This is a genomic window from Sphingopyxis terrae subsp. terrae NBRC 15098 (assembly GCF_001610975.1).
Taxonomy (GTDB): domain Bacteria; phylum Pseudomonadota; class Alphaproteobacteria; order Sphingomonadales; family Sphingomonadaceae; genus Sphingopyxis; species Sphingopyxis terrae_A.
Genome location: NZ_CP013342.1, coordinates 2080172 through 2306323 on the forward strand (window position 1 = coordinate 2080172; position 226152 = coordinate 2306323).

Annotated in this window: 213 protein-coding genes, 1 tRNA gene, 2 pseudogenes, 1 riboswitch and 1 other annotated feature (2 of these 218 only partly in view); of the genes and pseudogenes, 118 read left to right on the forward strand and 98 right to left on the reverse strand. The window is 65.0% G+C overall.

Going from position 1 to position 226152, the window contains the following annotated elements; all coding sequences use genetic code 11:
- From AOA14_RS10085 to AOA14_RS10100, 4 genes are all read right to left on the reverse strand, one after another.
- Positions 1–535, reverse strand: the 5' portion of a protein-coding gene (locus AOA14_RS10085) for a diguanylate cyclase DgcN/YfiN (protein WP_062901695.1). The gene continues 674 nt to the left of window position 1, outside the view; only the first 535 of its 1209 coding nucleotides appear in the window; its start codon is at positions 533–535; its stop codon lies beyond the left edge, outside the window.
- Entirely contained in the window at positions 532–1074 is a 543-nt protein-coding gene (locus AOA14_RS10090; RefSeq protein ID WP_238929624.1) for a regulatory sequestration protein YfiR, read from the reverse strand. The genes AOA14_RS10085 and AOA14_RS10090 overlap by 4 nt, the downstream gene beginning before the upstream one ends.
- A 140-nt stretch (positions 1075–1214) precedes the next feature.
- Positions 1215–1748, reverse strand: coding sequence for a peptide-methionine (S)-S-oxide reductase MsrA (gene msrA, locus AOA14_RS10095; RefSeq protein ID WP_058812172.1), 534 nt, complete (start codon positions 1746–1748; stop codon positions 1215–1217).
- An 84-nt stretch (positions 1749–1832) separates the two neighbouring features.
- Positions 1833–2804 carry a M48 family metallopeptidase gene (locus tag AOA14_RS10100; protein ID WP_062901697.1) on the reverse strand — a complete coding sequence of 324 codons (972 nt, stop codon included), beginning with the start codon at positions 2802–2804 and terminating at the stop codon, positions 1833–1835.
- 99 nt (positions 2805–2903) lie between these two features.
- Here AOA14_RS10100 and AOA14_RS10105 point away from each other — a divergent pair, with 99 nt between their 5' ends.
- The 5 genes from AOA14_RS10105 (at position 2904) to AOA14_RS10125 (ending at position 6579) form a co-directional block, all read left to right on the forward strand.
- Positions 2904–3947, forward strand: coding sequence for a COX15/CtaA family protein (locus AOA14_RS10105; RefSeq protein WP_062901698.1), 1044 nt, complete (start codon positions 2904–2906; stop codon positions 3945–3947).
- On the forward strand, positions 3944–4723 hold the full coding sequence (locus AOA14_RS10110) for a hypothetical protein (protein WP_062901699.1): 780 nt from the start codon (positions 3944–3946) through the stop codon (positions 4721–4723). Before AOA14_RS10105 ends, AOA14_RS10110 begins: the two co-directional genes overlap by 4 nt.
- Before the next feature lie 177 nt (positions 4724–4900).
- Positions 4901–5380, forward strand: coding sequence for a 50S ribosomal protein L13 (gene rplM, locus AOA14_RS10115; protein ID WP_003041188.1), 480 nt, complete (start codon positions 4901–4903; stop codon positions 5378–5380).
- Positions 5380–5877, forward strand: coding sequence for a 30S ribosomal protein S9 (rpsI, locus tag AOA14_RS10120; RefSeq protein WP_003041184.1), 498 nt, complete (start codon positions 5380–5382; stop codon positions 5875–5877). Before rplM ends, rpsI begins: the two co-directional genes overlap by 1 nt.
- Positions 5878–6018: 141 nt before the next feature.
- Complete coding sequence (locus AOA14_RS10125) at positions 6019–6579, forward strand: type 1 glutamine amidotransferase domain-containing protein (RefSeq protein ID WP_062901700.1); 561 nt, start codon at positions 6019–6021, stop codon at positions 6577–6579.
- On the opposite strand, the gene AOA14_RS10130 is transcribed toward AOA14_RS10125, so the two are convergent.
- The 4 genes from AOA14_RS10130 to AOA14_RS10145 form a co-directional block, all read right to left on the reverse strand.
- A complete protein-coding gene (locus AOA14_RS10130; RefSeq protein ID WP_062901701.1) occupies positions 6576–7619 on the reverse strand; it encodes a phosphotransferase family protein in 1044 nt (347 codons plus the stop codon). The genes AOA14_RS10125 and AOA14_RS10130 overlap by 4 nt on opposite strands.
- On the reverse strand, positions 7616–8707 hold the full coding sequence (locus tag AOA14_RS10135) for an Rv3169 family protein (protein ID WP_202988221.1): 1092 nt from the start codon (positions 8705–8707) through the stop codon (positions 7616–7618). Before AOA14_RS10135 ends, AOA14_RS10130 begins: the two co-directional genes overlap by 4 nt.
- A 62-nt stretch (positions 8708–8769) precedes the next feature.
- The gene (locus AOA14_RS10140; RefSeq protein WP_062901702.1) at positions 8770–9615 is read right to left on the reverse strand and encodes a metallophosphoesterase family protein; all 846 of its coding nucleotides are present in this window, start codon (positions 9613–9615) and stop codon (positions 8770–8772) included.
- The gene (locus tag AOA14_RS10145; RefSeq protein WP_062901703.1) at positions 9615–10445 is read right to left on the reverse strand and encodes a diacylglycerol/lipid kinase family protein; all 831 of its coding nucleotides are present in this window, start codon (positions 10443–10445) and stop codon (positions 9615–9617) included. The genes AOA14_RS10140 and AOA14_RS10145 overlap by 1 nt, the downstream gene beginning before the upstream one ends.
- Positions 10446–10582: 137 nt before the next feature.
- Here AOA14_RS10145 and AOA14_RS10150 point away from each other — a divergent pair, with 137 nt between their 5' ends.
- Positions 10583–11506, forward strand: coding sequence for an alpha/beta hydrolase (locus AOA14_RS10150; protein WP_062901704.1), 924 nt, complete (start codon positions 10583–10585; stop codon positions 11504–11506).
- On the forward strand, positions 11503–12285 hold the full coding sequence (locus AOA14_RS10155) for a nucleotidyltransferase family protein (protein ID WP_062901705.1): 783 nt from the start codon (positions 11503–11505) through the stop codon (positions 12283–12285). The genes AOA14_RS10150 and AOA14_RS10155 overlap by 4 nt, the downstream gene beginning before the upstream one ends.
- 10 nt (positions 12286–12295) lie before the next feature.
- Here AOA14_RS10155 and AOA14_RS19260 read toward each other — a convergent pair whose 3' ends face one another.
- Positions 12296–13315 (reverse strand): glycosyltransferase, encoded by a 1020-nt coding sequence (locus AOA14_RS19260; protein ID WP_202988222.1) that lies wholly within the window; start codon positions 13313–13315, stop codon positions 12296–12298.
- Positions 13312–14379, reverse strand: coding sequence for a glycosyltransferase family 2 protein (locus AOA14_RS10165; RefSeq protein WP_186402882.1), 1068 nt, complete (start codon positions 14377–14379; stop codon positions 13312–13314). The genes AOA14_RS19260 and AOA14_RS10165 overlap by 4 nt, the downstream gene beginning before the upstream one ends.
- Before the next feature lie 141 nt (positions 14380–14520).
- On the opposite strand from AOA14_RS10165, the gene AOA14_RS10170 reads away from it, so the two are divergent.
- Both AOA14_RS10170 and AOA14_RS10175 read left to right on the forward strand, forming a co-directional pair.
- Positions 14521–15930, forward strand: coding sequence for a lipopolysaccharide biosynthesis protein (locus AOA14_RS10170; RefSeq protein WP_062901708.1), 1410 nt, complete (start codon positions 14521–14523; stop codon positions 15928–15930).
- Positions 15927–17093: a CDP-glycerol glycerophosphotransferase family protein gene (locus AOA14_RS10175; protein ID WP_062901709.1), complete on the forward strand. Its 1167-nt coding sequence runs from the start codon at positions 15927–15929 to the stop codon at positions 17091–17093. Before AOA14_RS10170 ends, AOA14_RS10175 begins: the two co-directional genes overlap by 4 nt.
- Here AOA14_RS10175 and AOA14_RS10180 read toward each other — a convergent pair.
- Positions 17090–17782, reverse strand: coding sequence for an HAD-IB family hydrolase (locus tag AOA14_RS10180; RefSeq protein ID WP_238929625.1), 693 nt, complete (start codon positions 17780–17782; stop codon positions 17090–17092). The genes AOA14_RS10175 and AOA14_RS10180 overlap by 4 nt on opposite strands.
- A gap of 126 nt (positions 17783–17908) precedes the next feature.
- On the opposite strand from AOA14_RS10180, the gene AOA14_RS10185 reads away from it, so the two are divergent.
- From AOA14_RS10185 to zapE, 3 genes are read left to right on the forward strand one after another with little or no spacing between them, the layout of a single operon-like run.
- Positions 17909–18691 carry a succinate dehydrogenase iron-sulfur subunit gene (locus AOA14_RS10185; protein WP_003041149.1) on the forward strand — a complete coding sequence of 261 codons (783 nt, stop codon included), beginning with the start codon at positions 17909–17911 and terminating at the stop codon, positions 18689–18691.
- Positions 18688–19179: a PaaI family thioesterase gene (locus tag AOA14_RS10190; RefSeq protein WP_003041146.1), complete on the forward strand. Its 492-nt coding sequence runs from the start codon at positions 18688–18690 to the stop codon at positions 19177–19179. Before AOA14_RS10185 ends, AOA14_RS10190 begins: the two co-directional genes overlap by 4 nt.
- On the forward strand, positions 19176–20297 hold the full coding sequence (zapE, locus tag AOA14_RS10195; RefSeq protein WP_062901711.1) for a cell division protein ZapE: 1122 nt from the start codon (positions 19176–19178) through the stop codon (positions 20295–20297). Before AOA14_RS10190 ends, zapE begins: the two co-directional genes overlap by 4 nt.
- On the opposite strand, the gene AOA14_RS10200 is transcribed toward zapE, so the two are convergent.
- Positions 20268–21311 (reverse strand): polysaccharide deacetylase family protein, encoded by a 1044-nt coding sequence (locus AOA14_RS10200; RefSeq protein WP_062901712.1) that lies wholly within the window; start codon positions 21309–21311, stop codon positions 20268–20270. The genes zapE and AOA14_RS10200 overlap by 30 nt on opposite strands.
- Positions 21312–21393: 82 nt before the next feature.
- Complete coding sequence (locus tag AOA14_RS10205) at positions 21394–21945, reverse strand: phosphatase PAP2 family protein (protein WP_062901713.1); 552 nt, start codon at positions 21943–21945, stop codon at positions 21394–21396.
- A gap of 355 nt (positions 21946–22300) precedes the next feature.
- On the opposite strand from AOA14_RS10205, the gene mdh reads away from it, so the two are divergent.
- The 9 genes from mdh to AOA14_RS10250 all read left to right on the forward strand — a co-directional run bounded on the left by mdh (position 22301) and on the right by AOA14_RS10250 (position 32172).
- Positions 22301–23263, forward strand: a complete 963-nt coding sequence (gene mdh, locus AOA14_RS10210) for a malate dehydrogenase (protein ID WP_062901714.1) — start codon at positions 22301–22303, stop codon at positions 23261–23263.
- Positions 23263–23571, forward strand: a complete 309-nt coding sequence (locus tag AOA14_RS10215) for a hypothetical protein (protein ID WP_062901715.1) — start codon at positions 23263–23265, stop codon at positions 23569–23571. Before mdh ends, AOA14_RS10215 begins: the two co-directional genes overlap by 1 nt.
- Before the next feature lie 27 nt (positions 23572–23598).
- Positions 23599–24489 (forward strand): succinate--CoA ligase subunit alpha, encoded by an 891-nt coding sequence (gene sucD, locus AOA14_RS10220; RefSeq protein WP_062901716.1) that lies wholly within the window; start codon positions 23599–23601, stop codon positions 24487–24489.
- A gap of 80 nt (positions 24490–24569) precedes the next feature.
- Positions 24570–27392 carry a 2-oxoglutarate dehydrogenase E1 component gene (locus AOA14_RS10225; RefSeq protein ID WP_062903108.1) on the forward strand — a complete coding sequence of 941 codons (2823 nt, stop codon included), beginning with the start codon at positions 24570–24572 and terminating at the stop codon, positions 27390–27392.
- 31 nt (positions 27393–27423) lie between these two features.
- On the forward strand, positions 27424–28656 hold the full coding sequence (gene odhB, locus AOA14_RS10230) for a 2-oxoglutarate dehydrogenase complex dihydrolipoyllysine-residue succinyltransferase (RefSeq protein WP_062901717.1): 1233 nt from the start codon (positions 27424–27426) through the stop codon (positions 28654–28656).
- A gap of 40 nt (positions 28657–28696) precedes the next feature.
- Positions 28697–30109 carry a dihydrolipoyl dehydrogenase gene (lpdA, locus tag AOA14_RS10235; RefSeq protein ID WP_062901718.1) on the forward strand — a complete coding sequence of 471 codons (1413 nt, stop codon included), beginning with the start codon at positions 28697–28699 and terminating at the stop codon, positions 30107–30109.
- A gap of 139 nt (positions 30110–30248) precedes the next feature.
- A complete protein-coding gene (locus tag AOA14_RS10240) occupies positions 30249–30872 on the forward strand; it encodes a trimeric intracellular cation channel family protein (RefSeq protein WP_003041119.1) in 624 nt (207 codons plus the stop codon).
- Between the two features lie 96 nt (positions 30873–30968).
- Positions 30969–31217 carry a hypothetical protein gene (locus AOA14_RS10245; protein ID WP_202988223.1) on the forward strand — a complete coding sequence of 83 codons (249 nt, stop codon included), beginning with the start codon at positions 30969–30971 and terminating at the stop codon, positions 31215–31217.
- 55 nt (positions 31218–31272) lie between these two features.
- Complete coding sequence (locus tag AOA14_RS10250; RefSeq protein ID WP_062901720.1) at positions 31273–32172, forward strand: alpha/beta fold hydrolase; 900 nt, start codon at positions 31273–31275, stop codon at positions 32170–32172.
- 21 nt (positions 32173–32193) lie between these two features.
- Here the strand turns inward: AOA14_RS10250 and AOA14_RS10255 are convergent, their stop codons facing one another.
- Both AOA14_RS10255 and purD read right to left on the reverse strand, forming a co-directional pair.
- Positions 32194–32823, reverse strand: a complete 630-nt coding sequence (locus AOA14_RS10255) for a helix-hairpin-helix domain-containing protein (protein ID WP_062901721.1) — start codon at positions 32821–32823, stop codon at positions 32194–32196.
- A 59-nt stretch (positions 32824–32882) separates the two neighbouring features.
- Positions 32883–34160: a phosphoribosylamine--glycine ligase gene (purD, locus tag AOA14_RS10260; RefSeq protein ID WP_062901722.1), complete on the reverse strand. Its 1278-nt coding sequence runs from the start codon at positions 34158–34160 to the stop codon at positions 32883–32885.
- On the opposite strand from purD, the gene xseA reads away from it, so the two are divergent.
- The 4 genes from xseA to AOA14_RS10280 all read left to right on the forward strand — a co-directional run bounded on the left by xseA (position 34159) and on the right by AOA14_RS10280 (position 40256).
- On the forward strand, positions 34159–35589 hold the full coding sequence (xseA, locus tag AOA14_RS10265; protein WP_062901723.1) for an exodeoxyribonuclease VII large subunit: 1431 nt from the start codon (positions 34159–34161) through the stop codon (positions 35587–35589). The genes purD and xseA overlap by 2 nt on opposite strands.
- A gap of 76 nt (positions 35590–35665) precedes the next feature.
- Entirely contained in the window at positions 35666–35878 is a 213-nt protein-coding gene (locus AOA14_RS10270; RefSeq protein ID WP_003041102.1) for a DUF2093 domain-containing protein, read from the forward strand.
- Positions 35875–36813 (forward strand): M23 family metallopeptidase, encoded by a 939-nt coding sequence (locus AOA14_RS10275; RefSeq protein WP_062901724.1) that lies wholly within the window; start codon positions 35875–35877, stop codon positions 36811–36813. The genes AOA14_RS10270 and AOA14_RS10275 overlap by 4 nt, the downstream gene beginning before the upstream one ends.
- A 254-nt stretch (positions 36814–37067) precedes the next feature.
- Positions 37068–40256, forward strand: coding sequence for a TonB-dependent receptor domain-containing protein (locus AOA14_RS10280; protein ID WP_062901725.1), 3189 nt, complete (start codon positions 37068–37070; stop codon positions 40254–40256).
- A gap of 212 nt (positions 40257–40468) precedes the next feature.
- Here the strand turns inward: AOA14_RS10280 and AOA14_RS10285 are convergent, their stop codons facing one another.
- The gene (locus tag AOA14_RS10285) at positions 40469–41485 is read right to left on the reverse strand and encodes a hypothetical protein (protein WP_234178495.1); all 1017 of its coding nucleotides are present in this window, start codon (positions 41483–41485) and stop codon (positions 40469–40471) included.
- A 44-nt stretch (positions 41486–41529) separates the two neighbouring features.
- Here AOA14_RS10285 and AOA14_RS10295 point away from each other — a divergent pair, with 44 nt between their 5' ends.
- The 4 genes from AOA14_RS10295 (at position 41530) to AOA14_RS10310 (ending at position 43880) form a co-directional block, all read left to right on the forward strand.
- Positions 41530–42714 carry an aspartyl/asparaginyl beta-hydroxylase domain-containing protein gene (locus tag AOA14_RS10295; protein WP_062901728.1) on the forward strand — a complete coding sequence of 395 codons (1185 nt, stop codon included), beginning with the start codon at positions 41530–41532 and terminating at the stop codon, positions 42712–42714.
- A 125-nt stretch (positions 42715–42839) separates the two neighbouring features.
- Entirely contained in the window at positions 42840–43136 is a 297-nt protein-coding gene (locus AOA14_RS10300) for a hypothetical protein (RefSeq protein ID WP_234178496.1), read from the forward strand.
- A 5-nt stretch (positions 43137–43141) separates the two neighbouring features.
- A complete protein-coding gene (locus AOA14_RS10305) occupies positions 43142–43525 on the forward strand; it encodes a hypothetical protein (protein WP_238929626.1) in 384 nt (127 codons plus the stop codon).
- Between the two features lie 61 nt (positions 43526–43586).
- Entirely contained in the window at positions 43587–43880 is a 294-nt protein-coding gene (locus tag AOA14_RS10310; protein ID WP_238929627.1) for a hypothetical protein, read from the forward strand.
- A gap of 30 nt (positions 43881–43910) precedes the next feature.
- Here AOA14_RS10310 and clpB read toward each other — a convergent pair whose 3' ends face one another.
- The gene (clpB, locus tag AOA14_RS10315) at positions 43911–46490 is read right to left on the reverse strand and encodes an ATP-dependent chaperone ClpB (RefSeq protein ID WP_062901732.1); all 2580 of its coding nucleotides are present in this window, start codon (positions 46488–46490) and stop codon (positions 43911–43913) included.
- A gap of 130 nt (positions 46491–46620) precedes the next feature.
- Between clpB and AOA14_RS10320 the strand changes: the two genes are divergently transcribed.
- The 4 genes from AOA14_RS10320 to AOA14_RS10335 all read left to right on the forward strand — a co-directional run bounded on the left by AOA14_RS10320 (position 46621) and on the right by AOA14_RS10335 (position 53498).
- A complete protein-coding gene (locus AOA14_RS10320; protein ID WP_062901733.1) occupies positions 46621–48774 on the forward strand; it encodes an acylase in 2154 nt (717 codons plus the stop codon).
- 94 nt (positions 48775–48868) lie between these two features.
- Positions 48869–51754: a M16 family metallopeptidase gene (locus tag AOA14_RS10325; protein ID WP_062901734.1), complete on the forward strand. Its 2886-nt coding sequence runs from the start codon at positions 48869–48871 to the stop codon at positions 51752–51754.
- A 25-nt stretch (positions 51755–51779) separates the two neighbouring features.
- Positions 51780–52082 (forward strand): hypothetical protein, encoded by a 303-nt coding sequence (locus AOA14_RS10330; RefSeq protein ID WP_062901735.1) that lies wholly within the window; start codon positions 51780–51782, stop codon positions 52080–52082.
- Positions 52083–52286: 204 nt separating this feature from the next.
- Complete coding sequence (locus AOA14_RS10335; protein WP_234178499.1) at positions 52287–53498, forward strand: multidrug effflux MFS transporter; 1212 nt, start codon at positions 52287–52289, stop codon at positions 53496–53498.
- 57 nt (positions 53499–53555) lie between these two features.
- On the opposite strand, the gene AOA14_RS10340 is transcribed toward AOA14_RS10335, so the two are convergent.
- The 5 genes from AOA14_RS10340 to AOA14_RS10360 all read right to left on the reverse strand — a co-directional run bounded on the left by AOA14_RS10340 (position 53556) and on the right by AOA14_RS10360 (position 64251).
- The gene (locus AOA14_RS10340; RefSeq protein ID WP_062901737.1) at positions 53556–55112 is read right to left on the reverse strand and encodes an amino acid permease; all 1557 of its coding nucleotides are present in this window, start codon (positions 55110–55112) and stop codon (positions 53556–53558) included.
- Between the two features lie 104 nt (positions 55113–55216).
- Complete coding sequence (gene pbpC / locus AOA14_RS10345; protein WP_062901738.1) at positions 55217–57346, reverse strand: penicillin-binding protein 1C; 2130 nt, start codon at positions 57344–57346, stop codon at positions 55217–55219.
- A 171-nt stretch (positions 57347–57517) separates the two neighbouring features.
- Positions 57518–63355: an alpha-2-macroglobulin family protein gene (locus AOA14_RS10350; protein ID WP_082819895.1), complete on the reverse strand. Its 5838-nt coding sequence runs from the start codon at positions 63353–63355 to the stop codon at positions 57518–57520.
- A 137-nt stretch (positions 63356–63492) separates the two neighbouring features.
- Positions 63493–63870, reverse strand: a complete 378-nt coding sequence (locus tag AOA14_RS10355; RefSeq protein WP_058812989.1) for a histidine triad nucleotide-binding protein — start codon at positions 63868–63870, stop codon at positions 63493–63495.
- A gap of 36 nt (positions 63871–63906) precedes the next feature.
- On the reverse strand, positions 63907–64251 hold the full coding sequence (locus AOA14_RS10360; protein WP_062901739.1) for a phosphoribosyl-ATP diphosphatase: 345 nt from the start codon (positions 64249–64251) through the stop codon (positions 63907–63909).
- A gap of 92 nt (positions 64252–64343) precedes the next feature.
- Between AOA14_RS10360 and ung the strand changes: the two genes are divergently transcribed.
- The 5 genes from ung (at position 64344) to AOA14_RS10385 (ending at position 67146) form a co-directional block, all read left to right on the forward strand.
- Positions 64344–65057 (forward strand): uracil-DNA glycosylase, encoded by a 714-nt coding sequence (ung, locus tag AOA14_RS10365; protein ID WP_062903110.1) that lies wholly within the window; start codon positions 64344–64346, stop codon positions 65055–65057.
- Positions 65054–65812 carry a sulfite exporter TauE/SafE family protein gene (locus AOA14_RS10370; protein ID WP_062901740.1) on the forward strand — a complete coding sequence of 253 codons (759 nt, stop codon included), beginning with the start codon at positions 65054–65056 and terminating at the stop codon, positions 65810–65812. The genes ung and AOA14_RS10370 overlap by 4 nt, the downstream gene beginning before the upstream one ends.
- A complete protein-coding gene (locus AOA14_RS10375; RefSeq protein WP_062901741.1) occupies positions 65809–66273 on the forward strand; it encodes a YaiI/YqxD family protein in 465 nt (154 codons plus the stop codon). The genes AOA14_RS10370 and AOA14_RS10375 overlap by 4 nt, the downstream gene beginning before the upstream one ends.
- A 48-nt stretch (positions 66274–66321) precedes the next feature.
- Entirely contained in the window at positions 66322–66654 is a 333-nt protein-coding gene (locus AOA14_RS10380) for an Mpo1-like protein (protein ID WP_062901742.1), read from the forward strand.
- Between the two features lie 63 nt (positions 66655–66717).
- A complete protein-coding gene (locus AOA14_RS10385; protein ID WP_062901743.1) occupies positions 66718–67146 on the forward strand; it encodes an OsmC family protein in 429 nt (142 codons plus the stop codon).
- A 42-nt stretch (positions 67147–67188) separates the two neighbouring features.
- Here AOA14_RS10385 and AOA14_RS10390 read toward each other — a convergent pair whose 3' ends face one another.
- Entirely contained in the window at positions 67189–67647 is a 459-nt protein-coding gene (locus AOA14_RS10390; protein ID WP_062901744.1) for a glycine zipper 2TM domain-containing protein, read from the reverse strand.
- Between the two features lie 185 nt (positions 67648–67832).
- Between AOA14_RS10390 and AOA14_RS10395 the strand changes: the two genes are divergently transcribed.
- A complete protein-coding gene (locus AOA14_RS10395; RefSeq protein WP_062901745.1) occupies positions 67833–68699 on the forward strand; it encodes a TauD/TfdA dioxygenase family protein in 867 nt (288 codons plus the stop codon).
- Between the two features lie 31 nt (positions 68700–68730).
- Here the strand turns inward: AOA14_RS10395 and arr are convergent, their stop codons facing one another.
- Positions 68731–69171: an NAD(+)--rifampin ADP-ribosyltransferase gene (gene arr, locus AOA14_RS10400; RefSeq protein ID WP_062901746.1), complete on the reverse strand. Its 441-nt coding sequence runs from the start codon at positions 69169–69171 to the stop codon at positions 68731–68733.
- Positions 69172–69218: 47 nt separating this feature from the next.
- Between arr and AOA14_RS19755 the strand changes: the two genes are divergently transcribed.
- Complete coding sequence (locus AOA14_RS19755) at positions 69219–69395, forward strand: hypothetical protein (RefSeq protein ID WP_202988224.1); 177 nt, start codon at positions 69219–69221, stop codon at positions 69393–69395.
- A 470-nt stretch (positions 69396–69865) separates the two neighbouring features.
- Complete coding sequence (locus tag AOA14_RS10410) at positions 69866–70591, forward strand: GGDEF domain-containing protein (protein ID WP_062901748.1); 726 nt, start codon at positions 69866–69868, stop codon at positions 70589–70591.
- Here AOA14_RS10410 and AOA14_RS10415 read toward each other — a convergent pair.
- The 3 genes from AOA14_RS10415 to AOA14_RS10425 are packed head-to-tail and all read right to left on the reverse strand — an operon-like array spanning position 70588 to position 73382.
- Complete coding sequence (locus AOA14_RS10415) at positions 70588–71034, reverse strand: hypothetical protein (RefSeq protein WP_062901749.1); 447 nt, start codon at positions 71032–71034, stop codon at positions 70588–70590. The two genes, AOA14_RS10410 and AOA14_RS10415, sit on opposite strands and share 4 nt — an antisense overlap.
- On the reverse strand, positions 71031–72917 hold the full coding sequence (thiC, locus tag AOA14_RS10420; RefSeq protein WP_062901750.1) for a phosphomethylpyrimidine synthase ThiC: 1887 nt from the start codon (positions 72915–72917) through the stop codon (positions 71031–71033). The genes AOA14_RS10415 and thiC overlap by 4 nt, the downstream gene beginning before the upstream one ends.
- 27 nt (positions 72918–72944) lie before the next feature.
- Positions 72945–73382, reverse strand: coding sequence for a hypothetical protein (locus AOA14_RS10425; protein WP_062901751.1), 438 nt, complete (start codon positions 73380–73382; stop codon positions 72945–72947).
- 55 nt (positions 73383–73437) lie between these two features.
- A riboswitch (TPP riboswitch) is annotated at positions 73438–73549 on the reverse strand.
- Between the two features lie 139 nt (positions 73550–73688).
- Between AOA14_RS10425 and AOA14_RS10430 the strand changes: the two genes are divergently transcribed.
- The 6 genes from AOA14_RS10430 (at position 73689) to AOA14_RS10455 (ending at position 78019) form a co-directional block, all read left to right on the forward strand.
- Positions 73689–73970 carry a hypothetical protein gene (locus AOA14_RS10430; RefSeq protein ID WP_062901752.1) on the forward strand — a complete coding sequence of 94 codons (282 nt, stop codon included), beginning with the start codon at positions 73689–73691 and terminating at the stop codon, positions 73968–73970.
- 122 nt (positions 73971–74092) lie between these two features.
- Complete coding sequence (locus tag AOA14_RS10435; protein WP_062901753.1) at positions 74093–75325, forward strand: cytochrome P450; 1233 nt, start codon at positions 74093–74095, stop codon at positions 75323–75325.
- Positions 75326–75444: 119 nt separating this feature from the next.
- Positions 75445–75894: a hypothetical protein gene (locus tag AOA14_RS10440; RefSeq protein WP_062901754.1), complete on the forward strand. Its 450-nt coding sequence runs from the start codon at positions 75445–75447 to the stop codon at positions 75892–75894.
- 3 nt (positions 75895–75897) lie between these two features.
- Positions 75898–76197, forward strand: coding sequence for a transcriptional regulator (locus tag AOA14_RS10445; RefSeq protein WP_062901755.1), 300 nt, complete (start codon positions 75898–75900; stop codon positions 76195–76197).
- Positions 76198–76272: 75 nt separating this feature from the next.
- Entirely contained in the window at positions 76273–77742 is a 1470-nt protein-coding gene (locus AOA14_RS10450) for a glycosyltransferase family protein (protein WP_062901756.1), read from the forward strand.
- Between the two features lie 10 nt (positions 77743–77752).
- A complete protein-coding gene (locus tag AOA14_RS10455; RefSeq protein ID WP_156000960.1) occupies positions 77753–78019 on the forward strand; it encodes a hypothetical protein in 267 nt (88 codons plus the stop codon).
- 18 nt (positions 78020–78037) lie between these two features.
- On the opposite strand, the gene AOA14_RS10460 is transcribed toward AOA14_RS10455, so the two are convergent.
- The 5 genes from AOA14_RS10460 to AOA14_RS10480 all read right to left on the reverse strand — a co-directional run bounded on the left by AOA14_RS10460 (position 78038) and on the right by AOA14_RS10480 (position 81881).
- Positions 78038–79555, reverse strand: a complete 1518-nt coding sequence (locus AOA14_RS10460; RefSeq protein ID WP_062901757.1) for a flavin-containing monooxygenase — start codon at positions 79553–79555, stop codon at positions 78038–78040.
- A 110-nt stretch (positions 79556–79665) separates the two neighbouring features.
- Positions 79666–80121: a DMT family transporter gene (locus AOA14_RS10465; protein WP_062768265.1), complete on the reverse strand. Its 456-nt coding sequence runs from the start codon at positions 80119–80121 to the stop codon at positions 79666–79668.
- 31 nt (positions 80122–80152) lie between these two features.
- The gene (locus AOA14_RS10470) at positions 80153–80632 is read right to left on the reverse strand and encodes a nuclear transport factor 2 family protein (RefSeq protein ID WP_062901758.1); all 480 of its coding nucleotides are present in this window, start codon (positions 80630–80632) and stop codon (positions 80153–80155) included.
- The gene (locus AOA14_RS10475) at positions 80629–81261 is read right to left on the reverse strand and encodes a glutathione S-transferase family protein (protein ID WP_082819896.1); all 633 of its coding nucleotides are present in this window, start codon (positions 81259–81261) and stop codon (positions 80629–80631) included. The genes AOA14_RS10470 and AOA14_RS10475 overlap by 4 nt, the downstream gene beginning before the upstream one ends.
- The gene (locus tag AOA14_RS10480; protein WP_062901760.1) at positions 81258–81881 is read right to left on the reverse strand and encodes a pyridoxamine 5'-phosphate oxidase family protein; all 624 of its coding nucleotides are present in this window, start codon (positions 81879–81881) and stop codon (positions 81258–81260) included. Before AOA14_RS10480 ends, AOA14_RS10475 begins: the two co-directional genes overlap by 4 nt.
- Positions 81882–82031: 150 nt before the next feature.
- Between AOA14_RS10480 and AOA14_RS10485 the strand changes: the two genes are divergently transcribed.
- From AOA14_RS10485 to AOA14_RS10505, 5 genes are all read left to right on the forward strand, one after another.
- Entirely contained in the window at positions 82032–82922 is an 891-nt protein-coding gene (locus AOA14_RS10485) for a LysR substrate-binding domain-containing protein (RefSeq protein ID WP_062901761.1), read from the forward strand.
- 63 nt (positions 82923–82985) lie between these two features.
- On the forward strand, positions 82986–83213 hold the full coding sequence (locus AOA14_RS10490; protein WP_003040979.1) for a hypothetical protein: 228 nt from the start codon (positions 82986–82988) through the stop codon (positions 83211–83213).
- Between the two features lie 46 nt (positions 83214–83259).
- Positions 83260–85188: a 1-deoxy-D-xylulose-5-phosphate synthase gene (gene dxs, locus AOA14_RS10495; protein ID WP_062901762.1), complete on the forward strand. Its 1929-nt coding sequence runs from the start codon at positions 83260–83262 to the stop codon at positions 85186–85188.
- Positions 85185–85745, forward strand: a complete 561-nt coding sequence (locus AOA14_RS10500) for an STM3941 family protein (RefSeq protein ID WP_062901763.1) — start codon at positions 85185–85187, stop codon at positions 85743–85745. Before dxs ends, AOA14_RS10500 begins: the two co-directional genes overlap by 4 nt.
- Before the next feature lie 21 nt (positions 85746–85766).
- Positions 85767–86441 carry a hypothetical protein gene (locus AOA14_RS10505; RefSeq protein WP_062901764.1) on the forward strand — a complete coding sequence of 225 codons (675 nt, stop codon included), beginning with the start codon at positions 85767–85769 and terminating at the stop codon, positions 86439–86441.
- 50 nt (positions 86442–86491) lie between these two features.
- Here AOA14_RS10505 and AOA14_RS10510 read toward each other — a convergent pair whose 3' ends face one another.
- The 9 genes from AOA14_RS10510 to purE form a co-directional block, all read right to left on the reverse strand.
- Positions 86492–86911 (reverse strand): DUF3035 domain-containing protein, encoded by a 420-nt coding sequence (locus tag AOA14_RS10510; protein WP_003040968.1) that lies wholly within the window; start codon positions 86909–86911, stop codon positions 86492–86494.
- 27 nt (positions 86912–86938) lie between these two features.
- Positions 86939–87463, reverse strand: a complete 525-nt coding sequence (lspA, locus tag AOA14_RS10515) for a signal peptidase II (protein ID WP_062901765.1) — start codon at positions 87461–87463, stop codon at positions 86939–86941.
- On the reverse strand, positions 87460–90474 hold the full coding sequence (ileS, locus tag AOA14_RS10520) for an isoleucine--tRNA ligase (protein ID WP_062901766.1): 3015 nt from the start codon (positions 90472–90474) through the stop codon (positions 87460–87462). The genes lspA and ileS overlap by 4 nt, the downstream gene beginning before the upstream one ends.
- Positions 90475–90599: 125 nt before the next feature.
- Positions 90600–91640, reverse strand: a complete 1041-nt coding sequence (locus tag AOA14_RS10525; RefSeq protein WP_062901767.1) for a glycerophosphodiester phosphodiesterase family protein — start codon at positions 91638–91640, stop codon at positions 90600–90602.
- Between the two features lie 50 nt (positions 91641–91690).
- Complete coding sequence (locus tag AOA14_RS10530; RefSeq protein WP_062901768.1) at positions 91691–92632, reverse strand: bifunctional riboflavin kinase/FAD synthetase; 942 nt, start codon at positions 92630–92632, stop codon at positions 91691–91693.
- Between the two features lie 117 nt (positions 92633–92749).
- Entirely contained in the window at positions 92750–93934 is a 1185-nt protein-coding gene (locus tag AOA14_RS10535) for a dipeptidase (RefSeq protein ID WP_062901769.1), read from the reverse strand.
- Positions 93935–93971: 37 nt separating this feature from the next.
- Positions 93972–94469, reverse strand: coding sequence for a dihydrofolate reductase (locus AOA14_RS10540; RefSeq protein WP_062901770.1), 498 nt, complete (start codon positions 94467–94469; stop codon positions 93972–93974).
- Positions 94466–95539: a 5-(carboxyamino)imidazole ribonucleotide synthase gene (locus AOA14_RS10545; RefSeq protein WP_082819897.1), complete on the reverse strand. Its 1074-nt coding sequence runs from the start codon at positions 95537–95539 to the stop codon at positions 94466–94468. The genes AOA14_RS10540 and AOA14_RS10545 overlap by 4 nt, the downstream gene beginning before the upstream one ends.
- A 6-nt stretch (positions 95540–95545) precedes the next feature.
- Positions 95546–96055, reverse strand: a complete 510-nt coding sequence (purE, locus tag AOA14_RS10550; protein WP_003040942.1) for a 5-(carboxyamino)imidazole ribonucleotide mutase — start codon at positions 96053–96055, stop codon at positions 95546–95548.
- Positions 96056–96241: 186 nt separating this feature from the next.
- On the opposite strand from purE, the gene AOA14_RS10555 reads away from it, so the two are divergent.
- Positions 96242–96883: a GGDEF domain-containing protein gene (locus tag AOA14_RS10555; protein WP_003040940.1), complete on the forward strand. Its 642-nt coding sequence runs from the start codon at positions 96242–96244 to the stop codon at positions 96881–96883.
- A gap of 49 nt (positions 96884–96932) precedes the next feature.
- A complete protein-coding gene (locus AOA14_RS10560) occupies positions 96933–97265 on the forward strand; it encodes a hypothetical protein (protein WP_062901771.1) in 333 nt (110 codons plus the stop codon).
- Positions 97266–97296: 31 nt separating this feature from the next.
- Here AOA14_RS10560 and AOA14_RS10565 read toward each other — a convergent pair whose 3' ends face one another.
- Both AOA14_RS10565 and AOA14_RS10570 read right to left on the reverse strand, forming a co-directional pair.
- A complete protein-coding gene (locus tag AOA14_RS10565; RefSeq protein WP_062901772.1) occupies positions 97297–97608 on the reverse strand; it encodes a hypothetical protein in 312 nt (103 codons plus the stop codon).
- Positions 97605–97862, reverse strand: a complete 258-nt coding sequence (locus AOA14_RS10570) for a hypothetical protein (RefSeq protein ID WP_186402985.1) — start codon at positions 97860–97862, stop codon at positions 97605–97607. Before AOA14_RS10570 ends, AOA14_RS10565 begins: the two co-directional genes overlap by 4 nt.
- 143 nt (positions 97863–98005) lie before the next feature.
- On the opposite strand from AOA14_RS10570, the gene AOA14_RS10575 reads away from it, so the two are divergent.
- Entirely contained in the window at positions 98006–98647 is a 642-nt protein-coding gene (locus AOA14_RS10575) for a S24 family peptidase (protein WP_062903112.1), read from the forward strand.
- A gap of 47 nt (positions 98648–98694) precedes the next feature.
- Here AOA14_RS10575 and AOA14_RS10580 read toward each other — a convergent pair whose 3' ends face one another.
- The 3 genes from AOA14_RS10580 to AOA14_RS10590 form a co-directional block, all read right to left on the reverse strand.
- Positions 98695–99249, reverse strand: coding sequence for a DUF4402 domain-containing protein (locus tag AOA14_RS10580; RefSeq protein ID WP_202988225.1), 555 nt, complete (start codon positions 99247–99249; stop codon positions 98695–98697).
- Positions 99250–99361: 112 nt separating this feature from the next.
- On the reverse strand, positions 99362–99565 hold the full coding sequence (locus AOA14_RS10585) for a zinc-finger domain-containing protein (RefSeq protein ID WP_062901775.1): 204 nt from the start codon (positions 99563–99565) through the stop codon (positions 99362–99364).
- Between the two features lie 71 nt (positions 99566–99636).
- Positions 99637–100212 carry a DUF4402 domain-containing protein gene (locus AOA14_RS10590; RefSeq protein ID WP_234178503.1) on the reverse strand — a complete coding sequence of 192 codons (576 nt, stop codon included), beginning with the start codon at positions 100210–100212 and terminating at the stop codon, positions 99637–99639.
- A gap of 110 nt (positions 100213–100322) precedes the next feature.
- On the opposite strand from AOA14_RS10590, the gene AOA14_RS10595 reads away from it, so the two are divergent.
- Together AOA14_RS10595 and nadB are read left to right on the forward strand one after the other, a co-directional pair.
- Entirely contained in the window at positions 100323–101246 is a 924-nt protein-coding gene (locus AOA14_RS10595) for an ABC transporter ATP-binding protein (protein WP_062903114.1), read from the forward strand.
- Positions 101239–102825, forward strand: coding sequence for an L-aspartate oxidase (gene nadB / locus AOA14_RS10600; protein ID WP_062901776.1), 1587 nt, complete (start codon positions 101239–101241; stop codon positions 102823–102825). Before AOA14_RS10595 ends, nadB begins: the two co-directional genes overlap by 8 nt.
- A gap of 227 nt (positions 102826–103052) precedes the next feature.
- On the opposite strand, the gene AOA14_RS10605 is transcribed toward nadB, so the two are convergent.
- The 3 genes from AOA14_RS10605 to AOA14_RS10615 are packed head-to-tail and all read right to left on the reverse strand — an operon-like array spanning position 103053 to position 106724.
- A complete protein-coding gene (locus AOA14_RS10605; RefSeq protein WP_062901777.1) occupies positions 103053–104273 on the reverse strand; it encodes a M20 metallopeptidase family protein in 1221 nt (406 codons plus the stop codon).
- Positions 104274–104328: 55 nt separating this feature from the next.
- The gene (locus tag AOA14_RS10610; RefSeq protein WP_062901778.1) at positions 104329–105555 is read right to left on the reverse strand and encodes an Aq_097 family APC-type transporter; all 1227 of its coding nucleotides are present in this window, start codon (positions 105553–105555) and stop codon (positions 104329–104331) included.
- The gene (locus AOA14_RS10615) at positions 105552–106724 is read right to left on the reverse strand and encodes an acyl-CoA dehydrogenase family protein (RefSeq protein ID WP_062901779.1); all 1173 of its coding nucleotides are present in this window, start codon (positions 106722–106724) and stop codon (positions 105552–105554) included. The genes AOA14_RS10610 and AOA14_RS10615 overlap by 4 nt, the downstream gene beginning before the upstream one ends.
- A 115-nt stretch (positions 106725–106839) precedes the next feature.
- Here AOA14_RS10615 and AOA14_RS10620 point away from each other — a divergent pair, with 115 nt between their 5' ends.
- A complete protein-coding gene (locus tag AOA14_RS10620) occupies positions 106840–108099 on the forward strand; it encodes a dipeptidase (RefSeq protein ID WP_062901780.1) in 1260 nt (419 codons plus the stop codon).
- 33 nt (positions 108100–108132) lie between these two features.
- Here AOA14_RS10620 and AOA14_RS10625 read toward each other — a convergent pair whose 3' ends face one another.
- Positions 108133–108525, reverse strand: a complete 393-nt coding sequence (locus AOA14_RS10625; RefSeq protein WP_238929628.1) for a DoxX family protein — start codon at positions 108523–108525, stop codon at positions 108133–108135.
- On the reverse strand, positions 108522–109814 hold the full coding sequence (locus AOA14_RS10630; protein ID WP_062901781.1) for an FAD-dependent oxidoreductase: 1293 nt from the start codon (positions 109812–109814) through the stop codon (positions 108522–108524). The genes AOA14_RS10625 and AOA14_RS10630 overlap by 4 nt, the downstream gene beginning before the upstream one ends.
- Before the next feature lie 175 nt (positions 109815–109989).
- On the opposite strand from AOA14_RS10630, the gene AOA14_RS10635 reads away from it, so the two are divergent.
- Positions 109990–110063, forward strand: a tRNA-Gln gene (locus AOA14_RS10635).
- A 360-nt stretch (positions 110064–110423) separates the two neighbouring features.
- Here AOA14_RS10635 and AOA14_RS20370 read toward each other — a convergent pair.
- The gene (locus AOA14_RS20370) at positions 110424–110522 is read right to left on the reverse strand and encodes a DUF6961 family protein (RefSeq protein WP_409372262.1); all 99 of its coding nucleotides are present in this window, start codon (positions 110520–110522) and stop codon (positions 110424–110426) included.
- Between the two features lie 14 nt (positions 110523–110536).
- On the opposite strand from AOA14_RS20370, the gene AOA14_RS10640 reads away from it, so the two are divergent.
- Positions 110537–111094 (forward strand): hypothetical protein, encoded by a 558-nt coding sequence (locus tag AOA14_RS10640; protein WP_202988226.1) that lies wholly within the window; start codon positions 110537–110539, stop codon positions 111092–111094.
- 24 nt (positions 111095–111118) lie between these two features.
- Here AOA14_RS10640 and AOA14_RS19265 read toward each other — a convergent pair whose 3' ends face one another.
- From AOA14_RS19265 to AOA14_RS10660, 5 genes are all read right to left on the reverse strand, one after another.
- On the reverse strand, positions 111119–111472 hold the full coding sequence (locus tag AOA14_RS19265) for an excalibur calcium-binding domain-containing protein (protein ID WP_202988227.1): 354 nt from the start codon (positions 111470–111472) through the stop codon (positions 111119–111121).
- A 128-nt stretch (positions 111473–111600) separates the two neighbouring features.
- A complete protein-coding gene (locus tag AOA14_RS19270) occupies positions 111601–112032 on the reverse strand; it encodes a thermonuclease family protein (protein WP_082820052.1) in 432 nt (143 codons plus the stop codon).
- Positions 112029–112310: a hypothetical protein gene (locus AOA14_RS10650; protein WP_058813178.1), complete on the reverse strand. Its 282-nt coding sequence runs from the start codon at positions 112308–112310 to the stop codon at positions 112029–112031. The genes AOA14_RS19270 and AOA14_RS10650 overlap by 4 nt, the downstream gene beginning before the upstream one ends.
- Position 112311: 1 nt before the next feature.
- Complete coding sequence (locus tag AOA14_RS10655; protein ID WP_062901783.1) at positions 112312–112494, reverse strand: hypothetical protein; 183 nt, start codon at positions 112492–112494, stop codon at positions 112312–112314.
- A 2-nt stretch (positions 112495–112496) separates the two neighbouring features.
- Positions 112497–112874: a hypothetical protein gene (locus tag AOA14_RS10660; protein WP_062901784.1), complete on the reverse strand. Its 378-nt coding sequence runs from the start codon at positions 112872–112874 to the stop codon at positions 112497–112499.
- A 58-nt stretch (positions 112875–112932) separates the two neighbouring features.
- Between AOA14_RS10660 and AOA14_RS10665 the strand changes: the two genes are divergently transcribed.
- Positions 112933–113244 (forward strand): hypothetical protein, encoded by a 312-nt coding sequence (locus AOA14_RS10665; RefSeq protein ID WP_202988228.1) that lies wholly within the window; start codon positions 112933–112935, stop codon positions 113242–113244.
- A gap of 116 nt (positions 113245–113360) precedes the next feature.
- On the opposite strand, the gene AOA14_RS10670 is transcribed toward AOA14_RS10665, so the two are convergent.
- Positions 113361–114413 carry a TIGR00341 family protein gene (locus AOA14_RS10670; RefSeq protein ID WP_062901786.1) on the reverse strand — a complete coding sequence of 351 codons (1053 nt, stop codon included), beginning with the start codon at positions 114411–114413 and terminating at the stop codon, positions 113361–113363.
- A gap of 236 nt (positions 114414–114649) precedes the next feature.
- Between AOA14_RS10670 and AOA14_RS10675 the strand changes: the two genes are divergently transcribed.
- Positions 114650–116317, forward strand: a complete 1668-nt coding sequence (locus tag AOA14_RS10675; RefSeq protein ID WP_062901787.1) for a DUF389 domain-containing protein — start codon at positions 114650–114652, stop codon at positions 116315–116317.
- Between the two features lie 21 nt (positions 116318–116338).
- Here the strand turns inward: AOA14_RS10675 and AOA14_RS10680 are convergent, their stop codons facing one another.
- From AOA14_RS10680 to AOA14_RS19760, 5 genes are all read right to left on the reverse strand, one after another.
- A complete protein-coding gene (locus AOA14_RS10680) occupies positions 116339–116695 on the reverse strand; it encodes a hypothetical protein (protein WP_062901788.1) in 357 nt (118 codons plus the stop codon).
- A complete protein-coding gene (locus tag AOA14_RS10685; RefSeq protein ID WP_238929629.1) occupies positions 116696–118519 on the reverse strand; it encodes an SLC13 family permease in 1824 nt (607 codons plus the stop codon).
- A gap of 654 nt (positions 118520–119173) precedes the next feature.
- Entirely contained in the window at positions 119174–119497 is a 324-nt protein-coding gene (locus tag AOA14_RS10690) for a hypothetical protein (RefSeq protein ID WP_202988229.1), read from the reverse strand.
- A gap of 234 nt (positions 119498–119731) precedes the next feature.
- Positions 119732–120844 carry a PDDEXK family nuclease gene (locus AOA14_RS10695; protein WP_062901790.1) on the reverse strand — a complete coding sequence of 371 codons (1113 nt, stop codon included), beginning with the start codon at positions 120842–120844 and terminating at the stop codon, positions 119732–119734.
- A 333-nt stretch (positions 120845–121177) separates the two neighbouring features.
- The gene (locus AOA14_RS19760) at positions 121178–121393 is read right to left on the reverse strand and encodes a hypothetical protein (protein ID WP_202988230.1); all 216 of its coding nucleotides are present in this window, start codon (positions 121391–121393) and stop codon (positions 121178–121180) included.
- Positions 121394–121493: 100 nt separating this feature from the next.
- Here AOA14_RS19760 and AOA14_RS10700 point away from each other — a divergent pair.
- The 3 genes and pseudogenes from AOA14_RS10700 to AOA14_RS10710 form a co-directional block, all read left to right on the forward strand.
- A pseudogene (locus AOA14_RS10700) lies at positions 121494–121682 on the forward strand (hypothetical protein); the annotation flags it as partial.
- Between the two features lie 48 nt (positions 121683–121730).
- Complete coding sequence (locus AOA14_RS10705) at positions 121731–122255, forward strand: hypothetical protein (RefSeq protein WP_062901792.1); 525 nt, start codon at positions 121731–121733, stop codon at positions 122253–122255.
- Positions 122252–123025: a hypothetical protein gene (locus AOA14_RS10710; protein WP_062901793.1), complete on the forward strand. Its 774-nt coding sequence runs from the start codon at positions 122252–122254 to the stop codon at positions 123023–123025. The genes AOA14_RS10705 and AOA14_RS10710 overlap by 4 nt, the downstream gene beginning before the upstream one ends.
- Before the next feature lie 210 nt (positions 123026–123235).
- On the opposite strand, the pseudogene AOA14_RS20375 reads toward AOA14_RS10710, so the two are convergent.
- From AOA14_RS20375 to AOA14_RS19770, 4 genes and pseudogenes are all read right to left on the reverse strand, one after another.
- Positions 123236–123286, reverse strand: a pseudogene (locus tag AOA14_RS20375) (hypothetical protein); the annotation flags it as partial.
- A gap of 352 nt (positions 123287–123638) precedes the next feature.
- Positions 123639–124220: a hypothetical protein gene (locus AOA14_RS10715; RefSeq protein ID WP_202988231.1), complete on the reverse strand. Its 582-nt coding sequence runs from the start codon at positions 124218–124220 to the stop codon at positions 123639–123641.
- Positions 124221–124553: 333 nt separating this feature from the next.
- Entirely contained in the window at positions 124554–125504 is a 951-nt protein-coding gene (locus AOA14_RS19765; RefSeq protein ID WP_202988232.1) for a hypothetical protein, read from the reverse strand.
- Complete coding sequence (locus tag AOA14_RS19770) at positions 125501–126013, reverse strand: hypothetical protein (protein ID WP_202988233.1); 513 nt, start codon at positions 126011–126013, stop codon at positions 125501–125503. The genes AOA14_RS19765 and AOA14_RS19770 overlap by 4 nt, the downstream gene beginning before the upstream one ends.
- Before the next feature lie 132 nt (positions 126014–126145).
- On the opposite strand from AOA14_RS19770, the gene AOA14_RS19280 reads away from it, so the two are divergent.
- The 5 genes from AOA14_RS19280 to AOA14_RS10755 all read left to right on the forward strand — a co-directional run bounded on the left by AOA14_RS19280 (position 126146) and on the right by AOA14_RS10755 (position 131864).
- Positions 126146–126331 carry a helix-turn-helix domain-containing protein gene (locus AOA14_RS19280; RefSeq protein ID WP_082819900.1) on the forward strand — a complete coding sequence of 62 codons (186 nt, stop codon included), beginning with the start codon at positions 126146–126148 and terminating at the stop codon, positions 126329–126331.
- 340 nt (positions 126332–126671) lie between these two features.
- Positions 126672–127939 (forward strand): IS3 family transposase gene (locus AOA14_RS10735; protein ID WP_202988234.1). Its coding sequence is split into 2 segments (ribosomal slippage): positions 126672–126960 and positions 126960–127939, totalling 1269 coding nucleotides; the frame shifts between segments, so codons are not numbered across the junction.
- Positions 126953–127108 (forward strand) — a sequence feature (AL1L pseudoknot). (Overlaps the previous gene by 156 nt.)
- Positions 127940–127993: 54 nt before the next feature.
- Complete coding sequence (locus AOA14_RS19775) at positions 127994–128590, forward strand: hypothetical protein (protein ID WP_202988235.1); 597 nt, start codon at positions 127994–127996, stop codon at positions 128588–128590.
- Positions 128591–128959: 369 nt separating this feature from the next.
- Positions 128960–130059 (forward strand): IS3 family transposase gene (locus AOA14_RS10745; protein ID WP_409372263.1). Its coding sequence is split into 2 segments (ribosomal slippage): positions 128960–129221 and positions 129221–130059, totalling 1101 coding nucleotides; the frame shifts between segments, so codons are not numbered across the junction.
- Positions 130060–130500: 441 nt separating this feature from the next.
- A protein-coding gene (locus AOA14_RS10755; RefSeq protein ID WP_409372264.1) for an IS3 family transposase occupies positions 130501–131864 on the forward strand; the annotation gives its coding sequence in 2 pieces (ribosomal slippage) (positions 130501–130848 and positions 130851–131864; 1362 coding nt in all).
- A gap of 283 nt (positions 131865–132147) precedes the next feature.
- On the opposite strand, the gene AOA14_RS19290 is transcribed toward AOA14_RS10755, so the two are convergent.
- Positions 132148–133428: a tyrosine-type recombinase/integrase gene (locus tag AOA14_RS19290; RefSeq protein WP_082819901.1), complete on the reverse strand. Its 1281-nt coding sequence runs from the start codon at positions 133426–133428 to the stop codon at positions 132148–132150.
- A gap of 522 nt (positions 133429–133950) precedes the next feature.
- Here AOA14_RS19290 and kduI point away from each other — a divergent pair.
- From kduI to AOA14_RS10785, 4 genes are read left to right on the forward strand one after another with little or no spacing between them, the layout of a single operon-like run.
- A complete protein-coding gene (gene kduI, locus AOA14_RS10770) occupies positions 133951–134793 on the forward strand; it encodes a 5-dehydro-4-deoxy-D-glucuronate isomerase (protein WP_062901805.1) in 843 nt (280 codons plus the stop codon).
- The gene (gene kduD, locus AOA14_RS10775; protein WP_062901806.1) at positions 134793–135548 is read left to right on the forward strand and encodes a 2-dehydro-3-deoxy-D-gluconate 5-dehydrogenase KduD; all 756 of its coding nucleotides are present in this window, start codon (positions 134793–134795) and stop codon (positions 135546–135548) included. Before kduI ends, kduD begins: the two co-directional genes overlap by 1 nt.
- A gap of 9 nt (positions 135549–135557) precedes the next feature.
- On the forward strand, positions 135558–136568 hold the full coding sequence (locus AOA14_RS10780; RefSeq protein WP_062901807.1) for a sugar kinase: 1011 nt from the start codon (positions 135558–135560) through the stop codon (positions 136566–136568).
- Positions 136569–136572: 4 nt separating this feature from the next.
- Positions 136573–138069, forward strand: coding sequence for a carboxylesterase/lipase family protein (locus AOA14_RS10785; protein WP_238929630.1), 1497 nt, complete (start codon positions 136573–136575; stop codon positions 138067–138069).
- A gap of 22 nt (positions 138070–138091) precedes the next feature.
- Here the strand turns inward: AOA14_RS10785 and AOA14_RS10790 are convergent, their stop codons facing one another.
- Genes AOA14_RS10790 through AOA14_RS10800 form a run of 3 tightly spaced genes read right to left on the reverse strand, consistent with a single transcriptional unit; the run spans position 138092 to position 140787 of the window.
- A complete protein-coding gene (locus AOA14_RS10790) occupies positions 138092–139063 on the reverse strand; it encodes an alpha/beta hydrolase (protein ID WP_062901809.1) in 972 nt (323 codons plus the stop codon).
- Positions 139064–139474 (reverse strand): cupin domain-containing protein, encoded by a 411-nt coding sequence (locus AOA14_RS10795; RefSeq protein ID WP_062901810.1) that lies wholly within the window; start codon positions 139472–139474, stop codon positions 139064–139066. It lies immediately after the preceding gene.
- On the reverse strand, positions 139471–140787 hold the full coding sequence (locus tag AOA14_RS10800; RefSeq protein ID WP_238929777.1) for a pectate lyase family protein: 1317 nt from the start codon (positions 140785–140787) through the stop codon (positions 139471–139473). The genes AOA14_RS10795 and AOA14_RS10800 overlap by 4 nt, the downstream gene beginning before the upstream one ends.
- Before the next feature lie 308 nt (positions 140788–141095).
- Here AOA14_RS10800 and AOA14_RS10805 point away from each other — a divergent pair, with 308 nt between their 5' ends.
- Complete coding sequence (locus AOA14_RS10805) at positions 141096–143939, forward strand: TonB-dependent receptor (protein ID WP_062901812.1); 2844 nt, start codon at positions 141096–141098, stop codon at positions 143937–143939.
- Between the two features lie 111 nt (positions 143940–144050).
- The gene (locus AOA14_RS10810; RefSeq protein WP_062903117.1) at positions 144051–145631 is read left to right on the forward strand and encodes a family 43 glycosylhydrolase; all 1581 of its coding nucleotides are present in this window, start codon (positions 144051–144053) and stop codon (positions 145629–145631) included.
- A gap of 2 nt (positions 145632–145633) precedes the next feature.
- On the opposite strand, the gene AOA14_RS10815 is transcribed toward AOA14_RS10810, so the two are convergent.
- Both AOA14_RS10815 and AOA14_RS10820 read right to left on the reverse strand, forming a co-directional pair.
- Complete coding sequence (locus AOA14_RS10815) at positions 145634–147124, reverse strand: UxaA family hydrolase (protein ID WP_062901813.1); 1491 nt, start codon at positions 147122–147124, stop codon at positions 145634–145636.
- Between the two features lie 33 nt (positions 147125–147157).
- Entirely contained in the window at positions 147158–148216 is a 1059-nt protein-coding gene (locus AOA14_RS10820) for a LacI family DNA-binding transcriptional regulator (RefSeq protein WP_062903118.1), read from the reverse strand.
- A gap of 156 nt (positions 148217–148372) precedes the next feature.
- Between AOA14_RS10820 and AOA14_RS10825 the strand changes: the two genes are divergently transcribed.
- The 5 genes from AOA14_RS10825 (at position 148373) to AOA14_RS10845 (ending at position 155256) form a co-directional block, all read left to right on the forward strand.
- Positions 148373–149170 carry a 2-keto-4-pentenoate hydratase gene (locus tag AOA14_RS10825; RefSeq protein ID WP_313906815.1) on the forward strand — a complete coding sequence of 266 codons (798 nt, stop codon included), beginning with the start codon at positions 148373–148375 and terminating at the stop codon, positions 149168–149170.
- A gap of 23 nt (positions 149171–149193) precedes the next feature.
- Positions 149194–150480 (forward strand): MFS transporter, encoded by a 1287-nt coding sequence (locus tag AOA14_RS10830; protein ID WP_062901814.1) that lies wholly within the window; start codon positions 149194–149196, stop codon positions 150478–150480.
- 6 nt (positions 150481–150486) lie between these two features.
- Complete coding sequence (uxaC, locus tag AOA14_RS10835) at positions 150487–151899, forward strand: glucuronate isomerase (RefSeq protein ID WP_062901815.1); 1413 nt, start codon at positions 150487–150489, stop codon at positions 151897–151899.
- Positions 151896–153221 carry a mannitol dehydrogenase family protein gene (locus AOA14_RS10840; protein ID WP_238929631.1) on the forward strand — a complete coding sequence of 442 codons (1326 nt, stop codon included), beginning with the start codon at positions 151896–151898 and terminating at the stop codon, positions 153219–153221. Before uxaC ends, AOA14_RS10840 begins: the two co-directional genes overlap by 4 nt.
- A 352-nt stretch (positions 153222–153573) precedes the next feature.
- A complete protein-coding gene (locus AOA14_RS10845) occupies positions 153574–155256 on the forward strand; it encodes a sensor domain-containing diguanylate cyclase (protein WP_322787178.1) in 1683 nt (560 codons plus the stop codon).
- Positions 155257–155262: 6 nt separating this feature from the next.
- Here AOA14_RS10845 and AOA14_RS10850 read toward each other — a convergent pair whose 3' ends face one another.
- The 3 genes from AOA14_RS10850 to AOA14_RS10860 all read right to left on the reverse strand — a co-directional run bounded on the left by AOA14_RS10850 (position 155263) and on the right by AOA14_RS10860 (position 158240).
- A complete protein-coding gene (locus tag AOA14_RS10850) occupies positions 155263–155988 on the reverse strand; it encodes a hypothetical protein (protein WP_234178506.1) in 726 nt (241 codons plus the stop codon).
- 7 nt (positions 155989–155995) lie between these two features.
- Positions 155996–157207 carry a toxic anion resistance protein gene (locus tag AOA14_RS10855; protein ID WP_062901818.1) on the reverse strand — a complete coding sequence of 404 codons (1212 nt, stop codon included), beginning with the start codon at positions 157205–157207 and terminating at the stop codon, positions 155996–155998.
- 73 nt (positions 157208–157280) lie between these two features.
- Positions 157281–158240 carry a bile acid:sodium symporter family protein gene (locus tag AOA14_RS10860; RefSeq protein ID WP_062903121.1) on the reverse strand — a complete coding sequence of 320 codons (960 nt, stop codon included), beginning with the start codon at positions 158238–158240 and terminating at the stop codon, positions 157281–157283.
- A gap of 30 nt (positions 158241–158270) precedes the next feature.
- Here AOA14_RS10860 and AOA14_RS10865 point away from each other — a divergent pair, with 30 nt between their 5' ends.
- Entirely contained in the window at positions 158271–159002 is a 732-nt protein-coding gene (locus AOA14_RS10865; protein WP_238929632.1) for a 5'-methylthioadenosine/S-adenosylhomocysteine nucleosidase family protein, read from the forward strand.
- Here the strand turns inward: AOA14_RS10865 and AOA14_RS10870 are convergent.
- On the reverse strand, positions 158992–160749 hold the full coding sequence (locus AOA14_RS10870; protein ID WP_062901820.1) for a M61 family metallopeptidase: 1758 nt from the start codon (positions 160747–160749) through the stop codon (positions 158992–158994). The genes AOA14_RS10865 and AOA14_RS10870 overlap by 11 nt on opposite strands.
- A gap of 136 nt (positions 160750–160885) precedes the next feature.
- Here AOA14_RS10870 and typA point away from each other — a divergent pair, with 136 nt between their 5' ends.
- Both typA and AOA14_RS10880 read left to right on the forward strand, forming a co-directional pair.
- On the forward strand, positions 160886–162718 hold the full coding sequence (gene typA / locus AOA14_RS10875; RefSeq protein ID WP_003050854.1) for a translational GTPase TypA: 1833 nt from the start codon (positions 160886–160888) through the stop codon (positions 162716–162718).
- A 184-nt stretch (positions 162719–162902) separates the two neighbouring features.
- Positions 162903–163460, forward strand: coding sequence for a pseudouridine synthase (locus tag AOA14_RS10880; RefSeq protein WP_062901821.1), 558 nt, complete (start codon positions 162903–162905; stop codon positions 163458–163460).
- A gap of 72 nt (positions 163461–163532) precedes the next feature.
- Here the strand turns inward: AOA14_RS10880 and AOA14_RS10885 are convergent, their stop codons facing one another.
- Both AOA14_RS10885 and AOA14_RS10890 read right to left on the reverse strand, forming a co-directional pair.
- Positions 163533–164501: an alpha/beta fold hydrolase gene (locus AOA14_RS10885; protein ID WP_062901822.1), complete on the reverse strand. Its 969-nt coding sequence runs from the start codon at positions 164499–164501 to the stop codon at positions 163533–163535.
- A 72-nt stretch (positions 164502–164573) separates the two neighbouring features.
- Positions 164574–165125 (reverse strand): carboxymuconolactone decarboxylase family protein, encoded by a 552-nt coding sequence (locus AOA14_RS10890; RefSeq protein ID WP_062901823.1) that lies wholly within the window; start codon positions 165123–165125, stop codon positions 164574–164576.
- 112 nt (positions 165126–165237) lie between these two features.
- Here AOA14_RS10890 and AOA14_RS10895 point away from each other — a divergent pair, with 112 nt between their 5' ends.
- The 3 genes from AOA14_RS10895 (at position 165238) to AOA14_RS10905 (ending at position 169281) form a co-directional block, all read left to right on the forward strand.
- Positions 165238–166170 (forward strand): LysR family transcriptional regulator, encoded by a 933-nt coding sequence (locus AOA14_RS10895; protein ID WP_062901824.1) that lies wholly within the window; start codon positions 165238–165240, stop codon positions 166168–166170.
- Positions 166171–166438: 268 nt separating this feature from the next.
- Positions 166439–167452 (forward strand): glutathione S-transferase N-terminal domain-containing protein, encoded by a 1014-nt coding sequence (locus AOA14_RS10900; protein ID WP_082819902.1) that lies wholly within the window; start codon positions 166439–166441, stop codon positions 167450–167452.
- Positions 167449–169281 carry an arylsulfatase gene (locus AOA14_RS10905; RefSeq protein ID WP_062901826.1) on the forward strand — a complete coding sequence of 611 codons (1833 nt, stop codon included), beginning with the start codon at positions 167449–167451 and terminating at the stop codon, positions 169279–169281. The genes AOA14_RS10900 and AOA14_RS10905 overlap by 4 nt, the downstream gene beginning before the upstream one ends.
- Here the strand turns inward: AOA14_RS10905 and AOA14_RS10910 are convergent.
- Positions 169201–170139 carry a formylglycine-generating enzyme family protein gene (locus AOA14_RS10910; RefSeq protein ID WP_062901827.1) on the reverse strand — a complete coding sequence of 313 codons (939 nt, stop codon included), beginning with the start codon at positions 170137–170139 and terminating at the stop codon, positions 169201–169203. The two genes, AOA14_RS10905 and AOA14_RS10910, sit on opposite strands and share 81 nt — an antisense overlap.
- The gene (locus tag AOA14_RS10915) at positions 170136–170780 is read right to left on the reverse strand and encodes a TetR/AcrR family transcriptional regulator (protein ID WP_062901828.1); all 645 of its coding nucleotides are present in this window, start codon (positions 170778–170780) and stop codon (positions 170136–170138) included. The genes AOA14_RS10910 and AOA14_RS10915 overlap by 4 nt, the downstream gene beginning before the upstream one ends.
- Before the next feature lie 122 nt (positions 170781–170902).
- Here AOA14_RS10915 and AOA14_RS10920 point away from each other — a divergent pair, with 122 nt between their 5' ends.
- The gene (locus AOA14_RS10920; protein WP_062901829.1) at positions 170903–171550 is read left to right on the forward strand and encodes a hypothetical protein; all 648 of its coding nucleotides are present in this window, start codon (positions 170903–170905) and stop codon (positions 171548–171550) included.
- A gap of 19 nt (positions 171551–171569) precedes the next feature.
- On the forward strand, positions 171570–173216 hold the full coding sequence (locus AOA14_RS10925; protein WP_062901830.1) for a sulfatase-like hydrolase/transferase: 1647 nt from the start codon (positions 171570–171572) through the stop codon (positions 173214–173216).
- Positions 173217–173245: 29 nt separating this feature from the next.
- On the opposite strand, the gene AOA14_RS10930 is transcribed toward AOA14_RS10925, so the two are convergent.
- On the reverse strand, positions 173246–173692 hold the full coding sequence (locus AOA14_RS10930) for an Lrp/AsnC family transcriptional regulator (RefSeq protein ID WP_040590524.1): 447 nt from the start codon (positions 173690–173692) through the stop codon (positions 173246–173248).
- Positions 173692–175623 (reverse strand): isoaspartyl peptidase/L-asparaginase, encoded by a 1932-nt coding sequence (locus AOA14_RS10935; RefSeq protein WP_062903122.1) that lies wholly within the window; start codon positions 175621–175623, stop codon positions 173692–173694. The genes AOA14_RS10930 and AOA14_RS10935 overlap by 1 nt, the downstream gene beginning before the upstream one ends.
- A 184-nt stretch (positions 175624–175807) precedes the next feature.
- Between AOA14_RS10935 and AOA14_RS10940 the strand changes: the two genes are divergently transcribed.
- From AOA14_RS10940 to AOA14_RS10960, 5 genes are all read left to right on the forward strand, one after another.
- Positions 175808–178594: a TonB-dependent receptor plug domain-containing protein gene (locus AOA14_RS10940; RefSeq protein WP_062901831.1), complete on the forward strand. Its 2787-nt coding sequence runs from the start codon at positions 175808–175810 to the stop codon at positions 178592–178594.
- A gap of 86 nt (positions 178595–178680) precedes the next feature.
- Entirely contained in the window at positions 178681–179685 is a 1005-nt protein-coding gene (locus tag AOA14_RS10945) for a LacI family DNA-binding transcriptional regulator (RefSeq protein WP_062901832.1), read from the forward strand.
- Between the two features lie 171 nt (positions 179686–179856).
- Positions 179857–182769 (forward strand): beta-phosphoglucomutase, encoded by a 2913-nt coding sequence (pgmB, locus tag AOA14_RS10950; RefSeq protein WP_238929633.1) that lies wholly within the window; start codon positions 179857–179859, stop codon positions 182767–182769.
- A gap of 14 nt (positions 182770–182783) precedes the next feature.
- On the forward strand, positions 182784–185153 hold the full coding sequence (locus AOA14_RS10955) for a TonB-dependent siderophore receptor (RefSeq protein WP_062901833.1): 2370 nt from the start codon (positions 182784–182786) through the stop codon (positions 185151–185153).
- A gap of 65 nt (positions 185154–185218) precedes the next feature.
- Complete coding sequence (locus AOA14_RS10960; protein WP_062901834.1) at positions 185219–186466, forward strand: MFS transporter; 1248 nt, start codon at positions 185219–185221, stop codon at positions 186464–186466.
- Here the strand turns inward: AOA14_RS10960 and hutU are convergent.
- The 4 genes from hutU to hutI are packed head-to-tail and all read right to left on the reverse strand — an operon-like array spanning position 186463 to position 191658.
- Positions 186463–188127, reverse strand: coding sequence for a urocanate hydratase (gene hutU / locus AOA14_RS10965; RefSeq protein ID WP_062901835.1), 1665 nt, complete (start codon positions 188125–188127; stop codon positions 186463–186465). The genes AOA14_RS10960 and hutU overlap by 4 nt on opposite strands.
- Entirely contained in the window at positions 188124–188927 is an 804-nt protein-coding gene (gene hutG / locus AOA14_RS10970; protein WP_062901836.1) for an N-formylglutamate deformylase, read from the reverse strand. Before hutG ends, hutU begins: the two co-directional genes overlap by 4 nt.
- On the reverse strand, positions 188927–190426 hold the full coding sequence (hutH, locus tag AOA14_RS10975; protein WP_409372294.1) for a histidine ammonia-lyase: 1500 nt from the start codon (positions 190424–190426) through the stop codon (positions 188927–188929). The genes hutG and hutH overlap by 1 nt, the downstream gene beginning before the upstream one ends.
- Before the next feature lie 26 nt (positions 190427–190452).
- Positions 190453–191658 carry an imidazolonepropionase gene (hutI, locus tag AOA14_RS10980; protein WP_062901838.1) on the reverse strand — a complete coding sequence of 402 codons (1206 nt, stop codon included), beginning with the start codon at positions 191656–191658 and terminating at the stop codon, positions 190453–190455.
- A gap of 85 nt (positions 191659–191743) precedes the next feature.
- Here hutI and AOA14_RS10985 point away from each other — a divergent pair, with 85 nt between their 5' ends.
- The 3 genes from AOA14_RS10985 to AOA14_RS10995 are packed head-to-tail and all read left to right on the forward strand — an operon-like array spanning position 191744 to position 194901.
- Positions 191744–193099 (forward strand): formimidoylglutamate deiminase, encoded by a 1356-nt coding sequence (locus AOA14_RS10985; RefSeq protein ID WP_062901839.1) that lies wholly within the window; start codon positions 191744–191746, stop codon positions 193097–193099.
- On the forward strand, positions 193096–193800 hold the full coding sequence (gene hutC, locus AOA14_RS10990; protein ID WP_062901840.1) for a histidine utilization transcriptional repressor HutC: 705 nt from the start codon (positions 193096–193098) through the stop codon (positions 193798–193800). Before AOA14_RS10985 ends, hutC begins: the two co-directional genes overlap by 4 nt.
- A 12-nt stretch (positions 193801–193812) precedes the next feature.
- On the forward strand, positions 193813–194901 hold the full coding sequence (locus tag AOA14_RS10995; protein ID WP_062903124.1) for an alpha/beta fold hydrolase: 1089 nt from the start codon (positions 193813–193815) through the stop codon (positions 194899–194901).
- Between the two features lies 1 nt (position 194902).
- Here AOA14_RS10995 and AOA14_RS11000 read toward each other — a convergent pair whose 3' ends face one another.
- From AOA14_RS11000 to AOA14_RS11010, 3 genes are all read right to left on the reverse strand, one after another.
- On the reverse strand, positions 194903–195811 hold the full coding sequence (locus AOA14_RS11000) for an EamA family transporter (protein ID WP_062901841.1): 909 nt from the start codon (positions 195809–195811) through the stop codon (positions 194903–194905).
- 12 nt (positions 195812–195823) lie between these two features.
- Positions 195824–197512: a sulfatase family protein gene (locus AOA14_RS11005; RefSeq protein ID WP_202988239.1), complete on the reverse strand. Its 1689-nt coding sequence runs from the start codon at positions 197510–197512 to the stop codon at positions 195824–195826.
- An 88-nt stretch (positions 197513–197600) separates the two neighbouring features.
- Positions 197601–199877 (reverse strand): TonB-dependent receptor, encoded by a 2277-nt coding sequence (locus tag AOA14_RS11010; protein ID WP_202988240.1) that lies wholly within the window; start codon positions 199875–199877, stop codon positions 197601–197603.
- 407 nt (positions 199878–200284) lie between these two features.
- Here AOA14_RS11010 and leuC point away from each other — a divergent pair, with 407 nt between their 5' ends.
- The gene (leuC, locus tag AOA14_RS11015; protein WP_062901844.1) at positions 200285–201712 is read left to right on the forward strand and encodes a 3-isopropylmalate dehydratase large subunit; all 1428 of its coding nucleotides are present in this window, start codon (positions 200285–200287) and stop codon (positions 201710–201712) included.
- Here the strand turns inward: leuC and leuD are convergent.
- Positions 201709–202287 (reverse strand): 3-isopropylmalate dehydratase small subunit, encoded by a 579-nt coding sequence (gene leuD, locus AOA14_RS11020; RefSeq protein ID WP_062901845.1) that lies wholly within the window; start codon positions 202285–202287, stop codon positions 201709–201711. The two genes, leuC and leuD, sit on opposite strands and share 4 nt — an antisense overlap.
- A gap of 131 nt (positions 202288–202418) precedes the next feature.
- Between leuD and AOA14_RS11025 the strand changes: the two genes are divergently transcribed.
- Positions 202419–202925: a MarR family winged helix-turn-helix transcriptional regulator gene (locus tag AOA14_RS11025; protein ID WP_003049460.1), complete on the forward strand. Its 507-nt coding sequence runs from the start codon at positions 202419–202421 to the stop codon at positions 202923–202925.
- A gap of 74 nt (positions 202926–202999) precedes the next feature.
- Entirely contained in the window at positions 203000–203575 is a 576-nt protein-coding gene (locus tag AOA14_RS11030) for an NADPH-dependent FMN reductase (RefSeq protein ID WP_062901846.1), read from the forward strand.
- A 2-nt stretch (positions 203576–203577) separates the two neighbouring features.
- On the opposite strand, the gene AOA14_RS11035 is transcribed toward AOA14_RS11030, so the two are convergent.
- Positions 203578–204015, reverse strand: coding sequence for a MarR family winged helix-turn-helix transcriptional regulator (locus tag AOA14_RS11035; RefSeq protein ID WP_003049467.1), 438 nt, complete (start codon positions 204013–204015; stop codon positions 203578–203580).
- A gap of 151 nt (positions 204016–204166) precedes the next feature.
- On the opposite strand from AOA14_RS11035, the gene AOA14_RS11040 reads away from it, so the two are divergent.
- The 6 genes from AOA14_RS11040 to AOA14_RS11065 all read left to right on the forward strand — a co-directional run bounded on the left by AOA14_RS11040 (position 204167) and on the right by AOA14_RS11065 (position 211049).
- Complete coding sequence (locus AOA14_RS11040) at positions 204167–205801, forward strand: long-chain-fatty-acid--CoA ligase (RefSeq protein ID WP_062901847.1); 1635 nt, start codon at positions 204167–204169, stop codon at positions 205799–205801.
- Positions 205802–205924: 123 nt separating this feature from the next.
- Positions 205925–207052, forward strand: a complete 1128-nt coding sequence (locus AOA14_RS11045; protein ID WP_062901848.1) for an alpha/beta hydrolase — start codon at positions 205925–205927, stop codon at positions 207050–207052.
- Positions 207053–208033, forward strand: a complete 981-nt coding sequence (locus tag AOA14_RS11050; RefSeq protein ID WP_062901849.1) for a phosphotransferase family protein — start codon at positions 207053–207055, stop codon at positions 208031–208033. It abuts the gene before it with no gap.
- Positions 208030–209328 carry a phosphopyruvate hydratase gene (eno, locus tag AOA14_RS11055; RefSeq protein ID WP_062901850.1) on the forward strand — a complete coding sequence of 433 codons (1299 nt, stop codon included), beginning with the start codon at positions 208030–208032 and terminating at the stop codon, positions 209326–209328. Before AOA14_RS11050 ends, eno begins: the two co-directional genes overlap by 4 nt.
- Positions 209325–210245, forward strand: a complete 921-nt coding sequence (locus AOA14_RS11060) for an NAD(P)-dependent oxidoreductase (protein ID WP_062901851.1) — start codon at positions 209325–209327, stop codon at positions 210243–210245. Before eno ends, AOA14_RS11060 begins: the two co-directional genes overlap by 4 nt.
- Positions 210246–210356: 111 nt before the next feature.
- The gene (locus tag AOA14_RS11065) at positions 210357–211049 is read left to right on the forward strand and encodes an alpha/beta fold hydrolase (RefSeq protein ID WP_062901852.1); all 693 of its coding nucleotides are present in this window, start codon (positions 210357–210359) and stop codon (positions 211047–211049) included.
- 125 nt (positions 211050–211174) lie between these two features.
- On the opposite strand, the gene AOA14_RS11070 is transcribed toward AOA14_RS11065, so the two are convergent.
- A complete protein-coding gene (locus AOA14_RS11070; protein WP_409372265.1) occupies positions 211175–212332 on the reverse strand; it encodes a 5-methyltetrahydropteroyltriglutamate--homocysteine methyltransferase in 1158 nt (385 codons plus the stop codon).
- On the opposite strand from AOA14_RS11070, the gene AOA14_RS11075 reads away from it, so the two are divergent.
- Positions 212313–213878, forward strand: a complete 1566-nt coding sequence (locus AOA14_RS11075) for a long-chain-fatty-acid--CoA ligase (RefSeq protein WP_062901854.1) — start codon at positions 212313–212315, stop codon at positions 213876–213878. The genes AOA14_RS11070 and AOA14_RS11075 overlap by 20 nt on opposite strands.
- Before the next feature lie 29 nt (positions 213879–213907).
- Here the strand turns inward: AOA14_RS11075 and AOA14_RS11080 are convergent, their stop codons facing one another.
- A complete protein-coding gene (locus tag AOA14_RS11080; protein ID WP_062901855.1) occupies positions 213908–214405 on the reverse strand; it encodes a DUF3237 domain-containing protein in 498 nt (165 codons plus the stop codon).
- A 125-nt stretch (positions 214406–214530) separates the two neighbouring features.
- Here AOA14_RS11080 and AOA14_RS11085 point away from each other — a divergent pair, with 125 nt between their 5' ends.
- From AOA14_RS11085 to AOA14_RS11095, 3 genes are read left to right on the forward strand one after another with little or no spacing between them, the layout of a single operon-like run.
- A complete protein-coding gene (locus AOA14_RS11085; RefSeq protein WP_062901856.1) occupies positions 214531–216774 on the forward strand; it encodes a TonB-dependent receptor in 2244 nt (747 codons plus the stop codon).
- 29 nt (positions 216775–216803) lie between these two features.
- Positions 216804–217301, forward strand: coding sequence for a nuclear transport factor 2 family protein (locus AOA14_RS11090; protein ID WP_062901857.1), 498 nt, complete (start codon positions 216804–216806; stop codon positions 217299–217301).
- Positions 217298–218008: a glutathione S-transferase N-terminal domain-containing protein gene (locus AOA14_RS11095; protein WP_003049501.1), complete on the forward strand. Its 711-nt coding sequence runs from the start codon at positions 217298–217300 to the stop codon at positions 218006–218008. The genes AOA14_RS11090 and AOA14_RS11095 overlap by 4 nt, the downstream gene beginning before the upstream one ends.
- Positions 218009–218068: 60 nt before the next feature.
- Here AOA14_RS11095 and AOA14_RS11100 read toward each other — a convergent pair whose 3' ends face one another.
- A complete protein-coding gene (locus AOA14_RS11100) occupies positions 218069–218836 on the reverse strand; it encodes an SDR family NAD(P)-dependent oxidoreductase (protein WP_062901858.1) in 768 nt (255 codons plus the stop codon).
- A gap of 104 nt (positions 218837–218940) precedes the next feature.
- On the opposite strand from AOA14_RS11100, the gene AOA14_RS11105 reads away from it, so the two are divergent.
- The 7 genes from AOA14_RS11105 to AOA14_RS11135 are packed head-to-tail and all read left to right on the forward strand — an operon-like array spanning position 218941 to position 224376.
- On the forward strand, positions 218941–220236 hold the full coding sequence (locus AOA14_RS11105) for a spinster family MFS transporter (RefSeq protein ID WP_062901859.1): 1296 nt from the start codon (positions 218941–218943) through the stop codon (positions 220234–220236).
- Entirely contained in the window at positions 220233–221120 is an 888-nt protein-coding gene (locus AOA14_RS11110) for an SDR family NAD(P)-dependent oxidoreductase (protein ID WP_062901860.1), read from the forward strand. Before AOA14_RS11105 ends, AOA14_RS11110 begins: the two co-directional genes overlap by 4 nt.
- A 10-nt stretch (positions 221121–221130) precedes the next feature.
- Positions 221131–221526, forward strand: a complete 396-nt coding sequence (locus tag AOA14_RS11115) for a nuclear transport factor 2 family protein (protein WP_058812519.1) — start codon at positions 221131–221133, stop codon at positions 221524–221526.
- Positions 221527–221538: 12 nt separating this feature from the next.
- Positions 221539–222186, forward strand: coding sequence for a carboxymuconolactone decarboxylase family protein (locus AOA14_RS11120; protein WP_058812518.1), 648 nt, complete (start codon positions 221539–221541; stop codon positions 222184–222186).
- On the forward strand, positions 222183–223097 hold the full coding sequence (locus tag AOA14_RS11125) for an SMP-30/gluconolactonase/LRE family protein (protein WP_062901861.1): 915 nt from the start codon (positions 222183–222185) through the stop codon (positions 223095–223097). Before AOA14_RS11120 ends, AOA14_RS11125 begins: the two co-directional genes overlap by 4 nt.
- A 48-nt stretch (positions 223098–223145) precedes the next feature.
- Positions 223146–223763, forward strand: a complete 618-nt coding sequence (locus AOA14_RS11130; protein WP_062901862.1) for a glutathione S-transferase family protein — start codon at positions 223146–223148, stop codon at positions 223761–223763.
- A 19-nt stretch (positions 223764–223782) separates the two neighbouring features.
- Positions 223783–224376, forward strand: coding sequence for a VOC family protein (locus AOA14_RS11135; protein WP_058812516.1), 594 nt, complete (start codon positions 223783–223785; stop codon positions 224374–224376).
- A gap of 63 nt (positions 224377–224439) precedes the next feature.
- On the opposite strand, the gene AOA14_RS11140 is transcribed toward AOA14_RS11135, so the two are convergent.
- The 3 genes from AOA14_RS11140 to AOA14_RS11150 form a co-directional block, all read right to left on the reverse strand.
- A complete protein-coding gene (locus tag AOA14_RS11140; protein ID WP_238929634.1) occupies positions 224440–224871 on the reverse strand; it encodes an addiction module antidote protein in 432 nt (143 codons plus the stop codon).
- A gap of 204 nt (positions 224872–225075) precedes the next feature.
- Positions 225076–225558 (reverse strand): bacterioferritin, encoded by a 483-nt coding sequence (bfr, locus tag AOA14_RS11145; protein WP_003049525.1) that lies wholly within the window; start codon positions 225556–225558, stop codon positions 225076–225078.
- A 99-nt stretch (positions 225559–225657) separates the two neighbouring features.
- The gene (locus AOA14_RS11150) at positions 225658–225831 is read right to left on the reverse strand and encodes a (2Fe-2S)-binding protein (protein ID WP_003049527.1); all 174 of its coding nucleotides are present in this window, start codon (positions 225829–225831) and stop codon (positions 225658–225660) included.
- A 197-nt stretch (positions 225832–226028) separates the two neighbouring features.
- Between AOA14_RS11150 and purS the strand changes: the two genes are divergently transcribed.
- Positions 226029–226152, forward strand: partial view of a phosphoribosylformylglycinamidine synthase subunit PurS gene (gene purS / locus AOA14_RS11155; protein WP_058812514.1) — the 5' portion only. It continues 107 nt past the right edge of the window; only the first 124 of its 231 coding nucleotides appear in the window; its start codon is at positions 226029–226031; the stop codon falls past the right edge of the window.

The window sequence follows — 226152 nt, forward strand, 5'->3', positions numbered from 1 at the left end:
AGCGCCGGGCGAGGATGACCGTGCCGATCGCGGTAATGAGCAGACAGGCGAGACCGGCGAGCAGGCCGAGCCGTACATAATGGGTCAGCGTCGAACTGTCGCCCCACACCTCGATCGTCCCGATGACCGATCCGTTGCGCTGGACGGTGGTCGCAAAGGGCCGCGGAAAGAAAAAGCCCGTCAGCATCGGCATTGCATCGCCGTGCGGCGACACCCATTCGGTGAGCAGCCGTCCCTTGTCGTCAAGCACGCGCAGGCGCGCGATGCCGGGAATTCGGGTGAGCGGTTGCAACCCCTCGCGCGCCGCTTGGGGATCGTTGAAGACGAGCGCGGGTTCGACGCCATAGGCCGCGACCTGCGCCGCCAGCTCCATGTTGCGATCTGCATAGCCGCGCAGCGTCGTGATCCCGGCGAGCAGGATGGTGATCCCCGATAGGGCGACCGCAAGCAGCGTCACCCCGAAATGAAAGCGCGACAGCAGCTTTTGCAGGGTGGTGTGCGCGCCGCTGCGTTCGGGGGCAGGAGCCGGCGTCATCGCGGCCCCCCGTCGCTGCCGATCTTGAGCACGCGCGGATCGACGCGCACCGATCCGCGGCCGATCGAATCGAGATTGACCGAAAAGCTGAGCCGCTGGCCCTGCGCGCTCAGGCAGAACATCGCGCCGAGGTTGCAGTTGTTGTCATCGTCAGTGACGGTCAGGATCGCCTTTCCGTGCACCCAGCCGATCAGGCGTTGCCGGTCCGCCACGGGCATCTGCCCGAGATAGAGCATATGACAGCCCGCCCCGCCGATTGCCGCTGCGGCGCTGATGCGCCGGACGCTCACCGATCCGCGGCCGGGCAGGTCGGGCGCCGGACGTTCGGTCAGGCGCGGCGTGCCGATGATGCACATGGTGCGCGGCGCGCCCGACGCCTCGTTCGGCCATGTCGCATAGGTCACGATGCCGCCGAGCATGCGGTTGACCGCCAGCGCCATGCCGCCTGGACTGTCATCCACGACAGTTTGCGCCGCCGCCTGCATGGCGAGCTGCGGCGCCGTCATCGACGAGCCGATCAGAAGCAATGGTATCAGCACGCTGTAGCGGTCCCCACCTCGGATGGGGGTGATCCTGCCCCCGCGAGGCGGCGTCCGCTAGAGAAAAGCGCCGCTAAGTCAAGGAAAAGTGACGCCATGCGGCCATATTGCAACAGTCGGCCGGACGATGACCGACGGCTTCAGGCCTCGCGCAGCCGCTCCGAAAAGCCCTTGCGCAGCTTAGCGAGCTTCGGCGGGATTACCGCCATGCAATAGGGGTTGCGCTGGCCTTCGCCGTCCCAATAATCCTGATGATAATCCTCGGCCGGATACCAGGTCGAAGCCGGTTCGATGCGGGTCACGATCGGCGCGGGCCAGTCGGGCTGCGCGCGCGCGATTGCGGCCTCGGCGGCGGCGGCCTGCGTTTCGTCGAGCGGGAAGATGGCGCTGCGATACTGGGTGCCGATGTCGTTGCCCTGGCGATTGAGTTGCGTCGGATCGTGCGTCGCGAAGAACACGTCGAGCAGATCGGCATAGGAAATGGCCGCCGGATCATATCCGATGCGGATCGCCTCGGCATGGCCGGTATCACCGCTGCACACCTGCTTGTAGGTCGGATTGGCGACCGACCCGCCGATATAGCCGCTTTCGACGCTTTCGACCCCCGCCAGCGATTTGAATACCGCTTCGGTGCACCAGAAGCAGCCTCCGGCAAAAATGGCGGTCTCTGTCATCGCGTCGATCCTTTGATGGGGTGCCCCTTTGATGGAGTGGGCCTTGGATAGGGTGGGAGACGTCCAGATAGGATCGGGCGCTCCTTATTCCAAGGGCGGCGGTGCGCCGATGAGTGGCGGCGCGAGCGGCTGCCCCGCCGCGCGCAGCGCGTCGATCGCCCGAACCTCCTTTTCGATCGAGGCGGCGCGGTCCTCCCAACGAGGGTGGGTTCCCGCCTGAAGCAGCGGACGGCCGGCACGTTGGCCGAAAGCGGTCCAGAAGCGGACTGCGGCGCGCGGATCATAGCCGGCATTCGCCATCAGCCAGGGCGAGAGGCGATCGGCTTCGATCTCGGTCTGCTTGAACAGCCGCGCATTGCGGCCGAACTGCTGCAACAGTCCGCGATCGACCCCCGCGGCGTCGAGCCGGGCGCGGTGCCTAAGAATATTATGCGCGAGTTCGTGCGCGACGGCGGCCGCCAGCTCGGCGTCGTCCTTTGCGAATTGCGCCAGCCCTGCGGAAATGACGACGAGCCGGCCGTCGGCGGCCCCGTCGGGGCGGTCGCGGGCGTCGACGCGGAAATCGGTCGCGCAGCCGACCACCGGTACGATCCGTACCGGAGCCTTGCCGGTGTCGAGCATGGCGGGCCGGTCGCTCGGCAGGCCTGCAAAAAGCCTTTCGAGGGCGGCGATGCGGGCATAGGCGTCGCTGCCCTCGCCTTGCGGCGGCAGGGAACCGGCCAGGCCTTGCACCAGGCTCCCCGCATGCAGCCCGGCGGCGGCAGCGGGCGAGCCCGCGGCGACCGCGGCGAGGAAGGGCGTGTCGGTGTCCGCGGCGTCATAGGCGGCCTCGGCATCCGGGCGCTGCGCGTCGGAATAAAGCCGCGGATCGCCCCATAGCCAGCCGAACTGCGGCTGGACCCTCGCGCACCATGGGGCATTGCCCGTCGTCAGGCGGTAGCCGATGGTCGCGACGCGCGCCTCGAGCGCCGCGAGCGCCGGATAGGGAGAGGGCTCGGCCATCGCGGCGGCGGGGGCGGCGATGGCAAGCAGAAGGGCGGCGGACAGGCGCAGCATGGGGGCCGACTTATCAGCGCCTTTCTGTCGGAGCCATGAATTTCGAGCGGCGCCGCCGCCTCTTGCCTATCGCCCGGCAAGCGCCGATAGGGCGGGGCGATGTTGAACGCTTCGTCATCGGCCCGGCCGCTCCATCCCCGCCCCGCCGCGCTCGCGCGCTGGCTGTGGGCCGTCGCCATCCTCGTCATCATGGTTGTCGCCGTCGGCGGCATCACCCGGCTGACCGAATCGGGGCTGTCGATCACCGAATGGAAGCCCGTATCGGGGGTGCTGCCGCCGCTGACCGAGGCCGGATGGCAGGCCGAGTTCGAAAAATACAAGCAGATCCCCGAATATAAGGAGATCAACCTCGGCATGTCGCTCGCGGCCTTCAAGGGGATTTTCTTCTGGGAGTGGCTGCACCGGATCCTTGGCCGTCTGGTCGGCATGGCTTTGCTGGTGCCGCTTGCCTGGTACGCGTGGCGCCGCGCGATTCCGGCCGGCTATGGCTGGCGGCTGTTCGCGCTCGCCGCGCTTGTCGGCCTGCAGGGCGCGATCGGTTGGTGGATGGTCGCGTCGGGACTCGAATATCGCACCGATGTCAGCCATTTCCGGCTCGCGACGCACCTCCTGACCGCGTTGTTCCTGCTTGCGGGGCTCGTTTGGACGGCGCGCGACCTTGCGCTGCTGGCGCGCGATCCCGGTGCGCGCCCGGCGCGCCTGACGGGCGCGGCGATTGCAGTCATTGCGATTCTGATCATCCAGCTCCTGCTCGGCGCGTGGGTTGCCGGGCTCAATGCGGGCTATGTCGCGAGCACCTGGCCGCTGATGAATGATCATTTTGTTCCCGAAGGTATCGACTGGTCGGGTGGGACCTGGCTCGCCGTCACCAACGATCCCTTCCTCATCCATTTCCTCCATCGCTGGTGGTCGTGGGTCGCGGCGGGCGCGTTGCTGTTGCTGGCGCGCTCGCTCGCCCGGCAAGGGTCTCGGCGCGAGGCCGGTCTGCTGCTGCTGGTCGTCGCGGCGCAGATGACGCTCGGCATTCTGACGGTCGTGACCGGCGTATCGATGTGGATTGCGGTGTTGCACCAGGTGACGGGCGCCATTCTCGTCGCGACGACTGCCGCCGCGCTCCACCGGCTCGGTCGCGCAGCGGCATGATCGTCCTCGGCGCGCTGTTGCTGCTTGCGGCGCAGGCGCCGGAGCCTCCGGTCCCTTCGGAAACGCAGCAGGTTGCCGCACTCGCGTTCGCACCGCCGCTCGATCGTCCGCTCACCTACCGCGTCGCAACGCGGCGGTCGAGCCGCGACGGCGGCTTCACCAGCTTTGCGCTCATTTATGATTTGCGGTGGCGGCGCGTCGGGCGCGGTTATCAGTTGTTGGCGCGGTTCGACCGCGTCGAGTCGGACGCGCATCCCGAAGTCGTGCGCACGCTGCGGCTGATGATCGACCCGCTGATTGGCGAGACGCTGACCTATTTCGTCCCCGCCGACGGCAGCTCGGTCGATATGGTCGACCCCGAAGGACTGTGGCGCCGCGTCGTCGACCGGGCGCAGGCGCTTGCGGATGCGTCCGGCCGCCCCGAGGCGAAGCGGGCCGCGCAGATCATCGCCACCTTGCCGCCAGCCGAGCGCGACAAGCTGGCGAGTGCCGACATCCGTGCCCTCGTCGTGCCCGCAAACGGCGCGATCCCGAACGGCGCCGACGGCCCGATCATGACCGTGACGGTTGCCGGTCGGCGCACCATATCGGCGAGCGAGCCGCCCGCTGCCGGCCCGGCGCAGCCGATTAAGGTCGATACGCGCTGGACGATCGATCTGGGGACCGGGCTGCTCGCCGAGGAGCGCCGCCAGAGCTTCCTGACGACCGGAAACGCCGCCGATCGCAAGCTGGTCGAGGAGCGGATCAGGGCACTCGAGCCGGGTGATCCCAGCTGATGGTATCATAATACCCGTCAGCAAAGCCGCTCTCAGCTTGACTTTCGGTCTGTCTAGCGCCATTGGCCCGCGTCGAAGCGCCGCTGAGTCCCCCTGGGGTCGGGCGGCGCGGTTTGTTTTCGGGTTGGCGGGCCTTCCGGCCGGTCACTCCCGTCCATCTCTGTCAAGGAGCGTGCCATGAAGGCGCTGACCAAGACGACCCAGTCGGCGAACGCCGGTACGGTCGAGAAGAAATGGGTGCTGATCGACGCCGACGGCCTGGTTGTTGGCCGCGTCGCTTCGATCATCGCCAATATCCTGCGCGGCAAGCACAAGCCGAGCTTTACCCCCCACGTCGATTGCGGTGACAATGTCATCGTCATTAACGCCGAAAAGGTGAAGTTCACCGGCAAGAAGCTGTCCGACAAGGTCTATTACAAGCACACCGGCTATGCCGGCGGCATCAAGGAAGTCACCGCCCAGAAGGTTCTGGAAGGCCGCTTCCCCGAGCGCGTGCTCGAAAAGGCGATCGAACGCATGATCCCGCGCGGCCCGCTCGGCCGCCAGCAGATGCGCAACCTGCGCATTTTCGCCGGCAGCGAACATCCGCACGAAGGGCAGAGCCCCGAAGTGATCGACGTCGCGTCGATGAACCGCAAGAACAAGGTGGGTGCATAATGGCTGACGAACAGACCATGACCGATCTCAAGGATCTCGCCGGCGCCGTCGAAGGCACCGTCGCTCCGGCCGCTCCGACGGCTCCGCTCCGCGAAAAGCAGGTCGACAAGCAGGGCCGCGCTTATGCGACCGGCCGCCGCAAGGACGCCGTCGCCCGCGTGTGGGTCAAGCCCGGCACGGGCAAGATCACCGTCAACGGCCGCGACCAGGAAGTCTATTTCGCGCGCCCGACGCTGCGCCTCGTCATCAACCAGCCCTTCGGTCTGACCGAACGCGCCGGCCAGTATGACGTCGTCGCGACCGTCAAGGGCGGCGGCCTCTCGGGTCAGGCAGGCGCCGTTCTGCACGGCATCGCGCAGGCGCTGACCCGCTTCGAACCGGCGCTTCGCGGCACGGTCAAGGCGGCCGGCTTCCTGACTCGCGACAGCCGCGCGGTCGAGCGTAAGAAGTACGGCAAGGCGAAGGCCCGCCGCAGCTTCCAGTTCTCGAAGCGCTAAGTTTCTTCCGCCGACGGGTGGAGAAAAGGAGGGCGGTCCGGCGACGGGCCGCCCTTTTTGCGTGGTGCTTTCTAGGCGCCGACTGCAACATCGGGCGATGGCGGCGCGTTGGTTTGGCAACAACATCGAAGGAGAAAGCCCATGCCGAACGCCGCAGCGCTCAGCGGCCGCCAGATATTGATCATGGCGACCGATGGTTTCGAACAATCCGAACTCGAAGTGCCGTTGAAGCAGCTTGAGGAGGCAGGCGCCGACCTAAGCATCGCCTCGCTGGGGACGGACGATATTCGTGGCTGGGACGGCGACGACTGGGGCGACAAGGTCGCGGTCGATTGTCTGATCAAGGACGTCGAGGTGGAGGATTATGACGCGCTGGTGCTCCCCGGCGGGCAGATCAATCCCGATCTGCTGCGCGTAGAGGACGCGGCGATCGACCTCATCCGCGCCTTCGCCAAGGCGGGTAAGCCGATTGCCGCCATCTGCCATGCGCCATGGCTTCTGATCGAGGCCGGACTGGCCGAAGGTCGTCGGATGACCGGTTACAAATCGATCCGCACCGACATCGGCAATGCCGGTGCAAGGCTGCTCGACGAAGCCGTGGTTGTCGATCGCGGGATCATCACCAGCCGCTGCCCCGACGACCTCGACGCCTTTTGCGCTGCGATCGTCGAAGCAGTCGCCGACAGCCGCGTCGCCACCTAAAGGAGATCGAGGCTGCCCAGCGCAATCGCCTGCCGCGCGGGGCGCTCGGCCATCACCGCGAACATTTCGTCGCCGCGTTCGGTGCGTTCGACGTTCATCGACGCGAACACCGCCATGAAATATCCGCTGAGCGCGCCGACGCGGTAATCGTCCCACAATTCCGCCTCGTCGGGTTCCACGCCGCGCGCGCGCAGCGCAGAGATCCAGGCGTCGAAGGCGGCGCGATCGGCGGCCGCGCGTTCGGCGGGATCGGCGATGCTCGTCCCCACCAGATAGGCGATGTCGGTCGCGCCGCTGCCACGGCCCAATGTCTGCCAGTCGACCAGCCAGCAACGCGCTCCGTCGGGGGCGAAGAGGATATTGTCGATGCGCAGGTCGCCGTGAACGATCGTGCGCGCGGCCGGCGTGCGGGTCAGATAGGCGTCGAGACGATCGACGATCCCGGCGCCGAGATCGAGCGCGTCGCGGTCGAGCCGACCCGCGTAGCGCTCGCGAAACCCCTCATAGAGTCCGGGAAACAGCGCGCGGACGATTTGGCTCGTGTCGCGGTTCAGCCATGGCAGCGCATCCGCGCGGACGTCGTTCCATAACAGCGCATGCAGCCCCGCCGCGGCGTCGATGCACGGCGCGAGCCCGGCAAGACCGAGGCCGGCGAGCTGGTCGCCCTGCCGCGCCGGCGCGAGGTCGGAGAGGAGCAGGATGAAGTCGACGTCATTGTCCGCAATATCGGCATGGTAGCAGTGCGGCGCCGCGACGCCGCTGCCCGCTGCCAGTTCACGATACCAGCTCACTTCCTTGACATAGGTGGCGGTGAGCGCCGCGATATTGCGGCTTGCCTCGTCATGGCTCGGGCATTTGGCGACGATCGTTGGTGGCAGCCCGGTGCCGTCCGACCAATCGAGCGTCAGACGAAAGCTGTCGCACATCTGCCCGGTGCCGATGGCGGCAGCGCTAAAGCCTATGAGCGCGCCCTGGGGCTGACCCAGCTTGTCGGCGATCCAGTCGGCCGTCATTGCCTCCGGCGCGGTCGGAAATCTCATGCAGCGGGATCCATCAGGCCAGTCAATCCGGTCGGGCTGTGCGGTCCGACGAACAATTGTTCGAGCACCCCGACGCCGCGGTGCGTCCGCCCGCCGTCGACCAAGTCTGCGGTCACGAAAGCCTGGATGTGCATTGCCAGCGGATTGCCCCAGCCGCGCTCGGCCTCGTTCAGCCGGTCATGTGCGACGGCAAGCTCGGCGCCATGGTCGAGCCCGTGACCCCAGACGGGATGCGTGTAGCCGAGCCCGCTCATCGCGAACACCGGACCCGCCGGGGTCAAGGTCAGGGCGCGGCCGCCGCCGAGATCGGCGGTCATTCGCGCGACCCGGCGCGTCCCGCTCTGCCAGTCGATGGCAAAGCCGGGCGCATCGAAATGGCGTTCGGTTCCGTCGTCGCCGCTGATCACGCCGCGCCGGTTCCATGGCGCGCCGACACCATCATCGTTGCTGTGGAAGAAGAGCGATAGAGCGTCGAAATTGCACGGCGTCCACAGCCAGAAGAACTGGTTGAAATTGCCCTCCGGCGGCGGTTGCGGTTCGGCGGCGCCGACCGGACGCACCCCCCAGCTCCGGTCGCGCGTACCCGTCCAACCCGCGCCGAGATCGGTGCGCGCGCCCTCGACCGAAAGCCATCCCGACCAGCGGCCGTTCTGCGTCATCCGCGTATAGTCCATGAACAGCCGCGTACCGTTGCGGCGGATGAAGCGCGGTTCCTCGATCGGAAAATGCCGTCCGGTGAACGTCAGTTCGGCGGCCAGCGGTCCATCGTCGGCGGCGATCCGCAGCGTCACTTTTTGCAGCGGTTCGTCAATCGCTATGGCGATGGGGCCGACCGACAGGTCGAGCCGTTCGCCGCCCGAACGACGGCTGGCGCGCAGATTATGCTGCACCCCGTCGGCGATCACGCAAAAGCTGGCATCGACGATGCCGAGCTGGGGATAAAACCCCATCGCGGCGGCGAAAAAGACGCTGCCGTCGGCGCTGTAGCCGTTGAAGAAATAGCGGTCGTAGAAGTTGCGGTCCGTCCCGGCGAACGCAATCGGCTCGCTGGTCTGGTGCAGCGGATAATCGTCGCCTTTTGTCAGCATGATCCTCATCCCGTTTTTTTGTGCAACCTAACGGGACGCGGCACTGCGTCAATCCCGATGCGTCAATGGACGGGCGGATCGGTCGGCGGCACCGCGCCGACGGGTGCAATGGGCTCGCCGGGTTCGCGTGGCGGCCGTGCGTCGGGCGGTATGGCGTCGATCAGCATGTCGGGAGTCGGCACCCGCGCCAGATTGCGGACGCGGACCGAAATTTCGCCGCCGCTGATACGCAATTCGTTGAAGCTCGGCGGCGTCGACCGGATCCGGCGCGACAGGGTGCCGGCGCCGATCATGCGGATGGGGCCTGCGGGGGTGTCGGCGATCAGATCGAAGGCGTCATGGACATGGCCGGTCAGTACGGCGGCGACGCCGCGATCGGCAAGGGCGGCAAGAGCCGCCCCGCCGCCGCGGGTCAGCGCGCGCCCCTTGGTCCCCGCTTCGGTGAGCGGGTGGTGTGCCGTTACCAGTATCTGCGTTCCGCGCGGCAGCGCATCGATCGCGGCGAGTGTGCGGGCAAGCGCCTTGCGCGTCACCCAGCCTTTCGACCAATCGAGCCGCCATTGCGCCCGCGCCGTGGTTTTCAGCGGAACGACGGCCAGATTGCGAAAGTCGAGCTCGCGTTCGACCAGCGCCTCGATCCGCCGAATCCGGCGATAGGGGTGCAGGAATCGCGCGACGGGGTTGAAATAAGGCAGGTCGTGGTTGCCGACTTCGACCGTCACGGGGAGGTCGAGTGACATGATCCAGTCGCAGGCGGCGGCGAACTCGCGACTCCGCGCCCGCATCGTCAGATCACCGGTTATCAACACCGCGTCGGGTTGTTCGCGGCGGACGCATTCGCGGAACCAGGCGAGCGCGTCGCGATCTTCAAGACCGAAGTGCAGGTCGCTGATATGGAAGAGGCGCATCAGGCGGTCGCGATGAAGTCGATCGCGCTCTGCCCGATCGAGAAGCGGGCCGGCGAGGGGATTTCGGCCAGTTCGCCGTCATATTCGAGCGCGATGATGCGATCGCTTTGGAGGATGATCGTTTCCGCGGTCGCAACGCGCTCGTGCGGACCATCGCGAAAATCGCCGCCGAGCCATGCGAGCCCGTGGCGCAGCACATCGCCCGTGGCGTCCGCCACTATGCCGTCGGCGGTAATGCCGTCACGGGTCGGGGTCAGGATGATCGCTGGATAGACGGCGCCCGATCCCGCCACCTGCACCCCGGGGGCGTTGAGCATTTCCTCGAGCGCATCGGGCGCTTCGCGGCTCGCCTCGATCAGCCCTTGGCTGCGCATCGTTTCGCGGACCTCGGCCCAGCGTGTTGCCGGCCCCGCAACGACGGTGATGAACGCTTCTCGCGCCGCCGATCGGATGGTCGGGACCGGCGCGCATCGCCCGCCGCTCGCTAGCGCGCGCTCCAGAATCGTGGGAGCCGGATGGTCGCCATGCAATTGTTTCGACAGGAGGTTCAGCGTCCCGCCGGGCAGCGGCAGCAGCGGGCCGTGCCAGCCTTCGCAACCGGTCGCGGCGGCATTGATCGTCCCGTCGCCGGTCCACACGATCAGCAGGTCGATGTCGCTTGCGCGCAGCGCCGCCGCGTCGGGCAGATCGTCCTTCGGCAGGACGAAGCTTGCCGCGACGCGCGCGCCTGCGGCTGCGCACGCGTCAATCAATTGGCGGTGGATGCTCTCGTCATAGCTGCCGCTCCGGTCGTTGCAGATCAGGGCGGGGCGCGAAAAGGGGCTGGTCATGCCCGCCCAACGCACGACGCGCGAAAAGGTAACGCGCACGGCGCTTGTTCGCGCTCGCCGACATCTGTAGGGCGCGGAGACGGGCCGGGTCGCGGGGTGAAGCAATGGCGGATCGGACGGTCAGGGAACAACGGCGGTTGATCAAATTCCTTCTTCTCATCGGCTTGCTCCTGCTGCTGTTCGGCGGCGGAGCCAGGGCGATCGTTGCGGGCGGTGCCAAGTCGCTCGACCTTGCCGACAAGCTGCTCGGCAGCGGCAAGGGCGCGCGCCTGCTCCTTGCGGACCAGCCCTATGGCCGCGGGGTGCGGCAGTCGCTCGATATCTGGGTGCCCGAACAGGCGCAGGCGGGCGACCGGCTGCCGGTCGTGGTCTTCTTCTATGGCGGCGGCTGGGGCAGCGGTGAACGGCAAAGCTATGGCTTCGCCGGCCGGGCGCTGGCCAACCAGGGCTTCGTCGTCGTGATCCCCGATTACCGGCTGGTCCCCAGGGCGCATTGGCCCGACTTTCTGGAGGACGCCGCGGCGGCGGTCGCGTGGACCCACCGCCACATCGGCGAACTGGGCGGCGATCCCGGTCGCATCGCACTGATGGGCCATTCGGCGGGTGCCTATAATGCGGTGATGCTCGCGCTCGATCCGGTATGGATGCGCGCGGCCAAGTGCGACGCGTCGGTGATCCGCGGCGTTGCGGGCCTCGCGGGCCCCTATGATTTCCTGCCGTTCGAAAAGGGCGGCATGGCCGACCGCGCGATGGGCAAGGTGCGCCCGCCCGAAAAGACGCAGCCGATCCACTATGCGCGCGGCGATGCGCCCCCGCTATGGCTGGCAAGCGGTGACGAGGACGAAACGGTGCGTCCGCGCAACAGCCGGAACCTTTCCGCCGCGATCGAACGGCTGGGCGGATCGGCGACGCTGCGCGTCTATCCGGGCATGGGGCACACCGGCATCGTCATGGCGCTTGCGGCCCCCTTTCGCGCGAAAGGGCCGGTGCTCGACGAGGCCACCGACTTTCTGCGCGGCGTGACGGCGCGCCGGGTCGCGCCTGCGGCGGCGGCGCAATGACAGCTCCGACGCCCGGTCCGATTTCTGCCATCGTCCTCGCCGGAAGCCGCCCCGGTGCCGACCCGCTGCTGATCGGCAGCGGCGTATCGACCAAGGCGCTGCTGCCGGTCGGCGGACGGCCGATGCTTGCCCATGTCATCGCCGCGCTGCGTGCCGCGCCCGAGGTGGGCGCGATCCGGGTGCTCGCGCAGAACAGCGCCGAACTGGCGCGCGAGCCCATGTTGGCGGCCGTGTCCGACCTGCACTTTGCCGATTCGGGACAGGGGATCAGCGCTTCGCTCGCTGCTGCGCTGCCCGAAGGCGACGCGCCGGTGCTGGTGACGACGGCCGACAATGTGCTGCTGACGCCCGCGATTATCGCCGAATTCCTCGCCGGCGCAGCGGGCAGCGATGTCGCAGTTGCGATGGTCGAGCGGCGCGCGCTGCTCGCGCGCTACCCCGAATCGCGGCGGACCTGGCTCAAATTTCGTCGCGGCTGGTGGTCGGGCGCCAATCTCTTTCGCCTGCGCGGGCAGCGCGTGCTGCCGCTGCTCGACTTTTGGGGACGGATCGAACGCGACCGCAAGAAGGGGCTGAAGATCGTTGCCGCCTTCGGACCGTGGCTGCTCGCGGGGGCTTTGCTGCGGCTGTTCACGATCCAGGGCGGCGTCGCCCGCGCCGGGCGCCGCTTCGGCCTCACCGCGCGCGTGGTGCCGATGTCCGACGCCGAAGCCTGTATCGACGCCGACAAGCCGTCGGACGTGACGCTGATTGAACGCATTCTGGCCCAGCGCGGCTAGGGTCAGGGCCCTATGCGGCCAGACGCACAAACAGGGCCAGAACGAACCAGCGCCCGAATTTGTGGTGCTGTCGGTGCGTGCGGAGCAGCGCAGCGAAAGGCATCGGCGAGGCCGCCTCGGTGAGATCGCGGTAGCGTCGCAGCTCGCGGCGCAGCGCCTGCCACGGAAGCTGGCCGGCGCGCGTGCTGACGAGACGCCAGCCGATTTTCGTATATTCCTTCGCGCAAAATTGGGCGAGGCAGTAGCGCATGTCATCGTGCATGGCGGGCAGACCGGCCGTCACCGCCGCCATGATGTCCGCCAGAACCGCTGTCAGCGCGTCATTGCCAGCCGTGTCGAAATGTCCTGCCGTACGGGTCGCGAGCCCGGTCAGGCTGCCCTCCCGCACACGGTAGTCGATCCACGGCGCGGGCTCGTAATAATGACTGCGCACCGTCAAGAACAGATGCGGGACGACTGCCATATCCTCAAAGCAGGCGAGGGGCGGAAAGCGCAGATCATGCCATAGGTTGCGGCGCGCGATCTTGGTCCATAAATGCATCCGGCGGCGAGCGAACAGGCCATAAAGCAACGCTTCGCGGTCAGTCACGATGCGGCGCGCAGTTCCCGTGAAAGCCGCCTCGTCGCGGCCCCGTTTGCGATAATCGCAGAGGACCAGATCGGGTGCATCGCGCATGACGATCGCGTGTAGCGCGGCGATCGCGCCAGGAAGCAGCACGTCGTCGGCATCGATGAACCAGACATAATCGCCCCTCGCCAAGTTGAGCAGGCGATTGCGCGCTGCGGCGACCCCGCCGTTTTCCGCCTGCCGATGCAAGCTTGCCGCCGGTCCGATCTCAGCACAGATCCGCGCGCCGATCGCGTCCGATCCGTCGTTCGACCGATCGTCCAGAAGCAGCAGTTCCACTCCCGCCGCCGGAAGCTGCGCGGCGATCGAGGCAAGCGTTTCGGCCAGACAGGGCGCGACGTTGAAGACTGGCATGAGAATGCTGAGCCATGGCCTGTTGCCGTCCGCCGCATCGTCGTTCACCTGGCATCGTCCGCTTGTCCCAGCCACAGGCAGGCGGATAGTACCACCGCGCGCGGCAAGTGCCCGCGGCTTCTGTAAAGGCGCGCGAGCGTCGCAAAAGCGATCGGCGATTCGGCGTCCATCATGCCGCGGTAGCGGGCAAGCTTGCGACGCAGGTCGCGCCAGGGCACGTGAAAGGCGCTGCTCGACAGGAGCCGCCAGCAGATTTTGGTGAACTCCTTCGCCCAGAAATGCGCGATGTGGTGCCGGGTGACGTCGCTCATGGCGGGCAGCGCCTCGCGCGTCGCCGCGTCGAAGCCGGCGAGACTCATTGCCAGATCGTCGTTCCGGCAATCGTCGAAGCGTCCCCGCGACCGGCGCAGCGACCCCATGATGCTGTCGGGACGGTCGCGATAGCGCACCCAGGCCTCGGCTGCGTGATAATGGGTTCGGGCCCGGAGCAGCAGCCACGGTGTCGTCGCTATATCTTCGAAGCATCGTCCGGCGGGGAAACGCAGGTCGTCACCCCAGAGCGACCGGCGCGCGATCTTGCTCCAGCTGTGCAGCCGCCGCTGCGCAAAAACGCCTTGCAGCAACGTCTCCCGATCATCGCTGGGCCGACCGGACGGGCCGGCGAAGCTGCTCAGATGCCGGCCGCCGCGCGCGTAATCGCAAAGGACAAGATCAGGCGCATAGCGGTCGATAATCGCCCGGAGCCTGGCGATCGAGCCCGGCATGACTTCATCGTCCGAATCGATGAACCAGATATAATCGCCCCGCGCCGCGTCGAGCATCGTATTGCGCGCCGCGCTCAATCCCGCGTTGCTGACATGGCGCATCAGCCGGACTTGCGGGTGGGACTGCGGGCAGATTTCGCTACACAGCCCCAGTGAGCCATCGGTCGAAGCGTCGTCGAGCAGGATCACCTCCACCCCCTCCGGCGGGAGCTGGGGCAACAGCGACGCCAGGCAATCACGCAGATAAGGCTCGACATTATAGACGGGGATCAGGATGCTCAGCCACCGGCGCTCGCTGCGTGGCGCACCGCCTGCGGTTCCCCCTTCGATATGTGCGGACAGACCCACGCGCATTCCCGTTTCCATTCCCGAACGCCTCTGCCCCGTCCCGCGTTACTAGATCAGCAGAGTGAAAGGGAAGTCGTTTTCCGTCGATTTGGCTGTGCAAATGGATGGAAAACGACGCCAAAGGCGATATAGGCCGCGCGCATGGAACCCGCTCCGCCCCCGGCCGACCGCCGGCCACTCTTCTATCGGACCTGGATCGGTAAGGGTATTGCGGCGGTACGGCGCCTCGGCGCGCCCGCTGCAGACACGGGCGACCAGGGACCTTTCCGGCGCATCATGACCCACCTGAGCTGGATTCTCGGCGGCAAGGGTTATGGCGCAATCCTCAGCCTCTTCTACCTTGCGATCGTCACGCGCGGCCTGGGGCCGGCCGCTTATGGTTCCTTTGCCCTGATCCTCAGTTCGACGCTGGTCCTGCAGGCGATCCTCAATTTCAACATCTGGCAGGTGCTGGTCAAATATGGCCAGGAACATATCCACAGCGGCGATCATCCGGCCCTGGCGCGCCTCATCCGCTTTTGCACCGCGGTCGATCTGGCGATGGCGCTGCTCGGCATTGGCGCGGCGGCGCTGATCCTCTGGCTGGGGCGGGGGTTGCTGGGCATGCCGGCCGAGCTCGTCTGGACGGCGTTCGCCTATGTCGTGCTGTTCATGCTTTCGATCCGCAACGTGCCGCGCGGGATATTGCGGCTTCACTCCGAATTTTCGCAAACCTTCCTCGCCGAAGCGGTGGTGCCCACGCTGAAGACGCTGGGTGCCGTTGTCGCCTTTTTGACGCACCCGTCGCTCGAGATTTTCCTGATCGTGTGGGCGGGTTCGGAGATGGCGAGCACGCTCGTCTTCTGGTGGCTCGCCAACCGGTCGTGTCGCCGCGCTTATGGCCGACCCGACGGCCGGCATTGGTGGCGCGTGTGGCGCGACAACAAGGGGCTTCCCGAATTGATGGTCGCATCCAATTTCGGAACCATGGCCTATACGGTGGCGCAGCAACTGCCGGTCTTGCTGGTCGGCTCGTTCGCGGGCGCCACCGAAGCTGGCATCTATCGCCTTGCGCATCAATTGACCCAGTCGATCACGATCATGGCCGGGTTCATCGGCCTCGCCAGTTACACCGAGATGACGAATATCTACGTCAAACAGGGGCTGCGCGGCGTGGCGTCGCTCTATGTCCGGTTGACGCTGATCGCGCTCGGCCTGTTTCTTTTGCTCGCACCGGCAATCGTGCTGCTCGGCAAGCCGCTGTTGCTGCTCATGTCGGGTCCGGCGTTTCTGGGCGCCTATCCGTTCCTACTTGTGCTCGGCCTCGCAGCCTGCCTTCAAATGGCGACAGTCAGCTGCGAACCGATGCTGATGGCGGCCGGACGATCGCGCCTCATCATCGGTATCAGGCTGGCGGGCACGGCCACGCTGATCGCCGCCATTTATCTGATGCTGCCGGAGATGGGCGCGATCGGCGCCGCCTGGTCCAAGGTGCTGGCCGAAACCGTGACCTTGCTGCTGCTGTTCGGCGCCAGCTTCCTCGTCCTTCGCGAAAGCCGGATGCCGTCATGACGAAGCGTATCTTGTTCCTGTTCAACCATGATGCGGCGCATCAGGCGGCGCATATCGCAGGCATAGCGGGCGAACTCGCGCTGCACGCGCCGACGGTTCAGGTCGTCGTCGCATGCGGCGTCGAGGCGATCCGGCACAAGGTGGCAGAGATCATTCCGGCGGCGGCGCACGACCGTATCGAATGGCGGATGCTCGACCTGCCGACGGCGGAGCAGCGGCTGCTGGCGCCGATCAACAAGGTGGCGCCGGTGCTGCGTGTCGCGCGTCTTTACCGGCATCTCGATCTGTTTCGCAGTGTCGACCTGGTAGTATCGACCGAACGCACCTGCCTGCGCGTCCGGCGCCGATTGGGGGCGGCGGGGCCGCGCTTTGCCTATGTGCCGCACGGATCGGGCGATCGGAGTGTCGCCTATCACCCCGAACTCGCGCAGTTCGACCTCATGCTGCTCAGCGGACCGAAGCTAGTCGACGAAATGGTGCGCCACGGCATAACGACCGCCGACAAGTGCCGGGTCATCGGTTATCCCAAGTTCGATACGATCGATCCGGCGGTGCGCAAGCGCTTCTTCGACAATGATCGCCCGGTCTTTCTCTATAATCCGCACTTCGATCCGCACCTGTCGTCCTGGTACGGCATGGGCGAGGCGGTGATGGATTTTTTCCTCGCGCATCGCGACTATAATCTGATCGTCGCGCCGCATGTGATGCTGTTCCGCAAGCGGCTGCATTATTCGCTCGAATATCGGACCGCCAAGCTCCGGCCGGACATCGCCGACCGCTTCCGCGCGGCCGACAATATCCTGATCGACGTCGACGGCCCCAATCTCTTCGACATGAGCTACACGATGGCAGCCGACGTCTACATCGGCGATGTTAGCAGCCAGGTTTACGAGTTTCTGCTGCACCGCGGCGCCTGCTATTTTCTCGATCCGAACGGCAAGCCCGCCGACGGCGTGGCCGAACGCTATGAATTCTGGCGCAACGGAGAGGTCTTGTATGGCCCCGCTGAGCTTGCCGAGCGGATTCCGCACTGGCGCGAAAGTGCGGCGCTGCACCGCGCCGAGCAGGATCGGCTGTTCGCCTACACAATGGACCACCGGGCGGGCGAGGCGTCGGTTGCGCGGGGCGCCGCGGCGCTGGAGGCTTTCGTCGAGGGGCGCTAGCCCGTCCCGAAATCCATCAGCGTCCAGCCGTTGTCGCGTGCCGCTTTGGCAATGCGGCCGCGACGCCCGATCGCAAAGGCCTCGTCGGCTAGCGCGAACAGCGGTGCGTCGCTCGCATGGTCCGAATAGGCGCGCATATGATGCGCGGCGCGTTGCGGGTCGGCGGCAAGCCATTCGGCGACGCGGCGCGCCTTTTCCGGCCCATAGCAATTGGTGCCGTCGAGCGCCGCGAGCCAGCCTCCGTCCGCGGCGCGCCGATGCCGGGTGGCGATGCAGGCATCGAAGCCCAGCGCCTCGGCCAAGGCGGCTGCGTAAAATTCGGGGGCCGCGGTTGCCAGCAGCAGATGGTAACCGGCGGCGCGGTCGCGGGCGATGGCCGCTCGGGCCCCCGGTTGAACGTCGGCGGGAACGCGCCAGGCGGCAAAGTCCGCAGCCAGGCGCGCCATTCGCTCCGCCGGCAGTCGCCGCCCGAGCATCAAGGCGATCGCCGCGGGCTTCAACGCATCGCGGCTGTAGAGGCCGAGCGCATGGCCCGCGAGCAGCCCGAGGAAAACGGGCGCCAGCAGAAGGCGCCATGGCGCGCTGCGCGCGGCCGCCCACAGAAGGAAGAGCGTGAACGTCGGCATTCGCAGCACGGTGCGATCGAGATCATAGACGGCAATGCGAAAGGGGGCTGCGGCGTCGCTCATCGCCGCCGGGCCTAGCCGCTCGCTTTGCGTGCCGCCACCGCTTTCGCGCGTGCGCCGCCGCACACCCTCTTGTCGCGGCGGTTCAATGGGGCTACGCAGCCCGCGATTGCATAGGGAGCCCGCGATATGGCCGAATTTCGTCTGCCCAAGAACAGCCGCGTCCAGAAGGGCGGCACGGTCCACAAGGCCGAGGGCGCGAGCAACGTCAAAAAATTCAAGGTCTATCGCTACAATCCCGACAGCGGCCAGAATCCGCATTTCGACACGTTCGAGATCGACACCGACAAATGCGGCCCGATGGTGCTCGATGCCCTCATCAAGATGAAGAGCGAGCAGGATTCGACGCTGACCTTCCGCCGTTCGTGCCGCGAAGGCATTTGCGGCAGCTGTTCGATGAACATGAACGGCAAGAACGGTCTCGCCTGCACCACCGCGATCGAGGATCTGAAGGGCGACATCCAGATCACGCCGCTGCCGCATATGGAGGTCATCAAGGACCTCGTCCCCGATTTCACCCATTTCTATGCGCAATATGCCTCTATCGAGCCGTGGCTGAAGACCAAGTCGACGACGCCCAGCGGCAAGGAGCGGCTCCAGTCGCCCGAGGAACGCGAGAAGCTCGACGGCCTTTACGAGTGCATCCTGTGCGCCTGCTGTTCGACGAGCTGCCCCAGCTATTGGTGGAACAGTGACAAGTTCCTTGGGCCCGCGATCCTGCTTCAGGCCTATCGCTGGCTCGCCGACAGCCGCGACGAATATACTGGCGAACGGCTCGACGATCTCGAAGATCCGTTCCGCCTCTATCGCTGCCACACGATCATGAATTGCGCCAACGCGTGCCCCAAGGGACTGAGCCCCGCACGCGCGATCGCCGAGATCAAGAAGCTCGAGGCCGAGCGGCAGGTGTGAACGACGGAATAGAGGACCCCAAGCGCGCGGATCATTTCAGTGCCGAGGCGCTGGAGGGCGGCTGGATCAGCTGGAACCTCAAGGACGCGAGCCGGTTCAACGCCTTTATCGAACCGCTGTCGGTGCGCCTCGAAAGCCCGACCGAGGATGGCCGGCCGCGCGCCCGCGTGCGGATGCTGCCGACGCGCAAACACAGCAATCTGGGCGACAATGTCCATGGCGCGGTAACGCTGGCGCTGGTCGACATTGCCCTCTTCGCCGCCTCGCACCAGTTCGGATCGCTCGAGGCCGGCCATTCGGTGACGCTCGATTTGTCGACGCAGTTCGTCGGCGGCGGCCGCCTCGACGAACCGCTCGATGCGGTGGTCGAGCAGGTGCGCGAGACGGGGCGGCTGATCTTCCTGCGCGGGCTGGTCGTTCAGGGACCGGGTGACGAGCATATCGTGCTGAGCTTTGCGGGGACGATCCGCAAGGCAAGCCGCAAGTGACAGGATTGCTTGCCGCCTATGACGCGCTGGTCGCCGCGGGCGAGCTGAAGCCTGACGCCGAACAGCGGGCGGCGGCAGAACGCCTTGCCGCGCTGCAATCCGATCTGCAGGCGGCGCCGCCGCGCGGCAGCATCCTGTGGCGGATCGCCGGGCGCAAACCCGACGCGCCGCGCGGTGTCTATCTTTGGGGCGCCGTCGGCCGCGGCAAGTCGATGCTGATGGACCTTTTTTACGACCATCTGGCCATCCAGCGCAAAAGGCGCGTCCATTTCCACGCCTTCATGCTCGACGTCCACGCGCGGATGCGCGAGGTGCGCAAAAGCGAGAGCGGCGATCCGATCCCGCAGGTTGCGGCCTCGCTGGTCGAAAATGTCCGCTGCCTCGCCTTCGACGAAATGGTGGTGAACAATAGCGCCGATGCAATGATCCTCTCGCGCCTGTTCACCGCGTTGATCGCGCACGGGGTGACGGTGGTCGCGACGTCGAACCGCCCGCCCGCCGATCTCTACAAGGACGGTCTCAACCGCGAGCATTTCCTGCCCTTCATCGCACTGATCGAGGAACGGCTCGACGTGATGGGCCTTAATGGCCCCACCGATTACCGGCGCCACCGGCTTGGCGACGGCAAGCGCTGGTTCGTGCCAGCCGACGCGGCGGCGACCGAGGCGCTGTCAGCGGCCTTCTTTCGCCTGACCGATTATCCGCCCGAGGACCGCGCGCACGTACCCTCGCTCGATCTCGACGTCGGCGGCGGGCGGACGCTGCATGTGCCCAAGGCGCTGAAGGGCGTGGCGGTCTTTTCATTCAAGCGCCTTTGTGCGGAGGCGCGCGGCGCATCGGATTATCTGGCCGTCGCGCGGCATTTTCACGCGGTGATCATTGTCGGCATCCCGCGCATGGGCCCCGAGAACCGCAACGAGGCCGCGCGCTTCGTGACGCTGATTGACGCGCTCTACGAATATAAGGTCAAACTGCTCGCGAGCGCCGCGGCCGAGCCCGATGCGCTCTATGTGGCCGGCGATGGCGCCTTCGAGTTCGAGCGCACAGCGAGCCGTCTCGCCGAAATGCAGTCCGACGAATATCTGGCGCTAGGCCACGGCCAGGATGACACCGCATAGTACCTTGCCCCACCGCGACGAGTTGATGGTCATGGCGACGACATCGCGAACATAGCGGATTTCGTGCGCGATATGTCCGACCGTCTGCTCGGCGACGCGCCGCAGCGTGCGGAGCGGCTTGGGCGCCGCCGCCGGGATGCGGCCGGGGCGGGTCGGCGGCGCGGGAAGGGTCGCGAAGCCCCCGCTGCGGACTCGCGGATCGTCGGCGACTGCCCGGCACAGCGCCTCCATCCGAGCGATTGCGAGCCCGTTCCGAACCTGACGGTCGCGGCTCAGCAATTCGAAGCTGTGGCTGAAAGCCGAAAACTGGATCGCGCCGCTCGCCGCCGCATGATCGAGCGCGTCGCGCATTTCCTCTTCGGACATGGCGCACAGCTGCGCGGGACGGAAGCTGTTCGCGCGGTCGCGCAGGCCGCTGACCGGCACTTCGCAGATGCCATGATGGACGCGCATGCCCAGATTGGCAGGATCGAGCGTGATGTCGCACCCGAGCCCCTGCCAGGCGGCGTTGAAGCTGCTGTCGAAGCGGAAGCCCAGCGCGGCGAGGGCGCGCAGTGTATCGTCGTTGGCGCCGAAATTGCCGGCGCGGAAGGCGGTCGGTCGGGGCGCCCCGGCACTCGTCAATATGTCGCGGGCGAGCGCGATCAGCCTCTTTTGCGCTGCGAAGGGGAAATCGCCGATATTGCGGCCGCGCAGCTTGCCGACCGGATTGAACCGCGCAAACTCCAGCCATTCGGTGTGGAGATGGAGCTGCACTTCATGGCCGCGCGCCAGGATCGGGCCGACGATCGCATCGACAATCCCGGGGCCGTGGACAAGCGCGGGCATGGGGTCGACGAAATAGACGCCTTTCAGACCGAAGCGGTCGAGCATGTCCATCTGGAAATGGATGCCGAAATCGCCGTCGCGGCAGCGCCCGAGGATCGAGCTTTCGAAATTGGTGCGCGCGCATGCGCCGCGGCGATGGAGCCCGGCGGACAATTCGGTATCGAAGCTGATGATCGCGCGCGTCACCCGCTCGCGCTATCAGCAGCGGTGTAACGAAGCGTTAAGCTGCCGCTGCGACCGCCCCGCAGCGATCGTTCAGGCCGACCTTCTAGAAGCGCATCGTCATCGCGACGCCGCCGCCTCCGGCATCTGCCCACGGAAAGACCTGAACCCGGTCGCTTGCGCGGCGCGTGATCAGAAAGCCCGATGCCTCGCCGATCGCGGCGCCGACCAGCACGTCATGGACATGATGCTTTCTGGCTTCGACGCGGCTCAATCCGACGAAGGTGGCAAGCGCCTGCGCGGGAAGCCCCACTTTCCAGCCGTAACGGTTCTGCAGCGTCGCGGCCGCCGCAAAGGAAACCGACGTATGGCCCGAGGGGAAGCCCTTGTTGTCGCTTCCGTCGGGGCGTCGCTCGGGAAAGGCCTGCTTCAGACCGGCGGTTACGCCGGCGGCAGCGACGAGGCTGCCGCCGGCTTGCAGCGTGCCGTCCCAATCGCTCTGGGCAAGCGGAACCCCGAACGCGGCGATCACCAGGGCGTCGCGCGTGATCGATCCCGCGTCATTCCATGTCTTTTCGCCGGCATGGGCGGGCGGCGTTGTGGCGGCGGTCAGGAAGATGGCGCAGGACAGCGCGGGGATAAAAGCTCTCTTGGTCATGGTGGCGTCGATCCTTTTGCAGGCGCAGGGCGCACGGCCCCGCCTGGCGACGCCCCAAGATCGCCACCGCCTGTCTTACGCTTGTGGCCGACCGGCGCAAGCGATGTTCACGCGGCCGGTATCGATCGCTTAGGATCGTCAGTGTTCTGGGTCTGAATCGTACCCGATCTTGCAATAACGCTATTGCGAACTATTTGCATAAAAACGCGGTTTTTCGTCCTTTTCGCGGTTGTTTCGTTAACGGAATCGGCGTAGGGCGTCGCGAGTCTTTGGGATCGGCAGGCGGCTTTGGCCCGTGGCCCCGCCGATCTGGAAATCACTGCCGGGCTTTGCCAGGAAGGGAGTGCCGCGCGCCATGGGACGCAAGAAGATCGCTTTGATCGGAGCCGGGAATATCGGCGGGACGCTGGCGCTGCTCGCCGCGCAGAAGGAACTGGGCGACGTTGTCCTGTTCGACGTGGTCGAAGGCGTGCCGCAGGGCAAGGCGCTCGACCTGTCCCAGGTCGGGCCGATCGCCGGCTTCGACGCGAAGATCACCGGCTCCAATGATTATGCCGACATTGCGGGCGCCGACGTCATCATCGTCACCGCCGGCGTCGCCCGCAAGCCGGGCATGAGCCGCGACGACCTGCTCGGCATCAATTTGAAGGTCATGAAGGCGGTGGGCGAAGGCATCAAGGCGAATGCCCCTGACGCTTTCGTCATCTGCATCACCAACCCGCTCGACGCCATGGTCTGGGCTCTCCGAGAATTCTCGGGTCTGCCGCACAACAAGGTGGTTGGCATGGCTGGCGTGCTCGACTCGGCGCGCTTCAGTCACTTCATCGCCGACGAATTCGACGTGTCGGTGAAGGATGTGAACACCTTCGTCCTCGGCGGCCACGGCGACACGATGGTTCCGGTCGTCCGCTACTCGACCGTTAACGGCATCCCCGTTCCTGATCTCGTGAAGATGGGCCTGTCAAGCCAGGACAAGATCGACGCGATCGTCAAGCGCACCCGCGGCGGCGGCGGCGAAATCGTCGCGCTGCTCGGCACCGGCTCGGCCTTCTATGCCCCGGCCGCCTCGGGCATCGCGATGGCCGAAGCTTACCTCGGCGACCAGAAGCGCATCCTGCCCTGCGCCGCCTATGTCGATGGCCAGTATGGCGTCGATGGCCTCTATGTCGGCGTGCCGGTGATGATCGGTGCGGGCGGCGTCGAGAAGATCGTCGAAATCGAACTCGACGATGCCGACAAGGCGGGCCTGCAGGTGTCGGTCGACGCGGTGAAGGAACTGCTCGACGCGTGCAAGAATCTGGATCCCAGCCTCGCCTGATGGACGTGGGCCTGCTTCTTGTAATCCTGATTGGGGCGCCGATCATTGTGGTCGGCGGCATCCAGTTTCTGATTTTCAAGCTTGCGGGTGCCGCGACGCTTAGAGCGGTTTGTGTCGTTGCGGCGTCTTATTGTGCGTTCGTATGGGTGTCCGCTTACGGCGCTCCGCCGGTTTATGGAAACCGGGCCGCCTACGCGGGAATCGCAGACGGAATTACGGGAGTTCTACTTCTCGAATGTCTCGCGATTTTGCTCTGGCCGTTGGGGCGTCGCTTTTTCAGTTTGCTAGAGGCGCCGGCGCGCGGCTGATGCCGGAACAATGATAGGAATAGATAAATGAGCATCCTCATCGACAAGAATACCAAGGTCATCACGCAAGGGATGACGGGTGCGACTGGCACCTTCCACACCGAACAGGCGCTTGCCTATGGTACGCAGATGGTCGGCGGCGTGACGCCGGGCAAGGGCGGCACGACGCATATCGGCCTGCCGATGTTCGACACCGTCGCCGAAGCGAAGGCGACGACCGGCGCGACCGCGTCGGTCATCTATGTGCCGCCGCCGTTCGCGGCCGATTCGATCCTCGAGGCGATCGACGCCGAGATCGAGCTCATCGTCGCGATCACCGAAGGCATTCCGGTGCTCGACATGGTCAAGGTGAAGCGCGCGCTGTCGGGTTCGAAGTCGCGGCTGATCGGCCCCAACTGCCCTGGCGTGCTGACCCCCGACGAATGCAAGATCGGCATCATGCCGGGCAGCATCTTCAAAAAGGGCAGCGTCGGCGTCGTCTCGCGTTCGGGCACGCTGACCTATGAGGCGGTGTTCCAGACCACCAACGCCGGGCTCGGCCAGACCACCGCGGTCGGCATCGGCGGCGACCCCGTCAACGGCACCAACTTTATCGACGTCCTCGAACTCTTCCTCGCGGATGAAGCGACCAAGTCGATCATCATGATCGGCGAAATCGGCGGCGACGCCGAGGAGCAGGCGGCGCAGTTCCTGATCGACGAAGCCAAGCGCGGCCGCAAGAAGCCGATGGTTGGTTTCATCGCGGGCCGCACCGCGCCTCCGGGCCGCCGCATGGGCCACGCCGGCGCCATCGTGTCGGGCGGCAAGGGCGATGCCGAAAGCAAGATTGCGGCGATGGAAGCCGCCGGCATCACCGTGTCGGCCAGCCCGTCGGAACTCGGCACGACGCTTGCCGAAGTGCTGAAGGAACGCGTCTGATCGGATGGCCCGCCGGCGCCTGATGCCGGCGGGCTACCTTTCCCCGAATATCCCATCCCTTCCTCCCCGTGGAATCGCAGATGAACCTCGAACGACAAAGCTTCGACGTCGATGAAGTCCAGGCCGGGCCCAGCTGGGCGCCGAAGAACTGGCCCCTGATCGACAGCGATGATCTGACCGCCGCGCTCGACCCTCAGCAGATGCAGGTCGCGGTCAAGGCGGCCGCGGCGAAGGCGGGGGCGCCGCTCTCGAATGCCGAAGTCGAGCGCGCTGCCGACGATTCGATCCGCGCGATGATGCTGATCCGCACCTATCGCGTGCGCGGGCACCTTGCGGCGACGCTCGATCCGCTGGGCCTGACCCACCGCGAACTGCCGGCCGATCTGACGCCCGAATATCACGGCTTCGTCGGGGCCGACCAGGACCGTCCGATTTTCCTCGGCGGCACGCTGGGGCTCGAGAAGGCGACGATTCGCGAGGTGGTGTCGATCCTGCAGGCCAATTACTGCGGGCACGTCGGCCTTGAATATATGCACATCGCCGATGTCGAGGAGCGCCGCTTCCTCCAGGAGCGGATGGAAGGCGCCGACAAGTCGATCGACTTCACCGCCAACGGCAAGAAGGCGATCCTCAACAAGGTGATCGAGGCCGAGGAATGGGAGAAATTCCTCGCGCGCAAATATGTCGGCACGAAGCGTTTCGGGCTCGACGGCGGCGAATCGATGATCCCTGCGCTCGAGGCGATCATCAAATATGGCGGCCAATATGGTGTGAAGGAAATCGTCTACGGCATGGCCCATCGCGGCCGCCTGAACGTCCTCGCCAATGTGCTGGCCAAGCCGTACAAGGTCATCTTCCACGAATTTCAGGGCGGCACCGCGAACCCCGAGGATGTCGGCGGTTCGGGCGACGTCAAATATCACCTCGGCACCTCGACCGACCGCGAGTTCGACGGCGTGTCGGTCCATATGTCGCTGGTCCCCAACCCGTCGCACCTCGAAGCGGTCGATCCCGTCGTGCTGGGCAAGGTGCGCGCGCAGCAGGTGATGCGCGACGATCTGGCCGAACATAGCCAGGTGCTGCCCGTGCTGATCCACGGCGACGCCGCCTTTGCGGGGCAGGGGATCGTGTGGGAATGCCTCGGCTTTTCGGGCATTCGCGGTTACAATACCGGCGGCTGCATCCACTTTATCGTCAACAACCAGATCGGCTTCACGACCAGCCCGCAGTTCGCGCGCTCGTCGCCCTATCCGTCCGACGTGGCAAAGGGCGTGATGGCGCCGATCCTGCACGTCAACGGCGACGATCCCGAAGCCGTGACCTTCGCGTGCAAGCTGGCGATCGACTTCCGTCAGCAGTTCAAGCGCGACATCGTCATCGACATGTGGTGCTATCGCCGCTTCGGTCACAATGAAGGCGACGAGCCGAGCTTTACCCAGCCGCTGATGTACGCGATCATCCGCAAACATCCGCCGGTATCGGACCTCTACGCCACGCGGCTCGAGGCAGAGGGCGTCGTTTCGGCTGGCGATGCCGAAGCGCACCGCGCCGAGTTCGTCGCGCGGCTCGAAGACGAATTCGAAGCATCGAAGACTTACAAGTCGAACAAGGCCGACTGGTTCGCCGGTCGCTGGTCGGGCTTGCACGCGCCTGCCGATCCCGAAAATGCCCGGCGTAATATTTCGACCGGCGTATCGGAAAAGCTGTTCGACGCCATCGGCCGCACGATGACGACGATCCCCGACGATCTGGAGGTGCACAAGACGCTGCGCCGCGTGATCGACGCCCGGGCCGCGATGTTCGCGAACAGGGACGATGCCGAGGTGTTCGACTGGGCGACCGCCGAACAGCTCGCGTTCGGCACTTTGCTCAGCGAAGGCTATCAGGTGCGCCTGTCGGGCCAGGATTCGGGCCGCGGGACGTTCAGCCAGCGTCACGCCGTCTGGGTCGACCAGAAGGACGAGCATAAATATATCCCGCTGACCACCGTGCCACACGGCCGGTTCGAGGTGCTCGACAGCCCTCTCTCCGAATATGGCGTGCTCGGCTTCGAATATGGCTATGCGATGGCCGATCCGAAGAGCCTCGTGCTGTGGGAGGCGCAGTTCGGCGACTTCGCCAACGGCGCGCAGATCATGATCGACCAGTTCATCGCGGCGGGCGAAGCCAAATGGCTGCGCGCCAACGGCCTCGTGCTGCTGCTGCCGCACGGCTATGAAGGGCAGGGGCCTGAGCATAGCTCGGCGCGTCTCGAACGCTTCCTTCAGCTTTGCGCCGGGGACAACATCCAGGTGTGCAATATTTCGACCCCGTCGAACTATTTCCACGTCCTGCGCCGCCAGATGCTGCGCCCATTCCGCAAGCCGCTGATCATCATGACGCCCAAGTCGTTGCTCCGCCACAAGCTGGCCGTGTCGCAGCGTTCGGACTTCATCGGCGAAGCGCATTTCCGCCGCATCATGTCGGACCGCACCCCGCCAGAAGATGCGAAGGTCAAGCGTGTCGTCCTGTGTTCGGGCAAGGTCGGTTACGACCTGATGGAGGCGCGCGACGCCGCCGGGCTCGACGACACGACGGTGATACGGATCGAACAGATTTATCCTTTCCCGGGCGAGGCGCTGGCCATCCGCCTGAAGAAGATGAAGAATCTCGAAGAGGTCGTTTGGGCGCAGGAAGAGCCGCGCAACAACGGCGCCTGGTTCTTCGTCGAGCCGCTGATCGAGGAATCGCTGATCGACGCCGGCCACAAGGGAATGCGCGCCCGTTACGCCGGCCGGGCCGCTGCGGCTTCGCCCGCCACCGGCCTGATGAGCCGTCACCAGACCGAACAGGCGGCGCTCGTCGCCGACGCGCTGGGCCTCAATGTCCGCGCCGAAATTCGTCGCAACAAGAATAAAGCCTGAGCCAGAGCTTAAGCCCTAAGGAACTGCATCAATGAGCACCGAAGTCAAAGTCCCGACGCTGGGTGAAAGCGTGACCGAAGCGACGATCGGCGAGTGGCTGAAGCAGCCCGGCGAAGCCGTCGCGCTCGACGAGCCGATTGCCAGCCTCGAAACCGACAAGGTCGCGGTCGAAGTGCCGTCGCCCGTCGCCGGCGTGATGGGGCAACAGGTCGTCGCCGTCGGCGATACCGTCAATGTCGGGGCGGTGATTGCGACGATCGAGGCCGGCGACGGCAAGGCCGCCGCCCCCGCTCCTGCGCCCGCGGCGAAGGCCGAAGGGGCGGCGCCCGCTCCCGCAGCGACCGGCGGCGAGGATGCGGTCGTCACCCTGTCGCCCGCGGTGCGCCGCCTCGTCCTCGAGCACGGGCTTGATCCGAGCAAGATCAAGGGCACCGGCAAGGACGGCCGCCTGACCAAGGAAGATGTGCTGGCGGCCGCCGAAGCCGCCCCCGATGCGGCGCCCGCGCCCGCGCCCGCGGCCGCCCCGGCACCTGCCGCCGCGCCCGCTGCAACGGGTGCGCCGGGCCGTCAGGAAGAGCGGGTCAAGATGACCCGCCTGCGGCAGACGATCGCCCGCCGCCTGAAATCGGCGCAGGATACGGCGGCGATGCTCACCACGTTCAACGACGTCGACATGACGGCGGTGATCGAGGCGCGCGGCCGCTACAAGGATCTGTTTGAAAAGAAGCATGGCGTGCGCCTGGGCTTCATGGGCTTCTTTACCAAGGCCGCCTGTCTTGCGCTCAAGGACATACCGGCGGTCAACGGCCGTATCGATGGCGACGAAATCGTCTATAATAATTATATGGATATCTCGGTCGCGGTCAGCGGTCCGAGCGGGCTTGTCGTGCCGGTGATCCGCAACGCCGAAAGCCTGTCCTTCGCCGGCATCGAAAAGACGATCGGCGATTTCGGCAAGCGCGCCAAGGAAGGCACGCTGACGATGGACGACATGACCGGGGGCACCTTCACCATCTCGAACGGCGGCGTTTTCGGCTCGCTGATGTCGACCCCGATCATCAATCCGCCGCAATCGGCCGTGCTGGGCCTCCATCGCATCGAGGACCGCCCGGTCGCGATCAACGGTCAGGTTGTGATCCGTCCGATGATGTATCTGGCATTGAGCTATGACCACCGGCTGGTCGACGGCCGCGAGGCGGTGACCTTCCTGAAAACGATCAAGGAAGCGATCGAGGATCCGACGCGGCTGCTGATCGACCTCTAAGAGATTTCTCCCCATCCCCCGAGGGGTAAAGGAACAACAAATGGCTGATTACGACTACGACGTCCTTGTCATCGGTGCCGGTCCCGGCGGTTATGTCGCGGCGATCCGCGCGGCGCAGCTCGGGCTCAAGACCGCGTGCGCCGAAGGGCGCGAAACGCTGGGCGGCACCTGCCTCAACGTCGGCTGCATCCCGTCGAAGGCGATGCTGCACGCGTCGGAATATTTCGAGGCGGCGGCGGGCGGCGCGATGGCGGCGATGGGCATCAAGGTGACGCCCGAACTCGACCTTGGCGCGATGCACGGCCAGCGCAAGGATGCGGTCAAGGGCCTGACCGGCGGCATCGAATTCCTGTTCAAGAAGAACAAGATCGACTGGCTGAAGGGCTATGCGCAGTTCACCGGCAAGGACAGCGTCGAGGTTGCGGGCAAGGCCTATCGCGCCAAGAACATCATCGTCGCCACCGGATCGTCGGTGACCCCCCTTCCGGGCGTCGCGGTCGACAATGACAAGGGCGTGATCGTCGATTCGACCGGCGCGCTCGAACTTGCGAAGGTGCCTGGCCACATGGTCGTGATCGGCGGCGGCGTGATCGGGCTTGAACTCGGCAGCGTCTGGCGCCGGCTTGGCGCAAAAGTCACCGTGGTCGAATTTCTTGACCAGATCCTGCCCGGGATGGACGGCGACGTTCGCAAGGAAGCGAACAAGATCTTCAAGAAGCAGGGCATGGACTTCAAGCTGAAGACCAAGGTCACCGGGGCCGAAGTGAAAGGCAAGAAGGCCGTGCTGACGCTCGAGCCCGCCGCGGGAGGCGACGCCGAAACGCTCGAAGCCGATGTCGTCCTCGTTTCGATCGGCCGCCGTCCGAACACCGATGGCCTCGCGCTCGACAAGGCGGGGCTGACCACGAACCAGCGCGGTCAGATCGAGACCGATCATGATTTCCGCACCGCCGTCGACGGCATCTGGGCGATCGGCGACGTCGTTCCCGGCCCGATGCTCGCGCACAAGGCCGAGGATGAAGGCATTGCCTGCGCTGAAAATATCGCGGGGCTGACCGGCATCGTGAACCACGACGTCATCCCGTCGGTGGTCTACACCTGGCCCGAAATCGCCGGCGTCGGCCTGACCGAAGAGCAGGCTGTTGAGAAGGCTGGTGGGGAAAAGGACAAGGTCAAGGTCGGCAAATTCCCGATGCTCGCGAACAGCCGTGCGAAGACCAACCACGAACCCGACGGCTTTGTGAAGGTGATCGCCGATGCCAAGAGCGACCGCGTCCTGGGCGTCTGGATCATCGCCGTGCCGGCGGGCACGATGATCGCGCAGGCAGCTCAGGCGATGGAATTTGGCGCGACGTCCGAAGACATCGCCTACACCTGTCACGCACACCCGACGCACAGCGAGGCGATCAAGGAAGCCGCGATGGCAGTGACCGGAAAGCCGATCCACATCTGAGTTACCCGTCCACTGGGGTAGGGCATGGGGCGGCGGCGACGTCGCCCCATTTCCGTTGCGCCGCGCCGCCGATGATCGCATGACGAAGCGGTTGCCGGCACCGGTACCGGCCTGCGGGACGAAGAAGCATCGCTGATCCATGGACACCCAGACGCTCGTTCGCCTTCTCGATCTGACCGGCATCGCGGTCTTCGCGCTGTCGGGCGCGTTGATGGCGGTGCGGCTGCGCCAGACGCTGGTGACGGCGAGCTTCTTTGCGCTCGTCACCGGGGTCGGCGGGGGTAGCGTGCGCGACCTGCTGATTGGCGCGCCGGTCTTCTGGGTTCAGGACGGCGCGATCGGCGCGGTGTGCATCGCGATTGCGCTGGTCGTGTGGGTGACCCCCGAACGCTGGTGGCAGGGGCAGCTTCTGGAATGGGCCGATGCGGTCGGGCTCGCCGCCTATGCCGTGTTCGGGACGGCCAAGGCCCTTGCCTGGGGCGTGGCGCCGGTTCCCGCGCTGATGATGGGCGTCATCACCGGCTGTGTCGGCGGGACGATCCGCGATATACTGGCCGGGGTGCCGTCGATCATCATGCGGCCCGAAATCTATGTCACCGCGGCAGCGCTAGCCTCCGGGCTGTTTCTGGTCCTGACCTGGCTCGGCGTCGCAACCTCGGTCGCCGCTGTCGCGGGCGCCGCGTCGGGTTTCGTCCTGCGCGGCGCAGCAATTCGCTGGTCTTTGGCGCTTCCGACGTATAGGGGGCGCCCCGAATCGCGGTGAATAGCGGCAGTGGGAGCCGCAACGCTCGCTTAACGCTGATCCTGTAGAGGATCCGGTGACGCGCGGAGAGGCGCGTCGTGGGGACCAGTTTCGACCTTGAAGACATTGCTGATTCATTTCGGCGCCGGGGTGGCGGCGTCCGACTGCGTGGATGCTTGTCACGACACGGCGCACACCGGGCGATGGATCATCGGCCTGTCGCTGGTGATCTTTGCGCTGCCGTTTTGCGCGCATGCGGCGCGACGCGTCCTTCTGTCGCGCGCGCGCGCCGGCCGGCGCATCCGGCGTGGCGCGGTTCCGACGAAGCCGGCCCGGTTTCGCTTTCGCAGACGGGCGCCCTCTTGACCGCGCCGCGCGCAGCGGCACAGTGGCGGTTTGACGATCGGGGAGCGGCGACGGCATGGCGACAGAGCAGGCAGCGGTAAACGGGATCAGCATCACCTTCGAAGACAAGGGGCCGCGCGATGCGCCGGTGATCCTGCTGGTGATGGGGCTGGGCGGGCAGTTGACACTGTGGCCCGACGAATTTGTCGATGCGCTGAATGCGCGCGGCTTTCGGACCATCCGGTACGACAACCGCGACGTCGGCCTGTCTACGCGCTTCGACGCGGCCGGTGTCCCCAATCTCAAATGGATGTTCGTGAAGTCGCTGCTGCGCCTCCCGGTGCGGAGCGCTTACACGCTCGCCGACATGGCGGCCGACGGCGTGGCCTTGCTTGACCATCTGGGCATCGCGCGGGCGCATATCGTCGGCGTGTCGATGGGCGGGATGATTTCGCAGCATATCGCCGCGCGCTATCCGGACCGCGTGCTGTCGCTGACGTCGGTGATGTCGACGACCGGCAATCCCCGCCTGCCGCGCGCGCAGAAGGAAGCGATGCAGGTGCTGACCAGCCGCCCGATGAGCGGCGATCCCGAAGATCTGATCGCCTATTCGGTGCGCGCTGCCAAGGTGATCGGCAGCCCCGGCTACCCGCCCGACGAGGAGCGGTTGCAGCGGCGCGTGCGCAGCGATTTCGAACGTGGCTGGTATCCGCAGGGCGTCGCGCGCCAGATGGCGGCGATCGTCGCCGATGGCGACCGGCGGCCGATGCTGAAGTCGATCGACGCGCCGACGCTGGTGATCCATGGCGAGGGCGATCCGCTGGTGCCGCTGGCGGGCGGACGCGATACCGCCGACAATATTCCGGGCGCCCGACTGCTCACCATCCCCGGCATGGGGCATGATTTGCCGCTGGGATTGGTCGATACGCTGGCCGATGCGATCGCCGGTCACGCCGGGGCGGTTGCCCGGGCCTGAGCTATAGGGCGGCTTTTTGCCTTATAGCTCGCCGCCGAGGGCACCATATTTCGCCTCGAACCCCGCCTTGTCGCCCTTCGCCAGATAGCCGGCCTGGTCGACGATATTGTCGCGGACGATGCGGCCCTGAAACGCGCCGAGCTGTGGATCGATCGCGGCGATATCGGCGTCGGTCCAGGCGGCGATCTGCGCAAAGCTGGTGACGCCAAGGCCGCCGAGCAGCGTCGCCATTTTCGGCCCGACGCCCTTCAGCAATTGCAGATTATCGGCTTTGGCGGCGGCAGGGGCGGGAGCGGCTTCTGCCGGCGGGGCAGGGGCGACCGGTGGAGGCGCGGCCGGTTCGGGCTCGGGCGCATGCGCGACGGGTGCGGGCGGGACGGTGGGTTCCGCCGGAATATCGGAGGCTGTGGGCGGTGCAGCCGGCACCGGAGGCGGCGACGCGGGCGCGGGTTCCTTTGGCTTGAAGCGCGCTGGTTCGGCTTTGACGATGTCGGGCTTCGCCACTTCCAGCGGTTTTTTCGGCTCGGCCGGCATCGCTGCGGGCGGCGCTGCTTCGTCGGGCCGCTTGCGGCCGAACAGCCACCACAGCAGGACGACCGCGACGACCAGTCCGACGACCGCGATGATCCAATTTTCCTGAAGCCACGTCATGATGATCTCCCTGTTTCACTGTCAGCCTAAGCCGACGGGGGTGGCGCGTCCAGCACCGCTCAGCGCGCCTCTCGGTTGACCTCGCGCCAGCCGATGTCGCGGCGGCAGAAGCCGCTCGGGAAATCGAGCTTGTCGACCGCGGCATAGGTGCGCGCCTGCGCTTCGGTGACACTCTTGCCCGTCGCGGTGACGTTGAGAACGCGTCCCCCCGCGGCGACGATCGCGCCGTCGGCGCGCGCGGTCCCGGCATGGAAGACGCGCACGCCTCCCGCTTCGGCCGCGGCGATGTTGCGGATCGCGCCACCCTTTTCGGGGGTGCCCGGATAGCCGTTCGCCGCCATCACGACGGTCAGCGCATAGCCGCCGGTAAAGGTCGGCGCGGGCACGTCGGCGAGCCGCCCGGTCGCGGCGGCATGAAGCAGCGCGGCAAAATCTCCGGTCAGGCGCATCATCAGCACCTGACATTCGGGATCACCGAAACGGCAATTATATTCGATCAGCTTGGGGCCTTCGCTGGTCAGCATCAGCCCGGCGAACAGCACCCCGACATAGGGCGTGCCTTCGGCGGCGAGTGCGGCGACGGTGGGACGGATGATCCGATCCATCACCTCGGCTTCGAGCTCCTTGGTCAGCACAGGCGCCGGGCTGTAGGCGCCCATGCCGCCGGTGTTGGGCCCGGTGTCGCCGTCGCCGACGCGCTTGTGATCCTGGGCGCTGCCGAAGGCGATGACATTGGTGCCGTCGGACAGCGCGAAGAAGCTTGCCTCCTCGCCGGTCATGAATTCCTCGATCACCACCTCGGCACCCGCGCCGCCAAAGGCGCCCGCGAACATGTCGGCGATCGCGGCTTCGGCCTCGGCGCGAGTCTCGGCGATGATCACGCCCTTGCCCGCGGCGAGCCCGTCGGCCTTGATCACGACCGGAATCGCGAAATCGGCGAGCGCGGCCAGCGCGGCGTCGGCGCTGGTGCAGCGCACATAGCCGGCGGTCGGAATCGCGGCGCGCGCACACAGATCCTTGGTAAAGCCCTTCGATCCTTCGAGCTGCGCGGCGGCGGCGGACGGGCCGAAGACCGGAATGTCGATCGCGCGCAACCGGTCACCGAGGCCGGCGACGAGCGGCCCTTCGGGGCCGACGACGACGAAATCGATCGCATGGGTGCGCACGAAGGCGACGAGCCCGTCAACATCGTCGGCTGCGATCGGCACACATTCGGCATAGACTTCGATCCCGGGGTTTCCGGGTGCTGCATAGAGCTTGGCGCAACTCGGCGATTGTGCCAGTTGCCAGCTCAGCGCATGTTCGCGCCCCCCAGATCCGACCAGCAGGATATTCATGAGCGTCCCTTTTCCGTCCGACGATGGCACCGAAGCGCGGCTGTTAGCCGAGGCGACGGCGGGCGACAATGCACCCGCGCTGTCGGTCACGCAATTGTCGGCGGCGATCAAGCGGACGGTCGAGGACGGCTTTGCGCGGGTCCGCGTGCGCGGTGAGCTGTCGGGGGCGAAGCGTGCGGCATCAGGGCATTTCTACGCCGCGCTCAAGGACGACAACGCGCTGATCGACATGGTGATGTGGAAGGGGCAGGCGGCGCGCCTCGCCTTCCGGCCCGAAGATGGCATCGAGGTGATCGCGACGGGCAAGCTCACCACCTATCCCGGCCGCTCCAAATATCAGCTGGTCGTCGAAAGCCTGGAGGTCGCGGGCGAAGGCGCGTTGATGCTGTTGTTCGAAAAGCTGAAGGCGCGGCTTGGCGCCGAAGGGCTGTTCGACCGAGAACGCAAGCAGCCGTTGCCCTATCTGCCGCGCGTCATCGGCGTCGTTACCTCGCCGACCGGGGCAGTGATTCGCGACATTCTTCATCGCCTCGCCGATCGCTGCCCGACGCGCGTGATCGTGTGGCCGGTGCTGGTGCAGGGCGAAGGGGCGGCGGCGCAGGTTGCGAATGCGGTGCGCGGTTTCGATGCGCTCGCGCCCGGCGGACCGGTGCCGCGCCCCGACCTTGTCATCGTCGCGCGCGGCGGCGGTTCGATCGAGGATTTATGGGCGTTCAACGAAGAAATCGTGGTGCGTGCGATCGCCGATTGCCGCATTCCGACGATCAGCGCGGTCGGCCATGAAACCGATGTGACGCTGGCCGATTATGCCGCCGACGTGCGCGCGCCGACGCCAACCGCCGCCGCCGAAATGGCGGTGCCGGTGCGCGCCGAGCTCATCGCGCAGCTTGCGACGTGGCGCAGCCGTATGACGGGCGCGGCGACGCGCCAACGCGCGCTCGCCGGCGAGCGATTGACTGCGCTCGCGCGGCACCTGCCGAAGCGCGAGGCGCTCTACGCCCCCCAGCGCCAGCGGCTCGACGACGCCGCCGAGCGGCTCGATCGCAGCCAGCGCCACCGGCTCGCGCTCGCCGGCGAACGGCTGGTGACGCGCGGCGCGGCGCTGCGTCCGGCGCTGCTGGCGCGTGCCTGGGACCGCGATCGCGCCAAGCTGGCGGGGCTTGCGCGGCTGCTGACCTCGCTCGATCCGCGCGCGTTGCTTGCCCGTGGCTATGCGATGGTGCGCGATGCCGACGGGGCGATCGTGCCGAGCGCGGCGCGCGCCCGTGGGGCAGGCCATCTGCGGCTTGCCTTCGCCGATGGCGAGGTGCCGGTGACGGTGGCGGAGGGCGATGCGCCGCCACCCCCTGCGCCCTCCGCTGCGCCGGCGCCAAAGCCCGCGCGCAAGCCCCCCGCCGCGCCGGGGCGGGGACAGGGCGAGCTGTTCTGAGCGCCGCAGGGGTGGCCGAAATCGCGCAGGTCGCTATATTGCATCCGATATCTTGGACAATTTGATGGACCCCGCCATGTTGATCGCCAGCCGCAACCGCCTTGCCCGCCTGCAATATGGCCCGAACGGATTTCGTATCCTGTCGCCGGGCGACCATGTGCTGTGCGCGGTGAGCGGGGTGCCGATCGGGCTCGACGAGCTGCGCTATTGGTCGGTTGCGCGGCAGGAGCCCTATGCGACCGCGGCGATTTCGGTGCAGGCCGCACTGGACGCGGCGCGCGGCGCATGACCGCGCGCGGGGCAGCGCCCCGAGCGATTGCTTCGCTGACCCTGGCCATTGCGGCGGCAGGCTGTGTACCCGCCGTGGCCGACAGTCCCCCGGCGCCCAAGGTGGCAGCGCCCGCTGCCGCCGCGCCTTCCGTACCGACCACACCCCCGGTCCCGAAGCCGCTTCCCGGTCCCGCCGATTTCGCCTTTCGCGGCAGCATGATCCAGGGCGGAACGCTGATCGGCCAAGTGCCGGGCGGAACGCGCATGTTGACGCTCGATGGCGCACCCGTTCCGGTCGCAGGCGATGGCGCTTTCCTGATCGCCTTCGATCGCGATGCGCCCGCGAGCCAGCAACTGGTAGCGACCCTTTCCGACGGGCGCACGGTTACGCGGACGCTGAGCATTGCGGCGGGGAATTGGCGGATCGAAAATATCAACGCGCCCTATCGCGGCAGCGCATCAAGCGACGCCGAATTCGAACGCCGTCGCCCCGCCGAACTGGCGCAGATCGCTGCGGCGCGCGCGAGCCATGTCGAATCGGACGGCTGGCGGCAGCAATTTCGCTGGCCCGCGCCGGGGCGGCTCTCAGGCTTCTTCGGTTCGCAGCGCGTCTATCAGGGCAAGCCGGGGAGCTATCATAGCGGCACCGATATCGCCGTGCCCGCGGGCACGCCCTTTTTCGCGCCCGCCGACGGGGTCGTGGTGCTCGCGGCCGATGCGCCCTTCACGCTCGAAGGAAATTTGCTGATCGTCGACCACGGCATGGGGCTGACCAGCGCCTTTCTGCACTGCCAGCGCCTCGATGTGAAGGTCGGCGACCGTGTGACGCAAGGGCAACAGCTCGGTACGGTGGGCGCGACGGGACGGGCAACAGGGCCGCATATGCATTGGGGGCTCAAATGGCGCGACGCGCGGCTCGACCCGGGCACGCTCGCGGGACCGATGGCGCGATAATCGAGGCGTTTCGATTGGAGGCGTAATTTAATTACGTACTAGGGTCGTTGATTATTCGAAGTGTGTGAGCGCTCATTTGTGTTGTTGCAAATTCGTCACAATCGCTCGTGAAACCGCGTCCCTCGGGGGGAATTCCCTTTACTCACCATGAATGAGCGATCATCCCGCACGCTATCGGGGTGTCTGTTCGGCGGCTTTGCGCTGCGAAAATAGGGGCCCGGGTATAACCACCACCAGTAGCAAGGGACTGCACTGTGAAGAAAACCCACTATTCCAAGCTGAAGCTTGGCGCTGCGCCGATCGTTATCGGCGTTGCCCTTGCTTCGGTTCCTGCCTTCGCGCAAGACGCCGAGGAAGGCGCCGCTGCGCCGGGTTCGGAGATCGTCGTTACCGGCACCCTGATCCGCAACCCCAACCTCGAACAGTCGACGCCCGTCAACGTCACCACTTCGGACGCGATCGAACTGAAGCAGTCGAACGTCGCTGAGGAAGTTCTTCGCGAATTGCCCGGCGTCGTTCCGAATATCGGTTCGGCGGTGAACAACGGCAACGGCGGTGCGTCCTACGTCGATCTTCGCGGTCTCGGCTCGACCCGTAACATCGTCCTGCTCAACGGCAACCGCGTTGCGCCGTCGGACGTGAACGGCCGTGTCGACCTCAACAACATTCCGCTTGCCCTGATCGAACGCGTCGACGCGCTGACCGGTGCGGCGGTGACCACCTATGGCGCAGATGCCATCACCGGCGTCGTCAACTTCGTCACCAAGCGCGATTTTGCCGGCTTTGAAATGACCGCGTCGGAACAGATCACTGAAAAGGGCGACGGCAACATCTTCCGTGTTGACGCGACGATCGGTGCAAACTTCGACGATGGCCGCGGTAATGCGGTGCTGAGCATCGGCTATCAGCAGGCCGACCCTGTCTATCAGGGTGCGCGCGGTTTCTCGGACAACACGCTCGACAGCTATTCGGACACGTTCATCGGTTCGGGTACGTCGGTCCCCTCGCGCTTCTCGGGCACGCGTCCGCTTACCGGCGGCGTACCGAACGTCCTCGCGCAGTATACGCAGACCGGCACCGTGCCGAACCCGAACTTTGACCCGACCCAGCCCGTCAGCGCAACGAACCCGGCGACGCTGCCGGTTCTCGCTCTGACGCCCGGCGGTGCTGCCAACGGCGGCGTTCGTCAGGTCAATAGTGCTGGCCAGGCGGTCGGCACGTTCCAAACCTACAACTTCAACCCGTTCAACATCTTCCAGACGCCGTTCGAGCGCTTCAACATCTATGGCCAGGCCAATTATGAAGTGTCCGATGCGGTGGAAGTGTACACCCGGGGCATGTTCTCGAAGAACACCGTGTCAACGATCATCGCACCGTCGGGTTCGTTCGGTGGCTCGGTTGCGATCAATCTGAACAACCCGAATCTGCCTGCGGCGCTGCGTGACCAGTTCTGTGCGTTCAACGTCGCTCCGGTGGTCAATGGCGTCGATGCCAACGGGGATCCGATTTCGGGCCAGTCTGCTTATACGCCGCGCTTTACGCCGGCTGAGTGCGCAGCGGCAGCTACGGCTACAGGCCGGAGCGATCCCAACTACCGCGAAGTCACCGTCACGCTGAACCGTCGTACGCCCGAAGTCGGCCCGCGTATCAGCAACTATCAGACGACCTTCTTCGATTATCGCGTCGGTGCGCGCGGCGGCATCACCGATACGCTCGATTGGAGCCTCGAGGGCGCCTATGGCGAGTCGGAAAATATCCAGAGCATCAACGGCTACACGCTGCAGTCGCGTTTCCGCGAAGCGTCGCTGTCCAATGATGGCGTGACCTGTCAGAGCGGCAATGCTGATTGCGTTCCGGTCAACCTGTTCGGTCCTGAAGGGTCGATCACGCCAGAAGCCGCGCGGTATCTCTCGGAAAAGAGCACCTCGACCAACCGCACTTCGCTTGCGCAGGTCCGCGGCATCATTTCGGGTGATCTCGGCTTCTCGTCGCCGGGTGCGGTCCAGCCGATCGGCTTCGCGATCGGTGGCGAATATCGCAAATACACCGCGCAGCAGTCTTCGGATCTCCTCGCCAAGACGCCGGGTGAACTCGGTGGCGCCGGCGGCGCGGCTCCCGACATCGATGGCGCTTACGATGTCTATGAAGCCTATGCCGAAATCGTGGCCCCGCTGATCGAAGACAAGCCTTTCTTCGAGAGCCTGACCCTCGAAGCGGGGATCCGTTACTCGGATTACAGCATCCGCGGCGCTGGTGGCTACAATGCCACCACGTGGAAGGCTGGCGGCAGCTGGGAACCGGGTGCGGGTCTGAAACTTCGCGGTAATTACAGCCGCGCGGTTCGCGCTCCGAACATCGGCGAACTGTTCACGCCGCAGACGGTTGGTCTGACCAACCTCGGTATCGACCCCTGCGCCGGTGGCGCTCCGGTGGCCGACGCCAATCTGCGCGCGGTCTGTATCGCGCAGGGTGCTCCTGCCGGTACGATCGGTTCGATCACCAACCCGACGGCGGCGCAGGCCAACATCACGGTGGGCGGTAACCTGAACCTGAAGCCTGAAAAGGCAGATACCTGGACGCTGGGCCTTGTCTGGCAGCCGGACTTCCTGCCGCGCTTCAACATGTCGGTCGACTATTACAACATCAAGGTCAACGACGTGCTTGGCACGCCCCTGCCGGGCGATATCATCAACGCTTGCTTCGATGGTTTGTCGGCTTCGAGCGCAACCGATCCGGCTTGTACCTCGATCCGTCGTAACCCGATCACCGGTGGCCTTGACGGTGACCCGTCGACGACCCCCGGCCTGTTCGGTCTGACCAACAACCTCGGCCGTCTGTTCACCGACGGTGTCGACCTGTTGATGAACTACAACACCGATGTCGGCTTCGCGAACCTCAGCTGGTCGTTCGTCGGCAACTGGACGCACAGCTCCAAGTATAACGCCAACGTAGCCGATCCGACTTCGCTCAACCGCGAATGCGTCGGTTACTACAGCGTGAACTGCTCGTTCACGGGTTCGATTCAGCCGGAATTCCAGTTCTCGCAGCGCTTTACGCTGGGCTTCGACAAGGTCGACGTCTCGCTGCTGTGGCGCTGGATGGACTCGGTCGACTTCGAGCCGGCGCAGCTCGCGGCGGACATCGCTGCAGCGCAGGCGGCTCCGGACGACTGTCCGAACCCGACGACGAGCGACGATGGTGGCTGCGTGGTCGATCCGAAGTTCCGTCACATCAAGGCGGCACATTATTTCGATCTCGCCACCCGCTTCAACGTGAGCGACAATCTGGTCATCACCATGACGGTCCAGAATCTGCTCGACAAGAAGCCGCCGATCGTTGGCAACACCATCGGTTCGACGACCTACAACAGCGGCAACACCTTCCCGTCGACTTACGACGCGCTGGGTCGCCGCTATGCGATCTCGGCCAAGCTGAAGTTCTAAAGAACTCTCTGCTTGGAAGGAAATTGGGGCGGGCAGCAATGCTCGCCCCTTTTTCTTTGGCAGTCAGAACCATGAGGAGCGGCAGCTTCCGCCGACCTTGTTTAGGGCGGCCGCCAAGACCGTGCCTCGGGCTTGGCACCCAACCTTCTCCGCAAGCTGTGCCTATGACGGCATGGCTAGCCCGACCACTGGTGCCCGATCGCAATAGCGCATCAGGGCATAGGTAGCGCCCCTGGGAGAACTAGCGGGATACCGGCCTGATCGGCGACAGCTTCTGCCCATCCGAGGACCTGATTGATTTCGTCTCCGTACGCCGCGTCGGCGGCAGCGAGATCACGCTGACGCTCGCCGGCTGCAAACGGCGCCCCCGACTTGCTATTGCGTGCCAGCGCTGGATGATCGGCCAGAGCCTCTCGGTCGGCGGTAAGGCCATAATGGTCCATTGCCCCTGCAACCGCCCGAACGGGGTCGCGGGTGAGTGCCTCGCTGTCGAGTGCAGCGATCCGGCCGGGCGCCCAAGCTATGAGGGTCGCGAAAGCACGCTGCTGGGCAAGCCACCCGATGGCGGCGATTTGCAGGTCGGACTGGCGGAAATAGTCGCGCGCATCGAAACCGAATTGCAGGAAGTCGTCTGCCAGATAGCCTTCAAACAATTCCCTGCACCACAGCCGGCACCATAGACCCTTCCGCGCGACCGACAGAAGAAAGGCGCGCAGCGGCGCATATAGCAGAATGGCGTGCGCCCCCGGACGCAGGGTTAGCGCACCGCGCGCGAGCGGATTGAAAATGTTGGAAGGCTTGATGATTACGGCTTCACCAGCGGTCAAGGGCCGTGCGAGCATCGCGAGCGCATCATCCATAACCCGCGCGTGATCGCGCGGCGCCGCGCCGCGCCGCCGCCATCCGACCATGTCATTGAGCAGCACGGGTTCGGACAATCCGGATGCAATGCCCGGCTGATCAATCGCCTGGACCAGCATGGTGGAGGCACAATAGGCCGAATGGAATAGGAAATGAACTGGCGCCGGCTCTACGTTCTGACGAGACGCGGTGCGGGACAGGACGAGCGGTGCTGCTTCCTCGCCCAAATGCATGTCTGTAAGAAAGGGGATCTCCCGGCGGATGTCGCGCGGCACGCGGCGGAAATGAAACGCGTCGTGATTGGAATCGTACCGATGCGCGAGCCATTCGGGATCACGTAAGGCGGCGGCAGAAGCGGGATGCAACATCGTTCGACCTTGCCGATTGCTGCAGTCGATGGCAAGCATCGGACATGGCCAGTATACAACCGCCCGCGCCCGCCGTGGAAGCCAATCGTCTTGGTATTGCGGCTTTGCAGGCCAACGATCCGGCGGCGGCGGCGGCGCACTTCGGCCGGGCGATTGCGTCCGATCCTCGGTCCGGTGCGCTCCAGAGAAATCTCGCGTCGGCATGGCGGGCGCTGGGAGAGGAAGAGCGTGAACTTGACGCACTTGCAGCGGCTCTAGCGATTGACCGCCGCGATCTGGTCGCCTGGATCCGCAAGGCCGAACGGCATGAATCACGAGCGGAGCGCGGTGCGGCGCTGGAGGCGTGGAGCGCGGCGCTCGCGCTTGCGGCGCAACTCGATCCTGTGCCCGATCCGCTCGTGCCGCTCCTGGCGCACGGACAAGCCTTCGTCGCGCAGGCGACCGATACTATGTTTGCCGCGGCCTCCGGCGCGATCGCTTCAATGGGCGATATACTCGATGAAACCGACACGCGGCGTGGAAAAGCATTCGTCGAAAGCACGCTTGGCCGGCGCAGGATCTATCGAAATGAATGTGCGGGCATCTATTACCCATTTTTGCCCGCCGACGAATTTTTTGACCGGCGGCATTTCCCTTGGTTCACTGAAATTGAGGCACATACCGACGCCATTCGGAGCGAACTACTCGCGCTGCTCGACGACCCGGGAGATGCGTTGCGTCCTTACGTGCGAATGGATGCCGGAACCCCCGATTCGATCTGGACCCCCCTCGACAATCGACTTGATTGGGGCGCCTGCTTCTTGTGGGAATATGGCGCCGCGAACCAAGTAGTGCTCGACCGCTGTCCGGCAACCGCTGCCGCGCTAGCAGCCGTTCCCGGCGCTCGTATCCCGGGCCGAGCGCCGAGCGCCTTTTTCTCGATGCTCAAGCCGCGCACGCGCATCCCGCCCCACACAGGCGTCACCAACACACGTGCAATTGTCCATCTGCCGCTGATCGTGCCGCCCGGATGCGGCTTTCGGGTGGGGGGTGAGACGCGCAGTTGGGAGGAAGGCCGCGCTTTCGCCTTTGACGACACCATCGAGCACGAGGCCTGGAACGATAGTGACCAACTGCGCGCTGTGCTGATCTTCGACGTATGGAACCCGCATCTCAGTCTGGCCGAGCGCGACTTGCTGGTGCGATATTTCGCATCGGCCGATTCGTCAGGCTACGCCGTACCGAGATAAGCTGTAGCGGTGGAGAAGCATATTTCGCTTGGGAACGAGAGACGTGCATCATATGGTCTGGGGATAAATGCCCAAATTTGAAGGGCTGAGGAGATTTTTGAATGTTTAGGATCATGACTTGGGCAGTGGCGGCAAGCCTGCTCGCGGCGCCAGCTGCGGCCGAGGAATTGGCCGACCGGGCGCCGCCCCCGAAGAAGCCGTCGTTGATGACTCCGACAGAAATCGAAGCCTATAACAAGGGCTTGGCACAAACCCATCCTTATTACATCAAGTGCCGCAAGACGTTGGAGATCGGCTCGCTGGTCAAGAAGACCCGCGTTTGCCACACCAATGCCGAATGGAAGGACGTGATTGCGCGCGGCAACCAGGATGCGCGCGATACGGCCGAAGCCATGACGAGCAAGGGGAGCACCTCCAACTGACGCTGGTGCCCATACGAGCCGTTATTGTGGGAGAAATGGCGATGCGAGGATGGATTACTTTGGTTGCCGCATTGAGTGCGGCAAGTGCGGTCAGCGCCAGCGAACCGACCAATCTAGCGCGAGCGCCTTCCGACATGAGCGGTGCCGAGATTGACGCATATAACGAGGGCCGCTCAGCAAATGATCCGGAGTATATCCGATGTAGACGCATCGCTGAACCCGGATCGCTGGTGAAAAAGAGCCGCATCTGCAATACAAATGCGCAGTGGCGGGTGATTACCGATCGGGGCAATCAGGATGCACGCGATTCGATGGAAATGCTCGCCCGAGGTTGGAGCAATTCGGTCGAGCCGAAGGATAGCCTGATGACCGAGATCAAGCCAAAATAGCGCGCTGCGCCGGACAGGGGTTGGTACAATGCCGAATTTCACGACCACCGTTGCGATAATCATGGCAGTCGCATCCGCGCCGGCGGCGGCGGATGCGTACACCGACCGCAAACCTCCCGATCGCCCGGCTTCGACGATGACCAACTCCGAAATCAAGGCGTTCAACCAGGGTATGGCATCGACCCATCCCTATTACATCAAGTGCCGCAAGATTGAGGAAATCGGATCTTGGGTGAAAAAGGCGCGGGTTTGCCACACCAATGAGGAATGGAAGCAATTGTGGGCGCAGGGGAATCAGGACGCGCGCGACACCGCCGAAGCGATGACGCGCGCGCCCGTCAACCACAGCAATTGACCGATTGGCAGGTCGCCGGGTCGACCCCACTTATGTCGGCGTCAGGACAAGGCCGCCGTCGCCTTCGTCCACTTTGACCGTCGATCCGTCCTTGACTTCACCTTTCAGGATCAGGTCGGCGAGCGGGTCTTGCAGATATTTCTGCACCGCGCGCTTCAGCGGCCGCGCGCCGTAGACGGGATCGTAGCCTACCCGGCCGAGCCACGCGCGCGCGGCGTCGGTGAGGTCGAGCGTCACCTTGCGATCGTCGAGCAGTTTCTGGACGCGCGCGACCTGAATGTCGACAATGCCGCCCATATGCTGCTGCGCGAGGCGGTGGAACAGCACGATCTCGTCGAGCCGGTTCAGGAACTCGGGCCGGAAATGCGCGCGCACCACCTCCATCACCGCGGGTTCGGCCTGTTCGACCGGCGCGTCGTCGGGCAGCGACGCGATCGCCTGGCTGCCAAGGTTCGAGGTCAGGATGATCAGCGTGTTGGTGAAGTCGACCGTACGCCCCTGCCCATCGGTCAGCCGCCCGTCGTCGAGCACCTGCAAGAGGATGTTGAACACGTCGCCATGCGCCTTTTCGACCTCGTCGAAGAGGACGACCTGATAGGGACGGCGGCGGACGGCTTCGGTCAGAACCCCGCCTTCCTCATAGCCGACATAGCCCGGAGGCGCGCCGATCAGCCGCGACACGGCGTGCTTTTCCATGAATTCGGACATGTCGATGCGGACCATCGCATTGTCGTCGTCGAACAGGAACCGCGCGAGCGCCTTGGTGAGCTCGGTCTTGCCGACGCCCGTGGGGCCGAGGAAGAGGAACGAGCCCAAGGGCCGGTTCGGATCCTGTAGCCCCGCGCGGGCACGGCGGACGGCGGTCGAGACGGCGCGCACGGCTTCGTCCTGACCGATGACGCGCTTGCCGAGCGTCTCCTCCATGCCGAGCAGCTTTTCGCGCTCGCCCTCCATCATCCGGTCGACCGGGATGCCGGTCCAGCGGCTGACCACTGCGGCGATGTCGTCGGCGGTGACTTCCTCGCGCAGCATCGCATTGCCCGCGGCGGCCTCTGCCTCCTCGAGCCGCTTTTCGAGCGCGGGGATCGTGCCGTAGCTGAGCTCGCCCGCACGGCCGAGGTCGCCCGCACGCTGCGCCTGTTCGAGCGCCGAGCGTGCAGCGTCGAGTTCTTCCTTGATCTTCGCCTCGGCGTGGATCTTGTCCTTTTCGGCCTGCCATTTCTGCGTCAGTTCGGCCGACTGCTGTTCAAGATTGGCAAGCTCGGCCTGCAGCGCGGTGAGCCGGTCTTTCGATGCCGCATCGGTCTCCTTGGTCAGCGCCGCTTCCTCGATCTTCATCTGGATGATGCGGCGGTCGAGATTTTCGATCTCCTCGGGCTTCGATTCGACCTCCATGCGGATGCGGCTCGCGGCTTCGTCCATCAGGTCGATCGCTTTGTCGGGCAGGAAGCGGTCAGAGATATAGCGGTTCGACAGCGTCGCCGCAGCGACGATCGCGCCGTCGGTGATGCGCACGCCGTGGTGCAGTTCGTATTTTTCCTTGAGCCCGCGCAGGATCGAGATCGAATCCTCGACCGTCGGTTCGCCGACGAACACCGGCTGGAAGCGCCGCTGAAGCGCGGGGTCTTTCTCGACATATTTGCGATATTCGTCGAGCGTCGTCGCGCCGATGCAGTGAAGTTCGCCGCGCGCGAGCGCCGGCTTCAAGAGGTTCGACGCGTCCATCGCGCCGTCGCCCTTGCCCGCGCCGACGAGCGTGTGCATCTCGTCGATGAACAGGATGATCTCGCCCTCGGCGGACTTCACCTCGTCGAGCACGCCCTTGAGTCGTTCTTCAAACTCGCCGCGATATTTGGCGCCCGCGATCAGTGCGCCCATGTCGAGCGCAAGGAGGCGGCGGTCCTTCAGGCTGTCGGGTACGTCGCCATTGGCGATGCGCAGCGCCAACCCTTCCGCGATGGCGGTCTTGCCGACGCCCGGTTCGCCGATCAGCACGGGGTTGTTTTTGGTGCGGCGCGCGAGGATCTGCACGGTGCGGCGAATTTCCTCGTCGCGGCCGATCACGGGGTCGAGCTTGCCCGACCGCGCGACTTCGGTGAGGTCGCGCGCATATTTCTTGAGCGCTTCGAAACTGTCTTCGGCGCCCGCGCTGTCGGCGGTGCGGCCGCGGCGCAGTTCATTGATGACAGTGTTGAGCGCGTCGGCCTTCACGCCCGCGTCGGCGAATGCCTTGCCGACCGGAGTCGAGGAGGCGAGGACCATCGCGAGCAGCAGCCGTTCGACGGTGACATAGCCGTCGCCCGCCTTGGTCGCGACCTGTTCGGCCTGATCGAGCAGGCGCACCGCGTCATTGTCGAGCCCCGGCGTCGCCTGCGCGCCCGATCCCGACACGGCGGGAACCTTGGCGAGCAGCGCGTCGATGCCGGCGACCGCGCGCGGCATGTCGCCGCCCGCCCGCTGGATCAGGCCCGCGGCCATGCCTTCATTGTCTTCGAGCAGCGCCTTGGCGATATGCTCGGGACTGATCCGCTGATGGTTCATGCGGATCGCGATCGTCTGCGCCGCCTGCAGAAAGCCCTTGGCGCGATCGGTAAATTTTTCGAGGTTCATGTGGATAAGCCCCTTTCTCGACACCAGAGATAGTGTTGCCCATTTGCAACACAAGAGCATGGCTATTCGCGCCGCAAATTTTCCGCCATGAGGTCGCCCAGTCGCCATAATATATGGAGCGGGAAAGCCGATGCGTAAATTTTTCCTTGGCCTCGTCCTCCTGCTCGTTGCGGTGGCGGTTGGCCTTGCGGCGTGGGATCCCCTGACTGCCGAGGCTTCGCCCGCGCCGGCGTTCCGGCCAACCAATGTGCAGATCGCACGCGACAGGTTCGGGGTGCCGCATATCTTCGGCAAGACCGATGCCGACGTCGCCTATGGCGTCGCCTACGCCCATTCGGAGGATGATTTCGCGACGCTGCAAGAGGTGATCGCGATGACGCGCGGGCGCACCGGCGCGCTGCTTGGTGCCGATGGCGCCAAGATCGATTATGTCGCGCAGCTCCTCGATATCCGCAAGACCGCGGCACGCGACTGGCCGCGCCTGCCCGCCGACGTGCGTGCGCTGTTCACTGCCTATGCCGCAGGTCTCAACCACTATGCCGACAAGCACCCCGACGAGGTGCGCCTGTCGGGGCTGTTCCCGGTGACCGGCGAGGATGTCGTTGCCGGTTTCGTGCTGCGTTCGCCCTTCTTCTTCGGGCTCGATTCGGTGCTGGGGCGCCTGACCGAAGGCAAGCCGTTGTTCCGCGAAGGCGGTCCAGCGCTCGATGCCGCCGGCAAGCTGGTCCCGCGCGAGCTGACCCCGGTCGGCCGCGACCCCGACCATAATGGCTCGAACGGCATGGCGGTGGCGCCGGGCCGGGCCCCCGATGGCGCGACGCGGCTCGTTTCCAATTCGCATCAGCCATGGACCGGCGGGGTCGCCTGGTACGAACTGGTCGTTCATTCGGGCGAAGGGTGGGATTTTGCGGGCGCCAACTTTCCCGGTTCGCCTTACCCTTTCCTTGGCCACAATAAATATCTGGGTTGGACCAACACGGTGAACCGGCCAGACCTGATCGACGTGTACAAGCTGGTGCTCGACGACAGCGGCGAAAAATATCGCTTCGATGGCAAATGGCTGCCGCTGGAAAAGCGGCGCGTGTGGCTGCGCGTCAAATATGGTCCCTTCGTGCTGCCGGTGCCGCAGACCGTGTGGCGATCGGTCCAGGGCCCGGTGATCAAGAATGCCAAGGGTGCCTTTGCCATTCGCTATGCCGGCATGGACCAGTCGGCGATGGTCACCCAATATTATCGGCTGAACAAGGCGAAGAATTTCGCCGAATGGCGCGCGGCCATGGCGGGGCAGGGGGTTCCGGCGACCAACTTCATCTATGCCGATGCCAAAGGCAATATCGGCCTGTTCTACAACGCGATGTTCCCCGACCGCCCGGCGGGTTTCAACTGGCGCGGCGTACTGCCCGGCGACACATCTGCCGACGTCTGGACGAAGTCGCTGCCGTTCGAGCGGGTGTCGGCGCTGGTCAATCCGCGCTCGGGTTTCGTGATGAACGCCAACAATACGCCGTGGGTCGCGGCGGGGCCGGGCAGCGAACTCGATCCGGCGGCCTTTTCGCCGCTGATGGGGATCGAGGACGACATGACCAATCGCGCGGTGCGCCTGATCGACCTGTTCGGGGCGCCAGGACCGATCGATGCCGCGCGGCTCAAGACGATCAAATATGACACCGCCTATGCGAAGAGCGGCTATGCCAAGGTCTGGATCGACCGGCTGCTCGCGCTCGATGCCAAGGGCGATGCGCAGATCGCGGCGGCGCAAGATTTGCTGCGCGCGTGGGACTGGAACCTGGACGGCAAAGGGCAGGGCGATGCGCTGGCGCTGCTTGTGCTGCGCCCGGCGAATGGCAGTCACTATCAGCGCAAGGCCGACCCCGATCCGATGACGGTGCTGCGCGACAGCGCTGCGCATCTTCAGAAATATTTCGGGACGCTCGACCCCGCGCTGGGGACCGTGCTGCGGCTGCGCCATGGCGAAGGTGCCCACCGGGTCGACCTGCCGCTCGATGGCGGCAACGATACGGTGCGCGCCTCCACTCTGTGGGACGTTGAACCCGACGGCCGGCTGAAGGTGCGGCACGGCGACAGCTTCATCATGTTCGTGACGTGGGACAAGGCGGAACGCGTCCATTCGGAATCGGTGCAGCCCTTCGGTGCCGCGACGACGCGACCGGAAAGTCCGCATTACAACGACCAGGCCCCTCTGTTCGTCGCGCATCGGTTGAAGCCGGTGCTTTTCGATCCGGCGGCGCTTCGCGCGAGCGGAGCGCGATTCTATCGGCCTTGAAAGCGCAGCAGAGCTGTCCTAAACCGTTGATACAGTGCCGTCCGGCATGCTCGTCACCGGCGCGTTTCGTGCCCCCGGTTTCAAGAGGATATCCATGACCCGCTTCCATCGCTTTGCCGTCGCCCTGGCCGTATCGACGTCGCTCGTCGCGGCCGGCCCCGCCCTTGCCAAAGCCAAGGAGGCGCAGCCCGCGCCGATTTCCGAACTGGTGAAGGCGGTCGATATTCCGTACCAGAGCTTCACGCTCGACAACGGACTGCGCGTGATCGTGCACGAAGATCACAAGGCGCCGGTGGTCGCGGTGTCGGTCTGGTATCGCGTCGGATCGAAGCACGAACCCGCGGGCAAGACGGGTTTTGCGCATCTGTTCGAACATCTGATGTTCAACGGTTCGGAAAATTCGCCGGGCGACTTCTTTGAACCGCTGCAACAGGTCGGCGCGACCGATTTCAACGGCACGACCAATACCGACCGCACCAACTATTTCGAAACGGTGCCGACCGGCGCGCTCGACCGCGCGCTGTTTCTCGAAAGCGACCGCATGGGCCATCTGCTCGGCGCAGTGACGCAGGAAAAGCTCGATAACCAGCGCGGCGTTGTCCAGAACGAAAAACGCCAGGGCGACAATAATCCCTACGGTCTGCTGCGGTACGAAATCTTCGAAAATCTGTTCCCCAAGGGGCATCCCTATCATCACAGCACCATCGGTTCCATGACCGACCTCAACACGGCGAGCCTTGCCGATGTGAAGAAGTGGTTCAGCGACAATTACGGCCCCAACAATGCCGTGCTCGTGCTGGCGGGCGACATCGACCTTGCCACCGCAAAGACCAAGGTCGCCGAATGGTTCGGCGACATTCCGCGCGGCCCCGAAGTGAAGGCGCCGCAAACCTCTGTTCCGACGCTTCCCGCACCGCTCGCCAAGGAGGTCAAGGATCTCATTCCGACCACCCGCATCTACCGCATGTGGGCGATTCCCGGCCTCAACGATCCCGAATCGGTGCCGCTGCAAATGGCGACTGCGGTGCTTGGCGGCCTGTCGTCGTCGCGGCTCGACAATGCGCTCGTCCGCAAGGACCCGGTCGCGGTCAGCGTCGCGGCGTTCGCGCAAACGCTGGAGGATGCAGGCTTTCTGATCGTGCAGGCCGACGTGAAGCCGGGCGTCGACCCCAAGGTCGTCGGCGAAAAGCTTGACGCGCAGATCGCCGATTTCCTGGCGACCGGCCCGACCGCGGACGAATTGCAGCGTGCCGCGGCCAGCTATCTCGGCGGTACGATTTCGGGGCTGGAATCGGTCGGCGGCTTTGGCGGCAAGGCGGTGACGCTCGCGGAGGGCGCGCTCTATTCGAACGATCCCGCCTATTACAAGACCGAGCTCGACCGGCTGGCGAAGGTGACCCCCGAGCAGGCGAAGGCGGTGGCCGACAAATGGATGTCGCGTCCGGCTTTCTCGCTGACCTACTCGCCCGGCGAGCGTACCGAAGGCGGTGAAAATCGTGGCGGCGCCTTCACCGAAGGCAAGCCGGTGACGGCGGTATCGCCCGACCGTTACTGGAATGCGGCGCTCGGCGACGTCGGGCCTGACACGGGTGTCGGCACGGCGACCTCGATCGCCGATCGTTCGCAGCTTCCAGCGGTGATGGACCTCAAAGCGCTCGAATTTCCGGCGATCGAACGCGCCAAGCTGAAGAACGGAATGGAAGTCGTCTTCGCGCGCCGGACCGCGGTACCGACGGTGCAGGTCGCGGTGAGCTTCGATGCCGGCTATGCTGCCGATCCGCACAATGCGCTCGGCACCCAGTCGTTGATGCTCAGCCTGATGGACGAAGGCACGACGAGCAAGGATTCAATCGCCTTCGCCGAAGCGAAGGAACGCCTCGGCGCCCAGATCGACGGTTCGGCGAACGCCGACGAAACGGTGTTCAGCCTGTTCGCGCTCAAGCCGAACCTCAGCGCGTCGCTGGGCCTGCTCGCCGATTATATCCGTAACCCGGCCTTTGACGGCAAGGAAATGGAGCGGGTGCGCGCGCAGCAGCTCAACCGCCTGAACGCTGAACTCAACAATCCCAATGCGATCGCCAGCCGCGTGCTGATGCCGGTGCTTTACGGCGCCGATCATCCCTATGGCATCCCGCCGTCGGGCCTCGGCAACGAAGCGGCGGTCAAAGCCGCGACGCGCGACCAGCTCGCGGCATTCCACCAGACGTGGATTCGCCCCGACAATGCCCGCATCTTCGTCGTCGGCGACACGACACTGAAAGACGTCACGAAGCAGCTCGACGCCGCTTTCGGCGACTGGAAGGCGCCGAAGACCGCGAAACCCGAAAAGCATTTCGAGATTGCGATTCCGAAGCCGCAGCCGCGCATCCTGCTCGTTGATCGGCCCAAGTCGCCGCAGTCGATCATCATCGCGGGCAAGGTGCTCGACGTGAAGGGCGGCGACGATCTGGAAGTACTGCGCCAGGCGAACGATATTTTCGGCGGCAGCTTCCTTTCGCGCTTCAACATGAACCTGCGCGAGACCAAGGGCTGGTCCTATGGCGTGCGCTCGCGCGTTTCGGGCGAAGCCGACCGCGTGACCTGGGTGGCGGTGGCGCCGGTGCAGGCCGACCGCACCGGCGATTCGATCCGCGAATTCCAGAAGGAATTGACCGCGTTCATCGGCGACAAGGGCGTAAACGCCGAAGAGCTGGAACGCACGACGAACGGCAGCGTACGCGAACTGCCGGGCAGCTTCGAGACATCGGGCGACGTGCTCGGCGGCTTGCGTGCGATCGTCAAATATCACCGGCCCGACAATTATTATGAAACGCTGCCGGCGAAATATGAGGCGATGACGGCCGAGGAACTCGATGCTGCGGCGCGCAAGGAGGTGAGTACCGGCGACCTCGTCTATGTCGTCGTCGGGGATGCCGCTGTGGTAAAACCGCAGCTTGACGGATTGGGTCTGCCCGTGGAAACAGCGAAGCCCGCTAACTAACATTAGTTTCAGTAGGAGAGTTTCGATGTCTCAGGTCGATGGCAATTATGACTGCGTTACCAAGTCGCCGATGGGCGACCAGAAGTCGGTTTTCACCGTGAACAGCAACGGCGACAGCTTCACCGGCCAGAATGCCGGCGCGATGGGCTCGCTCGATGTCGAGAATGGCAAGGTCGACGGCAACAAGCTGACGTGGACGATGAACATGAAGGTGCCGATGCCGATGACGCTCGAATGCGAAGCGACGATCGACGGCGACGCGCTGACCGGCACGATCAAGGCCGGCCCGTTCGGTTCGATGGCGATGACGGGCACCCGTCAGGCCTGATCGTCCGGATATCGGAAATGAGAGGGGTCGCTCCGTTGGAGCGGCCCTTTTTTTGTGGGCAGATGGGGCGGCATGGACTGCCGACCGCGCCGATGCTGCTGCATTGCATAGCTTTTCGGCGGCGCGGGGCTATCCAAAACCGTGCCGGAGGCGCATAGGCCCTTCGCAATGCACAAAATGACCGAATCCGCCCAGCGGTCCCGCATGCCCGGCGACCGCGAAATGGTGTTCATGATGGCGATGGTCATGGCACTCAATGCGCTCGCCATCGATTCGATGCTCCCCGCGCTCCCCGCGATCGGCGAGGGGCTGGGGGTCGCCGTCGCGAACGACCGGCAATATGTGATTTCGACCTATTTGCTCGGCATCGGCATCGGTTCGCTGTTCTACGGGCCGCTGTCCGATCGCTTCGGCCGCAAGGGCGTGCTGGTGCCCGCCCTGTTCGCCTATGTCGCCTTTTCGATCGGCTGCGGGCTGGCGAACAGTTTCCCGCTGCTGCTCGCGCTGCGCTTCGGGCACGGCATGATCAGTGCAGCGCTCGGCGTGATCGTCGTCGCGGTCATTCGCGACCTCTTTTCGGGCGACGCGATGGCGAAGCGGCTGTCGATGATCTTTCTGGTGTTCATGATCGTTCCCGCGATCGCGCCGACGATGGGCGCGGGGATCACGGCGGTCGCGAACTGGCGCGCTATCTTCATCGTGCTGGCGGTGATGGGCGTCGTGATGCTGCTGTGGCTGCGCCGCCTGCCCGAAACGCTCGATCCGGCCGACATCCGGCCGCTCAATGCGCGCACGATGATCGCGGGCTGGGCGACGGTGACGCGGCACCGCCGGGCGGCGGGCTATATGATCGCGTCCGCGATGATGCAGGGCGCGCTTTATGGCTATCTCAACAGCAGCGAGCAGATCATCGCCGAAGTGTTCGGCGCGCGAAGCTGGTTTCCGCTCGTCTTTGCCTGTGTTGCCGCGGGTATCGCGATCGCCAATTTCTCGAATGCGGCGATCGTCGAGCGCTTCGGTGCGCGGCGCGTGTCGCAGAGCGCGGTCTTTGCCTTCATGGCGACCGCAACAGTACAGATCGTCGTCGCGCTGAGCGGCACCGAGACGTTGTGGATGTTCACCGCGCTGATGATGGTCAACGTCGGGCTGATCGGCTTCATCGGCAGCAATTTCGGGTCGATCGCGATGGAGGATTTCGGCCATATGGCCGGGGTCGCCTCCTCCTATCAGAGCTTCTGCAAGACGCTGTTGGCCGCGGTGATGGGCGCGCTGATCGGGCAGCTTTACAACGGTACGACGCTGCCGCTTGCCTATGCCTTTCTGGTGTCGGGCATTGCCGGGCTGGCGCTGGTCTTCTGGGCCGAGCGCGGCAAGCTGTTCACGCGTCCGGGGACCGCGCCGAAAAGTCCCTATTAAGTTGAGCAAAAGAGAGGGGGCCGAAGCCCCCTTTCCTATTCGCGCGACGATGCCGCATCAGTCGAACGACGGCGCCGGGGGCACCGGCGGCGGCGGCGCATCGGCGTCGTCCTCATGCACCTCGACGATCCCGCGGCCGACGTGGCTGCGACGATAGCCATAGAGAAAATAGAGTACCAAGCCGACGCCACCCCAGACCGGGAGCACCATTTTCGCGTCGAACGGCAGGTTCATGTAGAGACCGAGCGTGCCGAAAATGGCGAGCGGCGATACGACCCACACGAGAGGCGTGCGGAACGGCCGATGCCGGTTGGGTTCCTTTATGCGCAGAATCAGGACCGCGATGGCGACCATGAAAAAGGCGAACAACGTGCCGGAGTTCGAAATATCGGCGAGCTTGCCGACGGGCAGGAAGGCGGCGAAGAAGGCGACCGCGACCCCCGTGATCATCGTGACGACGTGCGGGGTTTTCCACTTGGGGTGAATAGTGGCGAGCTTTTCAGGCAGAAGGCCGTCGCGTGCCATCACGAAGAAGATCCGCGTCTGCCCGAACAGCATGATCAGAATGACCGATGGCAGCGCAAGGAAAGCGGCAAGACCGATGGCATTGCCCAGCGCCGGGTGGCCGATCTCACGCAGAACATGAGCCAGAGCTTCGCGCGAGCAGACAAGCGGTTCGGAGCCGGCAGCGGCGAGCGATGCGCAGCGCGCGGCAAGTTCGCTCGACCCAGGAGCGAGAATTTCGCCTCCGAGGCCTGAAACCGGCTGAGCGCCGACGGTGCCGATCGCGCCCGCTGCCACCGCGAGATAGAACACCGTACAGATAGCAAGCGAAGCGATCAGGCCGATCGGTACATTGCGCTGCGGGTTCTTTGTTTCTTCGGCTGCGGTCGAAACGGCGTCGAAGCCCACATAGGCAAAGAAGATCGAAGCGGCTGCGCCGACGGCGCCAAGCCCGGAAGCCTGACCGAACCAGCCATTGGGCAGGAAGGGTTCGAAGTTCTTCCCCTGCATCATCGGCAGAGTGAGAATGATGAACATCGTGAGGGCCGTTACCTTGATGATGACAAGGACGGCGTTAACGCGCGCGCTTTCGGTCGTGCCGATCATCAGCAGCCAAGTCACGAGCAGTGCGATAACCAGCGCCGGGAGGTTGACGATCCCGCCGGCATAGGGGCCGACGGTCAGCGACATGGGCAATTCTATGCCGGCATTGGATAAGAGCCCCACGAAATAGCCCGACCAACCGACCGACACGGCTGATGCGGCTACCGCATATTCGAGGATCAGCGCCCAGCCGACAGTCCAGGCAAGCAATTCGCCCATGACAGCATAAGTGTAGGTGTAGGCACTACCCGAAACCGGCACCATTGATGCGAGTTCGGAATAGCAGAGCGCCGCCACAACGCAGACCAGCCCCGCGATCACGAAGCTCCACATCATGCCGGGGCCGGCCTTCTGCGCCGCCTCTGCGGTCAAGACGAATATCCCCGTCCCGATGATGGCGCCGATGCCGAGCATCGTGAGCTGAAAGGCACCGAGCGTTCGGTGCAGCGACTTTTTCTCGGCCGTGGCCAAGATGGCGTCGAGCGGTTTGACGCGACCAAATATCATGCAAATATCCCCTTTGAGGCCCCGAACGGGCCCGTCTCCTGGCGGGGCAGACTAACCGCTCCTCGCGGCAGCGCAACTTAATTTCAGAGGTGTGACAGTCCGCTTTACCGCACCGTGAATCGGACGCGGTCGATCATCCGTCCACCGGGGTCGACGAGGGTCAGGATATGGCTTCCGGGGCGCGGCAAAAGCTGTTGGCCCGCGTCGGCGTCGCCGAGCACCGCCTTGTCGAGCAGCAGGCGGTAACCGGCGACGTCGCCGCTGACGATCACCGCCAAGCGCTGCCGGTCGATCGGAATATCGGGATCGAGCGCATAGACGCTGCCGCTGACCGGGCTGGTGATGCGCGGGCGGCGCGCGGCGGCCGGGGCGGCCGCCATTTCGCTTTGCGCGGTGCCGCGCAGGAAATATTCGCGTCGCGGCGGTTCGCGCGTGCCGGGAAGGCTGATCCGCCGCGTTTCGACATTGTCCGGCATCGCCGGCGGTTTGCCTGGCCGGCCCGCGTGGAGCGCGAGCATCACGTCGCGCCAGACCGGCGCCGCGCCCGATGTGCCCGACACTGCGCGCATCGAATCGCCCTCGAGATTGCCGACCCAGACGGCCACTGTGTAGCGATCCGAAAAACCGATACACCAATTGTCGCGCATCCCCTTCGACGTGCCGGTCTTCGCCGCGGCCCAGAAGGGAAGGCGCAGCGCGCTGTCGGCGCCGAAGGCATCGGTGCGCGCCGACGCGTCCGCCAATATGTCGCCGACGATGAAGGCGGCCCCCGGATTGACGATCTGGCGTTCCTCGCCGCGCGGTTCTCCCATGATGAAGTGGACGGGCGACCAGCGGCCGAGATTGGCAAGGGTGCGAAAGGCGTTCGCCTGTTCGACAAGGCTGACTTCTGCCGAGCCGAGGGCAAGGCTGAAGCCATAATATTCGCCGTCCTCGACCAGCCCGTGATAGCCGAGCGCCCAGAGCCGGTCGCGAAATTCCTGCACATCGTCGATGACGAGCGTGCGCACGGCCGGAACGTTGAGCGACGAAGCGAGCGCGCTGCGCACGCTGACCGGCCCCTTGAAGCTGTGATCGTAATTTTTGGGAACATAGAGGCCCGAGGCGGTGTCGAGCTGAACCGGGCTGTCGTCGAGGATCGAGGCGGCGGTCAGCCAGCCATGCTCGATCACCTGCGCGTAAAGATGCGGCTTCAGGGTCGAGCCCGCCTGCCGCCGCGCATTGGCGCCGTCGACCTGCGCCGCGGTCGATTTGAGGCCCACACCGCCGACATAGGCGAGCACCTCGCCGGTCGCATTGTCGAGGACGACGACCGCGCCGTCGCGGACGCGATCGGGGCCGAGCCCGGCGAGTTGGCGCCGCATCGCGACGATCGCGGCGGCTTGAACGTCGCGGTCGATGGTCGAGGTGACGCGCTTGCCCGGTTTGTCGAGCAGGCGCACCGCGAGGTGCGGCGCGAGCGCCGGGTCGTAGCGCGCGGCGCGCTCGCCCGAGGTCAGCACGCCTGCCGCGGCGCGGATCGCGCCGCAATCGGCGGCATGCGCGATGCGGCAGGCGCGTGCACCGAGCGCGTCGGGGCTTGCCGCCGGATTGGGCAGCAGACCCGCGAGCAACGCGGCGTCGGTGCCGCTCATGTCGGCCGGACGCTTGCCGAACAGATTTTCGGCGCCCGCGCCGATTCCCTGAATTTCGCCGCGCAGCGGGACGAGGTTCAGATAAGCTTCGAGCATCTGGTCGTGCGTCCAATGCGCCGCGAGTTCCTGTCCCGCGCGCATCTGGCGCAGCTTGGCGAGCCAGCCGCGCTGGCCGGGCTGTGCGAGTTCGGGCGCCAGAAAGGCGGCAAGCTGCATCGGCAACGTCGAGGCCCCACGCGAGCGTCCGCCGGTCCAGCGGGCGCGTACGGCACTCGCTATCGCCAGCCAGTCGACCCCGCCATGCGACCAGAAGCGCTTGTCCTCCGCCGCGACCACCGTGTCGCGCACCGCCGGGTTGATGTCGTTCAGCGGCACCCAGGCAAGGCGGCGGCGCTCGAAATTGACGCGTTCGCTGTCGAGCAATCGCCCCTCGCGGTCGTAAAGCCATGCTTCGCTCGGCTTCCATGCAGCGCGCACCGCATCATAGTCGGGCATCGCCGGCGGGCGCGTAACCAGGTGCGCGGCGGTGGCGAGGACCAGCGCGGCGAGCGCCACCCACGCCAGCATATCGAACCAGCGGCGGCTCGGGGTTGTCGTCATCGATCGAAACGCCTGACAAATCCTCCCCGTGCCAAGGGCATGGGAAGGGGGACCATCCGAAGGATGGTGGAGGGGCCGCAAGGGTGCGTCAAAAGCCCCTCCGTCAGCGCTGCGCGCTGCCACCGCCCCATCGCTGCGCGACAGGGAGGAACATGTTGGGCCGCAGATCCATCACTGCGCCGCGGCCGCGACCGTCATCGCACCGTTCGGCCACTGGCCGCGGATTGCGGGCGAATACATCGCCTCGACCCGCGTAGGGGGCAGGGTGAAGCGGCCCGAGCCGTTGAGGCGCAGGACATATTCCACCGCATGGGTGCCGGCGGGCATCCAGCCATAATAGCCGCGCCAGCTGTCGCGGCCCCGCTCGACATAGCTCGGCTGCCAGTTCGATACGGTCGCCTGGGCACCGAGCATCTCGGACTGTCCGCCCAGATTGCCGACGATCGTCGCGCCGGGCGGGACAGGATCGTTGACGACGACCCAGGTGCGGCCCGCACTTGCGACGATTTCGATCCGTACCTTGATCACGTCGCCGCGGGTCAGCCGGTCCTTGTTCGCCGCCTTAACGATGCTGACCGACCGCTTGATCCGGTAGCCGGCGTCGAGCGGTTCCTTGAGCGGGACGGCCGCGCGTACGCTGACCGTCGCCCACGGATTGCCGGTGCCTTCCTGCTTCAGGCTCATCGTCCCGCTGACCAGCGGCAAGCTGAGCGGCGCGGCGTCGGCGGGAAGCGACCAGGTCTGCGCCGCACTGCCGCCGCCGAGCGCGATACGGGTCACGCCGGTGATCGCGCTTGCCGGATTGAGCTCGGCGAAGCGGCGGACCGCAATGGCGCCCCAGGCATTAGCAGGCGTCGTATCCCAATGGCCGCGACGCTGGCGCTGCGCGACGCCGACCATCATCTTGCCGGTGTCCTCTTCCCAGCCCTTGCGGCCGAGCACGGCTTCGAGCGCCTTGATCGCCATTTCGTCGCCGCTGGTCATCATCCACCAGGGCGCCTTCGCGTCGTCGACGAGGTCGAGCCGCGTGCCTTCATAGACAAGCCGCTTGCGCAGTTCGGCTTCGGCCGCGGTGCGCAGCGCTGCGGCGCCGCGGACCCCCGGCGTCCGTTCGATCGCGACGAGCCAGTCGGCAAGCGTGCCGGTCGCCATATCGACGGGCTTGACGTCGATCGCGGCGACGAGCTGTGCGCTCGAGGCATTGTTGCGGGCCAGCGCGGCGAGCGCGGCGATGCGGACCGGGCGCAGATCATAGGGGCCGTAGCCGCGGCGCGTCAGCCGTCCTTCGACGACCGCCTGCAGCGCCTTGATCATCCGTGCCTTGGGCTCTTCGGGGATCGCAAAGCCATTCGCTGCGGTCACCGCCATGACATAGGCGGTAAGCTCGGCCGAACCGTCGAGCCGGTCGTTCGGCCAATAGCGCAGCAGCCCATCCTTATCGAGATAGGTGGGCAGGGCGCCTGCCTGCGCCTGCCAGCGACCGAGGTCGCCGAGCGCGATCGCACGCGAGGTCGATTGTTCGAAGCAATTATAGGGATAGATCGCCATATAATCGCGCACTCCGGCGAGCGGCGGTGCGAGCGTTCCCGCGAGGGTGACATCGACATAGCCGCCGGGCAAGGCGCCCGCGGGCACGCCGATCGGCAGGCTGCTGGTCGAGCCGACGCGAACAAGGCTGGCGGCCCAGGTTTCGATCGGCACCGCCGGTTCGACCTGCTGGTCGAAGACGAGCCGGTCGCGCTGCTTGCCATTTTTCGACACCGCTTCGACCGTCCATTGCAGCGGGCCGGGCTGGGCGGGCGCGGTCATCGACCAGCTGATTGGCACCGCACCGCCCGCCGGGATCGTGACGGTGAGCGGCGGCGCGGTCGCAATTGCGGGCGACAGCGTGGCGTTGGCGACCACCTCCATCGGTTGATCGGTGCCGTTGCGCAGCGTGAACCGCGCATCATAGGTGTCGCCGGTGCGGACAAGGTCGGGCAGGCCGGCAAAGACGCCCAGATCCTGAACGGTGCGGACGCTCGTTTCGCCAGTGCCGAAATATTGGGCGCCGTCGGTCGCGATCGCGACGAGGCGGAAGGCTGAAAGATTGTCGGAAAGCGGCACGTCGACGACGGCGCGGCCTTTGCTGTCGAGCGCGACATGGCCCTTCCACAGCAGCACGGGACGAAAATCCTCGCGCGTCAGGCCGCTGAGGTCGCCGCCCCCGCCGCCGCCGGGCGCCAGCGCCTTGCGGCCATAGTGACGCTTGCCGACGACCTGCATCTGCGCGGTCGAGGTGAGCACGTCGAGCGGGCGTTCGCCCATCATCGCATCGAGGAGTTCCCAGCTCTTGTTCGGCGAAAGCTGGAGCAGCGCTTCATCGACCGCCGCAAAGGCGACGTCGGCGCCCGCCGCGGGTTTGCCGTTCGGGGTGCGCACCTCGATCGCGACCTTGGCATTGTCGCGGATCGCATATTTCGCCTTGTCCGCCTTGACCTTGACGTCGAGCTGATGCCCTTCCCAACCCACCTTGATGCGCGCGATGCCGAGGCGATAGCTCGGCTTGGCAAGATCGACGAGCGCGGTCGGCGGCGCGCCTTCGCTATTCTCGATCTTGAAGCCGACGGCGCGCTTCATCTTGCGAAACCAGCTCTCGCCGCCGGTTACGCGGCCGCGCACCGCCATCACCGAAACATAGACGTCGGGTGCATAGGTCGCTGGTAGCTTGACCTTCACAATCGGGTCGGTGCCCTTCAGCGGGACGACGAAGCTCGACAGCACGCCTTCGCGTTCGACGGTGACGAGGCCGGTGGCCTCGCGGAAGGGCATGCGGACCTGGAAGACCGCCGTGTCGCCGGCGGCATAGCGCGGCTTTTCGGCGATCACGTCCATGCGGTCGCCATTGTCACCGCCGAACCACCAATCGTCATCGCCCGCAAGCCAGACCGAACGGACCGCGCGCGCTTCGTTGCCATCGGCATCGACCGTGGTTGCGACCACCGTCACCTCGCCCGACACGCCGGGCGCCATCGCGCAGCTCGCCCGGCCGAGCTTGTCGGTCGTTGCGGTGCAACTGGTGCCGAGCCGGGTCGTGCGCATCTGGTTGTCATAGGCATAGAAGCCGCCGATCAGGCGCCGCCGCGCGGTCAGTATCTCGCGATTGTAGAGCGCAACCTGGATGCGCTGCCCCGCGATCGGCTTGCCGTCGAGATCGAGCGCAATGAATTTGAGCCGCAGGTCGTTGTCGCGCATCAGCCATCCGTCGGTCTTGAGCCCGAGGCGCACCGCCGAGGGGTAGAGCATGATGCCGCGGCGGCTGGTCAGCGTTTCGCCATTGGCATCCTCATAGTCCATCTCGACCGCCATCTGCGTCGGTTCGACGATCGGCTGATCGACGGTGATGCTCGTCTGCGCGCTGCCGTTGGCGTCAAGGACGAGCGGCGTCGAGCGCGCGAGTGGCATGTCGGGTTCGGGCTCGTCGCCGCTGTCGTCGAGCTGGACGATGCCCTCCTTCACCGGCTTGCCGTCGAAATCCCAGTCGCGATAGTCTTCGGGCGGTGACCAGCGCGGGGTGAAATCGGTGCGGATCTCGATCGGCAGATTGGCCGCCGGGCCGCCCGACAAATAGCCGACGAACAGCGACAACGGCACCTGCGTCGGCCGCACTGACGCCGTCTTGGGGCCGGTGATCGCTGCCTTCATCGTCGGCAGGCGATATTCGTCGACGCGGATCGATTCGGACGACCAGATCGTCTTTTCCTCGCCCTTCTTGTCCTTGGTGACGAAGACAAGGTCGTAATCGCCCATCGGCGCCGATGCAGGCACATTCCAGACATTTTCGCCGCTGCCGTTGGCGTCGATCGCGAAGGGCATGTCGAATTCGGTGTCCGAACCGCGATGGACGAGGCGCAGCTTGCCCGTCATCGCCTCGGGTATCGCAAATCCTTGGCCGACCTGTCGGCGCAGAACATGCTTCATGTTGACCGTTTCGCCGGCCTTGACCAGCGAGCGGTCGAACAGGGTGTGCAACAGATCGTCGCGTTCGGACCAGCCATAGGGCAGGTCGAAATCATAGGGACGGATGCCGTCACCCCAATCGGTCAGCGTGAAGCTGTAATCGTCACCCGATCTCGCCGACACCATCAGCGCATGGCCTTCGCTGTTCGCGGGGTCGGCATCCTCTTCGCAGCTCGAATAGGTTTCGGGCTCGGGGAGGCCGGTTGGGAAGGCGAGCCGGCCGGCCTTGTCGGCGGTACCGCGCGCGAGCAGGCGCCCGGTGCAACTGTCGGTGATCCGGACATCGGCGCCGCCCACGGGCAAGCCGGTGTCGAGCGCGGTCACCCAGGCGAGCGAGGATTCGCGGCCCCATTTGAAATGCACCGCCATGTTGGTGACGAGCGCAGCGGTTGCGACATAGCGGGTCGCCTTGCGCCCCAGCAGTGCGGCGCCGAGTTCGGGGCTGGCGATTTCGACGACGTGAAAGCCCTTTTCGGCGAGCGGGATGCCGACGACCTCGAACTCCTTGCCGCCACCCGGCGGGGTCAGTTGCAGGTCGCGCCGCTCGCCGCCTGCGGGGGCGCCATCGAATACCGACGTCGTGCCGGTGTAATTGACGCTGATATCCTCGCCCTTCGCGTTCTTCTCATCGCGAAAGTCGGTCTTGCCGGCATCCTCGACGCGCTTCAGCCAGCGCGCGACCGCGGCATCGTCATCGCCGACGCGCAGGGTCGCGGCGGGCATCTTGAGCCCGCGCTGGACCAGCGAGGCTTCCACGCCGCGCACGGTAACCGGCAGGACGCCGCCCTCGCTTGCCTCCAATATGCCGAAGTCGGCCGCGAACTTGACCAGCGGCGGGGCGCGGTCGATGTGGAATTTCAGCGGAAAGTTCGACTGATTCTGCAGCGCACGGCCGCTCTGATCGCGAATGTCGGCGGGCAGCACGATCGTCGCGTCGACATTCTGCGGCAGCGGCCCCGCAAAGCGCACCTGCGTCAGCCAGGCATCGTTCTTGTCGTCGTCGCTCGCTTTGGGCGTCAGCTGTTTGCCGTCAGAGGTCTTCAGCGTCGCGGCGAGCGCGGCCGCGCGCGCGACCGGAGCAGCGAAGCTCAGCACGACATCCTTGATCGGGTTGCAGCCCGCCTGCGGATTGACGCGGCTGCACGCCATCTTGGCGGTGAAAACGGGGCGCACATCATAGTCGAAGCGCTGATCGCGGCCGGCGGTACGGCTCGGCGCACCAAGCTGGGCGATGCGGGCATCCCAGACGAGCGCCATTTCGCGGCCGGGGGGCAGCGGACGGCGGCATTTGACCGGGACGATCCGGTCGAGCATCGCTTCGCGATCGGCGCCTGCTGCGGGCAGCCGCAGCGGCAGGCCGGCATCGTAGCTGAACTGCTGTCGCCGCCAGTCGCCGTCGCCGACGCCGGTCAGGATTTCGGTGGTCGTTTCGCGCGGCAGCACGTCGAGCGGAATCTTCTCTCCGATGCCATCGACGGCGCAATAGCCATAGCGGCCCACCGAGGCGCGATCGGCCGCGACGTTGGTGGCGACGAGGAATATCTGGTCTTCCTCGATCCCGTCATAGCGGTCGCCCGACAGGACGGCGCGCGCCGACGGACCGCCGGTGTCGATCTCGAACCGGTCGTTGCCGACGACGCTGACGCCGCGCGCCGTGCGCAGGTCGGCGCGCAGTTCGACATGGCAGCTGACACCGCCGGGGAGCGATTTGGCAAATTCCAGAACCCATGTGCGCGTATCGACCCAGCGTCCGGTCGACGGCACTTTGCAGTCGTTCGTCGCGGGTGCCTTGGCGCGCGGATCGCCGAGCGGCACCATGTCTTCGGAAAAGCGCAGGGTGAAACGGCTGATCGTGCCGTCGCCGTTTCCGGCGCTGCTCGGCGTGGCGAGCGTGACCTGCGGGACGGTGTCGCCGCCAGCGGCCGCAAGCGCAACCGCGACGGGCACGATGAGCGCGAATCGCATCTTGCCGGCCAGCCGGTTCGCCAGCCCACGCCATCCCGTCATCATCGAGTCGTCTCCCCGTCTGGACCCGTCATTATCCTGCTGGAAACAGGTGCAACTGTCCAGCATGCCCCGCGTACCGGTCCCGCCTAGCCGGAGGGCGGGGCGCCGCTGTGACACGGGTCACAGCAGCATGGGAAAGCTCAGCGCGCGAGCATCGGTCCGAGCCACTGGCCGCCGAAAATATGGACGTGGAGATGCGGCACTTCCTGCCCGCCATGGCCGCCGATGTTGGCGAGCAGGCGGTAGCCGGGTTCGACGAGCTGCTGGTCGCGGGCCACCTTGCCGACGGCGCGGATGAAACCCGCGATTTCGGCATCGCTGGCGCGTGCCGAAAAATCGTCCCAGCTGACATAGGCGCCCTTGGGAATCACGAGGATGTGGAGCGGCGCCTGCGGATTGATGTCGTGAAAGGCGAAAGCGAATTCGTCTTCATAGACGGGTTTCGACGGCAGATCGCCACGCAGGATGCGCGCGAAGATATTATTCTCGTCATAGGGCAGGGTGGCGTCGATGGGCATGGGGACTCCTGGGTTCGTGCCGGTTGTGGCTCACAGCTATGGCGCGCGCGCGGCCTTTTCGGCGTGGCCCGAAATGCCGTGGCGGCGGGCGAGTTCGGCGGCGACGGCATCCCAGCCGATGCCGCGTTCGGCCAGCAGGACGGTCAGGTGAAAGACGAGGTCGGCGGCCTCGCCGGTCAGCGCCGCATCGTCCTCGGTCAGCGCTGCGATCACCGTTTCGGTCGCTTCTTCGCCCAGTTTTTGCGCGATCTTTCCGCGCCCCTTGGCGGCGAGGCTGGCGACGTAGGAGGCGCCGGCGTCGCCCGCGGCGAGGCGCGCGCGCACCACGGCCTCAAGCAGCGTCAAGGCATCGCCGATCGCGCCATCCCGTTCCTGCGTCATTCGCCCACTCCTCCGGTGCCATGGCCGTTGCAGACCGCCTAGCGAGGGAATGGACGCTGGACAAGGCGGCGCGGCTCTGGTCAAGCGCCGGCATGGCCGATGTCAAATTGCATCCCGACTGGCTCGCGCGCATCGGCGGCGAGTTCGACCAGCCCTATATGGCGCAGCTCAGGGCCTTTCTGGGCGAACAGCGGGCGAAGGGGAAGACAATCTTTCCCCGCCCCCGCGACTGGTTCGCCGCGCTTGATGCGACGCCGCCGCAGGACGTCCGCGTCGTCATCCTGGGACAGGATCCCTATCATGGGCTCGGACAGGCGCACGGGCTGTGCTTTTCGGTCCAGCCGGGCGTGCGCACGCCGCCCAGCCTCGTCAACATCTACAAGGAAATGGCGAGCGACCTCGGCATCCCGCCCGCGCGGCACGGATATCTGAAGCATTGGGCCGAACAAGGCGTGTTGCTGCTCAACAATGTGCTGACGGTCGAAAGCGGGCAGGCGGCGTCGCATCAGGGCAAGGGGTGGGAGAAGTTCACCGACGCTGCGGTCGCAGCGGTCGCTGCCGACCCCGCGCCCAAGGTCTTCATCCTGTGGGGCAGCCATGCGCAGCGCAAGGCGGCGAACGTGCCGGGACTGGGCGCCGACGGCCCGCACCTGATCCTGCGCGCACCGCATCCGTCGCCCTTGTCGGCGCATAACGGCTTTTTCGGGTCGCGGCCGTTCAGCCAAGCGAATGCCTTTCTGGAGGCGCACGGCCGGGGCGCGATCGACTGGCGGCTGCCCGACGCGGTCGACCCGCCGGTCGTATGAGCATCCTTGCCGATCCGCTGACGCTCGCGGTGCTGATCGTCGCGGTCATCCTGCTCGGCATGGCGAAGGGCGGGCTGGCCGGGGTCGGCGCGCTCGCAACGCCGCTGGCGGCGCTGGTGCTGCCGCCGGCCACCGCGGCGGCTTTGTTGCTGCCGATCCTGATCGTGCAGGACGTCATCAGCGTGTGGTCGTTTCGCAAGACGTGGGACGGCTGGGTCATCGGCTGGATGCTCCCCGGCGCGGCGGTGGGCGTTGCGGCGGGATATTATTATGCCGACCGCGTCGATGAGGCGCAGTTGATGGCGGCGCTCGGTGCGATCACGCTCGCCTTCGGCCTCTATCGCCTGTGGGTCGAACGCGGCGGACGCATCGTCGCGGCGTCGCGCTCGCCGGGCTGGGTGGGGACGCTGTTCGGCGGGCTGATGGGGTTCACGAGCCAGATCGCGCATGCCGGCGGCCCGCCGTTCCAGATGTGGGTGACGCCGCGAAAGCTGCCGCACCTCAGCTTTATCGGGACCAGCGCCATCCTTTTCGCGATCGTCAACTGGATGAAGGTTCCCGCCTATCTGGCGCTCGGCGCTTTCCCGCACGAGGTGATCGTCGCGGCCCTGCTCCTGATGCCGCTGGCGATCGTCGCGACGCTGCTGACGGTGCGCTGGCTGAAGCGGATCGACGGCGCGCGCTTCTATGTGATCGTCTACGGCCTGATGGTCCTGCTGGGTGCGAAGCTGTTATGGGACGGGATCGCCGGATGAGTGGGGCGCCGACGATCCTGGTCGACGCCGACGCCTGCCCGGTGAAGGACGAAATCTACCGCGTCGCCTGGCGCCACGAAGTCCCGGTGAAGGTCGTCAGCAACAGCCGTCTGCGCGTCCCCGACCACCCGCTGATCGAGCGGATAACCGTGTCCGGCGGTTTCGATGCTGCCGACGACTGGATCGCGGCGGAGGCCGATGCGCTCAGCATCGTCGTCACGGCCGATATCCTGCTCGCCGACCGCGCGCTCAAGGCGGGGGCGGCCGTGTTGGCGCCGAATGGCAAGCCGTTCACTACAGCCTCGATCGGACCGGCCATCGCGACGCGCGCGATCATGGCCGATCTGCGTGCCGGCATGGGAGCCGGGATCGGCGGGCCGCCACCCTTTTCAAAGGCCGACCGGTCGCAATTCCTGCAAGCGCTCGACGCTGCACTCGTCCGGTTGAGCCGCGCGGGGTAGTGCGTTGCCGGGCTTGACCCGCACCGCGACCCTGCGCATCTTGCCGTCATGGCACGCACTTACAGCAGTTTTGCCGAATTCTGGCCCTTCTACCTGCGCGAGCATAGCAAGCCGCGCACGCGGGCGCTGCACTATGTGGGGACATCGCTCGTCGTGCTGCTGGCGGTAGCCGCGCTTGCGACCGGGCGCTGGTGGTTGTTCGCTGCGCTTCCTGTCGCGGGCTATGCCTTTGCCTGGGCGGCGCATTTCGGGGTCGAGAAGAATCGCCCGGCGACCTTTACCTATCCCTTGTGGAGCCTCGCCGCCGATTTTCGCATGTGGGCGCTGTGGCTGACCGGCCGGTTGGGCCGCGAGCTCGACGAGGCCGGTGTTGCGCGCTGATCCGGAACCATCGCAGCGCTGCGGGCTTCCTGCAAAGAGAAAGCCATCAGAAGGAGTAAAGCGATGACGGTCAACAGCGGTTCGGCGCGGTACGAAGGGTTCGGCAAGGACGGCAAGGGGCATATCTGGACGGCGCGCGGCGCGCTCGATGCGCAGCCCTATGGCTTTGCTTCGCGCTTCGAGGACGGGCCCGGCACCAATCCCGAAGAGCTGATCGCGGCGGCGCATGCGTCCTGCTTCACGATGGCGCTGTCCTTCGCACTGGCACGGGCAGGGTTCAGCGACGGGCAGATCGATACCAAGGCCGATGTGACGCTCGACAAGGATGGCGACGGCTTTGCAGTGACCAAATCGGCACTCACGCTGACGGCGCGGGTGCCGGGGATCGAGGCGGACCGTTTTGCGGCCATCGCTGCCGATGCGAAGGCCAATTGCCCCATCTCGAAGCTTTTGAACTGCGAAATCACGCTTGAACACACGCTCGAGAATTGAGGCGGTGCGCCGGGCCGGCACAGGCCGGCCCGGCGGAGACGCTTAGCGACAGCGCACGTCGTCCTTCTTGCTGCCGCGGTCGATCGCATTGCCAGCGACCGCCCCGCCGATGGCGCCAATCACCGTGCCCAGCGTCTTCGAATCGCCCGGCGCGATGACGTTGCCGAGGACGCCGCCCGCGATGCCGCCGACGATCAGCCCGGTGGTGCCGTCGGAGCGACGGCAATAATATTTGCCGTCGCGGCCGCGATAGATGCGGTCGCCATCAGACATCCGGCGTTCGCGGTAGCGCCGGTCGTTCCGGTAATAATTGTCGGCATAATAGCCGCCGTAGCGCGGATCGGGATTGTTCCAGTCGTAGCGGCCGTAGCGGTCGTGATAGCTGTTGTCGTAATAGCCATAGCCGCCATCGTCATAGCCATAGCTGCCGGTCGAGGCGCAGCCCGCCAGCGCGGTCGCCGCGGCGAGGGGGGCGAGGGTGAGCATCGTTGCTTTTTTCATATCGTCTCTCCTGACCTGTCGGGGGGAAGGCCGGGGGACGGCCGGGTGGAGCGCAGGTCTTCCGTCATAGAAGACCCGCGAATGCCTCCCGTGGTTCCGTCGCGGGCCGGAGCGGCCGCCTTGACTCGGCGGCGGCGAGGGCGCCTATTCGCTGCTGAAAACAGGAACGGTTGGAGAGAGATGCCATGAACGTCGCCGCGTCGCCGCGCAGTTTTGCCCGCCTGAAAGTCACGCCGATGACCCCGTCGATTGGCGCCGAGATCGATGGAATCGACCTGTCGGCCGAGCAGGATGACGAGACGATCGCCGAAATCCGCGCCGCGCTGCTGGCACATAAGGTGATCTTCTTTCGCAACCAGTTCATCACCGCGCGGCAGCATATCGCCTTTGCCCGCCGCTTCGGGACGTTGGAGATTCACCCCGCGACGCCCAAGGACCAGCCCGATCCCGAAGTGCTGCACATCGCCTATGGCCCCGATTCGAAGGGGCAGGAGAATGCGTGGCATTCGGACGTCACCTGGCGCGCCGAACCGTCGCTGGGGTCGATCCTGCGCGCGGTCGAGGTACCGCCCGTCGGCGGCGACACGCTGTTCGCCGACATGGGCGCCGCCTTTCGCGGCCTGTCGCCGGCGATGCAGGACTGGTGCCGCGGCCTGACCGCCGTTCACGACATCGCCCGCGTCTTTGCCCGCCGGCTGGGCAAGCGGCCCGAGGAACTGCACGACCAATATCCGCCGCAGCGCCACCCGGTGGTACGCACCCACCCCGAAACCGGCGAGCAGGCGCTATACGTCAACACCGCCTTTACCAGCCATATCGAGGGGCTGAGCGAGAAGGAGAGCGATTGGCTGCTGACGCATCTCTACGCGCAGGCGGCCATACCCGAATATCAGTGCCGCTTTCGCTGGGAGGCGGGGTCGGTCGCCTTTTGGGACAATCGCGCCGGCCAGCATTATGCGGCATCCGACTATTTCCCCGCGGTGCGCCGGATGGAGCGGGTGACGATCGCCGGCGACCGGCCCTTCTACAAGGACGAGCGCCCGAGCAGCTGATCCCGGCGGCGCCGCGGCCCCGCCCGCCCGGTCAGTCGATGATCACATCCTTCCCCTCGGCCTTCAGCTGGGCGAGGCCGTCCTTCATCGCGGCGAGAACGTCGGGCGGGTGCGGGGTCCAGCTTTCGACTTCGCCGACGATGCGCAGCGGTGCGCGGCTGCGATAGCTGCGCGTCGGGTTGCCGGGAAATTTCTTGTCGGTGAGATTGGGATCGTCGAACCAGTCGCCGGTCGGTGCGACGATGTAGATGCGCTCGCGGCCGTCACCCGCGGCGAGTTCGCAGCCCCAGATCGCGGATTCCAGCGCGGCGGAGAAATAGATCCACGATAGCGGCTTTTCCGTGCCGTAATTGCTGGTCCAACCCGCGGCGAGCAGGTCGCCGACGGCCAGATCGGCGCGGGTGCCGTGATAGAAGGTTGCGCCCTTTTCGGGGCCGCCGGGTTCGGGGACGGTGGGAGCGGTGTCATTCATTCGGGCCCGCTTTGCCTTAACTTGTCAAACTTGTCACCTCCGGGCCTTTGAAATCAGTCACTTGGTTCCGCGCCATCGCGGTCGTCGGCGGCCGGGCCGGGCAGGCGCATCGGGTCGGCGGGCGGCGGGTCGGCGGGCACGCCGATCCGCGCGAGCGCCTCGGCCAGCCGGGCTTCGGCAGGGTCACCATCGGCAATCGCGGCGCCGCGGCCTGCGTCGCCTGACCCTGCGGCGCCAAAGCGATGGGGGCGCGCGTGCGCATCAGGAACATCGCGACCCGTTCGAGATATTCGCGCCGCGCGCCCACCTGTTCGCCCTTGTAAAATATGCGAACGGGCACGCTGTGGACCGCGCGAGCTAGCGCGGCGTCGACCAGCCGCCGCATCCCGCAATCGGTCGCGGCATCCCACGCATGGCGGAACGCATGGGCATCGGGGCGGCGGCGGAGGTTATAGGCCGACGTCGCCGACAGCCCGACGCTACATCGGTCACGCAGGCCGTTGCGGCGAGCGGCTCGATAAACTTGCGCTGGCGGTCGGGGTGCAGGCGTTGATGCGCCGGCGCTGAAGCTGCGGGGTAAAGGCAGACAGCGCGGCGATCCGACTTTGCGGCTCCGGGCCTTGCAAGGCCGGGCCATGCGGCAGCGCGGCATTTTGCTTAAGATGTTTTTGCCGTGCGCCGTTACAACCGGGCCATGCCGCATCGTACTGCCTGCCGTTTCAACCCCGCCCTGCGCCTGATCCTAGGCGGGGTGTTGGTCGTTGGCTTTTCGGTCACGGCGTCGATGCTGTTCACCCACCTAAGTTATACGCAGTTCGGCGATCTGAACTATGCCGATGCGATGTGGGCATCGGCGATCGTGCCGTTGCTGGTCGCGCCCCCCGCCTATGGCTGGATCGCGTGGCTGAGCTGGCGATTGCACCGGGCGAATGCGGCGCTGGATAAGCTGGCGCGCTGCGATGCGATGACCGGGCTGGCGAACCGCCGCGCCTTTGTCGAGGCAGCGCGCGAGCGGCTGGCGGCGGGGGAGCCGATGCAGTTGATTGTTGCCGATATCGACCATTTCAAGCGGATCAACGACAGCATGGGCCATGCCGCAGGCGACCTGGCCCTGACCCACGCCGCCGCCGTTCTGGCGCGCGCCGCGCCCGAGGCCGGGCTAGTGGCGCGGATCGGCGGCGAAGAATTCGCGCTGCTGGTTCCCGCGGAAACCGACGCGGCGGCGCTGGTCGCGCGCATCGCCGACGATCTGGCGCACATGCCCGTCCCCGCCGCGGCCGAGCTGCAACGCATGACGTGCAGCTTCGGCGTCGCGGTGGCGCAGGCGGGCGAAGGGCTCGACGGCCTGCTCTCGCGCGCCGACGCCGCGCTCTATGCGGCGAAGGACGGCGGCCGCAACCGGATGGCATTGGCCAGTTAGCAGTGGCGCAGGCACCCGGATTCAGGCGCCGGCGCGGAGCGGCCGTGTTCGACATGGGTGGTCTTGCCGACGATGCTTTCGGTCAGGATGATCTCGTCGACCGTCCAGCCGATCGGGGGCAATTCCAGCACGCTTAAACTCTGCGAATCCCGCAGGTCGCCGCGATAAGTGACCTTGATATGCGGTGCGAGGGTGATCCCGTCCATGTTCGGCGCCTTTTCGCGTAGCAGATGGTTCCCTAGCGCCTTCTGGAACGCCGGCGCCTCGGCCTGCGGCGCGCGCGTGCGCAGCATCGCCGCCTTGCGGTTCTCGATCCGGCCGAAGGCGAGCGGAAAGCGCGCCGCGGCGAAGCTGTCCGGCGCGGCGATGGTCGCGGGCAGCCCGCCCTTAACGACGCCAAGCTGTAGCGAGAAGGCTAATTGGTGCGCACAGCTGCGTATCAATCATGCTCCCGGCTACCAGCCCCCATATACAATTCGCGGCCGGTGTCCTCATAGACCTGGCTCATTTCCGCCATCCCCTTCTCGGCTTCCTCCGCCGCGATGAAGCCGGCGCTGTCCTGATTTTGCAGCTTGGCGAACTCGCGGACTTCCTGGCTGATCTTCATCGAGCAGAATTTGGGGCCGCACATGCTGCAGAAATGCGCGGTCTTGGCGCCTTCGGCGGGGAGCGTCTGGTCGTGGTACTGCTCCGCCGTGTCGGGGTCGAGGCTCAGGTTGAACTGGTCGCGCCAGCGGAATTCGAAGCGCGCTTTCGATAGCGCGTCGTCGCGGACCTTGGCGGCGGGGTGGCCCTTGGCGAGGTCGGCGGCGTGGGCGGCGAGCTTGTAGGTGACGACGCCGACCTTCACATCGTCGCGGTCGGGGAGGCCGAGATGCTCCTTGGGCGTGACGTAGCAAAGCATCGCGGTGCCGTACCAGCCGATCATCGCGGCGCCGATGCCGCTGGTGATATGGTCGTAGCCCGGCGCGATGTCGGTGGTGAGCGGCCCTAATGTGTAGAAGGGCGCCTCGCCGCACGCCTCGAGCTGCTTGTCCATATTCTCCTTGATCTTGTGCATCGGGACGTGCCCCGGCCCCTCGATCATCACCTGAACATCCTGATCCCACGCGCGCTTGGTGAGCTCACCGAGCGTGTAGAGCTCGGCGAACTGCGCCTCGTCGTTCGCGTCGGCGATGCTGCCGGGGCGGAGGCCGTCGCCGAGACTGTAGGCGATGTCATAGGCTTTCATGATCTCGGTAATCTCGTCGAAGCGTTCGTAGAGGAAGCTTTCCCTGTGATGCGCGAGGCACCATTTCGCCATGATGCTGCCGCCGCGGCTGACGATGCCGGTGACGCGCTTGGCGGCGAGGGGGACGTAGGGCAGGCGGACGCCGGCGTGGATGGTGAAATAGTCGACCCCCTGCTCGGCCTGTTCGATCAGCGTGTCGCGGAAAATTTCCCACGTCAGCTCCTCCGCGATGCCGCCGACTTTCTCCAGCGCCTGATAGATGGGGACGGTGCCGATCGGGACGGGCGAGTTGCGGATGATCCATTCGCGCGTGTCGTGGATGTTGCGCCCGGTCGACAGGTCCATGACGGTGTCGGCGCCCCAGCGGATCGACCAGACCATCTTGTCGACCTCGCTCGCGACGTCGGATGCGACCGCGCTGTTGCCGATATTGGCGTTGATCTTGACGAGGAAGTTGCGGCCGATCGCCATCGGCTCGCTTTCGGGGTGGTTGATGTTGTTGGGGATGATCGCGCGGCCGCGCGCGACCTCTTCGCGGACGAATTCGGGGGTGACATAATCGGGGATGCTGGCGCCCCAGTCCTGCCCGTCGCGGATGTACTCGCTCAGGCGTTCGCGGCCGAGATTTTCGCGGGTCGCGACATATTCCATCTCGGGCGTGATGATGCCGCGGCGGGCGTAGTGCATCTGGCTGACGTTATGGCCGGGTTTGGCGCGCAGCACCGTCTTGCGGACGTTGGGGAAGGCGGGGACGCCGCCCGACCGGTCGGGGCCGAGCTGGCCGTTATCCTCGGGCCGCACCTCGCGCTGGGTCACTTCCTCGACATCGCCGCGGGCGCGGATCCACGCGGCGCGCAGTTCGGGGAGGCCCTGCGCGATGTCGATGCTCGCGTTCGGGTCGGTATAGGGACCCGACGTGTCGTAGACGCGGACGCTGGGCTCGCCCGAATGGGGGTCGAGGTCGATCTCGCGCATCGCCACGCGGATGCCGCTGCCCGTCGGGCTCGCGATGTGAACCTTGCGGCTGCCCCGAATAGGTCCGGTGGTGACGCCGATGCGGTCGGCGGCTTCAATGCGGGAATCGATGTCGGCCATGGGGTTCAGCTTTCCTTGGGGTGGGGTTCAGACAAGACGGAAGAGGCCCGCGGCGGTGAAGCCGAGGCCGAGAAGGAGCGCGAGGACGGCGAGCGGGCGCGTCCGCGTCCCCAGCTTGCGCATCCAGAAACGGACGTAGAGATCGGCAAAGGCGGTGACCGCCAGCGCCTCGATCACCGCGAGGCCGCCGAGGATGGTGAGGACAAGCGCGAGCGGATCGCCCGCGGGCCAGCCTTCGGGGCCGCGATTGGCGAGATAGAGCAGGGTGCCGAAGATGATCTCGAACAGCCCGGTGAGCATCTGGAGCGCGGGCGAGCCTTCGATCTCCTCGATCATCCGGTGCCACTGGCCGGGACGGCGCAGCTCGTCGATCGCGGCCGCGAGCAGGAACAGGCCGAGGATCAGCGCCGACCAGGCGGGCGCCTGCGCGGCATAAGGAACGGCGGGGATGGCAGCATCGGGCATGGCACGCTCTCCTTCCTTCCTGACGGACGGGAAGGGGGTGCAAGCGGTCCGGTGACGATCCAGCGCGCGCCCTCCCTCCGCCCGTATTACCGGGATCAGGTTCGACGGGTCGCGGTCTATTCCGCTCTCAACCTGCGATTGCGCGGCAGGCTCCCCGGGGACGTGATGCTTCTAGGCCTGTCGCGGTGGCGTGTCCAGCGGTGCGGTGCGGGCGCCGGATTGCGCCTTTGTAATGTTGCGGACGCAGGGGCGCCATGATGGGCGTGTCATCTTCGCCTTCCCATCGGGATGAAAGGAAGGCCTGTCATGTTGAGGATCAAACTTGCCACGCTTGGCGCCGCCGCGTTGCTGGCGCTGTCGGGAACGGCGGCAGTCGCGCAGGACGCGACCCCCTATTGCTCGAAGACGGTGACCGACAATTGCATGCAGCGCGAAGGCCATGCAGTCGCGGCCAGGCATCACGCGGCGCGCAAGCATCAGGCAGCGCGCAAGCACGCCGCCGCCCGGCGCCACGCTGCGGCGCATCGCAAGGCGGCGCATCGCAGGATGGCCGCGAAGACTGTACCGGCACCCGCGCCCAAGAAGTGAAGCCGCGCCGTGCGTCGCCGCGGGCCGCGCGGCGCACGGCCATTTACCCCGCACGTCGCGGCTTGCGGCGCGGCGTGGCCCCGCTACACTCGCCGTCGAAGCGACGATGGCGGGAGAGCGATATGGCGTCGGTGATGGACGAAGCGCGGGCGGTCACGCCGGTCGATGTCAGCGACATCGCGCTCTATGTCGAGGATCGGTGGCGCGAGCCTTTCGCGCGGCTGCGCGCCGAGATGCCGGTGAGCTGGTGTCCCGAAAGCCCCTATGGCGGCTATTGGTCGGTCGCGACGCATGCGCTGGTTCAGGCAGTCGAGCTTGATCCGGCGACATTTTCCTCATCGTGGAAAAATGGCAATATCGTCATCGCCGATCCGCCCCCCGAATCGAACCTGCCCAATTTCATCGCCGCCGATCCGCCGGTCCACACCGCGCAGCGCAAGGTGATCGCCCCCGCCTTCAATCCGAGCCAGATGGCGGAGCGCGAAAAGACGGTGAAGCGGCGGACGCGCGAGCTGTTCGACGCGCTGCCGGTCGGCGAGACGTTCGACTGGGTCGAAAACGTGTCGGTGCCGCTGACAATCGGGATGCTGTGCATCCTGTTCGATTTTCCGTGGGAAGAACGCCACGACCTCAAACGCTGGTCCGACTATGGCGGCAATGTTTCACCCGAGACGGCAAGCGAGGAATATCGCGCGCAATGGATGGCCGAAATGGGCGCGATGCTGGCGCGCTTCGACCGCGAGCTCGAAGCGCGCAAGGCGCTGCCGCCGAGCGACGACTTGTTGTCGCGCATGGTCCACAGCGAGGCGATGGGCAGCCTCAACCCGATGGAGCGGCTCGCCAACATCGCGCTACTGATCGTCGGGGGCAATGACACGACGCGCAATTCGATGAGCGGGCTGGTCGAGGCGCTGCACCGTTTTCCCGGCGAGCTCGATCGGCTGCGCGCCGACCCCGCGCTGATCCCCAATGCGGCGCAGGAGATCATCCGCTGGCAATCGCCGGTCACGCACATGCGGCGGACCTGCATGGCCGACACCGAACTGGGCGGACAGACGATCCGCCGGGGTGAAAAGGTGATCCTCTGGTATATTTCGGCGAACCGCGACGAGAGTGTGTTTCCGCGAGCCGACCTTTTCGACGTGGGCCGCGACAATGCGCGGCGCCATGTCGCCTTCGGTCACGGCATCCACCGCTGCGTCGGGGCGCGGCTGGCCGAAATCCAGCTTTGTACGCTGATCGAGGAAATCGTGGCGCGCGGCATCCGGATCGAACCGCAAGGCGCGCCCGAGCGGCTGGCGAGCCCCTTCCTCCACGGGTTCGTCCATATGCCGGTGCGGATCGTCGCCGACTGACTTTCCAGACTGGAAAATTGTCACTTGCCGAATCGGAAAGTCGGACGTATTGCTTTCCGAAATGGAAAGTGATGCGGGGGCACCCTTCGTTTCCGCATCAGACCCGAGGAGCAAGAGACATGAACCCGATCGAAGCCCGCGCCGCGCTCGACAGCATCGACGACGTCCAGCGCGACCTGGCACTGAAGGCGACCTATTGCCCGCCGTGGCGCCACGCGGCGTTCGGCGCGGTCATGGCGCTGCTAGTGCTGGGACAGGGTTTCGGCATCGCGATCATGGCGCCGCTGTTCGCGGTCGCGATGCTGGCGGTGGTGCTGCTCGTCGCCGACGACCGGAGGCGTTATGGCCTGTTTGTCAACGGTTATCGCAGGGGCCGGACCCTGCCGGTTACGCTGGCGCTGCTCGGCGCGATGCTGGCGGCGATGTTCGGCGAAATCCACGCCCGCGAAGCCGGACTGACGCTGGGCACGAAGATAGGCATCGCCGCCATCGCCTTTGGCGTCGCCGTCGCCGCGAGCGTCGCCTGGAGCCGCATCTATCGCCGTGAGCTGCTGAAGGGCACCGCCTGAGCCATGGACGGGATCGACATGGTGCTGCATGCGCCGGCGCGGCTGCAGATCGCCGCGCTACTCGCCAAGGTCAGCGAGATGGAGTTCGCCAAGCTGCGCGAGCTGGTTCAGGTCAGCGATTCGGTGCTGTCCAAGCATCTCGCCGCGCTGGTCGACGAAGGCTATGTCGATTTGCGCAAGGCGCCGCTCGGGGGACGCCAGCGGACATGGGCTTCGCTGACCCGCGCCGGGCACCGCGCGCTCGAGGCGCATGTCGCCGCGCTGCGCGCCATCGTCGCCCATCTTCCCGTCGCGGCCGAATAAGGCTAGGGGCGTCGCGGCTTTCCGGTCGGGGTGCGGGGGCCGGCTTTGCCCATTGCCTCGCCGGATGATCTGAGCATGAAAGCAGATATGGTGCCCGATAGCGGCATCGCCGCGGGGACGGTGTCGCGGCGTGACTGGACGGCGTTGCTGGCGCTGGCGCTCGTGTTGCGGCTGGTCGCGGCGTGGCAGGAAAGCGTGCTGCACCCAGACGAGGTCTTCCAATATCTCGAAGGCGCGTTCCGCCTGCTCCACGGCTATTCGGTCGTGACCTGGGAGTATCGCGACGGGATGCGCGGCGATCTTTATCCCGCCTTGCTCGCGCTGCCGATGCGGCTCGGCGAATGGATCGCGCCCGACGGCAGCCTGACCATCTGGTTGCCGCGAATGATGATGGCGATATTGTCGCTGTCGATCGTCGCCGCAGCCGGGGCGATCGGGGCGCGGGTGTCGCGGCTGCATTTCTGGACCGCGGGACTGATCGCCGCATGCTGGCCTGACCTTGTTGCCTTTGCGCCGCATCCGCTGACCGAGCAGATGGCGGCCCTGCTCGCGGCACCAGCGATCGCGCTGCTTTGGCTACCAGGGCGCAGCGCACGACAGCTGATGATCATCGGCGCTGCCGTGGGCCTGGCGGTCGTGTTTCGGCCGCATGTCGCGCCCGCGCTGGCGCTGGGGCTGCTCGTGCACGTCTGGCGGGCCGGGCCGCGCAGTCTCTGGCCGCTTGTCGCCGGGGGTTTGGTCGGGCTGGCGATCGGCGCGGTCAGCGATGTTGCGGGGGGGCATTGGCCGTTCGAATGGTTGGTGCACAATGTCGATCGCAACATCGTCGATAATGTGTCGGCGCGTTACGGCGTGTCGGGACCATTCCAATATGCGGTCGATCTTCTGGCGCTGTGGGGCCTGTGGACCGCTCCAATCCTCGTGCTGGCGGCGCTCGGTGCGCGGCGCTATCCGCTGCTCGCGGTGGTTGCGATCGCCAATATCCTGGTCCACTCGGCGATCGGCCACAAGGAATATCGGTTTATCATCCTGTCGGTGACGGCGATCATATTGCTCGCGGGCGTCGGTACCGGCGATGCGATCGCTGCACTGCGCGCGCAGCGGGGGCGACAGGGGTGGCGGGTGGCGCTGGTGCTGGGCGCGGGCTGGATTGCCGCCGCGGCCCATGTTGCGCCCGCGCTGCATAAATGGGGCGCGCGGGTCGTAACGCCCTTCAGCGCCGCGGCCTCCGACGGGCTGCGCGCAGATCCGGGACTGTGCGGCATGGCGGTGGTCGGCAATCGCTTTTTCCGCGTCTATGGCTACGCGCGGCTGCAGCGGCGGGTGCCGATCTTCGTTCAGGCGCCGGGCGATCCGCACGTCGACCCCGCCCAGTTCAACGCCGCGCTGGTCTGGAAAGGACATGCGGACGCCCTGACCCCCGATTTTCGCGCGACGATCTGTTCTGCCGACGGCAGTCAATGCCTGTACGAGCGGAAGGGCGGTTGCAGCGCCGCGACCTCACGGGCAGAAATAAATCGCTATCTTGCCGATCGCGGGATGTAGGAGGATGCCGATGCGACCCGATCTGGACGATCCCGAGGCGCGCGCCGCCTATCGCCGTGAACTGCTCGGCGTCGGGCGCGGGATGCGGCGCGTCGGCTTTGCCGCAAGCCTGCTCGCGCTCGCGCTGCTGATGGGGCCGCGGATGGGCGGTCCGTGGATGCTCGGCCCGCTGCCGACGCAATATTGGGGCTGGGCGGCGCTGCTGCTCAGCTGGACGCTGTTCGTCGTCGTGATCGTGCGGCGCACCCGCCACCACAAGCGGCGGATGGCTGAATAGCCATCCGCCGGATCGCGATCAGGCGTAGCGGAATTCGTCGCTGCGCAGGTCGATGAGCGGGAACGCATCCTTTTCGGCCCAGTAATCCTGATTGTGCCGCCATTCGGGCTTGTCGCCGCGCCGCGGCATCGCATCGAGCCCGCGCATCAGATAGCCGGGATTGAAATTGTCCGCCTCGATCCACGGCATGATCGCCATCCCCTCGTCCTGCGGGCGCAGCACGACCTCGACCTTCTTTGCGCCGATATCGTCCATGTGGTTGAGCAGATTGCAGACGAAATCGCCCATCATGTCGACGCGCAGCGTCCAGCTCGCGCGGAAATAGCCCATCACCCACGCCATGTTGGGAACGCCGGTCATCATCATGCCGCGGTAGGTGACGGTGTCGGCCCAATCGACGGGCTTGCCGTCGACCTCGAACGGGATACCGCCCATGACCGAGAGGTTGAAGCCCGTTGCGGCGACGATGATATCGGCCTCGATCTCGGTTCCGTCCGCGGTGCGGACGCCCGTTTCGGTGAAGCTGTCGATCGTGTCGGTGACGACGGTCAGCTTGCCCGCCGTCGCGGCACGGAAGATGTCGCCTTCGGGGCAGAAGGCGAGCCGCTGCTGCCAGGGGCGGTATTTCGGGGTGAAATGCGGTTCGAACGAAAAATCCGGATCGCCCGAAAAGGCGCGGATCAGCTCTTTAAGCTCTTCGAACACCTGATCGGGTTCGGTCTGGCAGCGGCGCGTCATCAGATCCTGATCGTGCATGATCTGCGCGCGCACGACGCGGTGGACCGTAGGTTCGTCGATCCCGACCTCGCGCAGCCGGTCGGCAAGTTCGTTCTTGTTTTCGGAGCAGAAAAAATAGGTCGGCGAGCGCTGGAGCATCGTTACATGCGCCGCCTTCTCGGCAAAGGCGGGGACGATCGTCGCGGCGGTCGCGCCCGATCCGATGACGAGGATGCGCTTGCCCGCATAGTCGGTCGCGGGATCCCAGAGCTGGGCGTGGACGAACTGGCCCTTATAGTCCGAAAGGCCCGGCCAGTCGGGGATGTAGGGCTTCTCATGGTCGTAATAGCCCTGGCACATCCACAGGAAATTGGCGGTGAAGACGACGGCGGCGCCATCGGCCTTGCGCACCGCCTCGACCGTCCAGCAGTTCTGCTCGCTCGACCAGCGGCAGGCGGTGATGCGGTGGCCGTAATGAATATGGTCGCCGATGCCGTTTTCGTCGATCACCTCGCCCATATATTTCAGGATTTCATCGGCGCTGGCGATCGGCGCGCCGACCCAGGGCTTGAAGCGATAGCCGAAGGTGTAGAGATCCGAATCGGAGCGGACGCCGGGATATTTGTGCGTTTCCCAAGTGCCGCCGAACGTGTCCTTCATCTCGAGGATCGCATAGCTTTTGCCGGGGCACTGATGCTGGAGATGATAGGCCGAACCGATGCCCGAAATCCCCGCGCCGACGATCAGCACGTCGACATGATTGGCATCCTTGGCAGTGGTGGCTTCGCGCGCCGCGGCGCGCGCCGTCGTGGTCGTCATGGCTTGTCCGCTCCCATTTTCTCTAGTTAGGGTGATTACCCTATACTATCGAGCATGAGTCGCGCCAGTCCGCTTTGATGTGGATCAAAAGCGCCCGTGCCGACGCGCGGTCAGCCGGTGCGGCGTGCCAGCCAGACCCCTGCGACCATCAGCGCAATTCCGGCGAGCCGCGCGGTGTCGACCGGAAAGCGCTGGGCGCCGAACAGGCCGAAATGATCGATGATCGCGGCGCTCGTCAGCTGTCCCACCAGCACGAAGAAGATCGCATTGCCGACCCCGAAGCGCGGCGCGATGAAAGTCACGGAGATCACGTAGAAAGCAACGAACAGCCCGCCGAAATAGAAATGAAAGGGAATGTCGGCGGAAAAGCGGATGTCGCCGAGCGCGCCGGTCGCGACAGCCCCGGTAAGCGCAACGAGCAGTGCAAGCCCGAAGAGGATGACCGATGCCGCCATCGGGCTGCCAAGCCGTCCGCCGAGCCCGCCGTTGAGCGCGGCGAGGATCGGGATGCCGACCCCGGTGAGGAACATGATCGAGGCAAAGGTTGGGGCGGGGTTTGCGCTCATGCGGTCTGTCCTTGATTGCGGGGGGCGGAGGCTAGAGCCCCAGTTCGTCGAGGCCGGGGTGATTGTCAGGGCGGCGGCCCGTGTCGCCGCGATCCCAATGGAGCAAGCGCGCCGACTCGGCAATGGCGAGGTCGTTGATGCTCGCGATGCGCCGCGCCATCTGGCCGTCCACTGCAAATTCCCAATTTTCATTGCCGTAGGACCGCCACCATTGGCCGTCATGGTCGTGCCATTCATAGGCGAAGCGCACCGCGATCCGGTTGTCGGTGAAGGCCCACAGCGTCTTGATCAGGCGGTAATCCTGCTCGCGCTGCCATTTGGCGGAGAGGAAGTCGATGATGGCGTCGCGCCCGGCAAGAAAGATGTCGCGGTTCCGCCAGACGCTGTCCGGCGTATAGGCGAGCGCGACGCGCGCGGGGTCGCGGCTGTTCCATCCATCCTCGGCCAGCCGGACCTTGTGCGCTGCGCTTGCAGCGTCGAATGGCGGCAGCGGCGCGCGGGTGCCGGTCATTGTGCTGCCTCCCGCACCCATTCGTTCGTGGCGGGCCATCCGGGCATGGCGGGAAAGCCCGGTAGCGCAGCGATGCGGCGCGTCCAGTCGCGGATATGGGGCCAGTCGTCGAGGTCGATGCCGCCGTCGGGCGCGAGCGCCAGATAGGGGCTTGCGGCGATGTCGGCGATCGTCAGCCGGTCGCCGACAAGCCAGGTGCGCGCGGCCAGATGCGCATCGACGACCGGGAGGATACGCATCGCCACGGCGCGCGCGCGCGACCGGTCGATCGTCCAGCCGAACAGCTTTTCGGCGCGCAGCAGCGCGGGGCCGTTGAAGATTTCATTGGCGGCGTGCGACAGCCAGACGGCAATCGCGCCGCGCTCTTCCGCCGTGTGGCCGTCCCAGTCCCCGGGCCGGTGGCGGGCGGCGAGATAGGCAAGGATCGCCTGGCTGTCGCGCAGGACGAAATCGCCTTCGGCATAGACGGGTATCTGCGCCATCGGATTGAGCGCGCGAAAGGCATCGCCCTGCCGCCGCTCGGCGTCGACCGTCTCTTCTTCATAGGCGAGTCCGAGGAAGGCGAGCGCCATGCGCACCTTGTGTGCATTGCCCGACAGAGGCGAACCATAGAGGCAGATCATTGTCATTCTCCCTTCTGGGCCGCGCGCAATGCGTCGACCTGCGCGCGCAGCTGGTTGAGCTCGGCAGCCATCGGACGGACGGCGGCGGAGATTTCGGCTTCGGTGAAGCGCGGCGTTATGTGCTGGGGGCAGTTCCAGTCGAAACCCGCGACGTCGATCACGAAGCCGCGCTCGGGGGTTGCGCGGTAGCCTTCGGGCATCAGCGAGGTCACGAGCGCGGGATCTTCGGCGATCTCGACGATCCGCCCCTCGCCGATCAGTTTGAGCCGCCGGCGGTTGGGATAGTCCATCAGGAACAGCGAGACGCGCGGATTTTCAGCGAGATTGGCGGTGCTGATAAATTGGCGGTTGCCCGTAAAGTCGGCGAAGCCGAGGCGGTTGCCGCCGAGCGGGCGCAGGAAGCCGGGCGGGCCACCGCGGTGCTGGATATAGGGCCAGCCGTCGGCGGTTATGCTGCCCAGATAGAAGCTGTCGCGGGCGGCAATGAAGTCGAGTTCGCGGGCGGTCAGCGTGTCGCTGCCGTCGCTGTCGGCCTCCATCCGTGCGTAGCTGGCGCGCGATCCGTGCCGCGCCTGCAGGCGCCGCGCCGCGTCGGTGAACAAAGTGCGGAGATAATGTTGCGCCATGCGGGGGGCCTTCCGACAAGAGGGCGCGAGCGGGGCGCCGCGATCGGGGGTTGGGGGCCTCCCTCGCTCGCAAACCCTATCTATCGTGTTGCTGTATGCGCGATAATCAGCGATTGATGGATATCTCTATTTCAATATGCGGAATAATCGATGGACCGGCTGCTGACTCTTGAGATGTTCGTGGCGGTGGCGGGCGAAGGCGGATTCGCTGCCGCCGCGCGCAAGATCGGCAGTTCGCCGCCCGCGGTGACGCGGGGCATTGCTGCGCTCGAGGAGCGGCTCGGCACGAGCCTTTTCCACCGCTCGACCCGCGCGGTCGCGCTGACCGACGAGGGCGCGGTCTTTCTGGGGCAGGCGCGGCGTATCCTGGCCGATCTTGCGGGGGCCGAGCGGGCGCTGCGCGGTGGCGAGGCCGAACCGCGCGGCCAACTCTACCTGACCGCGCCGGTGATGTTCGGGCGGCTGCATGTCCTGCCCGTGGTCGGCGACCTGCTCGCCCGGCATGATGCGCTGGCGGTGCGGATGATGCTGATCGACCGCAATGTCCGCATTGTCGAGGAGGGCATCGACATCGCGCTGCGTATCGGACCGCTTGCCGATTCGAGCCTGAAGGCGGTCCGCATCGGCGCGGTGCGGCAGATGTTGGTCGCGAGCCCCGGCTATCTGGCGCGGCGGGGCGCCCCCGCGACGATCGACGCGCTCGCCGACCATGATCTGATCATCTCGACCGGGCCGCGCGCGGCGGGCGAATGGAGTTTTGCCGAGCGTCGCTGGCGGGTCGAGCCGCGCCCGCGGCTGGTGGTGAACACCGTCGATGCGGCGATGGCGGCGGCCGAAGCGGGGATCGGAATCGCCAATCTGCTGAGTTATCAGGTGATGGACGGCGTCGATGGCGGGCGCCTGATCGCGCTGCTCAACGCCAAGCAGCCGCCGCCCTTGCCTGTCCATCTGGTCTTCGAACAGTCGCGCGCCGGCCTGCCCGCGGTCCGCCTTTTGATCGAGGCGATGCGGCGCCGGATGCGATCGGCGGGGCTGGGGTGACGCGGGCACCGCGCTCCGCTACGGCATGGTGATGACCGATCGTCTCTTTCCGACCGCGCGCCGATGAGCCGCGCTCCGCGCCTTGCCGGCTATGCGCTGATGGCGGCGGCGGTGCTGCTGGCGCTTGCGATGCGGCGCGGGCTGATCGAGAGCCTGGGGCCGTTTCCGGTCGCGGCGGTGGCACTGCTGATCGGGATGATTGGCGTGATGCTGGTGTTCACCGACCTGATGGTGCGCGGGCTTTATGCACAGATCGGTGCGGCCAAGCGAGCCGAGGACGAGGGCGAGTAGCGCCTTTTCGTTCGACACTATCGGCGCTTATCATTATGACGGGCCGATGACCGACCGTCCGCATACGCCGCTGCTCGACACGGTGGATGTCCCCGCCGACCTCCGCAAGCTCAAGCCCGAACAGCTTCGCCAGTTCGCCGACGAACTGCGCGCTGAAACCATTTCCGCCGTGGGAACCACGGGCGGCCATCTGGGGTCGGGGCTGGGCGTCGTCGAACTTACCACCGCGCTGCATTATGTCTTCGACACGCCCCGCGACAAGATTGTGTGGGACGTCGGCCACCAATGCTATCCGCACAAGATCATCACCGGCCGCCGCGACCGGATCCGCACGCTGCGCCAGGGCGGCGGGCTGTCGGGCTTCACCAAGCGCAGCGAGAGCGAATATGACCCGTTCGGCGCCGCCCATTCGTCGACCTCGATCAGCGCCGCGCTGGGCTTTGCGGTCGCGAACAAGCTGAAGAACGAACCCGGCCGCGCGATCGCGGTGATCGGCGACGGGTCGATGTCGGCGGGCATGGCCTATGAGGCGATGAACAATGCCAAGCAGGCGGGCAATCGCCTGATCGTCATCCTGAACGACAATGACATGTCGATTGCGCCGCCGGTCGGGGGCCTGTCGGCCTATCTGGCGCGGCTGGTGTCGTCGCGGCCCTTCGTCGAGCTGCGCGAAATCGCGCGGCGCTTCGCCCGCAAGCTGCCGCAGCCGCTGCACAAGGCGGCGAGGAAGACCGACGAGTTTGCGCGCGGCATGGCGATGGGCGGAACGCTGTTCGAGGAACTGGGCTTTTATTATGTCGGCCCGATCGACGGCCATAATCTCGACCATCTGATCCCGGTGCTCGAGAATGTCCGCGACAGCGACCATGGCCCGGTGCTGATCCATGCGGTGACGATGAAGGGCAAGGGCTATGCCCCCGCCGAGGCCGCCGCCGACAAATATCATGGCGTCCAGAAATTCGATGTCATCACCGGCGAGCAGGCGAAGGCGCCGCCGGGGCCGCCCGCGTATCAGAATGTGTTCGGCGAAACGCTGGCCAAGCTCGCCGACAGCGACCCGCGCATCGTCGCGATCACCGCCGCGATGCCATCGGGCACCGGGGTCGACAAATTTGCGAAGGCGCATCCCGACCGGAGCTTCGACGTCGGCATCGCCGAACAGCATGCGGTGACGTTCGCGGCGGGGCTCGCGGCGCAGGGGATGCGGCCGTTCGCGGCGATCTATTCGACCTTCCTCCAGCGCGCCTATGACCAGGTCGTGCATGATGTTGCGATCCAGAATCTGCCGGTGCGTTTTGCGATCGACCGCGCCGGGCTGGTCGGTGCCGACGGATCGACCCATGCGGGATCGTTCGACGTCACCTATCTCGCAACGCTGCCCAATATGGTGGTGATGGCGGCTGCCGACGAGGCCGAGCTGGTCCACATGACCTATACCGCGGCCGAATATGACGACGGCCCGATCGCCTTTCGCTATCCGCGCGGCAATGGCACCGGCGTACCGCTGCCCGACACGCCCGAGAAGCTGGAGATCGGCAAAGGCCGCGTCGTGCGTGCCGGCAAAACGGTCGCGATCTTCTCGCTCGGCACCCGGCTTGCCGAGGCGCTGAAGGCCGCCGACACATTGGAAGCGCGCGGTCTGTCGACGAGCGTGATCGACCTGCGCTTCGCCAAGCCGCTCGACGAGGAGCTGATCCGCAAGACGCTGGCGAGCCACGAGGTGTGCGTGACGATCGAGGAGGGCGCGATCGGCGGGCTGGGCGCGCATGTGCTGACGCTGGCGAGCGACGCGGGGCTGATCGACGCAGGGCTGAAGCTGCGCACGATGCGGCTGCCCGACATGTTCCAGGACCAGGATTCGCCGCAGGCGCAATATGACGCCGCGGGGCTGAATGCGCCGCAGATCGTCGACACGGTGCTGAAAGCGCTGCGTCACAATAGCGCGGGGGTCGAGGAAGCGGGCGCACGGGCTTGAGCGGCGCGGCGGCCTCTGGCGAGGTCTTCGAAGCATATTATTCGATTCCGCGGCTGCTGCTGGCGCTGGCCGGCGCTTTGGCCTTTGTTGCGGCGGCGCTGTTGATGGCAAACACCGGGTTCGTGTCGGGTTCATGGCTGGTCGCGGGGGCGGCGATCGCCGGCATCGCTTTTTTCGGCTTTGTCGCCGCGATTATCGTCCGCCGCCTGTTCGACCGGCGCGTCCAGCTTCGCATCGATGCCAAGGGAATCATGGTGCGCGAATGGTCGGATCAGGTGATCGCGCATCGTTCGATCCGGCGCGCGAGCGACATGGGACAGTTCGTGGGGCTCTTCCTGCACAAGCCCGAAAAATATCCGACGACCAATCCGATGCGGCGCTTTCTGCTGCGCGTCGGGGGCGAATTGCAACGATCGGCGGGCGATATCTATATCGTGAAATATCAGTATGACCGCCGCGCGGAGGCGATTTTTGACGCGCTCGACCGGATGCGGCCACGCACGGCATTCGAAGAAGAGGTTGAGCGTCGGGTGGCTAAAGCGCGCGCGTCGAGCTGATCCGCAGGAAAGGGAGCGTCGATGGATTTTCTGAAACTGATCCAGTCGCTCGACGAACTGCTCTACGAGGTCATGTCGTGGCTGATCTTCTATCCGGTCACGCTGTGGCGGGCGCTCGCACAGCCGCTCAAGATGATGGATTATTCGGAGGCCGAACTGGGCGATCCGGCCGAGCGGCAATATACCGACACGCTGTCGCCGCCGCTGTTCCTGCTGCTGACGCTGGTAATCTGCCACGCGATCGAACTGTCTATCGTGGGGCAGAATGCGGTGATCTTGCGCCGGACCGGACTGGGCGGACTGGTCAATGACGATTCGACCTACATCCTGCTGCGGGTCGCCTTTTTCAGCCTCTTTCCGTTGATCATGGCGGCGCGGCTGGTACGCGCGCGCAACGTCAAGCTCGACCGGGTGCCGCTCAAGGCGCCCTTCTACAGCCAATGCTATGTGACCGCGCCCTTTGCGCTGATGGTGTCGACGAGCGGAATTCTGATGCAGCTCAAGCCTGGTGACAGTCCCCTCTGGGGCTTGGCGCTGCTCATCGCCGCGCTGCTATGGTTCGGCAGTTTGCAGATATTATGGTTCGCACAGCATCTGCGGATCGGCCGGCTGCGGGCCGCGCTCCATGCCTCGCGCGCAATGGTCGAGGCGCTGATCGCTTTCGTCGCGATTTCGCTGATTTTCGTGGGGATATGAAAACGGCCCGGGGGTGCCGGGCCGTTTCGATCAATTGCCTGCGCGCAGAATCAGGCGCCGGGGATCGACGCGCTGGCTTCGCGGCCGTCGCCCTGCGGCGCGGCGATGATGTCGCGGGTGACGAGGCCCTTGTCGACGACCTGCGTGTCGGGGCTGCCGACCTGGCTGCGGATGCCGGGGTCGGCGCGCGCGCCGTCGGCGCTGCCGATGATCGCGTCTTCGGCCGGGCTGCGCGGCGATTCGCCGCCGAAGAGCGCGCGCAGCGTCTGTTCGGCGGTGGTTTCGTTGCCGGGCCGCGCCGCGCCGGGGGCGGGCGGGGTCAGCGAGAAATCGGGCGGAACGACGAGCGGCGCCTGCCGCGACACCGCCATTTCGTCGGGGCGCTGGCGGCTGAACAGGCTGTTCGATCCGCAGGCCGACAGCGTCATCGCGACGATCGAGGCGGCAAGGATGGCTTTGGTCCGGTTCACTTCAAATAGACTCCCTATGCGCCCCGTTTACTCTTTCGCCGCCTGGTCGGCGGCCGTGGGGGTCTTTTCGCCGAAGAGCAGCGCGCGCGCAACCAGCAAAAGCACGCCGAGCGTGATGCAGGCGTCGGCGACGTTGAAGATCATGAAGGGGCGGAAGGCCCCGAAATGCAGATCGGCGAAATCGACGACATAGCCGAAACGCACGCGATCGATGATATTGCCGAGCGCGCCGCCGAGGATCATCGCGAGCGCGATGACGTCGCCGCGCGCCTTTTCGCGCGTCATCCACAGCGCGACCGCCGCCGCGACGATGGCGGTCACCGCGACGAGCGTCCAGCGCGTCGTATCGTTGCACTTGGCGAACATTGACAGCGAAATGCCGCAATTTTCTGCCCAGGTCAGGTTGAAGACCGGTAGCAGCTCGATCTGCCCATAGGGCTGGGTTTCGAGCGACAGCGGCACGACCACCACCCATTTGACGAGCTGATCGAGGCAAAAGGCGACCGCGGCGACGATCAGGCCGAAGCGCAGGTGGGGAGAACGCGTGCTCATTGCGCGTCCAATACCGTCTCGCAGCGATTGCACAAGGCGCCGTCGGCGGTCACTTCGGGCAGATGGCGCCAGCAGCGGCCGCATTTGTGGTTTTCGGTGCGCTTCACGTCCCAGTCGCCTTGATGGACGGTCGAGGTGATGAAGATTTCCTCATAATCGACGTCGCCGGCTTCGCTCGGGAGCCATACTTCGGCTTCGAGGCTGGAGCGGATGGTCTTTTCGCGGCGCAGCGGCTCGATGCGTTCGGTGACGAGAGCGCGGGTGCCGCGGATTTGCGCCCACTTCTCAATCAACTCGTCATTCCCGCGAAGGCGGGAATCCAGCTTTTCACCGTCGTTGGAAGCTGGACCCCCGCCTTCGCAGGGGTGACGGAGGAGGGCGGCGAAATCCGGCCACTCCAGCAGGTGGACGCTGCCCGCGTCGGGATAGCGCGTGCCCCATACTTCTTCGCTGGTGAACACGAGCACCGGCGCGGCGTAGCGGACGAGGGCGTGGAACAGCACGTCGAGCACGCTGCGATAGGCGCGGCGGGTGTCGGTGCCGAGCGGCGCGGCGGGGCCGAGGTCGCAGTAGAGGACGTCCTTGCGGATATCGAAATAAAAGGCCGACAGATCCTCGTTGCAGAAATCGGCGAGGAGGCGCGTGTAGGCGTTATAGTCGAAATCATCGACCGCTTGGCGCAGCTTCGCGTCGAGATCGGCGAGCAGCGAGAGCATATAGCGTTCGAGTTCGGGCATCGCCGCGACGTCGGTGATGCGTTCTTCCTCCGTAAACCCGTCGAGCGCGCCGAGCAGGTAGCGGAAGGTATTGCGCAGTTTGCGATACTGGTCGGCGACCCCGGCGAGGATTTCCTTGCCGATGCGGTGATCCTCGGTGAAATCGACGCTGAGCGCCCACAGGCGCAGGATGTCGGCGCCATAGTCGCGCATCAGGTCGATCGGGCTGATCGTGTTGCCCAGCGACTTCGACATTTTGAAGCCCTTGGCGTCCATCGTGAAGCCGTGGGTGAGGACGGCCTTGTACGGCGCCTGCCCGCGCGTGCCGCAGCTTTCGAGCAGCGACGACTGGAACCAGCCGCGATGCTGGTCGCTGCCTTCGAGATAGAGGTCGGCGCTGTGGGTGCCGCCGTCGTGGCGGATGAGCGCGGGCCAGCGACCGCTTTCGAGGACGAAGGCGTGGGTGCAGCCCGAATCGAACCAGACGTCGAGAATGTCGGTGATGCGCTCGTAATCGGCGGCATTGTAGCTATCGCCGAGATATTCCTGCGCGCGCGCGTCGCTCCACGCATCGACGCCGGCTTCCTTCACCGCCGCGACGATGCGGTCGTTGACAAGCGGGTCGTTGAGATATTGCCCGGTCTTGCGGTCGACGAACAGCGTGATCGGCACGCCCCATGCGCGCTGGCGGCTGAGCACCCAGTCGGGGCGTCCTTCGACCATCGACCCGATGCGGTTGCGGCCCTTGGCGGGGACGAAGCGCGTGTCGTCGATCGCCTGCATCGCCGCCTGCCGCAAGGTCGGGGCGTCGCACAGGCCCTCTTCGGCGGGGTTGATCGCGCCGCCTTCGCCTTCCCAGCGCCGTTCGCTGCGCGTCTTGGGCTCGATATGCGTCATCACCTTGTCCATCGGCACGAACCATTGCGGGGTGCAGCGGAAGATGATCTTGGCCTTCGAGCGCCAACTGTGCGGATAGCTGTGCTTATAGTCGGCGCTGGCGGCCAGTAGCGCACCGGCTTCGCGAAGGTCTGAGCAGATCGGGCCGTCGGGGGCGTTGAACTTGGGGTTGATCACCGATCCCTGACCGCCGAGCCAGCCCCAGTCCTCGCGATATTTGCCGTCGCCCTCGACCGCGAAGACGGGGTCGAGCCCATTCGCCTTGCAGAGGTCGAAGTCGTCTTCGCCGTGATCGGGCGACATATGGACGAGGCCCGTGCCGCTGTCGGTGGTGACGAAATCGCCCGCGAGGAAGGGGCGCGGACGCGCAAAGAAGCCGCCGAGTGCGTGCATCGGGTGGCGGGCGATGGTGCCGGCGAGGTCGCTGCCTTTGATCGTTTTTACGACGGTGCCCGGTGCGAACCCGTGCACTGAATGTTTGATGCGCTTGTGGAACTCGTCCAGCAACGGTGCAGCGACTAGATATTTGAGATCTTCAACTAAGGGCATTGGATCGCCGGGGTTGAGCATTTTGGCTTGGCCACGCGCGGTAGCTACCAGCACATATTCAACCTCCGGCCCATAGGCCAAAGCCTGGTTCACCGGGATCGTCCAAGGCGTCGTTGTCCAGATCACCGCATGCGCGCCGACCAGCTCCGCGATCGGGCTTTCAACGATCTCGAACGCCACGTCGATCTGGGTCGAGACGATATCCTCATATTCGACTTCGGCCTCGGCGAGCGCGGTCTTTTCGACCGGCGACCACATCACCGGCTTGGCGCCGCGATAGAGCATGTCATTGGCGGCGAATTTTAAGAGTTCGCGCACGATGGTCGCCTCGGCCTCATAATCCATCGTCAGATACGGATGGTCCCAGTCGCCGCCGATGCCGAGACGCTTGAGCTGCTCGCGCTGGGTGTCGACCCAATGCTGCGCATAGGCGCGACACTCGGCGCGGAACTCCTCGACCGGAACCTCGTCCTTGTTGAGCTTTTTCTTGCGATATTGTTCCTCGACCTTCCACTCGATCGGCAGGCCGTGGCAATCCCAGCCTGGAACATAGGGCGCGTCTTTGCCCTTCAGCGTCTGGGTGCGGACAACCATGTCCTTCAGGATATGGTTGAGCGCATGGCCGATGTGCATGTCGCCATTGGCGTAGGGCGGGCCGTCGTGGAGGATGAACTGGTCGCGGCCGCGGCGCGCTTCGCGAATCTGCGCCTCCAGATTGCTCTCGAGCCATTTCGCCAGAATCAGCGGCTCCTTCTGCGGCAGGCCGGCCTTCATCGGAAAGTCGGTCTTGGGCAGGAAGACGGTGTCGCGGTAATCGCGCTGATCGGGGGCGGAGGTGCTGTCGGTCATGGTCGCGGCGCTTAGCGCAAGTGAGGCGCGCTAGTCACGTTTAAGTTGATCGCGCCGTGTCCGGGGCGATTCGAAGGGCGTCTGGGGCCCGGCTTGCGCCGGGGTTCACTAGGCCCGAAACGGAGCTATTTCTGGCGCGGGCGGAGCGCCGGGCCGAGATTGTAGATGTCGTCGATCCACACATAGCCGGTAAAGCTGGCCGGGATGCGCGTAAGCTGGTCGACGCGCCACAGGCCCATGCCGCCCTGTTTGTCGCCGCGGGCGCCGGTCATCAGGACGCGGGTGCCGTGCGCCGCCGCGCGCGCCTGCAGGCGGTCGGGCCAGCCCCAATAGGCCCATTGATAGTCGAGCGGCACCATAATTGTGCCGCCGACGCAGCTCGGCGGATACCAGCCCGACCAGCCGAACTTGATGTAATCGCCGGTGCAGCGCTTGGCACCTTCGGGGTCGAGCGTCCAGGCGCGCGGCGCGCGGGCGCGGATCGGCTGGAGCACGCGCGCATTGCCGAAAAAGCCGAATCGCGGCTGGTTCGGATCGATCCCCGCGCGGGCAAAGGCGGCGAGCGCCAGCGCGCCTTCGCGCGGGTCGCGCGACTTGAAGTTGACGATCAGCGACGCATGGCCGAGGTCGCGCAGCACATCGTCGAGGCTGGGCATCAATCCCACCCCCTTGCCGCGCAGGGGGAAGGTTTTTCCGCCGTCGGCGGTATAGCCGTAGCCGATGTCGAGCCGTTTGAGTTCGGCCATCGTGCGGTCGCGAATATTGCCCTTGCCCTCGGTGCGGCAGTCGAGCGTCCAGTCGTGGAACACCGCAAGCCGGCCGTCCTTCGTCGCCGCGACGTCGAACTTCACCGCCCCGGCATCGCGGCCGATCGCGACCTTCATCGAAGGCAGGCTGTTTTCGATATAGGCATGTTCGGGCGGATGGATGCGCGTCGCGGTGCAACTGTCGTCGGTGACGCCGCGATGGTCGAAAAGCTGCGAAACGCCGCGGTGCGCGATCAGGACGCGCTTGCCGACGGGATCGGGCGCGAGCCAGGTCGCGTTCGACAGGGTGAGCCAGGCGACGAGCGCGGCGAAGAGCCAGAGGAAGATTTTGGTGCCGCGCTTCATCGGCTTTTTGGGCGGGCCGGAGAGGCCGGCGGCCCAGTCGTCGCTGTCGGTCATCTTTCCCCCGTCGTCAAGTTGGACCCGGGCCCCGGTTCATGGCGGGCATGTCAGACGTCGGCGAGCAGCCGCTTCGCCTCGTCACAATCCGCCGCAATCTGCGCCATCAGCGCGTCCATCCCCTCATATTTCGCCTCGGGCCGGATGAAGGCGCGGAATTCGACGTCGATTTCCTGACCGTAGAGATCGCCGTCGAAATCGAAGAAATGCGGTTCGAGCAATTCCTTGGGCGGATCGAAGCTCGGCCGGATGCCGAGGTTCGCGGCGCCTTTCAGGATGCGGCCCCCCGGCCCCTCGCTTAGCAGGCGGCCGGTGACGGCGTAGATCCCGTAGCGCGGGCGCAAATAGGTGCCCATGTCGATGTTCGCGGTCGGAAAGCCGAGCAGGCGGCCGTTCTTGTCGCCATGCTGGACGGTTCCGCGCACCGTGAAGGGGCGGGTGAGCAGGCGCGCCGCGGTCGCGCAGTCGCCCGCGCGCAGCGCGTCGCGGATGCGGCTCGACGAGATCACCTCGGTGCTGTCGTCGACCGGCGCGACCATCTCGGTAAAGAAGCCGAGGCGGCGGGCATGATCGGCGAGGGTCACGACATCGCCGCCCCGGCCCTTGCCGAAGACGAAATCGGCACCGGTGACGACCCCCGCCGCGCCATAGCGTTCGAGCAGCAATTCGGTGATGAAATCCTCCGCCGTCGTCGCGGCGAGCGCGGCGTCGAAGGGCAGGACGAGCATCGCGTCGGCGCCCGCCGCGCAGAACAATTGCTGCCGCTGGTCGAGCGTGGTCAGGCGGAAGGGCGGCGCGTCGGGTTTGAAGACGCGCACCGGATGCGGATCGAAGGTCGCGACGATCGCGGGGCGCCCGTCGTCCTTGGCATGATGCACCGCGCGGCCGACCACCGCCTGGTGTCCGGCGTGAAAGCCGTCGAAATTTCCAAGCGCGATGACGCCGCCACGCAGCGCACCCTCGATACGTTCGTGGCCGTCGAGGCGGATCATGGCCACCCTGTCTTCCGTTCGTGCTGAGCTTGTCGAAGCACTGTTCTTTCTTTCAACCTCGCCAGAAGGAAGGGCGGCCCTTCGACACGCTCAGGGCCGACGGATTTGGAAATCGAGTCATCGGGCCGGCGGCGTCAGCGGCACGATCCCCGCGCGGATGACGCGGAGCGCGTTGCCGCCCATCGCGGCGCGGATTTCATCGTCGCTGAAGCCCGCGTCGAGCAGCGCCTGCGTCACCTGAACCAGCTTCGACGTGTCGAAGCGGACCGTGGTCGCGCCGTCATAATCGCTGCCGAGCGCGACATATTGGATGCCGACGAGGTCGCGGACATGCTTCATCGCCCTGGCGACGCTGGCGGGCGAGGTGTCGCACACCGCCGCGTCCCAATAGCCGATGCCGATGACGCCGCCGGTCGCGGCCAGCCCACGGATTTCGTCGTCGGTGAGGTTGCGGTTGACCTTGCACGTCGCCTGCACCCCGCCGTGGCTGGAGACGACGGGACGGCGCGCCATCTTGAGGATGTCGACGACGCAGGCGTGGCTGCAATGCGCGATGTCGACGATCATGCCCTTCGCTTCCATCCGGCCGATCAGGTCGCGGCCGAGCGGGGTGAGGCCGCCCTTTTTCAGCCCGTGCATCGATCCGGCGAAGATATTGTCGAAGAAGTGGGTGATCCCCGCCATGCGGACGCCGGCGCCGTAGAGCTTGTCCAGATTGTCGATATTGCCGTCGAGATCGTGGAGCCCCTCGACACTGAGCATCGCGCCGACGGGCGGTGGGGTTTTAGTGCGCCGCGCGGCGAGCAGCGTGTCGAGTTCGGCGGGGCTCGCGACCGCCATCAGCTTGCCGTCCGACGCCGCGGCGGCGCGGTGCAGCTTCGTCGCGTGCCAGAGCGAGCGTTCGAGCAGCGAGTTCCACGTCCGCACTGGCTGCAGCTGCGCGATCACCAGCGGGGTGATATTGTCGCTGTCGTCGCCATTGGCGTCGTAATTCTGGCCCTTTGGCGATTTGGTGGTGCTGGAGAGGATCTGGAGCGCGACATTGCCCTCTTCGAGCCGCGGCAGGTCCATATGGCCGCGGGTCGCGCGGTTCAGGAAATTGCGCCCCCACAGCAGGCTGTCGCTGTGCAGATCGACGATCGTCAGCGTCTTGTGCAGCGCGGCGGCGCGCGCGCTGACCGTTGGCAGCGGCTTGCCGTCGACCTTGTTGAGCCCGCGCTCGATCATGCCGGGGGCGAGGAGGAAGAAGGCGGCCGCCCCTACGACGAGCAGTGCTAAGATGCCGATCAGCCAGCGGCGCATGTCAATTCTCCCCCATTGTCCCGCTTTGCGCGTGCCATCATCCCGCTTTGCGCGTGAAGGTGACGAAGCTGTAGGCCGGGCGCCCCGCGTCGTCGGCCGGATGATCCTCGCGCGCCACGACCTGCCAGTCGGCGGAATCGGGATAGGCGATGGTCGCATCTCCCGCGGGTTCGATCGCAACCTCGGTCAATTCGATCCGCGTCGCGAGCGGCAGGAACAGATCGTAGATTTCGGCGCCGCCGATCACCATCGCCTGCGGCGCATTGGCGAGGCGCAGCGCTTCCTCGACGCTGGCGACGGGCTCGGCGCCTTCGTCCTGCCAGCCCGCGTCGCGGGTGAGGACAATGTGGCGCCGCCCCTCCAGCACCGTGGGCAGGCTGTCGAAGGTCTTGCGCCCCATGATCATCGGGCGGCCCATGGTGAGCTGTTTGAAGCGGCGCAGGTCGGCGGGCAGGTGCCAGGGAATCTTGCCCCCCGCACCGATCACGCCATTGGCGGCGCGTGCAAGGACCAGCGTGATATCCGGGCGGTTCATCGGGGAGAGGCTCCAACCCAAGTGACGTGGCCGAGCTTGCGCCCGTCGCGCACCTCGGTCTTACCGTAGTGATGCACGTGCGCGGCGCCGTCGGCAAGCAGCGCCGGAATCTTTTCGATCTGCGCGCCGATCAGATTGTGCATCGTCACCGGCAGTAGCGGCACCGCCGTATCGCCGAGCGGCAGGCCCGCGACGGCGCGGATATGGTTTTCGAACTGGCTCGTCACCGCGCCCTCGATCGTCCAGTGGCCGCTGTTGTGGACGCGCGGCGCCATCTCGTTGAACACCGGCCCCGCGTCGGTGGCGAAAAATTCGCCGGTGAGCACGCCGACATAGTCGAGCCCATCGCCGATCGCCGCCATCATCGCGCGCGCCGCGGGTTGCTGGTCGAGGACGATGGACGGCGGCGGCAGGCTGGAGACGGCGAGAATGCCGCCTTCGTGGACATTCGCCGAACTGTCCCAAAAGCGCGTTTCGCCGTCGATGCCGCGCACCATGATAACCGAAAATTCATGGTCGAAGGCGACGAAGCCTTCGAGGATCGCGGGCTGCCCGCCGATCGCCTCCCACGCCGCATCGGCATCGGCGGGCGCGGCGATTCGCGCTTGTCCCTTGCCGTCATAGCCCATGCGCACGGTCTTGAGGATCGCGGGGGTGCCGATGGCGGTGAGCGCGCTATCGAGTGCCGCGCGCGTCGGCACCGCGGCAAAAGGCGCGGTGCGGCCGCCGAGATCGGCGACGAAGGATTTTTCGGTGAGCCGGTCCTGCGCGATTTCGAGCGGCTTGCCGCCCGGATGGACCGCGACATGGCCCGACAGGAAACGCACCGTGTCGACCGGGACATTTTCGAATTCGAAGGTCACGATGTCGCACGCGGCCGCGAAGCCCGCGAGGCGCGGTTCATCGTCCCACGCCGCCTGCGTGTGGTGGGCGGTGACTTCGGCCGCGACGCTTTCGGCGTCGGGGGCATAGACATGAACTTTGTAGCCGAGCTGTGCGGCGGCGACCGCGAGCATCCGGCCAAGCTGGCCGCCGCCCAGGATGCCGATCGTCGATCCGGGGGAAAGCAAAGCGGGTCAGCCTTCGCGCACGGGCGTCGGCGCGACGCTGTCGGTCTGTTTCGCGCGCCACGCGTCGAGCCGCGCGGCGAGGTCCGCATCGGTGTTGGCGAGCAACGCGGCGGCGAACAGCCCCGCGTTGGTCGCGCCCGCCTTGCCGATCGCAAAGGTCGCGACGGGGACGCCGCCGGGCATCTGGACGATCGAATAGAGGCTGTCGACGCCGCTGAGCGCCGCCGACTGGACCGGCACGCCGAGCACGGGAACGCGCGTCATCGCCGCGACCATGCCGGGCAGATGCGCGGCGCCGCCGGCGCCCGCGATGATCGCCTGGAGCCCGCGGTCGGCGGCGCCCTTGGCATAGGCGACGAGCCGGTCGGGGGTGCGGTGCGCGGAGACGATATGCACCTCGTGCGCGATGCCGAATTCTTCGAGGATCTGGACCGCATGCGCCATCGTCGGCCAGTCCGACTGGCTGCCCATGATTACGCCGATGCTGGCTTTCGCGCTGGCTGCGCCGTCGCCCATTCCGTCCCTCCTGCCCGGGCGATGAATCGCCGCTGCCTCCCCCTAGCGACTCGACCGCGCGCGGGCAATGTCACCAAAATGGCACCGCGTTTACGTCTTGGTATCAAGTCGTGGCTAACCTGCCTGCCATGCCCATCCTGCCGGCGTCCTGCCGGCGACCCACCGGATGCGCATCGGGGATAGGGAATGGATAGCGTAGGGGGGGCGCGGATCGCGGTCGAAAGGGCCGGTTTCGTATCCGTCGACTCCATCGAGGACCAGTTGCGCGAAATGCGCCGCGAACGCGATGCGTTGCGCCGTGAGAACCGCATCCTGAAGATCGCGGTCGCGGAGCTCGAACGCGTGTCCGAACGCGATACGCTGACCCCGCTGTTCAATCGCCGCTACTTCCTGACCGCGATTCACCAGCGCCTCGCGCGCTTCGAACGCCATGCCGAAAGCGCGGCGGTCGTGTTCATCGACGTCAATCAGCTCAAGCAGATCAACGACACGCTGGGGCATGCCGCCGGCGACTTCGCGCTCATGCAGATTGCGGGCCGCCTGTCGGCCTCGATCCGGTCGACCGATGTCGCAGCGCGGATCGGCGGTGACGAATTCGGGCTGATCCTCGATCAGTCGAGCGAAAAGGGCGCCCGCGCGCAGATCGAACGGCTGGCCGAGGTGCTGAGCGCCGAGCCCGCCAACTATGACGGGCAGGAGGTTCGCCTGTCGGCCTGCTTCGGCGTCGCGATGCTGCAGACCGGGATGAGCGAATCGGACGTGCTCGCCGCCGCCGACCGCGACATGTATCGCTGCAAACAGCGCGAAGTCGCCCGCACCCACCGCTAACCCGGCGTTAACCAAAGGCGCGCATCCTCCCTTTATGGACAGGGGGTGGATGATGCGTACCCAGGCCGATTTTTTCACCGATATCGAAAACCAGATTTCCGGGCAGATTGGCGCGCTTGCCGAAGCGCTCCCGCATTGTGCGTTGACCCAGATCGTGCAGGGGGTCGACGACATTCGTTGCCTTGCGCGCGATCATGGCTTCGCGATCGTCGAAACGCTGGCGAGCCAGCTCGAATCGGCGGTGGCCGGGGGCGGCTATCGCGCCGCCGTCCTGACCTATCTCGACGCGATGAACGATGCGGTGCGCGCACCGCGCGGCCCGATGCCCGCGGCCGCGCAGGAAGCCTGGCTCGCGTCGGTCGCGATGCGCCTCGGCCATTAAACCCGGCTATTCGCACACCGCGAGCTAGCGCTTAATCCTCCACGCTCAATAATTCGACCCATAGGCCGCCTGGCTGCGCTTCGACCGCGACATCGGCGACGATGTGGCCGGCCAGCCGCCAGTCGAAGGCGGCGAGCCGCGCCGAAAGATCAGTGAGGGCGGTTCCGGCGGGCAGCGTCAGCGCAAACCGGTGGCGCGCTCCGATGAAATTGGCGCTGGCCCAAGGTCGCATCGTCGATGCGCCGAGCTGCGATCCCGGCGGCAGCAAGCGCGTCAGCAGGCGCGCGATGCGGCGGTGCGGGCAGGTGGGCCGCATGGGGGCGGTGTGCGACCAGCGGATCATGCGCGGCGGCTCTTGTTGGCGCGGCTGCCGACGCGGCGGTCGCCGATCGGCGTCACGCGGCCGGCCCGGAAGTCGGCACGCCATTTGTTCATGAAATGTTCCGCACGGCAGATCACCGCGCGGCCACAGATCCGCCCGCCGCGAAGGTCGCTCACCAGCCGCGGGTCGTGGACGGCGGCGCGGCCGAACACGCTCGGCGGCATATCGGCCTCTTTCAGAAAGGCCTCGATCCGTTCCAGCAAAATGCCCTGCATCGTCATCTCCCTGCCCGCGATTCGATCAATAGGATAATTCCTATTTGATTGGCATTTTCCTACTTGTCTAGGAAAAATCCTATTGCTAGAGATGAAATAGGAAGGACCAGTCCTTGACCGATATCGACGACGACCCGCGCCGGATGCTCGACCGGCTGCTGACCGAAAAGGGGGTGGATTATGCCCAGCTTTCGGCGCGCATCGGGCGCAACCCCGCCTATATCCAGCAATATATCAAGCGCGGATCGCCGCGGCGGTTGGGTGAACAGGACCGGGCGCGCATCGCCGCCTATCTGGGCGTGTCGGAGGCGCTGCTGGGCGGCCCGGCGCTACGCGTCGCCGCGCCTACGCCGCGCGCGCGCGGCCGCGACCTCGTGCTGGTGCCAAAGCTGGCGATCGGCGCTTCCGCGGGGCCGGGCGCGAGCGTCGATGGCGAAGCTGTGGAAAGTGAGGTCGCCTTCGATCCGCGCTGGCTGCGCGATCTGGGCGCCGACCCGCGCGCGCTGAGCATCATTCGCGTCGAAGGCGATTCGATGGCGCCGACGCTGGGCGATGGCGACGATATATTGGTCGATGGCGGCGACGCGGCCGCCCGGCTGCGCGACGGCATCTATGTGCTGCGGATGGACGATGTGCTGATGGTCAAACGCATCGCGCGCGCGCCGGGGCCGGGGCGCGTGTCGGTCATCAGCGACAATCCGCACTATCGTAGCTGGGACGATCTGCCGCTGTCGGCGATCCGGCTCGTCGGCCGGGTCATCTGGACGGGGCGCAGGGTGCGCTAGGACCGCTCGCTATCTTCTGATTGGTGATCGGCCCAGGGTCGAACCGGCTAGAGATAATTGACCGTCAGCGTGAAGGTGCCGCTGTAATCGCCCTCGGGCTGGTTCGCCGGGACGCTGAGCGTGCCGCCGACATAATAGGTTTGCACCCCGCTGGGCAGCAGCGTCGCGCTCGACCCGAGCAGGATAATGCCGCCGCCGCTTGTCGTCATCGCGCGGGTCAGCGTGGCGGTCATTGCGGGCGCGCCGCCGCCTGCGCGGGTCAGTGTCGCCGAATTGCTGCCGCTGACAGTGATCAGCAGCAGGCCGCCGGTACCCTGGAATACCCCGCGCTGCGCGCCGCTGCCGGCGAGCGTGACGCCGCCCGCCGAGCCGCGCGCATTGGTCGCCGGATTGACCGTCACCGTGCCCCCGGTCGCGCCGCTGACGATCGTGCCGAAATCGAGGTCGTCGGTCTTGATGAGCGTGTTCGGCCGCACCACCGCGGCATTCGCGGTGCCGGTCGTCTCGGCCGCCGATGCGGACGGCCCCATCAGCGCCGCTGCCGTGGCAGCGGCGGCGAGGCATAAGGCCATCGGTCGGAAGTTGGTCCCTTGAATCCCCACGATTCTGCTCCTGTCCGGCACACTATGCCAGCAGGGCATGAAGGGAGGATGCGCAGGCATGGTAAAGCGGGTCTTTACCTTTGCGCGGAGGCGGTGCGTCAGGCCCCCGACTCTATGCCTTGTCAGCGACCCCGCCGATCAGCACGAAACGCCGATCGCAATAGCCGCAATCGACGTACCCATCGTCGGGATCGATCTCCAGCCAGACGCGCGGGTGGCCGAGCGCGGCGTTGGCGAGCCCGTCGCCCGTGCCGTCGCATGCGATGCGGGTCTTGGACGTGCGGATCGTTTCGGGAGCGGGTGCAGGCTGGGTCATCGACGCGCCTTTAGCAAGCAGGTGCGGGCGGGGCAATCGGTCTCGATCGCTCCGCCCGCAACGGGCGACGCTTACAGATAGTTCAGCGTGATCGTGAAGGTGCCGCTGTAGTCGCCGGGCGCCTGATTGGCATTGACCTCCAGCGTCGCGCCGACTGGAAAATTATAATTGCCCAGCGCCGAGGTGATGCGGAAGCGCGTCGGCGAGGTCGAGAGGATCGCGGTCGGGGTGCTGCCGATCTCGAAATCGCGCACGCGCATCCGCTGGCCGGGGCCGGTGATCCAGATGCTGTTCGAACCGAGCGAGATATTGACCTGGCGATTGTAGCTGCCGAGCCCGGCGAAGCGCGCCGGTTCGCCCGAACTGCCCGCGAGCGTCGCGCCGCCGGTGCGGCTGCGCGTGCCGTCGGGGGCAAGCCGCACGGTGCCGGCGCTGCCCGAGGCGATGATGTCGCCGAAATCGAGGTCGTTGACCTTGAAGAAGGACAGCGGCCGCAGCACGATCGCTTCGGCCTGTGCCTGCGTCGTCGATTGCGGCGATGTGGTCTGGGCATGCGCCGCCGGTCCGATCGCCGGAGCCGTCAGCAGAGCGCACGCTGCGAAGCCGCGCAGTATGGCGCGCGGGTCGATGATGTGTCTGGTCCTCACGCATCCCCCCTTAGCGGTGAGGTCGCAAAATATGCTTACAGCTTATGGTAAAGAAAAGCTTGCCGCCGAGGCCCTTTCGCACCCGCACCGGCGCGGCTATGGAAGGCGCCATGAGTGAAGCCGCCATCCGCATCGACGCCGTTTCCAAAATCTATGCCGGGGGCAAGCAAGCGCTCGACAATGTCAGTTTCGATGTGCCGCGAGGTCAGATATTCGGACTGCTCGGCCCGAACGGCGCGGGCAAGTCGACGCTGATCAACATCCTCGCGGGGCTGGTCAACAAGACCAGCGGCCATGCGAGCATCTGGGGCTTCGACATCGACGCCGACCCGCGCAACGCCAAATATTCGATCGGTATCGTGCCGCAGGAAATCGTCTTCGATCCATTTTTCACGCCGTTCGAGACGCTGGAGAACCAGGCGGGCCTGTATGCCGTGCCGAAGGGCAAGCGCATTTCGGACGAATTGCTGGCGGCGGTGCACCTTAGCGACAAGCGCGATGCCTATGCGCGCACGCTGTCAGGCGGCATGAAGCGCCGCCTGCTCGTCGCCAAGGCGATGGTCCATTCGCCGCCGATCATCGTGCTCGACGAACCCACCGCGGGGGTCGATATCGAACTGAGGCAGCAGCTTTGGGAATATGTGCAAAGCCTCAACGACCGCGGCGTAACGGTGGTGCTGACGACGCATTATCTGGAAGAAGCCGAGGAGCTGTGCGACCGTATCGCGATCATTAACCACGGCAAGCTGATCGCCAACAAGCCGACGCGCGAGCTGGTCGACATGGCGCGCGAGAAGATCGTCGTCGTGACGCTGGATGCCGATGTCAGCGTGCTGCCGTCGCACTCTGCCTTCGACAAGGTCGAGCGCGAGGGCGAACGGGGGCTGGCGATCAGCTACAACAAGGATCGCACCAACGCGGGCGAGGTGCTCGCGGCGGTGAATGCGATGGGGCATGGCATCGTCGACGTGTCGACGCGCGAGGCCGACCTTGAGGATGTGTTCCTGAATTTGACGCGCGCGGCGAATGGCTGAGGCCGCGACCCACGACGTCATCATCGTCGGTTCCGGCGCGGCGGGGCTGACAGCGGCGATCGCGCTGGCGGAGCATTGCCGTGTTCTCGTGCTTGCGAAGGGCGAGCTGACCGGCGGGTCGACCGCCTGGGCACAGGGCGGGATCGCGGCGGTACTCGACGCGGGCGACACGTTCGAAAATCATATCAACGATACGATGATCGCGGGGGCCGGGCTCAACCGGCGCGAGACGGTCGAGTTCGTCGTCGAAAATGCGCCCCACGCGATCGAGCGGCTGATCGAAATGGGCGTGCCCTTCAACAAGGAGGCCGAGGCGCTGCACCTGACGCGCGAGGGTGGCCATTCGCACCGCCGCATCGTCCACGTCGACGATGCGACCGGCTGGGCGGTGCAGGCGGCGCTGCTCAAGACCGCCGAGGCGCATCCGAATATCACGCTGCTGCCGGGACAGGCGTGCATCGACCTGATCAGTGGACGTCATGAGCTACGCTATTCGGGGTCGGGCCATGTCTGGGGCGTCTATGCGCTCGACGAAAAGACGGGGAAGGTCCACGCGCATGTCGGCCGCGCGACCATATTGGCGAGCGGCGGGGCGGGGCGCGTCTATCAATTTTCGACCGCGCCGCGCGGCGCGACGGGTGACGGCATCGCGATGGCGTGGCGCGCGGGCGCGCGCGTTTCCAACATGGAAATGATGCAGTTCCACCCGACCTGCCTTTACAATCTGGAGGTCAAGAATTTCCTGATTACCGAGGCGGTGCGCGGCGAGGGCGGGATATTGAAGCATCCCGTCACCGGCCATCGCTATATGCCCGATTACGACCCGCGCGCCGAACTGGCGCCGCGTGATATCGTGGCGCGCGCGAACGACGATCAGATCAAGCGCTTCGGCCTCGACTATGTCCACCTCGACATCAGCCAAAAGGACCCCGATTTCGTCGCGGGGCATTTCCCGAACATCCACGAAAAGCTGCTGACGCTGGGTATCGACATGACGAAGCAGCCGATCCCGGTGGTGCCGGCGCAGCATTATACCTGCGGCGGCATCCTGATCGACCTTGACGGCCGCACCGACCTGCCGGGGCTCTATGCGGCGGGAGAATGCACCGAAAGCGGGCTGCACGGAGCCAACCGCCTGGCGTCCAACTCGCTGCTCGAATGTTTCGTCTTCGGCGAGGCGGCGGCGAAGGATATCATCGCCCGCTGGAACCAGCTCGAAACGCCGCCGCCGATCCGCGCGTGGGATGAAAGCCGCGTCACCGATTCGGACGAGGAAGTCGTCATCAAGCAGAACTGGACCGAGATCCGCCGCTTCATGTGGAACTATGTCGGCATCGTGCGCACGACGAAGCGGCTGGAGCGCGCGCAGCACCGTATCAACATGATGACGCACGAGGTCGAGGATTATTACGGACATTTCCGCGTGACGACCGATCTGATCGAGCTGCGCAACCTGCTCCAGTGCGCCGACCTGATCGTGCGCAGCGCCCTGCATCGCAAGGAAAGCCGCGGGCTGCACTATACGCTCGATTACCCGCGTCTGCTTCCTGAGGCACGCGACACGGTGCTGGTTCCTTAAACGCACAGCGCGCCGCGGATATTGCACCACGGCGCGCCGGCTTACGCCCTGCCTCCCCATGACCCCGCGATGCGGCGCGGGGCCGAAGGCCCCACCTCCGGGAGCGGCCAGAGCGGCCCGGAAGGGCCGCCGGCGATGAAGGGATCGCAGCGGTCGACCGGAACGCCCCCACCATGCGGCGCCAATTCCTGCTGCGCATTGACCGAAGTCAAAAAAGCGCCGGTGCGTCAGGCAAAACCCTCGTTCAAAAAGCGTTCGGCGAGGGCGGCGTGGAGGGCGGCGCCGCGGGCCATGACCTTTTCGTCGAGTATCATGCGGTTCGAGTGGAGGCCGCAGCACTGGCGCCAGTCGCTGCCCGCCTCGCTGGCGCCGAGCCAGAACATCGCGCCGGGCACTTTTTCGAGCACATAGGCGAAATCTTCAGCCCCCATCACCGGATTGTCCATCGTCAGCCAGGCCGCCTCGCCGAATGCCTCTTCGACGACGCTCTGACCGAAGGCGGCGGCGCGGCTGTCGCACACGGTGACGGGGAAGCCCTCCTCGATTACGACCTCGGCGGTGCAGCCATGCGCTTCGGCGATCGCGGGGACGAGGCGCCGCAGTTCGGCGGCGACCATCGCGCGGCGATGCGGCGACAAGGTGCGGATCGTGCCCTGCATGTCCGCGGTTTCGGGGATGATGTTGTTTGTCGTGCCCGCGGCGATTTTGGCGATGGTGATGACGGCGGGATCGAAGACCGAGATGCGGCGCGTCACCATTGTCTGGATCGCGGTGACGATCGCGCAGGCGACGGGGATGGGGTCGATCGCATCCTGCGGCATGGAGGCGTGGCCGCCGGCGCCCTTGACGGTGATCGAGAGGACGTCGGACGAAGCGAGCAGCGGCCCGGCGCGCCCCGCGAAGATGCCGTGCGGCGCGTTGGGCATGATGTGGAGCGCGAAGGCCGCGTCGGGCAGCGGATCGATCAGCCCGTCGTCGAGCATAAACCGCGCGCCGTGATGCCCTTCCTCGCCGGGCTGGAACATGAACATCACCGTGCCGGGCAGGCGGTCGCGCGCCGCACAGAGCAGCTTCGCCGCGCCGACAAGCATCGCGACATGTGTATCATGGCCGCAGGCATGCATCGCGCCGCTGGTTTCCGAGGTGAATGCGAGGCCCGTATCCTCGACCAGCGGCAGCGCGTCCATGTCGCCGCGCAGCAGCACAGTGCGCGCGTTCCCGCCATTCCCCGCCAAACCCCCGCGCAGGATCGCGACCAGCCCCGTGGTCGACGGCCCTTCGCGAAATTCGAGCGGCAGGCCGGCGAGAGCGTCCTTGATCTTGGCGAGCGTCTTGGGATTCTGAAGGCCGAGTTCCGGCTCGCGGTGGATAGCGCGGCGCAGATCGACGAGATCATCAAGGAGGGTTTCGGCCTCGGCGGGCCAGCGGCTTGTTTCGGTCAGCGTCATCTCTCGATCCTCGACTGGGGGCGTCACGCGATCCTAGAACGTCGCCGCCGGCTTGTCAGCCTGCCGCGGCGCGGCCGAGGGTCAGCACGGCGAGCGCGATGGCGATGGCGCTGCCGTGCAGGACGATGCGGCCCCAGCGGGTCGGGGCGGGGTCGATCCATTCGACGACGAGTGCGGTCGCCGACTGGATGCCATAATAGAGAACGAAGGCTTTGGACGCCCAGGCGATGACGGTGAAGATGTCGCCCGCCCACACCACCGCGATCGAGGCTGATGCTGCGATGACATAGCCGATAGCGACGGGGATTCGCTGGCGCGAGGCGCCGGCGACGAGGCCGCTGGCGCCGTTGAGATCGGCCACCGCCGCCGAAAGCTGCGACAGAAGGGCGGCGACGATGATCGCCGGCGCAACGAGGGTGCCGACGGGGCGCAGCAGTTCGATGACATGGGTGTCGCCGCCCTCGGGCGGCAGGCGCCCGTCGAGCCACGGCGTCAGGAGGCCGATGAAGAGCATGTAGACGACGAAGGCGATCCACTGCGCATGGCGCATCGTGCGCACTCGCGTCGCGCGGTCGTAGCTGTCGCCGAGGTAGCGAGACGTTTCGAACCCCTGGACGAGGATGATGAGGCCGAGCAGGATGCGGACCGCGTCGAAACCCTCCGCCTGGTCGGCGAGCGGACGGACCGCGACCGTTCCCGCCGCGACTTCCGACCCCAGCGCCCAGGCGAGCGCGGCGATGAGCGCGGCGATCATCGCCAGCTTAAGCCCGACCGAGCCCAGCTCGACATGCTCGAGCCAGCGCAGACCGCCGAAATAGCCGAGGGTGCCGAGCAGCGCGAGGATCGCGGTCGTCATCCCGTGCGCAACCACCGGATCGACGACGCCGAACGCCTTGAGCGCGAAATCGGCGAGCAGGTCGAGATAATAAGCGACCGAGACGAAATAGGCGAGGATCAGCGCAAGATCGGCGGCGCGGTCGAGCCAGAGCAGCACCGGCGGCGGCGATTCGGCCGCGAGCATCGGTTCGAGGCGACTGATATTGTCGCGCACCGCAAGGCCGAAAAGATAGGAAATGGCGCAGAGCGCCGCCATCGCCGCGACCGCATAATGGCCCGCGACATGGCCAAGGATCGGCCCCGCGACGAGGAAGCCTGACCCGATGATCGACGCGAGTGGCGTGACGGTCGCGCGCCAGTCGCGCGAGCGCAGCAGCGGCGGCGACAGCATCACCGCCGCGGTCGCGACGGCGACGACGAGCAGAACGAGGTTGGTCGAACTCACCGACCGCCGAAGAGCTGCCGCCCCGCCAGATCGAGCATGATTTCCTCGCTGCCGCCGCCGATCGCGTTGACGCGAACCTCGCGGTAGATGCGTTCGACCTTGCTGCCAGTGATGTAGCTCGCGCCGCCCAGCACCTGCGCCGCCTCGCGCGCGACCGCCTCGAGCATCCGGGTCGCCTGCACCTTGAGCATCGCGAAATCGGCGGGGCGGTCCTTGCCGGTCTTCACCTGCCAAGCGCAGAGGTCGACCCACGCCTGCGTCGCTTCGATCTGGCGTTCCATATCGGCGAGCTTGATGCGGATCGACTGGTGGCCGACGAGCGGCTTGCCGAACGTCTCGCGGTTCTGCGCCCATTCTACGGCCTCGGCGAGCGCGACGCGGGCATAGGCGCAGCAGCCCATCGCCATGCCGAGCCGTTCCGAATTGAAGTTGCGCATGATGCCGATGAAGCCGCCGTTCTCGGGCCCGATCAGGTTTGCAGCGGGGACGCGGACGTCCGCGAAATGGATCGCCGCGGTGTCGCTGCAGCGCCAGCCCATCTTGTCGAGCCGCGTGCGTTCGACGCCGGGTGCGTCCATGTCGATGAGCAGCAGCGAGATGCCGCCCGCGCCCGGACCGCCGGTGCGCACCGCGCAGGTCAACCAATCGGCGCGCATGCCGCTGGTGATGAACATCTTGCCGCCATTGACAACATAATCGTCGCCGTCGCGCACCGCCGTCGTCTTGAGGTTGGCGACGTCGCTGCCGCCGCCCGCTTCGGTAATGCCGAGCGCGATGATCTTGTCCCCAGCGAGCACGGGCGGCGCGACCCGCTGTTTCAATTCGTCCGAGCCCAGCGCGAGGATCGGCGGCAGGCCGATGCCGTGCGTCATCAGCGAGGCACCGAGTCCGCCCGCGCCGACCGCGGCGAGCTCCTCGGTCAGAACGAGGCCGTGGAAATTGTCGAAGCCTTCGGAATGGCCGCCATATTGCTCGGGGTAGCGCAGGCCAAGTATACCCGCTTCCGCCGCCTTCTTGTGCAGCGCGCGCGGCAACTCGCCCTCGGCCTCCCAGCGGTCGATGTGCGGTGCGATCTCGCGTTCGACGAAGCGGCGGACGCTTTGCGCCAGCGCCTCGTGGGTTTCGTCATAATAGGGGGAACGGGCGCACCAATCGTCGAAAGCAGTCATACCCCGATGCTGCGCCCGGTTGACGTAAACGTCAAGGGAAGCGCGACCTTGCGGTGGCGTACAGACGATAAATTTCGGCTCGATTTCCTCGCCATGCACCTTAAGGTCGCCATCTATGACGAAATCTATCCTGCTCGCCGGCCTCGCCGCGCTCGCCCTTGTCTCCACTCCCGCCGCCGCGCAATCCTCGCCCGAGGCGGTGGCCGAGGCCGCGCTCAAGAAGGCGCCGGTCTTCGACGGGCATAATGACGTGCCCTGGGCGCTGCGCGAGCGCGCCGACAATATGATCAACGGTTTCGATTTCAACGACACCAGCCATACCGCGACGACCGATCGCATCGCGATGCACACGGACCTGATCCGATTGCGCAAGGGCCATGTCGGCGCGCAATTCTGGTCGGTCTATGTCCCGTCGAACAGCAACGAGGCGCAGGCGGTGCAGCAGACGCTGGAGCAGATCGACGTGATGAAGCGTCTCGTCCAGCGCTATCCGAACGACCTGATGCTCGCGACCAGTTCGGCCGAGCTCGAAAAGGCGATGAAGGCGGGCAAGATCGTGGGCATGCTCGGCATGGAGGGCGGTCATTCGATCGGATCGAGCCTGGCGGTGCTGCGCGACATGTATGATCTCGGCGCGCGGTACATGACGCTGACCCACAGCCGGAACACCCTGTGGGGCGACAGCGCGACCGATGCGCCCGCGCACGACGGGCTGACCCCGTTCGGCGAACAGGTGGTGCGCGAGATGAACCGCATCGGCATGATCGTCGATCTGAGCCACACGAGCGAGGCGACGATGAAGGACGCGCTCGCCGCCGCGAAGGCGCCGGTGATGTTCAGCCACTCGGGCGCGCGCGGCGTCAACGACCATCCGCGCAATGTCCCCGACAGCGTGCTGCCGCTGGTCAAGGCGAACGGCGGCATCGTGATGGTGGTGCTGTTGCCGACCTTCCTCGACCCCCAGGTGCGCGCCTATGGCCTGTCGCGTACCGCCGAACAGGCGCGGTTGAAGGCGATGTATCCGGGCGATCCCGCCGCGGCCGACAAGGCGCTCGCCGACTGGGACAAGGCGAACCCGACGCCGACGACCGATGTCGCGAAGGTTGCCGACCATATCGATCATATCCGCAAGCTGGCCGGGATCGACCATATCGGGCTCGGCGGCGATTATGACGGCATGGATTCGGCGCCGGTCGGGATGGAGGATGTGTCGGGCTACCCCGCGTTGTTCGTCGAACTGGCGAAGCGCGGCTATTCGCAGGCCGACCTCGAAAAGATCGCGAGCGGCAACATGCTGCGCGTGCTGAAGGCGGTCGAGGCCTATGCGGCGAGCCAGAAAGGCCAGCCGCCGATCGAGACGCCGGTGGCGAAATAATGCACGTCGCCGCCGCGACGGCGGAGGTGGCGGCTATTTCCTCTTGAACGGCCAGTCGATCGCGCCGCTCGCCCACAGCGCCCACCAGATGATGAGCGGCTGCGCGGCGAGGCGAGGGCCGTGGTACCACCAGCCGAGCGTCTGTCCGCCGATCGCGACATGCGCGAAGGCGTGATGGAAATTCGCCGGCCACACGCACAGCGCATAGAGGGCAAGGCCCCAGCCCGCCGCCTTGCGCGTCGCCGGGATCAGCAACCCCAGCGCGCCCGCCAGTTCGGCAATGCCCGTCGCGGCGACGACCAGCGCCGGCTGCGGCACCCAGGGCGGGGTGATCGCGACGAAGGGCGCGGGGGTGGCAAGGTGGCGGTAGCCCGCATAGCCATAAGCGAGCGCGAGCAGCCAGCGCAGCGCCGTGCGGATCGTCACCGCCCGATGGCTTCGATCATCGCCTCGACGCGCACGAATTTCTCGCGCGGATTGCCTTCGAGCGCGGCGGCGACCTCCGCCGCCTCTATCTTGCGCCAGTCGCGGAAGGTGACGGGCGCGATGCCGCGCCCCGCGAGCAGCGCGTCGAGTCCGGGACGGCCCGGCTTGCCGCCACCGCGGCCTATATCCTCCAGCACCATTTCGGCGATGCGCGCGCCGTCGGGCTTGTTGGTGCCGATCGTCCCCGATGGCCCGCGCCGCGCCCAGCCGACGCAATAAAGGCCGGGCAGGATCCGCCCCTCGTTATTGGCGAAGCGGCCGCGACCATGTTCATAGGGCACGCCGGGGATCGGCGGCGTCTGATAACCGATGCAGCTGACGACCAGACCCGCCTCGATCGCATAGGTTTCGCCGGTGCCATGGCTGCGCAGATCGGCATCGAGCCGCGTCCGTTCGACGATGACGCGCTGGGCGCGCCCGTCGCCCTCTATCGCGACGGGCATGGCAAAGAAGTCGAAGTCGATCGTCACCGGCTTGGCAACCGGATTCGCCGCGAACTGCCGTAGATGCGTCACCGACTTGCGCATGCCGGGTTCGAGCAGCGCATCGTCGCCTTCGTCGGGCAGATCGGCGGGGTCGACGCGCGGGCTGGCGCGTTCGAGATGGCCCAGCTCGCCCAGCTCTTTCGGTGTCATCGCGATCTGGTGCGGGCCGCGGCGGCCGAGAATGTGGATGTGCCGGATATTGCTCGTCGCGAGCAGGTCGCGCGCATGGGCGACGATGTCGCTGCCGGCGAATTCGGCGGGGGTCTTGGCAAGGATACGCGCGACGTCGAGCGCGACATTGCCGTTGCCGATCACCGCGACGCCGGGGCTGTCGAGCGGCGGGTCGAGGTCGGCGAAATCGGGGTGGCCATTGTACCAGCCAACGAAGGCGGCGCTGCCGATGACGCCGGGCAGATCGGCGCCGGGAATCCCCAGCGGCCGGTCATTGGGTGCCCCGGTCGCGAGCACGACGGCGTCGTAGAGCTGCGCCAGTTCGTCGATCCCGATGTCGGTGCCGACCGACACATGGCCGACGAAGCGCACATTGTCCGCCAGGGCGACACCCTCGTACCGCCGCGACACCGCCTTGATCGATTGGTGATCGGGGGCAACGCCGGTGCGGATCAGCCCATAGGGAACGGGCAGGCGATCGATCACGTCGACGGCGATATCCTCCGCCTTCTGCAAGGTTTCGGCGGTATAATATCCGGCCGGACCCGACCCGACGATCGCGACATGACGCATCAGCCCACCTCCAAGTGCAGGACCTGCGCCGGGGCGCGGCCCCTCTGTTCTTCTGTTCTGCGCGCGATGCTAGCGGCGAATTGGATAAGGGCAAGCCGCCTGTTGCGCGAACCCGACCGGGCGGTCGCACCGGCCTTGACAGACGGCCCACGCAATCATATTGCGCGCCCCTCATTGCCCCGTCGTCTAATGGTAAGACTACGGATTCTGATTCCGTCTATTGAGGTTCGAATCCTCACGGGGCATCCAAAAATTCTGCTATATTTCAATATGTTACTTACAAACCCCCTGCTGAATGTTGTCAGTGGGTGTGTCGCGGTGATTCCCTTGAATTTCCTCAGCATTCCTTAGTGTGCAGCTGGTCCCCGGCTCCTGCATGCAACATAGATGCAACACGCACGAGCGGCATGCCTGATGTAGTCTGTCAGCTGTGCGTGCGGACGCACAGCAATATGGGAAGTATGGCGAGGGTTCTCAGGCTGATCGCTGAACAAGCGGGCAAGCGTGGGTTAGCCGCCTATTGGGGCAACGGTTTGACTGTCCGAAGTTGATCAAGCTTGTGGGCAATTGCCTGCCAGCGCTGGGCGCGTAGCGTGTCGCCGGACCTGGTCAACGTGCGACACGCTCAGCAATGAACTCGAGTGCTCGTTCGCAATGCTCTTTCTCGACATGTAACGCACAGGCCCATAGATGTTGATCCTCAGACATCGAGGGGGCGCAGGATGGTTGCGAAGTTTCTCAAGGAAGCCCTGTGGACGGTAGGAGCTGCAGCTGCTTTTGTGTTTTCCCCGCAAGTCCAAGCAGCTGATCCCTTGAAGGCCCTTTCGGCGAACGTCGTTCGATCCATTGAGTTCGACCTCTGCTTGCCCGCAACTGCCCAAGAATATGTGGCTCTAGGAAAAAACGCGATAATCATGTTGGAGGCCTCATCTGCGATTGAGACGGAGCTTCCTCTGAAGTCTGTCTTCGTGCAGGTCGGAGAAATTAGGATACCGCTGCAACGAATCTGGCGCTCGGAAATAGCGCCTTCAGGTGATCGGTTCGTGCAGGTTTCTTTCTATTTGGTGCCAATCCAACGAACCAAGAAGCCCGGACGGCTGGCTGCTGATTTCGCCGGCGAACGAAGTGACTTTGGAATTTCGACATTCGGTCCTGACTTCTACGATGATGGGGCTCCCGCATTTGCGCGACTTGACGAATACGATGATGCATCCGAACCGGATATGGACGCAGTCAGAAGCGTCTTACGGCGGGAGTATCCAGATCAGTATAAGGGGTAGAAAGCCCTCCTGTGGTTGGGGCGACTATTCGCAACCGATGCCGTCGCCATCGCGATCGAGCCGCGGCGCATAGCCGGGATCGCCGATGAGAACAGGAGCAGCGCCAGCCGCGCGTGCTTCCCGGCAATTGCGAAAGGGTCGACTTCCGAAGGCCCGTTGCGGCTCCTCCGAGACAAAGCGCTGCGGCTTCGGCGCAAAGGGCTCGGGCTCGGCATAGGAGGCGCTGGGATCGTAATTAGCTGGTGCCTGGCCAACAAAAGCCTGGGGTGCCTTGTCTGCGCTACGCTTCGGATCTTCACTGGACAGCTTGCCGGCAACGAACGCAAACAGCGCCACGAGCGCAATCGTTCCTATTTGGCTGTTGCCCCTCTTGCCCATGTCGAAAGACTGCCACGAAGGTGTCAAAGAGTCGATTCAGCCGAAAAGCCGCCCCCACAGAGCGTATGCGATGCTGCCGAGCACGGCGACGGCGAGCGCCAGGCCGATAGCGACGGTGGCGCGGTCCTTCATGGGCAGCGGTGTCCCTGCCAATAGCGGTCCCACTTGGCAGCATATCCGTTGCGCACCATGGCGCAAGAAAGATCTCCCGACTTTGGCGAGACGCAAAAGGCCGCTGTCCGGGTTCCTCCGGCGCCGCCCGCAGAGCGGCAGCGCATCGTCGGGCCGCTGACCGTCACATGGCCGGTTCTCAATTTGCCCTGCGGCGTGCCGACCAGTTCGGCGAGATGATCGCGGGCGGCAATTGGGTCGGCAGCCGGGCAGGGGTGGCCGGGACGGCATGAGCCGTCCATTTCGCGCGCCGCGATGCCCGATAGGCGAATGTGCGGCCCTTCGGCGCACCAGATCGGCCCGTCGCCATCCCAAACGGCCGTGGGCGTGCAATCGAAGGATTGGCCAGCAGGGACGACCGTGGCCGCGAGAACAAGCGCAACTATCATTTCGGCTCGCACCCCTCAGGCCAAGGCTCATCGACGCCGAATTTCATCGGCGCATATCGCGGCGTGCATCGCGGATCGGTCGGGGCATAACCAGCGCGGCAGACAAAGCTGCTTTCATTATCGATCTGCCGCAAGATGAGCGCGCTCAGCTCGCTGACGTTCCTGTCTTCGCGCAGTTCCTCGATCGGATGCTTGCCCTTGCCATTCTTGCCCGAGCGCATCGTCTTGATGGCCACCGAAATGCAGATGCCGAGATAATCGCGGTCGACGCGGTGCATGTCAGTCCTCGACCAGGCCGGCGCGGATATTGCCTGCCTCGACCTGCAGCGCGTTCGCGCGAGTGCGCGCGTCGCCGTTGCCGATCTTGTGGGCATAGGCCAGAAAGCGGTCGGCGCGGCGATCGAGATAATCGGCGATGCGCTCGGCTTCAGAAAGGCCAGTATGTCCGATTGTTGCTTCCATGATCATGCCGCGACCGACAGGTCGTTGCCGGTGGCGCGCTCTTCGGCGAGCACGGCATCGGGGACGGTGACGATGATGCCGCCGGTGCGCCGTCCGACGCCGTGCGCCGCGAAGACGGCGGCCGCCGCATCCACCGCGGCGCCATAGGCTTCGACATGGGCCGGATCGACGCCATGGTCGGCGAAGGCCGGCTCCTCGGCGTCGAGCTTACCCTGATCGTCCATCGCTTCGAGGCGCCCCTGCGAAAGACAGGCCTGCAGCGGCGATACGCCCAGCGCGTCGAGCCGGGCGAGCGCGGCGGCGGCGGCTTCCGCGACGATGTCCGGCGCGACATCATCCACGTCGCGCAGCTCGATCCGCTCTGAAATCGCCTTCACCATCACTCAACTCCGATTCGTCTCTTGCCTCAATGTTCCACTGATGTTCTCATTTGGCAAGATGAGTCGAGAGCTAGTGAACCCCATCCGCGACCTGTTCGACGCGGCCGTGCGGCACAACACGATCAAGGTGTCGTGCCGGTGCGGCAATGTCGGCATCTTCGATCCGCATGCGCTGTGGTGGCTGTTCGAGCGCCGCGGGTGGAACGACCGGCTGGGCGACGTCCAGCGCCGCATGCGGTGCCTGCAATGCTATGTCGCCAAGCGAAAGCGGACGCCGGCGGCGATCGAGCTGAGCAACGAGAACCACACGCGGCAGTTGCCGATGCCCGATATCAGCGAGTGGAAGCGGCAGCTTCGGCGGAGGCGGTGATGTCCGAAATTAGGTGGTTGTCTGACTTTCCGCTAATGGCACGGTTGCCTCAAGTGCGCCTCGGTAATCGCTATGAAGAACTGGAAACCCTAGGCCTTGCAGATCGCAATAGCAGTTCACTCTGCGGGCGCGATATTGCCGATCAGACTGTCCCAAGAGCCGATGTCGAGAAAAATAGTCCCGGCCATCATCGACATGAGCAGGGTTAGGATCAGCAACCACACCAGAATGATGCTTGCTGTCATCCGCCAGCTCTTGGGCGGGAGGCCTTGGAAGAGAAATGTCAGGATACCTGCCACGTTTACGCATACCAGGTTGACCGTGAATAGGAAAAGCGCGTTGGCGCCAGCAGCAGGATATCCAGCGCCTGTATAGATGCCTGCAGCGGTCAACGGGGGAACCAGCGCAACCGCCACCATCACGCCAACCAGGGAGAGCGATGCCCCTCGGCTGAATGCCAGCACCCCGGCACCGCCGCATGCAAGGGCAAGGGCAACGTCAGAGGGCTGGACCAGCGTCCGATTGCGCAATTCTGGGGTCAGAGGGTCGATCGTCGCGATCACACCAATCGCAATGCCCGCCAAGACGGAGAGAGCGCTGCCAACGGCCAGCGTGACCATTGCCTGACTGCCTAGCTTCCAATTGCCCACAGTCGCCGCCAGCGCGAGGCCCATCGTGGGGCCGAGCAAGGGTGCAATGATCATTGCACCGATAACAACGGCCGTTTGCCCGCTGCGCATCCCGAGACCGGCAATGATCGCCGACAACGTGACAGTTAAAAGATAGGACGGGCGCAGCTTGAGGCTGTCCTCGATATCGTCGTAGATTTCGTCCGTGCTCAGGCGATCTCGGCTGAAAAAGCGCTCCAGCCATGTGGGCGGCGGGAGATCCCGAGAAAGCGGCAGTTCGGTATCGGCATTTTCCTGCAGAGGCGGCAGCACGGCCTCGAGCTCGGCTACATATGTCGTGAACGAAGGGATGTGGCCAAAGGCCTCGTCGAGATCTACGAGTAGCCGTTCGGTGTAGCGCTGCTGGACGATGCAGGAATACTTTTCATGCTCACCGGGCACACTCTCGCGCCAAAACCGCCGTGTGTGGCGCGGCAGGATGGTCTCGAGCTGCCCTATTTGATTTTCAGGCAGAAAAATCTGAACGATGCGCGCTGGCATGGGGGGCTATCAAGACTCCGATTGTGACGTTTAAGCGTGGCATCAAGTCGAACTTCTATAATGAACGTTTGCCATAGATCGCTGGGCGATCGCCATCCAAGATGCGAGGGCCATCTCTCGATGCCATTCCTGCCTAGCGTTCAAAGTGAGGCGTTTTATGCCGAAAATCCCGATTGCCAGCAAGCCGCTGAGGTTTGTAATTGAGAGCCTGGGCGAGATGAGAAGGTCAGAGCCGAATGCGTGTTTCTTTTGGGGCAAATGGCACGCTTAAGGGTGTCGGCGAATATCTTCGCGCCGTCGCAATCTCTACCCGCAGGCAACTTGATAAAACGGGGCTGTTTCCTGACTTGTCGGGAGACAAGGGACCACAGCTACGCGCGACCGTCCAAGAGGACGGTATACTGTCCAAGTCCTATATGCTCATGTGCGGCCTGTCAGCGGGTATCGCCGCGCTAGGGCTACTCCAGTCCTCCAGCGCCGTGGTGATCGGAGCGATGCTCATCTCACCCTTGATGGCTCCGATCGCCTCGATGGGCTTTGGCTTTGCCTCTCTCGACGGGCGGCAGATCAAGGATGGCGCAAAGGTGGTGGCGGTCGGCGCAGCCATCGGCATTCTGGTGAGCATCTTTCTCACATGGCTTAGCCCGATCCGCAACGCGACCCCGGAAATCATCGCGCGGACCGAGCCAACTTTGCTCGACCTGGCAATAGCGACATTCTCAGGCGTAGCAGGCGCTTTCGCAACAGTCTGGCAACGCGGCGCAACAGCTATCGGTGTTGCGATTGCAACAGCACTGATGCCGCCGCTGGCAACGGTCGGCTACGGAATAGCTGTCGGCAACGCGGCTTTTATGGGCGGTGCGTTCCTTCTGTTCCTGACCAACTTGGCCGCTATCTCCTTTTCATTTGCCCTCATAGCCAGGCTAAGCGGCGCGGCGCGGCCCATCGCAAAGGTCGAGCTTAGCCTTCGCTATGTTCTGATGGGCGCTGTCGCTTTCCTCATTCTGGCCACGCCGCTGGCCCTTACGCTCTATAGGGTCACGCGTGAGGCCAATACAGCGACCCTGACGCGGCGCGTTTTGCAGGAAGAGCTTCATGTCGCGCGCTCAAATATCGCCCAGCTCGAAGTCAAGTGGCCAATGGGTGGACAGCCTTCCATTGACGCGGTCGTGATCGCTCCGGATTATCGCAATGAAGCCGAGCGGATTATCACGGCAAGGCTATCGAAAGCCTTGGGTGTGGAGCCGCAAATGAATATCCAGCAAGTGGTGGCATCCGACTTGCTTTCGGAGACGCGTGCCATCGTCGACACGGCTGTTGAACGGACTGTAGCGGGCATTGCCCGCGATGTGCCGCCGCTAACTGCTATTCGTGCGGAATTAGGGTTGCCGGTGCAGGCGCTCTGGGTGAACCGCGCTGAGCGAACCGTTCAGGTCGTGCCTGTTAGCGGTGAAGGCTGGACGCTGAAAGCCTATCGCGCGCTCGAGTCCAAGGTCGAGAATGCAGGCCAAGGATGGCGGGTGCACATTATTCCGCCAGCACCGGCAACTCTTGTTATTCCTATAAATGTGCAGGATGGCTCTCGCAGTTCGGGTGACCAATTGGATTTGGCGATATGGGCTATCGACCGCTGGGGCCTCGAAAGCCTCTCCCTGTCAGGATTTTCAGGCAGGAACACAAGCGATGCAGAACAGGCAGCAGCGCGTGCTAACGTCGCCCTGATATCCGAGGCGCTGAAGAATAAAGGGATTAGGAGTTTCAATGGAATTGCCGAGCCTGGGTCAGCGCGTTTGAAAGGGCTTCAAGCGAAGGTCGGGTCGGAGGACGGGGTTGAAATCATAATTGTCCGCTCACCCGATGCCCCACACACTGAAAATGCCGGAGATGCTACTCCTCCATCTTGAGCGAAATCCACTAGCTGTTACTCAATTCTTGTATTTCTCACCACTTGATGGATCGCTGCTTGTCATGCCAAAGAGCGCTTGAGCAGCTTGCAAAGCTGCTTCGGTCGGTATCACGCCGCCTCGCCCGCTGGCAAAACCTTCCAGAAAACTGCGCCACGCGACTCCAGCATAGATCGCGGATTGCCAGCGAGCGCGCTCGGCATTGGCTTCGGAGAGCTGTCGGATCAACCCGCGGAACGGAATGAAGCCTCCCTGCAAATTGCCGGCCAGGTTCCAGCGCTTATTCACCACGCCATCGTTGTCGGAGGGAGCATCGGCATCAGGGCCGAGCACGGTGTGGAGCCTTGCGATCTCCGCTTGGTTGGCGGGGCAGGCCATTCAATAGATCCAGTAGATCGCTGCGCAGGCGGTGATCCCGACGACGATGTTCATCGGCACCCCGATCTTCACGAAGTCAGTAAAGCGGTAGTTGGCCGCGCCATACACGAGCGTGTTGGTCTGGTAGCCGATCGGCGTTGCAAAGCTGGCACTGGCGCCGAACATCACCGTGATGACCAATGCGCGCGCATCCAACCCGGCATTCTCGGCAAGCCCTATGGCGATCGGTGTCATGATAACGGCTACGGCATTATTGGTGACGGTTTCCGTCAGCAGGCTGGTTACCGCATAGATTGCGATCAGCAGCAGCAACGGGGTCATGCTCGTAAGTGCAGGCTCCAGCGTGGTTACGATGAGATCGATCGTCCCGGCATTGTCCAGACCTTTGCCAAAAGCTAGCATGCCGAAGATCAACACCAGTGTGTTACCGTCGATCGCGGCCCATGCTTCTTCAGGGTCGATGCAACGAAACAGCATGACGATCCCTACGCCAACCAACGCAAGCGCTTCAATCGGCCAGCCGAACAGCGCAGCAAGCAACACTACCCCGGCAATCGTAGCAATCGCGATCGGCGCCTTGGTGCGCCGGAAGGCGCGGGCCTCGGCCTCGTTGACATTGGTGAGCCCGACATTCGTCTGCAGCGCCTGAACTGCATCGCTGCCCGCGGCAATCAGAAGGCGGTCTCCAGCCCTGATGCGCGCGCTGGCTAGATCGGGCCCAGCGACATGGCGTGGCCGCACCAGTCCCAGAACGCGGACCTTCAGGCGGGAGAGAAAAGGAATTTCGGCGAGGCAGCGGCCGATCATCGGATGGGACGGCGAAATCACGGCCTCGACAAGGCGGAGATCCAATGGCCGTTCGGGGCCGGCAGTGGCCACGCCCCCGCCGCCACCCGTCAGGCCGGTCCTAAAATCATGGGCCTTTGCCAGCGATGCGAGTTCGGCCGGGCTGGCCGTCACGATGAGGTTATCGCTTGCCGCAAGCTCCCATTCATCGAACCGCTGTCGCACCATTTTGCTGCCGCGCTGAATGCCAATAATGCGCAGACCCGGCCGGCGAAACAGTCCGACTTCGCCAATTTTTTGCCCGACCAGGCCGCTCTCGCTCATCAGCGTCAACTGCGATAGGAAAGCATCGCTTTCCCCTTGTTCGTCTAGCGCATGCGCGGGCCGGTCGGGTAGAAGAAATCTTCCGGTCAAGCCCAGCATCACTAGGCCTGCGGCGGCAGCGCAAAGGCCGGTGATGGTGATCTCGAAAATGCCGAAGGGAGCAAGCCCCTCCCGCTGTGCAACCCCGTCTACCAACAGGTTAGTCGAAGTGCCGACTAGCGTCATTGTCCCGCCCAATACCGAAATATAGGAGAGCGGGATCAGCAGTCGCGTTGCATTGACGCCGAGCACGCGAGAAAGGCGCTGGATAATCGGGATCATCACGATTACCACCGGCGTGTTGTTCATGAAGGCTGAAGCCGAGATGGTTCCGGCAGCGATTTCCATCACGCCCTGTCGGGGTTTGCGCAAGGTGCGCTGGATGATCCATCCCGATACACCCTCCAGCGTGCCAGTGCGCAGCATCGCTCCCGATAGAACAAACATGGCACCGATCGTAATCGGGGCGGGGTTGCTGAAAACGCCAAGCAGTTCACGCCGAGGCAGGAAGCCGAGACCGAGCATCAACAAGCCACCGGTGACTGCTATGACCACTGGCGGCCTTCTTTCGGTCAAGAAGGCCGCAAAGATACCGATCAGCAGAGCAAGGCCGATATAGGGTCCGTAAGGATTAATGTATTGACCCTGGAAAGCTTGCATCGCCTCATCATTCATAATCTTAAGGGCGGGCGCCCGGTGTCTGCCAAGCCTGAACTTCCGATCGAAGGCAGGTCACAAACTATAGCAACGTGTCACCTACGGACGGCATCTTCACTTTCATTGTCGTCGCGCGCCATGACTTTTCTGCTGCGCGCCATTTGCCGATTAGCCCCGCCTCCCTTGGTGGCTACAGGCTTTCCCTCCGCTGTAATTAGGCCGAGGCGGCGTTGTTGCGCATCAGCTCAGTTCAAGCAATGGTTTGCTTGCAAAGCAGCATTGAGCGGCGCCACTGTGACGATGCGCGACCGTGCACGCAGAAGCACTGGATTAGCGAAACCTGTATGTGAGGAACGGCCGCTACAATGACGAGCAGGAAGGCGCCTGTGGATGGATTGAAACGCCGGGAGCGCGCCTGATCGGCACCATCCGGGTGAGATGTATCGGATATCTCTAGGACTTCTCGATTTTGGCATATATGCAATCGTCGCCGTATGTCGAAGCTGGCGCAGGGTGGGTTTAGCAATGGCGCCCTGTGGGACGAACCGAGCGAGCGACCTGAAACATAATCCCGGCGCGTCTTCATCGGAAACGTGCTCCACGTGAGCCAAGGCATTCTTCCGAGATTTTTGGGAAAGGCCGAGACACGTGAGGCACCGGCTTCCGCTTGCTCTAGGGCTCCGCGCCGACGGGATCAGCACGCATCATCTCCTCAACCATCTCTTCAATCGACTTTTCTCGATCGCGACACAGTAACAAGAGGGTGCGCACCACCTCGTTTGCAACGCGAAGCGATCTCTGATGCTCAGGTGAACTATAGTGTTGATGCAATGCATCGTCGTCGAGCAAATCTTCGATCGCGAGAAGTCGTGCACCTGCGTCGGGAAGAGACTGTAGCCATTCCTGGAGATCGTGCTCTGGAACTCCATGCGCAAAGCGGTAAGCTAACTCGATCGCTTCTACGGTAAACGGTTCAATTGCTCTCAGTCTTACCATTATTATCTCCTTCACATGGGCTCGGTTGAGCGGTCGAAGGAGAACCAACTGTCGCGCGTTTTGCAGAATGTCCAATGGCAAATGTTGGCAAATTCATCGGGCCGCCGATGTGCCCTCCTCGTCGGCGCCTGGTGCCTTTGAGAAAGATCTCCTGGGGCCGCAACAAGCCAGACTGGCCGGCCGTAAGCAGTCCCGCGCATTGCTCATCGCCGGCCGAGCTGAAGACTTATCATCTCAAGAGCGAGCAGTAGCCCTTTCCCTAATTGCCACCAGGAGAGCCTGCAGGTCTCGGCGAACGGCGGGGTCGTTCAGCCGCGCCAACGGAAATCCGGGATAGCCACTTAGCTTCGACGTCGAAAGCGGACCGACGATAGCTGTTAGTTCATCATAGATATGTTGCCGGACTGCCTCGTCAGCGAACGCCGGACGGCTCACCAAATAGGCAAGGCACAGTTGCACCGAGCCTTTCCCCTGGCGCGAGAGGGTAATTGGATAGATGGTATCGTTTGGGAGGTCGAACACCGCGATGAGTGACGCTTGAGCGCGCGTGACCTCCGCATGTCCGCCGGCGGCTGCGACCAGATCCACGTAATGATTTGCCGCTTCGATGGCTTCAGCCCCGAAGCTGCGCAAGCTCTCTTCGATCCATTCGTCGCGGCTGATCTTGGGGAGTGCCGATCTCGCTGCCTTCTCGTTCTGCGCGCGCTCGGTTTCACCAATAATTCGTGGGGCGAGGGCGGTGATCCCCTCTCCCTCGAACCAAGTCAGTTCCACCGCGCGGACGTCTGCCTTCATTTGCTCATTCAGAAACTCGACGATCCGCGCGAGCTCGCGGGGGATAGTATCGGCGACGAATACCATCTTGATGCGACCGGCCGCAAAGTTCGCGTCGACCTGCTCCCAGAATTGCTCGGGATCGGCTCCTGCCCCCAAGAACTGCTCTAACTCGACATCTGGGTCGCGCCCTAACTCGACGGAGGTCGCAGCGAAATTCTCGGCGATTCTGCCGCCTTGCCAGTATGCGGTGCCATTCGCGGCATAATCCAGCATCTGGCCCACCACTTCGCGGCGAAGTCGAGTATCGACCGCTCGCTTCAGCTCCACCAGCACAGGGATGCCGGTTCGCGTCACGAACAGGTGATCGAGCGACCATCGTCCACTGCCATCTTCCCGATCAGCGATAGGCTGTTCGCGCCGAATAAGCAGCAGCGCGCCATCTTGATCAGAGATGAGCTCGGGGTGTTTCGCCACCAGGCGCTGCATAAAGTCTTCACTGCGAGGTTCGGACGGGCGCATAGCGATGAGCGTCTCCGATCCATCGACCGTGTAAATGGAGGCGCGGGTCAATGGATGTTCCAGACATATTGCATGTGAATCCCAGCGATGATCCTACCGCGGCACTGCCCGAAGAACTACAAGGAATTCGGATTCACGTGACGACGATAAGAGCCCTTTTGCCATCAACCGATCCTCATTTAAGCTTTCTCAGGCCTTCAACCCGCTCGCGAAACCTGTAGCACAACTCCGGCGCAACCAAGTTGGAAACGCGTTGTTTATTGTCCGGGGCGTTTATCCCAGAATTGCGCGAAGATAGCCGGAGCCGGGAGGGTCACCGGCTTACGCTTGCCTTAGGGTGCCGGGCCGATGGCGTCGGCCAGACTCTTTGCCCCCCGGGTTGGTTTAGGCGCGGGCTTGCGTCAGGTAGAGCGCGCCAGAAGGTAGCGATGTGATATCTGAAATCTCAGATACATCGACATTGGCATAATCAGCATATGAACTTCCCAACGCCAGCGCCGCGAGATGTGCTGCGTCTCCCTGCGTTGGGGCCAAGATGATCCCCGATCTTACAGCCACATTCTCGCCATGCCAAAACAGATCGATTTTCCAGAGCTTCATATTGCTTCCATGCCTTCCATCTGTAGTGGGTCAGTTTGAAATTGACCGGTGAAAATCGGGCCGATCGCGCTATCTGTAAGGCATGATCGAGAAAACGCCCATGCGCCGCTTCACGCGCCTGACCAACGTCTTCTCAAAGAAGATTGAGAACCATGCCCACGCCGTCGCGCTTCACATGATGTATTATAATTTCGTCCGCATTCATAACACCCTTCGCGTTACTCCCGCGATAGCCGCTGGAGTTGCCGACCGCCTTTGGGAAACCCGTTTATCCCATAGACGCATGTAGACGCCCGATAGACTCGCCAATCGGCTGAACGGGCGATATGCAGCGTTCATGTCGATACCTTACAAGACGCTGGTCGATAGCGATAAGCTAATAGCCGGTGCCCCGATCTGGGTGGACCAGCACAAAGACAGCAAAGACGATCAAGTTCGGATCGTCGCCGCCTTGCGGATAGGGAGCCGCGTCTTTCAAGGTTTGGAGCTTGTTGGTCGCGCGCGGCTTGGCATCAGAAATGCTTATGTCAGTTTCAGCCTTCTATATCGGCCTACGGACAACCGGCGCGACACCGTGCGCCTTGGGCGCATTGATTGGAAGCCACTGACGCCGCACTCGAACGACCACCCTAATACTCCCCTAGCGCTGGTCGGGGACGTTTTTGGGAGCCACCATCATGCGTTTCACCTCAACTGGTCGGTCAAGAACAACGCTCCCCTAAAGGCGTTACCAATTGTTGAGGAAATTTGTCCAGATTATCAATCATATAAGGAACTGCTTGACGGAGTCGCTGACCTGTTTAGAATCGGAAATGCGGCCTCCCTGTTGCCTTCTCCATGGCCAGAGGACCTTTTTGGATGAGCATGGCTTTTGAGCAGATAAGCGCAGACGATATCCGCGATGCGGGTATTCGGAAGGCTGTGTCCAGCCTTGTGCGCGCTTCCTCATGGGGCAACGCTTACCTCATTAGCGTCCCGCTGGTTTATCCGTCCGGCACGACTGTTGGTGTGAAGGTCACCCCGCATCAAGGCGCTTACATCGTAAGTGATTTCGGTCTTGGTTGGCGCGAGGCAGAGGGATACGAGGCCCAGCGCTCATTTGGGGCGCACGCTGGTCGCATAAAGGATGAGGTTGGCGTCGAATACAACGCCAGTCACGAATTCCAAATGCGAGCCACGGAGCGGCAACTGACGTCAGCCATCCGCAGGGTGGCCTACGCATCTCATCGGGCAGCGGTGAAAGCGTTTCATTCGCTTCCCGAGGCTTGCGAGCAGGAAATTGGCGCAGCCTTGTTCCAACGTCTCCGCGAGACGTTTGGGAATGAAAAAGTTGCTGGCGAATTGAAGCTAGCCGGTGCGTCGAATATCGAATGGCCTTTCGCGGCGCAGGTGGTTCAAGGAAAGCGCCGAGTTGTCTTTGACGTGATCTCGCCACAATGGACGTCCGTTGTGGCAGCAAAGAGCAAGTTCAGTGACGTCCGCCACCTCGGGCCTAACACCATCCCGATTGCGGTTGTGGACAGTCTCGACGCCATGGGGAAATGGCTCCCCCTGATATCGCAGGAAGCGGAAGTGATTGAGGATGATGCGAGCGCCGACGAGCTTCGCAGAGTGGTAGCGGAGGCCGCATGATTACCTTGGCAACCGCCATAGCGGAAAATCGATTGCCTGAATTCATTGCTCAAGCTGAAAGCCAAGGCGTCGGCCCCGCTGATCGCGCTCAATTTGAGACCATGGTGGGGCGCGTCACAGCGCCCCAACCAGAAGATCAAACATTCCATTCACGCGGTCGCGGTTCGTCGCGCGGAAAGTGAACTCCGACAGATAGCGCTGCATGTGCTTGCTGCTGATCTGGACATGGGTCGAGCGGATCAGTCGTTCGATCCGGTGCAGGCCATAGCCGTCAAGGCGACTGAGCGATCTTCACGGTTCCGGCAGACGGGGAGGGCACCTGCAAGCGATCACACCATGTATTCCGTCGCTCCGATCATATACCCGCGATCGCACTGCCCGACCGTCCGTTGTTGCAACCACCCGATGGGGTTCTTTCCTAGGCAATTGCACCACAACGGAGCGGATCCGGCCGGCGCCCAGCATTTCCGGCGATTTCTGGGTCGCCTTGTGTCGGGGCCCAAACTTTTGGAACGGTGAATTCATCGGATCGAGGCAATAACGTGCAAAGAACGTGATCGATGGGACCGCGCCCAGGACAGAATGCCTGGCTACGGTCCCATCGATGATGACATCAATTGTCGCCGGCGCATTCGTCCCATGGAGGAAGAACGTCCCATCCGGCCACGCGCTTCGACGCTACCCCGGTGATCCCGAGCTCCATTCCTTGCATGAGGCGTTTGCTGCGCAGGATGCCCACGCCGGGGGTAAGCTTCTCGAAGCGGAAAACGCGCTCATGGCTGCGCCCGTGAAGGTCCGCCCATATCCGGTAGAGTGACCACGCATCGCCGGCGTTCGACGCGGAGATGATAGTCTGACCATCTTCGCGCGACCCTGAGAAACGATATGCATGGACGGGTTGAGGCGCTCGGTAGACGGGACCAGGCGCGTCCATGTCTTCAGGGACAACAACCCACCCCTCCGGTGTCCAGTAAGCAACGCCGCGGCGCCGGAGGTCGGAGAGTGCCAGGATATCGGATCGGTCGCGTTCCCAGGCAGCATAGGCTCCGTCCAGATGAAGTTCATATGGTTCGAGCGCTCGCGCGAAACGCATCCGATACCATTTTCTGGCCATGTGGGATGCGTCGTTACCTTCCTCTGCGAGAAAGATGACGTAACCGGGGAGATTCGGGAAAGTAGCAAGATATGGTGTCATGTGATCCTCTTGTCGTGGTTGACATGAAGACCATGCATTCGCTGATATCTGGAGTCGGGTGGGAAATGTTCTCCCACACCTCGGTCATGACCTTCCCATTCCATTCTACGAAGAGCAAAGAGCTCGCTGCGAAGCAGCGAGATCCGTAGTCGCCCGGAGGGCGGCTACAAGTCCAGGTGCTCTCGGACTGTGCCTCCCTCCCTTCGGTCGGGACACAGGCTGCGGAGGAGGCTTCGCCTCCACCTCGCCTTCGTCTCGCTCCGCTCGGCGTTCTCGCTCCGCTCGGTGATGAAAGGATTCATATATAAAACACAAACTCAGAAATGAACGGGGTCAGGAGTCTAGGATTTCCAACACTACCCAGTCATTGTATCGTCCTTTAACTCCGTTCATTTCGCGTCCCGGTGAACGGGGTGAATCCGCGTCCAAATAGTCGAACGCATGCCAGCCTGAGACGCTCCCGTCTTCTTCTAAGCGGCATATACGCCTGTTGGCTTCTATAACTCGAGACCGCAAAGACGAATTGGGAAGCCCATAACATTTGTTCGAGGCCGTCAAATGCTTCACGATGTCGCCGGCCGAAATTTCGCCGCGGCATTGTCTGCTGAGGTGAGCGTTCGCACGCCACACGTCACAGGTTAAGCTAATTGATCGGTCGGTTAAATTCCTGAGCCAAGGTGCCGCACCAGGAGCTCGCACCGCGACGGTGAGTGACGCACGTCTGATGTCAAATTCATGTTCCAGCGCGGAAAGGAATTTTTCGGTGATGGGCTTGCCTCGCCTCGCCCGGCGTCGTTCCGCGAGCCGTTCCCTCCTTTTTCTGGCCGCATCGGTAGCTCGCTTCTCTGCCAGTCTCTTATCGTTTGATGTGGTCCAGGCGGCCTTCTCGCATGCATCGGCAAATGCTTCAAAGGTCCGATGGGAATATCGCGCTTCGCGCGATAGCCTCGCGGTCTCGTTCTCCCAAGACTGGAAGGCGCGGGTCACATCGATGCCGCTTCCGATGCGTTCGATGGAAATCGCGCCGCATGCCGCGCGCGATTTGCAACCAGCGCACCCGGACGGCTGCTCAGTGATGGTCCCATCGAGCCTGCGCCATTTACTCGTCTCGTCGAACTCTCCCCGATAATATTCGACTGGGTTTCCGAAGCAGTGGAGGCTATTCGTGAGAGGCATGTTGACGATGTTGCCGGCCCCGTCTGTAACCACTTGGTCGAGGCGAATACACGCCTTCCTGTTCCGGTTCCGTCGACGTGGCGCGGAGGCAGAATGGAAAGTTTTCATTGCGCATTTCCTTTGGTCGAAGCTGCTTCTGTTTCGGTGACACAAAAGCCGATCTCTATGGCTTCAACGTCTTCTGCCGACACGCCCTCAGGCCGCAGGCGACGAATGGCATTCATTACGGCCACCTCGTGCAACCCGAGCCACCGTTCCTGTGGGCGGATATCGCGCGCAACTTCCCGAATAATTTTGATCTGCTCGGCGGTAAGCTTGGAAGGGGCCAGTCCTATGAGCGTCTCGCACGTGACTTCTGCCGACGCTTCTTGCGCCGCACCGCGTGAGGCAATGATTTCCATCGCTAAAGGATGTCGTTGACGTAACACCGCCGCAACAAATGCAGCGGTATCCATCTTTAAGTGGTTGGCTAACATGGGCGCGCGATCGACGGGAATCGGCCCGCGACCTGTCGCCATGTGGCTGAGTGCGGCCACTGAGATTCCAATCGCATCAGCGGTCTTAGCGAGATTTGCCCCTGAGCTTGTTTTCAACTCCGAGAGTGCAGTGCTTAGCATTCTCGTTGCATCGGTGTCCGACAGGTGGCGAGCGGTCTCTTTTGGCGAGGTCAACGCAATATTCCCATGGTGAAAAAATCAATTATATGGTATAAGGTTGAAATTAATGATAATCAATAGGATGTTTATCTCATGCTTTCATCTGACCTCTTAGCAGGCGCCTCAGCTGCAGCTCGTCACACTGGCCTGTCGGAACGCGCGATCTACCATCTCGTGTATGCTGGTCATCTGCCAGTCGTTCGCAAGGGTCGCCGACTCTATTTTCGAAAATCAGAGCTCGACACGGCATTCTCCGCCCACACCATGCTGGCTGCCTAATTCGCAGTGGCGATCCGCAAAAGAGAATGGGTTTCGGCTCGGGGAGAACGGCGGTCGGCGTGGCAGGTTGACTATGTTGACCAAGTGGGCAAGCGGAGGTCGAAGCAATTCGTCAGAAAGAAGGATGCGGAGACATTTCTGCACCGCGCTCAGACCGAAGTCCGACTTGGGATCCATACCGTCAGCCGTGAGAGCGTGACGATCGATCAAGCGGCCACGAACTGGTTGGCTGATCGTGGCATGGCAAACCTCGAGCCAACCACCTTGGCGGCCTATGAGCAGCACGTTGAACCGCCCCGGGATTGCCGGAGGCCCTAACTCCTGAGAGGAAGGGCCTGTGATGAGTAAGACAACGAACAAATTTGCGCCTGAGGTTCGCGCACGTGCGGTCCGGATGGTCCTGGATCACGAAGGCGATCATCCATCACGGTGGGCAGCCATCGTGTCGATCACAGCGAAGATCGGCTGCGTTCCGCAGACGCTTCATGAATGGGTGAAAAAAGTCGAGGTCGACAGCGGCAAGCGCGCCGGTGTGCCGACCGAGATGGCTGATCCCCTCAAGTCCCTTGAACGCGAGAACCCCGAGCTGCGCCAGGCCAACGAGATACTGCGCAAGGCGTCGGCATATTTTGCCCAGGCGGAGCTCGGCTCGGTGCTCGCCGTGCCCCCGGCACGACTGCGCGCCTGCACCCCGTTCAGGCGATGACTGCCTTCATTGATGAGCATCGTGAGGTTTATGGGGTCGAGCCGATCTGCCGGGTTCTGCCGATCGCCCCATCCACTTACCACGAGCGGGTCGCTCAGCGACGAGATCCTGAAAGGCTATCAGATCGTGCCCGGCGCGATCGGGATCTGAAGCCCGAGGTGGTCCGTGTTTTTGCCGAGAACTTCGGCGTTTACGGGGTGCGCAAGGTCTGGCGACAGATGAACCGCGAGGGCTTCGCCGTCGCGCGATGCACCATCGAGCGGCTGATGCGCGACCTGGGCTTGCAGGGTGTAATCCGGGGCAAGCCGGTGCGTACGACGATCAGCAACAAAGCTGCGCCTTGCCCGCTCGATCAGGTGAACCGGCAGTTCCATGCGCCGGCGCCCAACATGCTCTGGGTGTCGGACTTTACCTATGTCGCGACATGGGCAGGCTTCGTTTATGTGGCCTTCGTCATCGACGTTTATGCCCGCTATATCGTCGGTTGGCGGGTCAGCAGGACGGCGCATGCGAGCTTCGTCCTGGATGCGCTCGAGCAGGCCATCCATGATCGCCGTCCTGCCCACCGTGGCGGGCTGATCCACCACAGCGATCGCGGCAGCCAATATGTGTCGATCAAATATACCGAGCGCCTCGCCGAGGCCGGGATCGAGCCGTCGGTCGGGAGTGTTGGCGACAGTTATGACAACGCCTTGGCGGAGACGATCAATGGCCTTTACAAGGCCGAGGTGATCCACCGGCGAGGTCCGTGGCGATCCTTTGAAGCTGTCGAATATGCCACGCTCGAATGGGTCGACTGGTTCAACAACAGGCGGCTGCTGGAACCCATCGGCAATATCCCGCCCGCTGAAGCCGAAGAACGATATTATGCCATGCTGGACGACGTCTCCATGGCTGCGTAACTTAAACCAAATGGCCTCCGGCAGTCCCGGGGCGGTTCAGATGGGGTGCGAGTAATGCGTCTGATTAAAATTCTAGCTGCGGCTGGAGGGATGGTAATGAGTGTTGGAGGTTGCACTAGTGGCGAAAAGGCGACGATTGAGGTCCATGGCCACGTCTTCCTGATTCCCAAGGAGCATCTGGTACAAGGAGTTGTTCCCTGGCTACCCGCGAGTCAGTCCGAGGGCCTGAAATTTATCATAAATCCTATAGCGCAGCCTGAAGAGCAAATGATTGTTACGGTTGGATCGGCTTCGACGACATGTAATCCGAGGACGCCACCCACATCGAACCAGCTCGCTTCCGCCTGCGCGGCCGCGTTGCAAAGTATCGATAGCAAGAGTGTTGCAGACCATTTTGAAATGGAAAAAATAATCCACGATGGCGATCATACCCAATGGGAATACCGCGTAAAAGGAAGAAATGACGTTATAGCGTCTTGCTATGCGCTTGATGACAGCGGTAGTGCCGGATTATGCACATCTATAAATCATTACGAAGATTTAATATACTCTATAGGATTACGCGATAGTGATATGAGGCGCCTTCCACAAATTTTAGCAGAAGTCGATTCCATGCTCACTTCTTGGGAAAAGAAGCCGGATAATGGATAGCAAGATAGAAGCTATGGCACCCGAATCCAAGGTCAGGGCGCCATAAGAGGTTGTCTGCACGTCGTTCTAGGCGGCTCGCCGCTGGCGCCGCCGGGGCAGCGATGCACCATGGCGGTGCCCTCGACATCTGGACAGATCGGTTGTGCTTTACGGGCGAGCGCCATGGGAGTCGTCGTCCCGTTCGAGTTGCCCGATGCGTTCTGAGCAGATGGTGTGGACAGTGCGTCCGAGTTCTTCGACACGTTCGCCGAGCCAATCGAGCTCTTCTTCGCTGATCCTGTAATGCTTGTGACCTGCACCCGGAATTCTGGACCGTTTTGAGCTGGAAAATTCCAGTTATGATCTGAGGGCCAGCATACGGAGGGTGTGATGAAGAGATCGAAGTTTTCGGAGGCGCAGATTGCCTTCGTGCTCAAGCAGGCTGACGACGGAACGTCTGTTGGCGAGGTCTGTCGCAAGGCAGGAATCAGCGAGGCGACGTATTATAACTGGCGCAAGAAGTACGCCGGGCTGATGCCGTCCGAAATGAAGCGGCTGCGCCAGCTCGAGGACGAGAACGCCAAGCTCAAACGGCTGGTGGCTGATCTCAGTCTGGACAAGGCAATGTTGCAGGATGTCGTCTCGCGAAAGCTCTGAGGCCTGATCGGCGGCGCGAGCTGGTCGATGATGTTCGCAGCACATGGCAGGTCAGCATCCGGCGGGCCTGCAGCGTGCTCCGGGCAGAACGATCCAGCTACCACTATCGTGGCAAGGGTGCCGATCAGGCCGACCTCAAGCAGCGGATCAAGGAGATCGCGGAGACGCGGGTTTGGTACGGCTATCGCCGTATCCATGTGCTGCTTCGACGCGAAGGCTGGGCGATAAACGGAAAGCGGGTTTATCGGCTTTACAGGGAGATGGGTCTGCAACTCCGCAAGAAGGCGCCGAAGCGGCGGGTAAAGGCAAAGCTGAGGGAAGGCCGCTGTGCGGCCTCCCGCGTTAATGATGTATGGGCCATGGACTTCGTCCATGACCAACTGGCGACGGGACCGAAGCTGCGGATCCTCACGGTGGTCGACACCTTCAGCCGGTTCTCGCCGGCAGTCGTTCCGCGGTTCCGGTTCCGGGCGCCGGACGTGGTCGAAGTGCTGGAACGGGTCTGCGCGCAAGTTGGCTACCCCGCTTCGATCCGGGTCGATCAAGGCAGCGAGTTTATCTCCCGCGAGCTCGACCTATGGGCTTACATGAAAGGCGTGACGCTTGACTTCTCGCGGCCTGGCAAGCCTACCGACAATGCGTTCATCGAGAGCTTCAACGGCAAGTTCCGGGCGGAATGCCTCAACGCCCACTGGTTCATGAGCCTGGATGACGCGGTGCGAAAATGCGAGGCTTGGCGTAGAGACTACAACGAGGTACGACCGCACAGCGCGATCGGCAACAAACCACCGATATCGCTTATGTTGGCGTCAGCGGCACATGGCCCGCCCTGATGTCAGCGCGCTGGAAAGCCGCCAGCAGGGCGGTCCAGAAACGGGGTGCAGCTCAATCAAGGCCGGACTCTAATCAAGACTGGAGGAAAATCAGGGGGTCACGTCACAGCAACGACGGATCGCCACCCGATACGACAAGACACTTCTCTCGTTCGAGAGCTTCCTCAACCTCGCCGCCTCGCGCCTATGGCTGAAGTCTTTTGTCAACACGACCTAGTCGATTTGGATTACGATAAGCTTGCCATCCGCACGTAGGTGCCTGCCACCCATCGCCGTCCGGTTTCCCGGCTCAAATGCAATGCCATATCGATAGTAGTCCGCACGTAAGCCAAGATATCGTCGCGCTGCTGTCTGTCTGTCCGCCGTCAGCGCCAATGTCACAGATTTGAGGTTGTGATTTAAGGAGGATTTGGGCTTCGTCGTAGTGACGAAGGAACGAAGATGAAGCCCAAATCCTCCTTGAAAAAATCGGCGCCGAAGGCCCCAGCTGAGCGGGTGGTGAAGGACATACGGCGTGCGACGCGCCGGCACTTCTCTGCAGAGGACAAAATCAGGATCGTGCTGGAGGGGCTGCGCGGCGAAGACAGCATCGCCGAGCTGTGCCGCAAGGAAGGCATCGCCCAGAGCCTGTATTACACCTGGTCGAAGGAGTTCCTGGAAGCGGGCAAGCGTCGTCTGGCCGGCGATACCGCCCGAGCTGCGACCACCGGCGAGGTGCACGATCTGCGCCGCGAAACCCGTGCCCTGAAGGAATGCGTGGCCGACCTGACGCTGGAAAACCGTCTGCTCAAAAAAAGCATGATCGCGGATGGGGGCGACGAAGAATGAGGTATCCCGCATCTGAGAAGCTCGAGATCATCAGGATCGTCGAGCAGTCGCATCTGCCCGCCAAGCGGACGCTGGACCAGCTCGGCATCCCCCGCCGGACCTTCTATCGATGGTATGACCGCTACCTCGAAGGCGGGCCGGAGGCGCTAGAGGATCGGCCATCGGCGCCGAGCCGGGTGTGGAATCGCATCGGCAACGATATCCAGCAGCAGATCGTCGAGATGGCGCTGGACGAGTCCGAGCTATCGCCCCGCGAGTTGGCTGTGCGCTTTACCGACGAGAAGCGCTACTTCGTGTCGGAATCGACGGTTTACCGGCTTCTGAAAGCCCATGACCTGATCACCAGCCCGGCCTTCATCGTGATCAAGGCGGCCGATGCGTTCCACACCAAGACGACGCGGCCGAACGAGATGTGGCAGACCGACTTCACCTACTTCAAAATCATCGGTTGGGGCTGGGTGTATCTGTCGACCGTGCTCGACGACTTCTCCCGCTATGTCATCGCCTGGAAGCTTTGCACCACCATGCGCGCCGGGGACGTCACCGACACGCTGGAACTGGCGCTTGAAGCCTCGGGCTGTTCGTCAGCCAGGGTCGTGCAAAAGCCCAGGCTGCTCAGCGATAATGGTCCGAGCTACATCGCCGAGGAGCTGGCCCAATGGATCGGTGCCAACGGTATGAGCCATGTCCGCGGCGCCCCGATGCATCCCCAGACCCAAGGCAAGATCGAGCGCTGGCACCAGACCCTCAAGAACCGGATCCTGCTGGAAAATTACTTCCTGCCCGGCGATCTGGAGACCCGGATCGAGGCCTTCATCGACCACTATAATCACCGCCGATATCACGAAAGCCTCGGCAATGTGACGCCCGCCGACACCTACTTCGGCAGGGCAGACGCCATCATCCAACAGCGCGAAAGGATCAAACGGAAGACCATCGAACACCGACACTTGCAGCACCGCAAGCTCGCCGCTTAATATCAACCCCAGGACGAGGCCCGCGCTCCGCTAATCAACGCCGCGATCTGCGCCAAATGTTCTGACGACAGACAGGCCATTCTGTCATCGGTCATCGTCTTCTTCTTCAGGTTCGAGTTCGCATCCGAACCCTACCAGAAGATCGACGGTGGCCACCCTCTCAGGGAAACCTTCCTACACCACCCCGCGGGACACAACCTCTCTAGTAACGCTGGCGGCGCGCCTGCGGGTGCAGCGGCCGTCCACGCCATCACGTCAGGAGCCGGTTCGATTCCAGCTCGACTCAAGATCGCGAGTGCTCCTGTTCCGGGAACATTGATCGCGGGACAGCCGCAATCCAGGCGCCGCCGGTGATATAAGCTCCCCACTGGTCAAGGAGCATGCGCCTCATTTCAAGGAACGCGGCACGTTGATAAGCTTTGACCACATCGTCCTCGATGACGTGCGACAGCGCCGATTCCGCAACGGCTTCGGGAATATATGGTTGCTGTTCCGCAGCCCAGGTTCGCAGGCTTGATCGAAAGCCGTGAGGAACCCAAGGTAGGCCCGAGGCGCGCATTATTTTTGATATCGTCATGTCGCTGATCATGTTCCCATTGTTGTTGGGGAAAATGAGGGCATCTGGATCGTCCGGATTCGAAAAGGCAGCTACGCGCACTAGGATAGCAAGCGCCGGCTCGTTCAATGTGACAACATGCAACTGCTCGGATTTTCTCATGAGTTCGGCCGGCCTTGCCCACTCGGCGGCGTCTTTGGCGACATGACGCCACCGCGCCTCGCGCACTTCAGTGGACCGGGCTCCGGTAGCGATTAAAAACATGAGTGCCAGCCTGCCGATCGTCTCCCTTGCTTTTGAGAGTTCCGCCCAAAAGGCAGGCACATTCTCATACGGCATGGCCGGAAAATTGCCGCCACGCTTCGGCTTGCCGGTAAGTATCCGAACCTCATCGCGAGGCGCGCCGGTCGAGCGCCAACCTTTAGCCGAGGAGAAATCGAGCACTGCCGCAATTCTCTGCCGAACCTTCTTCGCCATTGATGGCTTGGTCAGCCAGATCGATTTCAGTGCTTCCGCGACATCGTCAGCCGTGATCGTGTCGACACGCTTCCCGCCGAGCCGAGGATATGCGTGCTCCCGAAGCGACGAAAGAAAGGCTTTCGACGTTCGCTCGCTCCAACCATGCTTCTGCGACTCGTGCACCTGTATTGCCGCGGCCTTGAAGGATGGAGGAAGGTCTCGCTGTACCTTTCTACCCTTGCGCCGTTCCTCGACCGGATCGCGGCCAGCCTTGGCGGAATTGCGCAGGCGTACTGCGAGTTCGCGCGCCTCGGCCAGAGTGAGGTGGCTCTTCTCTTCGATCGGAACATCATCTCCGACCGAGCTCGCGTGATTGAACGGGCGAGATTGGGCACCGCCGAGGCCTATCTCTCTGCGGCGGCCTTTGAATTGTACACGAAGGACCCACGAGCGCCATCCGGTGTCACCCACAACGAGGTAGAGGCCGTTGCCGTCGCCATATTTCCCTGGCTTCGCATTATGGACAAGTCTGGCCGAAAGTCTCTGCATTATCCGCGCCTATTTCCAAATCTCTTCCACCATCTCTTCCACCACTTTTGCAGAGAAACAGTGAAATTTCCTGATACGGAAAGGTAGCATGGAAACCGAAAAATGTATATATAATAACAGGTTGTTAGAGACGATATGGCCATTTGTGAGACTGAAAGTTATAATCCTCACGGGGCATCCATTTTCCCGCTTTAAGACGCTGGAACGCGATGCCGCAGTAGCCGGGTAAAATCGCGCGCGCAGGTCTTTCGTGATTGTAAACCGTACACGCTCGATGCGAGTCGAGCTATGGTGCGAGCGGACTCCTGCATAGGATGCCGATCTTTGAGACTTTCTCCTCGCGTTGGAGGAAGCCGAGAGGATGGTGCTGCTTGCGTATTGCGCGTCGGCGCGCTCGAACGCCGAGGGTGGTAGTCTTTCTCCGGATATGATGATGGCCGGGGCGCCTTTTTGTCATCGATTGACACCGGTTACCTTATCAACTAACCCAGCTTCAGATCAATCAGACCTGAGGATGCCGCCATGTTCGATCGCACCTATTATGCTACTCATCCCTCCATGATGGAGGAGGTGTCGAACGCGGAACTTCGCGATCGCTATCTGATCCAGGGCCTCTTCCGCGAGGGCGAATGCGTCCTCAACTACACCCACGCCGACCGCTTCGTGATCGGCGGCGTCGCCGTGGGCGGCGCGCCGGTCAAGCTGCCGACGCAGACCGAGCCGCCGTCGGTCGCGGGGCACCCGTTCCTCGAACGCCGCGAACTCGCGATCGTCAACGTCTCGTCGGTCGAAGGCACGGTCACCGTTGACGGCGAGAGCTTCACGCTCGGCAACAAGGATTGCCTCTATGTGACGATGGGTGCGAAGGACGTCGAGTTCGCGGGCGAAGGCGCGCGTTATTATCTGGCGTCGTGCCCTGCGCACAAGGCGTTCACGACGCGCAAGCTCGGCATCGCCGACGCCAATGCGCTCGACCGCGGCAGCCTCGCCGAATCGAATGAGCGCACGATTTATCAGCTCGTCATTCCGGGCGTGTGCGACAGCGCGCAGCTCGTCATGGGGCTGACCGTGCTCAAGGAAGGCAGCGTCTGGAACACGATGCCGCCGCATATCCACGAGCGCCGCAGCGAGATCTATTTCTATTTCGAGCTCGACAATGTCGATACCGACCGCGTGATGCATTTCATGGGCGAGGGCGAGGCGACGCGCCACATCGTGATGCAGAATGAGGAAGCGGTGATCTCGCCGCCCTGGTCGATCCACATGGGCGCGGGCACGAAATCCTACGCCTTCATCTGGGCGATGGCGGGCGAGAATCAGGATTATACCGACATGAACGTCCTCGACATCTGTCAGCTGTCGTAATGGCGGGCCTCTTTGACCTGTCGGGCAAGGTGGCGCTCGTCACCGGTGCCAACACGGGCATCGGGCAGGGGCTCGCGCTCGCGCTCGCCGAGGCGGGGGCGGACATCGCGGCCGCGGGCCGCTCGCCCGCGGACGAGACTGTCGGCAAGGTGCGCGGGCTGGGGCGGAGGGGCGAGAATTTCGCCGCCGACCTGTCGAGCGTCGGCGCGGTGCAGCCGCTCGTCGACGCGGTGCTCGCCGAGTTCGGGCGCATCGACATTCTCGTCAACAATGCGGGGATCATCCGCCGCGCCGATGCGGTCGATTTCACCGAGGCCGACTGGGACGCGGTGATGGACACCAATCTCAAGACGCTCTTCTTCCTCTGCCAGAGCGTCGGGCGCCACATGATCGCGCGCGGCTCGGGCAAGATCATCAACATCGCCTCGATGCTCACCTTTCAGGGCGGCATTCGCGTCCCGAGCTATACCGCCTCGAAATCGGGGGTCGGCGGGCTGACCAAGCTGCTTGCGAACGAATGGGCGGCGAAGGGTGTACAGGTCAATGCGATCGCGCCCGGCTATATCGCGACGAACAACACCGCCGCGTTACAGGGCGACGAGACGCGCAACCGCCAGATCATGGAACGCATTCCGGCGGGCCGCTGGGGCGACCCGAGCGATATCGGCGGCGCGGCCGTGTTTCTGGCGTCGAGCGCGTCGGACTATGTGCAGGGCCATATCCTCGCCGTCGACGGCGGCTGGCTCGCGCGCTAGACTCGCGCGATGGGTAGCCGTCTTGTCTTTTTCGGCGAACTGCTGATCCGCCTGACCGCGCCGGGCAACGAGCTGCTGATGCAATCGCCCTCGCTTGCGCTCCAAGTCGGGGGAGCCGAGGCGAATGTCGCGATCGGCCTCGCGCATCTTGGTCACGATTGCGCGATGGTTGGCAAAATTCCTTCGAATGCACTGGGTCGCGGTGCAGTGGCGGCGGTGCGCGGCGCAGGCGTCGATTGCACCGCCGTCACGCTTCATCCGGGGCGCATGGGGCTCTATTTCCTGAGCGTCGGCGCCGGGCTGCGCGCCTCCGAAATCGTCTATGACCGCGCGCGATCGAGTTTCGCGGAAAGCGGGGCGGAGGATTATGACTTCGACCGGCTGCTGACGGGCGCCCGGCTGCTCCACCTGTCGGGAATTACCCCGGCGCTCGGGCCGCGTTCGGCCGCGGCGGCGCTTGCGGCGGCACGCGCCGCAAGGCGGCTCGGCGTTCCCGTCAGTTTCGACGGCAATTACCGCGCGATGCTGTGGGACGCGTGGGATAGCGATCCGCGTGCGATCCTGTCCGAACTGATCGGCAGCGCCGACATATTGTTCGGCAATCACCGCGACCTCTCGCTCGTGCTGGGGCGCGAATTTTCGGGGGAGGGCGAGGATCGTCGGCGCGAAGCGGCCGAGGCTGGCTTTGCCGCTTTCCCCGCGCTCAAACTCATCGCCTCGACCGCGCGCCACATTGTGACCGCCGATCACCACCGCATCGCCGCGCGCGTCGATTTGCGCGGGGGCGCGCATCAGACCGCCGAGGTCGATGTGACCGGCATCGTCGACCGGATCGGGGCGGGCGATGCTTTTGCCGCTGGCGTATTGCACGCGCACCTGAAGGGCGCCGACGTCAAGGCGATGGCCGAAACCGGCCTTGCGCTCACCTGCCTCAAACATTCGCTGCCGGGCGATGCCAGCCGGTTTGGTGAAACCGATATCGATGCCTTCCACGGCGGCGGACTCGATGTCCGGCGCTGAGAGGATGAGTCGTCGCGCGTTGCTGGGCGGCGCGGCGGGGCTGCTGGTCGTGGCCGCATCGCCAACGGCCCGCGCTACGCCCGTGCATGCTGTCATCGACGCCCCCGACGGGGAATATCGCAGTCTGGGCTGGGGAGAAGACGAGGTTGCCCCAATCCTAGCCTATCCCGGGATCCGTTATGCCCGCGCGGCGCGCTTTCGTGCGCCCGTTCCCGTCCTCCACGCCGAACAGCAGGATAGCGGCTTCGGCCCTGCCTGTCCCCAGACCGGCGATCGTTACCAGCCGCAATCTGAAGACTGCCTTTTCCTGAATGTCTGGACACCCGCGCTCGACGAGAAGCGCAAGCGCCCCGTCCTGGTCTATTTCCACGGCGGTGCCTATTCGACCGGCAGCGTCACCGACCCGATCAACGACGGCGCAAATCTGGCGGCGCGCGGCGATGTCGTCGTCGTTACCGTCAACCACCGGCTGAACGCGCTCGGCTATCTCTATCTCGCGCGACTCGACCCGCGCTTTCCCGACAGCGGCAATGCCGGGCAGCTCGACCTGATCGTCGCGCTGCAATGGATCCGGCGCAATATTGCGGCCTTCGGTGGCGATCCGGGCAATGTCACCGTCTTTGGCCAGTCGGGCGGCGGCGCGAAGATCGCGACGCTGATGGCGATGCCCGAAGCGAAGGGGCTGTTCCACAAAGCGATCACGATGAGCGGGCAGCAGGTCACTGCGTCGGGGCCGCTCAACGCGACAAAGCGCGCCGAAGCCTTTCTCGCCAGGCTCGGCCCCGGCGTCGATCCCGCGACCGCGCCGGTCGAACAGTTGATCGCCGCGCTGTCGGCGACCGATCCGGTCCTTGGCGGCGGCCTCTATATGGGGCCGGTGCTCGACATGACGCATCTGATGCGCCACCCCTTCTGGCCCGACGCGCCGGCGCAGTCGCTGGATATTCCGATGATGCTCGGCAATGTCGTGATGGAAACACGCGCCTTTTATGCGCCCGACAAGCCGCCACTTGCGGGGCTGACGATGGACAATCTGGCCGCCCGGATCGCGCCGCAGATGCGGATCGACATCTTGCCCGAATGGGTCGTGAGCGAATTTCGTGCCCGTTATCCGCAGGCGGAGGTGACCGAATTGTTCCACCGCATCGTCACCGCAGCGCGGAGCTGGCGCGGGCAGGTCGAGGAGGCCGAGGCGCGCGCCCGCGCCGGCGCGCCGGCCTTCGTCTATCAGCTCGATTTCGAGCAGGCGAAGCATACCGATGACATCGGGCTCAGCTTCGGCACCATATCCGATCCCACGCCGGCACAGCGGGCGATGAGCGACGTGGTGATGGGCGCCTTCGTGCGCTTTGCGCGCACCGGCAACCCGGGCTGGTCCGCCTATACACTGGCGCAGCGTGAGACGATGATCTTCGACACCGTGAGCCGCGTCGAAAACGATCCCCGGCGATGGGAGCGCGAGCTGTTCGCGCGTGTCCCCTATATTCAGCCCGGAACCTGATTCGGCCTGCAGCGTCGATGGATCAGACGATCTGTCGCCCCTTCAACCAGCCCCACAGCAATTCGGGCCAGATGGCGACGGGCAGGCCCGCCGTTTTCAGCAGGCCGAAGCCATGCTCGCCCTCGGCGAAATAATGTGCCTCGCACGACACGCCGACGCGCCGCGTTGCCGCCTGCAGACGCAGGCTGTTGTCGATCTTCACGACGCTGTCGTCCTCGGCGTGGAGCAGCCACAGCGGCGGCATGTCGGCGCGTGTGTTGCGCTCGGGCGAATAAAGCGCCTCGCGCGCCGCGTCGGGATGCGCGCCGATCAGCTTTTCGCGGCTGACCGCATGCGCGATTGCCGGGTCCATCGACACGACCGGATAAATGGCGGCGAGCGCGTCGGGGCGCGCTGACAGCGTATCGGCCCCATCGAGCGGTGCATAGACCTGCGCATCGAAGCGCGTCAGCAGACTTGTTGCGACCTGCCCGCCCGCGGAAAACCCGCCGAAAGCGACGCGTGCCGGATCGATGCCGTCGAGCGCAGCGCGGCGGCGCACGACCCGCATCGCCCGCTGCGCATCGGCGAGCGGAACGTCGGACCCGTTCGTCCAGCCGTCGCCGGGCAGGCGATAGAAGAGCACATAGACCGTCACGCCGCGCGCCTTCAGCCAGCGCGCCAGCTCATAGCCTTCCTTGTCGATCACGACGTAGCGATAGCCGCCGCCGGGCGCGAGGATGACCGCGGCGCCATTGGGTTTGTCGGGCCGGAAAATGTCGAGCCGCGGCCGCGTAATGTGCTGAAGCATCCGGTCACTGGCGTCGGGATCGTCGCTGCGCTGGACAATCTCTTCGGAAAGGCCCGGCGGCGGCTTGATATGCCCGCCCGGCCACAGCGGGATGCTGGCGTCGGGGACAAGGCCGGCGGGCCGCGTCCATACTTCTCCGGCTGCGGCGCCCGCAAAGGGCAGCGCAAGGCTGGCGGCCATCAGTTCGCGGCGACCGAGCACCATCTACGGTGCCTCCGGTTTCGGATCGGCGTCTGGATAAGCGATGATGAGCACCAAGGCCTCGTCGCCGGTCTGGCGGATGCCGACGCGGGCGCCCCGATAGAGCCACGCCGCCATCCCCGGCTTCAGCGCCTGTTCCTCGCCGTCCGAATGGACGATGCCGGTCCCCGAGACGACATAATAGATTTCGTCATGGTCGATCGGGTGGATGCCGATCGCCGCACCCGCGTGCAGCGCGCGCTTGCGAAATTCGAAACTGCGCGGGGCGGGGACGGCGTCGCTGATCCGCCACGCGGTCGACTGGCCGATGGCGCCGTGCGGCGGCGGCTCTTCCCGAATCGTCGCGGCCTCGTCGATGACCACCATCGCCGGTGCCGCGCTTCCGGCGAGCAGCAGCGCGAGCAGCGGCGTCATTTGACGCCGCCGCGCGAATCGAGGTCGCGCGCCGACAGATGTTCTTGCGGCATGGGGGTGGTCTGGCCCGGATAAGTGCCCGATTTGGGTTCCATCGTCGCCAGATCCCAATCCTTCTCTACGAAGGGCGCGCGTACGGGTTCGGTCACCTTCGGATAGGCGCTGACCTGCTTTTCGTCGTCGATGATGTCGCCGCGTCCTTCGGCGACGAAGAACAGGATGCGGATCTCTTCGGCATCGCGCGCCCAGGGCCGCGCGCCTGCGGTCGCCAGAACCGACGTTTCGACATCGTGGACCGGCAGGATTTTGTACCCATCGGTGGGCGCAAGCGGGGCCTCCGAGCGGATAAGCTGCGCGCGGGTTTCGCCATAGCGGCCGAATTCGGGCAGCGCGTTGCCGTGCCGGTCGACCGCAATATTGTCGCGGCCATAGAAGCGCAGGTCGCCATCGCCGCCGAGCATCAGAAAGGGCAGCCCCTCGTCGGTATGATTGCCGCCGCGCATGACATTGCCGATCGCGGTGATCTCGCCCGTCACATAGTCGTGGCCGACCCATTCGAGATTCATCAGATTATAGTGCACCGCGCGGTGGCCCGGATCGTAGATCAGATTGTTGATCATCAGCGCCTGCGCGCCGCCCTTGATCAGCGGATTGCGTTCGACATTGTGCGCCCAGACATTGCGATAGAAGACGATGCCCGTGGTGTTGTCATGGATCAGCGACCCCTTGCTATGCTCGCCCTTGGGGTGGCTGGCGTCGGCCAGCCCCTCGGCCGCCAGATTGTTCGAAAAGGTCACATTGCGGCTGGTCCCGTCGCGCCATTCGGCGACCGTCGCGCCCTTGAAGCGCGGACCTGATGCCGACATATTTTCGTCGAGCGCCCACAAAAAGGTGCAATGATCGACCACGACATCGTGCGCGGCGACCGTCGAGAAGGCATCGGCTTCCCAGCCGCTGCGCTTCGGCTGCCCGTCAACGCCGGTATAGATGCGCAGGTGGCGCAGCACGACATCATGCGCTTTCACGTCGATGCCGCCGCGAATGATCGTGATGCCGGGTCCGGGGGCCGTCTGGCCGGCAATCGTCAGATAGGGCTGGTCGATGGTCAGGGTACTGCGGCCGAGGTCGATCACGCCGCCGACCTCGAACACGACGATTCGCGGACCCGGCGTTTCGATCGCGGCCTTCAGCGACCCCGGACCGTCGGGGGCGAGCGTCGTGACGCGAAGGATTTTTCCGCTGCGTCCTCCCGGAGTCGCGGCGGCCGGTCCGACCGCGCCGGGGAAGGCGATTGCCTGCGCCTGAGCCGCCATCGCGGCGCCTCCGGGTACGGCCGCAGCCAGAAACAGCGCGGCAATCCACAGTTTTTTCGACATGGCATCTCTCCTTCGCATTGGGTCTTGACATAGACCGCTGCTTGCTTCAATCATTTTTGACACCGGTTACCTAAACCGGTCAAGAACATATTTTGGGGAGAGGGCGCTTGGGCCGACCGCAATGACGGCGGCCAATCCGCAACTCTCTATCGCAGGGGACGTGCAGTCGATCCGATTTTGCACTTCGACGAAAGTAACCGGTGTCATTCCTTGCCAAAGGCAGGAATGCGCTGCGAAAAGGGAGGATGACGATGGCTTTTCATAACGCGCGGGGTGGCCGCACTCTGGTCAGGCTGGCTTCGGGGGTTTCGCTTGCGGTGCTGGTCGCGACGCCGGCCTGGGCGCAGGACGCAGCAGATGCGGGCGCTGCCGACGATGCGGCAAGCAACGAGATTGTCGTGACCGGTTTTCGCCAGTCGCTGCAGGCCGCGCTCAACGTCAAGCGCGACTCGGTGGCGGCGGTCGACGCGATCGTGGCCGAAGACATCGCCAAATTTCCCGATCAGAATCTTGCAGAATCGCTTCAGCGCATTCCCGGCATCTCGATCCAGCGCGACGGCGGCGAAGGGCGCGCAATCACCGTGCGCGGTCTGGGCGCCCAATTCACCCGCGTTCGGCTGAACGGCCTGGAAACCGTCGCAACCTCGACCGACGGCGCCTCGGCCAATCGCGATCGCGCCTTCGACTTCAATGTCTTCGCATCGGAGCTTTTCAGCAGCATCGTCGTCCACAAGACCGCCGAAGCCTCGCTCGACGAAGGCTCGCTCGGCGCGGTGGTTGATCTCAACACCGGCAATCCGCTCGGCGGCAAGGCCGGGCTGCACGGCGCGCTGTCGGTCGTCGGTTCCTACAACGACCTGTCGAAGGATCTGGGGCCGCGTGTCGCCGGGCTGCTCAGCTGGCGCAACGATGCGGGCACCTTTGGCGCCTCGGTTTCCGCAGCCTATTCGAAGGGCAATACGCTTGAACTCGGCAACAATAGCGTGCGTTGGGCGCAGGCGCGTTTTGACTCGGTCGATGGTACCAATTGCTGGACGGCCCCGAACAGCGGCGGCACCTATGTCTCTGGTGCAGCGTGCGACGCGGCGGCTCTCGCATTTCATCCGCGCATCCCGCGCTATGGCGAGATCGAACACCGCCGCGAACGCCTCGGCCTGACCGGTTCGATCCAGTTCGAACCGACCGAAAGCACCCGGATTTCGCTCGACGCCCTCTATTCGCGCTTCCGCGAAGATCGCGAGGAAAAATGGGGTGAAGTGCTGCTGCGTTCGAATGAGCGGTCGATCAACGTCGTCGATCCCGTCTATGACTCGAACGGCAACATGATCTCGGCGACGCTCAACGATGCGTGGGTGCGCACCGAACATTATCTGCGCCAGTCGAAGACGAGCTTCTATCAGTTCGGCGGAAGCTGGGACCAGGATGTTTCGGACCGTTTCCGCTTCACCGTTCTGGGCGGCCTGTCGAAGTCTGACGCCGACATTCCCGTCGAAACGACCGTCGTGTTCGACGACCGCGATGCGCAGGGCTATTCCTACGACTACAGCGACATGAAGCACCCGGTGCTCACCTTCGGCACCAGCGTAACCGATCCGGCGAATTTCCAGCTCGCCGAAATTCGCGATCGTCCCTCGAACGTCACCAACCGCTTCAAGACCGCCCAGCTCCGTACCGAATGGGACGTGACCGACGGTTTTCAGGTCAAGGCCGGCGCGATGTGGCGCCGCTTCAACTTCGATGCGGTCGCCTTCACCCGCGACACGGCGGTTTGCGGCAACGGCGGGGTCGACCGCGTTCTGGGTACGTTGACCTGCTCGGCGTCGGGAGTCTTTGGGCCGACTGCCGTCTACGGCTTTCCGGTCACCTCGCAGCTTGCCGAACTGTTCACGCTCGGCAAGGCGGGTCAGCCGGCGGGAACGACGACCCAGTGGCTTATCCCGTCCTTCCCTGCGGCCACGGACTTCACCCAGCTTTACAGCCGCACCGCCAATCCGGACACGGGCAATACGCGTGCGGTCCAGGAAACCGTCTCGGGCGGCTATATCGAGTTCGATGCCAAGGGCGAATTGTTCGGGCTCGAATATGCGGGCAATGCCGGCATCCGCTATGCGCATACGGCGCAATCGTCGACCGGCGTCCTGTCGGGAACCACCGTCACGGTCGATCGCACCTATGACGACTGGCTGCCGTCGTTCAACGTGGCGCTCTACCCGAGCCGCGACGTGATTATCCGCGGTGCGATCGCCAAGGTCATCACGCGTCCGACCCTCGGCAATCTGACGCCAGGCGGCTCGATCGACGGCTTCAACTACAAGATCAGCTATGGCAACCCGCAGCTCGATCCCTATCGGGCGACCAATTTCGACCTTGGTGTCGAATGGTATTTCGCGCCGCAGGCGGTTCTGTCGATCGCCGGTTTCGTGAAGAAGGTTGAAAGCTTCCCGATCAGCCAGGCCTTCAGCGCCAGCTTTGCATCCACCGGCCTGCCGAAGGACGCGATCCCGCCGAGTTCGCCGGCTTTCCTCAATTTCGATCCCAATCAGATCTATACGATCACTGCCAACGTTAACGGGGCCGGGGCCACGCTGAAAGGCGTCGAACTCGCTGCGCAGGTTCCGTTCAGCGCCTTCACCAGCGGTGGTTTCATCAGCCACTTCGGGGTGCTTGCGAACGCGACCTTCATCAGTTCGGACGCAGATTATAATGTTCAGGGGCCGGCGGTGGTCCCGGGTGGGGCGCTGGTCAATGCGGTGCGCTCGGCGACGCTCTTTGGCGTGTCGAAGCGCGCCTACAACGGCACGCTCTATTACGACGACGGCGCCTTCAGCGCGCGCGTGTCGGCCAGCTATCGCAGCCGCTACATCGATGCGAACAGCGGCACCGGCAACGTCTTCGAAGGCTATGGCGCGACGTGGAACATGGACGCCTCGATCCGGTACAAGTTGACCGATTGGGTCGAACTGTCGGTCGAGGGCAATAATCTGCTCGACACCTATCGCTATCGCTACACCGATTTCGATGCTGACCGGAATTACGAGAATAATCATTTTGGCCGCACCATCCTGTTCGGCGCGCGCTTCAAGATGTGATCCATCAGAATTAGTCCCGGAAATAGGCCCGGTCTTCGCGCGCGAGGGCCGGGCCTTTTTCTTTGGCGCAAGAGGAGGACGCCTGTGACCGATCGCCGCGACCTGTTCAAAATGGCTGGCGCCGGCCTGCTGGCGGCCGGGCTCGGTCCGGCGCCGGGCAAGGCGCGGGCCATGTCGGCTCCCGCGGACCCGGCATCGGAGCCGCAATGGGGGCGGGGTGCCGATGGGCAGCGCCGCGCCGATTGCGGCGACGGCCGCTTCCTCAACCCGATCATGGCCGGTGATCATCCCGATCCGTCGATCCTCAAGGACGGCGACGACTATTACATGACCTTTTCAACCTTCGATTCCTATCCCGGCCTGGTCATCTGGCATTCGCGCGATCTGGTGAACTGGCGCTCCGTCGCCCCGGCGCTCACCCGCAATATCGGATCGGTCTGGGCGCCCGAGCTGTGCAAGCATGACGGCCGTTATTTTCTCTACATTCCGACCAAGGGACCGAACACGAGCTGGGTGATCTGGGCCGACCACATCGAGGGTCCGTGGAGCGATCCCGTCGACCTCGACCTGCCCGATCATATCGACCCCGGGCATGCCGTCGGCGAGGATGGTTCGCGCTGGCTGTTCCTGTCGGGCGGCGACCGCGTGCGGCTGTCGGACGATGGCTTGTCGCGGATAGGCGAACCCGAGCATGTCTATGATCCCTGGCGCTACCCCGCCGACTGGGTCGTCGAAGGATTTTCGCCCGAGGGGCCAAAGATCGTGCGCCGCGAGGGCTATTTCTATCTGATCACCGCGGTGGGCGGCACCGCGGGACCGCCCACCGGCCATATGGTCATCGCGGCGCGCGCCCTCTCGATCCACGGGCCATGGGAAAACTGCCCTGCCAATCCGATCGTCCGCACCGTTTCGCGCGACGAGGCTTGGTGGTCGCGCGGCCATGCGACGCTTGTGGAAGGTCCGTCGGGCGATTGGTGGAGCGTCTATCACGGCTATGAGAAGGACTTCTGGACGCTGGGGCGCCAGACGCTGCTCGATCCTGTCGAATGGACCACCGACGGCTGGCCGCGGATGACAGGGGGCGACCTGTCGCGGCCGCTCGCGAAGCCGCTTGGCGGCGTTGCCGGTCTGCATGGCATGGCGCTGTCGGACGATTTCACGTCGCTGGCGCTCGGCGCAAAATGGAATTTCTTCAAGCCCGCACGCGACGAGCGCGCGCGTGCCGCCGTTGCGGACGGCGCGCTGCACCTTGCGGCGCGCGGGCGGGCGCCGTCCGATTCATCGCCGCTGCTCCTAATCGCGGGCGACCGGTCCTACCGCTTCGAATGCGATATCGATATCGACTCTGGCGTGACGGCGGGCCTGATCCTCTTTTACGACGAGCGTCTCTATTGCGGACTGGGTTTCGATGCCGACCGCTTCGTGACGCATCAATATGGGATCGAACGGGCTCAGCCCGTCAATCCGCATGGCTGCCGGATGCGCCTACGGGTTACCAACGATGCGCATATCGTCACCTTCGACACCAGCGGCGATGGTGGCGAAAGCTGGACCCGCTTCGATCGCGGGATGGAGGTGTCAGGTTATCACCACAATGTCCGCGGCGGCTTTCTGATGCTGCGCCCGGGGCTGTACGCAGCGGGGTCGGGGCAGGCGCGTTTCCGGAATTTCCGCTTCTCGGCGCTGAGCTGACCCTAGAGCGTAACGCCAGATTTCCAGATCGCGATATCGCGTTCGCCATTGGCTTCCGACCGCGTTGGGCGTCCCGATGCCGTCTCGATCACCAGATCGAGCAGCGCGTCGGCGGCGCCACCGAAGCCTTCGTCGAGCACCCGGCCGGCATCGAAGTCGATCCAGCCGCTCTTGCGGTCGGCGAGGGCGGTGTTGGATGCGATCTTGAGCGTCGGGGCGGGAAAGCCGAGCGGCGTTCCGCGGCCCGTTGTGAACAGGATCAGCGTCGCACCGGCCGCGGTCAATGCTGTCGACGACACGGCATCGTTGCCGGGCGCTTCGAGCAGGGTCAGGCCGGGGCGCGTCGCCCGACCGCCATAGCGCTGCACATCGGTCAGCGGAACCTTGCCGCCCTTCTGAACCGCGCCAAGCGACTTTTCCTCAAGCGTCGTGATGCCGCCCGCGACATTCCCCGGCGAGGGATTTTCGCTCACCGGTTCGCCATGGCGTACGAAATAGGCCTTGAAGTCGTCGATCAGTGCCACCGCGCGATCGAAGACGTCGCGCGATGCCGCGCGGCTCAGCAGCATGGGCTCGGCACCGAAGATTTCGGGAATTTCGGTCAGGATCACCCGCCCGCCCGATGCCGCAATGCTGTCGCCCGTACGGCCGACCAGCGGATTGGCGGTCAATCCGGACATGCCGTCCGACCCGCCGCATTTGACCCCGAGGACGAGCTCGGAAAGCGGCGCTTCGCTCCGTTCGGCCTGCCCCGCGATGCCGACCAGTTCCTCGATCAGCGACAGGCAGGCCGCCTCGTCATCCTCGACCGACTGGGCGGCCAGACTGCGAATATGCGTCCGCCTCGCTGCGGGAATGGATTCGATCAACGCCCCGAGCTGATTATTCTCGCATCCCAAGCCGACGATCAGGACACCCCCGGCATTGGGATGCTGCGCCAGCCCGGCCAGCAGCGCACGCGTGTGCGAAAGGTCGTCGCCAAGTTGCGAACAGCCGAAAGGATGTTTGAAAGCGTGGATGCCATCGACGCTTCCGGCGTGTTTTGTCGCCGCAATCCGCGCGACCCGTTCGGCGAGATTGCCGACGCAGCCGACGGTCGGGATGATCCAGATCTCATTGCGTGTCCCAACCCGGCCATCGGCGCGCCGATGGCCGCGGAAGGCGCGGTCCGCGCCGCGGACGGACCTGGAATCGGTCTGCGCGAACATGGGAAGGGGGGCGGTGTCGGCGGTGAGCGCGGTCGCCAGATTATGGCTGTGAACATGGTCGCCGGCTTCGATCGCGACCGAGGCGCGCCCGATCGGAAAGCCGTATTTGGTCACCGCGTCGCCCCGCGCTACAGCCGCGGTAGCGATTTTATGCCCGCGCGGAATGGCGTTCGCCGCGACGATTCGCCCGCCATCGACGGCGACGCTGTCGCCCGCCGCGGCGTCGGCCAACAGCGTGGCCACATTGTCCTCGGGCGCGATCCTGATAGCGGTTACCGGTGTCATATGCGCGTTTCTCTCTGCCATCCGCCGGAAGGCTCAGGCTGTGGTGGGAGGAGCGACCGACTGGCGCTCGACAAAGGTGGACGCGAGCACCGGGCTTTCGTCGGCCGCTGCGGTGCGCGCTGCCCCGTCGAGAAAATCGGGGACCAGCGTTCGCGCGGCGCGCGCGCCCATTTCGCGGATCGGCCAGCGGACGGTGCTCAGCGCAGGCCAGATATGCGTGGCAGTCGGCGAATCGTCGAACCCGATGATCGACAGGTCGCCCGGCACCGCGATGCCCTTGCCGTGCGCCACGCTCATAACCCCGGCCGCCATCTCGTCATTCGAGCAGAAGAGCGCAGTTGGCGGTTCGGCGAGCGACAGCAGCTTTTCGCCCGCCTCGACCCCCGCCGCATAGCGATAATTACCCGGCGCGAAATAATCGGGCGGCAACGTCAGGCCGGCTTCGCGAAGGGCCGCGTGAAAACCCTCCTCGCGCTCGGCGGCCGACCGGAACCCGACAGGGCCGCGCACGAAGCCGATGCGGCGATGGCCGAGGCTGATCAGCTTGCGCACCGCTTCGGCCACGACTTCGCGGTCGTTCGACGAGACGCAATGCGCGGCATCGTCGAGCGGCGCCGAGCCGACGCGAACATAGCGCACCCCCAATTCGCTACACAGAGCGGCGAGCGCATCATTCTCGGAAATGGGCGGGAGCAGCATCGCGCCGATCGGGCGCTGCTTTTCCAGGAAGACGCGGACATCCTCGAGCATCCGGTCGGACCCGCGATCGACCGGGCGGACGAGCAGCGCCAGGTCGCTGTCCTTGATCGCGTCGAGCACGCCCTGCTGAAAATTCAGCACCGTCTGGGCATTGGGATTGTCGTGCAGAAGCGCGATCAGGAAATTGCGCCGAAAGGCGAGGGCGCGCGCCTGCGGATTGGGCACGAAGCCCAGGGTTTCGATCGCTTCCTGAACCGCCTTGCGTGTCTTTTCGGCGATGAATTCGGACCGGTTGATGACGCGGCTGACGGTCTTTTTCGACACGCCGGCAAGCGCCGCGACGTCGTTGATCGTCGGCTGCTTCGTACCCTGTCCGCCCTTCGTCGCTGGCATATTGTCTGCACTCCGCTCGCTGCCCCGCCGGATGTTCCGCAGATCGGCACCATTTCCCACCTAGTGAGCGTTCATGGCGCCGAAATCAACCGGGTCGGCGGCTATTCGCTTGCTTTTGACACCGGTGTCTTTTAGAGCGAAAGCCGGAAGAGGGAAATGACAAAGATGAGCGCGAACAGCGAAGCGGAAAATGTGGCCCAGGCGCTTCTCGCCGCGCGCGCCAAAAAGACACCGCTTACCTCCTATCCCGGCGTCATGCCGGACAGCCTAGCCGACGCCTATGCGATCCAGGATCATGCGATCCGGCTCGACGGGCGGCAAATCGGTGGCTGGAAGGTGGGGCGGATCGCGGCCGAGCTCGTTGGCCGCTATGGCGGCAATCGTCTGACCGGGCCGATATTCAGCGACGAAATCCGCGACGGATCGGCGGGCGACCGGCCCGTTATGCCGGTCTTCGTGCCGGGATTCGCCGCAGCCGAGGCCGAAATCCTTTTGCGCTTCGGCGCCGTCGGCGACGGTGATTATGACGCCGATACGATTCGCGACTGCATCGACGAGGTGCGCACCGGAATCGAGATCGCGAGTTCTCCTTTCGCCGAAATCAACCTGCACGGCCCCGCAGTTACCGCGTCCGATTACGGCAACAACAAGGGGCTCGTACTCGGTCCGCCGATCGCCGACTGGCGCGACGCCGATCTGATCCGCATGCCCGTCGCGATGTTCATCGACGGCGCGCAGGTCGGCGCGGCGACGATGGAAACGATGCTCGACGGGCCTTTCGGGTCGGCGGCATTCCTCGCCCGCACCTTGCGCGCCCGCGGCATCCCCATTGCGCCGGGAACATGGGTGTCGGCAGGCGCCATCACCGGCGTCCATGAAATCCGGGCGGGTCAGACCGCCGAAGCACTGTTCGACGGAAAAATCCGCGTCGGCTGCCGCATCGAAAGCCTCTAGAAGGCAGGAAAAGGGAGAGAGAAATGGCACAGGCAATCGCAGAGGGAGGCGCGCCGCCGCAGCCCAATGTCGGACGCTATCGTTGGGTGATCGTCGGCCTGCTGTTTCTTGCCACTGCCATCAACTATGTCGATCGGCAGATGATCGGTGTTCTCAAGCCGACGCTGCAACAGGAAATGGGATGGACCGAAGGCGACTTCGCGAACATCGTCTTCTGGTTTCAGGTCGCCTATGCCGTCGGCTACATCGGCTTCGGCCGCATCGTCGACATGGTTGGCGCCCGCATCGGCTACACCGTCGCGATCATCATCTGGACGATCAGCCATATGGCGCATGGTCTGGCGTCGAGCGTGACGCAATTCGCGCTCGCGCGGTTCGGGCTGGGCATCGGCGAATCGGGGAACTTTCCGGCGGGTATCCGGGCCGTCACCGACTGGTTCCCGCAAAAGGAACGCGCCTTTGCGATCGGGCTGTTCAACGCCGGGGCCAATGTCGGCGCCATCGTTACGCCGCTGCTCGTTCCCTTCCTCGTCCTGATGTTCGACTGGCGCGTGGCCTTTTATGTCACCGGCCTGTTCGGGGTGCTGTGGCTGATCGCGTGGTGGCTGATCTATCGCCATCCCGACGAGCATCCGAAGCTGTCGGAAGGCGAGCGCGCCTGGATTCAGCAAGACCCGGCCGACCCGGTGACGCCGATCGGTTGGGGCCGCCTGCTCGGTATTCGCGAGACATGGTCCTATGCGCTCGGCAAATTCTTCATCGACCCGATCTGGTGGTTCTTTCTTTTCTGGCTGCCGGGCTATCTGTTCGAACGCTACGACATGGACCTCAAGACCTTCGGTCTGCCGCTCGCCGCCATCTATCTCATCTCCGACTTCGGCAGCATCGCGGGCGGCTGGATGTCCTCGCGGCTGATCAAGGCGGGGCGCACCCCCAATTTCGCGCGCAAGTTCACGATGTTCGTGTGTGCCTGCTGCGTCGTGCCCGTCTATTTCGCCCAAGATATCGACAGCGTGTGGACCGCGGTCCTGATCATCGGTCTCGCGACAGCCGCGCATCAGGCCTTTTCCGCCAATCTCTATACGTTGCCGTCGGACATATTTCCGCGCGGCGCAGTGGGGTCGGTGGTCGGGATCGGCGGCACGGTCGGCGCGATCGGGGGGATGAGCATGGCGTTGTTCACCGGCTACATCCTCGAGACGACGAACAATAATTATCAGATATTGTTCGGCATCTGCGCCAGCGCCTATTTCATTGCGCTACTCGCGGTGCATCTGCTGTCGCCGCGGCTCGATCGCGTCGAGGTCTAGACGCCGATGACGCGGCCGCTCTCCCTCCATCCCGACCGGCTCTTTCCGTCGGACCCGGTTCCGCGCGCCATCGCGCGCCGCCTTTATGCCGAGGTCGCCGACCTGCCGATCATCAGCCCGCACGGGCATACCGATCCGTCATGGTTCGCCGGCAATGCGCCGTTCGGCAATGCCGCCGAACTTCTGCTGCATCCCGATCATTATGTGTTCCGGATGCTCTATTCGCAGGGCATCGCGCTCGATGCGCTCGGTATCGGCAATCCGGACGCCGATCCGCGCGAAAGCTGGCGGCTGTTCGCGCAAAATTACCATCTCTTTCGCGGCACCCCCTCGCGGATGTGGATGGACTGGGTTTTCGCCGAAGCCTTCGGCTTCGACGTGCAATTCTCGTCCGAAACGTCGGACCTATATTATGACCGGATCACCGAGGCGCTTGCGACCGATGCGTTCCGGCCGCGCGCGCTTTTCGATCGCTACCGAATCGAAGTGATCGCGACGACCGAAAGTCCGCTCGACACGCTCGATCATCATCGGGTCATCAAGGACGCCAATGTGCGCGGCGAGTGGGGCGGGCGCGTCATCACCGCCTATCGCCCCGATCCGGTCGTCGATCCCGAATATGAAGGGTTCCGCGACAATCTCGCGCGCTTCTCTGATATATCGGGCGAAGACGCTTTCAGCTATGCCGGCTATCTTGCCGCGCATCGCAACCGCCGGGCCTTCTTCGCGGGCATGGGCGCGACCTCGACCGACCATGGGCATCCGACCGCGGCAACCGCCGATCTGTCGGACGCGGAGGCCGAGGCGCTGTTCGTGCGCGTTACCCGCGCCGACGTCAGCGCCACCGACGCCGAGCTGTTCCGAGCGCATATGTTGACGGTGATGGCGGGGATGAGCCGCGACGACGGCCTTGTCATGCAGATCCATCCCGGCGCGCTGCGCAACCACAATTCGTGGCTGTTCACGCATTATGGCCGCGACAAGGGCGCCGATATTCCGACGCGCACCGACTATGTCCGGGCGCTGCGGCCGCTGCTCGCCCGTTATGGCAATGAAGCGGGGCTGACGATCATCCTCTTCACGCTCGACGAAAGCAGTTATGCGCGCGAGCTTGCGCCGCTGGCGGGCCATTATCCGGCGCTGAAGCTTGGCCCCGCCTGGTGGTTTCACGACAGCCCCGAGGGCATGCGCCGCTTTCGCGCCCAGACCACCGAGACGGCGGGCTTTTACAACGGCGTCGGTTTCAACGACGACACCCGCGCCTTTCTCTCGATCCCGGCGCGCCACGATGTCGCGCGGCGCATCGATTGCGGCTTCCTCGCTGCGCTGGTTGCCGAGCATCGCATGGAGGAATGGGAGGCGGCCGAGCTGGCGGTCGACCTCAGCTACAATCTCGCCAAGGCCGCGTACCGGCTGTGAGGCTGTCGGCGCAAACCGCGCTGCCGGCAGCCGTGCGCGCGCCCGCTTACGACCGTCGCCGGCAAGCGGCAGGGATCGTCCATTTCGGTATCGGTGCCTTTCACCGCGCGCATCAGGCGGCTTATACCGACGATGCGATGGGCGCGGGCGATCGCGACTGGGGCATCGTTGGCGTGTCGCTGCGTTCGGGCGATGTCGCGGCACAGCTTGGCCCGCAGGACGGGCTTTATACGGTGAGCAGCCGGACCGCTGCCGGACCTGAAATTCGATTGATCGGGGCGGTTCAGCGCGTGCTCGTCGCGGCGCAGGAACCGCAGGCCGTCATCGACGTCCTCGCTGCTCCGACAACGCATATCGTCAGCTTCACCGTGACCGAGAAGGGCTATCTGCGCACCGCCGATGGCCAGCTCAATCTTGACGCGGCAAAGGGGCCATCGAGCTTCTATCGCTTCGTCGGGGCGGCGCTGGCGGCGCGCAAGGCGGCGGGATTGCCCGGCCTGACGTTGCTCAGCTGCGACAATCTGGCGAATAATGGCGCAGTGCTGCGCGCGCTGATGCGCCAATATCTCGCCACCGACCATCCAGACGTCGCCCTATGGTTCGATGCGACGTGCCGATGCCCCGCGACGATGATCGATCGCATCGTGCCCGCGACGACCGATGCCGACCGTGCGGCTGTCGAGGCGGTGCTGGGCGTGCGCGATGAAGGTGCGGTGGTCACCGAAGCATTCAGCCAGTGGGTGATCGAGGATGATTTCGCTGGCCCGCGTCCGCGATGGGATACGGTCGGGGCGGAATTCGTTGCCGACGTCGCGCCCTATGAGACCGCGAAGCTGCGCATGCTCAACGGCGCGCATTCGGCGCTGGCCTATATCGGACTGCTGGCGGGGCATGAGCATGTCCATCGGGCGGTCGCCGATCCCGCTATCCGGCCGCTCGTCGAACGGCTGATGCGCGAGGAGGCCGCACCGACCATCGACGCCGCGCCGGGGCAAGACCTTAATGCTTATGCCGATGCGCTGCTCGATCGCTTCGCCAACCCGGCGCTCGATCATCGCCTGATCCAGATCGCAATGGACGGCAGCCAGAAGATCCCGCAGCGCTGGCTCGAAACGCGGGCCTGGCATCAAAGGCGCGGCGGCACCTGCCCGTCGATCGAATACGCCATCGATGCGTGGATCGCGTTTCTGAACGATGGTCGCTGGCCGATCGACGATCCGAGGGCGGACGCGCTGCGCGCAGCGGCGGCGCAGCCCGACGCGCGCAACCGCTTGTTCGGACCCGAAGGCCTGATGCAATATGGTCTGGCCCGGCGCGGCTAGGCCTGCCCGTTTCCTTGTTCTGACGCGCCCGGGCTTCATCACCCATAGGATATTGATAGCCTAGCCGTCGCACGATCTCGAGGACGCCTCGCATTGCGGCAATCTCCCCGTGGATTGAGGGAGCGAACGCCTGAAGAACCCGAGCGCGAGAAGCCGAGGCTGGGCGCCTCCCTTGCCGCCAACCGGCCGCGCCAGTGATTGCGGCCACAGCGTGATCGGGGCTGGGCGGTTACGCTTTCCCAAGATATTGGGGTCTAAAGGGAATCGCATGATCGGGGCGGAGGAAAATCGCGGACGGAGACGGGCGTCTTGGACGCTTGTTTTGCTGTGGCTTGCTGCCGCGCTTTGGGCCGTGCCCGCTGCGGCGACGCCGCTGCACATCAATGCGCCGCTCTGCCACTCGGTCGGACCGCTGGCCGCACCCGACGACCCGCTGTCCGCGCTGCGCTTTTCCTGCAGCGGCGAGCCGACGGGGTATCGCGACGGCAGCCTGTGGTTGCGGGCCGATGTCGGCAATCGTTCCGAGGATCGCAACGGCGCCGCACTGATGGTGCATTTCTCGCGCTTCGACCGGGTTGCGGTGGGGTTCACCTATGCCGACGGACAAACGCGCTGGCAGACAGTGCGCCGCGGCGATTATGGCGCGCACTGGCGCGTCGGCGGCCAGATATTGTTCGAGGCCCCGGCCCGCGGCGCGCCGCTGACCGCGGTGACCATGCGCTTCGACCGCCTCGCCGACCACAGCCTGCTGCGCGCGCGCCTCATCCCCAAGGAAAATGCGAGCCTGCAGGCGGCGGGGATGGCGGCGCTCGTCGGCGCCTCGCTCACCCTGCTGCTCGTCAGCGGCATCTATAGCCTGTCGCTCGCGGTCGCGGTGCGCCGCCAATATCTGCTGTGGCAGGCGGCATGGTCGGGCGTAATGATCGTCTGGGGCGCCTTCTGGTCGCAGATTCATCTGGTGATCTTTCCCGCCATGGCGGGAACGGTCTCGGCGCAGGCATCGACCTTGCTCGCCTGCCTTGCCATCGGCGTCGCGACCGCCAGCGCGGTGACCGCGATCGACGCCCGGCATCTTCCGCGGGCTTTGCGCCGGGGAACCCTCGCGCTGGGGCTGGCGATCGCCATCGCTGGCGTGCCGCTGGCGTTGATTCGCACCGGCAATCTGCAGATGCTCGGCAATCTGCTGGGCATCGCGGTCCTCGTCGATCTGGTCGCGGTCGCGCTGTGCATCGGCTGGAGCTGGCGCAAGGGATCGGTCGAGGCGCGCGATTTCGCGCTCGCCTGGTGTCTGCCGATGGCGACGCTCGCGATCATTCATCTGGTCGATGTCGAGGACGGATTCTGGGGCGGGGGGTCGAAACTGGCGGTGCTGGTCGCCGCAACCTGGCAGGCGCTGTGGCTGTCGGCGGCATCGACGCGGCGGCTCGCGCATCTGCGCATCGAACGCGACGATGCGCTGGCGGCCGAGGCGCAGGCGAACGAGCTTGCGCGCCGCGATCCGCTCACCGGATTGCTCAACCGGCGGGGCTTCGTCGATGCCGTCACCCCGCTGCTCGATCAGGCGCGCGAAGGGGCGCTGCCGGCGGCGCTGCTGCTCGTCGATGTCGATCGCTTCAAGTCGATCAACGATATCTACGGCCATGAAGCCGGCGATGCGGTCCTTTGCCGCATCGCCGAACGCATCGCCCGGTGGGAAGGGACGATGTGCAGCGTCGCGCGGCTGGGCGGCGAGGAGTTCGGCCTGCTGACCATCGGGATGGAAGGCATCATGCTCGATCGCTTTGCCGAGAGCATCCGCCGCGAAATCGCGCTGTGCGATCATAGCGACACGATGGGCGACCGGCCGGTGACCGCCAGCGTCGGCGTCGCCGAAGTGCGGCCGGCCCCCGATTTTCAATATCTCTATCGGATCGCCGACGAGGCACTCTACGATGCGAAACGCGCCGGCCGGAACCGGATCAATGTCCAGCGTGTGCCGCCGCGCGGCGACGGGGAACCCGGCGCCGACGATCGCGGAGTAGCCTATCCCGCCTGAGGCGGATCAGGCCGCGCCCGGCGTGTCGTCGGCTTCGAGACCCTGATATTTGAGCTGGAGATAGCGTTCGCGCGTCGCCAGCTTGTCGATCTCGCCAGCCGCCAGGCTGCGCGCCGCGTCGCCGATCTCGCGTTCGAGCATCTTGAGCCCGCCAAGCAGCGTTTCGTCGGGCGTACGTCCCGCATGCGCTTCGCCGCGCAGCCCCGCGGGGATACGCTGATAGCCCGCGACGAGTTCGGGCAGATCCTCGCCGACCAGCTTACGGATATTAGCTGCCGCCGGCGTCGCGGCGTCGAGCGTCTGGAGCTGCGGGGCGAGCAGGTCGAGCTGGACGCCGATCCCGTCGACGAGCTGGCGTGCCGGGGCGGGAAGCGCCGGACGCTGCGCCTCGAGCCAGATTTCGGTGCGGCCGGCGAGCTGCTTAAGGTCGGCCTTGGGCAGATCGGTCTGGCGCGGTTCGGGAAAGGGCGGCCATTTGCCGAACAGCACAGCGACACCGATCAACAGCACCGTGAGCGCGAGCAGGCCCGTGAAGCCGAGCGGCTTGATGAGCGCGCCGAACAGCGCCGCGCCGATCAGCACGATCCCGCCTGCAACAAGGACGCGACCGAGCTTCTTGTAGAGATGCTGGCGGCGCAGCGCGACGCTCTTGGTGCCGATCGGTCGCCGCCGTTCGCGCGAGCGTTCGATCGCGGCGTTGCCGAGCGCGCTAATCTTGTCGACCTCGCTCATGCTCATCCTAGCCCTCGATCGCCGCCAGCGGGCTCTCGGCGCCGCCGACGCTTGCCTGCGCCTGGCTCGCGCCTTCGGCGCGCGCGATATAGCCCTTTGACTTGGCGACCTCGCCCTCGAGCGAGGTCACGGTCGTCTTCATCGTGTCGAGCGCCTTGAGCTTGAAGGTATCGATCGCGTCCATCGTGTCGTAGATATTCTGGAAAGCGCGGCTGAGCGTCTCCATCGGGATCGTGCTCGACGCCGCCTGTTCGTGGATGCGCGCCGTATTGTCCTTCAGCATCTTCGAAGTGCCATCGATGATGTTGGCGGTGGTCGTGTTGAGCGCGGTAATCTGTTCGAGCACGAGCTTCTGGTTCGTCATCGCCTGTGCGACGGTGATCGCGGTCTTGAGCGCGCCGACGGTGGTGGTCGAGGCGCGATCGACGCCCTTCACCAGCTCGACATTATTCTTTTTGACGAGATCGAGGGCGAGATATCCCTGTACCGTCACCGCCATCTGGGTCAGCAGATCCTGCGTGCGTTGCCGCGCATAGAACAGGGCATTTTCGCGGATGACCTTTGCCTTGGCGGGATCGCTGCCGTCGAGTTCGGCCGCTTTCGCCTCTAGCCGCTGATCGAGCGTGCCCGCGATGTGGATCATCTGTTCGAGCTTGCCCATCGATTCCCACATCTTGCGGCGCTCGACGTCGATGGCGGCATTGTCCATCAGCAGCTCGTCCTTGCCGTTGGCAAGCGCGGTCAGGATGCCGCCGATGTGGGTCTGGGCGCTGCGGTATTGCGCGAAATAATTGTTGATCTTGCTGCCCAGGATCTTGTCCAGAAAGCCGCGTTTGGTCAGCAGCTTGCCGTTCGCCGAGGGATCGAGACGTTCGACCGTGGTACGCAGTTCGATCAGATTCTGGCCGATGTCGGTATCGCGATCCATCGCCTTGATCGGGCGGTCGAGGAAGCGGTTCGAATGATTCGCCGCCTCCAGCATTTCCTTGCGCCCCATATTGGTGATCTGGTCGATGCGCTTGCCGAACTCGGGCGAATTTTCGTCCTGTGCCACCAGATCGTCGATGAAGCTGTCGACGCGTTCCTCGAGCTTAGATTTCTGCTCGGTCGAGAGCGGAACAAGGCCGGCGGCCTTTTCGGGCGCGACGGCGGGGACGGGTTCGGGCGGCGTCAGTTTCAGTTCGTCGGTTGCGGTCGCCGTCGCGGTCTCTTCGCTCATAACAATCCTTCCAGCCCCAGGTCGATAGTGGGCCGCCTGCCTATATGACATGCGGACCTGTGTTATTCAAGCACTACACCTCTTGGTGGCGCGCCAGCGCCGGCGCGATCCATGCCGAGAGGATCAGTTGCGCCATATGATAGACGAGGATCGGCAGCAGCACCATGCCGGCGATCGGCGAGGGAAAGAGCGTCGCGGCGAGCGGCGCGCCGACGGCGAGGCTCTTTTGCGCGCCCGAGAACAGCAGGGTGATCCGGTCGGATCGGCGGAGCGCGAGCAGCCAGCCGAGCAGCCAGGCACCGCCGAAGGCGCTACCGAGCAGCAGCGCATCGACGCCGAGCACGATCGCGATCTCGCGCCCGTCAAGCTGCGTCCAGATGCCGCCAACCACGGCCGCGGAAAAGGCGACATAAACCGCTGTCGCAATCGCGGTGCGATCCATCAGCGTCGCGAGGCCGCGGTGCCGTAGCACCAGCGGGCGAAGCCAGCGCTGCGCCGTTTGTCCGGCCAGAAAGGGAAGCAGCAGGATTGCGACGATGCGCAGCGCCGCGGCACCGTGGATCGCCCCCGCCTTGCCCGCGAGTGCGGCAAAGAGGAGCGGTGACAGAAACACGCCGGCCAGATTGAGCAGCGCCGCCGCGACAATACTTGCGGCAACATTGCCGCCCGCCATCGAACTGGCGGCGGTCGCCGACTGGACGGTCGAAGGCAATATGCCGAGAAAGAGGAAGCCGAGTGCCAGTGTCGGCGGCAGGAGCGGCGCCGTCAACGCCTGCGCGCCGAGCCCGAATAGTGCCATCGCGCCGAAACAGAAGGCGAAGGTGCCGCCCTGCAATTTCCAATTGCGGATGCCGTGCAGTACCTCTTGACGCGGCAGGCGGACGCCGTTGAGGAAGAAGAGCAGCACGATTGCCGCGGTCGAAATCCCTTGCGCGACCGGCACCGCGCTTCCGCGCACCGGCAGCAGGCTCGCGACGACGATGGTGGCGAGGAGGACGGGAACAAAGCGGTCGGGGAACAGGCGCGCGAGCATGGGGCGGAGCGATGGCCGGAAGGCGGCGCCTTGGCAAGTCCGCGCGTCGGTCGCGGCGGCGACAACACTCGACATGGCGCGAAAGAGGATTATGGCGCGCGGATGGCCCGCATCCTAATCCTCGCCGCGCTGCCCGAAGAGGCCGATGCCGTTTTTCCCGGCCAAGGCGCCGCCGAAGCGGCCGCTTTTGCGCTTCGTTCGCTGTCAGTGCATGAGCATGGCGTAACGATTGCCACCTGCGGTCTCGGAAAGGTCAACGCGGCGCTATGCGCCGGGATGCTCGGCGGCGCGGCCGATCTGCTGGTGATGAGCGGCACCTGCGGCTCGCTCGGCCCCGGACCTGGCGCCTATTGGATCGCCGAGGCGGTGCAGCACGATTATGGCGCGGCCCAGCCCGGTTTGTTCCGCCGCTATCGGGCCGGCGAATGGCCGATCGGCGAAGCGGGCGAGGCGCATTTCGCCGCGATGCCCGACCCCGGCCTGAACCTGCCACATGCGCGCATCGCAAGCGGCGACAGCTTCGTCGCCTGCCCCGACGCCGCGGCCGGACTGGTGCGCGATCTGGGCGCCGCGCTGGTCGATATGGAGGTCGGCGCAGTGGCGCAGGCGGCGATGCGGCTCGGCAAGCCCTGGGCCGCAATCAAGGCGGTGACCGACGACGCCAACGGCGACAGCGCGGGCGACTTCCGTGCCAATCTCGTGCGCGCGGCGCGCATCGCGGGAGCGGCGATCGAGCGTCTGGTCGCGCGGGTCAGCGGCTGAGCGCACCGATGCAGGCCTGCCGCGCGGCGGGAGGCGAAAGATCGTCGAGCGCGAATTCGCGCACCGTTTCGCGGGCTCGCCCCTGCGGCATATAGCGCAGCGTGCGCTTCGTGCCGCCATCGTCGACATCATAGGCGATTTCGCTCTGGCTGTTGCCGATCTCCCCGCCGCTGCGGCCGATCAGCGTCATGCCGTCGCGCATCCCGGCCTGCCATGCCGGGCCGTCCTGGGCGACGCCAGCGATAATGCGGTCGTTCGCGAGCGTCGCGTCGACATCGAAGCCGCGATCGAACACCAGTCGTTCGAATTGGCGCAACGTGCCGCACGCGGCGAGCATGTCGGCGGGCAGCGCAATCGGTTCGCCGCGATCGATGAATCGGGCGATGCCTTCGCCGATCGCCGCGTCGCGGCGCTGCGCCTCGGCACTGAACAGGGTAACAGCATCGCTGCGGGCTGCCGGAGCAGCTGCCTGCATCGCCAGCAGCAGGTTGCGCATCGACGATCCGCCTGGCGCGCGCCGCAGCCGGTCGTCAGCCCAGTGCGCGAAAAGCATCCCGCGCAAATAGGCGAGCCGCTGCGCCTTCTCGTCGGTCCAGAACAGCCGCGCCGCCTCCTTGTTGGGCGCGGCGCGAAGCGGCGACGCATCATATTCGCGCAGCGCGTCGTTGAACTGCGCAAAATATTGTTCGGGCGTCCACACTCCGGCGCGGACCAGCGCCCGCCACGAGGTGAAATCGGTGAAGCCCTCCGACAGCCAGAATTGCTCGGCTTCGGGCACTGTGTCGGAAAAGCCGCCGATCCGGGCATTGACCCAGCTATGCGCCATTTCATGCGTCATCAGCCGGTCGAGCATCTCGGGCAGCGCGTTGGTCGTCGCAAAAAAGGCGAACGCATCGCCGCGTCCGGTGCCGCCGATCGAGGTTGCGCCGGGTCCCGGCGGCGCGAAGGGAATGATGGTGACGAGGTAGCGCCCGGCGTCGTTGCCCCAATATTCTGACATGGCTGCGGCGACGCGGCGGAAGCTTTGCGTCCAGCCGGCATCGTCGCGTTTTGCAAAGCTACCGCGCACTGCGAGCCGTGCGCCATGTCCTGCATCGATCAGGCGGAAATCGCCGCCGACGGCGATGCTTTCGATCAGGCCATCGACGGTCAGCCCGGGATGTTCGAGGTCGGACGCAAAGCGCGTCCCCGCCGGCATCCCGCGGACCGAAAAGCTTGCCGGGGTATCGCCATCCAGATGTTCTGGCCGCGCCACCACCGCGTCGCCGATCAGGTGGAACCATGTCGGCTGGATGAGCGGGCGATAGTCATTGACGACTTCGCCGTCCTGCAATTGCTCGGCCCGGTTGGCACCGCGCACAAGGTAGCGCAGGACGATCGGGGCGCCGGGAGCGTGCCGCAACGCGATCTTGGCGGGATCGGACGATGGGGCCAGCGTCGCGCCCTCGGCGCGGATGTCGCCCAGATAATTATAAAGCTTGTCAAAGCCCCCCCATTCGTCCGGCAGATCGACGATGGTGACGCCGCTCGCGGCGCCGCGAAAGCGCAGCGTCACTTCGATCGCGCGGAAACGGCCGTCGGCTGCGACGACCGGCTGATAGGTGAGCGCGAGGCCCGCATCGGGCTCGGCCGCGCTCGAAGGCGTGACGGCGGCGAGGGTGGCAGCTAGGGCAGCGGAAAGGGCGGCGGCGACGATACCGCGAGCGAGGGAGAGGCGCATCGATATTTCCTTGAGCTGAACGCCCATGGTGTATCGCTCGAGCAACACAGTGTCAAATCGGACGCCCGCGCCTCTCTTGTTGCGCCGCAGCACCGCTTCTGTTAGGGGCGCGGCGTTTAGCGGCGCTCCAGGCGCTGCCCCCTTCCATCAAGGCTCCTACCGCATGTCTTTGCGCAATATTGCGATTATCGCACACGTCGACCATGGCAAGACGACCCTCGTCGATCAGCTTTTCCGCCAGTCGGGCACATTTCGGGACAACCAGCGTGTCGAAGAACGAGCGATGGATTCGAACGACCTGGAAAAGGAACGCGGGATCACGATTCTCGCCAAATGTACTTCGGTCGAGTGGGGCGAAGGCGCCGATGCGACGCGCATCAACATCGTCGACACGCCGGGCCACGCCGACTTCGGCGGCGAGGTCGAGCGGATCCTGAGCATGGTCGATGGCGTCATCCTGCTCGTCGATGCCGCCGAAGGCCCGATGCCGCAGACCAAGTTCGTCACCGGCAAGGCGCTGGCGCTCGGCCTCAAGCCGATCGTCGTCGTCAACAAGATCGACCGCAGCGACGCGCGCGCAGCCGAAGTGCTCGACGAAGTATTCGAACTGTTCCTGACGCTCGACGCCAATGACGAACAGCTTGATTTCCCGATCCTTTATGCCTCGGGTCGCGGCGGCTATGCCTCGGAAAGCCCTGACGCGCGCGAAGGCACGCTCGAGCCGCTGTTCAAGACGATCGTGTCGCATGTTCCGACGCCCGGCCTCGACGAAGAGGCGCCCTTCACCTTCCTCGCGACGCTGCTCGACCGCGACAATTTCATCGGCCGCATCCTGACCGGCCGCGTCCAGTCGGGCACGGTCAAGGTCAACCAGCCGATCCACGCGCTCGACATGGACGGCAAGGTCATCGAAACCGGCCGCGCGTCGAAGCTGCTGGCGTTCCGCGGGCTCGACCGCGTTCCGGTCGAGGAAGCGCGCGCAGGCGACATCGTCGCGATCGCGGGCCTGACCAACGCGACGGTCGCGAACACGATCGCCGACACGAGCGTCAGCGAGCCGATCGCCGCGCAGCCGATCGACCCGCCGACGCTGTCGATGCGCTTCGCCGTCAACGACAGTCCGATGGCTGGCCGCGAAGGCAGCAAGGTGACGAGCCGCATGATCCGCGACCGCCTGTACCGCGAAGCCGAAACCAATGTCGCGATCCGCATCACCGAAAGCGCCGACAAGGACAGCTTCGAAGTCGCGGGCCGCGGCGAGCTTCAGCTCGGCGTGCTCATCGAAACAATGCGCCGGGAAGGCTTCGAACTCGGCATCAGCCGCCCCAAGGTGCTGTACCAGACCGACGAGAACGGCCAGCGCACCGAGCCCTATGAAACCGTCGTCATCGACGTCGACGACGAGCATAGCGGCACGGTTGTCGAGAAGATGCAGATCCGCAAGGCCGAGCTGACCGACATGCGCCCGTCAGGCGGCGGCAAGACTCGCATCAGCTTCAGCGGCCCGTCGCGCGGCCTGATCGGCTATCACGGCGAATTCCTGTCCGACACGCGCGGAACCGGGATCATGAACCGCCTCTTCGAAAAATATGGCCCCTACAAAGGCGCGATCGAGGGCCGCAAGAACGGCGTCCTCATCTCGAATGGCGCGGGGGAAGCCGTCGCCTATGCGCTCGGCCCCTTGGAAGAACGCGGCATCCTGTTCGTCTCGCCCGGCGAGGCGCTCTATGAAGGGATGATAATCGGGGAGAATGCGAAGCCCGACGACCTTGAGGTCAACCCGATGAAGTCGAAGCAGCTCACGAACTTCCGTTCGACGGGCAAGGACGATGCGATCCGCCTGACTCCGCCGCGCCGCATGACGCTGGAACAGGCGATCGCCTATATCGACGACGACGAAATGGTCGAAGTGACCCCCGCGAACATCCGCATCCGCAAGGCGATCCTCGATCCGCATGAGCGGAAGAAGGCGAGCCGCAAGAAGGAAGCGGCGTAAGATCAAGGGGGCGGCCAGCGATGGTCGCCCTCTTTCTTTTTGACGGCTTGTCCCAGTCTTTTCCTCGCCTTCGTCATCCCGGGCTTGACCCGGGATCCATCGCAGCGCTGAAGTCATGGACCCCGGATCAAGTCCGGCGTGACGAAGGAAGAGGGAGGCGGGAGGCCATGCGAGGAAAGACGCGGTGAACCGCCTGATCCTGTTCAACAAGCCGTATGGCGTGTTGTCGCAATTTACCGACAAGGGCACGACCGCGCCTGCCGACGGCCCGCGCGCGACGCTGTCAGACTATATCGACGTACCCGGCGTCTACCCCGCCGGCCGGCTCGACCGCGACAGCGAGGGCTTGTTGATCCTGACCGACGACGGCGCGCTGCAGGCGCGGATTTCGTCGCCGCAGCACAAGATGCCCAAAACCTATCTGGCGCAGGTCGAGGGCGAGCCCGACGACGCCGCGCTGGCGGCGCTCGCCCGCGGCGTCACGCTGAACGACGGCCCGACGCGCCCCGCGACCGTCCGCCGCATCGACCCGCCCCAGCTATGGGACCGCGATCCGCCGGTGCGATATCGCAAAAGCGTGCCCGATAGCTGGATCGAACTGACGATCACAGAGGGGCGCAACCGCCAGGTCCGCCGCATGACCGCCGCGGTCGCCTATCCGACGCTGCGGCTGGTGCGGTGGCGGATCGGGGGGTGGGAGATTGGGGATTTGGCGCCCGGAACGTGGCGCGAGATCGCCTGATCGCGCCCGAAGATGCCGGGCGGACGGCTGCGCGCCGCCCACCCGACATCAACCCTTTGCCTGCCTTGCCGCTCAGCGGCCGGCGAAGCTCGCCTTGATTTCGCGGCCGATGGTTGCCGCATTTTCGTCGATCACGAAATGGCCAGCGTCGAGCCAGACGAGGCGCGCGCCGGGCAAGTCGCGCTTGTAGGCCTCTGCCCCCGGTGCGATGAAGATCGGATCGCTTTTGCCCCACAGGATAAGCGTCTTCGGCTGATATTGGCGGAACAGCGCGTGCCATTTGTCATAGGACGCGACATTGGACCGATAATCCTCGAACAGGTCGAGCTGGATGGCATCATTGCCCGGCCGGTCGAGCAGCGCCTGGTCGATCACCCAATTGTCGGGATTGATCGCCGCCGGGTTTTTCGCGCCATAGCTATACTGGAACTTGGTGGTGTCGAGCGTGAGAAGCGTGCGCGCCGCGGCTTCCGATGCAGCGTCACGCTGTTGGCCGATGGGGAGCAGCGCCTGCTTCACCGGGTCGCCGACGCCGTCGAGATAGGCATTGGCGTTCTGGATCACGAACCCTTTCACATGCGTTGGCCGCTGCGCGAAGAGGCGAAAGCCGACCGGCCCGCCATAATCCTGCATATAGAGAACATAGGATTGGAGCCCGAGCTGATCGATCAGACCGGCGACATGCGAGGTGAGATTGTCGAAATTATAATCGAACTCTGCGGCGGATGGGGCGTCGGACTGGCCGAAGCCCACATAGTCGGGGGCGATGATGTGAAATTTGTCGGCCAGCTGCGGGATCAGGTCGCGATACATCTGGCTGCTGCTGGGAAAGCCGTGAAGCAGCAGGATCGTGGGCGCGGCCGGGTCGCCGGCTTCGCGGTAGAATATTTTGCGGCCGTTGACCGTCGCAAAATGATAGCTGGTGGGATGCGCGGACGCGGCTGTCGCGGCCGGAGCAGCTGGTGCCGCCTCGGCGGCCAGCGGGGCTGCGGCAGAAAGCGCGACCGCGGCCGCGTGGATCAGTTTGGAAGATTGGGTCATGAGAATTCCTGTTGATGGAATGTAGGGAGGGCACGGACCGGATACCGGGTTGCGGAGCCCGTTACCTGAAGATCAGGCCGAGGTTCGGGCGCGCACCACGGGGAAGTCGATTTCGGTGCCGAAGGCTTCGTTGACGTAGTTGGTGAAGCTGTTGAGCGCGACGTGCAGGACGATTTCCAGCGCCTGCGCGTTGGTGTAACCGGCCTCGCGAAGCGCCAAGACTTCGGCCTCGGTGACATGGCCGCGGTTGTGCGCGAGCGCTGCAGCGAAGCGAACGGCGGCATCGGCAACCGGATCATTCGAAGCCCCGCTCCGGTTTGCGGTCATTTCGGCATCGTCGAGCTTGGCGAGATTGCGACCGAGATAGCTGTGCGCCGACAGGCAATAGCTGCAGCCGTTGATCTCTGCGATGGCCAGCGCGATACGCTCGCGCGTTGCGGCGGGCAGGCTTCCCTTGCCGAGCGCGCCCATCAGGCCGACATAGCCTTCGAGCGTCTCAGGGCTGGTCGACACCAACCGGAACAGGTTGGGTACACTGCCGAGTTGGGCCTGCACGGCCTGGAGCATCGCCTGCGATGCGACCGGGGCGGCTTCGACAGTGGCGGGGGTGGGAATCAGGGACATTAGGTGGACCTTTCGTCTGGGCCGGATTTGGCCTGGCCGCGAAGTAGGTCCTCCTGATTTTCGAGAGTATGGGTCAATTGCGCAAACCATCCTTCCGTAATATGGAAGGAAAATGGATCGTTTCGAGGCTATGCGGACGCTTGTCGCTGCCATCGACGGGGGCAGCCTGTCGGCGGCCTCGCGTGCGCTCGGCATCCCGCTCGCGACCGTGAGCCGGCGGGTATCGGATTTGGAGGCGCGGCTCGGCACCCGCCTGGTCGTTCGCACGAGCCGCAAACTGATACCGACCGAGGAGGGCGCCGCTTTCCTCGTGGCGGCGCGGCGCGTTCTGGAAGATCTGGGCGAGGCGGAGCGCGTTGCCTCGGGCGAATATCGGGCCCCGCGCGGGGAGTTGCTGGTCACGGCACCGATCATGTTCGGCAAATTGCACGTCGCGCCGATCGTCCATGACTTCCTGTCCGCCTATCCCGAGGTCACTGTGCGACTCGTGCTGGCCGATACGCTGGTCGACCTGGTCGAAAATCACGTCGATGTGGCGGTGCGGATAGGAAAGCTGCCCGACAGCAGCCTGATTGCGCGGCGGGTGGGCACGGTGCGATGGTTGATCTGCGCCAGCCCCCACTATCTTTCCTATAACCCGGCGCCGAGCGCGCCGGGGGATTTGGTCCGCCACGACTGCATCGCTTTCGAAGGTTTCCAGACCTATCGCCAATGGCCATTCCTTGCCGGGACGCATCCATTGTCGGTGACGATCCGGCCGCGTTTTTCGGTCAACACCGCCGACGCGGTCATTGACGGGGCCATCAACGGACTGGGGATTGCCCGAATCATGTCCTATCAGGCGTCGCAAGCCGTCGGTGACGGCGCCTTGGTGCCGGTGCTCCAAACCTTCAGCCCGCCGCCGATCCCCGTCCATCTCGTCCATGCCGCCCAGACGCTGCAACCGCTGAAGCTGCGCGCATTCATGGATTTCGTCATTCCGCGCCTCGAACGCGCGCTCGCGCGCATAGACCGGGTTCTTGACCCGCCGGGCAAATCTGATTGAGCCGAGGGAGCGGCAGCGTACCTCACGCTCTCTTCTGCAAAGCGCCGCTATGCGAATGCGAGGGACCGCTCAACTGAGGGTAGTTCATGCCTTTGACGCAGGAAATTCGAGTGCGCGCTGAATATGCGGCCCTCGTCACCCTTTCCGGCGCCATGCAGGGCCGCGTCCCACACGCTCCCCTGATTTGTCCGTGTGGCTGTCCGGGACGCCGCCCATTGCGCTCGCCGATATATTGGCATAGCATATGTCAAAACATGGGGAGCAACGGGTGAACGAACGGCCTTATGAAGTCCATGGTGCGCTGGGTTCGCCCTATTCGATGAAGATTCGCGCGGCGATGCGCTATCGCCGTTTGCCCCATATCTGGGTGCATGGCGCCGCGACGCAGGGCGGGGCGCTGGCGCATGTCCGCGCGCCGGTGATCCCGGTGGTGCGCTTTCCCGACGATAGCTGGCACAATGATTCGACCCCGCTCCTCTATCTGCTCGAGGATCGCCATCCGGGCAGCCGTTCGGTGGTGCCGCCCGATCCCGCGCGCGCCTTTCTGGCGCATCTGATCGAGGATTTCGCTGACGAATGGCTGACCAAGGCGATGTTCGGCTATCGCTGGCTGGCCGAGGTCGACCAGCTTCAGATGAGTCGCTGGCTGGCCTTCGACGCGTTCAAGGGCGGCGGTGCGGAGCAGCGCGAGCGCTTTGCGGCGAGCTTTCGCGAGCGGCAGGTGGGGCGCCTGGCGATCGTCGGCTGCACGCCGGCGAATTTCCCGCTGATCGAAGCGTCGACCCGCGCGGTGCTCGCGGCGCTGGAGACGCATGTCCAGGACCGGCACTGCCTGTTCGGCACGCGGCCATCGCTCGCCGAATTCGGCCTCTTTGGCCAATTGTCGCAGTTCGGCGCCGATCCGACCGCGCAGGCGATGATGCGCACCGACTATCCCTTTGCCTATCGCTGGCTTTCGCACATCGATGACATGTCGGGGATCGACGGCGAATGGGACGCGGCCGATGCGCGGCTGCCGCCCGTGGTCGATGCGCTGCTGTCGGTGGCGGGCGCGGTCTATCTGCCCTTCTTGCGGGCGAATGCGGCGGCACTGGAAAAGGGGGAGGCGATGATACGGTTCGAGGCGATGGGGCATGGCTATGACCAGGGGGTGTTCAAATATCAGGCGAAATGCCTTGCCGACCTGCGCATGCGCTACGCGGCGCTGAACGACGCGGCGCGCGCCGCGGTCGATCCGCTGCTCGAGCGGACTGGCTGCCTGCCCGCGCTGGTGTCGGCATGAGGCGCGCGTTCGCCGCCGGGATCGCCGCTGCGCTGGTCGCGGCGCCGCTGGCCGCGCAGACCGCGGTGCCGACCGCGCCCGCAGCGCCGCGCCATCCCAATATCGTCATCCTGCTGGCCGATGACTGGGGTTTTTCGGATGTCGGCGCTTTCGGGGCCGAATTCGCGACCCCGAACATCGACGCGCTGGCGCATGCCGGGATGCGCTTTTCCAATTTCCATGTGTCGGGTTCCTGCTCACCGACGCGCGCGATGCTGCAGACGGGGGTGATGAACCACCGCGCCGGGTTGGGCAATATGCCCGAGACGATCCCCGACGCGCACCGCGGCAAGCCGGGGTACGAGACGGTGATGAACCACAGCGTCGTCACGATCGCGGAAATGCTGAAGGCGGCGGGCTATCGCACCTATCTGACCGGCAAATGGCATCTGGGCAGCGATCCGACGCGGCTTCCCGAAGCGCGCGGCTATGATCGCGCCTTCAGCCTGGCCGATGCGGGCGCCGACAATTTCGATCAGGAGCCGATAAAGGGCCTCTACGACAAGGCGAACTGGACCGACAATGGCAAGCCGGGGGTGCTGCCCAAGGATTATTATTCGTCGCGCTTCGTCGTCCAGAAGATGATCGATTATATCGACTCCGACCGCGCGAGCGGAAAGCCGTTTTTCGCGTCGGTCAATTTCCTAGCAAACCATATTCCGGTGCAGGCGCCCGACAGCGATATCGCGCGCTATCAGGCGATGTATCGCGAAGGCTGGACCGCGCTGCGCGCCGCACGGGCCAAGCGCGCCGCGGCGCTCGGCATCATGCCCGCGGGCGCGCCGATGGTGACGATGGCGACCACCCCCGACTGGCAAAAGCTGGACAGCGACGAACGCAAGGCGGCGGTCCGCGTCATGCAGGCCTATGCCGGGATGGCGACCGCCGCCGACCGCGAGATCGGGCGCCTTGTCGCGCATCTGAAGGCGACGGGCGATTACGACAATACGATCTTCGTCTTTCTGTCGGACAACGGCCCCGAACCGACCAACCCCTATAACCGGCTGCGCAACCGGCTGTTCCTGGGGATGCAATATAACACGTCGATCGGCAACATCGGCCGCCGCCACAGCTTCAGCGCCATCGGTCCGGGCTGGGCCAGCGCGGCTGCGGCGCCGCTATCGGGGTACAAGTTCAGCGCGACCGAGGGCGGGCTGCGCGTACCGCTGATAATCGCCTGGCCCGGCCATCCGCAGGTGCGCGCGGGCGCGATCTCGAAGGGGCTCGCGCATGTCACCGACATCGTCCCGACGCTGACCGACCTCGCCGGCGTGCCGGGTCACGGCGGCAGCTGGAGCGGGCGGACGGTCGAGCCGATCGCGGGGCGCAGTCTGGTGCCGATGCTGGCAGGCGGCGCGGGCAGCGTTCATGGCGACGCGCCGATTGGTTATGAACTGTCGGGCAATGCCGCGCTGTTCCGGGGGGATTACAAGTTGGTGCGCAATCTGCCGCCGACGGGCGACGGTCAATGGCGACTGTTCGACATCGCCAGCGACCCCGGCGAGACGCGCGATCTGGCCGCCGCGATGCCCGATCGCTTTGCGGCGATGAAGGCCGATTATGCGGCGTTCGCCAAGACCAACCAGGTGCTCGAAATGCCGGCGGGTTACACCGCCGACGAACAGATCAACCTTTATGCGTGGCGGCAACAGGGCCGCAAGCGGGCGATCCAGGCCGGACTGGTGCTCGGCGGGGCGATCGTCGCGCTGTCAGCCCTCTTGTGGCTTTTCGTCCGGCGGCGGCGGGCGCGCGGTGTCGATCAGGCGAATGCCAACATGATCGGTACCTAGCGAGCGTTCTTGAAACTGGCGCGCGGCGGGGCGATAGCGCGCGCAATAATTCGCCGCGCACAGAAAGCTGCCGCCCTTGATGACATTGCGGTCGGGGTCGATCGCGCTTGCCGTCCATTCCCAGACATTGCCGATCAGGTCGTGGACGCCGTGCTTGTCGGCGGGGAAGCAGGCGACGGGCGCGCGGCTCTTGAAGCCGTCGGTGCCGAGGTCGCGGACCGGGAACACGCCCTGATAATAGTTGGCGGTCGGCTTGCCGTTTGCATCGACGGGAACATCGCGCCGCGCGCCGCCGGTTGCAGCGGCAAGTTCCCATTGCGCCTCGTCGGGCAGCGCCTTGCCCTTCCAGTGCGCGTAGGCGAGCGCGTCCTCGTAGCCGACCTGGACCACCGGGTCGCGATCGCGGCCGGCGATGCCGGTCTTCGGTCCTTCGGGATGCCGCCATTCGGCCCCGACGACCCAGCGCCACCAGTTGGGATTGCCGTCAGTCGGCGCTGTAAACACCGCCGATCCGGGGATCAGCATGTCGGGCGGCGCACCGGGCAGTTTCGGCGGGTCTTTCTCGGCAAGCGTCTTGTAGCCGGTCGCCTTCACGAATTCGGCGAATTCGGCGTTCGTCACCTCATGCGTTGCCATCCAGAAACCCTTGACCGAAACCTCGCGCGCCGGTGCCTCTTCGGGCAGCGTCGCGTCGGCGCCCATGGTGAAGGTCGCGCCGGGTATCCAGACATAGTCGCGCGCCGGCATCGGCGGGCAGGTCGGGGTCTGCGCTTCGGCATGCTGTTCGGTCTTTTTGGCGCCGCATGCGGCCAGGGCGCCCAGCGCGGCGAAAGCGATCAGCGCTGCGCTGCGCTTCACCGATCGCCGCCTTGCGGAAGCGCGGCAAGCAGCGCTTCGACCATATGCGCGGTGACGGTCCCCGCTTCTTCGGCCGGCAGGCCCTGGTCGTGCCGCAACGCGCGCCAGTTCTGGAAGGAGAGGGTGGCACATAGCGCCTCCGCCGCCACCTTGTTCGCAAGGACAGGCGCGGGCAGCAGGCGCATTACCAGTTCGCGCTCGACCGTGATGACGCGGCCATATTCGGCCATCAGAAAGGGCGACTGATAGCGCTTGATATTGGCCGCGAGCCGGAACGGCAGCATCGTTTCGAACACGCGGACGCGGCGGCGGGCGAGATCGCGCATGTTCGCACGCCAGTCGTTGTCGAGATAGGGGGCGGTGACGATCGGCATCACCCGTTCGGCGATCGTCGCCGAAATCTCGCTATAGAGCGAATCCATATCGTCGAAATGGCGGAAAACGGTGCGAATGCCGATCCCGGCTTCGTCGGCGACGCGCGCCGCGCTGGGCATCAGGTCGCCGCCAGCGATCAGCTCCATCATCGCCTTGACGATGCGTTTGTGGCTCGACCGGCTGCGTTCGCGCCGACCATCGATCCGGGGCGTCTCGCTCGCCGGATTCGCCTTTGCCTCGCCCTCCGCTTTCGCCGTTGTCGTCATGTCCTCCCCGCTGGCGCAGCTTGGCGCCGTGGTCAATGCCCGCTTCGAAGCATCTTGCGCCGCGCCCGATATAATGACACATATAGTGCCAATAGTTTCGGGGCAACCGAAGAGTCGGGGGAATGATGGGGGAGCAGGCTTTTCTTGTCGGCGCGATTTGGGCGGGCGCGTTGCTGCTCTGGCTCGCCTTCCTGCTGTTCTACGATGGGTTCCGCCGCCCGCTGACGCGCGCCGAGATCGACGCCTTTCTGGGCACGCTCGGCGATCGCATGGAGGAAACGGGCAACGACAGCGCCCGCCTGCGCGCTTTTCTGGAGGACGACGACGGACGCGAATTCGTCATGGTCAATCTTGTCCGCACGCGGCCGGGCCAAGTCACCGATCCCGCCAGCGGCGAGACGCGCGCGGGCAGCGAATGGCTGCGCCGCTATTCGGACCCCTTCGTGCGCGGGCTGATCGCGCGCGGCGGGCATCCGCTCTATGTCGGCGCCAAGGTCGGCGGCTATATCGACGCGTGGAACACACCCGCCGACCCCGGCTGGTCGCTGGTCGGCACGATGCGATACCGCAGCCGCCGCGATCTGATCCGCATGGCGGCCGATCCGGCCTTTCGCGCCGTGCATCCGAACAAGACACTGGGGATCGAGACGACCTTCTCTTTCCCGACGCAGCGACAGATCGCCTTTTATGCCAGCCCGCGGGTCACGGTGGGGCTGGGGCTCGCGCTCGCTGCGGCGCTTGCGCATATCGCGCTTTTGACATGGGCTTAGAGGGGGCCGGAGGGGACCGATGAAGAAACGCTGGATTGCATTGGGCGTCGTCGCGCTGATCGGCGCGGGTGGCTATTGGGGTTTTCAGGAGAATAAATATCGTCTGCCCGGGATGATCCAGGATTGGCGCGACCCGGTGCAGCCGAACCACGCGGTGGTCTGGCAGCAGGGGCCGGGTGCGGCCCCCGTCACCGCGCCGGGGACCAAGCGCCCGCCCAACATCATCCTGATCGTCGCCGACGATCTGGGCTGGAACGACATCAGCCTGAACGGCGGCGGCGTTGCGGGCGGGATCGTCAAGACGCCCAACATCGACGCGCTGGCACGTCAGGGGCTGAACTTCACCACCGCCTATGCCGCGAACGCCACCTGTTCGCCGTCGCGCGCGGCGATGATGACCGGCCGCTATCCGACTCGCTTCGGTTTCGAGTTCACCGCGGTGCCGACCGCCTTTGCCGAGAATCTGGCGCATGGCGGCGGCCTTGGCCCGCTGAAGGCGGTATTCCACAAGGAACTGATCACCGACGATATTCCCGACTATCCCGACATGGGCGTCCCGCCGAGCGAAATTACCATAGCCGAAGCGGTGAAGGCGGCGGGATATCACACCATCCACATCGGCAAATGGCATCTGGGCGAAGCGCCGCGCTTGCAGCCCAATGCGCAGGGTTTCGACGAAAGCCTCGCGATTCTGGCGGGGGGCGCGAAATTCCTGCCCGACGACGATCCCGATACGGTCAACGCCAAGCTGCCGTGGGATCCGATCGACCGTTTCATCTGGGCCAATCTGCGCCACGCCGTCACCTTCAACGGCGGCAAGCGCTTTCATCCCCAGGGGCATATGACCGACTATTTCGCCGCCGAAGCCGAAAAGGCGATCGAGGCGAACAAGAACCGGCCCTTCTTCATGTATCTGGCGTTCAATGCGCCGCACACGCCGTTGCAGGCAACGCGCGAGGAATATGACCGGCTGCCGCAGATCAAGGATCACAAGACGCGCGTTTACGGAGCGATGATCGCGCAGCTCGACCGCCGCATCGGCGATGTCATGGCGAAGCTCAAGCAGGCGGGGATCGACGACAATACGCTTGTCATCTTCACCAGCGACAATGGCGGGGCCTGGTACACCGGCATCCCGCACCTCAACGCGCCCTATCGCGGCTGGAAGGCGACCTTCTTCGAGGGCGGCATCCGCACGCCTTTCTTCATGCGCTGGCCGGGCCATATCGCGCCGGGTTCTACCCGCGCCGACGTGACCGGGCATATCGACATATATTCGACGATCGCCGCCGCGGCGGGGGCGAAGGTGCCGACCGATCGCATCGTCGACAGCCAGAATATCCTTGCCGGGCCGGCGCATCGCCAGGCGATGTACTGGCGTTCGGGCGACTATCGCGTCGTGCGCGCGGGCGACTGGAAATTGCAGGTAACGAAGCGGCCCGAAAAGGTTCGCCTCTATAATGTCGCTATCGATCCGACCGAACAGCATGATGTGTCGGCGCAGGAGCCGCAGCGCGTCGCACAGCTTCGTGCGATGATCGAGGCGCAGAACAAGGGGATGGCCAAGCCGATCTGGCCGGGGCTGATCGAGGGGCCGGTGCGGATCGACGTGCCGCTCAACGCGCCGTGGAAGGACGGGCAGGATTATATCTACTGGACCAACTGACCGGTTCGGTCGTCGCCGGAGGGAAGGGGTCAGCGTTCGATCTTGGTCACCAATATGACCGACGTCGTCGTGCGTTCGACCCCGTCGAGCAGGCCGATCTCGTCGATCAGCTCGTTGAGCAGGGCGCTGTCCTCCGCTTCCAGCATCGCGATGATGTCATATTCGCCGCTGATCGCGTGGATCGCCTGAACCTGGGTAAAGCCGGCGAGGGCGGCCTCGACCTCGCGGTGATAGCGCGGCAACGTCTTGATCATCATATGGGCGCGGACGCGGCCGGCGGCAAAGGCTTGTCCCAGCCGCACCGTATAGCCCGCGACGATATTATCCTCTTCCAGCCGCGCGAGCCGCGAATAGACCTGGCCGCGCGAGATGCCGAGTTCCTTCGCAAGCTGTGCGATGGTCTGGCGCGCATCGTCGCGCAGCAGGGTGAGCAGGCGATCGTCGATCTCGTCGAGACTGACGGTCATCGGCGCCATCAGTCCGCCCATGCCTCGTCAGCGAAGATCGCCGTCTGTGGTTCCGCCCCGGCCGTCATCCGGCCACGATACATGCCAAGGTCGTTGAGTGCAAAGACCGGGCGGCCGTCGGGGCCCATCGCGATCAGGCCGCCGTCGCCGCCGATCGCACCGACCGCCGCGATGGTCGCCTGCGCCGCGTCGTTCAGGCTTTCGCCTTTCCACGCGACGCGGTCGCAGACCTGCCGCGCCGCGCTTTCGCGGATGAAATATTCGCCCGATCCCGTCGCCGAAACCGCGCATCGGCCGTTGCTGGCATAGGTGCCCGCGCCGATGATCGGCGAATCGCCGATGCGGCCCCAGCGCTTGCCGGTCATGCCGCCGGTCGAGGTTGCGGCGGCGAGATTGCCGTTGGCATCGATCGCAACCGCGCCGACGGTGCCGAACAGATGCGTCGGGTCGAGCGCGGCCTGATGCTTCTTGCGCCAGGCGAGCAACTGCTGCCACCGCTGATCCGTCCGGAACCAGGCGGGGTCGACCTGTTCGAGCCCCTGTTCGACCGAGAAGCGGTCGGCGCCGTCGCGCGCCAAGAGAACGTGCGGGCTCTTGTCCATCACCGCGCGGGCAAGGTCGATCGGGTGACGGGTGCGCGTGACACCCGCGACGGCACCGGCCTTGAGCGTGGCGCCGTCCATGATCGCGGAATCGAGTTCGTTGGTCCCCTCGGCGGTGAACACGGCGCCGCGACCGGCATTGAAAAGCGGATTGTCCTCGAGCACGCGCACCGCCGCCGCGACCGCGTCGAGCGCCGGGCCGCCCTTGTCGAGCACCGCCGATCCGGCGCGCAGCGCGGCGTCGAGGCCGGCGCGATAGGCGGCTTCCTTGTCGGGGGTGAGCGAGCCGGGCTTGATGACCCCGGCGCCGCCATGGATCGCGAGCGACCAGCGCGGCACCTCGACCAGTTCGCCCGCGCGCGCGGCATAGTTGCGCACGAACACCGGCGCATCGACGCGGCCCGAGGGCAGGTGAACGACCGAGCCCGGCCCGACCCCCGTCACCTTCACCCGCGGCACATCGAGCGGCCTGCGGTCGCTGACGTTGCGCAGTTCCGATCCGTCCACGACCCAGGCATAGCCGTCGGGTGCGGTCGCATAGATGCGCCCCGACCCGTCGGGTTCGACCGCGAGCGCGGCGCTTTCATCGACGCCGAGCCCGATCATCGCGGGCGCGTCGGCAGCGCGTCCGACCTGCGCCTTGGCGACGAAGGCGAAAAGGCGGCCGAGCCGGTCGCGTTCCTTGAAATGCGTATCGGTGACGATGCCCTTGAGCAGCGCCAGGTGCAGGAATTCGCCTTCGATGGTGTTAGCGGGGCCGAGCGGATCGGCGAGCGCCTCAGGACTCTTGATGCTGCCGTCGTCCATCGCGCCATAGAGTTTTTCGCCCTGCATCGCGAGGCCGGCGCTGGTCCCGGCGAGCGGCTTGCCCGCCGCGACATGCGCGTCGATGATCTCGTTGACCGGCGTGCCGCGCCAGAAGCGCACATATCGCGACTGGTCGCCGCCGGCGATGAAGATGCCGTCGGCCTTGCGCAGCCGGTCGAGAATCTTCTTGTCGGTCGCTTGCGAACGCGCGTGGAAAACGAAGATTTCGACCGACTGGATGCCGCCGATGTCGCGATAGAATTCCTCGCCGATTTCCTTGCCGTAAGAAGCGCTGAGGACGACGATGTGGCCCTTTCCGGCCTTGCCGAAGAACCATTTCATCGCGTCGATATTCCGGTCGCCTCCGCCCATCAGCAGCAGTCCGCCCGATACCGGACCCGGCGTCGGCGTGTTCAGCGCGCCATAGACATAATGTTCGTAGGGCTGGTCTTTCGCCGCCGCTGGCGGCGCGGCGAGAAGGAGCGCGTACAGCAGTGCGGTGATCCATTTGAACAGTCTGATCGGCGGCATCAGCATATCTCCTTCGGCAACTCTGATCGATGGATGTTACATAATCGACACGCAAAATGACAATATGATTCCTGTTTTAGTCATAATGATTGAAATTTTCGGTCCGTTCTGGCTGATAGGGCGCGTCTCGTGACAGGGCATTGGGGGCGCCGATTCGCGCCGCAGACAGGATAGGGGCTTTTCGATGGAACATCTCGGCCGACGGTCGCTTCGCATCATTCTAGGGCTGGGCGTCTGCCTTCCCGCGCTCGCCACGCCGGCGCTGGCGCAGGACGCGTCGGACGAGGGCGCGGTGCAGGAGATCATCGTCACCGGTTCGCGCATTCCCACGATAAAGGATCAGGGGCCGTCGGCGGTCACGACCATCGATTCCGATGCGATCCGCGCCAACGGCTATACCAGCGTCCCCGAACTGCTCGCGGCGATGACCCAGAACAGCGGCGAGACGCAAAGCCCGCAGTCGGGCAGCAGCGCCGACTTCACCCCCGGCGCGCAGCAGGTCGACCTGCGCGGGCTTGGCCCCAACCACACGCTCGTGCTCGTCAACGGGCGCCGCATCGCCGATTTCCCGCTGCCCTATATCGGCCGCAGCAACTTCACCGACATTTCGAATATCCCGGTGGGGCTGATCGACAAGGTCGAGATATTGTCGGGTGCAGCCTCGGCCATTTATGGTTCGGACGCGATTGCGGGCGTCATCAACTTCAAGATGAAGGAAAATCTGGACGGCCTGACGCTCGACTATCGCCACGGCCGCACCCAGCATGGTGGCGGCATGTCGCATCGCTTCACCGCGACCGGCGGCTGGTCGACCGACCGTTTCAGCATCGCGGCCGGTATCGAATATCTCGACCAGCGTCCGCTGTGGGCTTATGATCGTTCGATCCAGGACAGCACCGACGACAGTCCCGGCAGCACGATCGCGCGCCGCACCTTCCTGCGCTACAGCATCGAAAACGACAGCTATATCGATCCGGGTCCGGCGGCCTGCGCCGGGGTTGCGAACCTCAACGGCGGTTCGACCATCTATACGTCGCGTCCGCGCTACGGCGATTATGATCCGGCGATCGACGATTACGGCCCCGGCTATTACTGCGGCAGCAAGACGTCGATCGGCTACGGCACGATCGTTTCGGGTCGCAAGGGCTTCAACAGCTTCGGCACGATGTCGTACGAGCTGTCGGACAATGCCAAATTGTTCGCCGACTTTCAGTTCGGAATCAGTAAGGTCCGGCTGATGTACGACGTCACGAGCTGGGCGTTCGAAAGCTCGTCGTCGAGTTCGGACAACAGTTTTTACAACGCGTTCGACGATACGATCGACGACTGGTCGCGCCAGTTTGCCCCGGAAGAAACCGGCGGGCTGGAAATGCAGCGCAGCAAGCAGACGACCTACAGCATCACGCCCGGTATCCGCGGCAATTTTGGCAATGCCTGGAATTACGAGGCATCTTTCAATTACAGCCGCTACCAGTCGGTCGTGCGCTGGCCCCAGATCGTCAATTCCAAGGCGATCGCCTTCTTTCTGGGCGAACAGCTGGGGGTCGACGAGGACAGCGGCTATCCGATTTTCAACGCCGATCCCGCGCGGCTCTACACCGCGCTGACGCCTGCCGAATATGACAGCATTTCGGCCGATACGGTCTATCGTCCGTATAGCTGGACCAGCAATTTGCAGGCGACGCTGACCAATGGCGAGCTGTTCCAGCTTCCGGCCGGCCCGGTCGGGGTCGCGGTGGTCGCCGAATATGGCAAGCAGGGCTATAATCTGCGTCCCGATCCGCTGGCGCTCACCGACTATTATTACAGCTGGAAAGACAGCGACGGTGCGGGCAAGCGCAGCCATGCCGCGATCGGCGGCGAAGTGCGCGTGCCGGTGCTCGATTTCGTGACGCTGACGGGTGCCGGCCGCTATGACACCTTCGGCTTTGCCGGCCGCGATGTCGGCAAGTTCACCTATAATGGCGGGGTCGAAGTCCGACCGACGAGCAGCCTGCTGCTGCGCGCCGCCTATGGCACTGCCTTCCGCGCGCCTGACCTCCACTATGTCTTTACGGGGCCGGGCAATGTGCAGAGCAGCGTCGATGACTATTATCTGTGCGCGGTCGAAGAGCCCGACGAGGATATCGGCGATTGCAGCTATTCGGGGACCGGCGTCGTCGTGAACCGGACCGGCAACCGCAACCTCGACGCCGAAACCGGACGAACGCTGACGGGAGGCATCGTCTTTTCGCCGTCGAGCCGCCTCCATGTTTCGGTCGATTATTTCCGCGTGACGCTCGACAATCAGGTCGACGATCTCAGCATCGACACGCTGGCCCGGACCGAGGCGGACTGCAGCGTGCTGACCGCGGGCGGCACGCCCAAGCTCGATCCCAATTCGCCGACCTGTCAGGATGCCTTCGCGCGCATCACGCGCTTTGCCAGCGGCGGCAATGCCGGGCAGATCTCGTCGATCCGCGTCAATCCGATCAACATTGCGCGCGAAAGGACGAGCGGGATCGATATCGCCTTCCGCGGCAGCCTGCCAACCGGTATCGGCAACTTCACCCTGTCGCTCGCGCACAGCCATGTGTTCAAGCACAGTTTCCAGCAATATCCGGGCGATCCGTTCGTCGACAAGCTCGCCGTCGATAGCGGCTATTACCTGCCGCGCGACAAGTCGAACGGCAGCATCTCATACGAAAATGAGGGCTTTCAGCTGACCTTTTCGGGCACCCGGCTCGGCAAGCTGCCCAATTATGACGAGGATGCGTTCATCAAGGCGAGCTACCTCTTCAATGCGACCATGCAATATGATTTCACCGATCATCTGCGCGGCTCGCTGACGGTGCGCAACCTGTTCGACACGAACCCCGTCAAGGACCCGACCTGGTCGAGCTATCCCTATTACAACACCAGCTGGTTCGACAGCATCGGACGCAGCGTGTTCCTGCAGCTCACCTACAAATTGGGAGGATCGGCGCTCTGACCGGTCGCGGCGGGGGCGGGCTTCCGTCCCCGCCGCCCTCCTCTTAGGCGCTTGTGAAACAAGGCGGACGCGCGTTAAGGGGAGCCATGGCTAATGGCACCGGTCCCCTTGGCGGCGGCAATGCGCGCCCGACGATGGCCGACATCGCGCGCGAGCTGGGCGTCGCGAAGATCACCGTTTCGCGCGCGCTTTCGGACAGCCCGACGGTCAAGGAAAGCACGCGCCGGCTGATCCGCGACACCGCCGAACGCATGGGCTACCGGCTCAATATTTCGGCGCGCAATCTGCGGCAGCAACGCACCCGGACCATCGCCGTAGTCATCGAAATGGCCCCCTCGCACGACCGCCTGATGAGCGAACCTTATCCGCTCTCGCTGCTCGGCGGGATCATGCAGGAACTGACTGCAGCCGGACAGAATATGGTGCTGACGACGATCGAGTTGTTCGCACAGCACCCGCCGTCGGCCGACGGGGTCATCCTGCTGGGGCAGGGCGTGCATGACGATGCCGCCGCGGCGATCGAGGCGACCGGGCTGCCGTATGTGGTCTGGGGCGCGGCGCACGGCCCGCCCGGACGCGTCGTCGTCGGCAGCGACAATCGCGCGGGCGGCCGGCTCGCCGCCGACTATCTGCGCGCGCGCGGGCGCCGCGCGCTGCTGTTCCTTGGTGAAACCCAGCATGGCGAGGTCGAGGATCGGCTCCAGGGCTTTGCCGACGCGCTGAAGGGCAGCGACGCCGCGGTGATTGAGCGGATCGCCTGCGCCTTCACCGCCGCCGCCGGGCGCGAGGCGATCGATCGGCTTCTGGCCAAGGGCACTGCCTTCGACGGCGTCTTCGCGGCGAGCGATGCCATTGCGATGGGCGCGATCGAAGCGTTGCAGGCGCGCGGCCTGTCCGTACCCGGCGACGTATCGGTCGTCGGCTTCGACGATTCCCCCGGCGCAGCGATCGTATCGCCCAAACTCACCACCATCCGGCAGGACTGGGCGGTCGGCGGCGAATTGCTCGCCAAGAAGGTGCTCGATCTCGTCGCGGGCAAGGGCGCCGATTCGCGCGCCATGAGCGTGGAACTGGTCGCACGCGAAAGCTGAATCACTGCGCGAACGCGCCGTAGTTCGCACGTCCTTTCCCGCAATGGTATCGATAACTTGACATCGATACCATTTTTGCACCACAAGATGGCTTCGATGGAGCGCGCGCCGGCCGAGCGTGCGCCGCGGGTGAGGATGACAGTGGCAATTTCCAGCGCAGCTTCTGATACGATGCGGCTTGTACGACACGGCGGCGACGCCGTCGGCGATCAGGCGGCCGCGCTGTTCGCGCTCGCCAACGGCCTGGTCGGCGTTGAGGGCGTCGCCGACGAATGCGCCGCTGCGCCCTGCGCCTATCTCCCCGGCGCCTATGTCAGCCGCCCGATCGATTATCATGAAAGCTTTCCCGGCTACGCGACCGCGACTGACACGCGGATCAAATGCCCGAGCCCGGTGGCCCTGCGCCTGCGGATCGACGGCGCGCCGGTCGATTTTGCGGCTGCCGATCGCCTCGAAGCCGAGAGCCTGCTCGATCTTGCCTGGGGACAGCTTCGCCGCCGCACCCGCTGGCGTCTCGCCGATGGCCGGACGATCGAGATTGCGGCCGTTCGCATCGTTCCGCTGGACGGCGATGCCTGCGTCGCAACGCGTCTGTCGGTCTCGCCGGTGGATTTCGCCGCGACGATCGAGATCGATCTGATCTTCGGCACCGATGCCGATGGCGGCAACGCCGATGCGGCCGACGATCCGCGTATTTCCGGGCGGCTGCGGCCGGTCTGGACCGTTCAGCCTTCCGAACCGGGCGACACCCCTTCCGTGGTCCGGTTTGCCCAGGGTGCCGTCGAACTCGCCTATCGCCAGCGGGTCGCCAGCCTCGATGCGCCGGTGGTGCGCATCGACGGCGGCCATATGGTGCGCGGCGCGTTGGTCGCCGGCGGCACGCTGAGCGTCGACCGGGTGGTCGCCATGACCTGCACCCGCGGCCACCCGGTCGACATCGATGCGCTGCCCGAACCGCAGCCGTTCGACGCCATTGCGGCGGCGCAGCAGCGCGCGGTCGACCAATTGTGGGCGCATGCCGATTTTGCGATCGCGGGTGACGACGCGCTGACGCAGGCGCTGCGTTTCGACCTGTTCCAGCTCCACCAGTCGGCCAGCCGCGACCCGGACCACAGTATCGCGGCCAAGGGGCTGTCGGGCGAAGGCTATGAGGGCCATTATTTCTGGGACGCCGAATCCTTCATGCTCCCGGTGCTGGCGCTCCAGATGCCCGACCGGGCGCGCACCCTGCTGCAGTATCGCATCGGCAAGCTTGCGGCGGCGCGGGCGCATGCGCGCGGCATTGGCCATGCGCGCGGCGCGCTCTATCCGTGGCGGACCATCGGCGGGGCCGAATGTTCGTCACATTATCCGACGGGGTCGGCGCAATATCATATCAACGGCGACATCGCGCATGGCGTTGCGCTGTATGTCGCGGCGACGGGCGATAGCGACGTCCGCCGCGCTGCGGCCGAAATGCTGTTCGAAACCGCGCGCATCTGGCCCGAGATCGGCGCCTTCGACCCGCGCCGCGGCGGGGCCTTCTGCATCTATGGCGTGACCGGGCCCGACGAATATTCGGCGCTCGTCGATAATGATTATTACACCAACGCGATCGCGGCGCGGCACCTTGCCTATGCTGCCGACACCGCCGACTGGCTGGCGCACACCGATCCCGCGGCCTTCGCGGCGCTGGCGCAGGCCATCGGCCTCGACGCCGAAGAAGTCGCGATGTGGCGCCGCGCCGCCGAGGCGATGTGGTTGCCGGTCGATGCAGAGGCCGGGGTAAGCCCGCAGGACGACGCCTTTCTGGGACGGCCGAAGCTGGCTGATCTGGCACCGCTCGACGAGCGCGGGCCTCTGCTGATGCGCTATCACCCGATGATCCTGTTCCGGCACCAAATCGCCAAGCAGGGCAATGTGCTGCAGGCGATGGCGATGGATCTCGTGTCGTTGCCGCTCGCGTTGCAGCGGCGCAATTTCGACTATTACAGCCGCGTCACCGCGCATGATTCGACGCTGTCGTCGGTGGCCTTCGCAATTGTGGCGGCGCGGCTCGGCGAGGATGGGGAGGCGCTCGATTTCCATCGCGAGGCCGCCTTCGTCGATCTGGAAAATCGCCACGGCAACACCTCGCACGGCCTGCACATGGCGGCGCTTGCGGGAAGCTGGCTCGTGCTTGCGCACGGCTGGGGCGGTCTGTGGCTCGGCGGCGATTGCCCCGCCTTCGCGCCGCGCATCCCCGCCGGCTGGGCGCGCTATCATTTCCGCCTGATGTGGCGCGGCAGCGTGATCGAGGTTGCGGTCGATGCCGAAGGGGCGACCTATCGCCGCCTGTCGGGCGCGCCGGTCGATATTGTCGATCACGGCCGCCCGGTTCGTCTTGCCGACGCGGCGGTCCGGATGGCGCGCCCGGCGGTGCAGGGCGTGATCTTCGACCTCGACGGCGTGCTGACCGACACGGCCGAGGATCATTACCATGCGTGGCAGGCGCTGGCCGATCAATATGGCTATGCCTTCGACCGCGCCGCCAACGACCGGCTGAAGGGCGTCGATCGCGCGGGATCGCTGCGCCTTATCCTGGACGGCGCGGGCGCGTCGGTCGACGACGCGCGCTTCGAGGCGATGCTTGCAGAGAAGAATGCGCTCTACCGCGCGCGGCTGGCCGCTTATTCGCCCGCCAATCTGTTCGACGGCGTGCGCGCGCTTTTTGCCGCGCTGCGCAGCGCGGGCATCAAGATCGGCCTCGCCTCGGCGAGCCGCAATGCCGGCCACGTCGTTCGGTTGCTCGGCATCGCCGACCAGTTCGATTTCATCGCCGACGCGGGCGCGATCGCGGCGAACAAGCCGGCGCCCGACATATTCCTGGCCTGTGCCGACGGCATGGGCCTCCCCCCGGAACGCTGCATCGGTATCGAAGATGCGCAGGCCGGAATTTCAGCCATCCATGCGGCGGGCATGGTGGCGATTGGCATCGGGTCTGAAGAGGCGCTGCCCGATGCCGACGTGCACGTCCCCGCCATCGGGGCGCTTTCGGTCGACCAGATCCTGTCAGCAGAACGGGAAGCGGCGAGCGCGGGCAACCTTTCAAAGAAAACAGGATAAGTGGAGGAACAGCCATGTTGAAACGGACCTATCTGCTCTCGTCGATCGCGCTCATCGCGCTGCCGGCGGTGGCCCATGCCCAGGAAGCGCCTCAGCCCGCCGACGATGCGGCAGGCAATGAAATCGTCGTAACCGGCACCGCCGGCGGCGGGGTCAGCCGCCAAGCCGCGGCCTTTGCGATTACCAGCATTTCGGCCGATGCCATCGAACAGGCCGCGCCGAACAGCACCGCCGACCTGCTGAAGGTCGTGCCGGGCGTCATGGCCGAAAGCTCGGGCGGCCAGAATGGCGCCAACATCTTCGTGCGCGGCTATCCGTCGGGCGGCGACGCCGAATTCGTCACGCTGACGACGCAGGGCGTGCCCTTCTTCTCGCCGCCGACGCTGTCGTTCCTCGAAAACACGCAGCTTATCCGCATCGACGAAACGATCGCGCGGGTCGAGGCGGTGCGCGGCGGCACCGGCGCGCTGTTCGCCAACGGCCAACCCGGCCTGACCGTCAACTTCGTCCAGAAAGAGGGCGGCCCCGAATTCGAAGGGCTTGTGAAGGCCAGCGTCACCGATTTCGGCGACATGCGCGGCGACCTGCGCCTGTCGGGTCCGCTCGGCGACAACACGACCTTCATGGTCGGCGGCTATTATTCGAGCGGCCACGGCATCCGCAATCCGGGCTTCACCGCCGAAAAGGGCGGGCAGATCACCGCCAATATCCGCCATGACCTCGACAAGGGTTCGATCCTCGTCTTCGCGCGCTATCTCAACGATCATGGCCAGTGGCTGCTGCCGATCCCGGTGATCCGCGACGGCGACAAGGTGCGCCAGTTCGGCAATATCGACCCCGGCACCGGCGTGATCGCCGGCCCCGAAACGCGCCTGTCGGTGCTTCCCGACGGCACGCGCGCCGACCTTGGCGACGGTCGCGGCGCCAAGCTGATCAACCTTGGCACCAATTTCGATTACGAGATCGGCGACGGGCTCCAGCTGCGGTATCGCGCAAGCTATCTGAAGGGCGATGCCGATACGACCGGACTGGTTCCCGCGAGCACCGCGATGTCGGCCGCCGACTATGCGGCGAGCCTCGGCAGCACGATCGGCAGCCTGACCTATGTCAATGGGGGCGATGCGGTCGCCAATGCGGGCAGCCAGCAGGTGATCCGCGCCGGCACCTGGATCGTGCGCAAGCAGATCGAGGATTTCACCAACGACCTCAACGTCGAATGGGACAGCGGCAACAACAAGTTCACGCTGGGCGCCTATTTCTCCGACTTTTCGTCGAAGGACCAGTGGAACCTCGGCAACATCCAGCTGCTGACTGCCGAAAACAATGCGCGGCTGCTCAACCTGACGCTCGCCGATGGCCGGGTCGTGACCGATCGCGGCTTTACGCAAGGCAGCTTCTTCAACGTCAACGCCGCCTATGACGGCCGCGAATATGCCTTTTATGCGGTCGACGAGTTCCAGATCACGCCCGAACTGCGCTTCGACGCGGGCTTGCGCTATCAGCATTACAAGGCAACCGGCACGCTGGAAAACAACGCGACCGTGCTCGACGCCGACGGCGACCCGAACACGCTTTACGACCAGAATGTCGCGGTGCTCGACGGCACCTTCCGCAATATTTCGTACAGCAAGGGCGCCTGGTCATGGACGGCGGGCCTGAACTACGACTTCTCGTCGTCGGTCGGCGCCTATGTCCGTTACAACCGCGGCAACACCAATCCCTTCTTCGACAATCTGCGCGACGGCATCCGCGTCTCGCCGCGCGTCGACAATTTCGAAGGCGGGGTGAAGGTGCGGACCGACATGCTGTCGCTCTATGCCACCTTGTTCCACACGAAGTTCGAAGGCCTTGTCACCACTGTCATCCAGAATGGCGCACCGCAGGCGTCGATCGGCGGCGCGCGCAGCACGGGTGTCGAGCTGGAAGGACAGCTTCGGCCGGTCGACAATTTCACGCTCGCCTTCTCGGGCACGTGGCTCAACGCCAAATATCGCGACTTCTTCACCAACAACGGTGCGACCGACCTCAGCGGCAACCGCGTCCAGCGGCAGCCGAAGTGGCAATGGCGCGTGACCCCGGCCTATGAACTGCCGTTCGGCAACGACGGCAAGGTCGGCGTCTATTCGACCTTCACCTATATCGGCGATCGCTTCTCGGATACCGGCAACACCCAGTCGCTGCCGCATTATTTCAAGATCGATGCCGGCGTGACGGTCGACGTCAACCGTGCGCTCAGCTTTGCGGTCACCGCCGACAATCTGACCAACGAGATCGGTCTGACCGAAGGCGATCCGCGCACGCTGGGCCAGAATGCGGCTGAAGTGCTGAATGCCCGTCCGATCCTCGGCCGGTCGTTCCGCTTCAGCGCCGCCTATAAATTCTAGGTCATCCCTCCCTGGGTGGTCGCGGCCTCTTCGCGACCACCCCTCTTTGCGGCAAAGGACTTGGCATGGCCCGCACGCGTTTGATTGCCGCAATGATTCTGACCTATGTCGCCTTCGCGATGCTGCTCAACAGCGTCGGGACGGTGATCCTGCAGTCGATTTCCAGCTTTCATGTCACGAAGCCCGAGGCGAGCACGCTCGAAGGTTTCAAGGATATCACGATTGCGATCGTCTCTTTCCTGACCGCGAGCTATCTGCCGCGCATCGGCCTGCGTAACGCGCTGATCGGGGCGCTGCTCCTCGCGATCGCGGCGTGTACGGTCATGCCGCTCGCGGGAAGCTTCGGCGCAGCGCAATTGCATTTCGCGATGGTCGGCGCGGCCTTCGCGGTCGCCAAAGTCGTCGTCTATTCGATGATCGGCCTCGTCACCGACGACGCGCGGCACCACGCCAGCCTGACCAGCCTGATCGAAGGCATGTTCATGGTCGGCGTGCTGTCGTCCTATTGGGTGTTCAGCGCCTTCATCGACCCGATGGGCCTGCGCTGGCTCAACGCCTATTGGGTGCTGGCGGTGATCCCGGCGCTGGCGCTGGCCTTCATCCTGTCTGCATCGCTTGACGAGCGCCGCACCCATGCGGGGGAGGAGGCCGCCGACGAACAGGGGCCGCCGCTCGTCGCGATGCTGCGGCTCGCGGCGCTGCCGCTGGTGCTCGTCTTCATCGTCTGCGCCTTTGTCTTTGTCCTGATCGAGCAGGGCATCGGTACCTGGCTGCCGACCTTCAACAACGAGGTGCTGCACCTGCCGGCGCAGATGAGCGTGCAGGCGGCGAGTCTGTTCGCGGCGTGCATCGCGCTCGGCCGTTTCGGCGCCGGCGCGGTGATGGCGCGCTTCGACTGGTATCCGGTCCTGAATGCCTGCCTGGCCGTACTCGCGGCGCTGATCATCCTCGTGCTGCCGCTCGCCGATGGCCTGCGTCCGGTGCCGATCGAAAGCTGGCGCGATGCGCCGGTCGCGGCTTTTCTCTTCCCGATGATCGGCTTCGCGCTCGCGCCCATTTATCCGACGATCATTTCGGTGATGCTGAGCGCGATGCCGAACCGGCACCACCCGTCGCTGATGGGGCTGGTCGTCGTCTTTTCGGCGCTTGGCGGCACGACCGGGTCGCTGATTACCGGGGCGCTGTTCGCGCATCTCGACGGGCGCACCGCCTTCACGCTGATGCTGGTGCCGACGGCCCTTCTCGGCGCCGGGCTGTTCCTGCTCCGCGGCCGCATACGTGCCGGAGAAACGGTAACAGCGCAGCCCGCCTAACCGAGCGAGGGCAGGTCGAGTCCCTTTTCGCGCGCGCAGTCGATCGCGATGTCATAGCCCGCGTCGGCGTGGCGCATGACGCCGGTGCCGGGGTCGTTCCACAGCACGCGTTCGAGCCGCCTGGCCGCATCGGGGGTGCCGTCGGCGACGATCACCATGCCGCTGTGCTGCGAAAAGCCCATGCCGACGCCGCCGCCATGGTGCAGCGACACCCAGGTCGCGCCGCTCGCGGTGTTGAGGAGCGCGTTGAGCAGCGGCCAGTCGCTGACCGCGTCCGACCCGTCGCGCATCGCTTCGGTTTCGCGGTTGGGCGAGGCGACCGATCCCGAGTCGAGATGATCGCGGCCGATGACCACGGGTGCCTTGAGTTCGCCCGACGCGACCATCTCGTTGAACGCGAGCCCAAGCCGGTGACGATCGCCGAGCCCGACCCAGCAGATGCGCGCGGGCAGGCCCTGGAAGTGAATCTTCTCACGCGCCATGTCGAGCCAGTTGTGCAGATGCGCGTCGTCGGGCAGCAGTTCCTTCACCTTGGCATCGGTCTTGTAGATGTCCTCGGGATCGCCCGACAGCGCCGCCCAGCGGAACGGACCGATGCCGCGGCAGAAGAGCGGGCGGATATAGGCGGGAACGAAGCCGGGGAAATCGAAGGCATTTTCGACGCCCTCGTCCTTCGCGACCTGCCGGATATTGTTGCCATAATCGGTCGTCGGCACGCCCGCGGCCTGAAAATCGAGCATCGCGCGGACATGCACCGCCATCGACGCCTTGGCCGCCTTCGCGACAGCCTGCGGGTCGCTTTCGCGCTTCTCCATCCATTCGGCGACGCTCCAGCCGATGGGGAGATAGCCGTTCACCGGGTCGTGCGCGCTCGTCTGGTCGGTCAGAAGATCGGGACGGATGCCGCGGGCGAACAGGTCGGGCAGGATTTCGGCGGCGTTGCCGAGCAGGCCGACCGACACCGGCTTTTTGTCGGCGCAGCTCTTTTCGATGATCGCCATCGCTTCCTCGATCGTCTGCGCCGCGACGTCGAGATAGCCGGTGCGCAGCCGCATCTCGATCCGGCTCGGCTGGCACTCGATCGCGAGGCACGATGCGCCCGCCATCACTGCCGCGAGCGGCTGTGCCCCGCCCATACCGCCAAGCCCGGCGGTGAGCAGCCATTTGCCCGCGAGGTCGCCGCCATAATGCTGGCGCCCCATTTCGACGAAGGTTTCGTACGTCCCCTGCACGATGCCCTGTGTGCCGATATAGATCCACGATCCCGCGGTCATCTGCCCGTACATGGCGAGCCCGCGCTTATCGAGTTCGCCGAAATGCTCCCAATTCGCCCAATGCGGGACGAGGTTGCTGTTCGCGATCAGCACGCGCGGCGCGTCGGGGTGGGTGCGAAAGACCCCGACCGGCTTGCCCGACTGGACAAGCAGCGTCTCGTCGCTTTCGAGGCGCTTCAGCGTCTCGACGATGCGGTCATAGCTTTCCCAGTCGCGCGCGGCGCGGCCGATGCCGCCATAGACGACCAGTTCCTCGGGGCGCTCGGCAACGTCGGGATGAAGATTGTTCATCAGCATGCGCAGCGGCGCTTCGGTCAGCCAGCTCCTGGCGTTGAGCCGGTCGCCGGTCGGCGCCTTGATGACGCGGCTGTTGTCGAGGCGGGTCATGGATATCCTTTCGCAAAATCGAGGGTCGCGGCGATCACTTGCTGCAGCGTCGGCAGGATCGCGGGATCGGAGTCGAGCGGGCTTGGCCAGTTACCAGGGTCGAAAGACGCCGGTTCGACCATATAGCCGCGCTGGGCGAGCTCCATCTGGATCGCGTGGATGCCCGCGTCGGGGTGGCCGTAATGGCGCGTTGTCCAGCCGCCCTTGAAGCGGCCGTTGACGACATGGCTGTGGCCGCTCGCGGCGCAGATGCTTGCAACCACGGTTTCCAGTTCGGGCGCGCAGGTCGCGCCGCCGTTGGTGCCGATGTTGAATTGCGGCAATTCGCCGTCGAACAGGCGTGGCACATGGCTGCGGATCGAATGGGCGTCGTAAAGAATGACCTTGCGATGCTGCGCCTTCAGTCGCTCGATCTCTGCCGCGATCGCATCGTGATAGGGGCGGTGATAGAGGCCCAGCCGGCGGACGACTTCGGTCTCGTCGGGCGCGCCGAAGCGATAGAGCGGGTCGCCGTCGAAGGTCGTCGTCGGGCAGAGCTCGGTCGTCGCCTGCCCCGGATAGAGCGAGGCGCCCGACGGATCGCGGTTCATGTCGATCACGCTGCGCGAGATCGCGGTCGCGATCGTCGTCGCGCCCAGATCGAGCGCGAAGGCGTAAAGATCGGCGATCCACCAGTCGGTATCGAGCTGCGCGCGCCATGGCGAGACGAACTGATCATCGAGGCCCGCAAGATCGGTGCCGCCGTGCGGGAAGGCGACGATCAGCGGGGCGTCGCCGCGGTGGATGCGCAGCCAGTCCATCAGCCGATCCCCGGAAGCTCCGCGGCCACCGCGGTTGCAAGGCTGCCGGTGCGGATCAGCGCGGTCGCGGCTTCCATATCGGGATGGAAATGCCGGTCGTCGCCGAGCGTGGGGACGACCGCGCGCAGATGCCCGCGCGCCGCCTCGAGCGCGGCGCTCGATGTCAGCGGGGCGTGGAAGTCGATGCCCTGACAGGCCGCGAGCAATTCGATGCCGATCACCGCGCTGACATTATCGGCCATGTCGAGCAGGCGCCGCGCGCCATGCGCCGCCATCGAGACATGATCCTCCTGATTGGCAGAGGTCGGGATCGAATCGACGCTGGCGGGATAGGCGCGCTGCTTGTTCTCGCTGACCAGCGCGGCGGCGGTGACCTGCGGGATCATGAAGCCCGAATTTAGGCCGGGCCGCGGGGTGAGGAAGGCGGGCAGGCCCGACAGCGCGGGATCGACGAGCATCGCGATGCGCCGTTCGGCGATCGACCCGATCTCGCACAGCGCCAGCGCGATCATGTCGGCGGCGAAGGCGACGGGCTCGGCGTGGAAATTGCCGCCGGACAGCGCCTCGTCGGTATCGGCGAAGATCAGCGGATTGTCCGAAACGCCATTGGCCTCGACGTGCAGCGTCGTGCCGGCCTGCCGCAGCAGATCAAGCGCCGCACCCATCACCTGCGGCTGACAGCGGAGACAATAGGGGTCCTGCACGCGCGGATCGTCTTCGGCGTGCGAGGCGCGGATCGCCGAACCCGCCATCAGGCCGCGCAGCGCATCGCCGACCTCGCGCTGCCCCGCATGACCGCGCAGCGCGTGGATGCGCGCGTCGAACGGCGCGTCGGAGCCTTTTGCGGCTTCGGTCGAGAGCGCGCCGGTGATCAGCGCCGACTGGAACAGCGTTTCGGCGCGGAACAGCCCGGCGAGGGCGTTGGCGGTCGAAAATTGCGTGCCGTTGAGCAGCGCCAGGCCCTCTTTGGGGCCGAGCTCGAGCGGTGCCAGATCGGCGGCGGCAAGGGCCTCGGCCGCGGGCAATATCTTGCCGCCGACCTCGATCGCTCCGACGCCGATCATCGCGGCCGCCATATGCGACAGCGGGGCGAGGTCGCCGCTTGCGCCGACCGAACCCTGCGACGGGACGACGGGGGTGAGGCCCTTGGCCAGCATCGCTTCGAGCAGTCCGACCGTTTCGCGCCGTACCCCCGAGGCGCCGACGCCGAAGCTGGCGAGCTTGAGCGCCATCATCAGGCGGATGACGGGCGTGGGTGAAGCGAGGCCGGTGCCGGCGGCGTGGCTGAGCACGATGTTGCGCTGCAGGATCGACAGCTCGTCGTCGGCGATGCGGACGCTCGCCAGCTTTCCGAAGCCGGTGTTGATGCCATAGACCGGGGCGCCGCGCGCGACGATGCGCGCGACCGCCGCGGCGCTGGCGTCGATCGCGTCCCAGGCCGGCGCGGCAAGCCGCGCCGCCGCGCCTTCGTAAATGGCCCGCCAGTCGGCCAGCGTCATGCCGCCCGGCGTGATGACAATCTGCGTCACGTCGTCTGTCCCATCCATATCCGCTGGTGCAGCGGGTTGAGGCCCATGCGGCCGACCAGATCGGACGGCCGTTCGATATCCCAGATCGCAAGGTCGCAGCGCTTGCCCGCCTCGATCGTGCCGATGCTGTCCGACAGGCCGAGCGCCTGCGCTGCATGGCGCGTGACGCCGAGCAGGCATTCGTCGGTGGTGAGGCCGAACAGCACCGCGCCCATGTTCATCGTCAGCAGCAGCGAGGTGAGCGGCGCGGTGCCGGGATTGCAATCGGTTGCGAGGGCGATCGGCACGCCCGCCGCGCGCAGCGCCGCCACGGGCGGCAGCTTCGTTTCGCGAAGGAAGTAAAAGGCGCCGGGCAGCAGCATCGCAACCGTCCCGGCATCGCGCATCGCGGCAATTCCCGGTTCGTCGAGATATTCGAGATGATCGGCCGACAGCGCGCCATGCCGCGCGGCGAGCGCCGCGCCATGCTGGTTGGAAAGCTGCTCGGCGTGCAGCTTGACCGGCAGGCCGTGCGCGGCGGCGGCGGCGAACATCCGTTCGGTCTGCGCGGGCGTGAAGCCGATATTTTCGCAAAAGGCGTCGACGGCATCGGCGAGCCCTTCGGCCGCGATGGCGGGCAACACTTGCTCGCATAGCAAGTCGATATAGCCATCGGCGTCGCCCACAAATTCACCCGGCAGCGCGTGAGCGCCAAGAAAGGTCGTCCGCACCGTGACCGGTCGTGCTTCGCCCAGCGCCCGCGCCGCGCGGAGCATCTTCGCTTCGTCGGTCAGGCTCAGGCCATAGCCCGACTTGATCTCGATCGTCGTGACGCCCTCTGCGATCAGTGCGTCGAGGCGCGGCAGTGCGCTGCGGACCAGCGCCGCTTCGCTCGCCGCGCGCGTCGCCGCCACCGTCGAGGCGATGCCGCCGCCCGCGCGCGCAATCTCTTCATAGGACGCGTCCTTCTGGCGCAGTTCGAACTCGGCGATGCGGTCGCCCGCGAAGACCAGATGGGTGTGCGCGTCGATCAGCCCGGGGGTGATCCAGCGACCGTCGCAGTCGATGACGTCGGCGGCATTGGGGGCGTCGGCTGCGGGGCCGGCAAAGGCGATCCGGCCGTCGCGCATACCGATCGCGCCGCCCTCGACGACGCCGAGACCGGGCAGGTCGCGGCGCATCGTGGCGAGACGGGCGTTGGTCCACAGGCGATCGCAGCGCATGCCCTCTCCTCCGGCTTGTGGCATCGACTCAATAATGTATATACATAAATCCGAACGCGGAAGATTGTCCAGACGGGATGAGGCGATGGCGCTTTGGTGCGAACAGGCATGGTTGGCGGAGGGTTGGGCGGAGAATGTCCGGCTGACGATCGCCGATGGCCATGTCGGTGCGATCGAGATGGCGGCGCCGCCGCTGCCGGGCGACGACCGGCACGCCATTCTGATCCCCGGTCTGCCCAATCTGCACAGCCACGCCTTTCAGCGCGGCATGGCGGGCCTTGCCGAGCGCGCGGGCGAAGGCGACGACAGTTTCTGGACCTGGCGCGAGGTCATGTATGGCTTCGTCGATCGCCTCGATCCCGACGGTATGCGCGCGATCGCGGCGCTCGCTTATGCCGAAATGCTGGAGAGCGGCTTTACCCGCGTCGGCGAATTTCATTATCTGCATCACTCGCCTGATGGCCGGCCCTACGGCGATGTCGCGGCGATGGCACAGGCGATTGCGGCGGCGGCCGATGAAACGGGGATCGGGCTGACCCTGCTTCCCGTCTTCTATGCCCATTCGGGGTTCGGCGGCGCGGCGCCGACTGCGGCGCAGCGGCGCTTCGTCGACGACCTCGACAGCTATGCCGCATTGATCGAGGCTTCGCGTGCCGCGGTTACGGGGCTGGGCGATGCCATCGTCGGCGTCGCGCCGCACAGCCTGCGCGCGGTGACCGCCGCCGAACTGACCGCGGTTGCCGCGATGGCCGCCGGTGCGCCGCTGCATATCCATATTGCCGAACAGATCGCCGAGGTCGAGGCATGCCGCGCATGGAGCGGCGCGCGGCCGGTCGAATGGCTGATGGCGAACGCCGAGGTCGGCGCCGACTGGTGCCTCGTTCACGCGACGCATGTGACCGAAGCCGAATGGCGCGCGATCGCGCAGAGCGGGGCGGTCGTCGGGCTGTGCCCGATCACCGAGGCCAATCTTGGCGACGGTCTGTTCCCGGCGCGCGAATTTCTGGCGGGCGGTGGCCGCTTCGGGGTCGGCTCGGACTCCAATGTCGAGATCGACGCCGCGGCCGAACTGCGCCTGCTCGAATATGGTCAGCGGCTGGCGCATCGCGGCCGCAATCTGCTCGCGGGCGGTGCGGGGCGTTCGACCGGCACTGCGCTCCACCAGGCGGCGCAGGCGGGCGGGGGACAGGCACTGGGGCAGGCGGGGCACGGCATTGCGACCGGCGCGGCGGCCGATCTTGTCAGCCTGACTGCGGCCGACCCCGCGCTCGCCGGGCGGCGCGGCGATGCGATCCTCGACAGCTGGATCTTCGGGCGTGGGGCGCGGCTGGTCGACTGCGTCTGGCGACGCGGCGTCCAATGCGTTGCCGGCGGCCGCCATGTCGCGCGCGCGGCGATCGACGCGCGCTATCGGGCCGCGATGCAGGCGCTGCTCGCATGAAGCAGAGCGGCGCTCTCCATGCGCAGATCCGCCGCGATATCGAAGCGCGGATCATGTCGGGCGAATGGAAGCCCGGCGACCGCATCCCCTATGAACATCAATTGATGGCGACTTATGGCTGTTCGCGGATGACCGTGAACCGGGCGCTGCGCGCTTTGGTCGAGGCGGGGTTGCTCGAAAGCCGCAAGCGTGCCGGCACCTTCGTTTCGCATCCGCGCATTCACCGCGCTGCGCTCGAAATCCCCGACATCCGCGACGAAGTGGCACAGCAGGGCGAGGATTATCGGCTCGACCTCGACCGCCGGGAGATCCGCCTCGCGAACGAGGAGGATCGGCGCCTGCTCCAGATCGACGGCGGCTCCGTGCTCGCGATCGAGTGCCGCCACCATGCCGGCGGGCGGCCCTATGCGCTCGAGAGGCGCCTTATCAATCTGGCGGCGGTGCCCGGCGCGGCCGAGGTCGATTTCGCGGTCGAGCCGCCGGGATCGTGGCTGCTCGCGCATGTTCCCTGGACCGAGGCCGAGCATCGCATCACCGCGGTCAATGCCGGGGCGAAGGAACTGGTCGCGCTCGGCATATCGGCGGGGGCCGCCTGCATGGCGCTCGAGCGCTGGACGTGGCGCGGCGCCGAGCGCATCACCTATGCGCGGCAAGTCTATCCGGGCGACCGCTACGCGCTTGTCGCGCATTTTCGGCCCTGAAGAGGAATGGTCATGGATTTTTCGCGTCTCGAAACCAGCAGCAAGATCGGCGACGGCTGGCGTTATCCGGCGGCGGAGCCGCGGCGCAGCGGCCGGCTGGACGTCGATGCCGAGGCGGGGCACCGCATCTATTGGGAGGAATATGGCGCCGCGGGCGGCGAGCCGGTGATGGTCCTTCACGGCGGGCCGGGCGGCGCCTGCTCGCCCGAGATGGCGCGCTTTTTCGATCCGGCGCGCTATCGCATCATCCTGTTCGACCAGCGCGGCTGCGGCAAGAGCGAGCCCAATGTCGCGGCCGCCGGTCCCGCCGCGGCGCTGCGCCACAATGATACGCCGCACCTGATCGCCGACATCAACCGGCTGCGCGATGCGCTGGACATCGCAGGGCCGATGCATGTGTTCGGGGGCAGCTGGGGCAGCACGCTCGCCATGGCCTATGCCATCGCCTTTCCGCAGCATTGCGCCAGCCTGATCCTGCGCGGCATCTTTCTGGGATCGGCCGAGGATCTTGACTATCTGTATCAGGGCAATGCCGCGACATGGCACGAGGCGCCCTATGCGCTGACCGCGCCCGGCGCCTACATCAACTATCCCGACGAATGGGCCGAACTGCTCGGCGTGCTGTCGGTCGCCGAACGGCGCGATGTGATGGCGTCGTACAAGGCGATCTTCGACATGGTGCCGCAGACCGACGCCGAACGCGAGCGGCAGCTGCATGCCGCGCTCGTTTGGTCGCTGTGGGAAGGGACGATTTCCAACCTGATTCCCGAACATGGCGCGACCGGCAAGTTCGGCGATGCCGACTTCGCGCTATGCTTTGCGCAGATCGAGGCGCATTTCTTTGCAAACGACCTGTTTCTGGAGCCCGGTCATCTGATCGGCGGCGCGTCTACGCTCGCGTCCATCCCCGTGCATATCGTCCACGGCCGCTTCGATGAGGTGTGTCCGCTGACGCAGGCGTCGCGGCTGGTCGCGGCGCTGCGCGCCGCGGGTGGCGAGCCCGCCACTTACGTCGTCACCAATGCGGGGCACAGTGCGATGGAGCGCGAAAATGCGCTCGCGCTGACCGCGATCATGGACGGATTGCCGCCGCTGCGCTGAATTATGTCGACAGCAGCGCGAGGATGACGCCGCCGACAACCAGCAGCAGCCCCAGCGTCTCATGCCAGCGGACGGGCTCGCGCAGATAGAAATGCGCAAAGGCGATGGTGAACACCACCTCGACTTGCCCGACGACGCGGACCAGTGCCGCGGGGGCGGCGGCGAAGCCGGTGTACCAGCACGCCGATCCGAGCGCCGATAGCAGCCCGACCTGCGCCGAGGAGCGCCACGTCCGGCCGACCGCGGCGAGCGTGTCGCGGTCGCGCGCGATGATCCACGCAAGATGCAGCGCGCTTTGCATCGCCATCACCACGACGAGGGTGACGAGCGCCGATCCCACCGTATCGACGCCGTGCAGCTCGGCGGTGGCAAGCTTGATCGCGACCGCGGCGCAGGCGAACATCGACCCCGCGCCGAGCCCGAATAACGCCGCCGGCTGACCGAGTGAGCCCGCAATTTCGCGCAGCGTCAGCCCGCGTCCCGCAAGCGCGAGGATCAGCACCCCGGCGACCCCTGCAACGATACCCGCCCAGGCAAGCAGCGGCAGCTGTTCGCCGAGGAACAGCGCAGTGACGAGCGCCGCCTGCACCGCTTCGGTCTTGGAGAAGGCGGTGCCGACGACGAAGCCGCGGTGGCCGAAGGCGGTGATGAGCAGGATCGTCCCCGCCATCTGGGTCACCGCGCCGACCGCCGACAGACCGGCGAAGGCGAGGCCGAGCGGTGGCAGCGCCGCATGGCGCGCGCCGAGCCAGGCGATTGCAAAGGCGAGCGCGAAGGGCAGGCCGTAGAGATAGCGCACCAGCCCCGCGCCGCTGACGCTCAGTTCGGCGCGCAGCCGCTGCTGCAGCGCGGTACGCCACGCCTGAAAGAGCCCGCCGAACAGCGAGGCGGGAAGCCAGATGGGGTTCATGCGGCGGCGGCGTCAGGCAGGCTGATTATAGATCTCCGTCGATCCCGGATATTCGCGGCCGTCATCTTCGCCCACCTCGCGCGCGACCAGCGCGTTGACCATCTTGTTGAGCCGCAGCACATTCGCCTTCTGCTTGGGATCGTGCGCCAGATTGACGATCTCGCCCGGGTCGGCGTGGGTGTCGTATAGCTCGAGATCGTTCATCGCGGCCAGCGTCTTCCAGTCGGTCGGCGTATGATGATGCGCCGGCGCGAAATAGCGGGCGAATTTGTAGCGGCCATCGTGGACGCCGCGGTGCAGGCGGCGCTTCGACAAGTCATATTGCTTGCTGTAATCGGGCTCGCCGCTCGGCAGCTTGGCCGCGCGGTCCTTGGTCGGCTCCCAATAATGGACGACCGCATAGTTGAAGAGGTGGCCCGTCCTGTCGCGCTGCGTCGGCAGCGTCGGCGATCCGAGCAGCGCCGACACGTCGACGCCGGGCAGGCCGGGGAAACGGTTCTGCTGTTCGTCGGCGGACAGGCCGGCGAGCGTCATCAGCGTCGGGGCGATATCGATCGCGCCCATCAGCCCCTTGGTCGACCGCCCGCCGGGGAAATCGGGGTGGGCGATGATCATCGGGATATTGGTTTCTTCGCGGTACATCGTCGCGCCCTTCTGGCGCATCCCGTGCGCGGCGGCGCGCTCGCCATGGTCGCTGGTATAGATGATGATCGTATTGTCGATCTGGCCGCTTTCCTTGAGCGCCCAGAGCAACTGGCCGAGCCGACGATCGACGTCGCGCAGGCAGTTATAGTAATAATTGTTGAAGCGGTGCCACGAGGCGAGATCGTCGTGCGCCATCTTGCCGTAGAAGACGTCGTTCAGCCGTACGATCGCGCGATGCGCCTCGGGCTTCGTCGACAGATCGTCCTTGCTGAAGCTTTCGGGCAGGTCGAACTTGTTGTCGACCTCGTAGATCGGATCGCCGGGTTCGCGGCGCAGCGGCCCCAATATGTTCGGATCGGGGCGGCTTTCGGCCTGCTTGCCCGTCGCGTCATAGAACATGATGTCGTGCGGATTGACCAGACCGACGACCTGGAACCACGGCTTGCCGCCAGCCTTGTCGTTGCGCGCATAGTCGAAGATCGCGCGCGCCGCGTCGCCCGCGACATACATGTCGGCCTTGTAGCCGTCCCATGTCAGCCCGACTTCCTCGCCGTCGAAGCCGTAATCGTGGAAGCCGTATTTCTCCATGGCATTTTCGGTGGTCGGATAGATGCCGCCCGGAATCCGCGTCCAGTTGCGTTCGTAATTGATGCGGCTGAGGTGCCATTTGCCCTTGTAGCTGGTGTAATAGCCCGCTGCCTGCATCATGTGGCCGAGCGTCGGCATGGTTTCCGCCGCCACCGGATAGGGGGCGTTGTCGCTGTTGAGGAACAGGCCCGTCTGCTGCGTATGGTGCGCCTGAAAGATCGTCGAGCGCGACGGGGTGCAGGGGGTCGTGTGCACATGATAATTTTCGACGAGCATCCCGCGTTCCATCAGTTCGCGGTGCGCGGGGAGCTTTTCGAGCAGGCCCTCGGGATAGCTGGCGACGCTCTGTTCCTGATCGGTGACGATCATCAGGACGTTGAGCTTCTTGCCGTTCTTCGCATAGGTCGGCATCGCGAGACCCGCGGCGGCGAGCGCCCCCATTCCCCCGACGAACGTGCGGCGGTTCACATCCCAAGCCATCTCAATCTCCCTTGGCCAGCAGTCCCGAAATGCGATCCGCGGCGCTTCGGCAAGGAAGCGCCGCGGACGGATTGCGTCAGAATTTGAACGACAGGTCCACCCCAAATTCGCGCGGCGGCTGATAGAATTGCGAGATCGGGGTCGCGCCAGCGTTGGTGGCGCCCGATATCACCTCCTGATCGGTCAGGTTGGTGCCGTAGAGCGTCACCTTCCATTTGTCGTCCTGCCCCGCGACCGCGATGCTGGCGTTGAGCAGCACCACCTCGTCCCGGTAATAGCCGGGAAGGTTGCTGCGGCCCCAGGTGTTGAAGCGCGACGAATAGCGCGCGTCGCTGTGCAGCTTGATCTCGCCGAACGACATCGGAATGGCATAATCGACCGATAGGCTGCCGCTCCATTTGGGTGCATTGGCGAGGTCGAGGCCGCTCGAATCGGTCGGGACGGCGAAGGTTCCGTTCGGCACCCCGTTGATCAGGATCGGCACCGCCGGCCCGCACTGGCCGGGTTCGGGTGCGCCGTTGGTGAAGACCCCGTTCGTGTCCGCGCAGAAATCGGTATAGCGCGCATGCAGATAGGCCAGGTTCGCGCCGATGGTGAAATTGGGGGCGGGGCGCAGCAGCGTTTCGACTTCGAAGCCCGATATTTTGGCGGCCGCGATGTTGGTCGTGATATTCTCCGCCCGTACCGCACCCATCTTCGTTACCGAGCTTTGCAGATCGCGATACTTGTTGATGAAGCCCGACACGTTGAAGCGCAGCAACCGGTCGAACAAGTCGGTCTTGGCGCCGATTTCGAACGCGTTGACGCGTTCGGGGTTATAGGGACCGATATTCTCGGGGATCGTCCCGCGCGAGTTGAATCCGCCCGATTTATACCCCTGCGAATAGTTGGCGTAGACCATGGCGGCGGGCGAGAAGCGATATTCGGCGGTCAGGCGCGGCGTGAATTCGGCCCATGACGCCTTCAGGCTGCTCGTGAAGGACGAGGCCTGGTTGCCGTTGACGAACACCTGCGAGGCGATGTCATATTTCTTGCGGTCGTGGCTGTAGCGCCCGCCGAGCGACAGCGTCAGCCCCTCGACCGGATGCGCGTTGACGAGCGCGAACATCGCATAGCTCTGCGTGTCCTGATGAAGCTGCGCGAGCGTCGTCGTGGTCGGGGTGGCGAGCACCGTGTTGAACTGACGCCATTTGTCGGCCTGATAATAGAGGCCGACGACGAAATCGACGGGCTCGCCGGCCGGCGACACGTAGCGCAGCTCTGCGCTTTTTGATTCGCCCGAAAAGTCGCGGGTCACGTCGAGCTGCGGGGCGGGATTGATCAGCCCGTCGAAGTCGCCGCGGGTGATATAGGTGAGGTGACGATAGCCGAGAACCGAACTGATCGTGCCCCAGCCCACGTCGAGGTTCGACGACCAGGATCCGCCATAGCTCTCGGTGTTGGCATAGGGATCGAACAGCACCGCCGCCTTGCGCACGTCGGTCTTCACCGCGTCGGGCAGCAGATCCCAATTGGGATCGCCATTGTCGAGGACGTGCGGCGCCGGACCGGTCGTCTTTTGCTTCAGCCAGTCGACGATCAGCGTCGAATCGAACGGCCCGCCATGATCATAATTGAGCGCGCCGCGCACCGCCTTCACATTGGCGCCGTTAAGACGGTTGCCGGTGATGACGTTGCGGCTGTAGCCGTCATAGTCGCGGAAATTGACCGAGATTTTGGCGGCCAGCGCGCCATCGGCGAAGCGGCCGCTGTTGAGCTTGCCGCGGAACTGCTTGAGCCCGTAGGATCCCAGGCTGACGCGCGCTTCGCCGCCGAAATCGTCGGTCGGGCGCGCGGTGATGACGTTGATCGTGCCGGCAAGGTTGTTCTTGCCGAACAGCACGCCCTGCGGCCCCTTCAGCACCTCGATCCGTTCGACGTCGAACAGGTCGAGCATCGTGCTCGATACGAAGGGAATATAGACGCCGTCGATGATCGTGCTGACCTTGGGGTCGGCGTTGGGATCGGGATCGGCGGTGCTCATGCCGCGGATCGAGATCATCGGCACATTGGCGACGAGGCCCTGCGTCTGCAGCAACACATTGGGCGCGAGGCCGTTGAGGCTGGTGATATTGGTGCTGCCGCTCGCCTCGACCATCTCTGCATTGAAGGCCGAAATCGCGATCGGGACATTCTGCACGCTTTCGCTGCGGCGCTGTGCGGTGACGACGATGTCGCCATAGCTATTGTTTTCGGCGCCGGTGGCGACTTCTTCCGCCGCGGCGGTTTCGCCGGTCTGGGCATGCGCCGCCGTCGGTGTGGTGCCAAGCGCGACCATGGCGGTCGAAAGCAGGAACAAGCGCGTCGTCATCATATCCTCCCACATGGTGGCCGCACCGATCCCGTTCCCGCGCGCGCCAGCGCGGCGGAAATGCGGGTTCGCATCCGGCCTTGTCAGTCCATGAAACGGGGTGATGCTGTGGCAGACTGCCCATTTTGCCGCCGGCGCCGGGCATCGTCTTGTGCCCGAATATCGTGCCGGTGGAGCGACTCTATCCTCCGTTCCCATCGCATGATTAGCAGGATTGAAAAATACTTCAACTACTAAGTATTATGATTTTGTGACATGCTGATACCGCGCAAAACCGCTTGATTCGACGTGCTTGCTTGCCATATAAGTTAGAATTCTAAGTAAATCGCGGTAGTGAGGATCTACCCGGCGGGGAGCAAGGACAGGGTGACGTCTTTCGAAAATCCGGGCGCGGTGCGGGCGGCGAATCGATGACCGGCCCGCGCACGCTTTACGACAAGATATGGGACGCCCACGCCGTTGCCGAGGATGATGGCGAAACCCTGCTCTATGTCGATCTGCACCTGCTGCACGAAGTGACGTCGCCGCAGGCCTTCGCCGCGCTCGAGGAGGCGGGGCGGGGGGTCCGCCGGCCCGAGCGGGCGCTCGCGCTGTCGGATCATAATGTCCCCACCGAAGGGCAGGCCGCCGGACCGACCGGGGTTGCCGATGTCGAGGCGCGCGCGCAGCTCGAGGCGCTGGTCAGCAATACGGCTCGGCACGGTATCGAGAATTTCGCCATGGGCGACCCGCGCGGCGGCATCGTCCATGTCGTTGGCCCCGAACAGGGACGCTCGCAGCCCGGCATGACGATCGTGTGCGGCGACAGCCACACGTCGACGCACGGCGCGTTCGGCGCGCTCGCTTTCGGCATCGGCACCTCTGAAGTCGAACATGTGCTGGCGACGCAGACGATCCGGCAGCGCCGTTCGCGCAACATGCGGATCACCGTCGACGGCGTGCTGCGTCCGCATGTCCAGGCAAAGGATCTGGCGCTGCATCTGCTCGCGGCGATTGGCGTCGACGGGGCGACGGGGCATGTCATCGAATATGCGGGCAGCGCGATCGGGGCGCTGTCTATGGAAGCGCGGATGACGCTGTGCAATCTCAGCATCGAAATGGGCGCGCGGGCCGGACTGATCGCGCCCGACGACACGACCTTCGCCTATCTCGCGGATCGGCCGGCGGTGCCGAAGGGCGATGCCTGGACCGCGGCACTGGCGCGCTGGCGCGCCTTGCCGACCGATGCCGGGGCCGTCTTCGACCGCGAATTGCGGATCGATGCCGACGCGGTCGCACCGATGGTCAGCTGGGGCACAAATCCGTCGCAGGTGATCGCGATCGACGGCGTCGTCCCCGATCCCGCTTGCCTGGCCGATCGCGACGCGCGCGCGGTTGCCGAGCGCGCGCTCGCCTATATGGGCCTGACGCCGGGCCGCCCGATCGCCGGGACGCCGATCGATCGCGTTTTCATCGGAAGCTGTACCAACAGCCGCATCGAAGATCTGCGCGTCGTCGCGGCGGTGGTCGAGGGGCGCCGGGTCGCGGACCATGTGCGCGCCATGGTCGTGCCAGGGTCGGGGCTGGTCAAGAGACAGGCCGAGGCGGAAGGGATCGACCGCATCCTGCTCGCAGCGGGCTTCGACTGGCGCGAGCCCGGCTGTTCGATGTGCGTCGGGATGAACGCGGACCGCCTTTTGCCCGGCGAACGCTGCGCCGCGACGTCGAACCGCAATTTCGAGAATAGGCAGGGGCGCGGCGGCCGCACCCATCTGATGAGCCCCGCGCTCGCGGCGGCGAGCGCGATTGCCGGTTGCATCGCCGATCCGGCGATCCTGACCGATGAAGGATCGGGCTAGGCCGCCGTTTCGAAACGGGTGATCGCGGCCTCGTGCCGCAAGGTGCGGGCAATGTCGTCGCGTCCGTCCAGCAGCGTGCGGCGATCGTCGGGGTCGATGGCAAAATCGATGCCTTCACCCGACGCCAGCGTGAGGCGCTGTTCGGCAAGGTCGACGGTCATCGGCGCGAATTGCGCGAGCGCGACCTCATCGCGCAGCCGGTCGCAGATTGTGGCGGGCAGCCGGATCAGCAGCAGGCCGTTTTTGCGCGCATTGTTCGAAAAAATATCGCCGAAGCTCGGCGCGATCACGCAGCGGATACCGAAGTCGCGGAGCGCCCATACCGCATGTTCGCGCGACGAGCCGCAGCCGAAATTGCGGTCGGCGATCAATATCTGCGCGCCGCGGGTTGCGCCGCGGTTCAGGACGAAATCCTCACGCTCCAAGCCATCGGGCGTGTAGCGCAATTCCTGGAACAGATGCCGCCCCAGTCCAGTTCGCGACAAGGCTTTCATGAAGCGCGCCGGAATGACCATGTCGGTATCGACGTTGGCGATCGGCAGCGGCGCCGCCACGGCGGTCAGCCGGGTGAACATCCGATTATCCTTTCCATAACTTAGAAAGCTAAGTATATGGGTTGCCCCTCCCTGTCCAATGATATTGGTATATCGAAGCATATTGCCGGGCAAATCATAGGCCCCTAAGGTTCGGGAAAAGGGGAAGAGAATTGGCGAAGAAGACCCAGACGTTTCGGCATCCGGCCGAATATTACACCAATCCCGAAAACAGCATCGGCTATCTGGCGCGCATCGTCTTCCGCTCCTTTTCGCGGCTGCTCGAGCGCGGAACGCTGACCTATGATGTGTCGGCGGGGCAATGGCGGTTCCTGCGTCAGCTGTGGCGCGAGGACGGCATCACCCAGCGCGAACTGAGCGAGCGTGTCGGCATGCGCGAACCGACGACGGTGGTCGCGCTCAAGGGGCTTGAGAAGGCGGGCTTCATCACGCGCAAGAAGACGTCGGACGACCGGCGCAAGACCTTCATCCATCTGACCCCGCACGCGCGCAAGCTCGAGCTGATCCTCGCGCCGATGAATGCCGAGGTCCATGAAATCGCGACCCGCGGCATGACCGATGAAGAGGTCGAAACGCTGCAGGCGCTCATGCGCCGCGTGATCGAGAATCTGGCCGACGAAACCGCCAAGCTGTCGACGCTGTCCGACATCAAGGCCTGACCCCTTTCGCAACGGGCTTGCGGACGTCCACGATAATAGGTTAGTATTCTAATCATTATCGCGGGGAGGGTAAATTGCCGAAAATTGCCGTTGTCGTCGGAAGCACGCGCGAAGGATCGTTCAACCGGGCGCTGGGCAGGCTCGCCATTCGCGCGCTCGAGGCGCAAGGGGCTGAGGTCACCGAGGTCGATCTCGCCGGCTACGACCTGCCGCTCTATTCGGCCGCGATCGAATCCGGCGCCTTTCCCGCCGATGCCGAGCGGTTGAAGCGTGTCTTTGCGGCGCAGGACGGGCTGTTGTTCGTGTCGCCCGAATATAATGGCTCGGTGTCGCCGCTGCTCAAAAACGCGATCGACTGGGCGTCGCGGCCGACGGGCGACGAGGGGCTTGTCGCGCTCGTCGCCTATCGCGGCAAGGCGGCGGCGATCATGTCGGCCTCGGTCAGCCCGTTCGGCGGGTTGCGCGGCCTGATCCATCTGCGCCAGATCCTGTCGACGGTGCAGACGCTCGTGATTCCCGAACAGGTGCTGATCCCCAACGCGCATGCCGCTTTCGACGAGAGCGGCGGGTTGAAGGACGCGCTGCCCGCATCGCTGGTCGACATGACGGCGATGCGGCTCGCCAAGGTGGCGGCCGCGCTCGCCGCCTGACCCTAGGCCGGGCGGCGTTCCTTGTTGTCGCCCCAGTCGGCCTCGAGCGTCGCGAGCAAGGCATCGAAGCGGTCATGGCCAAGCCGATCGGCCAGCTGGTCGGCGAGCTGATCCATCGCGCGCTGCGCGTCCTGACGCATCCGGGCGCCCGTTTCGGTGAGCGAGACGATCATGTGTCGCCGGTCGTCGGGATCGGGCGCCAGTTCGACCATGCCCAGCTTGACCATCTGGTTGATCGTGCTGTGAATCGCCTGCCGCGAGACGCCCAGATTGCGCGCGATGTCCGACGGGCGCACGATGCCGCTGACGATATTCGTCATCACCATCGATTGCGGGCGGCTGATATCGGGCCAGCCGCGGTCGTGCAGCCGCGCCTGCAGCCCTTCGTCGAGCCAGCAGAAGCGTTGGAAAAGAGCGATGATAAGCTGGTTGGTGCGCATGGAGTGACGCGATATTCCCCGTTTTCGGCGGCACGCCGTTGGTGCGCACGCTAGAAGAAGCGCGGGGGCTAGGCAAGGCGCGGCTGAGCGTGTAAAGACAAAATACTTAGTATACTATGTTTTTGGGTTGAGCGAGGAAGAGGCGCCGCCGATGGACGGATTGATGCAGAATGTCCCGCTGACGGTCGACCGGATTTTCGACCATGCGGCGGCCTGGCACGGCGCGCGCGAAGTCGTGTCGCGCGACGCCGAAGGGCGCGTCACCCGGTCGACCTATGCCGCAATCCACGCCGATGCGAAGCGGGTATCGAACGCGCTGGTGGCCGCCGGGATCAAGCCGGGCGACCGCGTTGCCACGATGGGGTGGAATGGCGCGCGGCACCTGGCCACCTGGTATGGCGCGGCGGGGATCGGGGCGGTGCTTCACACGCTCAATCCGCGGCTGTTCATGGAGCAGATCGCCTATATCGCCAATCATGCCGCCGACCGGTTGCTGATCGCCGATCCGGCGGTGGCCGATCTGGTCGGCGAATTGCTGGCGCAGGTGCCGTCGATCGAGCAGGTGATCTTTTTCTGCGATCGCGCTGCGCTGCCGCAAACACCCTATCCCGCGCTGGCGTTCGACGACTGGATCGCGGGCTATCCCGCCGAACATGACGGGGGCGGGTTCGACGAAAACAGCGCCTGCGGCCTGTGCTACACCAGCGGGACGACGGGCAATCCCAAGGGCGTGCTCTATTCGCACCGCTCCAACTATATCCACATGCTGATGACGCTGCAGCGCGATGCGCTGGCCTTGTCGGCGCGCGACACCGTGCTGCTCGTCGTGCCGATGTATCATGCCAATGCGTGGGGCGTCGTCTATTCGGCGCCCGCGGTCGGCGCGAAGCTGGTGCTGCCCGGACAGCGGATGGACGGCGAATCCATCTATAATCTGATCGAGGAGGAGGGCGTGACCTATTCGGCCGCGGTGCCGACGGTGTGGCAGATGCTGCTCCAATATATGCAGGAAAATGGCAAGCGCTTCACCACGCTGGAACGCGTCACGATCGGCGGGTCGGCGTGCCCCGAATCGCTGATCCGCACCTTCCGCGACGATTATGGCGTCGATGTCATCCAGGGGTGGGGGATGACCGAAACGTCGCCGCTCGGCACCGTGTCGGTCCCCAATGCCTCGGTCGCGGCGAAGGGGGACGACGCGCAGATGGCGTACAAGCTCAAGCAGGGGCGGTTGCTGTGCGGGCTGGAGATGAAGCTGGTCGATGATGCCGGCCACCGGCTGCCGCACGATGGCAAGACGCCGGGGCGGCTGATGATCAAGGGGCCGACGATCGCGCGCGGCTATTTTGGCGGGGAAGGCGGCGATGTGCTCGATGATGAGGGCTTTTTCGATACCGGCGATGTCAGCACGATCGACGGCGAAGGCTATATGCAGATTACCGACCGCGCCAAGGATGTCGTCAAATCGGGCGGCGAGTGGATCAGTTCGATCGAGATAGAGAATATCGCGACCGGCCATCCAGCGGTCGCCATCGCCGCGGTCGTCGGCATCGCGCATCCCAAATGGGACGAACGGCCGATCCTGCTATGCGAGCTCAAGCCGGGCGTGCACGCGGGGGCCGACGATATCCGCGCCTATCTGGACGGCAAGATCGCAAGATGGTGGATGCCCGACGACATAGTGTTCGTCGACGCCATCCCGCTCGGCCCCACGGGCAAGATCGACAAGAAGGCGATCCGCGCCGGGCTGGAGGGGTATGAACTGCCCTTCGAGGTGAGCCGCTAATATGTTTCCCACGCTCGTCATCCCGGACTTGATCCGGGATCCATTCTCTCGACGCTGGTTAAATGGATCCCGGATCAAGTCCGGGATGACGATTATGAGATATAACAGGCAGGAGAGAGACTGATGGACCCGAACGGGATTGCAGGACTGGACGCACAATTCATCGGCCGCACGTCGCCGACCGCGCCGCGGATTCAGGCGGGCGGCCATCCCTGTCAGGGCATATATTGGACCGAGGCGGGCAAGCGGCCCAAGGTCGCGATCATCGCCACCCATTATAATGTCGATTTTTCCGAACATTATATCGCGCCCTATTTTGCCCGCGCCGGTTTTGGCTTTCTCGGCTGGAATACGCGCTATCGCGGGTTCGAGGACCAATTCCTGCTCGAACATGCCATCCTCGACATCGGGGTCGGAATGAAGTGGCTGAAAGAAGAGGCCGGGGTCGAACAGATCGTGATCCTCGGCAATTCGGGCGGCGGCTCGCTGATGGGCGCCTATCAGGCCGAAGCGATCGCGCCGACCTTGACCGACCGGCTGCCGTCAATCGGTCAGGATGCGCTGGCGCAGCTCATCAAGGGCAATCTCTATATCAGCTTCAACGCCCACCAGGGACGTCCCGAAGTGCTGACCGACTGGATGGACGCGTCGGTGATCGACGAAAATGATCCGACGCTGACCGATCCCGAGCTCGACCCGTTCAATCCCGACAATGGCCCGCCCTATTCGGACGCTTTCATCGAAAAATATCGCGCCGGCCAGCGCGCGCGCAACCAGCGCATCACCGATTGGGCAAAGGCCGAACTCGCGCGGCTCAATGCGGCCGGAATCCCCGACCGTATCTTTCCGATGTTCCGCTGCTGGGGCGACATCCGCTGCGTCGATCCGGCGATCGACCCGTCGGACCGCAAGCCCAACTGGTGCTATCGCGGCGACCCGGCAATCGCCAACCGCACCCCCAGCATCGGCCGCGCCAATACGATCAAGACCTGGCTCAACATGTGGAGCCTCGAAACATCGCCGTGCCAGGGGCAGCCGCACCTCGCCAAGCACGACACCCCCGCGCTGGTGGTGCAGGGGCTCGCCGACACCGGCGTCTTCCCCAGCGATGCGCGCAAGATCTTCGACTTCCTCGGCACCGCGGACAAAAGGCTCGAACTGATCCCCGGCGCGCATTATTTCGAGGATTCGATCGAAGAACGGCAAAATGCCGCCGATCTGGTCAGCAGCTGGATCCGGGAGAAGCTGTAAGTGGACACGGCGACCGCCGACATCATTGCGGGATTGCGCGCGGCCGGGCTGGCGGGCGAGGGCGAGGTCGTCCTCGAGCCATTGACCGGCGGCGTGTCCTGCGACGTGTGGCGGGTCGACGGCCCGGCGGGGCCGATCGTGGTCAAGCGGCCGCTCGAGCAATTGCGTGTCGCCGCCGATTGGCACGCACCGGTCGAACGCGGCGCGAGCGAGGTGCGCTGGCTGCGCCGGGCGCGCGGCGTCGATCCGCATCTAGTGCCCGAGGTGCTGGCCGAATTGCCCGGCCACGGCTTCGCGATGCGCTTCCTGCCGGATTGTCCGGTGTGGAAGGATGAATTGATCGCGGGCCGTGTCGATCCGGGGTTCGCGGCGGCTGTCGGTCGCGGCATCGTGGCGGTCCACGCCGCGACCGCGAACAGCGCCGCCGACCGCGACGCCTTTCCGACCGATGCGATGTTCCGCGCGCTGCGCGTCGATCCCTTTCTGCTGTTCGTTGCGCAAAAGGATGCGGAGTGCGCGCCGGCGCTCTACGCGCTCGCCGACGACCTCTCGTCGCGCAAGGTGGCGCTCGTTCACGGCGACGTCAGCCCCAAGAATATTCTCGTCGGTGCAGACGGGCCGGTGTTCCTTGACGCCGAATGTGCAGTCTATGGCGACCCGGCCTTCGACCTTGCCTTTTGCACCACGCATCTGCTGCTGAAGGCGGTGTGGCTGGGGAACGAACGGCTCGGCGAGGCCGCGGCGGCGCTGGTCGAGACCTATCGCGCCGGCATCGATTGGGAAGACGCCGACGCGCTGGCGCTGCGCGCCGGCAAACTGACCGCCGCGTTGCTGCTCGCGCGGGTCGAGGGCAAATCGCCCGCGCCCTATCTGACCGACCGCCATCACAAACAAATCGTGCGCGATCAGGCGCGTGCGTTGCTGCTCGCGCCGACGCCCATCGATGCGCTCGTCGCAAACTGGAAAAGGACCAAGGAATGACGTCGCCTATCGCTTCGGTTGCCGGCCGCCAGCTTTGGGATTCGCGTGGCCGCCCCACGGTCGAGGCGGAAGTTATCCTCGAATCGGGCGCGGTTGGCCGCGCCATTGCGCCCGCCGGTGCCTCGCGCGGCGCGCATGAGGCGATCGACCTGCGCGACGGCGGCCCGGCCTTCGGCGGCTATGGCGTCAATGGCGCGGTCGCCGGGATCGGGGCCGAGATCGCGCCCGCGCTGATCGGCATGGATGCGGGCGACCAGGCGGCGGTCGACAAGGCGCTGTGCGATCTCGACGGCACCCCGAACAAGGCGCGGCTGGGGGCGAACGCCGTCGTTGCGGTGTCGATGGCGGTGCTGCACGCGGCGGCCGCCGACGCGCGGCTGCCGCTGTGGCGCTACCTCGCCGGGGACCGCAAAGTCCGCATCCCGCTGCCCGAGATCCAGATTTTCGGCGGCGGCGCCCACGCCGGGCGGCGCACCGACGTGCAGGATTTCATGATCATGTGCCCCGCGGCGGGCAGCTTTCGTCGCGCACTCGAAATCACCGACGATGTGTATCGCGCCGCGGGCAAGCTGATGGAAGCCAAGGGGCCGCTGTCGGGGGTCGCCGACGAAGGCGGCTGGTGGCCGAATTTCGCCTCGAACGAGGATGCGCTGGGCACGCTGACCAAGGCGATCGAGGCCAGCGGGCACCGCGCGGGCGAAGACGTCTTCATCTCGCTCGACATTGCGGCGAACGAACTCGGCGATGCCTCGGGCTACAGCCTCGCGCTCGACGAGGGGCGATTGACGAGCGAGGACATGGCGGCGCGCATCGTCGAATGGGCGGGACGCTATCCGATCCTGTCGATCGAAGACCCGGCGGGGCAGGATGACTGGACCGCGATGGCGGCGGTCACCGCAGCTATCGGCGACCGGGTGCAAATCATCGGCGACGATGTGCTCGTCACCAATGCGGCGCGCGTCGAGCGCGCGGGCGATGCAGCGGTGTGCAATGCGGCGCTAATCAAGGTGAACCAGATCGGCACCGTCACCGAAGCGAAGGCCGCGCTCGATGCCGCGGTCGCGCGCGGCTGGGGCGCGATCGTCTCGGCACGCTCGGGCGAGAGCGAGGATGTCACGATCGCGCATCTGGCCACCGGCTGGGACGCGGGGCAATTGAAGGTCGGCAGCTTTACCCGCTCCGAACGGATGGCGAAGTGGAACGAGATGCTGCGGATCGAGGAAGCGATGGGCGCCGATGCCGAATTTGCCGGCTTCTCGGCCTTTGCGGGGTCGATCGGGCGGGTCGCGGCATGATCGTTCTCCACGCCCGCCCAAGCCCCGGCTTTCGCGCGGCGGTCGATGCCATCTTCGGCGCGGGCGTCGTGACGCATGTCGACGAAGCCGCACCGCTCGACGCGGTGGCTGGCGAGATCACCGCGCTGCTCCATGTGCTGACCCCCGTAACGGCCGACTTCATCGCTTCGGCGCCCAGGCTCAAGCTGATCCAGAAGCTCGGCGTGGGCGTGAACACGATCGCGCTCGACGCGGCGCGCGAGCATGGTGTCGCGGTGTGCAACATGCCGGGCACCAACAGCCAGGCGGTCGCCGAAATGGCGCTGTCGCTGATGATGGCCGTGCTGCGCCGCACCTGCTTCTTCGACGCGCGGACCCGCGCCGGTGAAGGCTGGACCGCCGATCCGTCCGAACTCGATTCGGTGGGCGAGGTCGGCGGGCGCACCGTGGGGCTCGTCGGGTTCGGCAATTCGGCGCAACTGCTCGCGCCGGTGCTCGCCGCGCTGGGGGCGCGGGTGGTCTATACGGCGCGGCGCGAGCGCGACGGGCCTTATGAATTTCTGCCGCTTGGCCAGTTGCTCGCGGAGAGCGATATCGTCTCGCTGCACATGCCGCTGACCGAAGAGACGCGCGCCAGCATCGACCCGTTCGCGATGAAGCAGGGCGCGATACTGGTGAACACCGCGCGCGGCGAACTGGTCGACGAGGATCGGCTGGTCGCGGCGCTGACCGCGGACCATCTGCGCGGCGCGGGGCTCGACGTGTTTGCGGAGGAGCCGTTGCCGCGCGGGAATCCGCTGCTCGGCCTGCCCAATGCGGTGCTCGCGCCGCATGTCGCATGGCTTACGCCCGAGACGCTCGTGCGCAGCCTGACGGTGGCGCATGAGAATTGCCGTCGGCTGGGGGCGGGCGAAGCGCTGCTGCATCAGGTGGTATGAAACATTTCGTCATTGCGAGCGGAGCGAAACAATCCAGTGCGGTTTACGCCTGCTCTGGATTGCCGCGTCGCCTTGGGCTCCTCGCAATGACGACGCTTTAGGATTGACCCCATGACGCTTCCGATCGTCCTCATCACCGGCCAGCTATTGACCGACGCGGTATGGCAGCCGCTCCTTGATGCGTGGACCGACCGCGAGGTCATCGTCGCAGATAACCGCTGCGACGATACGATCGCGGGTTTCGCGCAGCGCCTGCTCGACAATGCACCGCCGAAATTCGCGCTGGTCGCGCACGCCATGGGCGGCTTCATCGCCTTCGAGGTGATGCGCCGGGCGCCCGAGCGGGTTGCGAAGCTGGTGCTGATCTCGACGCTCGCCTCGGCCGATGGTCCAGGGCAGACCGCGCGGCGGCAGGGCTATATCGACCTCGTGACAAGCGGCCGGTTCGATCAGGTGGTCGAGGAGCGCATCCCGATCCTGTTTCCCGAAGAAAAGCGCGGCGACGCGCGCCTGCTCGGCATCGCGCGGCAGATGGCGGCGGATACCGGCGCCGATACCTTCCTTGCGCAGCAGCGCGCGATCATGGCGCGCATCGACAGCCGCCCGCGCCTGGGCGAGATTGCGGTGCCGACCCTGCTGATCTGGGGCGACAAGGATGGTATCACCAGCCGCGCGCACCATGACGAGATACTGGACGCGATTCCGGGCGCGCGGCTGGAGGTAATCGCGGGGGCAGGGCATCTGCCGATGGTCGAGGCGCCGGAGTTGGTGGTGCCGTTGTTGACGGATTTCATCGACGCCTGACCTCCCCTCCCGCAAGCGGGAGGGGCAGCGAGAGTTGTGAGCTTGCTCGCTACTCGCAGCGGGGTGGGCCAGGGCGGCGTCGCTGCCCACCCCCGACCCCTCCCGCAAGCGGGAGGGGAGAGTGGTTACTTCAGCTCCGCCCGCACCAGCGCCGCCCCGTCGACCATCGCCTTCAGCTTCGCCTGGCTATGGTCGCGGCTGTGATATTTCATCCCGCAATCGGGCGCGATCCACAGCCGTTCGGCGTCGACATAGCGCAGCGCCTCGCGGATGCGGCCCGCGACGATTTCGGGCGTCTCCACCTCGGGCGTCGACAGGTCGAGCACCCCGTACATGATCGTCTTGGTCGGCAGTTCGGCGAGGATCGCGGGGTCGAGCCCCGGCTGCGCCGCCTCGATCGAAATCACGTCGATCGCCGACGCTTCGAGTTCGGCGAGGAAATCATAGGCCTTCGGCTTCGGCCCCGTCGCGCCCGCGCTGTGGTGCACCATCGCATAGCCGAAGCAGATATGCAGCGCGGTCGTGCCGCCGACGCCGTCGAGCGCGCGGTTGATCGCCTCGATCGCATAGGCGTTCGCCTCGGCGGCGCGCGCCTGCAGATAGGGTTCGTCGAGTTGGACGACATCGACGCCGGCGGCGAACAGATCCTTCACCTCGGCATTGACCGCATCGGCATAATCCATCGCGAGCGATCTGAGGTCGGGATAATAGGCGTTCTCGGCCTGCTGGGTCATGGTGAAGGGGCCGGGCAGGGTCAGCTTGACCGGCTTGGTTGAATGGCGGCGCAGAAAGGCGGCGTCCTGCGCCTCGATCGGCGCCACGCGGCGGATCGGGCCCGAGACGAGCGGTACCGGATTGGCGTTGCCGGTGCGGTCGATCGCGGTGCCATGCTGTTCGGTGTCGATCCCCGACAGCGCGGTCGCGAGCCGGTTCGAATAGCTTTCGCGGCGCATCTCGCCGTCGCCGACGATGTCGATGCCCAGCTCTTCCTGATCGCGGATCGCCATCAAGGTCGCGGCCTCCTGTGCATCCGCCAGCCAGGGTTCGGGGATGCGCCACAAAGTCTCGGCACGCACGCGCGGCGGCAGGCTGGCCTTCAATCGTTCGCGGTCGATCAGCCAATCGGGTTGGGGGTAGCTTCCGACGATCGTTGTCGGCAGGATGGGGTGATCGAACAAGGCGGATCCTCTCGCTTTTTTGCTGGCCAAGTATTTGCTTAGTATTCTATCTAATTCAAGATCAAAGTGACGATGGGAGAGCGAAATGATCGATCTGGAGGCCATTCGGACGCTGGCCGATATTCCGGCGGCGCAGGCGCGCGCGCGTGGGCAGGCGGTCGCGGTCAAATATGGAGATCGCGAAACGAGCTTTGCCGAGCTTGATGCGCAGTCGAACCGGGTCGCGAACGCGCTGCTGGCGTCGGGGGTCGCGCCCGGCGACCGGGTTTCGGTGCTGACCAAGAACCACGACGCCTGGTATCCGCTCTTCTTCGGCACCGCGCGTGCGCGCGCCTGCCTCGCGCCGATCAACTGCCGCCTCGCCGCGGGCGAGATTGGTTTCATTTTGGGCGACGCCGCCCCGAAGCTGCTCTTCGTGGGCGAGGATTTCTTCGACACCGCGCTGGCCGCGGTCGCCGGGCTCGCCGACAAGCCGCGGTTGGTGGCGCTTTATGGCGCGCACCCGGACTTTGAAGGCTTCGACGCCTGGCTCGGCGATGCGGCCGCGACCCCGCCCGCCGACGCGCCGCAACTCGCCGACGATGTGCTGCAACTTTACACGAGCGGCACCACCGGGCGGCCCAAGGGTGTGGTGCTCGCCAACAAGAATTACCGCCGCTTCCTCGAAATGGCGACCGAGGTCGACGGCTTCGCCTATGGCGAGGACGAAACGGTCATGATCGTGATGCCGCTATTCCATGTTGCCGGGACCAATGTCAGCTTTTCGGGACTGGCGCAGGGCGGGCGGCTGGTGCTGGTCAAGGATTTCGCCGCGGACGATGCGGTGCGGATGCTGACCGAGGAACGCGTTGCGCACGCCTTCCTCGCGCCCGCGATGATCCAGATGATGCTGCAACAGCCCGCCGCAGCGACAGGCGACTATTCGGCGTTGCGGTCGATCGCTTATGGCGCCTCGCCAATCGCGGAGGATGTGCTGCGCCGCGCGCGCACGACCTTTGGCTGCGATTTCGTGCAATTCTATGGCATGACCGAAAGCTCGGGCGGCGGCTCCTACCTCTCGCCCGCCGCGCACGACCTGCCCGGCAAGCTTACCTCGTGCGGTCAGCCCTGGCCGCAGACCGAGATGGCGATTCTCGATGGCGAGGGGCGGCCGCTCGGCGACGGTGAGATCGGCGAGATCGCGATCCGCGGCGACATCGTGATGAAGGAATATTGGAACCGCGCCGAGGCGACCGCCGAAACCGTGATCGGCGGCTGGCTGCACACCGGCGACGTCGGCTATCGCGACGCCGACGGCTTTTACTTCGTCCACGACCGGATCAAGGACATGATCGTGTCGGGCGGCGAGAATGTCTATCCGGCCGAGGTCGAAAGCGCGATCATGGGCTGCCCCGGCGTCGCCGATGTTGCGGTCATCGGCGTGCCCGACGACAAATGGGGCGAGGCGGTAAAGGCGCTGATCGTCCCCGCGCCCGGCGCCACGGTCGAGCCCGCCGATGTCATCGCATGGGCGCGCGAGCGCATCGCTGCCTACAAGGCGCCGAAGAGCGTCGAGACGATCGACGCGTTGCCGCGCAACCCGTCGGGCAAGGTGCTGCGTCGCGAACTGCGCGCGCCTTATTGGGAAGGCCGCGACCGAGCCGTGGGCTAGGGGCGGGGCACTGCCTCAGGCATTTCGCCTCACAATATCTCGTGGATCACATGGCGCACGCCGAAGTCGGTGCGCTCGCCGACTCCGACGGCGAGCAGACCGTTGAGCCAGTCGTATCGGGGACTCGCGGTCTCGAACACGGGCGCGATTCGCAGATAATAGCGCGCAGGATCGACATAGGGCGCGGCAGGGTCGGCGAAGGCAGCGCGGACGTCATCGGGGATCAGGCTGCGCCCCGTATAGCTGAGGTAGATGAGCGCGCCGTCGTCGGTCTGCCACACCGCGCGCGCGTCGAAGGTGCCGACCGACGCCGCCTCGCCCAGCCGCCCGCTGCGCGACCAATTGCCGCCACCCGGCAGAACGATGCCCTTGATTCGCGGTCCGAAAAATCGTCCGCCCGTGATATAGCCGAGCCGCTGGTCGCCGAAAGGCGAGGCGCCGATCCCGATCAGGCCGCCCCCCACCTCGAACTCCACGGTGCACAAGGGACGGCTCGCAAGCGCGCTCTGGCGATTTTCGTTGGTCATAATCGGGAATCCTCTCTTGAAACTCTGGACAAGCATAAAACCATTAGTATACTAAGGGTCAATCAGATTGACGGATCGGACGGAGAAACCGGTACCGTTGCACTAGGCTCTATGGGAGGGTGAAGATGAAGGCTCGACATTCGAATCTGCTCGCTGGCGTCGCGACGCTTGCGATGCTGGCTACCGCCGCGCCGGCGATGGCGCAGACTGCCGACGATGGCGCCGATACGTCCGCGGAAGCAAGCGGCAGCGGCAATGAAATCATCGTGACGGCGCAAAAGCGCGCCCAGAACATCCAGGATGTTCCGATCTCGATGGAGGTCGTCAGCGGCCAGCGGCTCGACGATTTCAACTCGAACGACATCAAGGCGGTGATGAATTACACGCCGAACGTCTTCGTCCAGTCGACCGCGGGCAACGACGTGATCTACATTCGCGGCTTCGGCTCGCCGCCGGCGAACTTCGCCTTCGACCAGTCGGTCTCGCTCTATGTCGACGGCGTCTACGCCGGCCGGTCGCGTCAGGCGCAGGCACCCTTCTTCGACCTCGCGCGCGTCGAGGTGCTGCGCGGTCCGCAGGGCGCCCTGTTCGGCAAGAACACCGCGGCCGGCGCGGTCAGCGTCGTGTCGGCGGGGCCGACCGACCAGTTCGAAGGCAAGCTGACCGCCAATTATAACTTCGATTTCAAGGGCACCGACTTTTCGGGCTATCTGTCGGGGCCGCTGACCGACACGCTGAGCGCGCGCCTCGCGATGAAGGTGCTCAACCAGCAGGGCTATATCCGCAACCTCGCGACCGACCATGACGATCCGGAGATCAAGCAGCAGCTTCTCCGCCTGACGATGAAATGGGAACCGTCGGCCAATTTCGATTACACCGCGAAGGTCGAATATGCGAACCGCGATGTCGTGGGCGGCATTACCGTGTCGAGCCCGCTGACCAGCGCGCAGGATCCGCACCTTACCCGCTATCTCGACAAGTCGGCGCTCGGCGATGAAGGGACCAAGACCAAATCGGTCATGATATCGGGCACCGGCAACATCGCGATAGGCGACTATACGCTGACGTCGGTGACCGGTTACAGCTGGTTCAACGCCAATATCGTCAACGGCTTCGATCAGACGATTCCGGGCGGCGGCGGCGCGTTTACCAACAATTCGGTATACAACAGCTTCCCCGAACGCTTCGAGCAATTCTCCCAGGAAATTCGCGTGTTGTCGCCGACCGGCCGCACCTTCGATTTCATCGTCGGCGCTTATTACGACCATGGCAAATACCGGCTCGACCAGCTGCAGGGCTTCAATATCGCCAACCTGTTCGGTTCGCCCTATTTCGGCCGCATCGACAGCCGCTTCAACCAGACGTCGGACAGCTGGTCGCTCTTCGGACAGGGTACGCTGAACCTGGCCGACACCTTCCGCGTGATCGGCAGCCTGCGTTACAGCCACACGAGCAAGGACGCCGATTTCGCCTCGCGGCTGGTCTATGGCCCGTTTGCGATCCGTCCGATCTCCAGCGCGGTCGGTTCGCTCAGCGAAGGCAATGTCGATCCGTCGGTGACGGTGCAGTTCGACGTCGCACCGCGCATCATGCTCTACGCGACCTATGGCCGCGGGTCGAAGTCGGGCGGCTTCGTGTCGAATACCCTCGGCACGACGAACGCGACCTTCGCGTTCAAGCCCGAGCGTTCGACCAACTATGAAGCGGGCGTCAAATCGACGCTGTTCGACGGCAAGGTCGTCGCCAACGTCTCGGTCTATGACACCCAGTTCAAGAATCTGCAGGTTTCGGTCTATCAGCCGGCAACCTCCAGCTATCTGACCGGCAACGCCGCGAGCGCGACGTCGAAGGGCATCGAAGGATCGTTGGCGCTCTATCTGTCGCCCAACCTCGATATCACCGCATCGGGTGCCTATCAGGACATAAAATATGATGATTATCCGGGGGCTGCCTGCCTTGCGTCGCAGCCGAGCACCTGCACGCCGGCGACCAACAATCTTGCCGGCTATCGTCTCGCCTACACGTCAAAATGGACCGGCAATGTCTCGGCGCATGGCCGCGTGCCGCTGGGCGATGATCTGAAGCTCGACATCACGGGCGTCGCGGCGGGCCGCTCGAAATATTTCGACTCGGACAATCAGAGCCCGATTTTCGGCATCCAGAAAGGCTATGTGAAGCTCGACCTGCGCGTGCAGCTTTCGGATGCGGACGAGCGCTGGTTCCTGGCCTTCGTCGGCAAGAATCTGACCAACGAGCTGACGACGGGCAGCGCGTTCAACCTGCCGGCGCCGATCACCGCGGTTCCGCGCGCGATTCTCTATCTCGAACCGCCGCGCAACCTGTCGATCGAAGCCGGCTTCAAATTCTAGCAGTCCCGCTAGCTGGCAGTCCCACTAGAATGCCGACCGACGCGACCGCTATCGACGCTTTCCTTGACCGGGAAGCGGCGGTGGCGGTCGTGACCGCTTATGCCACCGCGCTCGATGCGCGCGACTGGGGCGCGTATCGAGCGCTGTTCGCCGACCGGATCGCGATCGACTATGGCGCGATCGGGTCGATCGTCGCGACGATCGATGCCGATGAATGGACGCGCCGCTGCCGCGCGCTCGAGGGTTTCGACGCTACCGCGCACCGGCTGCACAATGTGCGCGCCGAGATCGAGGGCGATCGCGCCGTGGTGACGGGAATCGTCGATGCGGCGCACTTCATTACCGTCGATGGCGCCGCGCTGATGGGCGACCTTGTCGGTCATTACACCCACCATCTGATCCGCGACGGGCGATGGCGGATCGCAGGTGTCACGCTCACCGTTGCGGGCTACCCGGCGGGGAAGCCTGCCTTCGACGCCGCATTTGCCGCCGCCCGCGCCCGTTTTGCCGAAAGAGGAATTGCATGATCGAGGTTTATTTCACCCCCACGCCCAACGGGCACAAGGTTTCGATCATGCTTGAAGAGACGGGCTTGCCGCACCGCCTGCTCAAGATGGATGTGCTCGCGGGCGATCATCTCACCCCCGACTTTCGGCGCATCAACCCCAACGGACGCCTGCCCGCGATCGTCGACCATGAACCGATCGGCGGCGGGGCGCCGCTGCCTGTCTTCGAAAGCGGCGCGATCCTGCTTTATCTTGCCGAAAAGAGCGGCAAGTTCCTGCCCGAAAATCCGCGCCGTCGCAGCCAGGCGCAGCAATGGCTGATGTGGCAGATGGCCAGCTTCGGGCCGATGCAGGGGCAGGCGCATCATTTCATCCGCTACGCACCCGAAGGCCAGACCTACCCGACCGAGCGCTACCGGAACGAGACAGTTCGCCTGCTGCACGTTCTGAACGGACGCCTGTCCGAGGCAGACTATCTGGCCGAGGAATATAGCATCGCCGACATGGCGGCCTGGCCCTGGGCGCGCGCGGTGCAGCTGATCGGGCTGACGCTCGACGATTATCCTGCCGTTGCCGACTGGTTCGCGCGCGTGGGCGAGCGGCCGGCGGTGATTGCCGGAACCGACGTCAAGAATGCCGCCAACCTTGCGAGCGCGCGGCCCGTGCTGACCGAGGAGCAATGGTCGAACCTGTTCGGCAAGAATATGCTCGCCGCGCCGACGCGCTGACCTCCTGCGCCATTGCGAAGAGCGAAGCGACGCGGCTTCGCCCGCAATGACGAGCGTGGATCAGACGGTATCGGCATGACCCCACTGATATTCGATCTTTCCGGCGAGCCGCCGCACCGCGAGCCAGTCGCCCCCGGCCAAACCGTCATCCTCGATCAGCGCGATGACGCCGCCGGCGATATCCCTGGGTTCGCAGGCTTCATTATTGGCCAGCACTTGCTCCATCCACTCCGATTTGCCGCCCGCGCCCGTGGTGTCGAGGATCGGTGTATCGACAAGGCCCGGCAGCATCCCCGCGACGCGGACGTTGCATTCGGCCTTCAGCGGCGCGCAGCAGCGGGTGAACATCATCACCGCCGCTTTGGTCGTCGCATACATCGTATCGTAAAATCCGGTGCCGAGCGCGACGGTCGACACGGTGTTGACGATCACCCCGCCGCCGCGGCGGCGCATCGCCTGCACGGCGATCTGCGTCGCGGCGATCAGCGAGGTCACATTGACGTCGATGATCCAGCGGATGCGCGCCGCGTCGACGTCGGGAAATTGCGGCAGTCCCGATACGACCCCGGCATTGTTGTGGAGAATGTCGACGTCGCCATGCGCCGCGAACCAGGCTTCGGTCGCGGCGATGTCGGACAGGTCGAGGCGGTGGACCGTCGCTCGCGCGCCCGCCGCCTCGACGCGACCCGCCGTTTCGCGCAGGTCGATTTCGTTGACGTCGACAAGTGCGATCGCGGCGGCGCCGCGCTCGGCAAGCGCGACGGCGGTGGCGCGGCCGATGCCGCTCGCGGCGCCGGTAACGATGGCGGTTTTGCCCTTGATATCCATTGCTCTCTCCCGTTCGATGTCGCCTTACCGTAAAGCACATTGACAGATAAACTTAAATACCTAAGTATTTTGACCCGAAAAGAGTCACATGTTTGGGGAGAGCCATGACGCAAGCCACCGCCCTTGATGCGGGCGCCGCGCCGGCCGACCGTTCGATCGCCGTCCGCCGCAATTTTGCGCTCGCGATGCTTTTCATGGTCGGCACGATCAACTTCGTCGACCGCCAGCTGCTGTCGGTGCTCGTCGAACCGATCCGCGCCGATATGCAGTTCAGCGATACGCAGTTCGGCTTGCTCACCGGCCTTGCCTTCGCGCTCTTCTATGCGGCGATGGGCGTCCCGGTCGCGATGATCGCCGACCGGTGGAACCGGGTGAAGCTGATCGGTATCGCCTGCGTGGTGTGGAGCGGCTTCACCGCCGCATGCGGCATGGTGTCGAACTTCTGGCAACTGGCGCTGATGCGCTTCGGCGTCGGCGCGGGCGAGGCGGGGGGCACCGCCCCGTCGCTGTCGGTGATCGCCGATTATTACCCGCCCGATCGCCGGCCGCTGGCGATCGGCCTCTTCACGCTGAACGGTCCGTTCGGCGTGTTCGTCGGCGCCGCCTTCGGCGCCTGGGCGGCGGCCAACATAGGCTGGCGCAATGCCTTCCTGGTCATCGGCGTCGTCGGTATCCTTGTTGCGCCGCTCTTGATCTGGCTGGTTCGCGAACCCGCGCGCGGCGCCATGGACAAGCAGCAGACGGCCGACGAAGCGCTGCCCTTTCGGCAGAGCCTTGCGATGTTCGTGCGCCGCCGGTCGCTGCGCATGGTGATGGTCGGCAGCGGCCTTGCCGCCTTCGTCAGCTATGGCATGCTCAACTGGATCCCGGCCTTCCTGATGCGCACCCAGGGCATGCCGCTCGATGCGATGGCGACCTGGTTCGCGCCCGCCGCCGGCATTACCTTCGGGATCGGCATCCTCGGCGGCGGCTGGCTGGTCAGCCACGTCGCGAAGCGATCGCCGCGCGCCTATGGATCGATTCCCGCTCTGGCCACCGCCGTCCTGATCCCGAGCTTCGCCGCGGCGCTCCTCGTCGATAGCTGGCAAGTGTCGCTTGCGCTGTTGCTGATCCCGATGGCGGCCTGCACCGCCTATGTCGCCCCGGCGCTGGCGCTGGTGCAGAATCTGACCCCGCCGCGCAGCCGCGCGACCGCCGCGGCGGTGCTGATGCTGATGTTCAACATCGTCGGCCTCGGCCTCGGTCCGCTGTTCATCGGCGTGGTGAGCGATTACCTCAAACCGGCCTATGGTGATGAAAGCTTGCGCTGGGCCTTGCTTGCCATCCTTCCCTTTGCGGTCGCCGCAGGGCTGGCCCAGTTCGCGATGACGCGCCACCTCGATCAGGATTTCGCCGAATGACCGATGTTGCAGGCAAGACGGCGTTCGTCACCGGCGGCGCCAGCGGGCTTGGTCTCGCGACGGCGCGGGCGCTGGCGGACAGGGGCGCGCGGCTGGTCCTCGCCGATATCGACGGAGCGGGGGCGGAAGCGGCGGCGGAAAGCCTGCGCGCCGCGGGGGCCGAGGCGATCGGGTTGCAGCTCGACGTGACCGACGAGGCAAGCTGGGCCGATGCCGGTGCCGCCGCGCAGGCCTTCGGCCCGGTACGCATCCTGTTCAGCAATGCCGGTGTGGGCGGCGGTTCGGGGCCGTTCGAGGATTATGACACCGACGTCTGGCGCTGGAACTATGCCGTCAATGCCCATGCGCATCTTTATGCCTGCCGCACCTTCCTCGGTGCGATGAAGGCATCGGGCGAGGCGAGCCACCTCGTCATCACATCGTCGATGGTTGCGATCGTGCCGCCGCCGATCTCGGTCGCCTATATCAGTTCGAAATATGCGACGCTCGGCATCGCGATGGCGCTGCGCAACGAGCTTGCGGGCACCTGCGTCGATATTTCGGTCCTGATGCCGGGGATGTCGGCGACGCGCATTGTCGAAACGACGCGCGATCTGCGCCCGGCGCAGGTCGAGGTGGGCCGGGCGGCCGCGACCAGCCAGGCCATGCAGGGCGTGCTTGCGGGCGGAATGGACCCGGCAAAGATCGGCGCGCGCGTCGTCCAGGCGATCGAGAATGGCGACTATTGGATTTTCACCCACCCCGAATGGAAGGCGATGGCCGAACTGGTGACGCGCGACATGCTGACAGCCTTCGGCGAATCCGCCGATCCGGATTACAAGGGCGACGATATCGACGGGCTGATCGCGGCCAATGGCGGCCGCATGTTCGGCGCGCGGATTTGAGGAGAGACTGATGAACGAACAGGACGACATTCGCGCCATGGCGACGCGCTTCTTCGACGCGATCGAGCAGGGCGATATCGAAACGATGCAGAACAGTTTCACGCCCGATGCCGAGATATGGCACAATACCGACGAACTGATCGTGACCCCGGCGCAGACGGCGCAGACGCTGACCGGGATGGTCGCGCGCATCAAGGACCGCGAATATGCCGACCGCCGCCTGACCACCTTTCCGGGGGGTTTTGTCCAGCAGCATGTGCTGAAGGGGCGCCGCGTTCACGACGACGGCCCGGTGCGCCTGCCGTGCGCCATCATCTGCGAGGTAGAAAACGGCCGGATCACGCGCCTCGACGAATATTTCGACAGCGCGCACGTCGCCGAATTCCGCAAATTTGCCAACGCCTGAGGAGTCCGTTTCATGCCCGTCTTGCGCCAGGTTCCGCGGTCCGAAGTGACCGACGAGATCGTTCTCGCTTATTATCAGCGCCTGTTCGGCGACCGCGACCCGGTGGCCGAACCCGGTACCGCGACCGGCACGCCGGGCGATTGGTGGACCGTCTATGCGCTGTCGCCCGACATCTTCAAACATGCGGTCGACGGTTTCGCGGTCTATCGCAATCCGGCGCGTTCGATCGACCCGGTGCTGCGCGAGCTTGGGCAGACGCGCGCGGGCTGGGTGAAGGGCAGCCAGTTCGTCTTTTCGCAGCATTGCAAGTCACTGCGCGGTCTGGGGGTCAGCGAAGAGAAGATCGCATCGATCGCCCATTGGCAGGTCGCCGACTGCTATAACGATCAGGAACGCGCCGTCCTCGCCTATGCCGATTGCCTCAGCCAGGCGAACGGCCGCGTCCCGACGGCGGTGTTCGACAAGCTCAAGACCTTCTGGAACGACGAGCAGATTTTCGAATTCACCTACATCACCTGCCTCTATGACATGCACGCGGTCATCACCCGCGCGCTGCGCATGGAGTTCGACGCGCGCGAAGATCCGATCGTCGAGGTCGCGGCCCCCGAAGGCTTCGATGCCGCCGACTTCCTGAGCGCGCCGCGGTCGAAACCCGAATGAGCGACTTCGGCGCGCCCGAGGTCGTCGCCACCGGCCTGCGCTTTCCCGAAGGGCCGGTGCCGATGCCCGACGGGTCGGTGCTGCTCGTCGAGATTGCCCGCGGCACGCTGACCCGCGTCGCCCCGGACGGAAGCCTGTCGATCGTGGCCGAGCTGGGCGGCGGACCCAATGGCGTGGCGATCGGCCCCGATGGTGCTGCCTATGTCTGCAACAATGGCGGGTTCCAGTGGACCCGGGCGGGGCCGCTGCTCTTTCCGGGTCATGCCGCGCACGACGCCGCCTGCGGCTCGATCCAGCGGGTCGACCTCGCCAGCGGGGCGGCGACGACGCTCTACGACAGTTTCGAGGGCGAGCGGCTGAAGGGGCCGAACGACATCGTCTTCGACCGCGATGGCGGCTTCTGGTTCACCGACCATGGTCAGGTGCGCGGCAGCGGCCGCGATCATGGCGCCATCTACTATGCCAGCACCGACGGCTCCTCGATCACGCGCCAGCGCGCCGAGATGATCGGTCCGAACGGCATCGGCCTCTCCCCCGACGGCGGGACGCTCTACGTCAGCGAGACCATGACCGCGCGCGTCTGGGCGATGGAGGTGGTGGCACCGGGCCAGCTCGCGCCGCCGCCGCCGTGGGCGCCGGGGCGGTTCGTCGGTACGCCGCCCGCCTTCCGCCTGCTCGACAGCCTTGCGATCGAGGAAGGCGGCCGCATCTGTGTCGGCACGATGGTCGAAGGCGGCATCACCATCTTCGATCCTGATGGCGGCGGGTCGGAGTTTCTACCGCTCCCCGATATCGGCGTGACCAACATTGCGTTTGGCGGCGCCGATCGGCGCGACGCCTATATCACCGCGTCGACCACCGGGACGCTCTACCGCGTCCGTTGGCCGCGCTCCGGCATAACCGTCAATTAAGTTGACGGTTATGCCGGAAGCTGCTAGAAGGATACTGAGAGGATGGCCATGAAATTCTATAATAGCGTCGGCCCCAATCCCCGTGTCGTGAAACTGTTCATGGCGGAAAAGGGGATCAGCCTGCCCGAGGTCGAGGTTGACCTGCGCGGCGGTGAAAACCGGCGCCCCCCATATAACAGCAGCGTGAACCCGGCGGGGCAGACCCCGGCGCTCGAGCTCGACGACGGAACGGTACTGACCGAGATTACTGCGATCTGCGAATATCTGGAGGAGCGCTTCCCCGATCCGGCGCTGATCGGCACGACGGCCGAGGAGCGCGCGGCGACGCGGATGTGGACGCGGCGCGTCGACCTCAAGATTTGCGAACCACTGACCAACGGCTTTCGCTTTGCGGAGGGACTGCCGCTGTTCGAACCGCGCATGCGCTGTCTGCCCGAAGCCGCGGCGGGGCTGAAGGCGATGGCACAGGACGGGCTCAAATGGCTCGATCCGCTGATCGCCGATCGCGCGTTCATCGCCGGCGACCGCCTGACGCTCGCCGACATCATGCTCTTCGCTTTCCTCGATTTCGGCGCGAGCGTCGGTCAACCGCTCGACCCCGACAACAGGAATATCCTGCGCTGGTACCAGGGCATGAAGGCCCGCCCCAGCGCCAATCCGAACTGAGACGCAAAGGAGACGGACGATGGCAGAAGCGAACAAGGAATTCGAATTTTGCGGGGTCAACCACCTCGCGCTCGTGTGCAAGGACATGGCCAGGACGGTGGAATTCTACCGCGACATTCTGGGCATGCCGCTGACCAAGACGATCGACCTTCCCGGCAATCGCGGCCAGCATTTCTTCTTCGATATCGGCAATGGCGACAGCCTGGCCTTTTTCTGGTTCGACGGTGCGCCCGAAGCGGTGCCGGGAATCTCGGCGCCCGAAGCGCTGCCGACGCAGGGCAATTTCATGTCGGCGCACGGATCGATGAACCATATCGCGATCAACGTGCCCGCCGAGCGCTTCGATGAATATTACGACCGCCTCGTCGAAAAGGGCGTCAAGGTCACCAAGATCCTGAACCACGACAATTCGCCGACGCAATCGTCGGACGAGATGAACGATGATGTGTTCGTCCGTTCGGTCTATTTCTTCGACCCCGACGGCGTGTGCCTCGAATTTGCGGCCTGGACCAAGGTATTCGACGACAGCGACGTCGCGCATGACCCGGTCCGTGCGGACGGAACGAAGGTCGAAGGCATGATCACCGCGCGCAAGCCGGTTCCCGCCGAATAAGCCGAAACCGCGAAACACTCCTCGGGCCCGGCCGCTGTGCCGGGCTCTTTTTGTTGGCGAATCTTAGGCATTCGGCGCGCGGCGCGGCGCCCCGGCGCGGAGGAAATTGCCGAGCGCGACGAACAGCATTTCGCGCGCGTCGCCGCCCAGCAATTCGGCGCTAAGCCAGTCGAACGCCGCGCGGTCGTCGCGACCGGCGGCACCGACCAGCGCCGCGAGCAACGCTTCGTCGAAGCTGGCGCGCGGGCAGCAGGGCGGGGCGACCGCGAAGGGGTCGGGCCAGCAATGAACGATCGCCTCCACGACGAGACGGTAGCGGCGCGCCGCGAGGATGTTGCCCCAGCGCCGTTCGAGTTCGGGCATCGGGTCGCGCTCGCTGCGATGGCACAGCACGCAATAGCGCAGCGCGAGGACCGCCTGCGCCGCATCGACCGGCAGTTCGCGTACGAACGGCTGTTCGGTCAGGCGGCGGACAAGCGTGCTGGCTTCCATCATTCCTCCCATCGATGGCCCAAATCCGCGGCGCATCGGCATGCAGCCCGGTCCCTCCGAAAAAGATGCCGGCTGCCGCAGGGCCGCAGCAGCCGGCAGGAGGGGACTGCGTAAACAGAGCTATTGATAATCATTCGCAAAAACAAGCAAAAAATGAGGCGCCCGCAGGCGCCCCCAAAAAATCCGTGGATTTTTGTCGTTCCGGCGTCAGTCGTCGCCGGCGGGCTTCGACTGGAGCTGGACGTAATTTTCCATTCCCATGCGCTCGATCATCTCGAACTGCTTCTCCAGCTCGTCGACATGATGCTCTTCGCTTTCCAGAATGTCGGCGAACAGATCGCGGCTGACATAGTCGCGCACGCTTTCGCTATGCGCGATCGCGTCCTTGAGCAGCGGGATCGCTTCTTCCTCGAGCGCGAGGTCGGCCTTGAGGATCTCTTCGACCGTTTCGCCGACGCGCAGCCGTCCGAGCAGCTGGAAATTGGGCAGGCCGCCCAGAAAGAGGATGCGGTCGGCCAGCTTGTCGGCGTGCTTCATCTCGTCGATCGATTCCTCGCGCTCGAAATGCGCAAGACGCGCGACGCCCCAATTGTCGAGCATGCGATAGTGCAGCCAATATTGGTTGATCGCCGTCAGCTCGTTCTTGAGCGCTTCGTTGAGAAAATCGATGACCTTGGGGTCGCCCTTCATTGTCCGTCCTGTCCTTGTCGGGTGGGGTGAGAAGACAGGATTATAGGCCCCCCGACCCGTTCAAGCCAAGCTGAAAAGTGGCGGAAATCTTGGAAAAATTCAGGCGGTCGCCGTGATGTCGCTGATGATATTGCGAGCGAAAGGCAGGCATTGACCGCATTTGGGTTTGCGACCCAGTTGCGCATAGGCGGCCTTGGCGCAGCGCAACTGGCCGTCCTTTGCGACGTCGCGCAAATCGCGTTCCCTTATTGCGTTGCAGACACAGACGACCATGTGCGAATCCTTCTCAACAAGGCTGATCTAGGGATAGTGCGAGGGATTCGCAACAGGAAAGTTGCGAGCGGTTCGCATTTCCCTGATGCGGCCGATTTGCCGCGCTGGCCCCTTGCCCGCGCGGCGATTCGCGGGCATAGGCGCGCCCATCCTCCCCGGCCCGAACCCGCCCGGCCGAAACATGAAGGTACGCGCCCATGAAAGTGAATGTCTATGTGACGCTCAAGCCCGGGGTGCTCGACCCGCAGGGCAAGGCGATCCATCATGCGCTCGAAGGGCTGGGCTTCGGCGGCGTGGCCGATGTGCGCGCCGGCCGCTTCA

What these genes read in the sequence shown, in the direction of transcription:
- AOA14_RS10540 (WP_062901770.1), bottom strand. Translation starts at nt 94,469, where the DNA reads ATGAACCGCCCGGATATCACGCTGGTCCTTGCACGCGCCGCCAATGGC.
- purE (WP_003040942.1), bottom strand. Translation starts at nt 96,055, where the DNA reads ATGGGCGACGGCGCAGCCAGCGCGAAAGCCAGCATCGGCGTAATCATG.
- AOA14_RS10180 (WP_238929625.1), bottom strand. Translation starts at nt 17,782, where the DNA reads ATGAGCGACGCCGCAGCCCCCTTTCGCATTGCCGTCTATGATCTCGAT.
- AOA14_RS10930 (WP_040590524.1), bottom strand. Translation starts at nt 173,692, where the DNA reads ATGGCGCCGATGACCGTCAGTCTCGACGAGATCGACGATCGCCTGCTC.
- AOA14_RS10465 (WP_062768265.1), bottom strand. Translation starts at nt 80,121, where the DNA reads ATGAGCGCAAACCCCGCCCCAACCTTTGCCTCGATCATGTTCCTCACC.
- AOA14_RS10525 (WP_062901767.1), bottom strand. Translation starts at nt 91,640, where the DNA reads ATGACCGACAGCGACGACTGGGCCGCCGGCCTCTCCGGCCCGCCCAAA.
- AOA14_RS10630 (WP_062901781.1), bottom strand. Translation starts at nt 109,814, where the DNA reads ATGCGTCATGTCGCGATCGTCGGGTCGGGTCCGGCCGGATATTATACC.
- AOA14_RS10175 (WP_062901709.1), top strand. Translation starts at nt 15,927, where the DNA reads ATGACGAAGCGTATCTTGTTCCTGTTCAACCATGATGCGGCGCATCAG.
- AOA14_RS10925 (WP_062901830.1), top strand. Translation starts at nt 171,570, where the DNA reads ATGAAGAAACGCTGGATTGCATTGGGCGTCGTCGCGCTGATCGGCGCG.
- uxaC (WP_062901815.1), top strand. Translation starts at nt 150,487, where the DNA reads ATGACGCGGCCGCTCTCCCTCCATCCCGACCGGCTCTTTCCGTCGGAC.
- AOA14_RS10570 (WP_186402985.1), bottom strand. Translation starts at nt 97,862, where the DNA reads ATGCAGGGCATTTTGCTGGAACGGATCGAGGCCTTTCTGAAAGAGGCC.
- AOA14_RS11135 (WP_058812516.1), top strand. Translation starts at nt 223,783, where the DNA reads ATGGCAGAAGCGAACAAGGAATTCGAATTTTGCGGGGTCAACCACCTC.
- AOA14_RS10375 (WP_062901741.1), top strand. Translation starts at nt 65,809, where the DNA reads ATGAGTGGGGCGCCGACGATCCTGGTCGACGCCGACGCCTGCCCGGTG.
- typA (WP_003050854.1), top strand. Translation starts at nt 160,886, where the DNA reads ATGTCTTTGCGCAATATTGCGATTATCGCACACGTCGACCATGGCAAG.
- AOA14_RS10940 (WP_062901831.1), top strand. Translation starts at nt 175,808, where the DNA reads ATGGAACATCTCGGCCGACGGTCGCTTCGCATCATTCTAGGGCTGGGC.
- AOA14_RS10295 (WP_062901728.1), top strand. Translation starts at nt 41,530, where the DNA reads ATGGCCAGTATACAACCGCCCGCGCCCGCCGTGGAAGCCAATCGTCTT.
- AOA14_RS10620 (WP_062901780.1), top strand. Translation starts at nt 106,840, where the DNA reads ATGACGAAATCTATCCTGCTCGCCGGCCTCGCCGCGCTCGCCCTTGTC.
- AOA14_RS10915 (WP_062901828.1), bottom strand. Translation starts at nt 170,780, where the DNA reads ATGACGACAACGGCGAAAGCGGAGGGCGAGGCAAAGGCGAATCCGGCG.
- AOA14_RS10560 (WP_062901771.1), top strand. Translation starts at nt 96,933, where the DNA reads ATGATGCGTACCCAGGCCGATTTTTTCACCGATATCGAAAACCAGATT.
- kduI (WP_062901805.1), top strand. Translation starts at nt 133,951, where the DNA reads ATGTTCGATCGCACCTATTATGCTACTCATCCCTCCATGATGGAGGAG.
- AOA14_RS10185 (WP_003041149.1), top strand. Translation starts at nt 17,909, where the DNA reads ATGGCCGAATTTCGTCTGCCCAAGAACAGCCGCGTCCAGAAGGGCGGC.
- AOA14_RS10685 (WP_238929629.1), bottom strand. Translation starts at nt 118,519, where the DNA reads ATGAATGATGAGGCGATGCAAGCTTTCCAGGGTCAATACATTAATCCT.
- AOA14_RS11075 (WP_062901854.1), top strand. Translation starts at nt 212,313, where the DNA reads ATGATCGATCTGGAGGCCATTCGGACGCTGGCCGATATTCCGGCGGCG.
- AOA14_RS10605 (WP_062901777.1), bottom strand. Translation starts at nt 104,273, where the DNA reads ATGACGCTGACCGAAACAAGCCGCTGGCCCGCCGAGGCCGAAACCCTC.
- AOA14_RS10555 (WP_003040940.1), top strand. Translation starts at nt 96,242, where the DNA reads ATGGATAGCGTAGGGGGGGCGCGGATCGCGGTCGAAAGGGCCGGTTTC.
- purD (WP_062901722.1), bottom strand. Translation starts at nt 34,160, where the DNA reads ATGAATATCCTGCTGGTCGGATCTGGGGGGCGCGAACATGCGCTGAGC.
- AOA14_RS19775 (WP_202988235.1), top strand. Translation starts at nt 127,994, where the DNA reads ATGCGTCTGATTAAAATTCTAGCTGCGGCTGGAGGGATGGTAATGAGT.
- AOA14_RS11150 (WP_003049527.1), bottom strand. Translation starts at nt 225,831, where the DNA reads ATGGTCGTCTGTGTCTGCAACGCAATAAGGGAACGCGATTTGCGCGAC.
- hutG (WP_062901836.1), bottom strand. Translation starts at nt 188,927, where the DNA reads ATGGACTGGCTGCGCATCCACCGCGGCGACGCCCCGCTGATCGTCGCC.
- AOA14_RS10810 (WP_062903117.1), top strand. Translation starts at nt 144,051, where the DNA reads ATGGCTGGCGCCGGCCTGCTGGCGGCCGGGCTCGGTCCGGCGCCGGGC.
- AOA14_RS10830 (WP_062901814.1), top strand. Translation starts at nt 149,194, where the DNA reads ATGGCACAGGCAATCGCAGAGGGAGGCGCGCCGCCGCAGCCCAATGTC.
- AOA14_RS10795 (WP_062901810.1), bottom strand. Translation starts at nt 139,474, where the DNA reads ATGACGCCGCTGCTCGCGCTGCTGCTCGCCGGAAGCGCGGCACCGGCG.
- AOA14_RS10665 (WP_202988228.1), top strand. Translation starts at nt 112,933, where the DNA reads ATGAGTCGAGAGCTAGTGAACCCCATCCGCGACCTGTTCGACGCGGCC.
- AOA14_RS10860 (WP_062903121.1), bottom strand. Translation starts at nt 158,240, where the DNA reads ATGCTCGCGCGCCTGTTCCCCGACCGCTTTGTTCCCGTCCTCCTCGCC.
- pbpC (WP_062901738.1), bottom strand. Translation starts at nt 57,346, where the DNA reads ATGACGACAACCCCGAGCCGCCGCTGGTTCGATATGCTGGCGTGGGTG.
- AOA14_RS10855 (WP_062901818.1), bottom strand. Translation starts at nt 157,207, where the DNA reads ATGAGCGAAGAGACCGCGACGGCGACCGCAACCGACGAACTGAAACTG.
- ileS (WP_062901766.1), bottom strand. Translation starts at nt 90,474, where the DNA reads ATGACCGACAGCACCTCCGCCCCCGATCAGCGCGATTACCGCGACACC.
- kduD (WP_062901806.1), top strand. Translation starts at nt 134,793, where the DNA reads ATGGCGGGCCTCTTTGACCTGTCGGGCAAGGTGGCGCTCGTCACCGGT.
- AOA14_RS10310 (WP_238929627.1), top strand. Translation starts at nt 43,587, where the DNA reads ATGGCAGTCGCATCCGCGCCGGCGGCGGCGGATGCGTACACCGACCGC.
- AOA14_RS10885 (WP_062901822.1), bottom strand. Translation starts at nt 164,501, where the DNA reads ATGACCCAATCTTCCAAACTGATCCACGCGGCCGCGGTCGCGCTTTCT.
- AOA14_RS10240 (WP_003041119.1), top strand. Translation starts at nt 30,249, where the DNA reads ATGGACACCCAGACGCTCGTTCGCCTTCTCGATCTGACCGGCATCGCG.
- AOA14_RS11035 (WP_003049467.1), bottom strand. Translation starts at nt 204,015, where the DNA reads ATGCGCACCAACCAGCTTATCATCGCTCTTTTCCAACGCTTCTGCTGG.
- AOA14_RS10380 (WP_062901742.1), top strand. Translation starts at nt 66,322, where the DNA reads ATGGCACGCACTTACAGCAGTTTTGCCGAATTCTGGCCCTTCTACCTG.
- AOA14_RS10355 (WP_058812989.1), bottom strand. Translation starts at nt 63,870, where the DNA reads ATGCCCATCGACGCCACCCTGCCCTATGACGAGAATAATATCTTCGCG.
- lpdA (WP_062901718.1), top strand. Translation starts at nt 28,697, where the DNA reads ATGGCTGATTACGACTACGACGTCCTTGTCATCGGTGCCGGTCCCGGC.
- AOA14_RS10250 (WP_062901720.1), top strand. Translation starts at nt 31,273, where the DNA reads ATGGCGACAGAGCAGGCAGCGGTAAACGGGATCAGCATCACCTTCGAA.
- AOA14_RS10360 (WP_062901739.1), bottom strand. Translation starts at nt 64,251, where the DNA reads ATGACGCAGGAACGGGATGGCGCGATCGGCGATGCCTTGACGCTGCTT.
- AOA14_RS10675 (WP_062901787.1), top strand. Translation starts at nt 114,650, where the DNA reads ATGCGTGTTTCTTTTGGGGCAAATGGCACGCTTAAGGGTGTCGGCGAA.
- ung (WP_062903110.1), top strand. Translation starts at nt 64,344, where the DNA reads ATGGCCGATGTCAAATTGCATCCCGACTGGCTCGCGCGCATCGGCGGC.
- hutU (WP_062901835.1), bottom strand. Translation starts at nt 188,127, where the DNA reads ATGACCCGCCTCGACAACAGCCGCGTCATCAAGGCGCCGACCGGCGAC.
- AOA14_RS10110 (WP_062901699.1), top strand. Translation starts at nt 3,944, where the DNA reads ATGATCGTCCTCGGCGCGCTGTTGCTGCTTGCGGCGCAGGCGCCGGAG.
- AOA14_RS10870 (WP_062901820.1), bottom strand. Translation starts at nt 160,749, where the DNA reads ATGGGCGTTCAGCTCAAGGAAATATCGATGCGCCTCTCCCTCGCTCGC.
- odhB (WP_062901717.1), top strand. Translation starts at nt 27,424, where the DNA reads ATGAGCACCGAAGTCAAAGTCCCGACGCTGGGTGAAAGCGTGACCGAA.
- AOA14_RS10340 (WP_062901737.1), bottom strand. Translation starts at nt 55,112, where the DNA reads ATGATATTTGGTCGCGTCAAACCGCTCGACGCCATCTTGGCCACGGCC.
- eno (WP_062901850.1), top strand. Translation starts at nt 208,030, where the DNA reads ATGACGTCGCCTATCGCTTCGGTTGCCGGCCGCCAGCTTTGGGATTCG.
- AOA14_RS11140 (WP_238929634.1), bottom strand. Translation starts at nt 224,871, where the DNA reads ATGATGGAAGCCAGCACGCTTGTCCGCCGCCTGACCGAACAGCCGTTC.
- AOA14_RS11045 (WP_062901848.1), top strand. Translation starts at nt 205,925, where the DNA reads ATGGACCCGAACGGGATTGCAGGACTGGACGCACAATTCATCGGCCGC.
- AOA14_RS10450 (WP_062901756.1), top strand. Translation starts at nt 76,273, where the DNA reads ATGAAAGCAGATATGGTGCCCGATAGCGGCATCGCCGCGGGGACGGTG.
- AOA14_RS11085 (WP_062901856.1), top strand. Translation starts at nt 214,531, where the DNA reads ATGAAGGCTCGACATTCGAATCTGCTCGCTGGCGTCGCGACGCTTGCG.
- AOA14_RS11070 (WP_409372265.1), bottom strand. Translation starts at nt 212,332, where the DNA reads ATGGCCTCCAGATCGATCATTTCGCTCTCCCATCGTCACTTTGATCTT.
- AOA14_RS19770 (WP_202988233.1), bottom strand. Translation starts at nt 126,013, where the DNA reads ATGCTAAGCACTGCACTCTCGGAGTTGAAAACAAGCTCAGGGGCAAAT.
- AOA14_RS10805 (WP_062901812.1), top strand. Translation starts at nt 141,096, where the DNA reads ATGACGATGGCTTTTCATAACGCGCGGGGTGGCCGCACTCTGGTCAGG.
- AOA14_RS10485 (WP_062901761.1), top strand. Translation starts at nt 82,032, where the DNA reads ATGGACCGGCTGCTGACTCTTGAGATGTTCGTGGCGGTGGCGGGCGAA.
- AOA14_RS11060 (WP_062901851.1), top strand. Translation starts at nt 209,325, where the DNA reads ATGATCGTTCTCCACGCCCGCCCAAGCCCCGGCTTTCGCGCGGCGGTC.
- AOA14_RS10480 (WP_062901760.1), bottom strand. Translation starts at nt 81,881, where the DNA reads ATGGCGCAACATTATCTCCGCACTTTGTTCACCGACGCGGCGCGGCGC.
- leuC (WP_062901844.1), top strand. Translation starts at nt 200,285, where the DNA reads ATGACCGGCCCGCGCACGCTTTACGACAAGATATGGGACGCCCACGCC.
- AOA14_RS10170 (WP_062901708.1), top strand. Translation starts at nt 14,521, where the DNA reads ATGGAACCCGCTCCGCCCCCGGCCGACCGCCGGCCACTCTTCTATCGG.
- AOA14_RS10225 (WP_062903108.1), top strand. Translation starts at nt 24,570, where the DNA reads ATGAACCTCGAACGACAAAGCTTCGACGTCGATGAAGTCCAGGCCGGG.
- AOA14_RS10850 (WP_234178506.1), bottom strand. Translation starts at nt 155,988, where the DNA reads ATGAGCGAGGTCGACAAGATTAGCGCGCTCGGCAACGCCGCGATCGAA.
- mdh (WP_062901714.1), top strand. Translation starts at nt 22,301, where the DNA reads ATGGGACGCAAGAAGATCGCTTTGATCGGAGCCGGGAATATCGGCGGG.
- AOA14_RS10425 (WP_062901751.1), bottom strand. Translation starts at nt 73,382, where the DNA reads ATGCCCGATGCTGCCATCCCCGCCGTTCCTTATGCCGCGCAGGCGCCC.
- AOA14_RS11125 (WP_062901861.1), top strand. Translation starts at nt 222,183, where the DNA reads ATGAGCGACTTCGGCGCGCCCGAGGTCGTCGCCACCGGCCTGCGCTTT.
- AOA14_RS10715 (WP_202988231.1), bottom strand. Translation starts at nt 124,220, where the DNA reads ATGACACCATATCTTGCTACTTTCCCGAATCTCCCCGGTTACGTCATC.
- AOA14_RS10705 (WP_062901792.1), top strand. Translation starts at nt 121,731, where the DNA reads ATGTCGATACCTTACAAGACGCTGGTCGATAGCGATAAGCTAATAGCC.
- AOA14_RS10395 (WP_062901745.1), top strand. Translation starts at nt 67,833, where the DNA reads ATGAACGTCGCCGCGTCGCCGCGCAGTTTTGCCCGCCTGAAAGTCACG.
- AOA14_RS19760 (WP_202988230.1), bottom strand. Translation starts at nt 121,393, where the DNA reads ATGAAGCTCTGGAAAATCGATCTGTTTTGGCATGGCGAGAATGTGGCT.
- AOA14_RS10790 (WP_062901809.1), bottom strand. Translation starts at nt 139,063, where the DNA reads ATGGTGCTCGGTCGCCGCGAACTGATGGCCGCCAGCCTTGCGCTGCCC.
- AOA14_RS10615 (WP_062901779.1), bottom strand. Translation starts at nt 106,724, where the DNA reads ATGACTGCTTTCGACGATTGGTGCGCCCGTTCCCCCTATTATGACGAA.
- AOA14_RS10960 (WP_062901834.1), top strand. Translation starts at nt 185,219, where the DNA reads ATGGCCCGCACGCGTTTGATTGCCGCAATGATTCTGACCTATGTCGCC.
- hutI (WP_062901838.1), bottom strand. Translation starts at nt 191,658, where the DNA reads ATGCGCTGCGATCGCCTGTGGACCAACGCCCGTCTCGCCACGATGCGC.
- AOA14_RS10955 (WP_062901833.1), top strand. Translation starts at nt 182,784, where the DNA reads ATGTTGAAACGGACCTATCTGCTCTCGTCGATCGCGCTCATCGCGCTG.
- rplM (WP_003041188.1), top strand. Translation starts at nt 4,901, where the DNA reads ATGAAGGCGCTGACCAAGACGACCCAGTCGGCGAACGCCGGTACGGTC.
- AOA14_RS10445 (WP_062901755.1), top strand. Translation starts at nt 75,898, where the DNA reads ATGGACGGGATCGACATGGTGCTGCATGCGCCGGCGCGGCTGCAGATC.
- AOA14_RS10285 (WP_234178495.1), bottom strand. Translation starts at nt 41,485, where the DNA reads ATGTTGCATCCCGCTTCTGCCGCCGCCTTACGTGATCCCGAATGGCTC.
- AOA14_RS10330 (WP_062901735.1), top strand. Translation starts at nt 51,780, where the DNA reads ATGTCTCAGGTCGATGGCAATTATGACTGCGTTACCAAGTCGCCGATG.
- AOA14_RS10650 (WP_058813178.1), bottom strand. Translation starts at nt 112,310, where the DNA reads ATGCACCGCGTCGACCGCGATTATCTCGGCATCTGCATTTCGGTGGCC.
- AOA14_RS10670 (WP_062901786.1), bottom strand. Translation starts at nt 114,413, where the DNA reads ATGCCAGCGCGCATCGTTCAGATTTTTCTGCCTGAAAATCAAATAGGG.
- AOA14_RS10985 (WP_062901839.1), top strand. Translation starts at nt 191,744, where the DNA reads ATGGCGCTTTGGTGCGAACAGGCATGGTTGGCGGAGGGTTGGGCGGAG.
- leuD (WP_062901845.1), bottom strand. Translation starts at nt 202,287, where the DNA reads ATGTTCACCCGGCTGACCGCCGTGGCGGCGCCGCTGCCGATCGCCAAC.
- AOA14_RS19280 (WP_082819900.1), top strand. Translation starts at nt 126,146, where the DNA reads ATGCTTTCATCTGACCTCTTAGCAGGCGCCTCAGCTGCAGCTCGTCAC.
- msrA (WP_058812172.1), bottom strand. Translation starts at nt 1,748, where the DNA reads ATGACAGAGACCGCCATTTTTGCCGGAGGCTGCTTCTGGTGCACCGAA.
- AOA14_RS10800 (WP_238929777.1), bottom strand. Translation starts at nt 140,787, where the DNA reads ATGGCGGCTCAGGCGCAGGCAATCGCCTTCCCCGGCGCGGTCGGACCG.
- AOA14_RS10890 (WP_062901823.1), bottom strand. Translation starts at nt 165,125, where the DNA reads ATGTCCCTGATTCCCACCCCCGCCACTGTCGAAGCCGCCCCGGTCGCA.
- AOA14_RS10945 (WP_062901832.1), top strand. Translation starts at nt 178,681, where the DNA reads ATGGCTAATGGCACCGGTCCCCTTGGCGGCGGCAATGCGCGCCCGACG.
- AOA14_RS10920 (WP_062901829.1), top strand. Translation starts at nt 170,903, where the DNA reads ATGATGGGGGAGCAGGCTTTTCTTGTCGGCGCGATTTGGGCGGGCGCG.
- AOA14_RS10105 (WP_062901698.1), top strand. Translation starts at nt 2,904, where the DNA reads ATGTTGAACGCTTCGTCATCGGCCCGGCCGCTCCATCCCCGCCCCGCC.
- AOA14_RS10320 (WP_062901733.1), top strand. Translation starts at nt 46,621, where the DNA reads ATGCGTAAATTTTTCCTTGGCCTCGTCCTCCTGCTCGTTGCGGTGGCG.
- AOA14_RS11010 (WP_202988240.1), bottom strand. Translation starts at nt 199,877, where the DNA reads ATGATGACGACGCGCTTGTTCCTGCTTTCGACCGCCATGGTCGCGCTT.
- AOA14_RS10455 (WP_156000960.1), top strand. Translation starts at nt 77,753, where the DNA reads ATGCGACCCGATCTGGACGATCCCGAGGCGCGCGCCGCCTATCGCCGT.
- AOA14_RS11105 (WP_062901859.1), top strand. Translation starts at nt 218,941, where the DNA reads ATGACGCAAGCCACCGCCCTTGATGCGGGCGCCGCGCCGGCCGACCGT.
- thiC (WP_062901750.1), bottom strand. Translation starts at nt 72,917, where the DNA reads ATGGCCGACATCGATTCCCGCATTGAAGCCGCCGACCGCATCGGCGTC.
- AOA14_RS10370 (WP_062901740.1), top strand. Translation starts at nt 65,054, where the DNA reads ATGAGCATCCTTGCCGATCCGCTGACGCTCGCGGTGCTGATCGTCGCG.
- AOA14_RS10595 (WP_062903114.1), top strand. Translation starts at nt 100,323, where the DNA reads ATGAGTGAAGCCGCCATCCGCATCGACGCCGTTTCCAAAATCTATGCC.
- AOA14_RS10535 (WP_062901769.1), bottom strand. Translation starts at nt 93,934, where the DNA reads ATGCGCCGCTGGCTGATCGGCATCTTAGCACTGCTCGTCGTAGGGGCG.
- AOA14_RS10140 (WP_062901702.1), bottom strand. Translation starts at nt 9,615, where the DNA reads ATGCGCCTCTTCCATATCAGCGACCTGCACTTCGGTCTTGAAGATCGC.
- bfr (WP_003049525.1), bottom strand. Translation starts at nt 225,558, where the DNA reads ATGAAGGGCGACCCCAAGGTCATCGATTTTCTCAACGAAGCGCTCAAG.
- hutH (WP_409372294.1), bottom strand. Translation starts at nt 190,426, where the DNA reads ATGACGCTGGCCGACTGGCGGGCCATTTACGAAGGCGCGGCGGCGCGG.
- AOA14_RS10565 (WP_062901772.1), bottom strand. Translation starts at nt 97,608, where the DNA reads ATGATCCGCTGGTCGCACACCGCCCCCATGCGGCCCACCTGCCCGCAC.
- AOA14_RS10530 (WP_062901768.1), bottom strand. Translation starts at nt 92,632, where the DNA reads ATGATCCGCCTCGACGGCCACGAACGTATCGAGGGTGCGCTGCGTGGC.
- AOA14_RS10155 (WP_062901705.1), top strand. Translation starts at nt 11,503, where the DNA reads ATGACAGCTCCGACGCCCGGTCCGATTTCTGCCATCGTCCTCGCCGGA.
- AOA14_RS10475 (WP_082819896.1), bottom strand. Translation starts at nt 81,261, where the DNA reads ATGACAATGATCTGCCTCTATGGTTCGCCTCTGTCGGGCAATGCACAC.
- AOA14_RS10905 (WP_062901826.1), top strand. Translation starts at nt 167,449, where the DNA reads ATGAGGCGCGCGTTCGCCGCCGGGATCGCCGCTGCGCTGGTCGCGGCG.
- AOA14_RS10660 (WP_062901784.1), bottom strand. Translation starts at nt 112,874, where the DNA reads ATGGTGAAGGCGATTTCAGAGCGGATCGAGCTGCGCGACGTGGATGAT.
- AOA14_RS11110 (WP_062901860.1), top strand. Translation starts at nt 220,233, where the DNA reads ATGACCGATGTTGCAGGCAAGACGGCGTTCGTCACCGGCGGCGCCAGC.
- AOA14_RS10325 (WP_062901734.1), top strand. Translation starts at nt 48,869, where the DNA reads ATGACCCGCTTCCATCGCTTTGCCGTCGCCCTGGCCGTATCGACGTCG.
- rpsI (WP_003041184.1), top strand. Translation starts at nt 5,380, where the DNA reads ATGGCTGACGAACAGACCATGACCGATCTCAAGGATCTCGCCGGCGCC.
- pgmB (WP_238929633.1), top strand. Translation starts at nt 179,857, where the DNA reads ATGCGGCTTGTACGACACGGCGGCGACGCCGTCGGCGATCAGGCGGCC.
- AOA14_RS11100 (WP_062901858.1), bottom strand. Translation starts at nt 218,836, where the DNA reads ATGGATATCAAGGGCAAAACCGCCATCGTTACCGGCGCCGCGAGCGGC.
- AOA14_RS10410 (WP_062901748.1), top strand. Translation starts at nt 69,866, where the DNA reads ATGCCGCATCGTACTGCCTGCCGTTTCAACCCCGCCCTGCGCCTGATC.
- arr (WP_062901746.1), bottom strand. Translation starts at nt 69,171, where the DNA reads ATGAATGACACCGCTCCCACCGTCCCCGAACCCGGCGGCCCCGAAAAG.
- AOA14_RS19265 (WP_202988227.1), bottom strand. Translation starts at nt 111,472, where the DNA reads ATGGGCAAGAGGGGCAACAGCCAAATAGGAACGATTGCGCTCGTGGCG.
- AOA14_RS11040 (WP_062901847.1), top strand. Translation starts at nt 204,167, where the DNA reads ATGGACGGATTGATGCAGAATGTCCCGCTGACGGTCGACCGGATTTTC.
- AOA14_RS10130 (WP_062901701.1), bottom strand. Translation starts at nt 7,619, where the DNA reads ATGAGATTTCCGACCGCGCCGGAGGCAATGACGGCCGACTGGATCGCC.
- AOA14_RS10470 (WP_062901758.1), bottom strand. Translation starts at nt 80,632, where the DNA reads ATGACCGGCACCCGCGCGCCGCTGCCGCCATTCGACGCTGCAAGCGCA.
- AOA14_RS10640 (WP_202988226.1), top strand. Translation starts at nt 110,537, where the DNA reads ATGGTTGCGAAGTTTCTCAAGGAAGCCCTGTGGACGGTAGGAGCTGCA.
- AOA14_RS10460 (WP_062901757.1), bottom strand. Translation starts at nt 79,555, where the DNA reads ATGACGACCACGACGGCGCGCGCCGCGGCGCGCGAAGCCACCACTGCC.
- AOA14_RS10815 (WP_062901813.1), bottom strand. Translation starts at nt 147,124, where the DNA reads ATGACACCGGTAACCGCTATCAGGATCGCGCCCGAGGACAATGTGGCC.
- AOA14_RS11090 (WP_062901857.1), top strand. Translation starts at nt 216,804, where the DNA reads ATGCCGACCGACGCGACCGCTATCGACGCTTTCCTTGACCGGGAAGCG.
- AOA14_RS10275 (WP_062901724.1), top strand. Translation starts at nt 35,875, where the DNA reads ATGACCGCGCGCGGGGCAGCGCCCCGAGCGATTGCTTCGCTGACCCTG.
- AOA14_RS11000 (WP_062901841.1), bottom strand. Translation starts at nt 195,811, where the DNA reads ATGAACCCCATCTGGCTTCCCGCCTCGCTGTTCGGCGGGCTCTTTCAG.
- AOA14_RS10125 (WP_062901700.1), top strand. Translation starts at nt 6,019, where the DNA reads ATGCCGAACGCCGCAGCGCTCAGCGGCCGCCAGATATTGATCATGGCG.
- AOA14_RS10785 (WP_238929630.1), top strand. Translation starts at nt 136,573, where the DNA reads ATGAGTCGTCGCGCGTTGCTGGGCGGCGCGGCGGGGCTGCTGGTCGTG.
- clpB (WP_062901732.1), bottom strand. Translation starts at nt 46,490, where the DNA reads ATGAACCTCGAAAAATTTACCGATCGCGCCAAGGGCTTTCTGCAGGCG.
- AOA14_RS10710 (WP_062901793.1), top strand. Translation starts at nt 122,252, where the DNA reads ATGAGCATGGCTTTTGAGCAGATAAGCGCAGACGATATCCGCGATGCG.
- AOA14_RS10505 (WP_062901764.1), top strand. Translation starts at nt 85,767, where the DNA reads ATGGATTTTCTGAAACTGATCCAGTCGCTCGACGAACTGCTCTACGAG.
- AOA14_RS10935 (WP_062903122.1), bottom strand. Translation starts at nt 175,623, where the DNA reads ATGCCGCCGATCAGACTGTTCAAATGGATCACCGCACTGCTGTACGCG.
- AOA14_RS11115 (WP_058812519.1), top strand. Translation starts at nt 221,131, where the DNA reads ATGAACGAACAGGACGACATTCGCGCCATGGCGACGCGCTTCTTCGAC.
- AOA14_RS10680 (WP_062901788.1), bottom strand. Translation starts at nt 116,695, where the DNA reads ATGGCCTGCCCCGCCAACCAAGCGGAGATCGCAAGGCTCCACACCGTG.
- sucD (WP_062901716.1), top strand. Translation starts at nt 23,599, where the DNA reads ATGAGCATCCTCATCGACAAGAATACCAAGGTCATCACGCAAGGGATG.
- hutC (WP_062901840.1), top strand. Translation starts at nt 193,096, where the DNA reads ATGAAGCAGAGCGGCGCTCTCCATGCGCAGATCCGCCGCGATATCGAA.
- AOA14_RS19290 (WP_082819901.1), bottom strand. Translation starts at nt 133,428, where the DNA reads ATGCAGAGACTTTCGGCCAGACTTGTCCATAATGCGAAGCCAGGGAAA.
- AOA14_RS10100 (WP_062901697.1), bottom strand. Translation starts at nt 2,804, where the DNA reads ATGCTGCGCCTGTCCGCCGCCCTTCTGCTTGCCATCGCCGCCCCCGCC.
- AOA14_RS10655 (WP_062901783.1), bottom strand. Translation starts at nt 112,494, where the DNA reads ATGGAAGCAACAATCGGACATACTGGCCTTTCTGAAGCCGAGCGCATC.
- AOA14_RS11080 (WP_062901855.1), bottom strand. Translation starts at nt 214,405, where the DNA reads ATGACCAACGAAAATCGCCAGAGCGCGCTTGCGAGCCGTCCCTTGTGC.
- AOA14_RS10270 (WP_003041102.1), top strand. Translation starts at nt 35,666, where the DNA reads ATGTTGATCGCCAGCCGCAACCGCCTTGCCCGCCTGCAATATGGCCCG.
- AOA14_RS10585 (WP_062901775.1), bottom strand. Translation starts at nt 99,565, where the DNA reads ATGACCCAGCCTGCACCCGCTCCCGAAACGATCCGCACGTCCAAGACC.
- AOA14_RS10490 (WP_003040979.1), top strand. Translation starts at nt 82,986, where the DNA reads ATGAGCCGCGCTCCGCGCCTTGCCGGCTATGCGCTGATGGCGGCGGCG.
- AOA14_RS10205 (WP_062901713.1), bottom strand. Translation starts at nt 21,945, where the DNA reads ATGACCAAGAGAGCTTTTATCCCCGCGCTGTCCTGCGCCATCTTCCTG.
- AOA14_RS10575 (WP_062903112.1), top strand. Translation starts at nt 98,006, where the DNA reads ATGCTCGACCGGCTGCTGACCGAAAAGGGGGTGGATTATGCCCAGCTT.
- AOA14_RS10145 (WP_062901703.1), bottom strand. Translation starts at nt 10,445, where the DNA reads ATGACCAGCCCCTTTTCGCGCCCCGCCCTGATCTGCAACGACCGGAGC.
- AOA14_RS11130 (WP_062901862.1), top strand. Translation starts at nt 223,146, where the DNA reads ATGAAATTCTATAATAGCGTCGGCCCCAATCCCCGTGTCGTGAAACTG.
- AOA14_RS10430 (WP_062901752.1), top strand. Translation starts at nt 73,689, where the DNA reads ATGTTGAGGATCAAACTTGCCACGCTTGGCGCCGCCGCGTTGCTGGCG.
- dxs (WP_062901762.1), top strand. Translation starts at nt 83,260, where the DNA reads ATGACCGACCGTCCGCATACGCCGCTGCTCGACACGGTGGATGTCCCC.
- AOA14_RS10780 (WP_062901807.1), top strand. Translation starts at nt 135,558, where the DNA reads ATGGGTAGCCGTCTTGTCTTTTTCGGCGAACTGCTGATCCGCCTGACC.
- AOA14_RS19270 (WP_082820052.1), bottom strand. Translation starts at nt 112,032, where the DNA reads ATGATAGTTGCGCTTGTTCTCGCGGCCACGGTCGTCCCTGCTGGCCAA.
- AOA14_RS20370 (WP_409372262.1), bottom strand. Translation starts at nt 110,522, where the DNA reads ATGTCTGAGGATCAACATCTATGGGCCTGTGCGTTACATGTCGAGAAA.
- AOA14_RS10255 (WP_062901721.1), bottom strand. Translation starts at nt 32,823, where the DNA reads ATGACGTGGCTTCAGGAAAATTGGATCATCGCGGTCGTCGGACTGGTC.
- AOA14_RS10135 (WP_202988221.1), bottom strand. Translation starts at nt 8,707, where the DNA reads ATGCTGACAAAAGGCGACGATTATCCGCTGCACCAGACCAGCGAGCCG.
- AOA14_RS10435 (WP_062901753.1), top strand. Translation starts at nt 74,093, where the DNA reads ATGGCGTCGGTGATGGACGAAGCGCGGGCGGTCACGCCGGTCGATGTC.
- lspA (WP_062901765.1), bottom strand. Translation starts at nt 87,463, where the DNA reads ATGAGCACGCGTTCTCCCCACCTGCGCTTCGGCCTGATCGTCGCCGCG.
- AOA14_RS10995 (WP_062903124.1), top strand. Translation starts at nt 193,813, where the DNA reads ATGGATTTTTCGCGTCTCGAAACCAGCAGCAAGATCGGCGACGGCTGG.
- AOA14_RS11120 (WP_058812518.1), top strand. Translation starts at nt 221,539, where the DNA reads ATGCCCGTCTTGCGCCAGGTTCCGCGGTCCGAAGTGACCGACGAGATC.
- AOA14_RS10385 (WP_062901743.1), top strand. Translation starts at nt 66,718, where the DNA reads ATGACGGTCAACAGCGGTTCGGCGCGGTACGAAGGGTTCGGCAAGGAC.
- AOA14_RS11095 (WP_003049501.1), top strand. Translation starts at nt 217,298, where the DNA reads ATGATCGAGGTTTATTTCACCCCCACGCCCAACGGGCACAAGGTTTCG.
- AOA14_RS19765 (WP_202988232.1), bottom strand. Translation starts at nt 125,504, where the DNA reads ATGAAAACTTTCCATTCTGCCTCCGCGCCACGTCGACGGAACCGGAAC.
- AOA14_RS10825 (WP_313906815.1), top strand. Translation starts at nt 148,373, where the DNA reads ATGACAAAGATGAGCGCGAACAGCGAAGCGGAAAATGTGGCCCAGGCG.
- AOA14_RS10215 (WP_062901715.1), top strand. Translation starts at nt 23,263, where the DNA reads ATGGACGTGGGCCTGCTTCTTGTAATCCTGATTGGGGCGCCGATCATT.
- AOA14_RS10390 (WP_062901744.1), bottom strand. Translation starts at nt 67,647, where the DNA reads ATGAAAAAAGCAACGATGCTCACCCTCGCCCCCCTCGCCGCGGCGACC.
- nadB (WP_062901776.1), top strand. Translation starts at nt 101,239, where the DNA reads ATGGCTGAGGCCGCGACCCACGACGTCATCATCGTCGGTTCCGGCGCG.
- AOA14_RS10335 (WP_234178499.1), top strand. Translation starts at nt 52,287, where the DNA reads ATGCCCGGCGACCGCGAAATGGTGTTCATGATGGCGATGGTCATGGCA.
- AOA14_RS10350 (WP_082819895.1), bottom strand. Translation starts at nt 63,355, where the DNA reads ATGATGACGGGATGGCGTGGGCTGGCGAACCGGCTGGCCGGCAAGATG.
- AOA14_RS10440 (WP_062901754.1), top strand. Translation starts at nt 75,445, where the DNA reads ATGAACCCGATCGAAGCCCGCGCCGCGCTCGACAGCATCGACGACGTC.
- AOA14_RS10895 (WP_062901824.1), top strand. Translation starts at nt 165,238, where the DNA reads ATGGATCGTTTCGAGGCTATGCGGACGCTTGTCGCTGCCATCGACGGG.
- xseA (WP_062901723.1), top strand. Translation starts at nt 34,159, where the DNA reads ATGAGCGTCCCTTTTCCGTCCGACGATGGCACCGAAGCGCGGCTGTTA.
- AOA14_RS10820 (WP_062903118.1), bottom strand. Translation starts at nt 148,216, where the DNA reads ATGCCAGCGACGAAGGGCGGACAGGGTACGAAGCAGCCGACGATCAAC.
- AOA14_RS10690 (WP_202988229.1), bottom strand. Translation starts at nt 119,497, where the DNA reads ATGGTAAGACTGAGAGCAATTGAACCGTTTACCGTAGAAGCGATCGAG.
- AOA14_RS11065 (WP_062901852.1), top strand. Translation starts at nt 210,357, where the DNA reads ATGACGCTTCCGATCGTCCTCATCACCGGCCAGCTATTGACCGACGCG.